237 protein-coding genes, 2 tRNA genes and 3 pseudogenes (1 of these 242 only partly in view) are annotated in these 223,935 nt (G+C 60.8%); 114 read left to right on the top strand and 128 right to left on the bottom strand.

All coding sequences use genetic code 11. From position 1 onward, the window contains the following. Together IHQ71_RS01220 and IHQ71_RS01210 are read right to left on the bottom strand one after the other, a co-directional pair. Positions 1-6 carry the 5' end (the start) of a winged helix-turn-helix domain-containing tetratricopeptide repeat protein gene (locus IHQ71_RS01220; RefSeq protein WP_258160073.1) on the bottom strand. Its footprint begins 1,512 nt before the window's first position, so the window shows 6 of its 1,518 coding nt (coding positions 1-6); its start codon is at positions 4-6; its stop codon lies beyond the left edge, outside the window. A gap of 301 nt (positions 7-307) precedes the next feature. Beyond that, positions 308-544 (bottom strand): hypothetical protein, encoded by a 237-nt coding sequence (locus IHQ71_RS01210; RefSeq protein WP_258160072.1) that lies wholly within the window; start codon positions 542-544, stop codon positions 308-310. A gap of 157 nt (positions 545-701) precedes the next feature. On the opposite strand from IHQ71_RS01210, the gene IHQ71_RS01205 reads away from it, so the two are divergent. The 3 genes from IHQ71_RS01205 (at position 702) to IHQ71_RS01195 (ending at position 2,826) form a co-directional block, all read left to right on the top strand. Next, a complete protein-coding gene (locus tag IHQ71_RS01205; RefSeq protein WP_258162998.1) occupies positions 702-1,031 on the top strand; it encodes a helix-turn-helix transcriptional regulator in 330 nt (109 codons plus the stop codon). Next, on the top strand, positions 1,028-1,528 hold the full coding sequence (locus IHQ71_RS01200; protein ID WP_258160071.1) for an SRPBCC domain-containing protein: 501 nt from the start codon (positions 1,028-1,030) through the stop codon (positions 1,526-1,528). Before IHQ71_RS01205 ends, IHQ71_RS01200 begins: the two co-directional genes overlap by 4 nt. 80 nt (positions 1,529-1,608) lie before the next feature. Beyond that, the gene (locus IHQ71_RS01195; RefSeq protein ID WP_258160070.1) at positions 1,609-2,826 is read left to right on the top strand and encodes an MFS transporter; all 1,218 of its coding nucleotides are present in this window, start codon (positions 1,609-1,611) and stop codon (positions 2,824-2,826) included. A 213-nt stretch (positions 2,827-3,039) separates the two neighbouring features. Here IHQ71_RS01195 and IHQ71_RS01190 read toward each other — a convergent pair whose 3' ends face one another. Next, the gene (locus tag IHQ71_RS01190; protein WP_258160069.1) at positions 3,040-4,596 is read right to left on the bottom strand and encodes a VOC family protein; all 1,557 of its coding nucleotides are present in this window, start codon (positions 4,594-4,596) and stop codon (positions 3,040-3,042) included. A 61-nt stretch (positions 4,597-4,657) separates the two neighbouring features. On the opposite strand from IHQ71_RS01190, the gene IHQ71_RS01185 reads away from it, so the two are divergent. Beyond that, positions 4,658-5,206, top strand: coding sequence for an NADPH-dependent FMN reductase (locus IHQ71_RS01185; RefSeq protein ID WP_258160067.1), 549 nt, complete (start codon positions 4,658-4,660; stop codon positions 5,204-5,206). A gap of 2 nt (positions 5,207-5,208) precedes the next feature. Here IHQ71_RS01185 and IHQ71_RS01180 read toward each other — a convergent pair whose 3' ends face one another. From IHQ71_RS01180 to IHQ71_RS01170, 3 genes are read right to left on the bottom strand one after another with little or no spacing between them, the layout of a single operon-like run. Then, the gene (locus tag IHQ71_RS01180; RefSeq protein ID WP_258160066.1) at positions 5,209-6,174 is read right to left on the bottom strand and encodes an ABC transporter permease; all 966 of its coding nucleotides are present in this window, start codon (positions 6,172-6,174) and stop codon (positions 5,209-5,211) included. Position 6,175: 1 nt separating this feature from the next. Beyond that, positions 6,176-7,720: a sugar ABC transporter ATP-binding protein gene (locus IHQ71_RS01175; protein ID WP_258160064.1), complete on the bottom strand. Its 1,545-nt coding sequence runs from the start codon at positions 7,718-7,720 to the stop codon at positions 6,176-6,178. 60 nt (positions 7,721-7,780) lie between these two features. Next, a complete protein-coding gene (locus IHQ71_RS01170; protein WP_258160063.1) occupies positions 7,781-8,704 on the bottom strand; it encodes a substrate-binding domain-containing protein in 924 nt (307 codons plus the stop codon). Between the two features lie 368 nt (positions 8,705-9,072). On the opposite strand from IHQ71_RS01170, the gene IHQ71_RS01165 reads away from it, so the two are divergent. Next, complete coding sequence (locus IHQ71_RS01165; RefSeq protein ID WP_258160062.1) at positions 9,073-10,542, top strand: FGGY-family carbohydrate kinase; 1,470 nt, start codon at positions 9,073-9,075, stop codon at positions 10,540-10,542. A gap of 112 nt (positions 10,543-10,654) precedes the next feature. Here IHQ71_RS01165 and IHQ71_RS01160 read toward each other — a convergent pair whose 3' ends face one another. The 5 genes from IHQ71_RS01160 to IHQ71_RS01140 form a co-directional block, all read right to left on the bottom strand. Continuing rightward, entirely contained in the window at positions 10,655-11,674 is a 1,020-nt protein-coding gene (locus IHQ71_RS01160; RefSeq protein WP_258160061.1) for an alpha/beta hydrolase, read from the bottom strand. After that, the gene (locus IHQ71_RS01155) at positions 11,662-13,272 is read right to left on the bottom strand and encodes an ABC transporter substrate-binding protein (RefSeq protein WP_258160060.1); all 1,611 of its coding nucleotides are present in this window, start codon (positions 13,270-13,272) and stop codon (positions 11,662-11,664) included. The genes IHQ71_RS01160 and IHQ71_RS01155 overlap by 13 nt, the downstream gene beginning before the upstream one ends. Before the next feature lie 225 nt (positions 13,273-13,497). After that, on the bottom strand, positions 13,498-14,181 hold the full coding sequence (locus tag IHQ71_RS01150) for an isochorismatase family protein (RefSeq protein WP_258160059.1): 684 nt from the start codon (positions 14,179-14,181) through the stop codon (positions 13,498-13,500). Further along, a complete protein-coding gene (locus IHQ71_RS01145; protein WP_258160057.1) occupies positions 14,181-15,482 on the bottom strand; it encodes a Xaa-Pro peptidase family protein in 1,302 nt (433 codons plus the stop codon). Before IHQ71_RS01145 ends, IHQ71_RS01150 begins: the two co-directional genes overlap by 1 nt. A gap of 82 nt (positions 15,483-15,564) precedes the next feature. Next, positions 15,565-16,473: a GlxA family transcriptional regulator gene (locus IHQ71_RS01140; RefSeq protein WP_258162997.1), complete on the bottom strand. Its 909-nt coding sequence runs from the start codon at positions 16,471-16,473 to the stop codon at positions 15,565-15,567. A 183-nt stretch (positions 16,474-16,656) separates the two neighbouring features. On the opposite strand from IHQ71_RS01140, the gene IHQ71_RS01135 reads away from it, so the two are divergent. Next, positions 16,657-17,079 (top strand): glyoxalase/bleomycin resistance/extradiol dioxygenase family protein, encoded by a 423-nt coding sequence (locus tag IHQ71_RS01135; RefSeq protein WP_258160056.1) that lies wholly within the window; start codon positions 16,657-16,659, stop codon positions 17,077-17,079. A gap of 59 nt (positions 17,080-17,138) precedes the next feature. Here IHQ71_RS01135 and IHQ71_RS01130 read toward each other — a convergent pair whose 3' ends face one another. Beyond that, entirely contained in the window at positions 17,139-17,495 is a 357-nt protein-coding gene (locus tag IHQ71_RS01130) for a RidA family protein (RefSeq protein WP_258160055.1), read from the bottom strand. A 79-nt stretch (positions 17,496-17,574) separates the two neighbouring features. On the opposite strand from IHQ71_RS01130, the gene IHQ71_RS01125 reads away from it, so the two are divergent. The 11 genes from IHQ71_RS01125 (at position 17,575) to IHQ71_RS01075 (ending at position 29,695) form a co-directional block, all read left to right on the top strand. Next, positions 17,575-18,291 (top strand): HAD-IA family hydrolase, encoded by a 717-nt coding sequence (locus IHQ71_RS01125; protein WP_258160054.1) that lies wholly within the window; start codon positions 17,575-17,577, stop codon positions 18,289-18,291. Between the two features lie 183 nt (positions 18,292-18,474). Continuing rightward, complete coding sequence (locus IHQ71_RS01120) at positions 18,475-19,608, top strand: transporter substrate-binding protein (protein ID WP_258160053.1); 1,134 nt, start codon at positions 18,475-18,477, stop codon at positions 19,606-19,608. Continuing rightward, positions 19,605-20,186: an ANTAR domain-containing response regulator gene (locus tag IHQ71_RS01115; RefSeq protein ID WP_258160052.1), complete on the top strand. Its 582-nt coding sequence runs from the start codon at positions 19,605-19,607 to the stop codon at positions 20,184-20,186. The genes IHQ71_RS01120 and IHQ71_RS01115 overlap by 4 nt, the downstream gene beginning before the upstream one ends. Continuing rightward, positions 20,186-21,034, top strand: coding sequence for an ABC transporter permease (locus tag IHQ71_RS01110; protein WP_258160050.1), 849 nt, complete (start codon positions 20,186-20,188; stop codon positions 21,032-21,034). Before IHQ71_RS01115 ends, IHQ71_RS01110 begins: the two co-directional genes overlap by 1 nt. After that, entirely contained in the window at positions 21,034-21,954 is a 921-nt protein-coding gene (locus IHQ71_RS01105) for an ABC transporter permease (protein ID WP_258160049.1), read from the top strand. Before IHQ71_RS01110 ends, IHQ71_RS01105 begins: the two co-directional genes overlap by 1 nt. Positions 21,955-21,979: 25 nt before the next feature. After that, positions 21,980-23,581 carry an ABC transporter substrate-binding protein gene (locus tag IHQ71_RS01100; protein ID WP_258160048.1) on the top strand — a complete coding sequence of 534 codons (1,602 nt, stop codon included), beginning with the start codon at positions 21,980-21,982 and terminating at the stop codon, positions 23,579-23,581. Positions 23,582-23,646: 65 nt separating this feature from the next. Then, on the top strand, positions 23,647-24,591 hold the full coding sequence (locus IHQ71_RS01095; protein ID WP_258160047.1) for an acetamidase/formamidase family protein: 945 nt from the start codon (positions 23,647-23,649) through the stop codon (positions 24,589-24,591). Further along, on the top strand, positions 24,588-26,270 hold the full coding sequence (locus tag IHQ71_RS01090; protein ID WP_258160045.1) for an ABC transporter ATP-binding protein: 1,683 nt from the start codon (positions 24,588-24,590) through the stop codon (positions 26,268-26,270). The genes IHQ71_RS01095 and IHQ71_RS01090 overlap by 4 nt, the downstream gene beginning before the upstream one ends. Positions 26,271-26,368: 98 nt before the next feature. Next, on the top strand, positions 26,369-26,596 hold the full coding sequence (locus tag IHQ71_RS01085; RefSeq protein ID WP_258160044.1) for a hypothetical protein: 228 nt from the start codon (positions 26,369-26,371) through the stop codon (positions 26,594-26,596). A 93-nt stretch (positions 26,597-26,689) separates the two neighbouring features. Continuing rightward, complete coding sequence (locus tag IHQ71_RS01080) at positions 26,690-27,646, top strand: helix-turn-helix transcriptional regulator (RefSeq protein ID WP_258160043.1); 957 nt, start codon at positions 26,690-26,692, stop codon at positions 27,644-27,646. Positions 27,647-27,799: 153 nt separating this feature from the next. Then, on the top strand, positions 27,800-29,695 hold the full coding sequence (locus tag IHQ71_RS01075; RefSeq protein ID WP_258160042.1) for a calcium-binding protein: 1,896 nt from the start codon (positions 27,800-27,802) through the stop codon (positions 29,693-29,695). An 89-nt stretch (positions 29,696-29,784) separates the two neighbouring features. Here the strand turns inward: IHQ71_RS01075 and IHQ71_RS01070 are convergent, their stop codons facing one another. The 5 genes from IHQ71_RS01070 to IHQ71_RS01050 are packed head-to-tail and all read right to left on the bottom strand — an operon-like array spanning position 29,785 to position 34,025. Continuing rightward, positions 29,785-30,189 carry a DUF2177 family protein gene (locus IHQ71_RS01070; RefSeq protein ID WP_258160040.1) on the bottom strand — a complete coding sequence of 135 codons (405 nt, stop codon included), beginning with the start codon at positions 30,187-30,189 and terminating at the stop codon, positions 29,785-29,787. 31 nt (positions 30,190-30,220) lie between these two features. After that, the gene (locus tag IHQ71_RS01065) at positions 30,221-30,592 is read right to left on the bottom strand and encodes a DUF2147 domain-containing protein (RefSeq protein WP_258160039.1); all 372 of its coding nucleotides are present in this window, start codon (positions 30,590-30,592) and stop codon (positions 30,221-30,223) included. A gap of 34 nt (positions 30,593-30,626) precedes the next feature. Next, on the bottom strand, positions 30,627-31,859 hold the full coding sequence (locus IHQ71_RS01060; protein ID WP_374989939.1) for a class I SAM-dependent methyltransferase: 1,233 nt from the start codon (positions 31,857-31,859) through the stop codon (positions 30,627-30,629). Continuing rightward, positions 31,846-32,667, bottom strand: a complete 822-nt coding sequence (locus tag IHQ71_RS01055; RefSeq protein WP_258160037.1) for a DUF1365 domain-containing protein — start codon at positions 32,665-32,667, stop codon at positions 31,846-31,848. Before IHQ71_RS01055 ends, IHQ71_RS01060 begins: the two co-directional genes overlap by 14 nt. Then, entirely contained in the window at positions 32,664-34,025 is a 1,362-nt protein-coding gene (locus IHQ71_RS01050) for an NAD(P)/FAD-dependent oxidoreductase (RefSeq protein WP_258160036.1), read from the bottom strand. Before IHQ71_RS01050 ends, IHQ71_RS01055 begins: the two co-directional genes overlap by 4 nt. 198 nt (positions 34,026-34,223) lie before the next feature. On the opposite strand from IHQ71_RS01050, the gene IHQ71_RS01045 reads away from it, so the two are divergent. Genes IHQ71_RS01045 through IHQ71_RS01035 form a run of 3 tightly spaced genes read left to right on the top strand, consistent with a single transcriptional unit; the run spans position 34,224 to position 36,561 of the window. After that, on the top strand, positions 34,224-35,018 hold the full coding sequence (locus IHQ71_RS01045; RefSeq protein WP_258160035.1) for a DUF1295 domain-containing protein: 795 nt from the start codon (positions 34,224-34,226) through the stop codon (positions 35,016-35,018). Next, entirely contained in the window at positions 35,015-36,043 is a 1,029-nt protein-coding gene (locus tag IHQ71_RS01040) for a cyclopropane-fatty-acyl-phospholipid synthase family protein (protein WP_258160033.1), read from the top strand. Before IHQ71_RS01045 ends, IHQ71_RS01040 begins: the two co-directional genes overlap by 4 nt. Continuing rightward, positions 36,043-36,561, top strand: coding sequence for a hypothetical protein (locus tag IHQ71_RS01035; protein ID WP_258160032.1), 519 nt, complete (start codon positions 36,043-36,045; stop codon positions 36,559-36,561). The genes IHQ71_RS01040 and IHQ71_RS01035 overlap by 1 nt, the downstream gene beginning before the upstream one ends. Positions 36,562-36,563: 2 nt before the next feature. Here the strand turns inward: IHQ71_RS01035 and recX are convergent, their stop codons facing one another. From recX to IHQ71_RS01010, 5 genes are all read right to left on the bottom strand, one after another. Beyond that, positions 36,564-37,124 carry a recombination regulator RecX gene (recX, locus tag IHQ71_RS01030; RefSeq protein ID WP_258160031.1) on the bottom strand — a complete coding sequence of 187 codons (561 nt, stop codon included), beginning with the start codon at positions 37,122-37,124 and terminating at the stop codon, positions 36,564-36,566. After that, positions 37,121-39,196, bottom strand: coding sequence for an ATP-dependent helicase (locus IHQ71_RS01025; protein WP_258160030.1), 2,076 nt, complete (start codon positions 39,194-39,196; stop codon positions 37,121-37,123). The genes recX and IHQ71_RS01025 overlap by 4 nt, the downstream gene beginning before the upstream one ends. A gap of 82 nt (positions 39,197-39,278) precedes the next feature. Continuing rightward, entirely contained in the window at positions 39,279-39,773 is a 495-nt protein-coding gene (locus IHQ71_RS01020; protein ID WP_258160029.1) for a GNAT family N-acetyltransferase, read from the bottom strand. A 219-nt stretch (positions 39,774-39,992) separates the two neighbouring features. Further along, positions 39,993-40,385, bottom strand: a complete 393-nt coding sequence (locus tag IHQ71_RS01015; protein ID WP_258160028.1) for a nuclear transport factor 2 family protein — start codon at positions 40,383-40,385, stop codon at positions 39,993-39,995. Between the two features lie 23 nt (positions 40,386-40,408). Then, positions 40,409-41,032, bottom strand: coding sequence for a TetR/AcrR family transcriptional regulator (locus IHQ71_RS01010; protein WP_258160027.1), 624 nt, complete (start codon positions 41,030-41,032; stop codon positions 40,409-40,411). A gap of 112 nt (positions 41,033-41,144) precedes the next feature. Between IHQ71_RS01010 and IHQ71_RS01005 the strand changes: the two genes are divergently transcribed. The 5 genes from IHQ71_RS01005 to IHQ71_RS00980 all read left to right on the top strand — a co-directional run bounded on the left by IHQ71_RS01005 (position 41,145) and on the right by IHQ71_RS00980 (position 45,972). Next, entirely contained in the window at positions 41,145-42,227 is a 1,083-nt protein-coding gene (locus tag IHQ71_RS01005; protein WP_258160025.1) for a spermidine/putrescine ABC transporter substrate-binding protein, read from the top strand. Between the two features lie 274 nt (positions 42,228-42,501). Continuing rightward, positions 42,502-43,365 carry an ABC transporter permease gene (locus IHQ71_RS01000; protein ID WP_258160024.1) on the top strand — a complete coding sequence of 288 codons (864 nt, stop codon included), beginning with the start codon at positions 42,502-42,504 and terminating at the stop codon, positions 43,363-43,365. Between the two features lies 1 nt (position 43,366). Then, entirely contained in the window at positions 43,367-44,155 is a 789-nt protein-coding gene (locus tag IHQ71_RS00995) for an ABC transporter permease (protein WP_258160023.1), read from the top strand. Then, positions 44,152-45,234, top strand: a complete 1,083-nt coding sequence (locus tag IHQ71_RS31990; protein ID WP_374989938.1) for an ABC transporter ATP-binding protein — start codon at positions 44,152-44,154, stop codon at positions 45,232-45,234. Before IHQ71_RS00995 ends, IHQ71_RS31990 begins: the two co-directional genes overlap by 4 nt. A gap of 9 nt (positions 45,235-45,243) precedes the next feature. After that, positions 45,244-45,972: an MBL fold metallo-hydrolase gene (locus IHQ71_RS00980; RefSeq protein WP_258160022.1), complete on the top strand. Its 729-nt coding sequence runs from the start codon at positions 45,244-45,246 to the stop codon at positions 45,970-45,972. A gap of 3 nt (positions 45,973-45,975) precedes the next feature. On the opposite strand, the gene IHQ71_RS00975 is transcribed toward IHQ71_RS00980, so the two are convergent. The 5 genes from IHQ71_RS00975 to IHQ71_RS00955 all read right to left on the bottom strand — a co-directional run bounded on the left by IHQ71_RS00975 (position 45,976) and on the right by IHQ71_RS00955 (position 50,211). Next, complete coding sequence (locus IHQ71_RS00975) at positions 45,976-46,347, bottom strand: nitrile hydratase accessory protein (RefSeq protein ID WP_258160021.1); 372 nt, start codon at positions 46,345-46,347, stop codon at positions 45,976-45,978. Beyond that, entirely contained in the window at positions 46,334-46,993 is a 660-nt protein-coding gene (gene nthB / locus IHQ71_RS00970; protein WP_258160020.1) for a nitrile hydratase subunit beta, read from the bottom strand. Before nthB ends, IHQ71_RS00975 begins: the two co-directional genes overlap by 14 nt. Continuing rightward, positions 46,990-47,565 (bottom strand): nitrile hydratase subunit alpha, encoded by a 576-nt coding sequence (gene nthA / locus IHQ71_RS00965; protein WP_374990070.1) that lies wholly within the window; start codon positions 47,563-47,565, stop codon positions 46,990-46,992. Before nthA ends, nthB begins: the two co-directional genes overlap by 4 nt. Before the next feature lie 118 nt (positions 47,566-47,683). Then, a complete protein-coding gene (locus tag IHQ71_RS00960) occupies positions 47,684-49,498 on the bottom strand; it encodes a methyl-accepting chemotaxis protein (protein ID WP_258160018.1) in 1,815 nt (604 codons plus the stop codon). Positions 49,499-49,611: 113 nt separating this feature from the next. Beyond that, complete coding sequence (locus IHQ71_RS00955; protein ID WP_258160017.1) at positions 49,612-50,211, bottom strand: DUF922 domain-containing Zn-dependent protease; 600 nt, start codon at positions 50,209-50,211, stop codon at positions 49,612-49,614. A 338-nt stretch (positions 50,212-50,549) separates the two neighbouring features. On the opposite strand from IHQ71_RS00955, the gene IHQ71_RS00950 reads away from it, so the two are divergent. The 3 genes from IHQ71_RS00950 (at position 50,550) to IHQ71_RS00940 (ending at position 53,284) form a co-directional block, all read left to right on the top strand. Further along, positions 50,550-51,452, top strand: a complete 903-nt coding sequence (locus IHQ71_RS00950) for a substrate-binding domain-containing protein (RefSeq protein WP_258162994.1) — start codon at positions 50,550-50,552, stop codon at positions 51,450-51,452. A gap of 66 nt (positions 51,453-51,518) precedes the next feature. Further along, a complete protein-coding gene (locus tag IHQ71_RS00945; RefSeq protein ID WP_258160016.1) occupies positions 51,519-52,505 on the top strand; it encodes an ABC transporter permease in 987 nt (328 codons plus the stop codon). A gap of 2 nt (positions 52,506-52,507) precedes the next feature. Continuing rightward, complete coding sequence (locus IHQ71_RS00940; RefSeq protein ID WP_258162993.1) at positions 52,508-53,284, top strand: ATP-binding cassette domain-containing protein; 777 nt, start codon at positions 52,508-52,510, stop codon at positions 53,282-53,284. A gap of 31 nt (positions 53,285-53,315) precedes the next feature. On the opposite strand, the gene IHQ71_RS00935 is transcribed toward IHQ71_RS00940, so the two are convergent. The 5 genes from IHQ71_RS00935 to IHQ71_RS00915 form a co-directional block, all read right to left on the bottom strand. Then, positions 53,316-54,344 (bottom strand): LacI family DNA-binding transcriptional regulator, encoded by a 1,029-nt coding sequence (locus IHQ71_RS00935; RefSeq protein ID WP_374989937.1) that lies wholly within the window; start codon positions 54,342-54,344, stop codon positions 53,316-53,318. Between the two features lie 172 nt (positions 54,345-54,516). Further along, entirely contained in the window at positions 54,517-55,593 is a 1,077-nt protein-coding gene (locus IHQ71_RS00930) for an ABC transporter permease (RefSeq protein ID WP_258160014.1), read from the bottom strand. 27 nt (positions 55,594-55,620) lie between these two features. Beyond that, complete coding sequence (locus tag IHQ71_RS00925; protein WP_258160012.1) at positions 55,621-57,168, bottom strand: sugar ABC transporter ATP-binding protein; 1,548 nt, start codon at positions 57,166-57,168, stop codon at positions 55,621-55,623. A gap of 77 nt (positions 57,169-57,245) precedes the next feature. Further along, positions 57,246-58,169, bottom strand: a complete 924-nt coding sequence (locus IHQ71_RS00920; protein ID WP_258160011.1) for a sugar ABC transporter substrate-binding protein — start codon at positions 58,167-58,169, stop codon at positions 57,246-57,248. Positions 58,170-58,522: 353 nt separating this feature from the next. After that, positions 58,523-60,109, bottom strand: coding sequence for a GMC family oxidoreductase (locus IHQ71_RS00915; protein ID WP_258160010.1), 1,587 nt, complete (start codon positions 60,107-60,109; stop codon positions 58,523-58,525). A 221-nt stretch (positions 60,110-60,330) separates the two neighbouring features. Between IHQ71_RS00915 and IHQ71_RS00910 the strand changes: the two genes are divergently transcribed. The 4 genes from IHQ71_RS00910 (at position 60,331) to IHQ71_RS00895 (ending at position 65,051) form a co-directional block, all read left to right on the top strand. Beyond that, positions 60,331-61,413 (top strand): sugar ABC transporter substrate-binding protein, encoded by a 1,083-nt coding sequence (locus tag IHQ71_RS00910; RefSeq protein ID WP_258160009.1) that lies wholly within the window; start codon positions 60,331-60,333, stop codon positions 61,411-61,413. Between the two features lie 113 nt (positions 61,414-61,526). After that, a complete protein-coding gene (locus IHQ71_RS00905) occupies positions 61,527-62,564 on the top strand; it encodes an ABC transporter permease (protein ID WP_258160008.1) in 1,038 nt (345 codons plus the stop codon). Between the two features lie 5 nt (positions 62,565-62,569). Beyond that, a complete protein-coding gene (locus tag IHQ71_RS00900) occupies positions 62,570-64,072 on the top strand; it encodes a sugar ABC transporter ATP-binding protein (protein ID WP_258160007.1) in 1,503 nt (500 codons plus the stop codon). A 10-nt stretch (positions 64,073-64,082) separates the two neighbouring features. Next, on the top strand, positions 64,083-65,051 hold the full coding sequence (locus IHQ71_RS00895) for an ABC transporter permease (RefSeq protein WP_258160006.1): 969 nt from the start codon (positions 64,083-64,085) through the stop codon (positions 65,049-65,051). Between the two features lie 68 nt (positions 65,052-65,119). On the opposite strand, the gene gloA is transcribed toward IHQ71_RS00895, so the two are convergent. Beyond that, a complete protein-coding gene (gloA, locus tag IHQ71_RS00890) occupies positions 65,120-65,536 on the bottom strand; it encodes a lactoylglutathione lyase (RefSeq protein WP_258160005.1) in 417 nt (138 codons plus the stop codon). A gap of 162 nt (positions 65,537-65,698) precedes the next feature. Between gloA and IHQ71_RS00885 the strand changes: the two genes are divergently transcribed. The 4 genes from IHQ71_RS00885 to IHQ71_RS00870 are packed head-to-tail and all read left to right on the top strand — an operon-like array spanning position 65,699 to position 69,502. Next, positions 65,699-67,144: an FAD-binding oxidoreductase gene (locus IHQ71_RS00885; protein WP_258160004.1), complete on the top strand. Its 1,446-nt coding sequence runs from the start codon at positions 65,699-65,701 to the stop codon at positions 67,142-67,144. 3 nt (positions 67,145-67,147) lie between these two features. After that, on the top strand, positions 67,148-67,867 hold the full coding sequence (locus tag IHQ71_RS00880; protein ID WP_258160003.1) for a FadR/GntR family transcriptional regulator: 720 nt from the start codon (positions 67,148-67,150) through the stop codon (positions 67,865-67,867). An 18-nt stretch (positions 67,868-67,885) separates the two neighbouring features. Beyond that, positions 67,886-68,629 carry an SDR family oxidoreductase gene (locus IHQ71_RS00875; protein ID WP_258160002.1) on the top strand — a complete coding sequence of 248 codons (744 nt, stop codon included), beginning with the start codon at positions 67,886-67,888 and terminating at the stop codon, positions 68,627-68,629. A gap of 27 nt (positions 68,630-68,656) precedes the next feature. Beyond that, positions 68,657-69,502: a fumarylacetoacetate hydrolase family protein gene (locus IHQ71_RS00870; protein WP_258160000.1), complete on the top strand. Its 846-nt coding sequence runs from the start codon at positions 68,657-68,659 to the stop codon at positions 69,500-69,502. A gap of 51 nt (positions 69,503-69,553) precedes the next feature. Here the strand turns inward: IHQ71_RS00870 and IHQ71_RS00865 are convergent, their stop codons facing one another. Next, the gene (locus IHQ71_RS00865; RefSeq protein WP_258159999.1) at positions 69,554-70,465 is read right to left on the bottom strand and encodes an NAD(P)-dependent oxidoreductase; all 912 of its coding nucleotides are present in this window, start codon (positions 70,463-70,465) and stop codon (positions 69,554-69,556) included. Between the two features lie 97 nt (positions 70,466-70,562). Between IHQ71_RS00865 and IHQ71_RS00860 the strand changes: the two genes are divergently transcribed. After that, complete coding sequence (locus tag IHQ71_RS00860; protein ID WP_258159998.1) at positions 70,563-71,312, top strand: FadR/GntR family transcriptional regulator; 750 nt, start codon at positions 70,563-70,565, stop codon at positions 71,310-71,312. Between the two features lie 57 nt (positions 71,313-71,369). On the opposite strand, the gene IHQ71_RS00855 is transcribed toward IHQ71_RS00860, so the two are convergent. The 5 genes from IHQ71_RS00855 to IHQ71_RS00835 form a co-directional block, all read right to left on the bottom strand. Next, positions 71,370-72,101 (bottom strand): ABC transporter ATP-binding protein, encoded by a 732-nt coding sequence (locus IHQ71_RS00855; RefSeq protein ID WP_258159997.1) that lies wholly within the window; start codon positions 72,099-72,101, stop codon positions 71,370-71,372. Beyond that, a complete protein-coding gene (locus IHQ71_RS00850; RefSeq protein WP_258159996.1) occupies positions 72,098-72,820 on the bottom strand; it encodes an ABC transporter ATP-binding protein in 723 nt (240 codons plus the stop codon). The genes IHQ71_RS00855 and IHQ71_RS00850 overlap by 4 nt, the downstream gene beginning before the upstream one ends. Then, complete coding sequence (locus tag IHQ71_RS00845; protein WP_258159995.1) at positions 72,817-73,827, bottom strand: branched-chain amino acid ABC transporter permease; 1,011 nt, start codon at positions 73,825-73,827, stop codon at positions 72,817-72,819. Before IHQ71_RS00845 ends, IHQ71_RS00850 begins: the two co-directional genes overlap by 4 nt. A 15-nt stretch (positions 73,828-73,842) precedes the next feature. Further along, positions 73,843-74,712 (bottom strand): branched-chain amino acid ABC transporter permease, encoded by an 870-nt coding sequence (locus tag IHQ71_RS00840; protein WP_258159994.1) that lies wholly within the window; start codon positions 74,710-74,712, stop codon positions 73,843-73,845. A gap of 75 nt (positions 74,713-74,787) precedes the next feature. Continuing rightward, positions 74,788-75,996, bottom strand: coding sequence for an ABC transporter substrate-binding protein (locus IHQ71_RS00835; protein WP_258159993.1), 1,209 nt, complete (start codon positions 75,994-75,996; stop codon positions 74,788-74,790). Between the two features lie 153 nt (positions 75,997-76,149). Here IHQ71_RS00835 and IHQ71_RS00830 point away from each other — a divergent pair, with 153 nt between their 5' ends. Together IHQ71_RS00830 and IHQ71_RS00825 are read left to right on the top strand one after the other, a co-directional pair. After that, positions 76,150-77,136: an aldo/keto reductase gene (locus tag IHQ71_RS00830; protein ID WP_258159992.1), complete on the top strand. Its 987-nt coding sequence runs from the start codon at positions 76,150-76,152 to the stop codon at positions 77,134-77,136. Positions 77,137-77,146: 10 nt separating this feature from the next. Beyond that, positions 77,147-78,004, top strand: a complete 858-nt coding sequence (locus tag IHQ71_RS00825; protein ID WP_258159991.1) for an amidohydrolase — start codon at positions 77,147-77,149, stop codon at positions 78,002-78,004. 31 nt (positions 78,005-78,035) lie between these two features. On the opposite strand, the gene IHQ71_RS00820 is transcribed toward IHQ71_RS00825, so the two are convergent. Beyond that, positions 78,036-79,052, bottom strand: coding sequence for a cupin domain-containing protein (locus tag IHQ71_RS00820; RefSeq protein WP_258159990.1), 1,017 nt, complete (start codon positions 79,050-79,052; stop codon positions 78,036-78,038). Positions 79,053-79,473: 421 nt separating this feature from the next. On the opposite strand from IHQ71_RS00820, the pseudogene IHQ71_RS00815 reads away from it, so the two are divergent. After that, positions 79,474-79,725 (top strand): annotated as a pseudogene (locus tag IHQ71_RS00815) (substrate-binding domain-containing protein); the annotation flags it as partial. A gap of 33 nt (positions 79,726-79,758) precedes the next feature. Here IHQ71_RS00815 and IHQ71_RS00810 read toward each other — a convergent pair. The 10 genes and pseudogenes from IHQ71_RS00810 to IHQ71_RS00765 all read right to left on the bottom strand — a co-directional run bounded on the left by IHQ71_RS00810 (position 79,759) and on the right by IHQ71_RS00765 (position 88,891). Further along, positions 79,759-80,823 carry a YeiH family protein gene (locus tag IHQ71_RS00810; protein ID WP_258159989.1) on the bottom strand — a complete coding sequence of 355 codons (1,065 nt, stop codon included), beginning with the start codon at positions 80,821-80,823 and terminating at the stop codon, positions 79,759-79,761. A 110-nt stretch (positions 80,824-80,933) separates the two neighbouring features. Continuing rightward, a pseudogene (locus IHQ71_RS31985) lies at positions 80,934-81,107 on the bottom strand (alkanesulfonate monooxygenase); the annotation flags it as partial. A gap of 325 nt (positions 81,108-81,432) precedes the next feature. Then, positions 81,433-82,098 carry an SGNH/GDSL hydrolase family protein gene (locus tag IHQ71_RS00800; RefSeq protein ID WP_258159988.1) on the bottom strand — a complete coding sequence of 222 codons (666 nt, stop codon included), beginning with the start codon at positions 82,096-82,098 and terminating at the stop codon, positions 81,433-81,435. Between the two features lie 46 nt (positions 82,099-82,144). Then, positions 82,145-82,966, bottom strand: coding sequence for a 3-methyl-2-oxobutanoate hydroxymethyltransferase (locus tag IHQ71_RS00795; protein ID WP_258159987.1), 822 nt, complete (start codon positions 82,964-82,966; stop codon positions 82,145-82,147). A 5-nt stretch (positions 82,967-82,971) separates the two neighbouring features. Then, a complete protein-coding gene (gene rbsD / locus IHQ71_RS00790; protein ID WP_258159985.1) occupies positions 82,972-83,427 on the bottom strand; it encodes a D-ribose pyranase in 456 nt (151 codons plus the stop codon). Continuing rightward, entirely contained in the window at positions 83,424-84,374 is a 951-nt protein-coding gene (locus IHQ71_RS00785) for a ribokinase (RefSeq protein WP_258159984.1), read from the bottom strand. Before IHQ71_RS00785 ends, rbsD begins: the two co-directional genes overlap by 4 nt. 11 nt (positions 84,375-84,385) lie before the next feature. Continuing rightward, positions 84,386-85,897, bottom strand: a complete 1,512-nt coding sequence (locus tag IHQ71_RS00780; protein WP_258159982.1) for a sugar ABC transporter ATP-binding protein — start codon at positions 85,895-85,897, stop codon at positions 84,386-84,388. 59 nt (positions 85,898-85,956) lie between these two features. After that, complete coding sequence (locus IHQ71_RS00775) at positions 85,957-86,928, bottom strand: sugar ABC transporter substrate-binding protein (RefSeq protein ID WP_258159981.1); 972 nt, start codon at positions 86,926-86,928, stop codon at positions 85,957-85,959. Positions 86,929-86,964: 36 nt separating this feature from the next. Beyond that, positions 86,965-87,987: an ABC transporter permease gene (locus IHQ71_RS00770; RefSeq protein ID WP_258159980.1), complete on the bottom strand. Its 1,023-nt coding sequence runs from the start codon at positions 87,985-87,987 to the stop codon at positions 86,965-86,967. Positions 87,988-88,114: 127 nt separating this feature from the next. Then, positions 88,115-88,891, bottom strand: a complete 777-nt coding sequence (locus IHQ71_RS00765; protein ID WP_258159979.1) for a phytanoyl-CoA dioxygenase family protein — start codon at positions 88,889-88,891, stop codon at positions 88,115-88,117. A gap of 143 nt (positions 88,892-89,034) precedes the next feature. Here IHQ71_RS00765 and IHQ71_RS00760 point away from each other — a divergent pair, with 143 nt between their 5' ends. Further along, a complete protein-coding gene (locus tag IHQ71_RS00760) occupies positions 89,035-89,898 on the top strand; it encodes an AraC family transcriptional regulator (RefSeq protein WP_258159978.1) in 864 nt (287 codons plus the stop codon). Positions 89,899-90,032: 134 nt separating this feature from the next. Here IHQ71_RS00760 and IHQ71_RS00755 read toward each other — a convergent pair whose 3' ends face one another. Genes IHQ71_RS00755 through IHQ71_RS00730 form a run of 6 tightly spaced genes read right to left on the bottom strand, consistent with a single transcriptional unit; the run spans position 90,033 to position 94,399 of the window. Beyond that, positions 90,033-91,292, bottom strand: coding sequence for an ABC transporter substrate-binding protein (locus IHQ71_RS00755; protein WP_258159977.1), 1,260 nt, complete (start codon positions 91,290-91,292; stop codon positions 90,033-90,035). A gap of 49 nt (positions 91,293-91,341) precedes the next feature. Next, a complete protein-coding gene (locus IHQ71_RS00750; RefSeq protein ID WP_258159976.1) occupies positions 91,342-91,764 on the bottom strand; it encodes a hypothetical protein in 423 nt (140 codons plus the stop codon). Then, positions 91,761-92,813 carry an aldo/keto reductase gene (locus tag IHQ71_RS00745; RefSeq protein ID WP_258159975.1) on the bottom strand — a complete coding sequence of 351 codons (1,053 nt, stop codon included), beginning with the start codon at positions 92,811-92,813 and terminating at the stop codon, positions 91,761-91,763. Before IHQ71_RS00745 ends, IHQ71_RS00750 begins: the two co-directional genes overlap by 4 nt. After that, the gene (locus IHQ71_RS00740) at positions 92,810-93,169 is read right to left on the bottom strand and encodes a TIGR04076 family protein (RefSeq protein WP_258159974.1); all 360 of its coding nucleotides are present in this window, start codon (positions 93,167-93,169) and stop codon (positions 92,810-92,812) included. Before IHQ71_RS00740 ends, IHQ71_RS00745 begins: the two co-directional genes overlap by 4 nt. 1 nt (position 93,170) lies before the next feature. Beyond that, the gene (locus IHQ71_RS00735; protein ID WP_258159973.1) at positions 93,171-93,659 is read right to left on the bottom strand and encodes a DUF3830 family protein; all 489 of its coding nucleotides are present in this window, start codon (positions 93,657-93,659) and stop codon (positions 93,171-93,173) included. Continuing rightward, positions 93,656-94,399, bottom strand: a complete 744-nt coding sequence (locus tag IHQ71_RS00730) for a GntR family transcriptional regulator (protein WP_258159972.1) — start codon at positions 94,397-94,399, stop codon at positions 93,656-93,658. Before IHQ71_RS00730 ends, IHQ71_RS00735 begins: the two co-directional genes overlap by 4 nt. A 122-nt stretch (positions 94,400-94,521) precedes the next feature. Between IHQ71_RS00730 and IHQ71_RS00725 the strand changes: the two genes are divergently transcribed. The 9 genes from IHQ71_RS00725 to IHQ71_RS00685 all read left to right on the top strand — a co-directional run bounded on the left by IHQ71_RS00725 (position 94,522) and on the right by IHQ71_RS00685 (position 103,375). Further along, positions 94,522-95,322 (top strand): ABC transporter ATP-binding protein, encoded by an 801-nt coding sequence (locus tag IHQ71_RS00725; RefSeq protein ID WP_258159971.1) that lies wholly within the window; start codon positions 94,522-94,524, stop codon positions 95,320-95,322. After that, on the top strand, positions 95,319-96,065 hold the full coding sequence (locus IHQ71_RS00720) for an ABC transporter ATP-binding protein (protein ID WP_258159969.1): 747 nt from the start codon (positions 95,319-95,321) through the stop codon (positions 96,063-96,065). Before IHQ71_RS00725 ends, IHQ71_RS00720 begins: the two co-directional genes overlap by 4 nt. Continuing rightward, a complete protein-coding gene (locus IHQ71_RS00715; RefSeq protein WP_258159968.1) occupies positions 96,062-96,970 on the top strand; it encodes a branched-chain amino acid ABC transporter permease in 909 nt (302 codons plus the stop codon). Before IHQ71_RS00720 ends, IHQ71_RS00715 begins: the two co-directional genes overlap by 4 nt. Beyond that, on the top strand, positions 96,967-97,944 hold the full coding sequence (locus tag IHQ71_RS00710; protein ID WP_258159967.1) for a branched-chain amino acid ABC transporter permease: 978 nt from the start codon (positions 96,967-96,969) through the stop codon (positions 97,942-97,944). Before IHQ71_RS00715 ends, IHQ71_RS00710 begins: the two co-directional genes overlap by 4 nt. Then, positions 97,941-99,227, top strand: coding sequence for an FAD-binding oxidoreductase (locus tag IHQ71_RS00705; RefSeq protein ID WP_258159966.1), 1,287 nt, complete (start codon positions 97,941-97,943; stop codon positions 99,225-99,227). Before IHQ71_RS00710 ends, IHQ71_RS00705 begins: the two co-directional genes overlap by 4 nt. A 114-nt stretch (positions 99,228-99,341) precedes the next feature. Continuing rightward, a complete protein-coding gene (locus IHQ71_RS00700; protein WP_258159964.1) occupies positions 99,342-100,169 on the top strand; it encodes a transporter substrate-binding domain-containing protein in 828 nt (275 codons plus the stop codon). A 59-nt stretch (positions 100,170-100,228) separates the two neighbouring features. Beyond that, entirely contained in the window at positions 100,229-101,509 is a 1,281-nt protein-coding gene (locus IHQ71_RS00695) for an FAD-binding oxidoreductase (protein WP_258159963.1), read from the top strand. 17 nt (positions 101,510-101,526) lie between these two features. Then, positions 101,527-102,498, top strand: a complete 972-nt coding sequence (locus tag IHQ71_RS00690) for an amino acid ABC transporter permease (RefSeq protein ID WP_258159962.1) — start codon at positions 101,527-101,529, stop codon at positions 102,496-102,498. Further along, positions 102,488-103,375: a DMT family transporter gene (locus tag IHQ71_RS00685; RefSeq protein WP_258159961.1), complete on the top strand. Its 888-nt coding sequence runs from the start codon at positions 102,488-102,490 to the stop codon at positions 103,373-103,375. The genes IHQ71_RS00690 and IHQ71_RS00685 overlap by 11 nt, the downstream gene beginning before the upstream one ends. On the opposite strand, the gene IHQ71_RS00680 is transcribed toward IHQ71_RS00685, so the two are convergent. Together IHQ71_RS00680 and IHQ71_RS00675 are read right to left on the bottom strand one after the other, a co-directional pair. After that, positions 103,349-104,191 (bottom strand): PfkB family carbohydrate kinase, encoded by an 843-nt coding sequence (locus tag IHQ71_RS00680; RefSeq protein ID WP_258159960.1) that lies wholly within the window; start codon positions 104,189-104,191, stop codon positions 103,349-103,351. The two genes, IHQ71_RS00685 and IHQ71_RS00680, sit on opposite strands and share 27 nt — an antisense overlap. A 78-nt stretch (positions 104,192-104,269) precedes the next feature. Further along, on the bottom strand, positions 104,270-105,283 hold the full coding sequence (locus tag IHQ71_RS00675) for an SIS domain-containing protein (protein WP_258159959.1): 1,014 nt from the start codon (positions 105,281-105,283) through the stop codon (positions 104,270-104,272). Positions 105,284-105,497: 214 nt separating this feature from the next. Between IHQ71_RS00675 and IHQ71_RS00670 the strand changes: the two genes are divergently transcribed. Together IHQ71_RS00670 and IHQ71_RS00665 are read left to right on the top strand one after the other, a co-directional pair. Further along, positions 105,498-106,229, top strand: coding sequence for a GntR family transcriptional regulator (locus IHQ71_RS00670; protein ID WP_258159958.1), 732 nt, complete (start codon positions 105,498-105,500; stop codon positions 106,227-106,229). Between the two features lie 172 nt (positions 106,230-106,401). Then, on the top strand, positions 106,402-107,574 hold the full coding sequence (locus IHQ71_RS00665; protein WP_258159956.1) for an MFS transporter: 1,173 nt from the start codon (positions 106,402-106,404) through the stop codon (positions 107,572-107,574). Between the two features lie 116 nt (positions 107,575-107,690). On the opposite strand, the gene IHQ71_RS00660 is transcribed toward IHQ71_RS00665, so the two are convergent. Further along, positions 107,691-107,766 (bottom strand) — tRNA-Thr (locus IHQ71_RS00660). A gap of 130 nt (positions 107,767-107,896) precedes the next feature. Continuing rightward, a complete protein-coding gene (locus IHQ71_RS00655; RefSeq protein ID WP_258159955.1) occupies positions 107,897-108,859 on the bottom strand; it encodes a nitronate monooxygenase family protein in 963 nt (320 codons plus the stop codon). Between the two features lie 222 nt (positions 108,860-109,081). Here IHQ71_RS00655 and IHQ71_RS00650 point away from each other — a divergent pair, with 222 nt between their 5' ends. After that, positions 109,082-110,347 (top strand): hypothetical protein, encoded by a 1,266-nt coding sequence (locus IHQ71_RS00650; protein ID WP_258159954.1) that lies wholly within the window; start codon positions 109,082-109,084, stop codon positions 110,345-110,347. Positions 110,348-110,630: 283 nt separating this feature from the next. Here the strand turns inward: IHQ71_RS00650 and phoB are convergent, their stop codons facing one another. The 7 genes from phoB to phoR form a co-directional block, all read right to left on the bottom strand. Continuing rightward, on the bottom strand, positions 110,631-111,314 hold the full coding sequence (phoB, locus tag IHQ71_RS00645) for a phosphate regulon transcriptional regulator PhoB (RefSeq protein WP_258159953.1): 684 nt from the start codon (positions 111,312-111,314) through the stop codon (positions 110,631-110,633). A gap of 61 nt (positions 111,315-111,375) precedes the next feature. Next, a complete protein-coding gene (gene phoU / locus IHQ71_RS00640) occupies positions 111,376-112,095 on the bottom strand; it encodes a phosphate signaling complex protein PhoU (RefSeq protein WP_258159952.1) in 720 nt (239 codons plus the stop codon). Positions 112,096-112,132: 37 nt separating this feature from the next. Then, a complete protein-coding gene (gene pstB / locus IHQ71_RS00635; protein ID WP_258159951.1) occupies positions 112,133-112,951 on the bottom strand; it encodes a phosphate ABC transporter ATP-binding protein PstB in 819 nt (272 codons plus the stop codon). Positions 112,952-112,963: 12 nt separating this feature from the next. Continuing rightward, complete coding sequence (gene pstA / locus IHQ71_RS00630; protein ID WP_258159949.1) at positions 112,964-114,280, bottom strand: phosphate ABC transporter permease PstA; 1,317 nt, start codon at positions 114,278-114,280, stop codon at positions 112,964-112,966. Then, complete coding sequence (pstC, locus tag IHQ71_RS00625; protein WP_258159948.1) at positions 114,277-115,755, bottom strand: phosphate ABC transporter permease subunit PstC; 1,479 nt, start codon at positions 115,753-115,755, stop codon at positions 114,277-114,279. Before pstC ends, pstA begins: the two co-directional genes overlap by 4 nt. A 93-nt stretch (positions 115,756-115,848) precedes the next feature. Then, positions 115,849-116,883 carry a PstS family phosphate ABC transporter substrate-binding protein gene (locus tag IHQ71_RS00620; RefSeq protein ID WP_258159947.1) on the bottom strand — a complete coding sequence of 345 codons (1,035 nt, stop codon included), beginning with the start codon at positions 116,881-116,883 and terminating at the stop codon, positions 115,849-115,851. 194 nt (positions 116,884-117,077) lie between these two features. Next, positions 117,078-118,298 carry a phosphate regulon sensor histidine kinase PhoR gene (gene phoR / locus IHQ71_RS00615; protein WP_258159946.1) on the bottom strand — a complete coding sequence of 407 codons (1,221 nt, stop codon included), beginning with the start codon at positions 118,296-118,298 and terminating at the stop codon, positions 117,078-117,080. A gap of 138 nt (positions 118,299-118,436) precedes the next feature. On the opposite strand from phoR, the gene ppk2 reads away from it, so the two are divergent. Next, on the top strand, positions 118,437-119,318 hold the full coding sequence (gene ppk2, locus IHQ71_RS00610) for a polyphosphate kinase 2 (RefSeq protein ID WP_258159945.1): 882 nt from the start codon (positions 118,437-118,439) through the stop codon (positions 119,316-119,318). Positions 119,319-119,353: 35 nt separating this feature from the next. Next, positions 119,354-120,154, top strand: a complete 801-nt coding sequence (locus IHQ71_RS00605; protein WP_258159944.1) for an endonuclease/exonuclease/phosphatase family protein — start codon at positions 119,354-119,356, stop codon at positions 120,152-120,154. A gap of 75 nt (positions 120,155-120,229) precedes the next feature. Here the strand turns inward: IHQ71_RS00605 and IHQ71_RS00600 are convergent, their stop codons facing one another. Beyond that, positions 120,230-120,754, bottom strand: coding sequence for a GcrA family cell cycle regulator (locus tag IHQ71_RS00600; protein WP_258162992.1), 525 nt, complete (start codon positions 120,752-120,754; stop codon positions 120,230-120,232). A gap of 437 nt (positions 120,755-121,191) precedes the next feature. Between IHQ71_RS00600 and IHQ71_RS00595 the strand changes: the two genes are divergently transcribed. The 3 genes from IHQ71_RS00595 (at position 121,192) to IHQ71_RS00585 (ending at position 124,451) form a co-directional block, all read left to right on the top strand. Then, a complete protein-coding gene (locus IHQ71_RS00595; RefSeq protein WP_258159943.1) occupies positions 121,192-122,373 on the top strand; it encodes an aspartate aminotransferase family protein in 1,182 nt (393 codons plus the stop codon). A gap of 63 nt (positions 122,374-122,436) precedes the next feature. Then, positions 122,437-123,354: an ornithine carbamoyltransferase gene (gene argF / locus IHQ71_RS00590; RefSeq protein WP_258159942.1), complete on the top strand. Its 918-nt coding sequence runs from the start codon at positions 122,437-122,439 to the stop codon at positions 123,352-123,354. A 107-nt stretch (positions 123,355-123,461) separates the two neighbouring features. After that, positions 123,462-124,451 (top strand): Hsp33 family molecular chaperone, encoded by a 990-nt coding sequence (locus IHQ71_RS00585; RefSeq protein ID WP_258162991.1) that lies wholly within the window; start codon positions 123,462-123,464, stop codon positions 124,449-124,451. On the opposite strand, the gene apaG is transcribed toward IHQ71_RS00585, so the two are convergent. Next, complete coding sequence (gene apaG, locus IHQ71_RS00580) at positions 124,448-124,840, bottom strand: Co2+/Mg2+ efflux protein ApaG (RefSeq protein ID WP_258159941.1); 393 nt, start codon at positions 124,838-124,840, stop codon at positions 124,448-124,450. The genes IHQ71_RS00585 and apaG overlap by 4 nt on opposite strands. Positions 124,841-125,096: 256 nt before the next feature. Between apaG and otsA the strand changes: the two genes are divergently transcribed. After that, positions 125,097-126,506 carry an alpha,alpha-trehalose-phosphate synthase (UDP-forming) gene (otsA, locus tag IHQ71_RS00575; protein WP_258159940.1) on the top strand — a complete coding sequence of 470 codons (1,410 nt, stop codon included), beginning with the start codon at positions 125,097-125,099 and terminating at the stop codon, positions 126,504-126,506. Between the two features lie 9 nt (positions 126,507-126,515). Here the strand turns inward: otsA and IHQ71_RS00570 are convergent, their stop codons facing one another. After that, positions 126,516-127,214 (bottom strand): orotate phosphoribosyltransferase, encoded by a 699-nt coding sequence (locus tag IHQ71_RS00570; RefSeq protein ID WP_258159939.1) that lies wholly within the window; start codon positions 127,212-127,214, stop codon positions 126,516-126,518. A 123-nt stretch (positions 127,215-127,337) separates the two neighbouring features. Between IHQ71_RS00570 and IHQ71_RS00565 the strand changes: the two genes are divergently transcribed. After that, complete coding sequence (locus IHQ71_RS00565; protein WP_258159938.1) at positions 127,338-128,702, top strand: Xaa-Pro aminopeptidase; 1,365 nt, start codon at positions 127,338-127,340, stop codon at positions 128,700-128,702. A gap of 11 nt (positions 128,703-128,713) precedes the next feature. Here the strand turns inward: IHQ71_RS00565 and IHQ71_RS00560 are convergent, their stop codons facing one another. The 8 genes from IHQ71_RS00560 to IHQ71_RS00525 form a co-directional block, all read right to left on the bottom strand. Continuing rightward, entirely contained in the window at positions 128,714-129,550 is an 837-nt protein-coding gene (locus IHQ71_RS00560) for a transglutaminase family protein (RefSeq protein WP_258159937.1), read from the bottom strand. Between the two features lie 93 nt (positions 129,551-129,643). Beyond that, positions 129,644-130,573 carry a LysR substrate-binding domain-containing protein gene (locus IHQ71_RS00555; RefSeq protein ID WP_258159936.1) on the bottom strand — a complete coding sequence of 310 codons (930 nt, stop codon included), beginning with the start codon at positions 130,571-130,573 and terminating at the stop codon, positions 129,644-129,646. A gap of 256 nt (positions 130,574-130,829) precedes the next feature. Then, a complete protein-coding gene (locus tag IHQ71_RS00550) occupies positions 130,830-131,180 on the bottom strand; it encodes a DUF805 domain-containing protein (RefSeq protein ID WP_258159935.1) in 351 nt (116 codons plus the stop codon). A 250-nt stretch (positions 131,181-131,430) separates the two neighbouring features. Then, the gene (gene sthA / locus IHQ71_RS00545) at positions 131,431-132,876 is read right to left on the bottom strand and encodes a Si-specific NAD(P)(+) transhydrogenase (protein WP_258159934.1); all 1,446 of its coding nucleotides are present in this window, start codon (positions 132,874-132,876) and stop codon (positions 131,431-131,433) included. A 125-nt stretch (positions 132,877-133,001) separates the two neighbouring features. Continuing rightward, a complete protein-coding gene (locus IHQ71_RS00540) occupies positions 133,002-134,030 on the bottom strand; it encodes an esterase-like activity of phytase family protein (protein ID WP_258159933.1) in 1,029 nt (342 codons plus the stop codon). Positions 134,031-134,056: 26 nt separating this feature from the next. Continuing rightward, positions 134,057-135,958, bottom strand: coding sequence for a cobaltochelatase subunit CobT (cobT, locus tag IHQ71_RS00535; protein ID WP_258159932.1), 1,902 nt, complete (start codon positions 135,956-135,958; stop codon positions 134,057-134,059). A 17-nt stretch (positions 135,959-135,975) separates the two neighbouring features. Beyond that, a complete protein-coding gene (cobS, locus tag IHQ71_RS00530; RefSeq protein WP_374989936.1) occupies positions 135,976-136,968 on the bottom strand; it encodes a cobaltochelatase subunit CobS in 993 nt (330 codons plus the stop codon). A 96-nt stretch (positions 136,969-137,064) separates the two neighbouring features. After that, positions 137,065-137,679 (bottom strand): J domain-containing protein, encoded by a 615-nt coding sequence (locus IHQ71_RS00525; RefSeq protein WP_258159930.1) that lies wholly within the window; start codon positions 137,677-137,679, stop codon positions 137,065-137,067. Positions 137,680-137,772: 93 nt separating this feature from the next. Between IHQ71_RS00525 and IHQ71_RS00520 the strand changes: the two genes are divergently transcribed. Continuing rightward, the gene (locus IHQ71_RS00520) at positions 137,773-138,030 is read left to right on the top strand and encodes a BolA family transcriptional regulator (RefSeq protein WP_258159929.1); all 258 of its coding nucleotides are present in this window, start codon (positions 137,773-137,775) and stop codon (positions 138,028-138,030) included. A gap of 3 nt (positions 138,031-138,033) precedes the next feature. On the opposite strand, the gene pyrC is transcribed toward IHQ71_RS00520, so the two are convergent. From pyrC to IHQ71_RS00500, 4 genes are all read right to left on the bottom strand, one after another. Continuing rightward, positions 138,034-139,074 (bottom strand): dihydroorotase, encoded by a 1,041-nt coding sequence (gene pyrC, locus IHQ71_RS00515; RefSeq protein WP_258159928.1) that lies wholly within the window; start codon positions 139,072-139,074, stop codon positions 138,034-138,036. 114 nt (positions 139,075-139,188) lie between these two features. Continuing rightward, positions 139,189-139,965 carry an ATP-binding cassette domain-containing protein gene (locus tag IHQ71_RS00510; RefSeq protein ID WP_258159927.1) on the bottom strand — a complete coding sequence of 259 codons (777 nt, stop codon included), beginning with the start codon at positions 139,963-139,965 and terminating at the stop codon, positions 139,189-139,191. Continuing rightward, a complete protein-coding gene (locus IHQ71_RS00505) occupies positions 139,965-141,023 on the bottom strand; it encodes an ABC transporter permease (protein WP_258159926.1) in 1,059 nt (352 codons plus the stop codon). Before IHQ71_RS00505 ends, IHQ71_RS00510 begins: the two co-directional genes overlap by 1 nt. A gap of 115 nt (positions 141,024-141,138) precedes the next feature. Beyond that, positions 141,139-142,164 carry a sugar ABC transporter substrate-binding protein gene (locus IHQ71_RS00500; protein WP_258159925.1) on the bottom strand — a complete coding sequence of 342 codons (1,026 nt, stop codon included), beginning with the start codon at positions 142,162-142,164 and terminating at the stop codon, positions 141,139-141,141. A gap of 227 nt (positions 142,165-142,391) precedes the next feature. On the opposite strand from IHQ71_RS00500, the gene IHQ71_RS00495 reads away from it, so the two are divergent. From IHQ71_RS00495 to IHQ71_RS00485, 3 genes are all read left to right on the top strand, one after another. After that, positions 142,392-143,618: an ROK family transcriptional regulator gene (locus tag IHQ71_RS00495; protein WP_258159924.1), complete on the top strand. Its 1,227-nt coding sequence runs from the start codon at positions 142,392-142,394 to the stop codon at positions 143,616-143,618. Further along, a complete protein-coding gene (locus IHQ71_RS00490) occupies positions 143,618-144,049 on the top strand; it encodes an RbsD/FucU family protein (protein WP_258159923.1) in 432 nt (143 codons plus the stop codon). The genes IHQ71_RS00495 and IHQ71_RS00490 overlap by 1 nt, the downstream gene beginning before the upstream one ends. Before the next feature lie 328 nt (positions 144,050-144,377). Further along, on the top strand, positions 144,378-144,809 hold the full coding sequence (locus IHQ71_RS00485) for a MarR family transcriptional regulator (RefSeq protein WP_258162990.1): 432 nt from the start codon (positions 144,378-144,380) through the stop codon (positions 144,807-144,809). A 15-nt stretch (positions 144,810-144,824) separates the two neighbouring features. On the opposite strand, the gene IHQ71_RS00480 is transcribed toward IHQ71_RS00485, so the two are convergent. Further along, a complete protein-coding gene (locus IHQ71_RS00480) occupies positions 144,825-146,036 on the bottom strand; it encodes an MFS transporter (RefSeq protein WP_258159922.1) in 1,212 nt (403 codons plus the stop codon). A gap of 131 nt (positions 146,037-146,167) precedes the next feature. On the opposite strand from IHQ71_RS00480, the gene IHQ71_RS00475 reads away from it, so the two are divergent. Further along, complete coding sequence (locus tag IHQ71_RS00475) at positions 146,168-146,734, top strand: TetR/AcrR family transcriptional regulator (RefSeq protein WP_258159921.1); 567 nt, start codon at positions 146,168-146,170, stop codon at positions 146,732-146,734. Between the two features lie 597 nt (positions 146,735-147,331). On the opposite strand, the gene IHQ71_RS00470 is transcribed toward IHQ71_RS00475, so the two are convergent. Next, complete coding sequence (locus IHQ71_RS00470; protein WP_258159920.1) at positions 147,332-148,075, bottom strand: SDR family oxidoreductase; 744 nt, start codon at positions 148,073-148,075, stop codon at positions 147,332-147,334. Between the two features lie 98 nt (positions 148,076-148,173). On the opposite strand from IHQ71_RS00470, the gene IHQ71_RS00465 reads away from it, so the two are divergent. Continuing rightward, a complete protein-coding gene (locus IHQ71_RS00465) occupies positions 148,174-149,076 on the top strand; it encodes an AraC family transcriptional regulator (protein WP_258159919.1) in 903 nt (300 codons plus the stop codon). Between the two features lie 61 nt (positions 149,077-149,137). Here the strand turns inward: IHQ71_RS00465 and IHQ71_RS00460 are convergent, their stop codons facing one another. Further along, the gene (locus IHQ71_RS00460; protein WP_258159918.1) at positions 149,138-149,890 is read right to left on the bottom strand and encodes an alpha/beta fold hydrolase; all 753 of its coding nucleotides are present in this window, start codon (positions 149,888-149,890) and stop codon (positions 149,138-149,140) included. A gap of 45 nt (positions 149,891-149,935) precedes the next feature. Then, complete coding sequence (locus IHQ71_RS00455; RefSeq protein WP_258159917.1) at positions 149,936-151,708, bottom strand: cytochrome c biogenesis protein DipZ; 1,773 nt, start codon at positions 151,706-151,708, stop codon at positions 149,936-149,938. A gap of 240 nt (positions 151,709-151,948) precedes the next feature. Between IHQ71_RS00455 and IHQ71_RS00450 the strand changes: the two genes are divergently transcribed. The 4 genes from IHQ71_RS00450 to IHQ71_RS00435 all read left to right on the top strand — a co-directional run bounded on the left by IHQ71_RS00450 (position 151,949) and on the right by IHQ71_RS00435 (position 155,736). Further along, positions 151,949-153,001, top strand: coding sequence for an alpha/beta fold hydrolase (locus IHQ71_RS00450; protein WP_258159916.1), 1,053 nt, complete (start codon positions 151,949-151,951; stop codon positions 152,999-153,001). 81 nt (positions 153,002-153,082) lie between these two features. Continuing rightward, entirely contained in the window at positions 153,083-153,823 is a 741-nt protein-coding gene (locus IHQ71_RS00445) for a response regulator (RefSeq protein ID WP_258159915.1), read from the top strand. After that, positions 153,820-155,142 carry an ATP-binding protein gene (locus IHQ71_RS00440; RefSeq protein ID WP_258159914.1) on the top strand — a complete coding sequence of 441 codons (1,323 nt, stop codon included), beginning with the start codon at positions 153,820-153,822 and terminating at the stop codon, positions 155,140-155,142. Before IHQ71_RS00445 ends, IHQ71_RS00440 begins: the two co-directional genes overlap by 4 nt. A gap of 177 nt (positions 155,143-155,319) precedes the next feature. Beyond that, on the top strand, positions 155,320-155,736 hold the full coding sequence (locus IHQ71_RS00435; RefSeq protein ID WP_258159913.1) for an organic hydroperoxide resistance protein: 417 nt from the start codon (positions 155,320-155,322) through the stop codon (positions 155,734-155,736). 468 nt (positions 155,737-156,204) lie between these two features. Here the strand turns inward: IHQ71_RS00435 and IHQ71_RS00430 are convergent, their stop codons facing one another. Then, a complete protein-coding gene (locus IHQ71_RS00430; protein WP_258159912.1) occupies positions 156,205-156,465 on the bottom strand; it encodes a helix-turn-helix domain-containing protein in 261 nt (86 codons plus the stop codon). A gap of 205 nt (positions 156,466-156,670) precedes the next feature. Between IHQ71_RS00430 and IHQ71_RS00425 the strand changes: the two genes are divergently transcribed. Continuing rightward, positions 156,671-157,564 carry a hypothetical protein gene (locus IHQ71_RS00425; RefSeq protein WP_258159911.1) on the top strand — a complete coding sequence of 298 codons (894 nt, stop codon included), beginning with the start codon at positions 156,671-156,673 and terminating at the stop codon, positions 157,562-157,564. 67 nt (positions 157,565-157,631) lie between these two features. Here the strand turns inward: IHQ71_RS00425 and ligD are convergent, their stop codons facing one another. Beyond that, positions 157,632-158,684 carry a non-homologous end-joining DNA ligase gene (gene ligD, locus IHQ71_RS00420; protein WP_258159910.1) on the bottom strand — a complete coding sequence of 351 codons (1,053 nt, stop codon included), beginning with the start codon at positions 158,682-158,684 and terminating at the stop codon, positions 157,632-157,634. A gap of 115 nt (positions 158,685-158,799) precedes the next feature. Here ligD and IHQ71_RS00415 point away from each other — a divergent pair, with 115 nt between their 5' ends. The 4 genes from IHQ71_RS00415 (at position 158,800) to IHQ71_RS00400 (ending at position 159,930) form a co-directional block, all read left to right on the top strand. After that, the gene (locus tag IHQ71_RS00415; protein WP_258159909.1) at positions 158,800-159,018 is read left to right on the top strand and encodes a hypothetical protein; all 219 of its coding nucleotides are present in this window, start codon (positions 158,800-158,802) and stop codon (positions 159,016-159,018) included. After that, entirely contained in the window at positions 158,954-159,268 is a 315-nt protein-coding gene (locus tag IHQ71_RS00410; protein ID WP_258159908.1) for a hypothetical protein, read from the top strand. The genes IHQ71_RS00415 and IHQ71_RS00410 overlap by 65 nt, the downstream gene beginning before the upstream one ends. 16 nt (positions 159,269-159,284) lie before the next feature. Continuing rightward, a complete protein-coding gene (locus IHQ71_RS00405; protein WP_258159907.1) occupies positions 159,285-159,524 on the top strand; it encodes a hypothetical protein in 240 nt (79 codons plus the stop codon). A 145-nt stretch (positions 159,525-159,669) separates the two neighbouring features. Continuing rightward, positions 159,670-159,930 (top strand): hypothetical protein, encoded by a 261-nt coding sequence (locus IHQ71_RS00400; protein WP_258159906.1) that lies wholly within the window; start codon positions 159,670-159,672, stop codon positions 159,928-159,930. 4 nt (positions 159,931-159,934) lie between these two features. Here the strand turns inward: IHQ71_RS00400 and IHQ71_RS00395 are convergent, their stop codons facing one another. Both IHQ71_RS00395 and IHQ71_RS00390 read right to left on the bottom strand, forming a co-directional pair. After that, entirely contained in the window at positions 159,935-160,264 is a 330-nt protein-coding gene (locus tag IHQ71_RS00395) for a hypothetical protein (protein ID WP_258159905.1), read from the bottom strand. Between the two features lie 49 nt (positions 160,265-160,313). Then, positions 160,314-160,598: a hypothetical protein gene (locus IHQ71_RS00390; protein ID WP_258159904.1), complete on the bottom strand. Its 285-nt coding sequence runs from the start codon at positions 160,596-160,598 to the stop codon at positions 160,314-160,316. A 74-nt stretch (positions 160,599-160,672) separates the two neighbouring features. Between IHQ71_RS00390 and IHQ71_RS00385 the strand changes: the two genes are divergently transcribed. Continuing rightward, positions 160,673-160,825, top strand: coding sequence for a hypothetical protein (locus tag IHQ71_RS00385; RefSeq protein WP_258159903.1), 153 nt, complete (start codon positions 160,673-160,675; stop codon positions 160,823-160,825). Positions 160,826-160,990: 165 nt separating this feature from the next. Continuing rightward, positions 160,991-161,668 (top strand): hypothetical protein, encoded by a 678-nt coding sequence (locus IHQ71_RS00380; RefSeq protein ID WP_258159902.1) that lies wholly within the window; start codon positions 160,991-160,993, stop codon positions 161,666-161,668. 25 nt (positions 161,669-161,693) lie between these two features. Here the strand turns inward: IHQ71_RS00380 and IHQ71_RS00375 are convergent, their stop codons facing one another. Continuing rightward, positions 161,694-162,461: a DUF2971 domain-containing protein gene (locus tag IHQ71_RS00375; protein WP_258159901.1), complete on the bottom strand. Its 768-nt coding sequence runs from the start codon at positions 162,459-162,461 to the stop codon at positions 161,694-161,696. 292 nt (positions 162,462-162,753) lie between these two features. Between IHQ71_RS00375 and IHQ71_RS00370 the strand changes: the two genes are divergently transcribed. Then, on the top strand, positions 162,754-163,371 hold the full coding sequence (locus IHQ71_RS00370; protein WP_258159900.1) for a recombinase family protein: 618 nt from the start codon (positions 162,754-162,756) through the stop codon (positions 163,369-163,371). Positions 163,372-163,414: 43 nt separating this feature from the next. After that, entirely contained in the window at positions 163,415-163,861 is a 447-nt protein-coding gene (locus tag IHQ71_RS00365; protein WP_258159899.1) for a DpnI domain-containing protein, read from the top strand. A gap of 37 nt (positions 163,862-163,898) precedes the next feature. Here IHQ71_RS00365 and IHQ71_RS31980 read toward each other — a convergent pair whose 3' ends face one another. From IHQ71_RS31980 to IHQ71_RS00330, 7 genes are all read right to left on the bottom strand, one after another. Then, a complete protein-coding gene (locus tag IHQ71_RS31980) occupies positions 163,899-164,120 on the bottom strand; it encodes a hypothetical protein (RefSeq protein WP_258162989.1) in 222 nt (73 codons plus the stop codon). Positions 164,121-164,384: 264 nt separating this feature from the next. After that, complete coding sequence (locus tag IHQ71_RS00355; RefSeq protein WP_258159898.1) at positions 164,385-164,576, bottom strand: hypothetical protein; 192 nt, start codon at positions 164,574-164,576, stop codon at positions 164,385-164,387. Between the two features lie 56 nt (positions 164,577-164,632). Continuing rightward, positions 164,633-165,388 (bottom strand): hypothetical protein, encoded by a 756-nt coding sequence (locus IHQ71_RS00350; RefSeq protein WP_258159897.1) that lies wholly within the window; start codon positions 165,386-165,388, stop codon positions 164,633-164,635. 40 nt (positions 165,389-165,428) lie between these two features. Then, positions 165,429-165,647, bottom strand: coding sequence for a hypothetical protein (locus IHQ71_RS00345; protein ID WP_258159896.1), 219 nt, complete (start codon positions 165,645-165,647; stop codon positions 165,429-165,431). A 128-nt stretch (positions 165,648-165,775) separates the two neighbouring features. Beyond that, positions 165,776-165,958 carry a hypothetical protein gene (locus tag IHQ71_RS00340; RefSeq protein WP_258159895.1) on the bottom strand — a complete coding sequence of 61 codons (183 nt, stop codon included), beginning with the start codon at positions 165,956-165,958 and terminating at the stop codon, positions 165,776-165,778. A gap of 75 nt (positions 165,959-166,033) precedes the next feature. Then, positions 166,034-167,176, bottom strand: a complete 1,143-nt coding sequence (locus IHQ71_RS00335) for a PAS domain-containing sensor histidine kinase (protein WP_258159894.1) — start codon at positions 167,174-167,176, stop codon at positions 166,034-166,036. A 9-nt stretch (positions 167,177-167,185) separates the two neighbouring features. Further along, on the bottom strand, positions 167,186-167,974 hold the full coding sequence (locus IHQ71_RS00330; protein ID WP_258159893.1) for an alpha/beta fold hydrolase: 789 nt from the start codon (positions 167,972-167,974) through the stop codon (positions 167,186-167,188). Positions 167,975-168,265: 291 nt separating this feature from the next. Between IHQ71_RS00330 and IHQ71_RS00325 the strand changes: the two genes are divergently transcribed. Together IHQ71_RS00325 and IHQ71_RS00320 are read left to right on the top strand one after the other, a co-directional pair. After that, on the top strand, positions 168,266-168,463 hold the full coding sequence (locus tag IHQ71_RS00325; protein WP_258159892.1) for a hypothetical protein: 198 nt from the start codon (positions 168,266-168,268) through the stop codon (positions 168,461-168,463). A 67-nt stretch (positions 168,464-168,530) separates the two neighbouring features. Then, complete coding sequence (locus IHQ71_RS00320) at positions 168,531-168,980, top strand: TspO/MBR family protein (protein ID WP_374990069.1); 450 nt, start codon at positions 168,531-168,533, stop codon at positions 168,978-168,980. Positions 168,981-169,140: 160 nt separating this feature from the next. Here IHQ71_RS00320 and IHQ71_RS00315 read toward each other — a convergent pair whose 3' ends face one another. The 7 genes from IHQ71_RS00315 to IHQ71_RS00285 form a co-directional block, all read right to left on the bottom strand. Next, positions 169,141-169,707, bottom strand: a complete 567-nt coding sequence (locus tag IHQ71_RS00315; protein WP_258159890.1) for a hypothetical protein — start codon at positions 169,705-169,707, stop codon at positions 169,141-169,143. Positions 169,708-169,743: 36 nt separating this feature from the next. Beyond that, positions 169,744-170,139, bottom strand: a complete 396-nt coding sequence (locus tag IHQ71_RS00310) for a WYL domain-containing protein (RefSeq protein ID WP_258159889.1) — start codon at positions 170,137-170,139, stop codon at positions 169,744-169,746. Between the two features lie 21 nt (positions 170,140-170,160). Beyond that, complete coding sequence (locus IHQ71_RS00305) at positions 170,161-170,958, bottom strand: hypothetical protein (protein WP_258159888.1); 798 nt, start codon at positions 170,956-170,958, stop codon at positions 170,161-170,163. Positions 170,959-171,429: 471 nt separating this feature from the next. Next, positions 171,430-171,606 carry a hypothetical protein gene (locus IHQ71_RS00300; RefSeq protein ID WP_258159887.1) on the bottom strand — a complete coding sequence of 59 codons (177 nt, stop codon included), beginning with the start codon at positions 171,604-171,606 and terminating at the stop codon, positions 171,430-171,432. A 10-nt stretch (positions 171,607-171,616) separates the two neighbouring features. Next, on the bottom strand, positions 171,617-172,930 hold the full coding sequence (locus tag IHQ71_RS00295) for a DUF6538 domain-containing protein (RefSeq protein ID WP_258159886.1): 1,314 nt from the start codon (positions 172,928-172,930) through the stop codon (positions 171,617-171,619). Positions 172,931-173,315: 385 nt separating this feature from the next. After that, positions 173,316-173,392: transfer RNA gene (locus tag IHQ71_RS00290), tRNA-Arg, on the bottom strand. 135 nt (positions 173,393-173,527) lie between these two features. Then, on the bottom strand, positions 173,528-175,000 hold the full coding sequence (locus IHQ71_RS00285) for a HAMP domain-containing sensor histidine kinase (protein WP_258159885.1): 1,473 nt from the start codon (positions 174,998-175,000) through the stop codon (positions 173,528-173,530). A gap of 283 nt (positions 175,001-175,283) precedes the next feature. On the opposite strand from IHQ71_RS00285, the gene rpmH reads away from it, so the two are divergent. The 7 genes from rpmH to IHQ71_RS00250 all read left to right on the top strand — a co-directional run bounded on the left by rpmH (position 175,284) and on the right by IHQ71_RS00250 (position 181,253). Further along, a complete protein-coding gene (rpmH, locus tag IHQ71_RS00280) occupies positions 175,284-175,424 on the top strand; it encodes a 50S ribosomal protein L34 (RefSeq protein ID WP_258159884.1) in 141 nt (46 codons plus the stop codon). Between the two features lie 36 nt (positions 175,425-175,460). Then, positions 175,461-175,835 (top strand): ribonuclease P protein component, encoded by a 375-nt coding sequence (gene rnpA / locus IHQ71_RS00275; RefSeq protein WP_258159883.1) that lies wholly within the window; start codon positions 175,461-175,463, stop codon positions 175,833-175,835. Beyond that, entirely contained in the window at positions 175,819-177,606 is a 1,788-nt protein-coding gene (gene yidC, locus IHQ71_RS00270) for a membrane protein insertase YidC (RefSeq protein ID WP_258159882.1), read from the top strand. Before rnpA ends, yidC begins: the two co-directional genes overlap by 17 nt. Positions 177,607-177,741: 135 nt before the next feature. Further along, positions 177,742-178,719, top strand: a complete 978-nt coding sequence (locus IHQ71_RS00265) for a DMT family transporter (protein ID WP_258159881.1) — start codon at positions 177,742-177,744, stop codon at positions 178,717-178,719. Between the two features lie 57 nt (positions 178,720-178,776). Beyond that, complete coding sequence (gene yihA, locus IHQ71_RS00260; RefSeq protein ID WP_258159880.1) at positions 178,777-179,430, top strand: ribosome biogenesis GTP-binding protein YihA/YsxC; 654 nt, start codon at positions 178,777-178,779, stop codon at positions 179,428-179,430. 13 nt (positions 179,431-179,443) lie between these two features. Further along, positions 179,444-180,808: an amidase gene (locus IHQ71_RS00255; protein ID WP_258159879.1), complete on the top strand. Its 1,365-nt coding sequence runs from the start codon at positions 179,444-179,446 to the stop codon at positions 180,806-180,808. Between the two features lies 1 nt (position 180,809). After that, on the top strand, positions 180,810-181,253 hold the full coding sequence (locus IHQ71_RS00250; protein ID WP_258159878.1) for a GNAT family N-acetyltransferase: 444 nt from the start codon (positions 180,810-180,812) through the stop codon (positions 181,251-181,253). Positions 181,254-181,329: 76 nt separating this feature from the next. Here IHQ71_RS00250 and IHQ71_RS00245 read toward each other — a convergent pair whose 3' ends face one another. From IHQ71_RS00245 to IHQ71_RS00235, 3 genes are all read right to left on the bottom strand, one after another. Continuing rightward, complete coding sequence (locus IHQ71_RS00245; RefSeq protein ID WP_258159877.1) at positions 181,330-181,890, bottom strand: fasciclin domain-containing protein; 561 nt, start codon at positions 181,888-181,890, stop codon at positions 181,330-181,332. 208 nt (positions 181,891-182,098) lie between these two features. Then, on the bottom strand, positions 182,099-182,818 hold the full coding sequence (locus IHQ71_RS00240) for an anti-sigma factor domain-containing protein (protein WP_258159876.1): 720 nt from the start codon (positions 182,816-182,818) through the stop codon (positions 182,099-182,101). Continuing rightward, positions 182,815-183,348 carry a sigma-70 family RNA polymerase sigma factor gene (locus tag IHQ71_RS00235; protein WP_258159875.1) on the bottom strand — a complete coding sequence of 178 codons (534 nt, stop codon included), beginning with the start codon at positions 183,346-183,348 and terminating at the stop codon, positions 182,815-182,817. Before IHQ71_RS00235 ends, IHQ71_RS00240 begins: the two co-directional genes overlap by 4 nt. Before the next feature lie 162 nt (positions 183,349-183,510). On the opposite strand from IHQ71_RS00235, the gene argB reads away from it, so the two are divergent. Next, positions 183,511-184,398 carry an acetylglutamate kinase gene (gene argB, locus IHQ71_RS00230; RefSeq protein WP_258159874.1) on the top strand — a complete coding sequence of 296 codons (888 nt, stop codon included), beginning with the start codon at positions 183,511-183,513 and terminating at the stop codon, positions 184,396-184,398. A gap of 6 nt (positions 184,399-184,404) precedes the next feature. Here the strand turns inward: argB and IHQ71_RS00225 are convergent, their stop codons facing one another. Next, the gene (locus tag IHQ71_RS00225) at positions 184,405-184,680 is read right to left on the bottom strand and encodes a hypothetical protein (RefSeq protein WP_258159873.1); all 276 of its coding nucleotides are present in this window, start codon (positions 184,678-184,680) and stop codon (positions 184,405-184,407) included. Positions 184,681-184,805: 125 nt separating this feature from the next. Further along, a complete protein-coding gene (mutS, locus tag IHQ71_RS00220; protein ID WP_258159872.1) occupies positions 184,806-187,517 on the bottom strand; it encodes a DNA mismatch repair protein MutS in 2,712 nt (903 codons plus the stop codon). Between the two features lie 148 nt (positions 187,518-187,665). On the opposite strand from mutS, the gene IHQ71_RS00215 reads away from it, so the two are divergent. Continuing rightward, positions 187,666-189,948: an NADP-dependent malic enzyme gene (locus IHQ71_RS00215; RefSeq protein ID WP_258159871.1), complete on the top strand. Its 2,283-nt coding sequence runs from the start codon at positions 187,666-187,668 to the stop codon at positions 189,946-189,948. 8 nt (positions 189,949-189,956) lie between these two features. On the opposite strand, the gene IHQ71_RS00210 is transcribed toward IHQ71_RS00215, so the two are convergent. Then, positions 189,957-190,880: a LysR substrate-binding domain-containing protein gene (locus IHQ71_RS00210; RefSeq protein ID WP_258159870.1), complete on the bottom strand. Its 924-nt coding sequence runs from the start codon at positions 190,878-190,880 to the stop codon at positions 189,957-189,959. Positions 190,881-190,997: 117 nt separating this feature from the next. On the opposite strand from IHQ71_RS00210, the gene IHQ71_RS00205 reads away from it, so the two are divergent. After that, on the top strand, positions 190,998-191,174 hold the full coding sequence (locus tag IHQ71_RS00205) for a hypothetical protein (protein WP_258159869.1): 177 nt from the start codon (positions 190,998-191,000) through the stop codon (positions 191,172-191,174). Positions 191,175-191,275: 101 nt separating this feature from the next. Here IHQ71_RS00205 and IHQ71_RS00200 read toward each other — a convergent pair whose 3' ends face one another. From IHQ71_RS00200 to IHQ71_RS00180, 5 genes are all read right to left on the bottom strand, one after another. Beyond that, a complete protein-coding gene (locus IHQ71_RS00200) occupies positions 191,276-192,154 on the bottom strand; it encodes a GNAT family N-acetyltransferase (protein ID WP_308737889.1) in 879 nt (292 codons plus the stop codon). A gap of 94 nt (positions 192,155-192,248) precedes the next feature. Further along, positions 192,249-194,213 carry a hybrid sensor histidine kinase/response regulator gene (locus IHQ71_RS00195; RefSeq protein WP_258159868.1) on the bottom strand — a complete coding sequence of 655 codons (1,965 nt, stop codon included), beginning with the start codon at positions 194,211-194,213 and terminating at the stop codon, positions 192,249-192,251. A 59-nt stretch (positions 194,214-194,272) separates the two neighbouring features. Further along, positions 194,273-194,767, bottom strand: a complete 495-nt coding sequence (gene lspA / locus IHQ71_RS00190; protein WP_258159867.1) for a signal peptidase II — start codon at positions 194,765-194,767, stop codon at positions 194,273-194,275. After that, positions 194,767-195,618: an RNA methyltransferase gene (locus tag IHQ71_RS00185; RefSeq protein WP_258159866.1), complete on the bottom strand. Its 852-nt coding sequence runs from the start codon at positions 195,616-195,618 to the stop codon at positions 194,767-194,769. The genes lspA and IHQ71_RS00185 overlap by 1 nt, the downstream gene beginning before the upstream one ends. Continuing rightward, positions 195,615-196,772, bottom strand: coding sequence for a class I SAM-dependent methyltransferase (locus IHQ71_RS00180; protein WP_374989934.1), 1,158 nt, complete (start codon positions 196,770-196,772; stop codon positions 195,615-195,617). The genes IHQ71_RS00185 and IHQ71_RS00180 overlap by 4 nt, the downstream gene beginning before the upstream one ends. Before the next feature lie 80 nt (positions 196,773-196,852). On the opposite strand from IHQ71_RS00180, the gene IHQ71_RS00175 reads away from it, so the two are divergent. After that, positions 196,853-197,350 carry a carbon monoxide dehydrogenase subunit G gene (locus IHQ71_RS00175; RefSeq protein ID WP_258159864.1) on the top strand — a complete coding sequence of 166 codons (498 nt, stop codon included), beginning with the start codon at positions 196,853-196,855 and terminating at the stop codon, positions 197,348-197,350. Positions 197,351-197,352: 2 nt separating this feature from the next. Here the strand turns inward: IHQ71_RS00175 and IHQ71_RS00170 are convergent, their stop codons facing one another. The 3 genes from IHQ71_RS00170 to sppA all read right to left on the bottom strand — a co-directional run bounded on the left by IHQ71_RS00170 (position 197,353) and on the right by sppA (position 199,061). Continuing rightward, entirely contained in the window at positions 197,353-197,691 is a 339-nt protein-coding gene (locus IHQ71_RS00170) for a LapA family protein (RefSeq protein ID WP_258159863.1), read from the bottom strand. A 75-nt stretch (positions 197,692-197,766) separates the two neighbouring features. Next, positions 197,767-198,072 carry an integration host factor subunit beta gene (locus tag IHQ71_RS00165; protein ID WP_258159862.1) on the bottom strand — a complete coding sequence of 102 codons (306 nt, stop codon included), beginning with the start codon at positions 198,070-198,072 and terminating at the stop codon, positions 197,767-197,769. A gap of 32 nt (positions 198,073-198,104) precedes the next feature. Continuing rightward, positions 198,105-199,061 (bottom strand): signal peptide peptidase SppA, encoded by a 957-nt coding sequence (gene sppA, locus IHQ71_RS00160; protein WP_258159861.1) that lies wholly within the window; start codon positions 199,059-199,061, stop codon positions 198,105-198,107. 180 nt (positions 199,062-199,241) lie between these two features. On the opposite strand from sppA, the gene lptC reads away from it, so the two are divergent. The 7 genes and pseudogenes from lptC to IHQ71_RS00125 all read left to right on the top strand — a co-directional run bounded on the left by lptC (position 199,242) and on the right by IHQ71_RS00125 (position 205,222). Beyond that, positions 199,242-199,922, top strand: coding sequence for an LPS export ABC transporter periplasmic protein LptC (gene lptC / locus IHQ71_RS00155; RefSeq protein ID WP_258159860.1), 681 nt, complete (start codon positions 199,242-199,244; stop codon positions 199,920-199,922). Positions 199,923-199,931: 9 nt separating this feature from the next. Further along, positions 199,932-200,462: an LptA/OstA family protein gene (locus tag IHQ71_RS00150; RefSeq protein WP_258159859.1), complete on the top strand. Its 531-nt coding sequence runs from the start codon at positions 199,932-199,934 to the stop codon at positions 200,460-200,462. An 81-nt stretch (positions 200,463-200,543) separates the two neighbouring features. After that, a pseudogene (gene lptB / locus IHQ71_RS00145) lies at positions 200,544-201,278 on the top strand (LPS export ABC transporter ATP-binding protein); the annotation flags it as partial. Between the two features lie 177 nt (positions 201,279-201,455). Then, on the top strand, positions 201,456-202,976 hold the full coding sequence (gene rpoN, locus IHQ71_RS00140) for an RNA polymerase factor sigma-54 (RefSeq protein ID WP_258159858.1): 1,521 nt from the start codon (positions 201,456-201,458) through the stop codon (positions 202,974-202,976). Between the two features lie 418 nt (positions 202,977-203,394). Continuing rightward, positions 203,395-203,967, top strand: a complete 573-nt coding sequence (hpf, locus tag IHQ71_RS00135) for a ribosome hibernation-promoting factor, HPF/YfiA family (RefSeq protein ID WP_258159857.1) — start codon at positions 203,395-203,397, stop codon at positions 203,965-203,967. Between the two features lie 80 nt (positions 203,968-204,047). Then, positions 204,048-204,509, top strand: coding sequence for a PTS IIA-like nitrogen regulatory protein PtsN (gene ptsN / locus IHQ71_RS00130; RefSeq protein ID WP_258159856.1), 462 nt, complete (start codon positions 204,048-204,050; stop codon positions 204,507-204,509). Between the two features lie 35 nt (positions 204,510-204,544). Next, positions 204,545-205,222, top strand: coding sequence for a glutathione S-transferase family protein (locus IHQ71_RS00125; protein ID WP_258159855.1), 678 nt, complete (start codon positions 204,545-204,547; stop codon positions 205,220-205,222). Positions 205,223-205,225: 3 nt separating this feature from the next. Here IHQ71_RS00125 and IHQ71_RS00120 read toward each other — a convergent pair whose 3' ends face one another. Beyond that, complete coding sequence (locus tag IHQ71_RS00120) at positions 205,226-206,170, bottom strand: AEC family transporter (RefSeq protein WP_258159854.1); 945 nt, start codon at positions 206,168-206,170, stop codon at positions 205,226-205,228. Positions 206,171-206,318: 148 nt separating this feature from the next. Here IHQ71_RS00120 and IHQ71_RS00115 point away from each other — a divergent pair, with 148 nt between their 5' ends. From IHQ71_RS00115 to IHQ71_RS00095, 5 genes are all read left to right on the top strand, one after another. Continuing rightward, positions 206,319-206,765: a PaaI family thioesterase gene (locus tag IHQ71_RS00115; protein WP_258159853.1), complete on the top strand. Its 447-nt coding sequence runs from the start codon at positions 206,319-206,321 to the stop codon at positions 206,763-206,765. Continuing rightward, a complete protein-coding gene (locus IHQ71_RS00110) occupies positions 206,762-207,412 on the top strand; it encodes a 5'-methylthioadenosine/S-adenosylhomocysteine nucleosidase (protein WP_258159852.1) in 651 nt (216 codons plus the stop codon). Before IHQ71_RS00115 ends, IHQ71_RS00110 begins: the two co-directional genes overlap by 4 nt. Positions 207,413-207,484: 72 nt before the next feature. After that, positions 207,485-209,047 carry a glutamine-hydrolyzing GMP synthase gene (guaA, locus tag IHQ71_RS00105; RefSeq protein ID WP_258159851.1) on the top strand — a complete coding sequence of 521 codons (1,563 nt, stop codon included), beginning with the start codon at positions 207,485-207,487 and terminating at the stop codon, positions 209,045-209,047. A gap of 93 nt (positions 209,048-209,140) precedes the next feature. Beyond that, positions 209,141-209,416, top strand: coding sequence for an AbrB/MazE/SpoVT family DNA-binding domain-containing protein (locus IHQ71_RS00100; RefSeq protein ID WP_258159850.1), 276 nt, complete (start codon positions 209,141-209,143; stop codon positions 209,414-209,416). Then, complete coding sequence (locus IHQ71_RS00095) at positions 209,403-209,792, top strand: type II toxin-antitoxin system VapC family toxin (protein ID WP_258159849.1); 390 nt, start codon at positions 209,403-209,405, stop codon at positions 209,790-209,792. Before IHQ71_RS00100 ends, IHQ71_RS00095 begins: the two co-directional genes overlap by 14 nt. Before the next feature lie 10 nt (positions 209,793-209,802). Here IHQ71_RS00095 and IHQ71_RS00090 read toward each other — a convergent pair whose 3' ends face one another. The 3 genes from IHQ71_RS00090 to IHQ71_RS00080 all read right to left on the bottom strand — a co-directional run bounded on the left by IHQ71_RS00090 (position 209,803) and on the right by IHQ71_RS00080 (position 211,870). Next, positions 209,803-210,627 (bottom strand): bifunctional allantoicase/(S)-ureidoglycine aminohydrolase, encoded by an 825-nt coding sequence (locus tag IHQ71_RS00090; protein ID WP_258159848.1) that lies wholly within the window; start codon positions 210,625-210,627, stop codon positions 209,803-209,805. Positions 210,628-210,766: 139 nt separating this feature from the next. Next, the gene (locus IHQ71_RS00085) at positions 210,767-211,297 is read right to left on the bottom strand and encodes a methylated-DNA--[protein]-cysteine S-methyltransferase (RefSeq protein WP_258159847.1); all 531 of its coding nucleotides are present in this window, start codon (positions 211,295-211,297) and stop codon (positions 210,767-210,769) included. Positions 211,298-211,306: 9 nt separating this feature from the next. Beyond that, positions 211,307-211,870, bottom strand: a complete 564-nt coding sequence (locus IHQ71_RS00080; protein WP_258159846.1) for a methylated-DNA--[protein]-cysteine S-methyltransferase — start codon at positions 211,868-211,870, stop codon at positions 211,307-211,309. Positions 211,871-212,038: 168 nt separating this feature from the next. On the opposite strand from IHQ71_RS00080, the gene IHQ71_RS00075 reads away from it, so the two are divergent. After that, on the top strand, positions 212,039-212,626 hold the full coding sequence (locus IHQ71_RS00075) for a 2'-5' RNA ligase family protein (protein WP_258159845.1): 588 nt from the start codon (positions 212,039-212,041) through the stop codon (positions 212,624-212,626). Positions 212,627-212,644: 18 nt separating this feature from the next. Here IHQ71_RS00075 and IHQ71_RS00070 read toward each other — a convergent pair whose 3' ends face one another. Continuing rightward, positions 212,645-213,847, bottom strand: a complete 1,203-nt coding sequence (locus tag IHQ71_RS00070; protein ID WP_258159844.1) for a GGDEF domain-containing protein — start codon at positions 213,845-213,847, stop codon at positions 212,645-212,647. A gap of 170 nt (positions 213,848-214,017) precedes the next feature. Here IHQ71_RS00070 and IHQ71_RS00065 point away from each other — a divergent pair, with 170 nt between their 5' ends. The 4 genes from IHQ71_RS00065 to ybaK are packed head-to-tail and all read left to right on the top strand — an operon-like array spanning position 214,018 to position 215,538. Then, the gene (locus IHQ71_RS00065; protein ID WP_258159843.1) at positions 214,018-214,368 is read left to right on the top strand and encodes an arsenate reductase; all 351 of its coding nucleotides are present in this window, start codon (positions 214,018-214,020) and stop codon (positions 214,366-214,368) included. Positions 214,369-214,417: 49 nt separating this feature from the next. Further along, the gene (locus IHQ71_RS00060) at positions 214,418-214,837 is read left to right on the top strand and encodes a putative toxin-antitoxin system toxin component, PIN family (RefSeq protein ID WP_258159842.1); all 420 of its coding nucleotides are present in this window, start codon (positions 214,418-214,420) and stop codon (positions 214,835-214,837) included. Continuing rightward, entirely contained in the window at positions 214,834-215,061 is a 228-nt protein-coding gene (locus tag IHQ71_RS00055) for a toxin-antitoxin system HicB family antitoxin (RefSeq protein WP_258159841.1), read from the top strand. The genes IHQ71_RS00060 and IHQ71_RS00055 overlap by 4 nt, the downstream gene beginning before the upstream one ends. Before the next feature lie 3 nt (positions 215,062-215,064). Continuing rightward, complete coding sequence (ybaK, locus tag IHQ71_RS00050; protein ID WP_258159840.1) at positions 215,065-215,538, top strand: Cys-tRNA(Pro) deacylase; 474 nt, start codon at positions 215,065-215,067, stop codon at positions 215,536-215,538. A gap of 4 nt (positions 215,539-215,542) precedes the next feature. Here ybaK and grpE read toward each other — a convergent pair whose 3' ends face one another. Further along, positions 215,543-216,169 carry a nucleotide exchange factor GrpE gene (gene grpE / locus IHQ71_RS00045; RefSeq protein ID WP_258159839.1) on the bottom strand — a complete coding sequence of 209 codons (627 nt, stop codon included), beginning with the start codon at positions 216,167-216,169 and terminating at the stop codon, positions 215,543-215,545. 107 nt (positions 216,170-216,276) lie between these two features. Next, a complete protein-coding gene (hrcA, locus tag IHQ71_RS00040) occupies positions 216,277-217,332 on the bottom strand; it encodes a heat-inducible transcriptional repressor HrcA (protein WP_258159838.1) in 1,056 nt (351 codons plus the stop codon). A gap of 140 nt (positions 217,333-217,472) precedes the next feature. Between hrcA and rph the strand changes: the two genes are divergently transcribed. From rph to IHQ71_RS00015, 5 genes are all read left to right on the top strand, one after another. Next, positions 217,473-218,189, top strand: a complete 717-nt coding sequence (rph, locus tag IHQ71_RS00035; protein WP_258159837.1) for a ribonuclease PH — start codon at positions 217,473-217,475, stop codon at positions 218,187-218,189. An 8-nt stretch (positions 218,190-218,197) separates the two neighbouring features. Continuing rightward, positions 218,198-218,611 (top strand): VOC family protein, encoded by a 414-nt coding sequence (locus IHQ71_RS00030; protein WP_374989933.1) that lies wholly within the window; start codon positions 218,198-218,200, stop codon positions 218,609-218,611. Beyond that, entirely contained in the window at positions 218,612-219,256 is a 645-nt protein-coding gene (gene rdgB, locus IHQ71_RS00025) for an RdgB/HAM1 family non-canonical purine NTP pyrophosphatase (protein ID WP_258159835.1), read from the top strand. Beyond that, positions 219,253-220,437: a radical SAM family heme chaperone HemW gene (hemW, locus tag IHQ71_RS00020; RefSeq protein WP_374990068.1), complete on the top strand. Its 1,185-nt coding sequence runs from the start codon at positions 219,253-219,255 to the stop codon at positions 220,435-220,437. Before rdgB ends, hemW begins: the two co-directional genes overlap by 4 nt. A 169-nt stretch (positions 220,438-220,606) precedes the next feature. Further along, positions 220,607-221,608 carry a fatty acid desaturase gene (locus tag IHQ71_RS00015; protein WP_258159833.1) on the top strand — a complete coding sequence of 334 codons (1,002 nt, stop codon included), beginning with the start codon at positions 220,607-220,609 and terminating at the stop codon, positions 221,606-221,608. On the opposite strand, the gene IHQ71_RS00010 is transcribed toward IHQ71_RS00015, so the two are convergent. Together IHQ71_RS00010 and dnaA are read right to left on the bottom strand one after the other, a co-directional pair. Further along, a complete protein-coding gene (locus IHQ71_RS00010; RefSeq protein ID WP_258159832.1) occupies positions 221,590-222,399 on the bottom strand; it encodes a phosphate/phosphite/phosphonate ABC transporter substrate-binding protein in 810 nt (269 codons plus the stop codon). The genes IHQ71_RS00015 and IHQ71_RS00010 overlap by 19 nt on opposite strands. 3 nt (positions 222,400-222,402) lie before the next feature. Further along, positions 222,403-223,836, bottom strand: coding sequence for a chromosomal replication initiator protein DnaA (gene dnaA, locus IHQ71_RS00005; protein ID WP_258159831.1), 1,434 nt, complete (start codon positions 223,834-223,836; stop codon positions 222,403-222,405). Between the last annotated feature and the right edge of the window lie 99 nt (positions 223,837-223,935).

The raw sequence follows: 223,935 nt of genomic DNA, 5'->3' as shown, positions 1-223,935 counted from the left end.
CGCCAAGTCCGGAGCCCCCGCGCGTGAGGGGGCCATGTTTGGCCAATGTCAGGCCCAAGTCAAGAACGGCAGGCTTAGATCGTTTCATTGTCAAATGGAAGCATTCTGCCGGAGCAGGTTTTCGTCAGGGCAGAGGCGATTGGCGAAGGGCATACCCAATGTACGTCCGAGCCGATCGCCTCTGATCCTGGCGGAAAGATGCCGGCCCCTTCGGGGTTGGCCGATACGGGCCGCCTATTCGTTCGGCCGGCTTGACCGTAGATCTGGGCTACGACACGCGCCGGCCGAACGAATATCCGACTCCGTCTCAGCCAACAGAATGATTCCATTTAACAATGAAACGATCTGGTTGAGGGAGCGAGAACCAGCGAAGCCGGAATTTCGTCGGTGGCCGGACAGGTGCCAGCCTTTCGGTGCTGGAAATCATGTCGAGGAAGCAGGCTTGTTCGCCGCCCGAAGGCGCATTCATGCCGGACCAAAGGGCCTCTTCATAGAGTTCCTTGCGCTCGAAATCATGGAAGCGTTCTGACAAGCGGTTGGTCATGACGGATGCTCCTGATGAAGATGACGCGATCAAACTCGCACCAGTGCCAGGAAAAATCCTGAAGGAAATCCGAAATCATGGTGAAGTCGCGCTCGCCTGGCGAAGCCACAAACCATTAGCGTTGACTATTGCATTAGTATTGGCTATTGAATCTCTCATGATCCAGACAGAAAACATCAATTCCGTCATGCGCGCGCTGGCCGACCCGACCCGAAGGGCGGTGTTCGAGCGGATTGCGCGATCGGACGAAATGACTGTGGTCGAGCTGACGCGGGGCAGCGGCGTCACGCAGGGTGCGATCTCCCAGCATCTGAAATCATTGAAGCAGGCTGGACTGGTCGCCGAGCGACCGGAAGGCCGCAATGTCTATTACCGCGCCCAACCCGAGGGGCTCGAGCCGCTGTTCGACTGGATGAGCTATTACAGCAAGTTCTGGAACGAGCGGTTCGACAACCTGCGCGACCTGTTGAAGGAACTCGACCCATGATGGACGCCGCATTGAAAATCGCCACCCATGACATCGTCGTCGATGAGACCTTCCCGCATGCGCCCTCGGTGCTCTGGAAGGTTCTGACCTCGGGCGAACTGATCGCCCGCTGGATGATGGAGCCGAAGGGTTTTGCGCCGATCGTGGGCACCAAGTTCACCTTCCAGACGACTTGCGCCGGCGCCTGGGACGGAACGATCCGCTGCGAGGTGCTGGAAGTACAGGAGAACGAGCGCTTTTCCTACTCTTGGCAGGGCGGCGACGAGGGCAATTCCGGCTACGGATCGAAACTCGACACAATTGTTTCATGGCACCTGTCGGCAAGCGAAGCCGGCACACGTCTTAGACTTGTCCACTCCGGTTTCGTGGTGCCGCGGAACGACATGGCGTACAGAAATCTGGGCAACGGCTGGAAGAGCTGCCTCGAACGCGTAGCGGGGATTGCAATCGAACAGGACACGGCAGGCGCCAGGGGCAAGACCGCCCTGGCGCACTGACCGAAGCAGGAACACCGGCGGCGCGGCGAGACGCGCCAGACACATGATTGACGCGGCCGGAAGGGCCGAAGGAGGAAGGCATGCGGAATACCACTTATCGCTGGGTACTCGTCGCCGCGGGCGGCCTGCTCGGCTGCGTAGCCATAGGCTCCATCTTCGCACTGCCGGTCTTCATCCGGCCGATGGCCGAGGAGACCGGCTGGTCGGTGACCGGCATTTCCACCGCCATGACCATCGCCTTCCTGGCAATGGCCCTCGGCAGCATGGCGCTCGGTTCGTTGTCGGATCGCATCGGTGCGCGCCCGGTCGTATTGATCGGGTCCGCCGTGCTGGCCGGGAGCCTTGCATGGGCGAGCCGTGCGACCTCGCTCATCGAGTTCCAGTTGATCTTCGGGCTGGTGGCGGGACTATCCATCGCCGCGATCCTGCCGCCGCTCATGGCATCCGTCATGGGCTGGTTCGACACGCATCGCAGCCTGGCCGTGTCGCTGGTATCCGCAGGCATGGGCATGGCGCCGCTGACCTTCACGCCACTCGCCGCCTGGCTGGTGTCAAACTATGACTGGCGCTATTCCATGCTTGTCATTGCTGGGCTTGCCGTGGTGACAATGATCCCGCTCGCTCTTCTGATCCGCCGCCCGCCGGCACTTGAAGAGGAGCAGCACATGGTCGCGACCGGCGGTGAGCCAGTTGCCGCGATGTCGGTCGGAACAGCGCTGAAATCGCCGCCGTTCATCATACTGATGCTGACCAATTTCCTCTGCTGCGCCACGCATTCCGGCCCGATCTTCCATACGGTCAGCTACGCGGTGAGTTGTGGCATCCCGCTGACGATCGCCGCGACGATCTACAGCATCGAAGGGCTTGCCGGGCTTGGCGGTCGCGTTGCCTTCGGCATCATGGGCGACCGGTTCGGGGCGAAGAACATCCTGGTGCTCGGGCTGCTGGCCCAGGCGATCGTGGCGTTCTTCTTCTTCTTCGTGCGCCAGCTGGAAGGCTTCTATGCGGTGGCTGCGATGTTCGGCTTCATCTATGCCGGCGTGATGCCGCTCTATGCGGTGTTGGCACGCGAGAACTTCCCGCAGCGGATGATGGGCACGATTATCGGCGGCACAAGCATGGCCGGCGGCCTCGGCATGGCGCTCGGCCCATGGGCGGGCGGCTTCATCTACGATACCTTCGCCACCTATACATGGCTCTATCTCGGCGCCTGCGGCATGGGCATCGGCGCCTTCCTGATCGCGATGACCTTCAAGCCCTTCCCCAAGGGCGTGGAGCAGCAGCCGGTGGCGGCGTGATCGTGACGCTGAATACCTGCCCGACGGGTATAAAGGCGATCGGCTGGTGCGAGGAGCTAAGATTCCGCTACCGCCGCGGATGAGCAAGCACCCCCTCTGTCACTTCGTGACATCTCCCCCTCAAAGGGGGGGAGATTGTTCGGAGAGCGGGGCGGAGCTTCTAGCCGATCTCCCCCCTTGAGGGGGAGATGTCCGGCAGGACAGAGGGGGGTGTCACGGGTTGGAACCGCGCAACCACTTCGCCGCGACCGCCTCGTCCTCTGTTGATAGTCCATGGCCTGAATCGATCGTTTTGTGAGTCAACTCAGCCCCCGCACCGGCAAGCGCCTGCTCAAGCGCTCCGGAATAGGAAACATACGGATCGTTGGCGCCACCGACCATCAACACACGGCTGCCATGGAGATCCGCGACTGGCACATCCTCCAGGACCAACATCGGCCGCAGCAGGATCGCGTTGCGGATCAGGCCGGGATGCAGCAACATGCTCGCACCGATCATATTGGCGCCGTTGGAATAGCCGAGGAAGGTCAGCTTTTCCGGATCGAGGTCGTAGGCTTGCGTGGCTTCTTCCATGAACGCCTCGAATGCTTCGGCTTCGGAGCGGATTTCCTTCTGGTCGAAGGTGGTGGGATCGAAACGGCCGAAGAAGCGCGCTACACCCTCCCCCGTCGAGCGGCCGCGCAGGCCGATCAGGGTTGCATTCGGGAAGAGGCGACGGCCGAGCGGTAGCAGGCTGGTTTCGTTGCCTGCGGTGCCGTGGAGCAGGATGACGGTGGAGCCATCGGGTTCATCCGCCACATGCAGGCGGTGGACGAAGGGCAGGTCGCGATAGATGGTACGCGGCTCGCCCGGCAGACCGAATTGCGGCAGCATGACCCGGTCGTCCACGGCGTCCTTGCGGAAATGGGCGGGGATGAAGAGTTCGGTGCCGAGCGTTTCAAGTGGTTCATCGATCGCGAAGCCGGGTCCATCGGTTGCCATTTCGAGCAGCGTGCCGGAGGGCTCGCGAACGTAGAGCGAATAGAAATAGGTGCGGTCATGGACGTTGGTGGGGCCGTGCGCCTTTTCGTTCAGTTGGGTGGCGACAGCCTCGACATGGGCGCGATCCGGCGCGCGGACGGCGATGTGATCGATGGTGCCGGTGCCGGGTGCGGCGGTCCAGAAACCGCCGGCATCCCTGATATCGATGACGCCACCCGCATCCGAGCGCAGGCGGGTTATGGTGTCGGTGTGGGCCGCTTCGGTGAAGCCCATATAGGTGGTCAGGAAGGCCACGGTATCGGCAGGCTGTTCCGAGAAGATCGTTGCACTGTGCAGGCGCTGGATCGCATCGGTTTCGGATATTTCGCGCGAGGTCCAAGGCGAGGTGCCTGTGAGATCGCTGACGCCGGCGAGCTTGACGATGATGCCATCGGGATCGGTGAGCCTGAGGACCGGCTCGCCGAATTCCTGTGCCGGACCCGATGTCTTCACGCCGAATTTCAGGGCGCGGGTGAGCCAGAAGCCGATCGCCTCGGGGTGGATGGCGAGCGCGATCTCACCCGGTGCGCCATGGCCGACGCGGCCGGGCGAGCCATCCTCCCAGACCAGAAATGTCACCAGCGAGCCGGGAGAAGCGATGGCATCGCCATAGAAGAGGTGAAGCTGGGTGGCATCCTCGAAACCCGCCGTTCGCTTGACCAGGCGCATGCCGAGGAAGCCGGCGTAAAAATCCACATTGGCCTGAACTTTGCGGGTGATAAGGGTTATGTGGTGCAAACCGCTGGTCATCGTTCTATTCTCTGAGCATGAGGACTGCGACCATACATGCAACGCAGATACAGGAATTACCATGGTGAAATTGCTCGGAATATCGGGAAGCCTGCGCAAGGGCTCGTTCAACACGGCGCTGATGCGCGCGGCGGTGGCTTCAGTGCCGGAGGGCGTGACGCTGGACGCGGCCACGATCCACGGCATTCCGCTTTATGACGGCGATGTCGAGGCGAATGACGGCTTGCCGGAGGCGGTCGTGGCGCTAAAGGAGCAGGTGATGGCGGCCGATGGCGTGATCCTGTTCACGCCGGAATACAACAATGGAATTCCCGGCGTATTCAAGAATGCGATCGACTGGCTGTCGCGGCCGTCGTCGGACATATCAAAGGTTTTCGGCGGCCGGCCGTTCGCGATCTGCGGCGCCTCGCCGGGCAATTTCGGCACCCAGCTTTCGCAGAATGCCTGGCTCAGCGTGCTGCATACGCTTGGCGCCGATATCTGGTCGGGCAAGAGGCTGATGATCCCGCGCGCTGGCGCGGTGTTCGATGCGGATGGCAAGATCGTCGACGAGGCGATCGCGACGAGGCTCGCGGCATTCGTGGCGGCGTTTGCGGCCTCAGTAAAATAGCGCTAGCGCTGGCTGAGCTTGCTGAGGCTGGATGAGGCGACAGCGAGGACGATAATGGTGCCGATCAGGATTTCCCTGATATAGGAATCGACGCTCATCTGCGTCAGGCCGTTATCAAGCACGCCGAGGATCAGCACGCCGAAGAAGGTGGCGAGCACGCGTGGTTCGCCCTCCTCGCTCATCGTCATGCCGAGGAACACGGCGGCGATGGCCGAGAGCATCAAGCCACTGCCCTGGGTGGGATTGGCCGAGGCGACGCGGGCGGCATACATGAGCCCGCCGGCGGCAGCACCGAGCCCCGTCAGCCCGAAGGCCGAGAAGCGCAGGATGCGGACGCGGACGCCGGCCAGTCTTGCGGCTTCTGCGTTGCCGCCGATGGCGTAGAGCCGGCGGCCATAGACCGTGTGCTCAAGCAGCACCCAGACGAGGAAGAGCACCACCAGCGCGGCAAGGGTGAGATAGGGCAGCGACACCATCTGGCCGCCGGTCTCGAACAGCGGAATGCCGCCGCGCGCGAAGCCGGAAAAGCCGGCCGGAATATCGGTGCCGAAGATAGTCTTGCCATCGGAGATGAGGAAGGCGAGGCCGGAGAAGATCGTCAGCGTGCCGAGCGTGGCGACGAAGGGCAGGATGCCGATATAGCTGACCAGCATGCCGTTGAGCAAACCGCCAACAAGGCCTACGGCAAGCGCCAGCGCCAGGGCGGCAGGCACCGGGAAACCGGCCTTGAAGGCGAGTGCCGCGACGATGCCGGCGAGGCTCGCCATCGAGCCGACCGAGAGATCGAAATCGCCCATCACCATCACGATGGTCATGGTGAAGGCGATGACGGCGAGCATCGAGACCTGCTGGGAGATGTTGAGCCAGTTGCGCGCCGTCATGAACGTGTCGGGCAGGCTGATCCAGAAGAACAGGACCACGGCGATGATGCCGACCAGGGTTCCATATCTGCGGATTGCGCGCGCCAAATCAGGCTCCTTGCGGTGAGGTGCGCGGCATCATGCCGGCCGGATTGTCGCCGAAGGCGAGCGATAGAAGCGTTGCCTGGGTGATATTCTTATTGTCGGCAATGCCGCGCAGGCGACCATCGAGCATGGTGCCGATGCGGTCGGACATGCCGATCAGTTCGGGCAGATCTGACGAGACGAGGATGATGCCGACGCCGGTGGCGGCGAGCTCGCGCAGCAGTGCGTGGATATCGTATTTGGCGCCGACATCGACGCCGCGGGTGGGTTCATCAAGCAGCAGCACCAAGGGGCCGCCAAGCACGGCGCGGGCGAACACGACTTTCTGCTGGTTGCCGCCCGAAAGCTGGAACACCGGCTGGCGCGGGCCGACGGACTTGAGTTTTACACGGGTGCCGAACTCCGTCGCGCGGGCCAATTCGCTGCGGCGATTGCGGAAAATGCCGGCACGGCTCAGCGACTTGAGATGCGCGAGCACCGTGTTGTCGGATACCGAAGCACGCGGCAGCAGGCCCTCGCGGCGGCGCTCGCGCGGAACATAGGCGATGCCTTCCGCCCAGCGGCCGGCGGGTTGATCCGGCTTGAGGCACTTGCCCTTGAGTTCGATGGTGCCGGCGCTCGCCTTGCCATCGCCCATCAGCAGACGCAGCAATTCGCTCTGGCCGGCGCCGGCGAGGCCGGATAGCCCAAGAATTTCGCCGGCGCGGAGTTCGAAGGAAATGTCTTTCAACCGGGCCGAGGAGAGGTTGGAGACCTTCAACACAGGCTCCGGTGAAGGCTCGGACAGCCGCGCCGGATAGGCTTCGGCGATGGTGCGGCCGGTCATGAGTTCGATGATCTCGGCCTTGCTGGTCGCGGCGATGTTGCGGGTGGTGACGGTCTCGCCATCGCGGAGAACGGTGACGCGATGGGCGATGCGCATCACCTCATCCATGCGGTGCGAGACATAGATCACGCTGCGGCCGCGTGCGGTGAGGCCGATGATGACCTTGAACAGGCGCTCGGATTCCTCGCCGGTCAGCGCCGCCGTCGGCTCGTCCATGACATAGAGCTTGGCCGCCTCGCCGCCCTCGTCGAGGAAGGCGGCGGCGATCTTGACCAGCATCTGGTCGCCGGTGGACAGCCGCGCCATCTTGATCGACGGATCGATGGTGGTGATGTCGAGCGCGGCGAGCGCCACCAGCGCCCGGGCGTTGAGTTCGGACCAGTCGGCGAGGAAGCCGAGGCGCCTGGGGTATGGTCGCCCGAGGAACAGGTTTTCCGCCACCGAGAGTTCGGGGATGACGCTGAGTTCCTGGTGGATGAAGCGCAGGCCGAGCCGCGTCGCTGTGGCGGGATGATCGATCGACACGGGATGGCCATCGATCTCGATCGTTCCGCGATCCGGGGCGACGGCGCCGGCGATGATCTTGATCAGCGTCGATTTGCCGGCGCCATTCTCGCCCATCAGCGCATGGATCTCGCCCGGCGCGACCTCGAGCGAGGCGTCCTTCAATGCCGGGACGCCGGCATAGGCTTTGGAAAGATTGCGGATGGAGAGGAGCGTCACGGGGGTGGTTCCAAAGAGCAAGGCATCACGGCGCCCGCGATGCCTTGCTATCAGCCAAAATCAATCGTTGGCATTGTCAGCGGTGATCAGCTTGGTCGGCACGTAGATGACCTCGGCAAGCTTTTCGCCAGCGAGATGGCTTTTCACCGCATCGGCCGTGGCTTTGCCGATGCCCTTGAAATCCTGCGCGACGGTCGCTTCGAAGTTGGTCTTCTTGGCGACAGCCTCGCGCGCCTGCGGATTGGCGTCGATGCCTGTTATCACGATGCCCTCGTTCTGGCGGCCGGCGGCTTCGATGGCCTGCAGCGCGCCGAGTGCCGGCTGGTCCCATGCCGCCCAGACGGCTGCGATCGAGCCCTTGTCCGGGTTGGCGGTGAGGATCGCTTCCATCTTGGCGCGGGAATCGGCGATGCCGCCATCGGCGACGTCAGGTGTCACGCGGTCGAGGATCTTGATATCGGGGCTCGCCTTGAAGATCTCGTCGGCCTTGGCGCCGCGAATCTGCACCGGCGGGAAGGCATCGAAGACGAACATCACGACATTGCCCTTGGCGTTGATGCGCTTGATGACGAAGTTCGCGGTCTCGGCGGCCATGGCGGTGCCGTCCGAGGTGACGTTGGTCACCAGCAGCGGGTTGACGCCGGCATCCATGCCGAAGACGGGAATGTTGGCAGCCTTGGCTGTTTCGAGGCCGGCCGCGACCTGTGCCGGATCGACATTGATCACGATCGCATCGACCTTCTGGTTGGAGACGTCCTCGATGCGGGAAATCGCGGCTGCGACATCGCCCTTGGTGTCGATGACATTGACCTCCCAGCCATTGGCCTTGGCCTCTGCCTGGAACGCCTCGACATAGAATTGTGTGCCCGGCTGGGCGAGATAGGGCGTGATGACGGCGATCTTGCCGGCGGCGGATGCGGCGCCCGCCATAAGCAGTGCGGCGAAGGCGCCCAGAATGGCGCCTGATTTGAGCTTGAACGTCATGAAATTCCTCCCCGAAACTTTGCGTTTTGCTGAATTGTTGCTGGACGTTAGCGGGGAATGAAGTTTGTGACAATAGCGACCTCGGCGCGCTTCGGCATAACCCCTCACCAACTTCGGCCATGCGATCGGCTATCGCCTCTCGCGGCCTGCGTATCCTCTCCCGCAAGGGGAGAGGTAAAGTGCCCCACGCTCGACCTTCATTTGACGCGAGGCGGTGCTGCGGGTTTACCTCTCCCCCTGCGGGAGAGGATAGCAAGCCCGAACGAGACGAATGTCGAGTTCTTGGGCGCGCTTGGTGAGGGGTGAAGGCCGGGCAATTGTCACGTCGGCAGCGGCTCGATAAGGAAGTGCGAAACGGGGGCTCCACCATGAATGACGCAAGGCTGATCGGGATCGATGTCGGCACGACGGCGGTGAAGGCTGCGCTTTACGATATCCGGGGCCAGGCGCTGAAAACCTATGCGCAGAGCTACCCCATGCATCGGACGCCGCCCGACCGGGTGGAGCAGGATCCCGCCGACTGGATGACCCATGTTCTGGCGGCACTCGGCCATCTTACCGAAGGGCTCGGCGATGGCCAGTTGCAGGGCGTCGGGCTGACGTCGCAGGTCAACAGTCATGTCTTCGTGGACGAGAATGGCAAGGAGCTGATGCCGGCGATCATCTGGCAGGATGGACGCTGCGCCGGCGTGGCCGCCGAGATCGACGCGCATCTTGATGTGGCCGAGAAGATCGGTTGGTGGGGTGCGCCGCTGCCGGTGGATGCCAGCCATGTGCTCGCGCGGATGGAATGGGTAAGGCGAAACCGGCCCGAGATCTGGGCGAAGACGCGCTGGGTGATGGCGCCGAAGGACTATTGCATCCTGCAATTGACCGGCGAGGTGGTGGCCGATCCGATGGCGAGCTTTGGCGTCATCGACCAGAGCCTGGCCTATATCGAGAGCCTGATCGCGCTGGTCGATGGTGCGCGCGGACGGTTGGCGCCGCTCAGGCCGTTCACCGCTGCAGCGGGGCGGATCAAGGCGGGGCTTCCGGGTGCCGGCGCATTGCTCGTCACTGGAACGATGGATGCCTGGGCTGGGGTTGTCGGTGCCGGTGCGGTCAATGATGGCGACGGGCTCTATCTCAGCGGCACGAGTGAGATTCTCGGCGTGGTCTCGAAGACCAAGATGCCTGTACCGGGGGTGATCGCCTTTCCGCGTTGCGAGGAGATCACCTTCCATGCCGGGCCGACGCAGGCGGGTGGCGCGTCGATCGCCTGGCTTTCGAACCTGCTGGGGCGCACGCCTGCCGACCTTTCCGCACTGGCTTCCGATTTCGACCGTAGCCGCATGCCGCCGATCTTCCTGCCGCATCTGCAGGGCGAGCGGGCGCCGGTGTGGAATGCAAGTGCCAGGGCAAGCTTTTCCGGCGTGGATTCCTCGATGGGGCCGGCGGAATTCACGGTGGCGGTGATGGAGGGCGTGGCGTTTTCGGCCAGGCTTTCGATGGATGCGCTACAGAAATCGGCCGATGTCGTGGTGGAGAACTATAGGGCAGCCGGTGGCGGCATGGGATCGGATATCTGGTGCCAGATCCGTGCCGATGTGCTGGGCAAGCCTGTCATGCGGCTGAAGAACCTCGATGCAGGGGTGCTGGGCGCGGCCATTCTCGCGGGCGTCGGGACCGGGCTGTTCAGCTCGATCAGGCAAGCGGCCGCCGCGCTTGTGGCGATCGACCGCTCGTTCGAGCCGGACGCTTCGCTCGCCGCGCGCTATGACTACGCCTATGGCAAATACCGGGAACTTTACGGCCAGCTCGAAGCCTTTAATGCCGAGCTCGTGGCGCATTCCCGATAGGCTTCGTTCAACGATTTTTCGTTTTAAATGAACCTGTTCCCCCGGGGATGAACTGACCCCCGAAAGTTGGACATCAGCTTCGGGGGTCAGTTCAGCATCGCGCGGGGTCTTTTCATTTGTTGGAGAGGGCTCCCAGCCAGATCGCGAAACGGCCGAGTGCCGCCTCGGCGCGCGCGTAATGCGGCTGGTGCAGGAAGCCGTGGTTTTCGCCCGCGACAGTATCGAGTGTCACGACACGGCCGTGAACCTCCATTGCCTTGGCCAGAATCACGGTGTCGTCGCGGAGCGGATCGTCGTCCGCCGCGATGAGATAGACCGGCACCGGCGACGGTCGGGCAAGGGCTTCGATCGAATAGGCATTGCCGCCCGCAGCCAGGAAATAGCGCGCGACGCAGGCGCGGTCGGTGCCATCCTCGCGGTTGCCTTTCTCGATGAGCGAGTTTGTATCGAGCAGGCCATGGGCGCCGTAGAAGCTTGCCACGCCGATAATATGATGGCGCAATTCAACCGGGAGGGTTGCTTCCACGGAGAGAGCGATGGCGCCGCCGGCGGAATCGCCGCAGAGGAGGATATGATTGAAACCCTCGCCGAGGAGATGGCGGATGACTGATATGCCATCCGCCGCCGGGGCGGGTGCGGGGTGGTCGGGCGCGAGGCGATAGTCGACGGAATAGAGCGGCAGGCCGGTATGCCTGATCAGTTCCGTCGCGATATCGGCATGTGTCAGCGGCGAGCCGACGATGAAGCCGCCGCCGTGGAAATAGACGATGGCGGTGGTTCGGAGCCGAGGCTTGACGATGGCTTTGCCCCCCTCATCCGGCGCATTCGCGCCACCTTCTCCCCGCTGGGGAGAAGAGGGAGCGAGCCGCAGCGCCTCGGAACTCCTCTCCCCAGCGGGGAGAGGTCCGCCGAGCGAAGCGGAGGCGGAGTGAGGGGGTGATGTGCCGCCGGCGCCAGCGGGAAAGTGCAGCACCCTCACACCACCAGCATCAATCCATTCAGCCTCCGCAGGCACAGGCTTTGCCCGGACGCTTTCATAATCCCTGCGAAGCGTCCGGACATCGCCATTCAGCCAATCGAATACGATGGCGCTCGTATCCTTTTGGCGAACCATCTCCGTCAGGCGAACCACCAGCGTTCTGCTCCACGGGCGCCATCGAGCGGCCAGTTGGCGGAGAGCTGGCCGGAATGGGCGACGTTGGCGCGGCGCGCATAGAGCCAGTTGCGGAAGAAGGGGATGATCGTGCCGCCGTCGTCGCTGACCAGCCGCTGCATTTCGCCATACATTTCCGTGCGCTTCTTGCCGTCGATCTCGGCGCGGGCTTCGACGAGCAGCTTGTTGAAGCGGTCGTTCTTGAAATGCGACTCGTTCCAGTCGGCGCCCGCGGCATAGCCGAGCGAGAAGATGATATCCGGCGTCGGGCGCTGGCCCCAGCCGGCCATGCAGAAGGGCTTCTTGAGCCAGACATCGCTCCAGTAGCTGTCGTTCGGCTCGCGCACGACGTTGACTGTGATGCCGATCTGCCTGGCCATTTCGGCGTAGAGTGTTGCCATGTCGACGGCGCCGGTGATGACGGTGTCGGCGGCGGAGAGATTGATGGTGAGGCCATCGAGGCCGGCCTTCTTGACCAGCGCGCGGGCCTTGTCCGGATCATATTCCCGCTGCGTCTGGGATGCGTCGAAGAAGGGCATGACCGGCGCGATCGGATGGTCGTTGCCGATCGAGCCGTGGCCCTTCAGGATGCGGTCGATCAGCACCTGCCGGTCACAACCGAGCTTGAGCGCCATGCGCAGGTCGGCATTGTCGAAGGGTGCGATGTCGCACATCATCGGCATGCCGACATGGGTGCCGGAGGGCACTTCATCGAGCTTGACGCCGGCATCCTTGGCGAGGTGTTCCGATGTGTTGTAGTCGACTTCGATGATGGCGTCGAAACTGTTGGCGAGCAGTGCCGACTGGCGCGCGACGACATCGTTGACGGCGGTGAAGGAGACATCGGCGAAATGACCTCGATCCTGCTTCCAGTAATTGGCGTTCTTGGAGAGCGTGGCGCGGATGCCGGCCTCGAATTCCTCGAGCTTGTAGGCGCCGGTGCCGGCCTTTTCCTGCGGATCGACCTTGCCGTCCTTCGACGCCATCATGATGAGGTGGTAATCGGTCAGCGCGTATGGCAGGTCGGCATTGCCCGACTTGAGTTTGATGGTGAGCGTATTGGCGTCGTCGGCCTTGATCTCCTCAATGCCGTCGAGCAGCGACTTGGCGGCTGATTTCGACGCTTCGGCGCGATGGTAGTTCAGCGAGGCCATTGCATCATTGGCGTCGAAGGTCTTGCCGTTGTGGAATTCGACGCCCTTGCGGATCTTGAAGGTCCAGGTCTTGGCGTCCTTGGACGCTTCGAAGGCTTCCGCGAGTTCGCCGGCCACCTGATTGTCGGGCGCGATCTCGGTGAGGAAATTGTTTTTGGTATGCGCCATGGTGATCATGAAGCGCGAATTGTAGGTGGCGGGATCGAGGCTGTCGGCCGTGTTGCCATCGTCGAGGCCGACGCGGAACGAGCCGCCCGATTTCGGCGTCTGCGCCGCAACCTCGCGCGTCCAGAGACCCGAGGCGGCGGTAAGGCCGAGCCCGAAAGTCAGCGCGCCCTGCATGAATTGGCGGCGGTCGATCCTTCCGGACACGGCTTCGGATGTCAGCCTTGCCAGGCCCTTCGACTCTCTGCTGTCGGTCATCTCATCTCTCCAGTTTTGCTTGGTTCCCGGCAACCGCGTTTGTTTTTGAGCGGTTTGCTGGCGGCAATCCTAGGGCGACGGGACGACGGCCAATGAGCAGACATCGGCAAAAAATGTGCAGGGATTGACTGGAACCATCTTAAACTGCTCGCCGGAAACAAAGCCGCCAGCCTTGCTTGTCGCAAAGCTGGCGGAGGTGGTCAGTCGGGGAGAGACTGAAGCGGGTCACAAGCTGGCGTAGAGGCGGGGTGCATCCTCCAGAGTGAAACGGAACGGCACCGGCTTGGTGCTGCGCCAGACGGTTGCGGTGGCGCCGTGAAGCAGAACCTCGGCGCGGTCCGTGTCGGCGACGCCGCCCCCGTAGAGGCGGTTGGCGAGATTGAGGATGCCGACCTGGTGCATCGCCGTGGTGCCCGAAGTGCAGGCGTCCTTGACGAGCAGGACCCGGAAGCCGCCTGATATGGCATCGCGGACGCTGGCTGCGACGCAAGCCTCCGTCCAGACCCCGGCGACCACCAGCCACTCGATGCCCTTGGCTTCGAGGCGGGACTGGAGAGAGCCCTCCTCGAAGGCCGAGGCGTCGTTCTTGCTGAGCACGATCTCCCCATCCATCGGCGCGACCTCGTGACAGATGGCGACGAGTAGGCTGTCACTGCGGCTGAAGGCGGGACCGCCGTCCGCATCAAGCGGCTCGAAGGGACGTGGCGGGCGTATGTCGAAATCCCTGACATAAGCGGCGTGGAAGACGCTGACGCCACTGGCGCGCGCGGCAGCGAGCAGCCGGGCGGAATTGGCCAGCACCTTGTCCAGATCGGCCGCCATGGAAAGCGGCTCCGAGCGCTGCTCATCCTGCAGGTCGACGATAAGCAGCGCGGTCTTCAGCGGATCGAGGGTCAGTTCGGAGTGCATCAGGGATTTCCAAGCAGGTCGTCTTCGAAGGGGAAACGCGAGATCAGCGCACCGCCGGTTTCGGTGACCAGCACCTCCTCTTCGAGCTTGACGCCCTCGCGGCCGCCTTTCTCGCCGATATAGCTCTCGACTGATACCACCATGCCCGGCACCAGATGGCCCTCGCGGCCATAGGTCTCGAAATCCATGGCATGCGCGATGAACGGCGTCTCGCCATGCATGCCGACGCCGTGCATGACCGAGGTGTAGCGCTGATCGACGAAGCGATCCGGGATCTTCCACGCCTTGTCGGCGATCTCGCGGAATTCCATGCCGGGCTTGATCAGGTCGATATTGTGCTGAACCTGATCGTAGGACATGCGGTAGAGCATCTTCTGGTAATCCGTCGGCCGGCCCGGGCCGCAGCGGAAGGTGCGGGAGAAATCGGAGTAATAGCCGTAGCAGCCGATCGTATCGGTATCGAGTGCGACGAGTTCGCCGGGGCGCAGCTTGCGGCCGGAGGCCTCGTTGAACCATGGATTGGTGCGTTGGCCCGAGGTCAGCAGCCGGGTCTCGATGAATTCGCCGCCCTGGCGGATCACTTCGCCATACATGACGGCAAAGAGTTCGTTTTCGCTGATGCCGGGCTTGATCGCGTCACGGACGGCGGAGACGGCAGCTTCTGCGCCGGCCATGGAGACCTGCAGACACTTGACTTCCTGCGGCGTCTTGACCGCGCGGACGGCAAGGATTTCGCCCTGGATGTCGCGGACTTCCAGCCCCTCGGCTTCAAGCGCGAGCGCCTGGAGATGGGTAGAGCGGTCCATGCCCACCTTCTTGTTGCCCGGCGACTGCTTGCGCATGAGGTCGGCGATTTCCCGGGCGAAGGGGGCGGCGGTGGATTCGTCCTTGCCCGACACCGAGGACCAGACGAGCTTGGAGGGTCGCGCTTCGTCGATCGTCTCCAGCGCGGTCGAGACATGGTAGCTCTGCGGATAGTCGAAAAGCGTGATCGGGCCTTCGGCCGGAATGAAGATGTAGCGCGTGGAATTGCGGAGGAAATAGCCGAACATGTTGCGCGTGCCGGTGGCGTAGCGCTGGTTATAGGGATCGAACAGGATGACGCCGCCGTAATCGGATGCCGTGAGCCAGGCGCGCACCTTGGCCAGCCGCTGCTGCCGAAGCTGGTAGGCGTCGATCGCCGACGGTTCGGTGTCGGAGAGCCACATGCCGTTGGACGGATCCTCCGCCATCGGATGGCGCATCCGGTCTTGCCAATCGACATCATCGACGCGGTCTGGATCAAAAACGACTATGGACATGCTGGCACCTCATAACATTGTCGCTCGACTATAGCGTCGTGGCATGCCGGCATTGTGCAGGAAACCGCACACGATGTGCCGGTTACCTTTCACCCACCACACGGCGGACCTGACCCGGGGTCTTGCCGTAAACTGTACGGAAGGCGCGCACGAAGGCCGAGAAACTCTGGTAGCCGCTGGCCAGCCCGATCTCCCGCACCGACATGGCGGAATGTTCGAGCAGGTCGCGGGCGCGCTGCAATTTCATGCGCTTGAAATATTCCGCCGGCAGGAGACCGACCTCGGCGCGGAAGGCGCGCTCCAGCCGTTCGATGGTGACGCCGAGCCGGTCGGCGACAGTCGAGATCAGGACCTGCCCCTCCCCGCCTGCTTCAAGATGGGCGACGGCATCGAGCACGAGATCGTCGCGGATGCCGGTGCGCAGGCGAAGCTGCAGCCGCTCGCGATCGGTGGAGGCGCGGATGCGGTCATGCACGAACCATTCGGCGACACCACGACAGAGCGCCTCGCCATGTTGGCGGCCGATGAGATCGAGCATCATGTCGAAAGCGCCGATGCCGCCCGCCGAGGTGAAACGGGTGCGGTCGATGACGTAGATGTCGCGCACCAGCTTGACCTCCGGAAAGGCTTCGGCGAAGGCCGGCTGGCTCTGCCAGTGCAAGGTGCAGGCATAGCCATCGAGCAGGCCGGCGCGGCCGAGATAGAAGGCGCCATCGGCAACACTGCCGAGATGGGCGCCATTGCGGAGGTTCTTGCGAATCCAGTTGAGGGGCTGCGGCGCCTGCAGCCGGTCGGCGTCGCCACCAGAGCAGACGACGATGTAGTCGACGGCGGGGGCGTTATGGGCCGAGTAATCCGGTGTCACGGCAATGCCGCTCGATGCGCGGATGATGCCTTTTTCGCCGCCGATGATCGACCATTCGTAGAGCGCTTCGCCCGACAGCTTGTTGGCAGCGCGCAGTGGTTCGATGACCGACGAGAAGGCCATCATCGGGAAATCGGGGAAGATCAGGATGGCGAAGCTGCGTGTCACGAGATGGCCAGCGTGAAAGTGTCTACGGTCTTACGAACATAAACACGAAAAAAATTTCGCGCCACGTGTCGGATCGCGCCATGCGGATGCGTCCTTGGCTCAGCCCGTGCAGATTGGGCCCAGCGATCAGAGGAGACGATCATGAACGAAGCAACGCAGATGGAAATGGCCCCGCTGCCGAAAACACTCGGCGGCCTTGTCGCCTATGTGACTGTTGATGGCACCCGCAAGGCGGCCGAATTCTACAAGGTGGCGTTCGGCGCCGAGGAAAAATACTGCGTGCCGCCGGATGACAAGGGGCGCACGATGCATCTGCATCTCTACGTCAACGGCAGCACGCTGATGATGTCGGATCCCTATCCGGAATATGGCCATCCGTTCAAGGGCCACGAGGGTTTCGCGCTTCAACTCGTCGTCGAGGACATCGATTTCTGGTGGGATCGGGCGGTGAAGGCAGGCGCCGAAGTGGTGATGCCGGTCGAGAAGATGTTCTGGGGCGATCGCTACGGCCAGTTGCGCGACCCGTTCGGCATCATCTGGGGCCTTAATGGGCCGACGGGTTGAGTGGATTCTTCTGACAAAGACGGGCCGCTTCGAAGCGGCCCGTCTTGCGCTTTACATTATCAGGCGCCGACGGCGGCGATGATACCAATTTCAACGGTATATTGTGGGCCGGCGAGCTTGGATTCGACCGTGGCGCGGCCGGGGGCCTGGCCGGCGGGCAGCCATGCTTCCCAGACCGGGTTCATCTCGTCGAAGGTCGAGATGTCGGAAAGCCAGATGGTGGCCGAGAGAAGACGGGTCTTGTCGGAGCCGGCACGCGCCAAGAGCGCGTCGATGTTCTTGAGGACGTCGGCGGTTTGCTCGGCGACCGAAGCGCCGGGCGCACCGGAGGCGACCTGGCCGGCGAGGAATACGAAGCCGTTATAGACCACGGCCTGGCTCATGCGGCTGCCGGGGTCGAAGCGCTGGATGTTCATGGAATTCTCCCACAAAAGAATTGTCGATCGGCATCGCGGTGACGCCCTTTGGCGCGACCTCGTGGCTTGACGAGGCCGCATGCTGGCTGCCATCTCACATCCCTTCACGAGGAACAAGCCTTTGACCGACCTGCCGCCCATTTTCCGCAAATCCTATGCCGCCTTCCTGTTCGACATGGATGGAACGCTGCTCAGCTCCATCGCGGCCGCCGAACGGGTGTGGAGCACATGGGCGCGCAGCCACGGAATCGATGTCGAAAAATTCCTGCCGACGATGCACGGCGTTAGGGCCGAGGACACGATCCGTAAACAGAACCTGGCCGGCATCGACGTGGCCAAGGAAGTGGCCTGGGTGATGCAAGCCGAGATCGACGATGTCGATGGTGTCATGGCGATCGACGGTATCATCGAGTTTCTCAATGCTTTGCCGCAGGACCGCTGGTCGATCGTGACATCGGCGACGAAGGAACTGGCGGCTGCGCGACTGGCGGCTGCGGGGATCGCCGTGCCGAAGCATATTGTGACCGCCGAGGATGTAACGCGCGGCAAACCTGCGCCGGATTGCTTCCTGCTCGCGGCCGAACGGCTGGGTGTCAAGGCGAGCGACTGCCTGGTGTTCGAGGACGCACCGGCCGGAATCGCAGCCGCCGAGGCGGCGGGCGCAGACGTGATGGTGATCACCGCGACCCATGGCCATCCGATGGACACGCCGCATGCGACGACCGGCGACTATGTCGGCATCACGATCTCGACTAGCGACAACGGCCAGTTGACGGTGGAGCGGCGCGTCGGATAGTCTGCCAAGAGAGACAGCCTATTTCGCTTGACACCCGGCGAATGTCTGTATTTTAATCACGCCTGCGGATTAGGCAAAAGTCATCCGCGACCACATGACTTCGATAGTCGCAGGGCAGTTTCGCCCCATGACGCCCGCGCTTCGCGGACCAGCGTCGTGGGGTTTTTCGTGTTTGGAAGATGGATGAGCGAACCGCTGAAGATCGGCATTCTCTATTCCACCACCGGGCCTTACGGCTCGATGGGACGGGATGCGCATGACGGCGCGGAATTCGCGATCGAGGAATTTGCCAAGCGATCCGACCGGCTGATCGAGCCCGTCTTCTTTGACCCGCATGCCAGTCTCGAAGCCTATCTCGACGGCGCGCGGCACCTGTTGCGAGAAGGTTGCCGGCACATTGTCGGCACGATCACCTCGGCTGCACGCAAGGAAGTGATCCCGCTCGTCGAGAAACACGACGGCCTACTCTGGTATATGTGCCCATACGAAGGGTTCGAGGCCAACGAGAACGTGATCTATCTCGGCGGCTGCCCCAACCAGCACCTGATCCCGGCCTTCGAATATCTGATCCCGCGTTACGGAGCGCGGCCGTATCTGACCGGCGCCAATTATGTCTGGGGCTGGGAAATGAACCGGCTGGCGCGCGAACTGATCACCAATGCCGGCGGCGAGGTGCTGGGCGAACGGTATTTGCCGCTCGAAGAGACCGCCGTCGAGCGGATCATCGCCGAGATCGCCGAGCGGCGACCGAGCTTCGTGCTCAACAACCTGATCGGACCATCGAGCTATGCTTTCCTCGAAGCGATGAAGGTGCTCGGCGACCGGGATCCGGCCTTCCGCCCGGAGAACTGCCCTGTCGTGAGTTGCGACCTGATGGAATGCGAGCTCGACGACATCACGGCGGGCTCCGCCCTGGGACAGCTCTGCGCGGCCTCCTATTTCGACAATCTCGATACGCCGGAGAATCGCGAATTCAAGGCGCGGGCGGCGCTGCGCCACGGCCGCGAGCGGCGGATTTCCAGCGTCTTCGCCAGCGCCTATACCGCCGTCGATCTCTGCATCGGCGCGATCGTTGCGGCGGGCAGCGACGAACCGCAGGCGGTGCGGCGCGAGGTGCATGCGCGGCAGTGGCCGTCGCTGTTCGGTCCGCTTGACGTGGACAGCGTCACCAACCATGCCGCCCTGCCCTTCCACCTCGGACGCATCAATGCTGACCAAGGCTTCGACGTGATCGCCTCGCGGCCGGCGCTTGCCGCCGACCCCTATCTCACCACGCGCGGCACGCAGATGCCCGCGAAGCTGAGGGTGGTGTCATGAGCCGGACGCCGAATTTCACCGGCTGGCATGCCGTGATCCTGCACCGCGAGGACGCCAATACCGAGCGGCTAACGCGCCAGCTCGGCCTGCTCGGCATCAGGGCGACGCGGCAATGGGAGCCGCTGGCGACCTGGGATGGCGCCGACATCGTGCTTGTCGATGCCGACCAGGGCTGGGACGATCTGCTTCCCGGCGAGGGCGATGCCCCCTATCGTCCGCTCGTCGCATTGCTGGGTTCCGAAGCGCCGGGCCGCATTGCCTGGGCGATGAAACAGGGTGCGAGCGCGATCATTCCGAAGCCGGTCGCGGCCTCCGCTGTCTATCCCGCGCTGGTGATGGCGGTATCGATCCATGAGGAACGCAAGGCGGTGACCGAGCGGCTGCAATATCTCGAAGAACGCGTGCGGATGCGGCCGCTGGTTCATGCTGCGGTCGAGAAGCTGATGGTAGCGCGCGGGCTCAACGAGGAACATGCTTACGCGATCCTGCGCGACTGCGCCATGCAGCGACGGCTCTCCATGGAGCAGGTCGCGGCGATCTTTCTCGGTGGGGCGGAACCTCTGCCGGAGGTTGGCTGATGGGCGTGGTGCGCTCATTGCTGCGCCAGCCGGCCGCGCTTTTCGGGCTTGCGGTGGTGGTGATCGTCGTGGTGCTGGCGCTCGCGGCACCTCTGATCGCGCCGTTCAATCCGGATGAGCAGATGTTCGACGGGCTGACGCTTGAAGGCGCGCCGATGCCGCCGGGCGGGCAGTTCATGCTCGGGACCGATACGCTCGGCCGCGACCTCTTTTCCCGGCTGCTCTATGGCGCGCGGACCTCGCTGATCATCGGGCTAGTGGCCAATGGCATCGCGGTGGCGATCGGGCTGACGGTCGGCATCATTGCCGGCTACATGCGCGGGCTGGCCGGCAATATATTGATGCGTTTCACCGACCTGATGATGGCATTTCCGGCGCTCTTGCTCGCCATCGTGCTGGCGGCACTGCTGAGGCCGAGCCTGTGGATCGTCGCCATGGTGATCGCGCTGGTCAACTGGGTGCAGGTAGCACGCATCGTCTATACCGAGACGCGGGGGCTGGTAGAGCGGGATTTCATCCTTGCCCAGCGTTCGCTCGGCGCAGGACATGGCCGCATCCTTTTCCTGCATATCCTGCCGCACCTGATCCCGACCGCGATCGTCTGGGGCACGCTTGGTATCGCGACGACCGTGTTGCTCGAAGCGACGCTGTCGTTCCTCGGCATCGGTGTGCAGCCGCCGCAGCCGAGCTGGGGCAATATCATCTTCGAGAGCCAGAGCTATTTCCAGGCGGCGCCCTGGCTGGTGTTTATCCCAGGTGCAGTGATTCTGCTCACCGCCCTCGCCTTCAATCTGGTCGGCGATGCATTGCGCGACATCCTCGATCCCACCCAGCGCGGGAGGGGCTGATGGTGACGCTCCTGCTCCAGCGCGTGGCACAGGCATTGTTGATCCTGCTCGGCGTGGCGGCGATCACTTTCGTGCTGCTCTATGCGCTGCCGGCCGACCCGGCACGGATGCTCGCGGGCCGTAGCGCGACGGCCCAGACGGTCGCCTCGATCCGCCATCAGCTCGGGCTCGACCAGCCGCTGCTGATACAGTTCTGGAACTATCTCTCGGGGCTGCTGCAGGGCAATCTCGGCCGTTCCTATGCCCAGAAAACCGAGGTCTGGACGTTGATCGTGGCCCGCCTGCCGGCGACGCTGACGCTGATGGCGGCGGGGATTTTCGTCGAGGTGGTGCTCGGCGTCACGTTCGGCACGATCGCGGCGGTCAAGCGCGGCAGCCTCATTGACCGGCTGGTGATGATGGCCTCCTTCGTCGGGGTCTCGGCGCCGCAATTCGTCGCGGCGCTCTTGCTGCTCTATCTCTTCGCCGTCACGCTCGGCTGGTTTCCGATGAGCGGCTACGGCACCTTTTCCCATATCGTGCTGCCGGCGATGACGCTCGGCATACTCGGCGCCGGTTGGTATGCCCGCATGGTGCGCTCGGCGATGATCGACGTGCTGAACCAGGATTATGTCCGCACCGCCCGCGCCAAGGGCCTGTCCTCGGCCCGCATCATCTTCCGCCACGCTCTGCCCAACGCGATCCTGCCCATCATCGCCATGATCGGCATCGATATCGGCCAGTTCATGGGCGGCGTGGTGGTGGTCGAGGCGGTCTATGGCTGGCCCGGCATCGGCCAGCTTGCCTGGCAGGCGATCCAGCAGGTCGACATTCCCATCATCATGGGCGTGACGCTGACCTCGGCGCTCGCGATTGTGACCGGCAATCTTCTCGCAGACCTTATCGCGCCGGTCATCGACCCGCGCATCCGTACCACCTGACAGCAACCAAAGAAGGGGAACAACAATGTTCAAACGCTGGTTACTCGGAACGACGACTGCCCTGGTGATGGCACTTTCGCCATTCGCCGCAAACGCCGAAGGCAAGGATATCGTCGTCACCTACAAGGACGATATCACCACGCTCGACCCGGCCATCGGATACGACTGGGTCAACTGGTCGATGATCAAGAGCCTCTACTCACGGCTCATGGACTATGAACCGGGCACCGCGAACCTCGTGCCGTCGCTCGCCGAAAGCTTCGAAGTGGCGCCCGATGGCTTGATCTATACGTTCAAGCTCCGCAAGGGCGTGAAATTCTCCAACGGCCGCGAGGTCGTGGCATCGGACGTGAAATACTCGATCGAGCGCGCGGTCGATCCAAAGACGCAAGGCCCTGGCGCCGGCTTCTTCGGTGCGATCAACGGCTTTGCGGAACTGACATCAGGCAAAGCGATCGACCTTCCCGGCATCGAGACGCCGGACGATTCGACCGTGATTTTCAAGCTCTCGCGGCCTGACGCGACCTTCCTGCATGTACTGGCGATCAACTTCGCCTCCGTCGTGCCGAAGGAAGCGGTCGAAGCCGCCGGCGGTGATTTCGGCAAGAAGCCGGTTGGCTCCGGCACCTTCGTGCTCAAGGACTGGACGATCGGCCAGAAACTCGTGTTCGAAAAGAACCCGAACTACTATGTTGCCGACGTGCCGAAGGTCGACAGCTTTACGGTCGAGGTCGGCCAGGAGCCGCTGGTCGCGCTGCTGCGGCTGCAGAAGGGTGAAGTGGATATCGCGGGTGATGGCATTCCGCCGGCGAAATTCCTCGAGATCAAGAACTCGGCCGATGGCGCGCAGATGATCGTCGATGGCGAGCAGCTCCACACCGGCTATGTGACGCTGAACGTCAAGGTGAAGCCCTTCGACAACCTGAAGGTCCGCCAGGCTGTCAACCATGCGATCAACAAGGAACGCATCGTGCGCATTCTCAACGGCCGCGCGACGCCCGCCAAGGAGGTGCTGCCGCCGCTGATGCCGGGCTATGACAAGGACTATGCCGGCTATGAATACAGTGTGGAGAAGGCCAAGGCTCTGCTCGCCGAGGCCGGCCTGCCGGATGGTTTCGAGACGGTGCTTTACTCCACCAACACCGATCCGCAGCCGCGCATCGCCCAGGCGATCCAGCAGGATCTCGCGGCCGTTGGCGTCAAGGCCGAAATCCGCGCGCTGGCGCAGGGCAATGTCATCGCGGCCGGCGGCACCGAGGGCGAAGCGCCGATGATCTGGTCGGGCGGCATGGCCTGGATCGCCGACTTCCCGGATCCGTCGAACTTCTACGGCCCAATCCTGGGCTGCGGCGGCGCGGTTCAGGGCGGCTGGAACTGGTCGTGGTATTGCAACCCCGATCTCGACAAACGCGCAGTAGCGGCCGACTCGATGTCCGATCCGGCGAAGTCCGGCGAACGCATCGAGGCATGGAAGGGCATCTTCACCGACGCCATGAAGGATGCGCCGTGGATCCCCGTCACCAATGAACGCCGTGTCGTCGCCAAGTCGCTTCGCATGGGCGGCGCCGACAACATCTATATCGATCCGACCCGTGTCATCAATTACGACGCGATTTTCGTGAAGTAAGCGTTTCGGATCAATGTCTCCCCGGTGCAGGGCTCCGGGGAGACCATCATTCCCGGAGAATTCCCATGTGCAGCATCTGTAACCACACGATCCACCAGGCCCAGCATAATTTCGGCTGGAACCGCGATTTCCCGCCCGCGCTGACCGCCAAGCCCGGCGAGACGATCCTCTTCGAATGCATGGATTCCTCCGGCGGACAGCTGGGCGCGGATGCGACGCTCGCGACGCTCGCCAATCTCGATTTCGCCAAGATCAATCCGGTCTCGGGACCGGTCTATGTCGAGGGCGCGCAGCCGGGCGATGCGCTGAAGGTCACGATCAACAAGTTCCATCCATCCGGCGTGGGATGGACAGCAAACATTCCGGGCTTCGGCCTGCTCGCCGACCAGTTCAAGGATCCGGCACTGCATGTCTGGACCTATGACACGGCCTCGATGGCGCCGTCCGCCTATGGCCCCGGCGGTAAGGTGCCGCTCAAGCCCTTTGCCGGCACGATCGGCGTAGCGCCGGCCGAGCCGGGCCTGCATTCGGTCGTCCCGCCGCGGCGTGTTGGCGGCAATATGGATATTCGTGACCTGACAGCAGGCGTGACGCTCTACCTGCCGATCGAGGTCGAAGGCGCACTGTTCTCCGTCGGCGACACCCATGCCGCGCAGGGCGACGGCGAGGTCTGCGGCACCGCGATCGAAAGCCAGATGAATGTCGAGCTGACGCTCGATCTCGTGAAAGGCGCCAATCTCAAGACGCCGCGCTTCACGACGACCGAGCCGGTGAGCCGCCATCTCGATGGCATGGGTTACGAGGTCACGACCGGCATCGGCCCCGACCTGATGACCGGCGCCCGCGAAGCGGTGATGCGGATGATCGACCTGCTCACATCGGAACATGGCTATAGCGCGGTCGATGCCTATATGCTCTGCTCCGTCTGCGGCGACCTCCGGATCAGCGAGATCGTCGATATGCCGAACTGGGTGGTCTCCTTCTACTTCCCGAGGATCGTGCTGGCGTGACGGAAGCAATGCCCGCCGGGATGCCGGTTCTAAAAGTAGACAAGCTCAGCGTCGATGCACGGACGCCTGAAGGCCGCAAAGCCGTACTTGAGGATATCAGTTTCGATCTCTTCGCAGGCGAAACGCTGTGCATCGCCGGCGAGAGCGGTTCGGGTAAATCCGTGACCTCGCTCTCGATCATGGGATTGTTGCCCAAGGCTTCGCTGCAAGTCGCGTCGGGCTCGATCCGGCTCGATGGGCGGGAACTGACGCGGCTCTCCAACAGCGCGATGCGGCATGTGCGCGGCCGCGAAGCCGCTATGATCTTCCAGGAGCCGATGACCTCGCTCAATCCCGTGATGAGCATCGGCGCGCAGCTGACCGAGGCGATCCGCGAGCATCAGGGTTCGGCCGATGCCGAGGCGATCGCACTCGATATGCTGGATAAGGTGCAGCTGACCGATCCGGCGCGACGGCTGAAGCAATATCCGCATGAGCTCTCCGGCGGCATGCGCCAGCGGGTGATGATCGCCATGGCGCTTTCCTGCCGGCCCAAGGTGCTGATCGCCGACGAGCCGACCACCGCGCTCGATGTGACGGTACAGGCGCAGATCCTGACCCTTATGCGCGGGTTGAAAACGGAGTTCGGCACCTCGATCATCCTGATCACCCATGACATGGGCGTGGTGGCCGAGATGGCCGACCGCGTGGTGATCATGCAGAACGGCCGGATCGTCGAGCAGGGTCCGTCGATGGAGATCTTCGGCCATCCGCGCGAACTTTATACGCGGCAGTTGCTGGCTGCGGTGCCGAGGCTCGGCGCGCATGCCGGCACGGATGGTCCGCCACGGGTCTCGAAGTCCGCGATCCATTTGCCGACACCAGGCAAGACGCCGGTGTTGAACGTGCGCGACCTCAGCGTGACCTATAGCAGCGGCACGGGATTGCTGTTCAAGCGCAAGGCGGCCGCCGCTTCGGTGATGGACGTGTCGTTCGACATCATGCCCGGAGAGACGATGGGCCTGGTCGGTGAGAGCGGCTCGGGCAAATCCACCACGGGCAAGGCGGTGCTGGGGCTGATACCGTTTTTCGGTTCGGTGCAGATCGACGGCCGCAGCATTGCCGGCCTCAGCCAGCGCGAGATGAAGCCGGTGCGGCGCGCGGCGCAGATGATCTTCCAGGACCCCTATGCCTCGCTCGATCCGCGCATGTCGGTCGGCAAGGCGGTGGCGGAGCCGCTGGTGATCCACGACATCGGCAATAAAAGCGAGCGGCAGGATCGCGTTGCCGAATTGCTGCGCCGCGTCGGCCTGGCGCCGGATGCGGCGAGCCGCTATCCGCACGAATTCTCCGGGGGCCAGCGGCAGCGCATCTGCATCGCGAGGGCCTTAGCACTGGAGCCGAAGCTGATCGTCGCCGATGAGAGTGTCGCGGCGCTCGATGTGTCGGTGCGCGCCCGCGTGCTGGACCTGATGCTGGAACTGCAGGAGACGATGGGGCTCGCTTATCTCTTCATCTCGCACGACATGGCGGTGATCGAGCGCATGTCGCACAAGGTGGCGGTAATGCGCGCCGGGCGGATCGTGGAATCCGGCACCCGGCGGGAGATTTTCGAGAGCCCGCGCGAGGACTATACCAAGGCACTGATGGCCGCCGTGCCGATCCCCGATCCGGCAGCCTATCGCCGCTCGGCGATCTGACGGGCTTTTTCCGCCGCCACCTCTTACCGGAACAACCATGCCGACCGCACGTTACCCCGCGCAGTGAACGCCGCACGTCGCGGCACGAGGAGGCAGGCATGAACGATTCCCCGAAAGAATTTCTTGCCGCTTGGCGAGAGAGTTTCATCGACCAGCAGACTGTCGAACCCGACGATCTCGATGCACTGATGGCTGAACTGCTCGAGGACGCCGACGAAGACGGCGTATCGCGCGAGGAACTCGACAAGGCCGCACATGGCGACCTGCGCGGTTATTTGGCGACCGCGGTCCGGGCGCGCAGCCGCGAGCTGCATGCTGCCGAATAGCGAACCTGGACGCCAGCGGGACGAACGGATTGCCAAATCCTGAAACGATTGCTACGAATTGGCGATCGCTTCCTGGCCATTCCCGGATAAAAAATGAACTTCTTTTCAACCGACCATCTGCCACGCCGGGAGAGGCTCGGCGTTCTGCATGACTTTGTCGGCCGGATCGTGGCGCGCAGGCAGTTTCGCCCGCTCGATGATGAGATTAGAATCGAGCTCGGCGCCGTTGCGCTGTCCGACAATGTGATGGTGTGCAAGGCGCGCTATTCGCCGATCGCCGGTAAGCGGACGCGGGAGATGATCACAGACGGGCGGGAGGATTACCTGTTGACGGTTCACGACGCCGACTGTGAACTCGCCGTCGAGGGACGCGAGCCGTTTTCAGTGAAGGCCGGCGACCTGATGCTGGTAAGCGAAGCCTCCGTCGCCGAATTCCGGCTTCCCCATGTCAACGTAAACGTGGTGTCCCTGGGGTTCGCGCAGCTCAAGGCGCGCCTGCCGCGGATCGATGGCCGGCCCTTCTACCATGCCCCTCTCGGCACGGCCGGCGCCGCGCTGGCGGCGGGCTATGCCGATCTCCTGTTCCGAAATCCCGCCGAGGCGCAGGCCGCCGACAGCCGTGCGGCGAGCCACCTCTACGATCTCGCGGCGCTCGCATTCGGCGCGGCGATCGGCCAGAATACCAGCTTCGACCGGACGGGAATCGGCGCGGCACGCCTCGAACTCATCAAGAAGGATGTCCAGGCGCGCCTCAAGGATCCCGGCCTCGGCATCGGCAGCGTGGCGAAAAGCCAGGGGGTTTCCCCGCGCTACATCCAGCGGCTCTTCGAGCGCGAGGGGACGACCTTCTCGGATTACGTCCGCGGCTGCCGGCTCGAACTCGCCCATGCCATGCTCTGCGACATCGCCGCGCTGGCGCAGAGCATTTCGTCCATCGCCTACGATTGTGGCTTCGGCGATCTCTCGCATTTCAACCGCAGTTTCCGCGAGCGCTTCGACATGACACCGTCGGATATCCGCGCCGCGACGATGATGAGATACGAGCGGTAAAGCCCGAGGCACCCCTCCACAAGCACGCCCGTTCGCCACAGGCCGCATCCGTTCGCCCCCGACCAAGAGCGTGCCTGCCGACGCAGTCTATACCGGCGTCGCGGCAGGAGGGACATGGCCGCTTTTCCTCAAAACAAAGCGGAGTGAACAGTCTTGCCAACACCGATTTTTTCCGGCGCCTCCTATCAGCTCAATCCCGTAAACACCAACGACAGCCAGAACTCGCCCGCAGTGGCCGCCCTCGACGACGGCCGCTTCACCACCGTCTATCGCAGCAGCGATGCACTGGGTGGCACTCTGCGCTATGTAATCCACAATGCCGATGGTTCCGTCTTCCGCGAGCAGACGATCGTCGATGCCAACAACGACGTCTTCGTCGATCATGAGATGGTGGACATCGCCGCGTTGAAGGGCGGCGGTTTCGTGGTCACCTGGTCCGAGCGCGAGGGGGTAGACGAGAATATCTATCACCGCGTCTATGGCGCGGACGGCCTGCCGGTCACCGAACCGATCCACAGCAATGCCGACTGGACCGACAACGTGGCAAAGCGGCCCGACGTCGTGGGCGACGGCGATGGCGGCTTCTATCTCGTCTGGGACGACTCGAGCATGGATACCGATCCCGGCCCGGGACACAGCTACACCAACTCGGTCCGCATCCAGCATTACGGCGCCGACGGCCAGCCGCTCGGGCCGTCCGAGCGGCTGAGCGACAGCATCGGCGCGGATTCCAACGCCGCTGTCGCCAACAGCAGGGACGGTACCCGTGTCAACGTGATCTGGGACGACAATCTCGGCAATGCCAGCAACCATAGCGACGGCATCTACGGAACCGAGATCGGCGGACAACCGGGATTTTATCGCGTCGACAAGGGGGACTTCGACGAGTTTCATACCGATCCCGACGTATCCTATTCGACGGGCAATACGTTCATGGCCGTGTGGAACGAACATGTGGGCGGTGGAAACTATGCCGTTTATGGCTCGATCAATGGCGGCGAGGAATTCCAGATCAACACGTCTGGCCACACGCATTGGGGCACCATGCAAAAGGTGGTGGGCCTGAGGGACGGAAACTTCCTCGTCGTCTGGTACGACGGCGGCAGGGATGGGAACGACGACGTGCTCGGCCAACTGATCTCCAGCACCGGCACCAAGATCGGCACCGAATTCACCATCTCGGATCGCATCTCCACCGACATTTCCCGCATCACCGCCTCCGAAACGATCGACGGTCGCGTCGTCGTGACCTGGGATTCATCGAGCGGGTCGAGCGAGATCTACGGCCGGATCGTCGATCCCCGCCAAGGCGCGGTCAACTGGACCGGTGACGAGAGCGCCGAGCAGTTTACGGGCACGAACCTTGCAGACACGCTGGACGGCGGGCAAGGCGACGACATATTGCAGGGCGCGGGCGGCGGCGATGCTCTCAACGGCGGCGACGGCAACGATACCGCAAGCTACGATCTCTCGGCAAACGGCGTGCTGGCTAGCCTTGCCGATGCCGCGAGCAATCTTGGCGATGCGCTGGGCGATAGCTTCACCTCGATCGAAAACCTTACCGGTTCGAAACAGGCCGATACGCTGATCGGCGATACCGGCCTCAACGTCCTGCGCGGACAGGCCGGTAATGATGTGATGCAGGGCGGCGGTGGCGGCGATCTGCTTTCAGGCGGGGATGGCGACGATGTGCTGAGCGGAGATGGCGGCGGCGACTTCCTCAGCGGCGGCGACGGTGCGGATATCTTCCTGTTCTCGAACCTGAAGGATTCGGCGCCGAAGACGGGCCGCGATACGATCACCGACTTTATCCGCAACGAGGACGATATCGATCTCCGACGCATCGATGCCAACGAGGACAGGCGGCGCGACCAGAGTTTCGACTTCATCGGGACTGCCAAATTCCACAAGGAAGCGGGCGAGTTGCGCTATGAGATCAAGGACGGAAACGCCATCATTTCGGGCGATACCGATGGCGACGGCAAGGCCGATTTCTCGCTTCTTCTCGATGAGATCACAAAGCTGCGGGCCAGCGACTTCCTGCTCTGAGCGTACGTCTTCCCCGTTCAACCGAAGACGTGCGATCAAGGCGGTGGCATCAATTCCCACGCGGGTGCCACCGCCTAACTATCATGGGATCACGCGGTGAAACGCTGCGTGGTCCAGCTGCCTGCGGCGGCCGCGATGGCCGACAGGAATGAGCCCCAGGCGAGATCGGCGATGGTGAGTGTCGTCGACCAGTTCTTCAGCGTCGCCTGATTGGTCAGGTCATAGGTGGCGTAGGCGACAAATCCGAATGCCGCGCCGTAGAAGAGCGCGATCAGAAGATCGAGACTTTGCAACGACGGCCGCACGGCGAAGAAAGTGAGGCCGGCGACATAGATGAGATAGAAAAGGACGGCCGGCGCCAGGCGGAAATCGGGCGCCAGCATGTCGCCCATCGTGGGCTTGTAGAGCACATTGGCCATGGAGCTCAACCAGATGAAATCAATCGCCACGAAGACGACGAGCGTGGCGACATAGGCGACAAGGATGGTTTTCATCTGGCAGTCCGCTTCACCAAGTCAGGGATGATCAGTTCAGGCGGGTCCAGTTGACACCCTTGCAGAGCAGGCCGCCGAGCACGCAGCCCTTGCTGGTCATCGAACTGTCCTTGACGGTGAGCGTGATCTTGTAGCTCATGTCGCGCTGCGGATCGAAGGCGGAGCCCGCATAGTTGCCATCGGCATCAGCCTTGACCTTCATGACCAGCACGTCGCCGGCCTTCTCGCTCGGCGTGCCGGGCTTGATCCAGGTGTTGGTGGCACAGATATCGGCGCCGCATTTGGCGATCTTGACGCGCGCCCTGCCATCGCCGCGGGCCCAGTCGCCGTTGATATCCGCGGCCTGCGTGGCGCCCGCGAGACCGAGTGCTGCGATCGTTGCGATTGTCAGAAACGCTTTCATGCCGACATCTCCTCTTTCCGCAAACGATCCTCGTTCAACCGTTTGCGTGTTCTACCGTATAGAAGCCCACATTGATGGAGCCTTCCTCGAACCCTGCCTCACAATAGCAGAGGTAATATTCCCACAGGCGGTGGAAGCGTTGATCGAAACCAAGCGGTGCGATGGTCGACCACTGCGCCTTGAACCTGTTGCACCATTCCGCGAGCGTCCTGGCGTAGGACTTGCCGAAATGCTCGATCTCCTTCAGCTTCAGCCCGGCATTGGCGATCTCCGCCGACAGGGCCTTGTCCGAGGGCAGGAAACCGCCGGGAAACACATATTTCTGGATGAAATCCGTGCTGCGGCGATAATCCTCGAAACGCTTCTCCTCGATCGAAATGATCTGGAGCACCGCCTTGCCACGCTCCTTCAGACAGCGCTTGAGCGTCTGGAAGTAACTCGGCCAATAGGCTTCGCCGACCGCTTCGAACATCTCGATCGAAACGATCCGATCATATTTTCCCTCTGTATCTCGATAATCCTGTAGCCGGAGATCAACCTGCCCAGACTTGCCTGTCTGCGCGACGACATCCCTGGCCCAGGACAGCTGCGACGGGGACAGCGTAATGCCGGTCACTTTCGCATCCGCTTCAACTGCCAGGTTCGCGGCAAGCGCGCCCCAGCCACAGCCTATTTCTAGAACCGTCTCGCCACCCTTTAGTTCCAGCTTTTCGCGGATGTGTTTCATCCGCAGTAGCTGGGCCGATTCAAGAGATTTCGTCGTCTCGTCCCAGATCGCCGAGGAATAGAGCATCGTGGAATCGAGCCACTGCTTGTAGAAATCGTTGCCGAGGTCGTAGTGGGCTTCGATATTCTTCCGGGCGCCCTTCCTCGTATTGGCCCGGAACGTATGGCCGATGCGGCTGATCAGGCGTACCAGGCCGTTGCCCTGCATTGCGGGCGCGAGCGCTTCGCTATTCCTCGCTGCGAACCGGATGACCGATGTGAGGTCGGGCGTGGTCCAATCGCCATGCATGAAGGCTTCGGCAAAACCGATGTCGCCGCCGGTGATGACGCGGCGCAACATGCGCCAGTGCTGCATCACGATCGTCGCCTCGGGACCATCTTCCGGGCCGGTTTTCTCCATGACGGCGCCCGATGGCAGTACAATCCGCAGGCGGCCGTAGCGGATGCCCGATGTCAGCTTGCCGAGCAGCCGCACACCTAGCCCGCCCGCCACGACAGCGGGCCCAATCGAAACGGACGAATGTTCTTCAAGCTGGTTCACGGATCTTTGCCCCCCTCGGACCCGGCACCTCGCGCACGACCGAAACTGGATGTCGCGGGGGCGCCGGCCTGGAACGCAACTTGACGCCCTTGAGCCAAATCTTCAAGGCCTCCCAGTGAATTCCTCCAACAACACGCAGCGTGAGAAAAGGAATAGCAAAGAATGCTTTAAGCAACGCCGCATCAGTAAGCTCTACCTTACGCGCCAGGTGACGCGCGGTCAGCATCGGACCTTCGGCATCCGATGTCTCGATCGTGATGGACAGACGTTCGGCAGGCGGCGAGACGCGGAACACATAGCGCTGGTCCATGTCCATGAAGGGCGAGACATGGAACGCTTTTTTGCAGTGTTGCACGATCTCGCCGCCCGGTTCCGGCGGGGCAGCCGGAATCATGTAGCCGTGGCGTTCACCGAAGGTGTTGTCGACCTCCCAGAGGATGGCGGCCAGTTCGCCCGATTTGCGGTAGCAGAAGTATGTGCTGAGCGGATTGAAGGCCCAGCCCAGAAGCCGCGGCATGACCAGCAGGCGGATCGGGCCGCTGTCTGGCTCGACGCCGACGGCGCGCATCGACCGCTCGACCTGGCCCTTGAGATCGCGACCCGTGCTGTCGCCGCGATCGTTGCGATAAAAGGAAAAAAGGTTGAAGCGATCGACCGAGAACCAGCGAAGACGCCGATCGACCTCATCGAGTTCATCGAGGTCGAGCAGGAGCGAATAGATGCGGTAGCTCAGCCGATGTACTTTCGGTCTGAACCGGGCATGTGTCACACGGCCGGGATAGAGCGCCGATGTGAGCGGCTTGCTCATGCCAAAGCCTCCACCGCGACGGGATAGGCGACCGGCTTGCGCACGATGCGGGCGCTTTCGGTGGCCACCTGCCAGGGCCGCCGGACACCGCCGAGATCCTCGGCGACCGCGAGGCCCGCCTGCAGGCCATCCTCATGAAAGCCACTGCCGAAATGGGCGCCACAAAACCAGGTGTTGCGCAGGCCCTGAAGCGACCAGATTTCCTGTTGCGCGCGATCTGTCGCGAGATCGAAGACAGGGTGTTCACAGACTTCACGGCTGATGATCGTCTCCTCGCGCGGCATGCGGCACGGGTTGAGCGTCACGAAGGTCGGCGGCGCTGAACCGAGCGGCTGAAGCTTGTTCATCCAGTAAGTGATCGACGGCTGGCTGAAGCCCTCGCGATCATCGGAAAGGTAATTCCAGCTTGACCACGCAGCACGTCGCACCGGCATCAGGCCGGTGTCATTGTGCAGGATCGCCTCGTTGCGGGAATAGCGGAAGGCGCCGAGCACGCGGCGCTCATCGGCGCTGGCATCGGTGAGCATCTTCAGCGCCTGATCGGCATGCGTGGCGATGACGACATCATCGAATATCTGGATATTGCCCTTCGCGTCCGAGATCTCGACGCGGCCCGCATGCCTGCGGATTGCTCCGATCGGCGTCGATACCCGGATGCGATCCGAGAACCGCTCGGTCATGCGATTGACATATTCGCGGGCGCCGCCCTTTACGGTGCGCCACATGGGACGACCCCACATTTCGAGCAGGCCGTGATTACGGCAGAATTTCACGAAATTTGCGGCTGGATAATCCCCGACCTCCATAGCTGGCGTCGACCAGATGGCTGCCGCCATGGGATAGAGGTGATCCTCGCGGAAGGCGCGGCTATAGTCATTTCGCGCCAGATATTCATCGAGCGACATGTCGCCCATCTTGGGAAGGTCGCGCACGGCGTTACGATAGAAGCGCATGATATCCGCGATCATCGACCAGAAGCGCGGATTGACGAGGTTGGATTTCTGGGCCAGAAGCCCGAACCCCGTGCCGCCGGAATATTCATAAGCGCCCTGATTGAGCGACACCGAGAAAGACATGTTCGAAGGCGCGGTGGGAACATCCAGCTTGCGGAAAAGGGCGGTGAGGTTGGGGTAGGTCAGCTCGTTGTAGACGATGAAGCCGGTATCGACCGACACTGGGCCATTGGCGCTTTCATAATCCACCGTATGGCTGTGACCGCCGACGCGATCGGATGCTTCGAAGACTGTGACATCGTGCTTTTGGGAGAGAAGCCAGGCTGCCGACAGTCCGGAAATCCCGGTACCGATCACAGCGATATTCAAAGGACGCCCGCCGCCGTTCCGATCGTGATAGCCCATGAAACCCTCTGTTCCGTATCCGCCGTTGCCGGCTTTCGTTGTTGTTGTTTTGCCTAAGGTACGGAGCGGTTTGCCCGACGGTTTCATCCGCGCGGCAAAATTTTCACTTTTTTATTTTTTGCCGGTGACGAAACTGACGGCCATGGGTCTGCGTATGAAGAGGCGGCACAACAACAGCCACTCGTGCAGAAGGTTCCCATGGACGTAGGTTTGCTGATAATCATTGCGGCCGGACTGGTTATTGCAATGACCGGCGCCTGGGCGATCCAGCGCGCCACGGGTTCGAGCGGCTGGATCGATACGATCTGGTCTTTCGCCGTGGGTCTCGGCGGCGTCGTGGCCGTCATCTTTGCCGGTGGCGATGGTGGGCGCCGGGTGGCAGCCTTTGCGATCATTGCCATATGGTCGCTGCGGCTCGGATTTCACATTGCCGGGCGGACGAAGGGCGCCGACGAGGATCCGCGCTATGGCAAGCTGATCGAAGAGTGGGGTGCGTCGGCGGCGCCGCGGCTGTGGCTGTTCCTGCAAGTGCAGGCATTGGCAGCGTTCGTCCTTGTGCTCGCGGTCTATCTGACGGCGGCCAATCCCGAACCATTTCCGCGCATCATCGATCTCCTCGCGATCGCCATTGCGGTGATCGCGATCGGCGGCGAGGCGATTTCCGACAGGCAACTTGCGGCCTTCCGCAAAACACTGGACGCGAAGACCGGCGTGATGGAAATCGGCCTCTGGCGCTATTCGCGTCATCCGAACTATTTCTTCGAATGGCTGGGCTGGTGCGCGTGGCCGCTGCTGGCGATCGGCATGCCGCTAAGCTGGAGCTGGCTGTCGCTGCTGGCGCCGCTCTTGATGTACTGGCTGCTGGTGCATGTCTCCGGCATTCCGCCGCTCGAACAACATATGCTGGCCTCGCGCGGCGATAAATTTCGCGCGCTGCAGGCCCGCGTGAACGCATTTTTTCCTGGACCGCGCAAAGGGGAGTCCCCGACATGAACATGCTAGCCTTCGCCATCAATGCAGCCGAGCGTGCGCCGCTTCCCGACAGCGTGACACTGGCTGGCATCGATTTTCTCTGCAATCGCACAAAGCGGCGGTTGGCGGACACGCCGGCGGAAACCGAGGTCGCATTTGCCCGTACGATGTCGGAATTCCCCGTAGCCATCCACACCGACGAGGCCAACCAGCAGCATTACGAAGTGCCGGCGGAATTTTTCGCGCTGGTTCTCGGGCCGCAGCGGAAATATTCAAGCTGCCTCTATCCCGCCGAGACGACAACCCTAGCCGACGCGGAGACTTTCGCGCTTTCGGCAACCGTCAAACATGCCTGCATCCAGGATGGCCAGAGCATATTGGAACTCGGATGCGGCTGGGGCTCGCTGTCGCTGCACCTGGCGCAGAATTTCCCCATCGCGCGGATAACGTCCGTCTCGAATTCCGCCTCGCAGCGCGAATATATCGAACACCAGGCGCGTACGCGCGGGCTGACCAACCTGACCGTCATCACCGCCGACATGAACGAGTTCTCGATCGACCAGCGGTTCGACCGCGTCGTGTCCGTCGAGATGTTCGAGCATATGTCGAACTGGCGGGCGCTGTTGGAGCGTACAAGGAACTGGCTGAAACCCGATGGTCGGCTGTTCCTGCACGTCTTCGCCCACCGTGACCGGTCCTACCGCTTCGACCATTCCGATCCCGCCGACTGGATCGCGCATCATTTCTTCACCGGCGGCATCATGCCGGCTTTCGACCTGCCGCACCGTTTCGAGGATCTCTATCGGGTCGAGCAGGAATGGCGTTGGTCGGGCACCCATTACAAGCGCACCGCGCTGGACTGGCTGAAGAATTTCGATCGCGAGATCGACCGCATCGATCCCATCCTGCGGCAGGTCTATGGCACGGACGCCGTGCTCTGGCGCCGGCGCTGGCGACTGTTCTTCCTGGCGACCGCTGGGCTGTTCGGCCATGACAATGGCGATGTCTGGGGCGTGGGCCATTATCTGCTGGCGCCGTCCGCCTGATGGCAGAAAAAGTGCCGCTCGATCCATTGACCCAGGCGACGGTGACCGTGGCCTGGGTGGTCCTGCTGAACAAGCCGTTCTATCCGCTCTATGTGTGGTGGCTGGTGGGCAGCGGGATCCAGGCTTCGCTATGGACGCTGGTCTCGGTGCCGTTCTTTCTGCTGATCATCTATCTCGGCCCGCGCAATCCGCTTGCTGCTCGCATCGCGCTGCCACTGGTCGGTGCGGTGGATACGCTCTTCGAAACCATGCTGTTCGGCTATGACTCGGGGACAGAACTGTTCCTGGCGCCCTGCATCATGCTCGTGGCGCTCTCCTTTTACAGCGAGGAGAAGTGGTGGCAGAGGGGGATGGCGGCGCTGCTGTTCGTGGTGTTTTTCGCGGCGCATGACAGGCTTGGCGCGGCGTTGCATGAATGGTCGCCGAGCGAGTCAGCCCTGCTCAACATCAACGTCTTTGCAGTGGCCAGCCTCATGGCCTTCATCGCCATCCGCTATGCCGGCATTCCAAGGCGATAGCGTCAGAACATCGGCTGGACCGACAGGATCTCATCTGCTTCATCAGGGCTCATCTCGAACACAAGCTTGCCGAGTTCGAAACCGAAGCCGCCGCGGGCAAAGGCGGATAGCTCCTTCCCCTTGCGCTTGTCATCGAGATCGCCCCTGCGGAACGGGCCGAAGGCACGCTTGCGGGCGAAGACGACTGCCGCGTAGAGATCGTCGGTGGCTTCGAGCGCCACCGATGCCGTCTCCCGGTCGATGCCCTTGATAGCGAGCCGCTGGGCAATCGCGCGGCGCGAGCGGCCGCTGCGAACCGAGGAACGCGTGGCAATCTCGGCATAAGCGACATCGTCGAGTGCCCTGTTGTCGTAACCGAACTTCACCGCGAGTTCGACCAGTGCCTTGATCTGGTCCGGGCTGATGCCTTCGAACTTTTCCTTCGCCTTGCGGGCGATGGCATCGGAGAGCTGTTTTTCGGTGAGCATCTGGCGCTGGAGCCGGTAGATCGTGGAATTGCGAGCCCATGAGAGCATACGCGGCGTCGGTATATCCGATTGTTCCGGCAACAATTCCACCGTCACCGCCACATGCCCCGCATGCGGGCGCCGACATCCATCCGCATCTGCCTTGGTCCGGTATTGGCCGCCTCGCCTGCCCTTGCTTTCGGCCAGGAGGTGACCTCGAAAAACTGCAGCAACGTGGCCGGGATGAAGCGGGTGCGCGAGGCATAGACATGCTTGTCGCCCTGCGCGTGCTGGCCATGCACGAAGAAGCGCTGCGGCGTGACGAGCGAGAGATCATCCTTGGCCCGCGTCATCGCGACATAGAGCAGGCGCCGCTCCTCCTCCAGTTCCGGGGTCGAGCCGGTGCCGAGATCGGAGGGAATGCAGCCATCGACGCAGTTCATCACGAAGACCGATGTCCATTCCTGCCCCTTGGCGGAATGGATGGTCGAGAGGATGAGATAATCTTCGTCCAGCAGCGGCACGCCGGCCTGGTCGCTGGTCGCTTCGGGCGGGTCGAGCGTCAGTTCAGTCAGGAAGCGCTCGCGAGACGGGTAGCCCGAGGCGATCTGCTCGAGTTGGATGAGGTCGGCCTTGCGGGTCTCTGCATCCTCGTGAACGCGGTCGAGATGCGGTTCGTACCACAGCCGCGCCTGTTCCATTTCCGCCGGCCAACCGGACTGGCGGCCGCCGATGCCCTGCATGACATCGACGAAGGCGGCCCAATCGGCACCTGATCGCGGCGGCGCGGCCATTTCGGCGAGAGCTGTGACCGGCGCGTGGCTCTCGGCCATCAGGTCGAGAACCTTGGCCGCCGATTGCGGGCCGATGCCGGGGAGGAGCTGCAACAACCGAAAGCCTGCGACACGGTCGCGCGGGTTCTGGGCGAAGCGTAGGAGTGCCAGCATGTCCTTGACATGGGCGCTGTCGAGAAACTTCAGTCCGCCGAACTTGACGAACGGGATGTTGCGACGGGTGAGTTCGATTTCGAGCGCGGCGCTGTGGTGCGATGCGCGGAACAGCACGGCCTGTTGCTTCAGCACCGTGCCACCCTCGCGATTATCGAGCACCTGATCGGCGATGAAAATCGCCTGATCGGCCTCATCGCGGACGGAGACCAGGCGCGGCCGGGCATCGGATTCGCGGTCGCTCCACAGGTTCTTGGTGAAGCGCTCGCGGGCGAGATCGATCACGGCATTGGCGGCGGCAAGGACCGGTTGGGTCGAGCGGTAGTTGCGATCGAGCGTGACGATATTCGCCCTCGGGCTGAATGCATCCGGGAAGTCCAGGATATTGCGGACAGTCGCGGCTCGGAAGGAATAGATCGACTGGGCATCGTCGCCGACGACGGTTAGGCCCCTGCCCTCGGGCTTCATGGCCAGCAGGATCGAGGACTGGAGGCGGTTGGTATCCTGGTATTCATCGACCAGAACATGATCCCATCTGCCGCCGATCTCGCCTGCCAGCACCTCGTCGCCAACGGTCTGCGCCCAGTAGAGCAGCAGGTCGTCGTAATCGAGGACATTCTGCACCTGCTTGGCCTCGACATAGCGGGTAAACAACTCGCGCAACTGCGGTGCCCAGGTGGCGCACCAGGGAAAGGCGCTCCGCAGCACCTCGTCCAGCGGCGCCTCGGAATTGACGGCGCGCGAATAGATGGCGAGGCAGGTGCCCTTGGTGGGAAAGCGGTTCTCCGTCTTGGAAAAGCCGAGGTCGTGCCGCGCCAGATTCATCAGGTCGGCGCTGTCCTCGCGATCATGGATGGTGAATTGCGGATCGAGCCCGATCTCAGGCGCATAATCGCGCAGCAGGCGGGCGCCGATGCTGTGGAACGTACCGGACCAGGCCAGCGCATCGGTCATCACGCCGGCATTGGGACCCAGCACCTTGGCGCAGACGCGTTCGACCCGGCGGGCCATTTCGCCAGCTGCGCGGCGCGAAAAGGTGATCAGCATGATGCGTCGTGGATCGGCGCCATTGACGATGAGATGGGCGACGCGATGCGCCAACGTGTTGGTCTTGCCGGAGCCGGCACCGGCGATGATCAGCAGCGGGCTGCCCGCCGCGCCAACTTCGCTGCCATGGGTCACCGCCTGACGCTGGGCGTCGTTCAACGTGTCGAGATAGGCGTGAGCCCCGGCATTGCGCATCTATGCTTCCGTCCAGCCGGGCGCCGCATGCCCGGAACATTTGCCGAACGTATGAGATTCGTTGGAAAATGGGAAGCGGGGGTCACGCGGCGGCAGCATTCAGCACAAAACGCTTCTTGATCCGGTCCACGGGCGTACCGTCCAGAAGCGGCACCCCGACCTGCCGATCGTAGTCCTCGAATCCCATCGCCGTGTAATAGGCGAGGCCACTGGCATTGTCCGCGCGAATGGTCGCGTTGATGAAGGCGAGGCCGAGTTTTTCCGCTACGGCGCGGGTCGCGGGAAAGAGAGCGGTGCCGACACCCTTGGTCTTCGGGCTCATCCGCGCGAAAGTCGCGATATCCGCCGAGCCCTTTGGTGGCTCGCCGAACACGCTCAACGACTGAAAGCCGACCAGCATATTGTCGACTTCGGCGACGTGACAGGTCAGCGGAAAGGCGCCGTCGATGAACCAGTCGGCAAATTCCGCGCCGGAAAGCGGTGTTTCGATCGCCGTCGTTCCGCCCGCGCGGATGATCTCGTTGAGGAGAATGCTCAACTCTTCCGCATCTGATGATGCGGCCTTTCGAATCTTCATTGTGTCCTCAGCTCGCTTGCTATTGGCGCCCAGGCGCTGGCGCCTGAAATCCGGGAACGATTCCCGTCCGCACACATTTCTCAAACGAGGTTGCACCGTGTCAACCGGACGCGACAGGGATGGAGGACATCGGGATTTTTCCGGTTTCTCCCGATGGCCAACGCAATGGCAGTCGAGCTCCCCACCTGTCCGGTCGCACCTCGACTCTTCCAGATCTGTTTACTGCGGCATGACCGATAGATGTTCGTGGAAGGCGATCCAGCCAGCGCCAGCGCGACGGAAGACGATGGTCTCGCGCTCGACATTGGTCATTCCCTCGCCGCCGATCGAGACATCGGTTTCGACCTTGTGGGTGAAAACCGCGACATCGCCGGCAGCCTGGACCAGGCGGTCCGACGAGCGGCAGCCGAGGACGCGAAAGCCATCGCGGGTTTCCCAGAGCTGCCATTCGGCGCGGTATTCCTCGCGGCTCTTCAGCACGCGGTCGAGATTGTGGAAGATGAAGCTGGCATCCGGCGCGAAGGCCGCGAAATAGGCCTCGGCATCATGGCGCGAAAAGGCATCGACCAATCGATCAGCGGCGGCGAGCACGCTGTCATGCACGGCAATCATGAAGTTCCTCCCGGGTGATTTTCTTATGTCGTGGGGCTGCTGATCAGCGTGGCGAGCGGCCGGTTCTGGCGGGCGACGTCGTCTTTCAGACGCTTGAGCGGCATCCGTTCGTCGCGGACGAATTCCGTGAACATCATGTTGAGATTGTTGAAGAACATCGAGCCGACGGCGACCGCATCCACGCCCGCCAGCACCGCGCCCTTGCGCTGCAGCTTCTGCACCAGCGTCGAGACCTGAGCGCAGAGTGCGCGGTCGAGCTCGGTGTAGCGCTTGGAAAACGGCGTCTCCGGCTGCTGGATCGAGATCGCCATCGCCGTGCGCCACATTTCCTTGGAGAGATAGACCAGTGAGTGATCGTAATACTGGTTGATCAGCGTCTGGAGTGCCACGAGCACGTTCATCGGCGGATCGGCGACCAGCGGCTCGCCGGCGTCGAGCACTTCCTCGACCTCCATCGAGACGGCCGCGACGAGGATGTCGCCCTTGTTCTGGTAGTAATTGTAGAAGGTGCCGACCGAAACCTCGGCGCGCTCGGCGATATCCTCGATGCGGGCGGCATCGTAGCCGACCTCGCGGAAGAGTTTCGTCGCCGCTTCCAGTATGCGCCGGTTCTTGTCGGCTTTCTGTTTTTCGCGAAGTCCCGCCACTCGCGCCATCCTTTTTGAACGTCTTGTAATTTTGACATTGACTTAAAAAATGAATTCATTCAATCTTTTTCTAAGGGCTCCGGAACGAGGGCCAAAAACAGAGGGTAGAACGATGACCAATCCCGCCAAGGGCGCGTTCGCGCGCCGTCTTCTCGCCTCCGCCGCCACGCTTGCCGTGGCCACCATGACATCTTCCGCCGCATTCGCCGCCGATGAACTCAATGCGCTGGTCTGGTGCGATCATACAGACCCGGCGCTGATCGAGCCATTCGAGAAGGCCAACAATGTCAAGGTCAACGTCAAGGAATACGAGGGCACCGGCGCCGGCATTTCGATCCTCGAGCAATCGCAGCCGGGCGACTGGGACGTGATGGTGATCGACGCCGTCGACGTGCACCGCATCGTCGACATGGGCATGATGGGCGAGATTCCGGCCGATGCACTGCCAAAGGCCGATATGTTCCCCGAACTGTTGATGGAGGCCAACAATTCCAAGGACGGCAAGATCTATGCCGTGACGGAGAAGTTCGGCTACAACACGATCTCCTACGACAAGACCAAGGTCGATCCGAAGGACATGGAAGACCTTTCGATCATCTGGTCGGACAAGTACAAGGGCCGCATCGCGCTCTATGACTATTATCTGCCGATGATCGGGCTGGTGCAGCTTGGTCTCGACAAGAAGACCGCCGATCTCTCCGACGCCGACATGCCCGCGATCGAGGAAAAGCTGAAAGCGATGAAGGCGGCGTCCAAGCAGGTGAGCGACGTCGTGTCCTCGCAAACCGCGCTCGCCACCGGCGAAGTCGATATTCTAGTCGGCGGCGGCGAATGGATCACCGCCTCGCTCTCGGGCGAGAAGCCGAACCTCGACTGGACCGTGCCGAAGCAGGGCGCCGTGCGCTGGGCACAATCGATCGGCGTGATGAAGGACAGCAAGAATCCGGCGCTGGCGCTGAAATTCGTGCAATACATCCTGAGCCCCGAGGGGCAGGCGCGCCTCGCGACCTCCTCCTGCTACTGGGGCATGCCGACCAATGCCAAGGCTGGCGAGCATTTGAACGATGCGCAGAAGACGGCTTTGCGCTGGAACGACCAAGCGGGGTATCTGAAGAACACGCAGCTTTATCCGGTTCCGAGCGCGGAACTGGACAAGAAGATGCAGGATGCCTGGACGAACATGATGCAGCAGTGAGGGGACCGTCTCACCCGCATCGGGTGGATTTCACCCCTCACCAACTGCGGCCAAGGGTTCACTGCGTTTACCCGGCCTTCGTATCCTCTCCCACAGGGGGAGAGGTAAACTTGCGGCTGCGGCAGTGCCTCAAGCAAAGGCCGAGAGCGTGGCACCTTACCTCTCCCCTTGTGGGAGAGGATAGCAAGCCCGCATAAGACATAGTCGAATGCCTGGGTGCGCTTGGTGAGGGGTAAGACGCGCCCACCGAAACACTCCTCTAGAGACCACCACCATGACCACCGCGACCCTTGAACAGACCGAACGCCGCAAGGCCTGGGGCTTCGTCGCCCCCGCTCTGGCATGGACGGTGCTGTTCTTCGTCGTGCCGTTCATATTTATGACGGCGATGAGCCTGTGGTCGCGGCAGGGGCGCGAGATCGTGCGGGTTTGGAATCTCGACAATTATGTCAGGTTCTTCTCGGAAAGCGCGCTGCTCAAGGGGCTGACCAATTCGCTTGAGATCACGCTGATGGTGACGGTGCTCTCGGTGCTGCTCGCCTATCCACTCGCCTGGATCATCGCCGAACGGGTGCCGAAGAAGTGGCAGCGCATGGCGTTGATCCTGGCGATCCTGCCGTTCTGGACCTCTTACGTCGTGCGCTCTTATTCCTGGCTGCTGGTGCTGTCCAAGGGTGGGGTGATCAATAATGCACTGATGGGCATCGGGCTGATCTCGGAGCCGCTGGAAATCGCCAGCAACCGCATCGCGACCGTGATCGGTTTCGTGCATTTCTTCGTCATGCTGCTGACGCTGACGATCTATTCGAACCTGATCCAGCTATCGCCCAACTATCGGCGCGCCGCGGCCGATCTCGGAGCCAATGCCTTCCAGACCTTCTGGCATGTGGTTTTGCCGCTGACGCTGCCCGGCATCATGACCGGCGCATTTCTCACTTTCGTCCTCTGCATCGGCGACTACATCACGCCACAAATCCTCGGTGGCAACAACGAACTGGTGCTGCCGCAGATCATCATGCTGCAGATCGGCCGGCGGGCGGATTTCCCGATGGCGGCGGCACTGTCGATCATTCTGATGCTGGCCGTGACGCTGGCCTATATCGCCTGCGCGCGCTGGCTAAAGATCGAGAGGGCGTGAGATGCGCAACGCCATCACGTCCTCGCTGAGCTGGGTCTATCTGATCGCCATCTATGCCTTCATCTTTCTGCCGGTCGCAGTGCTGGTGCTGTTCTCCTTCCAGGATGGGCGGCTGCCGGTGCCGCCGTTCAACGGCTTTTCAACGCAATGGTATGAGGCAGTGTTCGCCGACCGCAAGCTGATGGCGGCGCTGACCAATTCGTTCCTCGTCGCATCGATCTCCTCTGCCGTCGCCTGCCTGCTCGGCTTCCTCGCCGCCTATGCCCTGGCGCGCTACAAGCTGCCGGGCTCGGCGCTGCAGCGCGGACTGCTGATTGCGCCGATGACTGTGAGCTACCTGATCATCGCGCTCGGGCTGCTGACCGTGCTCAATACGCTGAGGGTTCCGCTGTCGCTGTGGACGGTCGGCATCGGTCATGTGGTGATCAATCTGCCGCTCTGCTTCGCCATTATCTATGCCTCGATGGGCGACCATCACATCAATATCGAGCGGGCGGCGCGCGACCTTGGTGCCAATGATTTCAAGGTCATGGCGCTGGTGACCGCGCCGATGCTGATGCCTTCGATCCTTGCCGCCTTCTTCCTCTCGGTCACCTTCAGCTGGGACGAATTCATCATCGCCTTCCTGCTGTCGCGCTTCGACGTAACGCTGCCCGTCGAAATCTGGAGCATGTTGCGCTCCGGCCTCAACCCCAAGACAAACGCCATCGGCTCGCTGGTCTTCCTTGCATCCATAGCCTTGTTGCTGGTGCTGGAAATCGGCTTCTTTGGCAGGAGCCGCAAGACATGACCGCCTCCGTTTCCATCACCGACGCGCGCAAGACATTCGGCAATTTCACGGCACTCGACAATGTGTCGCTGGAGATCGCGGCCGGCGAGTTCATCGTGCTGCTCGGTCCCTCCGGCTGCGGCAAGACCACGCTCCTCTCCATCCTCGGCGGCTTCATGGAGCCGACCGGTGGAAAGGTTGCGATCGGCGGCAAGGACATGGCGGGCGTATCGCCCGCGCGCCGGCCGACGACCACGATGTTCCAGGATTATGCGCTGTTTCCGCATATGCGGCTGATCGACAATGTCGGCTTCGGCTTACGGATGCGAGGCATGGCCAAGGCCGAGCGCGATGAGAAAGCGCTGTCGTTTCTCGATCTCGTCGGCTTGAAAGCATCCGCCAGCAAGAAGCCGCATGAACTCTCCGGCGGCCAGCGGCAGCGCGTGGCGCTGGCCCGGGCGCTCGCCGTCGATCCCGACGTGCTACTGCTGGACGAGCCGCTCGGCGCGCTCGATCTCAAGCTGCGACGGCAGATGCAGGATGAGTTGAAGGCGATCCAGAAGCGGGTCGGCACGACCTTCATTCATGTAACCCACGATCAGGAAGAGGCGATGGCGATCGCCGACCGGATCGTGGTGATGAACCAAGGCCGGGTCGAGGATTTCGGGCCGCCGGCGGATATCTACATGCGGCCGAAGTCGCTGTTCTCGGCCGGGTTCATGGGTGAGGTCAACCTGATCGACGGCAAGGTGTTGTCGACGAATGACGATGCGGCGGAACTCACGACCCAGATCGGCCCCGTGACCTTGTCGGCGGCCAACTTCACTGGCGGCCAGCCGAAATCCGGTGACCGCGTCAAACTCTGCATCCGGCCCGAACATTTCCGGGCTGCCGCGGACGCCGCGACCACCCGGCTTGGCGAGGCCGACATTGCCGGTAGCGCCTTCTTCGGCACGCATTATCGCTGCCATCTCGCGCCGGTCTCGGCCACCGAACTATCGCTGGTCGCGCATATGCCGCAATCGGCGCGAGTCGAGACGGGAACCCGCATCGCGCTTGCGGTCGATCCGGCGGGCGTTATGGTGCTGCCGGCAGCGTAGGAGCAAAGCATGCAGCGGATCGCGCCTGAGAACTGGTACTCGGTCAAACGCCTCGACGACGACGTGACCTATATTTGCGAGCCCTGGATCCAGGAATTCTACCGCTGCAATATCTGGCATATCCGCGGGCGCGACCGCGACATGCTGGTCGATAGCGGCATGGGCGTGGTGTCACTGCGGGAGTGGGTGCCCGTCGTCACCGAGCGCGACCTGATCGCTGTGGCGAGCCACACGCATTTCGATCATATCGGCTGTCATCATGAATTCGAGTGCCGGGCGGTGCATTCCTCCGAGGCCGAGCTTCTGGCGCATCCGACGCGGGCCAATACGCTGGCTGACCCCTATGTCACCGACGAGATTTTCGACGCTCTGCCGCCCGAGCCCTATTGCTCGAAATGTTACGCCGTGAAGGCGGCGCCCGCCACGCGCATTCTGAACGATGGCGACGCCGTCGATCTCGGCGACCGGGTGTTCGAGGTGGTGCATACGCCGGGGCACTCACCGGGCGGTATCGCGCTCTGGGAAGCCAAGAGCGGCATCCTGTTTTCGGGCGACATTCTCTATGACGGGCCGCTGATCGAAGACACCTATCATTCCAATGCGGCGGATTATCTGGCTTCGATGAAGCGGCTGCTGGACTACCCCGTGCGGATCGTCCATGGCGGGCATTTCCCGAGTTTTTCGGGCGAGCGCTATCGCAAGCTGATCAGGGATTGGCTGGACGCCAAGGGCGTGTAGATCTCAGCGATGCGGATCATTCGCCAGTTCGATCGGCTTGCCGTGCGGCGTGGCCTCGGCGGCGCGTTGCCAGCTTTGCTGCAGGGACAGGATCGTTGCGACATCGGTCACGCCTTTGCGCTCGAGCAGGGTGGACAGCGCCTCGACCCAGCAATCGAAATAGTCACTGCCATCGGGCAAGCGGCCGGGCTGATGGAGTTTCGCCGACAGCATCTCGGCCCATTCCGGCCAGGTGAACAGGCCGCGCGCGTTGAGATGGACGGCGATGGCGAAGGCCTCGGCATGCCAGGGCTCGGCGAAAACGGGTGCGCCTTCGGGCGACAGCGGCAGTTCGGGTGAACTCGCCAGCGAGGCGCGGGCCTCAGGCAGCGACAAGGTAGTTCTCCCAGGCGTCGATCGAGACGGTGAGGCCCGGCGTCGCATCTTCGCCCCAGATCTCGGCGCCATCGAAGACGACGGTATAGACCCATTGTGGGTTCTCGCCCTTGCCATGGGCATTGTCATCTGGAAAGACGAACGAGCCCTGTACGGTCTCGATGACGCCGGCCTTGCCCTTGGCATAGGTCGGCAATCGCGTGTGGGTCGCCGGGCTGAAATTGCGGGTTCGGACGCGTTGGCCCTCGGTGAATTTCGGCGCCGCGTCAATCGGCCGGTCGCAGGGGCCGCCCTTGGCGAGTACGACAGGCACCATGTCGGCCTTCAAGACACGCTTGGGTGTCGTAGGGTCTTTGAGTTTGCGGCCCGCATCGATTTCCTCGGACGCGACGAAGCCGTGGCGGTCCAGCAGCACTTCCAGCGCGCGCATCCAGATCTCGTAATAGCTGGCGCCAAGATAGCTCGCCGGCGGAATGTTTTCGCGGGCGTGCCTGCTTTCGTCGATCGTCCAGAAACCGAAGGCACCGCAGGACAATGTGATCCCTAGCGCACGCTTTTCCCACTCGGCATGGAAATACGGTTCATTGCGTTCTGGCGCGACGGAGCCGAAGCCCATCTCGCCACCGAGATCATGCGGGCCGTTCATCGCGCGATCTCCGGGGTCTTCGCGATGGCCGTGCCGATCATTGCATCGCGGCCCACCAGGTCGGCCAGTGCGTCCTCATCCATGTCATCGCTGCCGGCAGGGCGTTCGGGGATGACGATATAGCGAAGTTCGGCCGTGGAATCCCAGACACGGATCTTCTTGTCCCCGGGCAGTTCCAGCCCGAATTCGGCCAGCACGCCGCGCGGATCGATCACCGCTCGCGAGCGATAGGCCGGCGCCTTGTACCAGACAGGTGGTAGACCAAGCACCGACCAGGGATAGCAGGAGCAGAGCGTGCAGACGACAAGGTTATGGGTTTCCGGCGTGTTGAACACGGCGCGCATATGCTCGCCCTGGCGGCCGGTATAGCCGAGACTGGCGATGGCTGCTGTCGCGTCGCGCTTGAGCCAATCGGCAAACTCGGGATCGGACCAAGCCTTAGCCACGACATAGGCCCCGTTGCGCGGGCCGATCTTGGTTTCATAGGTTTCCACGATGACGTCGATCGCGGCGGGATCGATCAGTCCCTTCTCGGTCAGCACTGTTTCCAGCGCCTTCACCCGCGCCTGCATGTCCGAATAGCGGTTATCGTGGTGATGATCGTGATCGTGGTCGTGATGGTCGCTCAAGGCAGAATCTCCCGATTGGGAGATTGTTTAAACCTTGAAAGCATGGCCGCCAAGGGGTTCGTCAGGCTGCCCGGGTGTATCCCTGGCCGGTGCCGACCGCGCGGAACTTGAACTTCATGAGAAGCGACGAGAGATGATCGCTTTCCTGGGCGAGTGTCTGGCTGGCGGCGGTGGTTTCCTCGACCATGGCGGCGTTTTTTTGCGTCATCTGATCCATCTGGTTGACCGAGACATTGATCTCGCCGAGCCCAGCGGCCTGTTCGCGCGCCGCCGTGGTGATCTGCGCCATCTGATCGTTGACCTTGTGCACGAGGTTCTCGATCTCGACCAGCGCATCGCCGGTGGAACGCACCAGCGCCACGCCGCCCTCGACCTCGCTGGCGGAATTCTGGATCAGGCTCTTGATTTCGCGCGCCGCGGTGGCCGAACGCTGTGCCAGTTCGCGCACTTCCTGCGCCACGACCGCGAAGCCTCGACCCGCCTCGCCGGCACGCGCCGCCTCGACGCCCGCATTGAGCGCCAGAAGATTGGTCTGGAAGGCGATCTCGTCGATGACGCTGATGATCTGGCCGATGCGGTTGGAGGAATCCTCGATCCGGCCCATGGCGGTGACGGCGTTGCGGACGATCTCGCCGGATTTGCCGGCGCTGGAGCGGGTCTCCTCGACCATGCGGCTGGCTTCCGTCGCGCGTTCCGCGGCAACCTGGACTGTCGAGGTGATCTGGCCCAGCGCGCCGGCTGCCTCTTCGAGCGCCGCCGCCTGTTGCTCCGTGCGCTTGGAGAGAAAGCCTGTCGCCTCGCTGATCGAGTCCGCACTGTCCTTGACGACATTGCTCGAGCCGGCAATCGCCTGGATCACATCATTGAGCGCGGCCGCGGCTGTGTTGAAGTCCTGGCGCAGCTTGGCATAATTGTCGCCGATATCACCGATGGAGACCGTGAGGTCGCCGGCTGCGAGTTTCTCGAGGCCGGCACCCAACGTCTGGATGGCGAAATGCTGCTGTTCGGCGGTGCTGCGGGCGCTGGATTCGCGCTGACGGCGTTCGTCCTCGGTTCTCTGGCGCTGCTCGACCTCTCGTTCGCGCATCGCACGGCGCTCGTTGACCGAATCGCGCAGGATGAGGAGCGCCTTTGCCATGTCGCCGACTTCGTCGGTGAAGGCCTGATCAGTGATCTCGACGGACGGGGCTTCCTCCGCGATGGATGCCATCTGCGCCTTGATCCGTCCGAGTGGTGCTACGACGCTGCGGACGATGGCGAAGGCAATCGCGATGATGACCATTGCCCCGATGCCGGTGGCCATCGCCGCCCACATCGCGTTCCGCCAGTAGAGTGCCGCGAGGTCGTCCGCGTAGACGCCGGTGCCGACGATCCAGCCCCAGGGCTGGAAACCGGCGACGTGGGAATATTTGAGGACCGGCTCTTCGGCACCCGGCTTCGGCCAGTAATAATCGACAAAGCCGTGGCCGCTTGCCTTCACGGTGTTGACGAATTCCACGAACAGGAACTTGCCGTTCGGGTCCTTGTTCTGGGAGAGATCCGTGCCATTCAATTTCGGCTTGACCGGATGCATGATCATTTTCGGATGCATGTCGTTGATCCAGAAATAGCCGCTGTCGCCGTAACGCATGGCCGAGATGGTCTCGCTCGCGGCGTTCTGGGCCTGTTCACGCGTCATAGAACCGGACTTTTCGAGCGCGTAGTATTTCTCGAAGATCGCAAGCGCCGTGGCATCCATCTGGGCAAGGCCGGCCTTACGCTCGGCCTCGAGTTCGGTGAACGAGTAATTGAGCGCAACCGTCATGCCACCGGCGAATATAACGATGGCAAGACCCACGAGCATATAGAGGCGGGTGGCGATGGAAAGACTGCGCATAGGGGTCTCTTCTCCTTCAAAGACCCGATGAATGTAGGTTTTCAGGGTTAACAATTGATGATTACTAATTTAATTGAATTCTAACGCGGCCAGGCATTCCGACTTCGGAAAGCTCAGCTACCGTTAACCAGGCGCAGGATGAGCTGATGGATATTGCCGCCTTCGCTCATCTCGGCCTTGTCGAAGTCACGGCTCTTCTGGCGCTGGCTCTGGGAGATTTCGGCGAGCCGGCGGGTAAGTTCCTGCCTTATGGCTTTGCAATCCGGATCGTTGGGCACCGAGAAGCCGACGCTGATGGTTTCGATCTCCTTGACCATGTCGACGATCATCCGGCCGTGGACTTTCTCGTGATCCCGAACGCCTGATATGAAGGTTTCCCATTCCTGGCGGACCGACTGCGGCGGCTTGCCGGTGAGCTTCGGCAGGACATAGGTGATGATGAGCTTCGGTCGGTTTACCGCGATCACGCAGCCGCCATCGCGCGGCTCGTATTTGCGGGTCCAGGTCAGCTTGAAGCTGGTATGGGCGATGGCGCCCAATGGCAATCCGCCGACCTTGGGGCCACGCTGGCCGATCGCGGCATAGAGTTCGGCACCGGAACTGCCTGAAACCGGATAGGTCCTCTCCTGCTCCACCGGCTTCCATTCGGCCAAAGCGATCCCCGGAAGCGCCGAGATGATGAAAGCCAGTATGGCTGATAATCTGGATGTCACACATGTCCTCCGGCCGGTTCGCGGGCAGATTACCCAAACCGCTTGCCGTCATCAATCACTCGTATCACGGCGTAGCGATTCCGCTTGACAGAAACGGCCGCGGGCCTTTAGCTCTGCACATCAAATTGAAGCCTCAAAATGCAATTCGCATCGCAAAGGCGCGCGCCTTCAACAGGCGCATGGTTTGATCCTGGTTCGGAGGGAGGAGTCTCGGAACTTGGGTGCGGGGCGCGGCAATGCTGGGTCCCATTCGAGGGTGAGAAGCCGGAGGTCCGGCGACAACGGAGGAGACTAGCATGCTTAGAAGGACGTTCCTTGGCTTGGCGGCAGCGGCGACAATGGTCGTTGCGAGCGGCTTTGCGCCGGCATTCGCGGCCGGCAAGACATTCTACTGGATCTCGCATGGTGCGCCGACCGATCCGGTCTGGACCTACTTCCTGGCTGGTGCCAAGCAGTGGGAGAGCGACACCGGCAACACCGTGAACACCTCGTTCCATTCGGGCGACGTGCCTTCGCATCAGGAAGCCGTGCGCGCGGCCATTGCCGCCAAGGCCGATGGCATCGTGACATCGAGCCCCGACCCCGGCAGCCTCGTCGCCGTGGTCAAGGAAGCGCGTGATGCCGGCATTCCGGTCATCAACATGAATACGCCGGACCCGACCGTCAACTTCAACGCCTATGTCGGCATGGACCTGCAGAAGGCCGGCGCGGCCTGGGCGCAGTATCTCGTCGACAAGAAGCTGGTGAAGGAAGGCGATTTCGTCTGGATGCCGGTCGAAGTGCCCGGCGCCACCTATGGCGTGCAGGAAGAAGAGGGCATTGCCAGCGTCTTCAAGCCGCTCAACATCACCTGGGAAGTGACCGACACGACGCTCGACCAGGCTGAGATCATTACCCGGATGAGCGACTACCTCACCGCCAACCGCGCCAAGATCAAGGCGATCATCGGACTCGGCGATCTGGTCACGGGTTCGGTCAAGCGTGCCTTCGATCAGGTCGGCATCAAGGCCGGCGAAATCCCGGCTGTCGGCTGGGGCAATTCACAGGACACGACACAGGAAGTCATGGATGGTTATGTGAACGCCGCCATGTGGCAGGATCCGCAGGCCACCAGCTATGTGAGCCTCTCCTTGGCCGCGATGGCTGCCGCCAAGGTACCGCCGGGCTTCAACGTCTATGTCGGCACGCTCTATGAGAAGGACAACGCCAAGATTTACCACGACATCATGGGCGCCAAGTAAATTCGAAACTGCCGCCCGGCCATCCCGTGGCCGGGCGGATTTTTCTGCGCGGACTGGCGGACACACATGCAAAATCGAACATTTCTGCAGCGCTTCATCAGCGCGCCCGAATTCGGACCGCTGGTCCTTCTCATCGCCGAATTGATCGTGTTCACGAGTATCAATCCGACGTTCCTTTCCGGATTGAATATCTCCAACACCCTTATGTTCACCGTCGAGCTCGGAATGATCGCGCTCGCCATGACGCTGCTGATGACCGCCGGTGAATTCGATCTCTCGGTCGGTTCGGTCTTCGGCTTTTCCGCCGTCATCATGTGGACCCTCTTCAATGTCGCACTATTGCCGATGTGGGCTGCGTTTCTCGTCGCCATGGTGATTGCGCTCTTCATCGGCTGGGTGAACGGCGTCTACGTCACCCGGTTGAAGGTGCCGTCGTTTCTCGTCACCCTCGGCATGCTGCTGGTCGTGCGTGGCACTGCGCTTTACATTACGTCCGGTTTCCCACAGCGACCGCAGAGCGTCGAAGGCTCAGCCTTTGCCTATGCCCTGGTCGGCGATTTCGAAATCGGCGGCTTTCGTATCTATATGTCGGTGCTCTGGTTCATTCTGTTCGCGGTCATAACGCATTACGTGCTGAACCAGACCAAGGCCGGCAACTGGATTCAGGCCTCGGGCGGCAATGCCGCCGCGGCACGGAACCGGGGCGTCCTGGTCGATCGCACCAAAGTGATGCTCTTCATGTTTTCGGCGGCCATGGCAGCTTTCGCGGGCATCATTTCGTCCATCCGGACCGCATCCGCCAATCCCAACAGCGGCACTGGCTACGAGCTCGAAGTCATCGCCATGGTCGTCATCGGCGGCACGGTGCTCACAGGTGGGCGCGGCACGATCCTCGGCACGGTGCTTGGCATCTTCATCCTGCGCACAATGCGCAACGGCATCGTGCTGATCGGCGTGCCCGGGCTGGCCTACAACATCTTTATCGGTGCGATCATCCTGGGCATGATGGCACTGCACTCCTGGCTCGAACGCCGCCACAATGCGGGGACCTGATGATGGCTGAAGAACTGATCCGCATGGACAACATCAGCAAGCATTACGGCAGCGTGCATGCGCTCCGCGATGTGAATTTGAAGGTCGCCAGAGGCGAAGTGGTCGGTCTGCTCGGCGACAATGGTGCGGGCAAATCGACCCTGATCAAGGTGCTCTCAGGCGCTGTTCCGGTGACCTCGGGTGATATCTACATCAAGGGCCGGAAGGTCGAGATGCACTCGACCACGGATTCGATCGCCAACGGCATCGAGACGATCTACCAGGACTCGGCGCTGGTGCCGCAGCTCTCGATCGCGCGCAACCTGTTCCTCGGTCGCGAGCCGATCAAGGGACCGGGCTTTCTCAACCGCATGGATCACGAGGCGATGAATTCAGTCGCACGCGACCTGCTCAAGAAGGTCGGCATCACCAAGGATATTCCGCCGAATACGCCGATCGGTTCGCTGTCAGGCGGTGAACGACAGGCGGTGGCGATCGCGCGCGCGATGCATTTCGACAGCGACCTGATCATCCTCGACGAGCCGACCAACAATCTCGGTGTTGCCGAGACCAAGGGTGTGCTGAATTTCGTGCGTGAGGCGCGCGATACCGGCCATTCCTGCATCTTCATCGCCCACAACATCCACCATGTATTCCAGGTCGTGAGCCGGATCATCGTCATGCGGCGCGGCAAGGTCGTGGCCGACGATATCGATCCCAAGCAGACGACGATCGAGGAGGTCGAGCGCATCATCACCGGCGAGGAGATGCTGGAGGCGGTCGAGTCCGTGACTGGGTAACGGTCACCCGCTCGCGACGCCGCGAGAGCAATCAGATCTCGCTCGGAATGTTTTCCGAAAACACTGACTGGATGCGGACGGTGGCGTGGGACAATTCTGCCTCGCCGCGGATGGCGCGTACCAGCCGGTCGATCGCGTCGCGCGCCTCGACGCGGGCATTCTGGTCGATCACTGCATCCATGACGCCATCGAGCAGGAAGCCGCGCGTGCTGTCGGTCAGGTCGTGGCCGATGAAGACCACGGAATGTTCCATGCCCTTCTCGGTCAAGGCGCGCGCCACGCCCTCGCCACCGGCGCCGATGCAGTAGATCGCCAGCAGATCGGGATATTGCTTCAGCAGGGCGCGGACCTCGGCATAGGCGCGGTCGGGATCTTCACGGATTTCGGGCGCGGCAACGATCTCCATATTGGGAAAGCGCTCGCGCAGGATATGGCGGAAGCCCATCTCGCGTTCCTCGTGACCGCGATAGGCGAGCGCGCCGGCAATCAGCGCGACCTTGCCGCGCGCGCCGGGAAGGAAACGCCCGATCAGATATCCGGCGAGCCGGCCGGCGGCGCGGTTGTCGATGCCGACATAGCTCACGCGACCGACATGGCTGATGTCGGAGACCAGCGTCAAAACCGTAATGCCGCCGGCGATGAGGCGGCGGACGGACTCGCGCACGACAGGACTGTCGAGGCCGATCAGCGCGACGCCACGGCTCGCATGCCTGAGGCTGTCGAGCTTGGCGGCGATCGCCTCCGGCTCGATATTGCCGAAGCGGTGGATATACACATCGACATCGCCCCGCTGGATGGCCTGCTTTTCGATGTGATGCGCCAGATCGGCGATGAAGGCGTTGTGTCCGCCGGGCAGGACGAAATCGAGACGCAGCCGTAGCGGATTGCCGTCCGCGTCCTCGCCGGATAGCGTTTCTATCGCCTTCAGCACATGCAGTTTCGTATGCTGCTGCACGCCCGCGCGATTGTTGAGGACACGATCGACGGTGGCCTTCGATACGCCGGCGATGCGGGCGATCTCTTCCAGTTTCGGGCGGCTGTTCTTCACCTCAAGCCTCATATGGTGCGGCGCCAAGGCCGCAGAAACATCAAAATGAGGTGTATCTGGAGAAATGGAAAAATTCCAGTGGCTTGCGACTGGAGAACAGTAAAACTGAAGGAAATGTCAAATGCTGCTTACACAGCACGAAAAACCTGGGGCCCGGACCTCAATCCGGGCCTTCGAGTAGGCATCAGGCCCTGCCCTTGCGCTTCTGGCGATAGACGTCGATGGCGACCGCCGTGACGATGATCAGGCCCTTGACGATCTCCTGATAGTAGGCGCCGACCTTGAGAAAGGTGAAACCGGAAGTCACCACGCCAAGGATGATCGTGCCGATCACAGTGCCGGTGATCCGGCCGACGCCACCGGCGAGCGAGGTGCCGCCGATGACCGTTGCCGCGATCGCATCGAGCTCGAACGCGACGCCCATGTTCGGCTGGCCGGACTGGGCGCGGGCAGCCAGCATGACACCTGCCAGGCCGGAGAGCAGGCCGGCGACCGCATAGACCTTGATCAAGTGCTTGCCGATATCGATGCCGGACACGCGGGCGGCCAGCGGATTGGCGCCGATCGCATAGGTGAATTTGCCGTAGCGCGTATAAGACAGCGCGACATGGCAGATGATCGCGACAATGAAGAAGATGATCACCGTTCGCGGCACCGGGAAACCCCAGAGATCAAAACTCTGACCGAGCCAGGTGAAGTCGGCGTTGAGCAGGGCGACCGGCTGGCCCTCCGTGTACCATTTGGCGAGACCCCGTACCGAGACCATCATACCCAGTGTCGCGATGAAAGGCGGAATGCCTGTTCTGGCGATGATGAAGCCGTTGACGAAGCCCAATAGCAATCCGAGCAGCAAACCGGCCCCGATCGCCCAGAGCGGACTTGAATCGATGAACCAGGAAAGCCCGAACTGCGACCATTCCGGCTGCAGGAAAACGGCGCGCGAATTGATCGCGGTCTGGGCGAAACTCGCTGCCACCATGGCAATGAAGCCGACCATGGAGCCCGAGGAGAGATCGACGCCGCCTGTTATTATGACCTGCGTCACACCCACCGCGATGATGCCGATGACCGCCACCTGAAGCACGATGATCGAGAGCCGCTGCTTGTTGGCGAGGAAGCTCTCGCCAACCACATACCAACCGAGAATCTCGAAGACGATCGCGATGCCGAAGAGCACGCCGAGGATGGACACCTCCGCCGGCAGCCTGCGGACCTTCTTCAGGCCGGTCATGGATGTGCTGCCGAGTTCATTGGTCGACATTTCGTTATTCTCCCCGCTGTCCCAAATTCAATGTGACGCCAGTTCCATGATCTTGACCTGGTCCGCATCCTTGCGATCCAGGATGCCGGTCATGCGGCCCTCGTGCAGCACCATGATGCGGTCACTCATGCCAAGTACTTCAGGCATCTCGGACGAGATCATGATCACCGCGACACCCTGCCCCGCCAGTTGCGAGATCAGCCGGTGGATCTCGGCCTTGGCGCCGACATCGATGCCGCGCGTCGGCTCGTCGAGGATCAGGATCTTCGGGTTGGTGAGCAGCCAGCGGGCGATCAACACCTTCTGCTGGTTGCCGCCCGAGAGATTGACGATCGGCTCATGCATATCCGGCGTGCGCACGCGCAGGCGATTGGACATATCAGTGGCATCCTTCGAAAGCTTGCTTTGCTGGACGAAGCCGAATTTGGTGTAGCGGTTCTGCAGCACCGCCATCTGGGCATTGTCCTGGATGTCGAGCAGCAGGAAGCAGCCCGTATCCTTGCGGTCCTCGGTGAGGAAGGCCATGCCGTGGCGCATGGCGACCGCAGGCGAGGAGATATTGACCTCCTTGCCGTTGATATGGATGGTACCCGCGTTCGCCGGCGTGACACCGAAGATCGTCTCGGCGACATTCGACCGGCCCGACCCGACAAGACCGGCAAGGCCGAGAATCTCGCCCGCGCGGACATCGAAGGACACGTCGCGGAAAACCTTGTTGAGCGTGAGCCCCCTGACCGACAGCACGACATCGCCAATCGGCACGGTTTCCTTGGGAAACATCTGGGTAATCTCGCGGCCGACCATCATGCGGATGATCTCGTCGCGGGTGACCTCGGTGGCGGCCTTGGTGGCGATATAGTGGCCGTCGCGGAAGACCGACACTTCATCGGCGATCTCGAAGAGTTCGTTCATCTTGTGCGTGATGTAGATGATGCCTTTGCCCTCCGCCTTCAGCGAGCGGATGATCCTGAAGAGGTGCGTGACCTCCTTCTCCGTCAGCGCGGAGGTGGGCTCGTCCATGATCAGGACGTCGGAATTGAACGACACCGCCTTGGCGATCTCGACCATCTGACGGTTGGCGACGCTTAGCTTACCGATCTTGATCTCGGGATCGATATCGATGTCGAGCCGGCGGAACAGGTCTTCGGTCATGCGGCGCATCTTGCCGTGGTCGATGAGGCCAAAACGGTTCTTGGGCTCGCGGCGGATCCAGATGTTTTCGGCAACCGTCATCGGCCCCATCAGGTTGAGTTCCTGATGGATCATCGCGATGCCGTTTTCGAGCGCATCGAGCGGGCTCTTCAGGCGGATGTTCTGGCCGCGCAATTTGAATGTGCCGGTATCGGGCGTGTAGATGCCGGCGAGGATTTTCATCAGCGTCGACTTGCCGGCGCCGTTCTCGCCCATCAGTGCGTGAACGGAGCCGCGCTTCAGTGTCAGCCGGACATTGTCCAGCGCCACGACGCCCGGAAATTCCTTGCGGACATCCTCGACATCGAGAAGAAATTCGGAGCCCGGCACGGCGCCGCTCTCGCGCACGGCCTGCATGGTGGTGGGGCTGACGGTATTGGGCATGGATGCAGGCTCCTGACGCTCAGGCGAGCGCCGCCACTCCCTGACGGGAGCGGCGAACGCTTCATTCGCAATACGGATCAGTTCTTGTCGACGTATTTGTCCATGTTTTCAGGCGTGACGAGCTGGAACGGGATCCAGACCTTGGACTCGACCTTTTCGCCCTTGGCAAGCTTGATCGCCGCATCGACAGCGCCGGAGCCCTGACCGAACGCATCCTGGAAGACGGTGACATCAAGATCGCCGGCCTTCATGTAGGCGAGCGCTTCCTGGGTGGCGTCAACGCCGCCGACGACAACGTCCTTCATGTCCCAACCGGCTGATTTCATGGCGTTGATGGCGCCGATCGCCATGTTGTCATTGTTGGCGATGACGGCTGCGGGCTTGTGGCCGGCGGCGATCCAGTTGGTCATCAGGTCCTGTGCCTTGACCGGATCCCAGACGGCGGTCTGCTCGTCGAGCACCTTGAGGCCCGAGCATTCCGGCGTGGCGATTACGTCATGGATATCCTTGGTGCGCTGCACCGCGGCCTGGTTGGCAAGATCGCCGACCATGATCAGAATGTCGCCCTTGCCACCGAGCAGGCGGCAGACTTCCTTGGTTTCCAGCGTGCCGGAATCGACTTCGTTGGACGCGACGAAGGCGCCCTTGTCACCGAGCGCATCGACATCGATCGGCTGGCGATTGACGTAGACGATCGGGATGCCGGCATCGTTGGCGAGCTTGGTCATCGGCGCGGTGGCGGATGTATCGACCGCATTGACGATGATCGCATCGGCCTTCGCCGCGATGAAATTCTGAATCTGCGACAGCTGCTTCTGCACATCGTCATCGGCGATTTCGATCTGGACGGGCTGGTTGGCGTCGGCGGCCGCCTTCTCGATGCCCTTGCGAAGCACGGTGAGGAAGGTATCCGAATTGGCCATGGATACGCCGATGTCGCCGGCATGGGCCGAGGTGGACATCAGCGCGGCGAATGCCGCGGCTGCGAGCAATTTCTTCATAGGTTTCTCCTCCACAATGGGTGTCCGGTGGCACCCTGATAACCGGAGCCCGTGATTACGGGGCATGCGCTCCAGACGCATTCGCTCTCCCAAGCGATGCGTTATATAAACGGAATAAAAAATATTATGCAAGTTACTTTTGAAACGTTTGTTCTATTATCTATGGAATTCTATCGCTTTCATCGTCAGCGAGCCTCCAGCTCGATACGCATATTCCTCTCATTCGAGGTCGCGCACAATATATTCCGCGTGCCCGGCGATGTGAATTCAACATCGGGTTATCGTGGGAAAGGATCTGGTCGGAAGCCGCGTCAGTTCGCGACGATCACGCGCCTAGTTCGCAAGGTGTACCGTTAGTTTGACACGCCCCTGATGAGGTCGGCTGCCTTCTCCGCGATCATCACCGTGGCGGCATTGGTGTTGGATGAGATCAGCGACGGCATGATTGAACTGTCGCAGATCCTGAGATGGTCGATGCCGCGTACCTTCAGGTCCGGATCGACGACCGATTGAGCGTCCAACCCCATCCGGCAGGTGCCGACGGGGTGATAGGCCGAGCGGCCATATTCGCGCGCGAACTGCTCGTAGTCGCTCTTGGTGCGCACATTGCCATCAGGAAGATATAGGCGCTTGATGTAGGGCCGGAAGGCCGCCTGCGAGAGGATTTCCTGGCTGATCTTGATGCCATCAACGGCGCGGTCGAGATCGTAAGGCTCCGCGAACGGATTGGGGTCGATCACCGGGGCATCGCGCAGGTCGGCGGATTTCAGCGTCACGCTGCCGCGCGAGCGTGGGCGGAGATGATAGGAGTTCAGCGTGCAGCCATCACCACCCGGTACGGTGCCGATGCCCTCCTCAACGCCGGCACCGGGCAGGAAGTGGAACTGGAGATCGGGCGTCTTCTCTGATTTGTCGCCCCACCAGAACGCGCCGCCTTCGACGATATTCGACGCGACCGGTCCCTTGCCGAACAGCATGTATTCCAAGCCCGCCATAGCCTGCCAGCGCTTCTTCTTGTAGCGATCGATGCCGTGAGGGCCGGAGAGTTCGGCCAGCACATCGACATCCATGTGGTCCTGCAGGTTGCGGCCCACCTCGGGCAGATCGCGCACGACATCGACTTCGGTATCGCGCAGATGATCGGCGGGCCCGAGGCCCGAGAGCATGAGAAGCTTCGGCGAGCCGATCGCCCCGGAGGTGACGATCACCTCCCTTTCCGCGCGAAGTACGACGGGCCGGCCGTTCTCGATGACTTCAACGCCGACTGCGACGCCGTTCTCGATTGAGATCCGGCCGACGGTGACATCGGTGCGGACAGTGAGATTGGCGCGGCTGAGCGCCGGACGGAGATAGCCGACAGCGGTGCTGGAGCGTTTTCCTCCCTTGGTCGTCGTCTGGTAGAATCCGGTGCCTGCCTGCGAGCCACCATTGAAATCGGCATTGAAGGGCAGGCCTGCCTCCTGCGCGGCCCGCACGAAGACCCGTGTCAGCGCGTGCGGCGCCTGCGAGCTGACACCGAGCGGACCTTCGGTGCCATGATGCTCACCTCCAAATGTGTCGTTGCCTTCCGACTTGCGGAAATATTGCACGATATCCTTGTAGGCCCAGCCGGCACAGCCATGCTCGCTGGCCCAGCCGTCGTAATCTTCCGGACAGCCGCGGGTGAAGACCTGGGCGTTGATGGAACTGCCGCCGCCGAGAACACGGGCCTGCGGGTAGATCATCTTGCGCCCGGCGATTTCCTTGCCCGGTGCGGTCTCGTAGCCCCAGATCAACGGTCCCGCCGTCATCTTGAAGAAGCCCACGGGCAGATGGATATACATATTGGTGTCGCGCGGGCCGGCCTCAAGCAGCGTGACCTTGACTGACGGATCCTCGCTCAGCCGGGTGGCGAGAACGCAGCCGGCAGAGCCGCCGCCAACGATGATGTAATCGACCATATTTCCTCCCACGACCGGCTCAAAGCCAGCCGGATATCAACACCATTCCGCACAGATTCGCACACACAATCTCAACTCTATGGAGGGCCGTCAAGGGAAAGGGTACGGTTATCGTCTTGAAGGGTTGTCGTACAAATATTCCTGTGCTACATCATCGAGCAGGGTTCGGCATCGGTCTGGAGGAGGCCTGAACCTGACAAGTTTCAACGGGAGGAATCGTGATGAAGGACAGACAGGATTTTCTGCATTCTGGCGAAATCAATCGCCGCACCCTGATGCTGGGCACGGCCGCGGGTCTCGCCGTCGCGGCCATGCCGAAGGGTCTTCTCGCCGCCGACAAGCCGACACTGGTGACCTCGATCCGCTCGCTCTCCAACCCCTATCATGCGGTGTGGAAGCAGGGCGCCGAAGCTTTTGCTGCCGCGGCCGGGCTTGAGCATGTGACGCTGGTTTCCGAAGGCAATAGCGAAAAGGGTATCGCCGACATCAAGGCAATGCTTGCGAAAACCGGCGGCAACATGGTGCTGAATTCCGACCCTAACGATACGCCGGACGCAAGGCCGATCGTCGAGGCCTGCGCCAAGGCCGGCGCCTATGTCGTCACCCAGTGGAACAAGCCAGCGGACCTGCATCCCAAGGATTTCAATCCCAATTACATCTCGCATATCGAATTCGACGGTATTGCGAGCGGCAAGCAGATCGCCGAAATCCTCTTCAAGTCGATCGGCGGATCGGGCGGCATCATCGCGCTCGGCGGCATGATCTCCACCACGGCGGCGATCGAACGCAAGAAGGGCCTCGACGAGGCGCTCGCGGCCAATCCCAATATCAAGCTCCTGGACTTCCAGGTCGCCAACTGGAAATCGACCGAAGCCTTCGACCTGACCTCCAACCTGCTCACCCGCTTCGGCGACGAGATCAAGGGCATCTGGGCCGCCAATGACGACATGGGCACCGGTGCATTGGAAGCCCTGCGCGCGGAGGATCTCGCGGGCAAGGTGCCGGTCGTCGGCATCGACGGCATCAAGACGGCGGTGGATGCGGTGCGCTCGGGCGAGTTTGCCTGCACCATCACCTCCGATCCCTTCTGGCAGGGTGGCATGGGGCTCTCAATCGGCCTCAACGCGCTGATGAAGAAGTTCGACCCCGCCACCGAGCCGCCGGAACATCGCGAGTTCTACGGCAAGGTCGTGCTGATCGAAAAGGCCAATGTGGAGGAGTATTACAAGACCAATATCGACTCCAAGCCGACCATGGACTGGAACGATATCTGGGGCCGCGTGGTCGGTCCGATCCGCGTCTGACACTTTCTCCCGCAGCGCGCGTCCGAATCGCGCCTGTATCGCCGGCGGCATCTCCCTGCCGCCGGCTACCCAAATCCGGATCCTTGAATGCTGATATGCCGGGGTAAAATGCCTTGACCATCAATACCGATCAGATGAATGCTGTCTCCGATCCGGAGCCGAACACCATGGACACGCTTCTCGGCCGTCTTGTGCGCGGAAACGGTGCACGCCACTGGCGGTCCTATGCGCCGCTCGCCGTGCTGATCGGCCTCTGCTTGCTGATTGCCATCGCCAATCCGAATTTCATCGAACTTCGCAATCTCGTGCGCGTCGCCAATTCCGCCGCCGTGCCGCTGACGCTCGCCATGGGCATGACCTTCATCATCCTGCTCGGCAGCATCGATCTCTCGGTCGAGGGGGCGCTGTCGGTTGCCGCCATGGTGCTGGTTCTGCTCGCCACCAATGACGCCAATGCCAATCAATATGGCTGGCTGGCCGTGCTCGGCGCCATTGCCGCCGCGACCTGCATGGGCCTGATCAACGGCGTGGTGCAGACGTTTCTCCGCATTCCGTCCTTCATGGCGACGCTGGGCATGTGGTTCATCGGGCTGGGCTTTTCCGTCTATATGCTCGGCGGCTCGGCGATCCGGTTGATGGACCCGTCGATCCGGTCGCTGGCGCTCAGCCGGTTTCTCGGCCTGCCGCTGGCGGTCTGGGTGGCGCTGGGTGCCTTCCTGCTGGCCGCCGTGATCCAGTATCACACGCGGTTCGGCCGCCACATCATGGCTATCGGCGGTGGTGAGGACGTCGCCGAACTCTCGGGCATCAATCTGCGCCGGGTGCGCATCCTTGCCTTCGGACTGGCCGGCTTCTTCTTCGGCATCGCGGGCGTGCTTGCCGCCGCCCAACTCGGCCAATCCAATGCGGTGATCGCCGATGGCCGGCTGTTTGCGGCGGTGACGGCAGTGGTCGTGGGCGGCACCGCGCTGACCGGCGGCGAAGGTGGCGTGTTCAACACGCTGGTTGGCGTGCTGATCGTCACGGTTCTCGCCAATGGCATGATTCTGCTCGGCATCTCGCCCTATATCCAGCAAACCGTCCAGGGCCTGATGATCATCGCCGCCGTGGCGCTGTCGCTCGATCGCCTCCGCCTCAAAATCGTGAAGTGACCTCCATGCTCGCAGCAAATGGCATCAGCAAATCCTTCACCGGCGTCCAGGCTCTCAAGGACGTCAGCATCGAAGTGCGCCCGAACGAAGTGGTCGGCCTGATCGGCGAGAACGGCGCCGGCAAATCCACGCTCATGCGCGTGCTGGCCGGCACGCATAGGCCGGATTCCGGCACGCTGGTGCTTGATGGTCAGCCACTGAAGCTGAAGGGCGCGCGCGATGCCGGACTTCACGGCATCGGCATGGTGTTCCAGGAACAGTCGCTGCTGCTCAATATGTCCGTCGCGGAGAACATCTATATCGGCCAGGAAGGCCAGTTCATCCGCATGGGGCTGGTCAATTGGAAGGCGATGCACGAGGCGGCACGTCGGCAATTGTCGAAGATCGGCGTCGAGATCGATGTGACGGCACGAACCTCCGAACTCACCTTCGCCGCCCGCCAGATGGTGGAACTCGCCAAGGCCCTGACGCTCGAGGAAACCGTCGACAGGCCGCTGGTGATCCTGCTCGACGAGCCGACCTCCGTACTATCAGGCGCCGATATCGATATCCTGTTCAACCGTGTCCGCTCGCTCAAGAAGCGGGCGAGCTTCGTGTTTGTCTCGCACCGGCTCGATGAGGTTCTGAGGATCTCCGACCGCGTCTATACGATGAAGGACGGCGAGGTGGTGGCCGAGCACAAGACCGGCGAGGTCACCGCGCCGCAACTGCATGAGATCATGGTCGGCCGCGGACTGCAGACCGAATATTACAGGGAGGGCCGCCAGCGCGCGCCGCAGAGCGAGATCGTTCTCGATGCCGCGCGTCTTGGCGCAAGCGGCGCTTTCTCCGATGTCGACTTGACGATCCGCGCCGGTGAGATCGTCGGGATTGCCGGTGTTGTCGGCTCCGGCCGCGAGGAGGTGACACGCGCGATCGGCGGCTTCCTGCCGCATACGTCGGGCACATTGAAGGTCAAGGGCGAGGCGGTGAATTTCACCTCGCCCGAACAGGCCGTGAAGAAGAGCATTGGCTATATCCCGCGCGAGCGGCGGGTCGAGGGGCTGGTGATGTTCCTCTCCGTCGCGGAGAATATATCGCTCGCCGACCTTTCAGCCGTGATGAAGAACGGCCGCATCGATTATCGGCTTGAACGGAGGCTGGCGAGCGACTGGATCAAGCGGCTCAGGATCAAGGCGCCCGGACCGGATGCGGCCTGCCGCAACCTCTCGGGCGGAAACCAGCAGAAGGTCGTGCTGGCGCGGTGGATGACGGCCGGCTCACGCATATTGATCCTCGATCATCCGACACGCGGGCTCGATGTCGGCGCCAAGGAGGAGGTCTACGATCTCGTGCGCGATCTCTCCGAGCAGGGCGTCGCGATCCTGCTGATCTCGGACACGCTGGAAGAGACGATCGGACTTTCGCATCAGGTGCTGGTCATGCGCGACGGCGAGGTGACCGCGCGCTTCGATGCGAGCCCCGGCAAGAAGCCTGATCAGGTCGATCTCCTGAAGGCAATGGTGTGAGGAGCGGAATATGAAGAACCTCGCGGACCTCAAATCCCTGCTCGCCACTGGCTGGGCGCAGGGCGCCATCCCTCCGGCGCTGCTGGTGGTATTGGTGCTGATCGTCGAGATCGGCTCGCCGGGCTTCCTCACCGGAGAGACGCTGACACTGTTGCTCGCCAATACTGCCGTGCTGTTCATCCTCGCGACCGGCGTCACCTTCGTGATCCTGATCGGCGGCATCGACCTGTCAATTCAAGCCGTCGCATCGCTCGCGAGCGTCATCCTTGCACAGTTGCTGCCATCGCTCGGCCTGCTGGCCTTTCCGGTGGCGATACTAGCGGGGCTCGCTTTCGGCATATTGAGCGGCATCGTGCATGTGAGGCTGCGCGTGCCGTCCTTCGTCGCGACGCTCGCCACGGGTGGCGTGGTGGCCGGCATCGCACTCTGGAGCGCCAATGGGCGGGCGATCACCATCGAGGAAGCGGGCCGCGCGAATACGTCCTGGATCAATGCCGATATCGCGGGCATGCCTGTCGTGGTGATCATCGCCGCGATCGTGGGGGTGATCGCGTTCCTTGCACTGCGCTATACACGGTTTGGCCGCCACAGCATCGCTGTCGGCGCCGGTGAGCCTGCCGCAATTGCCGCTGGCATCAATGTCAATCGCACCAAGATCATCGCTTTTGCCGTGTCGGGCATGCTGGCGGCGATTGCCGGCGTCATCTTGGCCGCGCGCCTGTCATCGGGTTCGCCGAGCCTTGCCAATCAGTTGCTTCTGCCGGCCATTGCCGCCGTCATCGTCGGTGGCACGGCAATCACTGGGGGGCTTGGTGGCGTGGCGCGGACGGCGGTCGGCGCGCTGATCATCTCGATCGTGCGCATCGGCATGACCTTCGTCGGCGTCAACATTTTCTTCGAGAACGTGGTGTTCGGCGCGGTGCTGATCCTCGCCGTGGCGATCACGATCGACCGCAGCAAGATTGCGATCATCAAATGAGGCGGCGGTCGCCCACTGAGGTGGAGAAAGTGGGGAACCGCACCCGGAGGCGCGATTCCCTTGAAGCTTCAGCCCATCGTGTTGAGGTCGATCAGTTCGATCTTGTAGCCGTCGGGATCCTCGATGAAGGCGATGTGGGTCGTGCCGTGCAGCATCGGACCCGGCGGACGCGGGATCTTGGCGCCCTGCTTTTCGAGTGCCGAGCAGACCGCATAAATATCCCTGACGCCGAGCGCGAGATGGCCGAAGCCGGTGCCGAGGTCATAGGGTTCTTCCCTGCCCCAGTTCAGCGTCAGCTCGACGACACATTCGGTGTCCTCGGGACCGTAACCGACGAAGGCATTGGTGAATTTGCCGCCGGGATAATCGTCCCTGCGCAGCAGCGTCATGCCGAGCAGTTCGGTATAGAACTTGATCGACTTGTCGAGATCCATCACCCGGATCATCGTGTGCATCATACGGAAATTGCCGGACGCAGCGCCCATTGTAACCTTCCTCCTGCAAGTGTTCGTTTTTACACTGATTTTTGTGAACGAAGCGACCTGGAAACGGCGCGCGCACTTGATGTTCGAAACCAGTGTTGTATGATAACCATGCAACTAGGCCAATTGTCCAGCCCTCTTTCGGCGTGAAATGGAGCAGAAGCGATGAATGCCCCGCCAGACCCCCAGGCCAAAGCGCTTGCCGCCCTGGCCTCAGCCATGCCGGAAGGCATGTTGCTGACGGCGGACGACGATCTTCTACGCTTCAGCCGCGACTGGTCGGGCGATCATTATGCACGACCGCTGGCGGTTGCGCGACCGCGTTCCGTCGAAGAAGTGAGCGCACTGCTCCGCCATTGCAATGCAGAAGGCATCCATGTCGTGCCGCAGGGCGGGCTGACCGGCCTTGTCGGCGCCGCCGTCGCAAGCTTTCCCTCGGGCGAGGTGGTGATTTCACTGGAGCGCCTGAACAAGGTGCGCTCGGTGAGCGCGATCGATTTCGCCATGGTGGTAGAGGCCGGCTGCATCCTCGAAGAGGCGAAGACGCGCGCGGAGGCGGCTGATTGCATCCTGCCGATCACTTTCGGGGCACAGGGAAGCTGTCAGATCGGCGGCAATGTCGCCACCAATGCCGGCGGCTTCAATGTGCTGCGCTACGGCATGACCCGCGATCTGGTGCTCGGGCTGGAAGTCGTGCTGCCGGATGGACGCGTGTGGAACGGGCTGAAGACGCTGCGCAAGGACAATAGAGGCTATGATCTCAAGCAGCTCTTTATCGGCAGCGAAGGGACGCTCGGCGTCATCACCGCCGCGGCGCTGAAGATCTTTCCGCGGCCGACGCAGATCGAGACTGCTCTGGTGGGCGTCGAATCCGTCGAGAAGGCAATGGAACTCTATGCCCGCGCACGGCGCGAATGCAGCGACCTGCTGACCGCTTTCGAGCTGATCCTGCGTGGTGGCATCGAGATCGCCATGCGCTCGCCCGCCGCGATGGGCGATCCGCTTTCCAGCCCCTACCCCGTTTATGTGCTGATCGAGGTTTCCGCCGGCGGCCGGGTCGATCTGCGCGCGCTGCTCGAAGGCTTCCTCGGCGATGCTGGGGATATTGTGCTCGATGGTGTTGTCGCCTCGAACCGTGCCCAGGCCGCGCGGCTCTGGATGCTGCGCGAGATGATGGTGGAGTGGCAGGGCCGTGGCGGGCGCTATCTGCGCACCGATGTCTCGGTGCCGATTTCGAGCCTGGCGGCTTTCGTTTCCGATGCGCTCGCGGCGCTCAAGGCAAGCCATCCCGATGCGTTGCCGGTGACCTATGGCCATGTCGGCGACGGCAATATCCATCTCAACATCGTGCCGCCGGAACATATGGGTCCGGAGGAAATGGAAGCACTATTCCATGCCACCGAAGAGGTGATCTTCGACGTCATCGACAATCACGGCGGCTCGATCAGCGCCGAGCATGGCGTCGGCAAGGTCAAGCAGCAGGCTTTTCTCGATCGCGCCGATCCGGTGGCGCTTGAGCTTGCCGGCCGGATAAAGGATGCGCTTGATCCGAAGCACATCATGAGCGAAGGCCGCATTCTGGCGGCGCGCAACGCTAGGGGGCATGATTAGCCGATGGTGCTCAAACTGGACAAGGTCAATCGCGGGCCACATCTTTCCACGCTGGTGGCGAGTTCGATCTCGCGCGAAATCGCCGAGGGCAGGCTGAAGCCAGGCGACCAGTTGCCGACCGAACAGGCCTTGGCGCAGACGTTCGGGGTGAGCCGCAACGTGGTGCGCGAGGCGATCGCCCGACTGCGTTCGGAGGGTCGGATCTGGTCGCAGCAGGGTCGCGGCGCCTTCGTGACGGACGCGGCCAACACGACCGTGCTGACGATCGACTACGATGCGCTCCAGCAAGCCAACGCTTATCTCAGCCTGTTCGAACTGCGCGGCATTCTCGAAGTCGAGGCGGCGGCACTCGCCGCCAAGCGCCGCACCGACGAGGACCTCGCCAGGATGCATCAGGCGCTCGATACGATGACCGCCGCACCTTATGGCAGCGTCATGTGGCTGAAGACCGATCTCGAATTCCACCGCACCGTCGCAGCCGCCACCGGCAACCCGTACATGGTGCAGTTCCTGACATTCGTGTCGGAACGCGTGCGCGACAGTATTCTCGCGGCCGGCAACCAGCAGCGCTCCGACGACATGGCCAGCATCACGCTCGGCGAACATCGCCGCATCCTCGATGCGATCGAGGCCGGTAACCCGGCGGAAGCGCAGGCCGCCATGCAGCACCATCTCGCCGGGGCCGCGCAGCGCGTCGGCCTGCCGGATTTCAAGACGGATTGAACCACAGGAAAATCAGGAATGACAGGTAGATTGGAAGGCAAGACGGCGGTCGTGACAGCGGCCGGCCAGGGGATGGGCCATGCCTCGGTGCTGGCCTTCGCGCGTGAAGGCGCAAAGGTCATCGCGACCGATATCGACGAGGGCAAGCTCGCCTCGCTCAAAGAGGTCGAGGGTGTCGTGACGCGCAGGCTCGATGTGCTGAATCCTGACGCGATCAAGCAATTCGCAGCCGGCATCGAAGCACCTGATATCCTCTTCAACTGTGCGGGTTTCGTGCATAATGGCACGATCCTCGACTGCGACGAGGATGCGTTCGACTTCTCTGTCGCCCTCAACGTCCGCGCTATGTACCGGATGATCCGTGCCCTGCTGCCGGGCATGATCGAGCGTGGCAGCGGTACGATCGTCAACATGGCCTCGGTCGCCTCGACCGTCATCGCCGCACCCAACCGCTTCATCTACGGCACGACCAAGGCTGCGGTGATCGGGCTGACCAAGTCGGTGGCGCTGGACTATGTAACCAAAGGCATCCGTGCCAATTGCATCTGCCCCGGCACCATCGAAAGCCCGTCACTGCAGGACCGCATGCGGGCGCTCGGCGACTATGACCAGGCGCGGGCGTCCTTCATTTCTCGCCAGCCGATGGGTCGCCTCGGCACGGCCGAGGAGGTCGCCAATCTGGTGGTGTACCTCGCAAGCGACGAATCCGCCTTCATGACCGGCAATGCCGTGGTCATCGATGGCGGCTGGGCCAATGCCTGATCTCAATCTCACCAACGGAAACCACAGATGAAACTCCTGCGATTTGGACAGAAGGGCCTTGAAAAGCCCGGCATTCTCGATGCGGACGGCAATGTCCGCGACCTCTCCAGCCATGTCGATGATCTCGGCGGCGATGTGCTGACCAATGAGGGCATTGCCAGGATCGGCGCGCTCGACACGAAAAGCCTGCCGCTGGTTGCCGACCCCGGCCGCATCGGTCCCTGCGTGGTCCGACCCGGCAAGTTCATCTGCGTCGGCCTGAACTATGCCGACCATGCCGCCGAAACCGGCGCCAAGATTCCCGATGAGCCGATCCTCTTCATGAAGGCGACGAGCGCCATTACCGGCCCGAACGACAATGTCATCATCCCGCGCAAATCGAAGAAGACCGACTGGGAGGTCGAACTCGGCGTGGTGATCGGCGACGAGGCGCGCTATGTCGAGGAGGCCGATGCGATGAAGCACGTCGCCGGCTATTGCCTCATCAACGATGTCTCCGAACGCGAATTCCAGGCGGAGCGCGGCGGGCAGTGGACGAAGGGCAAATCGGCCGACAGCTTCGGTCCGATCGGCCCATGGCTCGTTACCCGCGACGAGATTGCCGATCCGCAGAACCTCAAGATGTGGCTATCGGTCGATGGCACGATGCGGCAGAACGGCTCGACCAGGACGATGATCTTCGGCGTGTCCTTCCTCGTGCATTACATCTCGCAATTCATGAGCCTGCAGCCGGGCGATATCATCTCGACCGGTACGCCACCCGGCGTCGGCCTCGGCATGAAGCCGCCGCTTTTCCTGCACGCCGGCCAGACGATCCGCCTTGGCATCGAGGGGCTGGGCGAGCAGACGCAGTTGACGGTGGACGCCGCCTGACAGCGATACCGTTGGGGCGCCGCGTGGCGCCCCGATTTTCTCGGCTCGAAGCTATTCGGCTGCCTTCGGCAGATCGATCAGCGAAACGCCATTGGCTGCGGCGATGACATCCGAGAGTGCCGGCACGAAGGCTTCGCCCTGGCCTGCGGCAACCGCGATCGCAAAACTGTTGCGGACGGCGGCTCCCATCGGGTTCACCGCGCCGGCCGAATGGGCGAATGACGCGAGATAGGACATATCCTTCAGCGCATTGACCATGGCGAAGCGCTGGGCATTCTCGTTGCGGTTCAGCACGAAATCGAAGAAGGCCTGGTAGAAGGCGCAATCCATGCGGCTGCCGCGCAGCACGCTGTCGAAGACGTGTGGCGTGAGGCCGGCCTTGGCGCCGAGCATCAAGGCCTCCGAATAGATTGCGGAATAGCCCATCGAAATGAAGTTATTGAGGAGCTTCATCGTGTGTCCCGTACCGACCGGACCCGTGGGAATGACCCGCGCCGCGAAGGCTTCCAGGATTGGGCGAGCGCGGGCAACAGCCTCAGGCGCGCCGCCGACCATGACATCGAGCTTGCCCTCGGCCGCTTCCTTCGGAGTGCGAGCCAGTGGCGCATCAACGAGCGCGATGCCCTGGGCCGCCAGTTCCGGCGCGAGATGGGTGGTCACGGCCGGATTTGAGGTCGAGCAATCAACGATCAAGAGCGGCTTGCCGGCGGAGACGAGACCATCCCTGCCCTTCACGATCTGCTCCACCTGAGGCGATCCAGTGACGCAGAGAATGACCACATCGCTGGCAAGTGCAAGCTCCCGTGGCGTCACAGCCTCCGTGGCGCCCTTGGCGACGAGTTGGTCGATGGCCTCGCGCCGGGTGTGTGCGAGCACCGTCAGCGGCCAGCCCTTGGCCAGCAGATTGCCCGCCATGCCGGAACCCATGGCACCCAGGCCGATGAAGCCGATCCGTTCTTTCATGTCGTCCTCCCATGCGCACTCAGCGTGCGTTTTGCTTTTCTCGCGCTATTCAGTTAGCTAACATCATCGCCACGGGCCCGCAGGATTTTCGAACACGATGACTGAAAAGGAAGCCTCGCTTTTCAACATGATCCAGCAGACGCCGAACCTGCGCAGCGGGCTTGCCGATACGCTGATCGCACAGATCGAATCCGGCGACCTGAAACCGGGCCAGCGGCTGCCGACGGAACAGGCGATCATGACGGCGACGGGCGTGAGCCGGACTGTCGTGCGCGAGGCGCTGGCGACGCTGCGCGCAAAGGGTCTCATCAACACGCGGCAGGGGCTCGGCGCCTTCGTTGCCAACGATCCCAATCCGCGCTCCTTCTCCATCGTGCCGAACGATCTCGAATCGATCGACGAGGTGCTGCGCGTGCTGGAGCTTCGTCTCGGCATCGAAGTGGAGGCTGCGGGGCTGGCATCGGTACGACGTACCGATGAGGATATTGTCCGTATAAAGGAGCGTCTCGATGCGCTGGATGCGGCGATTGCGGCCGGCGGCTATGGCGCCGAGGAGGATTTTGCCTTCCACCGCTCGATCCTGGTCGCCACGCAGAATTCCTATTACGCCCGGCTGTTCGACACATTCGGCAGCGCCATGGTGCCGCGGCAATGGGCGCGGCTCGATGTCATGACGCCGGCCGAACGCCTCAAGCACGCGGGGCGGATGCGCAAGGAACATCATGCGATTTTCTCGGCCATTCTCGAGGGCGACGAGGCCGGGGCCCGACGCAGCATTCGCGGCCACCTGACCAAGAGCGCCGCGCGCTTCGAAGACCTGCGCGGCCAGGCCTACCGGATGAACTGAGCGGTCAAGCGGCGTGACGTGGAAAGGCATGGGGTTCCTCCATTGTCGCATCCCGGCTCATGATGCCTGCTCCGTGATGCCACCGAGATAGAGCTCGCGCATCAGCGACATGTCCCGCAATTCGGAGATCGCGCCGGAGATCGCGATGCGGCCGTTCTGCATGAGGTAGCCGCGCGAGGCGATCGACAGTGCGAGACCGGCATTCTGCTCGACCAGCAATACCGAGGCGCCGAAGCGCTCGCCGATGCCGAGGATGATCGCCTGGATTTCCTTGACCAGCAGCGGCGACAGGCCGAGCGATGGTTCGTCCAGAAGCAGCACCCGCGGCCGTGCCATCAGGCCCCGGGCGATGGCCAGCATCTGCTGCTGGCCGCCGGAGAGCGAGCCGCCCTTCTGGCGCCGCTTGGTCGCGAGGATCGGGAAGAAGCTCTCCATGGTCAGGATATCGGCCTCGACCTGGTCGCCGTCGCGGCGGGTATAGGCGCCGAGCCGCATATTCTCCTCGACCGTCATGTCGGCAAAGATGCGACGTCCCTCGGGCACCAGCACCACGCCGCGCTTCGCCATCACATCCGGAGGCTGGCCGGTGAGGTCGACGCCATCGAACGTGACGGTGCCGGTTCGGGGTTTCACCAGCCCGGCTATCGTGCGCAGAAGCGTGGACTTGCCGGCGCCGTTTGGCCCGAGGATGGTGACGATCTCGTTTTCGCCCAGCGTCAGCGAGACATCGCGATTGACCGTGGTCGGGCCGTAGCCGGTCGTGACATTGGAGACGGACAGCAGGGTCACAGCGCGCCTCCCAGGTAGACTTCCAGAACCTTGGGATCGTGCAGCACGTCCTCCGTCGGCCCGTCGGCGATCTTGGAGCCGAAGTCGAGCACGACGAGGCGTTTGCACAACATCCGCATCAGCTTCATGTCGTGATCGATGACGCAGACACTGATGCCGTGGTCAGGAAACTGCCTGACAAGGCCGACCAGCGTTGCCGTCTCGCGATCGTTGAGGCCAGCGGCCGGCTCATCGAGCAGGATCAGTGTTGGTCGCGTTGCCAGCGCGAGTGCAACGCCGAGAAGGCGGAGATTGCCGAAGGGCAGTACGCCGGCGCGTTCATTCGCCAGCGCGGAAAGGCCGACGAAATCGAGCAGCGCCATCGGCGTCGTCCAAGGATAGGGCCTCGTGCCACGGCGGGCGTGCTCGCAGGCGATCTGCACGTTCTCGATGACGGTCAGTCCGGCAAAGGCCATCGCTTGCTGGAAAGTATAGCCGATGCCGATGCCGGACACCTGATGAGCGGCAAGGCCGGTGATGTCCTTGCCATGCCATAGGACGCTGCCCTCGGTGGGCTTGTAGACGCCGGTCACGACATTGAAGAGTGTTGTCTTGCCGGAGCCATTTGGGCCGACGATGCCGAGGATCTCGCCTTCCTCGATCGAGAGATCGACGCCGGAGAGCGCCGTGACGCCGCCGAACTGTTTGCGCAGGCCGCGAATATCAAGGATGGCATTCATCGGCCCGCCTCCGATGCCTGCTTGGCGGCCGTGATTTCGGGCCCGGAGACACGTGACTTGAACAGTCTGTGCCAGGCCTCGACGATGCCCGCGATCAGGCCGTTGGGCAGAAGCAGGATCACGGCGATCAGGCAGATGCCGTAGAGGATGCGGGACTCGACGGGATCGAGATTCAGCACTTCAGGCAGGAAGGCGACCAGGATGCCGCCGGCGAGCGGTCCTAGCAACAGCCGGGCGCCGCCGATCATCACCATGAGTGCGAGATAGATGCTGGGGAAGGATGAGAACTGGCCGGGCGAGATATGGCGGAAGAAATAGGCCAGCAGCACGCCTGCGACCCCGGCGAATAGGCCGCTGACCACGAAGGCCCCGATCTTGTGGCGGCCGACATTGATGCCGAGCGAGGCCGCGAGCTTCTCGTTCTCGCGGATCGCCCTCAAGGTCCGGCCGTAGCTTGAATTGATGATCCACCAGCTTGCGATCGCACTCAGCGCGACGAAGCCGACGACCAGGAGATAATAGGGCACGAGATCATCGATGCGGCTGCCGAACAGCATCACCGGCATCTGCAGGTCGAGGCCGGTCGCGGCACCGGTGAATTCCCCGCCATTGGTGAGCACGATCGCCAGCAACTGGCCGAAGGCGAAGGTCATGATCACGAAATGATGGCCGCTGACCCTGAGCGATGGCACGCCGATAATGGCGGCAGCGACCGCTGCCAGAAGGCCACCGGCGGGAATCGACAGCCAGAAGCCGATGCCGAAATCGCGCGCAAAGATCGCCGCGACATAGGCTCCGACGCCAACGAGTGCCGCATGCCCCATCGAGAGAATGCCGGTCTGACCGAACAACACGGAGAGCCCGTAAAGCGCCACGATGTTGATTCCGGCGGAGATCGCGAGCGACAGCAGCCGGTTGCTCGGGCCGAAGAGCGGCACCAGCGCCAGAAGTGCGACGGCGATCAGCACGGGGAGAAGGGACAGGAAAGTGGAAGACGTTCTGTTCATGAAGCTGCTTTCAACTCACGCCATCTTCGGGCCGCTGGTGCCGCCGAACAGGCCATGCGGCCGGAACAACAGAACGAGGATCATCAGGCCGAAGGAGTAGGCGTCCGTCCATTCTGCGAAGCCGTAGCCGGCGCTGAAGCCCTCGACGAGGCCGAGGATAAGGCCCGCGACGACGGCCCCGGAGAGATTGCCCAGGCCGCCGATCAGTGCGACCGCGAAACCCTTCATGACCATGGTGCCGCCGGTGAAGGGCGTAATGGGAAATAGCGCGATCAGAAGCGCGCCGCCGAGGCCGGCCAGTGCGCTGCCGAGCACGAAGACGCCGGTGATATAGCGCCTGACGGGGATGCCCATCAGCGCGGCCGTATCACGATCCTCCACGCTCGCCCGCAGCGCACGGCCGTAGCGGCTGCGGGTCACCATCATGAAAGTTGCCGCGACCACGGCGACCGTGACCAGAATGACCATGAGCCGCACCGAGGCGATGCGGACGCCAGCAACCTCCCAGACAGTGACCAGCGGACGCGGAATGCTCTTCTGGTTGGGGTCGTAGAGGAAAATCACGATATGCTGGAGAACCACGATCAGCCCGAGCGAGACGATGAAGCCGTTGGTCGGCCGCGTCAGCGTGAACTGGAACAGGCCGCGCTCGAGCACGAAGCCCATGAGGGCGACGGCTACGATGGCAAGAACGATGGCGATCCAGAAGCTGATGCCGGAGCTCACGGCGAGCCAGGTCACGATGCTGCCAACCATCAGGAATTCGCCATGGGCGAAATTGATGATTCCGGTCAGGCCGAAGATCAGGGTGACGCCAACGGCGATAAGGGTGATCACGCTGGCGATCGATAGCCCGTTCAGGAGTTGCTGGAGGAGAATGTCCACTGTTCTCTCGTCTTCAACTGGAATTAGGTGTGCGGGAGGCGTGGCAAGGCCCGCCTCCCGCAATGTTACGGCTGGTTATTCAGGCGCCTTTTCGGGCGGCTGCTGCATCGAGCAAGTGATCTCGCCACCGGGGGCCGCGGCGCAGACCTCCGTTGCATGCGTCACCTGATGGGTCTCGTTGAAGGCGAGGCTGTCGGAGACGACGCCGGAATGCTTGATCGACATCAGCGCATCCACGGTCTTGTCGGGGTCGAAGCTGCCGGCCTTCACCCAGGATTCCGCGAGGAAGTGGACATAGTCGTGATAGAGCAGCGACACCGATGAGGTCACGCCATGCGGCGCCCCTGCCGCAAAGTAGGCATCGAAATAGGCCTTGGAATTGGGGTTGGACGACGCGCCCCAGCAGACCGGCACGCAGCTCATCGCCACGGGCACGTCGGCCGTCAGTCCGCGTTCCTTCCAGATGCCGGGATCGACGCCGAACAGGAAGTAGCTCTTGGCCGCACCGAGTTCGAGCGCCTGCGGCAGTGCCGTCAGCGTCGAGTCGCCGTTGTACCAGAAGTGGATGACATCGGGATCGAAGCTCTTCGCCTTGGTCAGGAAGGGCGAGAAGTCAGTCGTATCCGGCGGGTAGAAGATGATATCCGGCACTTCCTGGCCTTCCGCTTTCAGCGCCGTGAAGTAGAAGGACGACAGGAACTGGCCGGTCGCATCGTTGCCGACGATCATCACGGACTTCTTGGGCTTGGAGCCGAGCAGCGGCTCAAGCAGCGACAGCACGCCGCGCGCGGTGGAGCCTGAACGCTGGAACTCCTGCGGCTCGGACTGGAAGAGATAATGGACGTCGCCGCCGGGTTTCACGCCATCCGGCGTCAGCACCTTGCCGAGCGTCGAATTGCCGGCGAAGTGGATGATCTTTGCCGGCTGGGTGATCTTCGCCATGGCGAGCGTGAAATCATGTGATTCCGAGCCGAAGATCGCGGCGACCTTCTCGTCGCGCACCAGTTCCTGTGTGGCGGCAATCGCGGTCGCGATATCTGTGCGGTCGTCTCGCTTGACCATTTCGAGCTTGTAGACCTTGTCGCCAACCTTGATGCCACCCGCATCGTTGATCTGCTTGATGGCGAGCCCGACGCCCGCCGGCAATGTGTGGCCGGCCGAGACGAAGGCGCCCGATTCGGCGGCGATGACGCCGATCTTGATGATGTCCTCGGCCTTTGCAGGCAAGCCGAATGCGCTGAGGCAAAGCGCCATGGACGCGCCTCTCAATAACAGAGATCTCACGGTTGATCCTCCCGATCAAATTTTGCATTCTTACAGGGTTGTCGTACAACCCTGTTTTCTGTTAATACGATCTCATTGGCATGTCAAGCGGATCGCCACGCGGTTGTCGTACAAGCTTGACGACCAGAGAAAATGCGAAAAGGGAGAGCACAAATGCGCGAAAGACCGTTTGGCCGCACAGGCCGCAATGTGAGCGAAATCGGCTTTGGAGCCTGGGCCATCGGCGCCGCCTGGGGCGAGGTGAACGATGATGATGCGCTGGCGGCACTCCATGCCGCGCTCGACAATGGCATCACCTTCATCGACACGGCGGACGTCTATGGCGACGGGCATTCGGAGAAACTGATCGCCCGCGTGATGAAGGAACGCGGCGGCGTGCTGCCCTATATCGCGACCAAGGCCGGCAGGCGGTTGCCGCAGCAGACGGTCGAGGGCTACAGCATGGAAAACCTCACCACCTATATCGACCGCAGCCGCAAAAATCTCGACATGGATACACTCGACCTCGTGCAGCTCCACTGCCCACCGACCGATCTCTATTATCATCCGGAGGTGTTCGACCGGCTCGACAAGCTCGTCGACCAGAAGAAGATCCGCCACTACGGCGTCAGTGTCGAGCGGGTCGAGGAAGCGCTGAAGGCGATCGAATATCCCAACGTGGTTTCAATCCAGATCGTCTTCAACGCGTTCCGCCAGCGTCCGATCGAACGCTTCTTCGAACTGGCAAAGCAGAAGAACGTGGCGATCATCGCCCGCGTGCCGCTCGCCAGCGGCCTGCTCTCCGGCAAGTTCAAGAAGGATACGAAATTCGCGGCCGACGACCACCGCCTGTTCAACCGCAATGGCGAGGCGTTTGACGTCGGCGAGACGTTCTCCGGTGTGCCCTATGAGGTCGGTCTCGATGCCGTCGAGCGCGTCCGACCACTGGTCTCCGGCGATACGACGATGGCGAAATTCGCGCTTCGCTGGATCCTGATGTTCGATGCGGTGACGGTCGCGATTCCCGGCGCGCGCAATCCGGCGCAGGCGAAATCCAATGCCGAGGCTGCCGCGCTGCCGCCGATTCCGGACAGTGCCATGGCCGAGATCCGGGCCATCTATGACAGCCGGATCAAGCCTTATGTGCATCAGCGCTGGTGAGGAGAGAAAAATGACATCTCCCATCATCGACGCACACCATCATTTCTGGAACCCATCCAGCGGCGGTGACTATGGCTGGCTGAGCGGGCCGTTCGAACCGATCAATCGTGTATTCGCGCCCGAGGATCTACGGCCCTCGCTCCGGGAAAACGGTGTCACCGGCACCGTTCTGGTGCAGACCTGGAACGATCTCGGCGAGACCTGGGATTTCATCCGCACCGCCGAAGCAACGGATTTCGTCAAGGGTGTCGTCGGCTGGGTCGATCTGACGGACCCGGAGGTCAGCGAGACGATCACGGTGTTGAAGGCCAGTCCCGCGGGTAAATGGCTGGTCGGCATCCGGCACCTGATCCAGACGGAAAGCGATCCCAACTGGTTGCTGCGGCCGGATGTGAAACGTGGACTCCGAGCGGTACAGGATGCGGGGCTTGTTTACGATCTCGTGCCCAACCTACCACAACTGCCTTCCTGCATCGAAACCGCCAGGGCATTTCCCGAGAAGCGGTTCGTGCTCGATCACATTTCCAAGCCGGAGATCCGCAATCACGGCTTCAAGGAATGGGCTGCACTCATGCAGGGGTTCCGTGCCGAACGCGGGCATGTCTGGTGCAAGCTCTCCGGTATGGTGACGGAGGCCAACTGGCGGACATGGACGCCGGTCGATCTCAAACCTTATGTGATGGAGGTGATCGACATTTTCGGGGTCGACCGCTGTATGTTCGGCACCGATTGGCCGGTCTGCCTCGTGGCGGGGAGTTACGCACAGGTAATGGGCGCGCTTCGGGAGTGCCTGAGCGACCTGACGGCGGCGGAGCGCGACCAGATCTTCGGCCGATCGGCGATCGAAGCCTATGGGCTGTCTGTTTAGCAGAGACCATTGTAGGCGCGTATCAGCGCGCCTACTCGCCGTCCCAATAATTCCTCGTGGCCGACATATCGAATATGTCGTCGTAAGAACGTAGCGCTCTGACCATGATCTTGTTGGAATCCGGATAGACGCATACCTCGTTCGGATTCTGTTCGCCGATCATCAGGTAGCTGCATGGCCCAGCGCCGCTGTTCATGAAAGCATGGGGAACCTTGATCCCGGCCGGGAAGCAGACGTAGTCGCCGGCCTTCATTTCGTACTGTTCGTCTCCGAGCAGCAGCGTCACCTGCCCCTCGAGGATCAGCGCATGCTCCTCCTCAAGCATGTGATAATGCCTGGGCGCCAGTCGCTTGCCGGGCGCCGGGGATTCGATCAGCGAACCGACGCGATAGTTCCGGCCAACGGCTGCGTAGGTGAGGTGTTTTGCGCGCCCGCCGAACCGCTCGCTTTCGTGCGAAGCTTCCCAAGCCACGTCTTCGGAGGAGATCGGCACTTTCGCGACAAAAGGCACGACCGGGGCAAGGCCCATGCCGTCGGTGGGTGCCACTTGGCCTTCCGGAAGGCCGGTATTCTCACCGTCCCAATAGCCGCGCAATGCGTTCATGTCGAAGATTGCCCGGCGGCCCAAGGCGCGCACGAGAACCTTGCTGGAATCGGTATAGACCACGACTTCGTTGGGATTGCGCTCGCCAAAGATCACATAACGGCAAACCTCCCGGCTGTTGTTGATGAGGCAATGCCCTGCCCGCTGTCCGGCGGGATAGCAGACATAGTCGCCGGCTTTCATCTCATAAGAGCGGTCACCAATCCGCGTGGTGAGCGTGCCTTCCAGGACATAAAGATGCTCTTCCTCGAAGATATGATAGTGGGCGGGCACCGTTCGCTTGCCCGGATCGAGCTCCTCGATCGCCACGCCGACATGATAGTCCTCGCCCAAGGCGGCCACGGTCAGATGCCGGTATCGCATGGCGAAGTTCGGAATATCGGACCATTCCGTCCAGGGAACATCGGATGGCGAAATCGGCTTGGGCGGGACGACGTCTTCCATCGGCATACTCCATCAAGGGGTCTGACCCAGTGAACTAGATCGTTTCATTGTTAAATGGAAGCATTCTGCCGGAGCAGGTTTTCGTCAGGGCAGAGGCGATTGGCGAAGGGCATACCCCGATGTACGTCCGAGCCGATCGCCTCTGATCCTGGCGGAAAGATGCCCGGCCCCTTCGGGGTTGGCCGATACGGGCCGCCTATTCGTTCGGCCGGCTTGGCCGTAGATCTGGGCTACGACACGCGCCGGCCGAACGAATATCCGACTCCGTCTCAGCCAACAGAATGATTCCATTTAACAATGAAACGATCTAGAGTCGGCCTCCGCAATCAACCCGAAGCTTGAGAACAGCCGCTCGAAATCAGCGCACGAGCCATCCACCATCGACCGGTAGCACGGTGCCGGTCACGTATGACGAGGCGGGGGCGTGCAGCAGATGGGCTATTCCGTGCCGGGCGATGTCTCGGTCATGGGCATGGGCGACCTGCCGCAGGCCGCCTTCCTCAACCCACCGCCGACGACGATGCATATTCCGATGCGCGAAATCGGCTCGTCCGGGCTCGCTCTTCTCTACGACAACCTTTCGAGACTACCCGATCTGCCGCGCCGGGTGGAACTCGCATGCCATCTTGTCGCGCGGGCCTCGACCTGGCCGGCTCGCTCCGGCATGCCGTGATCCCGGTGAGAACGGCATGCCGGAGGTCATCGCTCAGACCCCGATCCGTTCTGGGCCGAGCAGCAGCATGGCCACCAGCACGAAAACCGCGAGGAAGACTGTGTCGGCGACAAGCGCACTGATCGCACGGCCGCCGACCTTGGATATGGAGGCGAGCGATGTCTTGACGCCGACGGCGGCGATCGCGACGAGCAGAGCCCAGCGCGAGACCTGGCCGGCGAGATCCGAGACAATGGGCGGCACCGTCACCACCGAATTGATGGCCGCAAGCAGGATGAAGACGATCACGAAGCCCGGCAGGAGCGGCGGGCGGCGCGTACCTGCGGGTGCCGATTGCCGGAACATCAAGACAGCGGCCAGGACCACCGGCGCCAGCATCGTCACCCGGATCAGCTTGACGAAGACCGCGGTTTCGCCGGCGGGAACGGAGACTGAAAAGCCCGCACCGGCAACCTGTGCGACATCGTGGATGGTCGCCCCGAGGAACATGCCGATCTCACGCTCCGGCAGCCCAAGCGCTGTTGCGATCACGGGATAGAAGATCATCGAGAGCGTCGAAAGCATGGTCACGCCGATCACGACGAAACCCATTTCCCGCTCGGCTTCCGTCTTGTCGGGCCGGGCGATCACCGCCGCGATCGCCATGGCCGCAGAGGCGCCGCAGATCGCCACGGCGCCCCCCGTCAGCATGCCGAAGCGGGCATCCTGACCGGCGAACCGGGCGACGAGAATGCCGAAGGCAATCGTTCCCGCAACCGCAACCGCGATCAAGATGAGCATGACCGGCCCGAGGTCGACGAACATACCGAGGCTCACGCGCAGGCCGAGGCAGGCAATGCCGAAGCGCAGCATCGTGCGCGCGGCGAAATCCAACCCCGGCAGGCTTCGCTCATCCTCGGAGAGGAAATGCAGGGCCAAGCCGATCAAGATCGCAAGCAGCATGGCCGGCGCGCCATAATGTTCCGAGAGGAATGCGGCTGCCAGCGCGATCATCGTGGCGACTGCAAATCCGTGAAACCGAAGCCGGCAGGCGGCGAGCAGCCGTTCCCTCAACGGTCCACCGGCACTCGGGCCATCCTTGGTGTCGGCTTCGTCCATGCTTGATCCCCCCAATCGCCGCTACCCTTTCCTTAGAGAGCGTCGATTAAGTATATACAAATAGTCGAACCGATGCAGCACACGTCATTGCGCCAGCGACATATGTTTCATCACCGGCGCTCTCCGTTCCTGAGCGGCGTCGCCGGTGTCTCGACAGGCAAGCGGCCATAGGCATGCGGCAGCGAGCAGGTCTTCAACTGGGGAAGAACATTGGTGCCAATATGTTCGGCCTCGTCGAGATGCGGATAACCCGACAGGATGAGGGCGCGGATGCCCATTTTCCGGCGGCTTTGAACTCGGAGAGGACCTGATCGGTCGATCCCCGTCCAGAGATGCGGCTCGATAAAGCCGAACTGATCGGCCAGTTCTCGCGCCCGCGCCTGATGCGCGACAGCGTGTCCTGCCCGACCTGGCACAAGGATGGGCACAGAAGGTTACGAAAGCCGAGCGCTTCCGCCTTCAACGCGATCTCGGAGCAATGTTCCCAGCTTGAGCGCAGGCTGCCATCCGGCACGCCGAGATGCTGGCAATCGTCCGAGCGGAGCGCGGCGAACCAGTGCGTGATCCCAAAGCAGATGCTGCTCTGCCATTTCGACTGCCAGGACGATCTCAGTTGTGGCCGAACATCGCCTGTACTTTGCGAGCGACCGCCTTGCCCAGATCGGCATTGTTTTGGGCTGTCAGGTGGATGCCGTCGATGCCGCCGGTGGCGATCACAGCGCCGGCATCGAGGAAATCCACCTTGAAGAATTGGGCCAGTGCCGCGTAGTGCCGGGATAGTTCTCGGCTTTTGGCCTGCGCGCCTTCGAAGGTCAGTTGCAGCCAGGGGTCGGTCATATCGGCGAGTGGCGGGGGCGACATCAGCAACATCCCGGGTGCGGGATAGACGGTCCCGACGCCGCCGGCGCTGGTCGCGACCTGGACCAGCAGTTTCGACATGCCGACCGTGATGTCGTAGGCGCTGCGGTTGAAATAGGTCTTGGTATCGTTGGTGCCGAGAAGCAGGATCACAAGGTCGAGCGGCAGATGAGTCGCCAGAGCCGAGGGCAGGTAAGTGCTGCCGTTCAGCCTTGGATCGGTCGGATCGTCGAGATCCGTCGTCCGGCCGCTCAGGCCTTCTTCGATGATTTCGAAATTGTCGCCGAGATGGGTGGCAAGCACACCGGTCCAGCGCTCCGCGAAGGGATAGCGCGTCGTGGGCACGACCTCCGCGATCGGCATCCATCCCCAGATGAGCGAGTCTCCGAAACACAGGATACGCTTCTTGCCAGTCATGCCCGATCTCCCCCAAAACCACTGCGCAATAGACGGTTAGCCGACCCTACTTGTCGAGTGTACCCAGGAACTTTTCCATCTCTTCGGCTGTCATGTCAGCCACATCAGCTTTGCCGGGAAAATCGCCAGTCTCCACGGCCGACCGGAAGCCGGACAATGCGCGGACGCGTTCGCGGCGCACGGCGTCATGCAAGCTCGCAAGATCGCCCCAGGCACGCGCGTGACGCGGCAGTCGCGAGGCCTCGCCGCAGATGTCGGATGTGAACAGGAACATCACATCGGCATCGCGGCCGGAGCCGAGCGATACGGTCACCAGGCCGGTGCGCCGGTTGATCTCGGCCATGGCAGGCGCCGCGATCACCTCGCATTCGACTGCGAAGGCACCGGCGTCCTCCAGCCGCCTGAAGCGATCCCATAGGTCCAGCGCCTCTGTCGCGGTCTTGCCGACCGCCCTGATACCGCCCAGCCAGGTCGATTTGCGCGGCACGAGGCCGAGATGGCCCATGACGGGGATTTGCTCGTCGGCCAGCATCTTGACGGTCTGGTGGCTGCGGCTGCAGAGAACGGCATCCGCGCCCGATGTGACAGCGGAAAACGCGGTCCTCATGATCTCATCAGGCGTGATCGCCTCGGCGAAGCCGAGAGCGGCGGTGACGAACACCACCTTCGAGCCTTCCCGCACTCGGGCCACATTGGCAGCGCGGCAGACTACCATTTCGATGCCGGCGGCCTCTGCGGCGGCGGCTTCATCAGGCGTCTCCGCCGTCACCTGGGTCGCGTGCCGGCCGCTGCCCTTGAGGGACTTGAGGCCGGCGACGGTCTGGCTGCGATTGACCTCACGGCCGCCGAAATCGAAGATGCGCGGCATGGGCGCTACATCTTCCTGGCGTAATAGTCCGGCGCGACCACGCCCGGCTTGTTGAACCACTGGGGCACATCGACGCCGGAATAGAGCAGGATATTGCCCCATGGATCGAAGGCGCCAGTGCGGACGATGACCTTGGCCTTGGCCGCCATCTCGCTGAGGATGGTGGCATGCGGAATGGGTGCGAATTCCGCGCCCGAGAACAACCGCTCGACCTTGGCAAGCAGCGGCTTGTTGTGGACCTTGATTTCCTCGGCGAAGGAGACCTTCTCGGTGATGAAATTCGCGGCGATCGGCGCCAGCACGGTTTCGAGGTCGGGCACATCAGGCGTGATGGCGAGGTCGATGCGCCACGTGGTGGAGGGGATGGGGAAGCCGGCATCGCAGATGATCATCAGGTCACCATGCCCCATGGAGGCGATGGCGTGCGACAGTTGGGCATTGAGCAGACGGTTGCGGTTCACGGGCGGTCCTTCCATACGGTTTTCTTGGCTTCTTCAAAGAGTGCATCGGCCGGCGCGCGATCCGGCAGGCCGGGAATGACGCCGAGGCGGGTGCAGGCAAGTCCGCCGCACACGACGCCGAAGCGCACGGCATCGACGATCTCGCGGCCCTCGGCGAGTGCCACGGCAAAGCCCGAATTGAAAGCATCGCCAGCGCCCGTTGTATCGACCACCTCGACCGTGATCGCCGGCACCATCGCGTCGAGTTCATCGGTGAGAACAAGCGCACCCGTGCGTCCGAGTGTAACCACGACATTGCGGACGCCCCGGCGGCGGAGTTCACCCGCGAGTTCGCGTGACGAGCGCGGGTCGTCGGCGGGCAGGCCGAGCAGGATGCGCAACTCGCTTTCATTCGGCGTGAGATAATCGACATTGGCAAAGATCGCGTCGGGCAGAGCGCGCGCGGGCGCGGGATTGAGGATGGTCCTGGCGCCGTGACGACGGCCGAGTTCCATGGCGCGCGCGGCGGCTTCGACCGGAATTTCAAGCACGGTCATCACGACATCGCTTCTCCGGATACGCGCTTCCCCAGCATCGACGGCTGCGGCATCCAGCAGCTCGTTGGCGCCCATGTCGAGGATGATGAAATTCTCGCCCTTGTCGTTGAGGATGATGATGCCGACGCCCGTGGCGCGCTCCGACCGCACCGAGAGGAGCGACGAGTCGACGCCCTCGGCCGCGTAGAGGTCGGTCGCGATGCCAGCGAGCTTGTCTGAACCGATCATGCCGAGCAGCGCGGAATTGGCGCCGAGCCGGGCCGTTGCGACGGCCTGGTTCGAGCCCTTGCCGCCCGGGCCCATGTCGAAATCCGTACCAAGCATGGTCTCGCCGAAGATCGGCAGTTTTGGCGCGCGCATGGTCAAGCCGACCGCAAACGAGCCCACGACCGTGATTTCCGGTTTCTTCATCGCATCCTCATTCATGATGTCATTGCGCGCGCCAGCACCGCTTCCTCGTTGACCCCGGCGCCTTCGAGTTCACCTGAAATCTTGCCACCGCGCAAGACGAGTACGCGTGACGTATTCATGATCAGTTCCGGCACTTCGGACGAGATCAGCAGCACCGCCACGCCCTCGCCGGCGATGCCGCGCAGGATGGAATAGATCTCAGCCTTGGCGCCGACATCGATGCCGCGCGTCGGTTCGTGCAGGATCAGCAGGCGCGGATTGGTGACAAGGCTGCGGCCAAGGATGATCTTCTGCTGGTTGCCGCCCGAAAGCGTGCCGAGCTTCTGGGCCAGATGGGAAATGCGCGCATCGAGCCTTGCCACCTGCGCCCGCGCCTCGCGCCTGATCATGCCCCGCTGGAGGACGCCTGCGATCGAAAATCGCGGCAGCGACGCGGAGATGACGTTGTCGGCGACGCTCATGGCGAGGAGGCCGCTCGCGCCCCGGCGGTCGGCGGGGACGAAAGATACGCCCTTGCGAATGGAGGCCATCGGATCGTGGGCGCGAAGTTCCTCGCCACCGACGAGCACCTGGCCCTGGCGCTCGACCAGCCCGAACAGGGCCTCGCCAAGTCCATCCTTGCCCGAATCCGGCAGGCCGCCGATGCCAAGGATTTCGCCGGCGCGCAGCTCGAAGCTGATATCGTCGATGCCCGGTGCGAGCAGATTTTGGACCGAAAGGGCGACATCGCCCTGGATGCTGCCCGAGGCCTCGTCCTGCGACCAGGGGCGTGCCGTGCCGAGGTCTCGTCCCACCATGCCGCGGATGAGCCGGGCTTCGGTCAACTCGTCGTTGTCGAGGGTTTCGATCGCGCGGCCATCGCGCATCACGCTGACGCGGTCGGCGATCGCCAAAACTTCGCGCAGATGGTGCGAAACATAGATGACTGTCACGCCCTCGGCCCGGAGTTGCTTGACGATCTCGAACAGGCGCTCACTCTCGCGGCGCGACAGGGCGGAATTCGGTTCATCCAGCACCAGCACGCGGGCGTTCTGGCGGATGGCACCGGCGATCTCGACGAGCTGCTTTTCGGCGATCGAGAGACGCGAAACCTTGGTGTCCGGATCGAGGGCGCCCATGCCGAGACGGGATAGTGCAGAGCGTGCCCCGCGCCGCATTTCCGCGCGCGGCACCAGCGAAATCTGCGGCCGTGCGGCCATCGCCGACATCATGATGTTTTCCGCAACCGTCATGGTCTGACAGAGCGCCAGTTCCTGGTAGACGACGACGATGCCCGCCGCGCGGCTGTCGAGCGACGAACGGAAGCGCACCGGCTTGCCGTCGATATGCACCTCGCCATCGGTCGGATGGAGGTCACCCGCCAATATATTCATCAGCGTCGATTTGCCGGCGCCGTTCTCGCCGACAACGGCATGCACCTCACCCGCCCGGAAGGCGAGCGAGACATTGTCGAGCGCCAGCACACCAGGGAAGCGCTTGGTTACCCCATGGATCTCGACGATATTGGAATGACTGCCTGACATGATCACCAATCTCTGGAAAGACCGCCGGCGACTGCCGGCGGTCCTGGGAGGACGTCAGGCTATTTCTTCGCCATTTCGGCGATGTTTTCCTTGGTATAGATGCCGACGCCGGTATCGAGATTGTCGATCGGCTTGCCGCTAAGGAATGTCACCAGCATGTCGACTGCAGCATAGCCCTGCTTTTCAGGCGCCTGGTCGATCGTCGCCTGGATATTGCCGTTGCCGACCAGTTCCACGGTCTGGTCGAGAAGGTCGAAGCCCACAACCTTGACCTTGTCGGTCTGGTTGTTGCGCTGGACCCATGTGCCGGCGGCCGGCGTCGAGCAGCATTCAAGCGACAGGAGGCCCGTGATGCTCGGATCGGCGAGCATGGCGTTTTCGATCGCGGAATAGATCTTCTGCGGATCGCTGCCCGTGTTCAGCGTGTTGACGATCTCGATATTGGGACCGGCAGCCTTCAGGCCTTCGCGGGCACCTTTTTCGCGGTCGAGCGACCATTGCGCGGCGGCATCGAGCGTGACGATCATTACCTTGCCCTTGCCGTCAAGCACCTTGGCCATCAGCTTGCCGGCCTCAACGCCGGACTGCACCAGATCCTGGCCCGCGAAGGCGAGACGCTTGCTGTCCGGGTTATCCGTGTTGTAGGTGACGACCGGAATGCCGGCCGCCAGCACGCGGTCGATGACTGGTGCCAACGCGTCGGTGGAAACGGATGAAACCGCAAGGCCGTCCATCGTGCCCATCAGGGTCTCGATTTCGTTGATCTGGCCGTCAGCATCCGAGCCGACCGGGCCGATGAACTTGGCGTTGACGTTTTTCTCGCTGCTGGCGCGTTCGACGCCTGCCTTCAGGAAAGGCGCGAATTCGTTCGATACGTCCTGATAGGAGACGTAGAGATCGAGCTTCTGCCCGGCATCGAGCTTGGCCTTGATACGCTCCGCCAGCTTGAAATCGGCCAGTTTCTGTTCGGCATGGGCTGCAACCGGCACGAGGGCAATGGCTGCGGCAAGAAGAAGATTTCTCAGTTTCATTGTCAGTTCCTCCCGTTTTTAATTCTGCTGACAGCCTCAGCTGGCTTTTCGCGAACTCCATTTGTCGATGCCGACCGCGATGATGATCACCAGGCCGATCATCAGTTCCTGTACGAAGGGCGATACGCCCATCAGCACCAGCCCATTGCGCATCACGCCGATGATCAGCACACCGAGGATGGTACCGAGAATGGTGCCTTCGCCGCCGGAGAGCGAAGCGCCTCCGACGATCGTCGCGGCGATGACATCGAGTTCGAGGCCAAGGCCGGTGCGACCCGCCTGCCCGCTTGGCAGGAAGGCCATGCTGAGAATGCCCGCGAGCGCGGCGAGGAAACCCATCAGTACGAAGGCGCAGATCTTGACCCTGTTGACGGAGATGCCCGAAACGCGGGCCGCCTTGGCGCTACCGCCGACGGCAAAGATGCGGAAGCCGAAATTGGTGTAGGACAGGATGATCCAGGCGATGACGGCGACGATAATGAAGAAAACGAGCTGCATCGGAATGATCGTGAAGAGGTAGCCCTGCCCCATGGCGGTGAACGTGTCGAACACTTCGGGCACCGCACCCTTGCGGACATTGACGGTCACCGGCTGGCCGCTGGTCATCAGCAGCGCGGCACCCCGCACCACGCTCAGCATACCGAGCGTGGCGATCAGCGACGGCAGCCGCCCATAGGTCGAAAGCACGCCGTTTATCACGCCGATCGCTATGCCTACGGCAAGTCCGACCGTCATCGCTGGCATCAGCGACCATCCGAGCACGATCAGCATGCCAGTCGCCAGGCCCGACATCGCATAGGTCGAGCCGACCGAAAGATCGACTTCGCCTGATATCAGCACGAAGGTCATACCGACGGCCATGATGCCGAGCAGGGACACCTGCCGGCCGACATTGAGCAAATTCAACGATGTGAGGAAGCTGTCCGTCGCGAAAGACAGGAAAAGACAGAGCACCAGCAGAGCGATGAACACGCCTGCTTCCCGCGCTCGCAGCAGGCGTGCGAGCGAGAGCCGGTCGACAGCTGGCGCCTGTGCGCCGGTCCTGACCGTATCGGCCATATCCTATCCTCCTCATGTGGGCCGGGCGCGCCATGCGCCTGGCCTGTTCGTCTCCTTGTCCCATCTCCTCAGCGGGATTTCGGATCGTCTGTAGCGGTGCGAGTTAACCGCACCGCGTCGCCAGAAATCAGGCAGCCTGCTCGGGCAGGTTCCGGAACGTGCCGGCCGGCACCTTCTTGAGCGCCTCGTAGTTGCCGTATTCGCGGACACGCTTGAAGGGCGCGTTTTCCACCGCGTTGTAGGAGCTGATATAGCCCCAGCGATAGGTGTTCGAGCGGTTGGCATCCGAGCGGTGCAGCAGGTTGCCATCGAAAATCAGCGCGTCGCCGGCTTCCATCTCGACATAGACGTGCTCGAAGCGCTTCAGCGCCGCCTCGAGATGTTCCTGCTCGACATTGGTCTGGTCGTTTTCGCGGATATGGTTCAGGCGGCCGAGTTTGTGCGTGCCCTTGAGCACCTGCAGGCAGCCATTCTCCCGGGTCGCCTTGTCGAGCGAAACGTAGATGCTCATCATTTCGGGCGCGAGGCAGCCGTAATTGTACCAGTAACCGAAATCCTGATGCCATTCCCAGGCGCCGCCTTCGTTGGGCTGCTTCATGGTCATCTTGTGGCTGTAGAGATAGATCGACTTGCCGATCGCATCTTCGGCGAGGTCCACCAGACGTTCGTCGCGGGCGAGGTAGCCGTATTGGTCGTCCTCGGCCTTGTTCCACATCTTGAGGAGGGTCGTCTTGCCTTCCTTGTCGCCCTTGGCCATCACGGCGCCGGTCTGGCTCTCCGCTTCAAGCTGGGCTCGCGCCCGGCTGCGGAAGGTGTCGACCTCGTCGGCGGTCAGCAGGCCGGAGCGGATGATATATCCATCCCTGATATAGGCCGCAGCCTCGGCTTCATTCATCGTAAGCATCATGATCTCCCAAAATCAGGTCTTGCCGACGGATCGGCGTTTCCTTGGATGTTACGGATGCGCATCTCGTTGAAGAGGAAACTAGGCGCAGTTCCGGCAGAGAGAAATGGACAAACAATTCCATTTCTTTATATAAAACGCGCATGGAAAAGAAGTCGTCCTTCCTGGAGAGCCTGCATTACGTTCCCGACACGATGTGGACGGCTGCGGCCTACACGATCGTGCGGGCCGGCATGGTATCGGCCGGTCCGGACTACCGCGTGGTGCGGGACAGGCATGTAGGACAGGATATCCTGTTCTGCCTGAGCGGCGGCGGGACGGTCGAGACGCTCGGCCAGCGATTGGAAATCGGTCCGGGGCAGCTTGTATGGATCGCCAATGAACTGCCGCATGCACATTACGCACATGCGACGAACCCATGGACCTTGCGCTGGTTCCGGGTCGATGGACCAAACACGCTGGCGTTGCGCGAGAAAATATTCGGGGATTCCGAGCCGATCGTCAGCGTGGCGGAGCCGATGGTACTGCAGGGCTGGTTCGACCGTCTGTTCCTCGCCATGCGGGGCGGCGGCACCGGTCTCGATCTCCGGCTCAACCAGTTCGTTGGCGAATTTCTCTCGATCGTCGACACGGCGGTGCGCGGCGATGGACAGGGCGGATCGCCGGAACAGTTGAGCGCCGTGCTGCTGGCGATGCGCGGCGATTTGGGCCGTTCGTGGAGCGGCAAGGATCTCGCAAGCCTGGCTGGACTGAGCCCTTCACATATCAGGCGCCTGTTTCGCAAACACCTGCGCACCAGCCCGCATCAATGGCTGTTGCGCGAACGGCTGACGCATGCCCAGGCACTGATCTCAGATAGCGGAATGGCAATGTCCGAAATCGCCGAACTCTGCGGCTTTTGCGATGTCTATCACTTCAGCCGCGAGTTCAAACGCTCGATCGGCACGCCGCCGGCAACGTGGCGCAAACGCGAGCATGGCAAGGTGAGTTATGTTTCCGGCGGTTGAACTGAGGGATCACAAGTCTTGAACTGTGCGCTTGCTGGACTCAAGCCGGCGAGCCCATCGTCACAACACAACATCGCCGTTCACGAGCGCCAGTCGATCGAGGGGCGCTGGGCGCCCCTCGATCGACTGTGACCTTAGTTGATCTTCTTCATCAGTTCATCGACCTGCTCGGTGGTCATTTCGCCTGTGGTCTCGACCTTGCCGTCCTTGATCTTCCAGAGCCGGAACGGGCCGGTGATGTCGCCATATTTGTCGAAGCTGACCGGGCCGATGACGCCTTCGTACTTGATCGGCTTGCCTTCACTGATCAGCTTGAGTGCCTTGGCGAATTCCTCCTTGCCGGCATAGATCGGCGTACCAGTGGGATCGACCACCTTGCTGATCGCGTCCTTGATCTTGGCCGGGTCTTGGGAGCCGGCGATCGCGATTGCGAGTCCGGCTATGGCGCCGGCGTCATAGGAGCGGTCGGCGGCAGGGTTCGACGGCTCGATGCCGGAGAAGTCCTTGTAGTTCTTCATGAAATAGTCGGTCGACTTGGTCGGGTTGGTACCCGATGACGTGCCGTGCGCCTCGTTGAGATATTCGGCGCCGACCGATTCAATGAAATCCGGGCTGTTCATGCCGTCATTGAGCAGGAACTTCTGGACCCCGCCCTGCGAAATCCAGGTACGCGCGATGGTCGCGCCATCGACAGGCGTGCTCACGAGGTAAAGGCCGTCGGGCTCGCCGCCCATCGCGGCGGTGACTTCCGAGGCATAGCTCGACTGCTTTTCGTTATAGGGCGTGACTGAAACGATCGTGCCGCCGAGCGCCTTGTAGGCACGCGAGAACTCGGCCACCATGTTGACGCCGAAGTCGTTGTTGACATGGACGATCGCGAGCTTCTTGAAGCCGCTGTCAACAGCGTATTTTGCGGCGGCAATGCCCTGCAGCGCATCCGACGTGATCGTGCGGAAGAAGATGCCGTTGGTCTTGCCTTCGCGGGCCAGTGCCGTCAGCGTCGGCGAGGACGAGGCCGGCGAGATCTGCACGATCTTGGCAGGCCCGGTGACCGAGGTCAGGATCGGGATCGACACGGACGAGATGATGCCGCCGATGACGAGCGGTACCTTCTTGACCTGGACGAGCTGCGTCGCGGCATCGACCGCGATGTTGCCCGCGCTCTGGCTGTCGCGCGTATCGGTGACGAGATCGCAGCCCAGCACGCCGCCGGCATCGTTGATGTCGCGGAAAGCCATCTCGACGGATTTGGCGCCGGCCTGGCCATATTCGCCGGCAGGCCCCGTCAGTTCCATCACCAGCCCGACGGTGACCTTGCAATCAGCGGCATTGGCAATGCCTGCGGTGCCGGCGAGCAGCAGTGCGGCGGTCAATTGAAGCAGTGTCTTCTTCATCGTGGTTCCCCTTTTCGGTGTGATTTATTCCCAGTTTTCGAACCCGTTCTCATTCAGCCGTCTGCATCCAGGTTTCATGCAGATGGCGCCATTCGACGCCGTTGGGCGCCGATGAACTTTCAACGAAAAGTGCGGAGGCGCGCCGCGCGGTTTTCACGCCACGGCGCTCCTGCTTCTCGATATAGGTAATGACAATTGCGCTCCCGGCTTCCCAGGCGGACTGGACATCGGCAATCTCGATCGCATAGTCGCCATCGAAGGTCGCACGGTTGTTGCGAACATAGGACACGACCGCGTCCCGATCGAGCATGTCGCCGCTGGGCGGGATCATCTGTATGCCAGGCCCCATGACCTTGTCGAAACGGTCAAAGTCGATCGCATCAGCAGTCTTCTTGTCGTACCAGGCGACGAAGAATTCATGCAGTGACACAACCTCGTCGCGGGCACGGATGAAGAGTGGAGATTCGCTCATTTCTTCCCCGCATTGAGGTTGTAGTGCATGATCGAGCCGTGGCGACCCTTCCGGTCGCGCTCCAGCGTATAGACGTCCCCTTCCGGGCCGGTGCTCCGGCCGACGACGGCGCCGATCTCGGCGAGATCCTCGCCGGAAAGCACGATGTCCATGATGCCGGCATTGGCCAGTGCGTGGCTCTGGTTGCGAGCGCCGACAATGACGGCGGCGACATGCTCGCGGGTGAGAACCCAGGCGCTCGCGATCGTGGCGATATCGACGCCGTGACGGTCGGCCACGCTCCGGAGCGCCCGCAGCAGTTCCTGGAAGAGATCCCAGCCACCGAAGTCGTCGATGATGAGCTTGTATTTGACGAGCGATCGGTTTTCGAGATTCATATCCGGCTCCGGCTGGCCGAGCCACCGGTCGCTGAGGAAGCCGCCGGCAACCGAGCCATAGCACAGGAACTTGAATCCGTGGCGGGCGGCGAGTTCGGCTACATAGTGCGTCGGCCGCTGGTCGAGCACCGAATATTGCAGCTGCTGGCTCACCAGCGGCACGCCCGCTCCGATGATCTCGGCAAGCCGCGGCGCATCGAAATTGGTGGTTCCCAGATTGCGGACCTTGCCTTCGGCACGCATCTCGTCAAGCCAGCCCATCGCATCGACATAGCCGCTATGGGCATAATCCCACCAATGGAACTGGACGAGGTCGAGCCGCTCGGTCTTCAGACGCTTCAGCGACTGCTCGACGATGCCCCTGATATAGTCGCGGCTGATGCGCGGCAGGATTTCGAGATCCGGCACCAGCTTGGTATGCACCTTCATGCTGGCGGCGACATCCAGCCCGCGTTCCGAGGCGAGCTTGAGACGCGCCGCACCGATCAATTCCTCGACGCCGGTATAGATATCGGCGCAGTCATAGGTCTTGATCCCGGCATCGAAGGCGGCGATCAGATCATCGACCGCCTGTGCGCGATCGATCGCGCCATGTCCGCCCGCGAGCTGCCATCCGCCACGGATGACGCGGGAAATCGCATAGTCCGGCGTGAGTTGGAAGGTCCTGCTCATCGTGATTCTCTTTCAGTAGGCAATGGCACAGCCGTCGTCTCGGCATGGCTGAACCGCCGCTTGCCGAGCCGGACGATCCTGAGGCGGCTGCCGCAATTGGGGTCCGGGCAGGCGATCTCGGCATCCGAGGTCATCCAGTCGTTCGGGTGCGTCTCGCGCTGCTTGGCGGCGAGGAGCGGCAGCACCGCCGAGATCGAATAGATGGAAAAGCCCTGGTCTGCCGGCATCGACAACATCTCGCCACGCAACTCGAAATAGTCGCCTGGCCTGGCGCCGCAATAGATCGGCTTGCCCTCTGGGATCACCGCCTCGACCCGGAGGTCGTAGAGCTCGAAACCGTCATCGATGCCGCTCATGTCACGCCTCCGCCCGGCTGAATGTAACCTCGCAGGCGCCGTTGCGGCGAATGACGCCGCAGGCCGCCGCAAAATGGTCCCGCCCCTCGGTCGCCACCTGGGCGACGACGCTGCCCGCGAGCCAGCCGATCGGGAACAGCAATCGCGCGCCCGCGCCATAGAAAAGGCCGATGTCGAAGATGGCGTTCGGATTGCCGCCCCACATGCGCGGCGGCACGTAGGAGATGACGATATCGCCAGGCTGCGGATTGAGGGTCGCATTCTCGGCCGGCAGCGGCTTTGCATAGGCCGCGCCCTCAAGATGATCAGACGGGACCGGGCAAGATATTTCCGGCCCCGTCCACATTGCATGGATACCGCCGACAATGCGGGGCTCAGTGAGATACTCCCACAGGAAGGCTGCGTTGTCGGGCGCCTTACCGTCGAGCAGCAGCGCCTTGACCGAAAGGCCGGACCTCGATTCCTCGATCAGGATTGCACGGGTCATCATTTGCTCACCTCCCTCAGCTTTTCCTCGGCGAGCATCTTGCTGCGCAGATATTCGAACGGCCGGGAAATGTCGGCGGCGAGCGCCTCTCGCGCGGCATCGACATCCTTGGTCGCGAGCGCACTGACGATGCGGCGATGATATTGGGCGGTATCGACCTCGCCCGCTTCCGAGAAGGCATAGATCGCCACGCGGATGCAGGGGCCGGATTGCAGCCACAGGCTCTCGATCATCGGCATCAGGACGGACGAGCCGCAGGAGCGGTAGATCTCGAAGTGGAACCTCTGATTGAGCGTCACCTCGCGGTCGACGTCCTTGGGCTGCTTGAGGGCGCGCATCTCGTCCCATTCGTGCAGCAGCGCCTCGATACGCGCGAAATCCGGCCCGGTCATGCGTTCGGTGGCGAGCGCAATCGCCTCGCCTTCGATCAGGATGCGGGTGCGCAGCAGATCGGACATGCGCTCGATCGTAATCGGCGGCACGCGGGCGGAGCGGTTCGGCAGCGCCTCCAGCGCCTTTTCGGTGATCAGCCGGCCGACGGCCTCGCGCACCGGCATGGTGCTGGTGGCGAGCGCATCGGCGAGACCACGGATCGTCAGCACCTGGCTCGGCTCGAACATGCCGCCGATCAGCGCGCGCCGCAACTCGGAATAGACCCGATCCTGCACGGTCTCGCGCCCCACCGGCATCAACTGGGCGGCAGAGAGGTCGTTGCTACTCTTGTCGGTTACCGCTGATCGCATCGCGTCCCGTTTCCTCGCGATTTTTCTCTTGCCAATTATTTTAAGCTTAATATTGTGATCAACGCAAGTGTGATCACAAATCAAAAATCACGAAGCGACAAACGCTTCGGCCAGAGGGTCCGATGAGTCCAGGGGAAGCGAGAAGGGTGGAGCCGCCAGGTTCCGCCGTGCTGAGCGCAAGAAACGTCATCCGGCGCTTCGGCGGCCTTCATGCCGTCAACGACGTGACCTTCGATGTCCGCCAAGGCGAAATCCTGGGCTTGATCGGTCCGAATGGCGCCGGCAAGACCACGATGTTCGACCTGCTCGCCGGTAGCCTGCCGCCGACATCGGGCCACATCGTCCTCAATGGCGTCGACGTGTCGCGCGAGATGCCGCACCGTCGCATCGGGCGTGGCCTCGGACGGACCTTCCAGATCCCGCGGCCGCTCGCCAACCTGAGCCTCGTGGAAAATGTCATGCTCGCCGCGCAGAACCAGACCGGCGAGAAGCTGCTCGCCAATTTCCTCAATCCCTTCCGTGTCGCCGCCGAGGAGCGCGCGGCCGAGACGAAGGCGATGGAACTGCTCGATCTGTTGCTGCTTTCGCGTCTCGCCCACGAGCCGGCGCGCGTGCTCTCCGGCGGGCAGCGCAAGCTGCTCGAACTGGCGCGCGTGATGATGGCCGACCCCGCGATCATCCTTCTCGATGAGCCGGCGGCAGGCGTCAACGCCACGCTGCTTGAAGTGATCATGGACCGCATTCGCGAGATCAACGCGCGCGGCGTTACTTTCCTGCTTATCGAGCACAATATCGATATGGTCACCCGCCTCTGCCATCGCGTGCTGGTCATGGCGAGTGGGCAATTGATCGCCGAGGGGACGGCAAGCGAGGTCGCCCGCGATCCCCGCGTCATCGAGGCCTATCTCGGAGGCGCGGCATGACGCGGCCCGTGCTTGAGGTTTCCGACCTGGTCGCCGGCTACGAGCCGGGCGTACCCATCGTGCGCGGCGCATCGATCCGTGTCGATCGCGGCGAGATCGTCGTCGTGCTCGGCCCCAACGGCGCCGGAAAGTCGAGCCTGATCAAGGCGATCGCCGGCTTGGTTCCGGTCTCCGGCGGCACGGTCCTGCTCGATGGCGACGATATCACGACGCTGCCCGCTCATCAGATGGTGCGCCGTGGCCTCGCCTTCGTGCCGCAGACCGAGAACATTTTCCCGCTGATGAGCGTCGAGGACAATCTCCGCACCGCCGGCGGCATTCTGAAGCCGAAGGTCGCCGCCGAGCGCATCGAGCGCATGTACGAGACTTTTCCTGACCTCAGGAACTTCCGCCGCACGAGCGCCGGCAATCTCTCGGGGGGCCAGCGGCAGATGCTCGCCGTCGCCCGCGCCTTGATCGTCGAGCCGAAGCTGCTCGTGCTCGACGAGCCCTCGGCCGGCCTCTCGCCAAAGCTCGTCTCCATGGTTTTCGCGATGCTGAGCGACATTCGCGGCGCGGGAATGACCATCCTGCTCGTCGAGCAGAATGCCAGGGCCGCGCTCGCCATCGGCGACCGTGCCTATGTGCTGGTAGAGGGCCGAGAGGCCCACGAGGGCGTGGCCTCGGAACTCTGGAACGACCCCGTCGTCGCGGAGCTCTATCTCGGCCAGCGCGCCCACCAGCCATCGGGAGGCCAGCCATGAACCTGCAATTCATTGTCGATGGCCTGCTGACGGGCTCGATGATCGGCCTCGGCGCCATCGGCGTCACGCTCACCTATTCCATCCTGCGCTTCTCCAACTTCGCCCATGGCGACTTCATGGCCTGGGGCACCTATGCGACGCTCGCTGTCGTCAGCGCCATCGGCGCGATATTCGGAAAGTTCGCGCCGATCGGCGCGCTCTCCTTCGGTTGGCCGCTGATCGTCGCCGTCATCCTCGGCGCCGCGATCACCGGCCTGCTGGCACTGGCACTTGACATCGTCCTTTTCGCCCGCCTCAGGTCACGCGGACAGGCGATCATCGTCGTGATGGCGAGCTTCGGCGCGTCGATGGCTCTGCGCAGCCTGCTCGAATTCATCTTCACCTCGCGGCCGGCCTATTTCAGCAAGGCGATCCAGATGGCGATGCCGGTTGGATTGGGCATCCGCGTCACGCCCGACCAGGTCGCGCTTCTCATCGTCATCGCCGCACTGGTCACCGCCACACACCTGCTGATGACACGCACCCAGACGGGACGATCGATGCGGGCCGTCAGCCAGAACATGGCGCTCGCCCGGGTCGTGGGCATCGATGTCGCCAAGGTCGTCCGGGTCACCTGGATGCTCGGCGGTGCACTTGCCTGCGTTGCCGGCGTCATGATCGGCATCCTGGTGCAGGTCCGGCCGCTGATGGGCTTCGACATGCTGCTGCCGATGTTCGCCGCGGCCATTCTCGGCGGCATCGGTTCGGTCACCGGCGCTGTTCTCGGCGGGCTGATCATCGGCCTCGCAGAGGCCGCCGCCGTCCAGTTGATCGGTGCCGAATGGCGCGCCGCGATCTCCTTCATCATCCTGATGGGAGTGCTCTTCGTGCGGCCGATCGGAATTTTCGGAGTGAGGGAACGATGATCGATCTTCTCGGATATGTCGCCTTCTTCCTCACCACGGCGCTGGTCTTCGCCCTGATCAGCCTCGGGCTGAACCTGCAATGGGGGCTCACCGGCCTGTTCAATGTCGGGGTCGCGGGCTTCGTCGCGATCGGGGCCTATACGTCGGCGCTGATGACCACGCCCGACGATCCCGTCCGGTTCGGCGGCTTCGGCCTGCCGATCGTCGCCGGCTGGCTGGGGGCAATGCTCGTGGCAGGCATCGCCGCGGCGATCACCGGCTTCGCCACGCTACGGCTGAAATCGGACTATCTCGCGATCACTACCTTCGGCGTCGCCGTCGTCGTCCAGCTCGTGGCCCTCAACGCGCAGAGCGTCACTGGCGGCGCCTTCGGCGTCGGCTTCATCCCGAGGCCCTTCGCCGCGCTTGCCGAGACGCCGATCTATTTCAACCTCGCCAATCTTGCCGTGGTGTCCGCAGTGACGCTCATCGCATACCTAGCCCTCCAGCACCTTGCGCGCAGCCCGTGGGGCCGCGTCCTCAAGGCGCTGCGCGAGGACGAGCGGGCGGCGATCTCGCTCGGCAAGAGCGCCCGCTTCTACCGCGTCCAGGCCTTCGCCGTCGGCGGCGCGCTGATGGGCCTCGCCGGCGCGGTCCAGGCCCATTTCATCGGCTTCATCGCACCGGACAATTACACGCCCATGCTGACCTTCCAGGTCTGGGTGATGCTGATCGTCGGCGGATCGGGCAGCAATCGCGGCGCCGTCATCGGGTCGGTGCTGGTCTGGGCGATCTGGGCCGGATCGGGTGCCCTTGTCAGCTCGCTTGCACCTGCCGACCAGCAGGCCCGCGCCGCCGCATTGCAGATCGTCGCCATCGGCGTGATGCTCTGCGTCATCCTGCTGATCAGACCGAACGGCCTGTTCGGCAACCTCGTCGAGCGCCGCCGCCCGGCCCCGAAGCCCGCCGCCGAGCCTGCCGGTCCATCCTCATGACCGCGATTTCGCTCTGGCACGCGATCGGCGGAGACTATCGCGAACGCCCGGCGCTCACGGAGACTGTCGATGCGGACCTCGCCATCATCGGCGGCGGCTTTTCCGGCCTGTCGACCGCCCTGCATGCGGCCGCGAAAGGTCTCTCGGTGGTGCTGCTCGAGGCCGAGATCATCGCCTGGGGCGCGACGGGCCGCAATGCCGGCTTTGTGGTTCCGAATTTCGCCAAGAAGGACCCGGACGACATCATCGCCGAGCTGGGTACTGAGCGCGGCGAGCGACTGATCCGCTTCGCCAGCACGAGCGCCGACCTCGTTTTCGAACTCATCCGTCGCCACAACATAGAATGCCAGGCCGAGCAGAGCGGCTGGATCCAGCCCGCGCATTCCGCCGCCGCTTTTGACAAGGTCAAATCACGTGCCGCCCAGTGGGCGAGTCGCGGCCGCCCGGTCGTCGTCATGGGCAGATCGGAGACCGAGAGCGTCACGGGTGCCAAGGGCTATGCCGGAAGCTGGACGGACCGTTCGGGCGGTCTCCTCGATCCCGTTGCCTATGCACGCGGCCTGGCGGATGCCGCCGAGGCCGCCGGCGCGCGCATCTTCGAACGGAGCCCGGTGACCGCGATATCCCGCGCGAACGAGGGCTACACGCTGACGACCGCCACTGGCACCGTCCGCGCCGGCAAAGTCTTCATCGCCACAAATGCCTATGGCGGCAAACTGCGACCCGAACTCGCCCGGACCTATTTCCCGCTCCGGGTCTTCCAGATCGCCACCGAACCTCTGCCGCGCGAAGTCAGGAAGCGCCTCCTGCCCGGCAACCAGTCGGTCTCCGATACCCGCCGCAATCTCTTCACCTTCCGCTTCGATGCCGACAACCGCCTCATCAGCGGGGGCATGCATGTCTTCGGTCCGGGCGCCGGGACGCGCGTGCCGGGCACTATCCACCGGCGTCTGGCTAAGATGCTGGAACTCGGCGACGTCCCTCCGATCGCCTGGGCCTGGTCGGGCATGGCTGCGGTCGAGCCGGATTTCCTGCCGCATCTGGTCGACCTCGGTCCCGGACTGCTCGCGGGCTTTGCCTGCAACGGCCGCGGCATCGCGCTGACCACGGCGCTCGGCCGGGAAATTGCTACCTGGGCGTCCGGCATACCGGCCAGCGCCTTGCCGATCCCTTATGCCCCGCCAAGGGAGATACCCTTTCACGGGCTTCTCAAGCACGCACCCAATATACTCCTGCCTTGGAGCATGCTGCGCGACAGGCTCGACGAGGAGCGAAGCGCCTAATCATGTACGGGGCACGTAGACGCGCTCTTGACAGGGCCTCAAGTTTCCTTTCATCTAATGTTGTCAGACATCTTACATTTCTGTACGCATGATTGATCGAAAAGGAGGATTTCGATGAGGAGACTTTTGACATGGCTCGCGCTCGGCGCGGCCGCAATGACGCTATCGACGCAGGCTCAAGCTGGAGCAACGCTCGATCGCGTGCTGGAAAAGAAGGCGATGGTCGTCGCCACTAACAGCGGTTGGCCGCCCCAGAGCTATCTTGACGACAGCAACCAGATGGTCGGCTTCGATATCGATGTTTCGCGCGAGATCGCCAAGCGCCTCGGCGTCGAGGTCAGCTTCGAAACGCCGGATTGGGCAACGCTCACCGGTGGCCGCTGGCAGGGCCGCTACGATCTCGGCGTCGGCTCCGTGACGCCGACGAAGCCGCGTGCCAAGGTGATCGACTTCGTGGGCGTCTATTATTACAGCCCATACGTCTACGTCGTGCACAAGGACAACACCGCCAAGACGGTCACCGACCTCAACGGCAAGGTGATCGGCGTGGAGACGGCGACGACCTCGGAAGATTTCATCAATCGCCGCCTGGAGATCGATGCACCGGGCATTCCACCGATTGAATACAAGCTCGAGCCGGGCGAAGTGCGTACATTCGCCGACTCCATGCTGCCTTTCGATGACCTGCGCCTCGGCGACGGCGTTCGTCTCTCCGCCGTCATCGCGCCGGAACAGACGGCCCAGAACGCGATCAAGAACGGCTATCCGGTCCGCATCATCGAGGGCGAGTATGCCTTCCGCGAGCCGCTCGTCGTGATTGCCGAAAAAGTCGATCCGGAGTGGACCGCCAAGGTCGGCGGCATTATCGCCGAGATGAAGAAGGACGGCACGCTCGCCACCCTGACCACCAAATGGTACGGCAAGGACTTCAGCGCCGATTGATTTGCGCCGTCGCACGGGCGGTCTTAGCCGCCCGTGCCTTTCATTTCGAAGAGCATGCCATGTCCTACCCCGATACCTATTACAAGAGAACCATTGCCGAAGACCGGTCGCGGTCTTCCCTCGCTGGGCCTGAAGATTGCGACACGGTGGTGATCGGCGCAGGGCTGGCTGGTCTGACAACTGCGCTGCAACTCGTCCGCGCCGGCCAGAAAGTGGTCGTGCTGGAAGCCGAGATCGTCGGCTTCGGCGCCTCCGGTCGCAACGGTGGTTTCGTAGCCCCCGGCTTCGCCACGGGCAGCGACGACATCGCCCGGATGGCGGGCAAGGTTGCCGCCAGGAAGCTTTTCCATCTCTCGGTCGAGGGCGTCGAATTCATCCGCGATACGATCCGCGATCTCAATATAGAAAGCGCCGCTCCGCAGCCGGGCATCACCAGCGTTCTGCGCTATGACGATGGTGCCTCGCTCAAGGCCTATCGCGAGCAGTTGCTCAAGGATTACGACTACGAACTCGATTATCTCGACACCGAGCAGGTGCGGGCGGTGCTGAAGTCGCAGCGATATTTCCAGGCACTGCGCAATCCCAGAGCCTTTCATATGCATCCGCTCAACTATCTTCGCGCCATGGCGGCGGAGATCGAGCGGCTCGGCGGCAAGATCTTCGAGGGTTCGGTGGCAACCTCGACCAGCCTCTCCGGCGCCGAGAAACGCGTGCACACCGCCAATGGCGAAGTCCGAGCCCGGCACGTGGTCTTCACGACGGGCGGTTACACCGGCAGCCTCGACCGACGATTGCAGCGCGCCTTCCTGCCGATCGCGACCTATGTCATGGTGAGCGAGGAAGCACCCGATCTCATCGCGTCGGCGATCGCCACCCGCGACGCGATCGGCGACAACCGCCGCGCCGGCGATTACTACCGCCTCATGGATGACGGCAAACGCATCCTGTGGGGCGGCCGCATCACCACGCGCGCCGCATCGACCGCAGGGGTCGTCGCAGAGCTCCGCCGCGAGATGACCGGCACCTATCCGCAACTTTCGGGTCTCAAGACGGAACTCGCCTGGTCGGGTCTGATGTCCTATGCCCGCCACCTGATGCCACAGATCGGCGAGGTCGAGCCCGGCGTCTGGCACTGCACGGCCTTCGGCGGCCACGGGCTCAACACGACCGCGATCGGCGGCAAGCTCGTAGCGGAGGCAATCCTCGGCCAGAGCGACCGCTACAAGCTGTTTGCGCCATTCGGGCTGGTCTGGGCCGGCGGCGCTGCCGGCCTCGCCGTGGCGCAGCTCACCTACTGGAAACTTCAAGCACAGGACTGGTGGCGCGAACGCACTGCCTGAACCAAGGGACACAGGGCATGCTGGCTCGACTCATCCTCACCTATCCTGATGCCGCCCGGCGCCTCGGCGTGGCGCTGATTATCCTGGTGATTACACTCGGGCTCTTTCTGCTTGGCGTCAGTTCGAGCTGGCTCGGCTATCTGCTACCGTCGAGCGCATCCTGGGTCACCGACAATCCGGTCGTCAGCCGCCTTCTATCCTCGTTGCTGATCGCCTTGATTCTCGCGGCCAACTGGACACTGCTTCGGCTTCTGCCGCGCCGCTACCAGACCATCGGCGTGTGGATCGAGCTCTTCGTGCTCCTGATGCTGTTCTTCTATTCCTTCAATCTCTCCTTCACCTTCATCGCCAAGAAGATCGGCTTCCTCATCACCCAGGGCGTCACGACCACGCTCTTTATCTCGGCGATCTCGATTGCGGTCGCCACCGTCATCGCGCTGGCCGGCGCCATCGCCAAGCTCTCGCGCAACGGCGTGATCTATGGGCTTGCGACCTTCTACACCTCGCTCTTCCGCGGCCTGCCGCTGCTCATGCAGATCTACATCATCTATCTCGGCCTGCCGCAGGTCGGCTACGTCATCGGCGCCATACCGGCGGGCATCCTCGCGCTTTCGCTCTGTTACGGCGCCTATATGACCGAGATTTTCCGCGCCGGCATCGAGAGCATCGACAGGGGCCAGTCGGAGGCATCGACAGCGCTCGGCCTGAAGCCGGGCCAGACCATGGCGCTGGTGATCCTGCCGCAGGCCATGCGCATCATCATCCCGCCCACGGGCAACCAGTTTATCGCCATGTTGAAGGATTCCTCGCTTGTGTCGGTCGTCGGCGTCTGGGAGATCATGTATCTGGCCCGCACAATGGGACAGACAGAGTTCCGTCATATCGAAATGCTGATCACCGCCTCCATGATCTATTGGCTGCTTTCGATCGGGCTCGAATATGCCCAGTCCCGTATCGAAGCGCGGTTCGGGCGTTTCAATGTCCGCTGAGATCTCACCGGAACTCCCGGCCGCGTCGGATGCCGGACGCTCGAATACGCGCGCCGCCGGCATCGCCGTTCTTGCCTTTGCGGTGTTTTCCGGCGCCGATGCACTAATCAAGTTCCTTGCGATCGATCTGCCGGCACCGCAGATCACGCTTACCACCACCATCGTCGGGCTGGTGCTGCTGTTTGCCTATGCCGCCGCCAGAGGCCGGCTGCGGGATCTCATGCCGCGCTATCCCGGTCTCGCCGTGTCGCGTGCGCTGCTGCTCGGCGCCGATGCGATCCTCATTCACTATGCCTTCCAGCTGCTGCCGCTCTGGGAAGCCTATCTCATCGCTTTCCTGACGCCTATCCTGGTGGCGGTGCTGAGCTTCCTCCTGCTGGGTGAGAGGCTCTCGCAGCTCGCCTGGCTCGGCGTCGTGCTCGGTTTTGTCGGGGTTACGGTGGCGCTGCGACCCGGCACGGCCGAACTCAATATCGGTCACGCTGCCGCCTTCGCCTCGACGGTTTTCTTCGCGTTATCACTTCTCTTGTTACGACGCGCCAAGGCTGCGGAAAGCGATGAAGCCCTGATCGCGACCTTGCTGGTGGTCATGACACCTTTGGCTCTCGTGACGGCGCTCGGCAGCACCGGCCTCTCGGCCATGGATTTCAACCATACGGTCATTGCCGTGATCGCCGGCATACTCGGCCTTGCGGGTCATGCGCTGCTGGTGCGAGCCTTCCGTGCCGGCGAGGCCTCGGTCGTGGCGCCGTTTCAATACAGCCAGATCATCTGGGGCTGCCTCTATGGCGCGCTGCTGTTCGCGGCACCGGTCGATCCCTACACGATCGCGGGCGCGGCGATCATCATCCTATCCGGCTGGCTGGTGCTCAAATAGGTCTCGCAAGGCCATCGGCTTCTGTGGAAAGCCGCCGACGTGGCTGCAGGCGAGCGCGGCCCGGTCACGCCCGGCCTCGACCGCTTCCTGCAACGATCCGCCGCCGATATGCACGGACAGAAATCCCGCGATGAAGCTGTCGCCCGCGCCGGTCGTGTCTACGACCTCGACCTGCATGATGCCCGTTTCGGCCCGCTCTTCAAGCGTCGCCGCCACCGAACCCCTCGCGCCGCGTGTCACCACAGCGACCCGGACACCGGCGGAAAGAAAGCGGTCGATCGTGGTTTGGACGGCTGCATCGTCCTCACCCGCCGAGCCGAAGGCGATCGTCAGGCCTTCGATGCCGAGATCGGCGGAATCGGCGTTGACCGATATGTCCTGCGAGACGCTGACTCCGGCTGCAGCGAGCGTGCGTCTCAGCGCACCGCCATCATCGAGCCAGCCGATATGGACGTGGTCCATGATCTTGAGCGCGGCGAGATCAGCATCCGACGGTCGGTAGCCGGCGCAGACGCCGAAATCCTCGAACAGAAACACGCGCTCTCCGGATGGCAGGACCTCGATGTCGGTATGGGCGGTCTTGCCGGGTCGCTCCTGCATATGCGCCACGTTGACACCGTTCTCGGTCAGGGCAGTTCTTGTCCGCTCGCCATCGGCATCCGCGCCGACGGCGCCGAAGTAGTGTGCATCATGGCCTAGTTTTGCGAGCTGCACCGCGACATTCACCGCATTGCCGCCGACAAGCGCCTCGCCGATCGGCGGTAGGAACTTGTCGATGCAATTGTCGCCGACCACAGCAATGCGAAGTCTCTTCATCCAGCCCTCTCCATCGGCAACTACGCCGCGCTCGCCTCTGGCAGCATTCGCGGGCGCAGTCAAAGCCGCTTAGCTGAATCAATAGCTAACTCGCTTGTAATAGCGTCGCGTGGTCAGCGGATGATTGCGCATGACTTCGAGATGGGCGCTGATGCGTTCGAGCACCGTGGCAAGCAGCACCGGCGATATCAGGCCTCGAACCTCCGGCGAAATGCCGGGCAGCGCGAGTTCGGCGGTATCGAGCACCGTCAGCCGGTCGGTATAATCAGGTGCGAAATTCGCGACGCGGTCGGCAAGCGGCCGCAGGGCATCCTCGCCCTTGAACAGGATGACCGACACGCCCTTCTCGACCAGCTCCAGCGTGCCGTGGAAGAAATCCGACGCATGGACCGGCCGGGTTCGGATCCACTGCATCTCCTCCAGGATACACATGCCGTAATAGAAGGCTTGCGGCCAGACATTCCCGGCACCGGTGATGATGTGATAATCGGCTCCGGCCAGCACCTTGGCGAAGGCTCCAGCCTTCGGCTCATAAGCCCGCTTCACTTCGAGCAATAGGGCCGGCAGCCCATCGAGTTCATCCGCGATCTGCTCGTAATTCCCGATCTCCCCGCGATGCCGCATGATCGACAGCGCGATGAACAGCGATTGCAGATAGAAGGACTCGCAGGACGTGTCGTCCTCGGCGAAATTCACGAAGACATGATCGCCACCCCTGCCGAGCGGTGTTTCCTCGTGGCCGACCAGAGTAATCACGGTGGCGCCCGCTTCCTTCGCCTTGGCGAGGAGCGCCACGCTTTCCTTCGTCGTGCCCGAGAGCGATGGAATGACGACGATCGATTTGCCATTGAGATTGGCCGATCCCGTGAGCACCAGTTCGGCCGGCATGTCGATGAACACTGGAAATCGCGACCGGCGTTGCAGCAACTGCGCCGCCGGCTGCATCAGAATCGCGGCGCCGCCCGTGCCGAGGAAATGGATGTTTTCAGCACCGGCAGCCAGGCAATCGGCGATCACCCGGTCCAGCCGTTGGCGCAGGCCCACCGCACCGGACTGGATACGGAGAAACCTCTGTTCGTCAAAATTCAGCATACAAGCCTCCGTGCGCGCTAAAGCTAGCAATAATACCAGCAATGTTGTAAGACAACTGACATCTTGATTTGGACGTGTCAATAACACAGCGGTGAATTTGCACTGGCTTTGGCAACACATTGATTGATGCAACGCTGATGAGGCATCAGAAATTCGTTGACCGCGCCGCCAATGTCAGACAAGCACATTCAGGATGGTGGAGAGGATTGCGCCCTTGGACGAGCCCCTGCGTGACAAACAGACCCTTGTGATCAAGTTGCGCGACAGGATCTCGGATCTTATCCGCGACACGAGCCTCAAGCCCGGTGACAAGCTCCCCACCGAAGCCGAACTTACTCGGCGCTTCGGGATCTCCCGCCCGGTCGTCCGCGAGGCTCTCAAGCTCCTCGAACAGGACAGCCTCATTTATGCCGAACACGGCCGCGGCCGCTTCGTTTCGCCGATGTCGGCTGTACAGGTCGACCGGCCGATTACGGCATTCGAGAGCGTGACTGACATGGCCCGGCACTATGGCTATGAGATCGTCAACAAGGTGCTGTCGATTGCCGAAGAGGCGCCGGATGAGCTTGTGGCAAGGCAGTTGCAGATGCGGGTCTCGGATCGCGTGATCCGCATCGAACGCCTGCGACTCCAGCGTGATGAGCCGATCATGTATTGCGTCGACTACGTGCCGCGCAGCCTGATTTCAGCCCGTCTCTACGACGTGGATTGGAGTGGCTCGCTGCTGGCACTGCTCGAGGATTACAAGAACAAGCCGCGCATGTCGGCAGCGAGTGTATCCGCCGTCATGCTGCCGAACGACGTCGTAGAGCGCAACGATCTAAGGGATTTCGGCCCGGCTCTCCTGATCACCGAGACATGCTTCAATGCCGCCGGAATGCCGGTGATCTATGCGATCGACTATCACCGGGGCAGCCACTTCTCGTTCAGTCTGGCGAGAAAATAACTCCGCACTGATTGCTAAAGCGTGTCGCCCCATTTAGTCGTTCGTGTTCACTGGATAGCGACCAGTATCAACTGGTGCGCAATCGAGACATCCACTATAAGACGAGGAAACATCTCCCCGTTGCGCCGATTCCGATCAGTATGGCGCACCTCCCAACCATTGAATGTACCTCATGCCCCTTGCGCCGCAACGCCGCACCTATCTTGCTTTTTTCCTGATCGCGATCTCCACTGGGGCCTTCCTCGCCCGCATCCCCGACCTGCAGGTGATGCTGAACGTCAACAAGGCCGAACTCGGCCTGACGTTGATCGGTTTGGCAGCCGGCGCGCTCGTATCGCTGACATTTTCCTCGCCAGTGATCATGAGGCTAGGCGCCCGACTGACGCTGATGATCACGCTTCTTGGCACCGCAGCGCTCCTCTCCCTTGTCCCCTTCATGCCGGATGCTCCATCGGTTTTCTGCCTTCTGTTTCTCGTTGGCCTGCTCGGCGGCGCCTTCGAGATCAATCTCAATGTCGAGATCGGACGCATCGAGACTCAGGCCGGATTTGGCATCATGAACCGGGCGCATGGATTCTGGAGCGTCGGCTTTTTCGTCACAGCGATCAGCGCCTCGGTTATCCGCCATGCCGGAATCAGCATGCAGACCCATCTTCACCTCGTCCTCGCCCTGGTTTTCGTGTTGGGCGTGGTCAACGTCGCCGGTATGAAGAATGCGGCCATCGTGAAGGCTCCCGAGACCGAGAATGCGCCGCATTTCGCGCTTCCCACTCTTGGCCTACTGCCACTTTGTCTAATTGGGATTGCTGCCTTCCTGGTCGAAGGCGCCGGTATCGATTGGTCAGCGATCTACATGCGCGACGTGTTCAATTCCGAGCCCTTCATCGGCGGCACGGGGCTGACCCTCTTCGCATTTTTCATGGCTGTTGCCCGGCTCTTCATCGATCCGGTCGTGGACCGGCATGGCGCGCGCGCCGTTGCAGTCGTTCTACTCGCTACCGCCGCACTTGGCATCACCATGGTGTGGCTCGCTTCGCATCCCTATGTCGCGCTGGCGGGCTTTGCTCTGATGGGCGGCGGTTGCAGCGCAATTTACCCGATTGCCGTGACAGCCGCAGCACAACGCACCGATCGACCCTCGGTGATCAATGTCGCAGCGCTGGCCCAGATGTCCTTCGTTGTGTTCTTCCTTGCTCCGCCACTGCTTGGCTTTGTTGCGGAGCATTGGGGCATTCGGAACGCCTATCTCGTCTGCCTGCCCTTGATCATCGGTTCGCTACTGGCAAGCCCGGCTTTGGCCACGCAGCGCAGGGAAGTTCAACCGATACAGCAACCGGGGGAATAGTCTTCGACTGCAGCCAGGGCCTGTTCGCGCGCTTACGATTTGTTTGTTTCTGAAAATCAGCAGCAAAAGGCGCCTCCGGGGCGCTTTTAAAACTATTGTATTGCCTGGTAAAATTTTGGTGCCGCTTGCAGGACTCGAACCTGCGACCCCATCATTACGAATGATGTGCTCTACCACCTGAGCTAAAGCGGCGTACTCGTGCCCGGACAAGTCCGAAGCGACGGTCGAGAGGGCTGATAGCGCCAACGGCGGGAGAATGCAAGGTGGGGCGGATAGGAATTTCAGATTTGCGACGAATGCGGATTTCGCGGCCCATGCGCGATCAGCCGCCGCAAATCTTGGCCTTCGCTGCCCGGTATTCGGCGTCCAGTCTGTCGATCAGGGCCGCTGTGGGTTCTATCGCCTTGACGGCACTGATGCCCTGGCCGGAGCCCCAGATTTCTTTCCAGGCCTTGGGGCCGCTCGTTGCCTTTTCGAAGTCCATCTTGGAGGGGTCGGCCGTTGGCAGCGCGTCCGGGTCCATGCCCACCGCGCGGATCGAGCCCTTGAGGTAGTTGCCCGGGATGCCGGTGAAATAGTTGGAATAGACAATATCGGCGGCGGCGGAATCGACGATCATCTGCTTGTATTCGTTCGTCGCGCGCGCTTCCTCGGTGGCGATGAAGGACGAGCCGATATAGGCCATGTCGGCGCCCATGGCCTGTGTTGCCAGCACCGCGCCGCCTGTAGCGATGGCGCCCGAGAGAAGCAACGGTCCAGCGAACCATTCGCGGATTTCCTGGACCAGCGCGAAGGGCGAGAGCGTGCCGGCATGGCCTCCTGCGCCCGCCGCCACGGCGATCAATCCGTCGGCACCTTTGCGGATGGCGGAATTGGCGTGGCGGTTGTTGATCACGTCATGCAGCACGATACCGCCATAGGAATGGATGGCGTCGTTGACCTCCGGCACGGCGCCAAGCGAGGAAATGACGATCGGAACCCTGTATTTGACGCACATCTCGAGATCGTGCTGCAGCCGCTTGTTGGAGCCATGGACGATCTGGTTGACCGCGTAGGGTGCGGCCGGACGGCCGGGATTGGCTGCATCATGGGCGGCGAGCGTCTCTGTGATCTCGGACAACCATTCATCGAGCTGGCTTTCGGGCCGGGCGTTGAGCGCGGGAAAGGAGCCTACGACGCCCGCCTTGCACTGGGCGATGACCAATGCCGGATGGGAGATGATGAACAACGGCGCCGCCACCACGGGGATGCGGAGATTGGCGGAGAGAATGGATGGCAAGGCCATAATGCGGTTCCGTTCTGGCGCGACGACTGATTGGAGATAGACCAAGTTCCCGAGATTGTTCAAGGTTGAATTTTCTTCCCACCGGAAACTTGCCATTATTTATGCGCAAAGGCGAATGCAGGACGGGCGGATGAGAGACGATCCGCTTGCCAATCCGGAAGCGAATGGGTTACCGCATTATCGACGCGCGACCGCGCGCGAGGAATCAAGGAACGACGTGAATTGAGCGGACTGGAACAGGCGATCAGAAATGCGCTGGAGCGCGCCGAAAGGTCCGACCCGGATATTCGCGCGCGCATCTACCAGTCGGCGCGCAATGCGCTGGATACCGGCCTGCGCAAGCAGGAGGTCGGCGACCCGCAGGTGATCGAACGCCAGCGCCAGCGGCTCGAAATGACCATCAACGAGATTGAGGATGAGGAACTCTCGCGGCTCCGCTCGATCGCCCAGTTCGAAAGAGTGGCGCTGGACCGGGAGCCCGAGGACGATCCCGCCGTCGTCGAGCATGCGCCGGAAAGCGTGCCCTATGACGATACGGTCGAGGATGCCGCGCCCGTCATTGAGCATGAGGCCTCCCCCCCGTTCGAACAACAGACACAGCGGGACGTCCGGATCGACCCCGAGCAGCAAGATGTCCGCAGGGAGCCTGAGATCCGGGTCGAGCCGAACGAGCAAGCGTCCGCTGCCCAGCCGACGGAAGACGATACGCTTTCCGATTTTTTCGCCACGCGCGAGCACCGGGAGGAAAAGCCCGCGCGCCAGATGGAGGACACGAATTGGGACGAGGCGGCCGGCTCGCCGGTGCCGCGCGAGCCTCGCAAGGGCCGCGGAGCGGGTTCCGCCCTGGTGTCCCTGTTCGTCTATGCCTGCCTGATCGGGATTATCGGCACGGGCGCCTGGTGGCTTTATGCGACGGGCATGATCGATGCCGCGATGAAGGGCAATACGGATTTCGATCTGGTGCCGAAGCAGTTGCAATCCGCCAGCTCGGAGACCACACCTGCCGAAACACGGCTCGATACGCTGCGCGGTTTCTCGGGCGAATGGCTGGATATCTACAAGCCGGGCAGCAATAGCGACCTTGCGCGTCCGCGTTCCAAGGCTTCGATCGACGAGGGCCGCGACAGCGACGGCGTGGCGACCATCATCGCCTCCAATGCGCCGGATCAGGATGGCGATGTGCTGGTGGAAGTGCCGGCTTCGATACTGCAGGAGCTTGCCGGCAAGACCTCGACGCTGGCGATCACGGTGAAATCGAATACCGAGAAGCCCGCCCAGATCTATATCCAGTGCGAATTCAAGACGCTGGGTGATTGCGGCCGGCACCGCTATACCGTGACCAACGAACGTGCCGACGAACTGATCCAGGTGAAATTCGAAGGAAAGCTCGGGCCGAGCGAGGCAGGCCATATCGTGATCAACAGCGATCTCACCGGCGAAGGCAGCACCATCCGCCTCTATGGCATCAGAGTGCTGCCGGGCTCTTAGATCGCTTCATTGTTAAATGAAATCATTCTGTTGGCCGAGACGGAGTCGGATATTCGTTCGGTCGGCGCGGGTCGTAGCCCAGTTCTACGGCCAAGGCGACCGAACGAATAGGCGGCCCGTATCGGCCAACCCCGAAGGGGCCGGGCATCTTTCCGCCAGGATCAGAGGCGATCGGCTCGGACGTACGTTGGGGTATGCCCTTCGCCAATCGCCTCTGCCCTGACGAAAACCTGCTCCGGCAGAATGCTTCCATTTAACAATGAAACGATCTAGGTCCCAGAGGTCAGACTTCCATTGCATAACCCGCGCCGCGCACGGTGCGGATCACGTCGGGCATGTTGGAGAGATTGAGCGCCTTGCGCAGGCGGCCGACATGGACGTCCACGGTGCGTTCGTCGACATAGATGTCGTGGCCCCAGACACCATCGAGAAGCTGCGAGCGGGAGAAGACGCGGCCCGGCGACGACATGAAGAATTCGAGCAGCTTGAACTCGGTCGGCCCGAGCCGGATCTCGCGCGAGCGACGATGGACGCGGTAGGTCTCGCGATCGAGCTCGACATCGCCGCATTTCAGCAGCGACGAGATCGCGCTCGGCCGCACCCGGCGCAGCATGGCTTTTACGCGGGCCATCAGTTCAGGCGTCGAGAAAGGCTTGACGACATAGTCGTCCGCTCCGGTGGAGAGGCCGCGAACGCGCTCGCTCTCTTCGCCGCGCGCGGTCAGCATGATCACGGGCAGGCGCTCGGTCTGCGGACGCATCCTGAGGCGGCGGCAGAGTTCGATGCCGGAGACGCCCGGCAGCATCCAGTCGAGCACAAGGAGATCAGGCACACGCTCCTGCAGGCGTATGTCGGCTTCGTCACCACGCGGGATGACCTCCACCTCGTAGCCTTCAGCTTCCAGATTGTAGCTGAGCAGTGTGCCCAGTGCCTCCTCGTCTTCGACGACCATGATTCTCGGCTGCATGAGACTCCGTTCCCGGTGTTAGATCACCGGTTTCCGAGGGCGCCCTCCGGGCACCCGGGGTTCAAAGGGCTGGCTGGACGACGGATGCCGTGTTGTCATCCTTGGGCCGCTCGCCGGCCGGCTGCTCGCCGGTCGACATGTAATAGATCGTCTCGGCGATATTCGTCGCGTGGTCACCGATGCGTTCGATGTTCTTGGCGCAGAACAGGAGATGCGTGCAGGGCGTGATGTTGCGCGGATCTTCCATCATATAGGTCAGAAGCTCGCGGAACAACGACGTGTACATCGCATCGATCTCTTCGTCGCGGGCACGGATCTGCTCGGCCTTTTCAGGCGAACGCGTCGAATAGACGTCGAGTACGTCCTTGAGCTGCGACAGAGCAAGCTCCGAGAGGTGCTCGATACCACGGGCGAGCGGGCGCGGAATGCCCGATGTCTGCACAGCGATGACACGCTTGGCGGTGGACTTGCCGAGGTCGCCGACGCGCTCCAGGTCGGATGCGATGCGGATCGATCCGATGATCTCGCGAAGATCGGATGCAACGGGCTGGCGCTTGGCGATCATCAGGATCGCCTTGTCGCCGATTTCACGTTCCGTCGCGTCGACGATCGTGTCTTCCGAGATCACCCGCTGGGCGAGCGCGGAATCGGCGGTTACGAGCGCATGGATCGCATCGGAAACCATCTGCTCGACCATGCCGCCCATTTCGGCGATGCGGCGGGCGAGCGTCTTCAGTTCGTCGTCGAATACGGAATAGATGTGGGACGATGTTGTGGTCATCGGAAATCCTCCTGCCGGACAGCCGGCGAAATGCGTATCAGCCGAACCGGCCCATGATGTAATCCTGGGTGCGCTGGTCGTCCGGATTGGTGAACATCTTGTCTGTGTCGTTCTCTTCCACGAGGTAGCCCAGGTGGAACATGGCGGTGCGCTGGGAAACACGCGCGGCCTGCTGCATGGAGTGGGTGACGATGACGATGGTGAAGTTCTCGCGCAGTTCGTGGATCAGTTCCTCGACCTTGGCGGTGGCGATCGGGTCGAGCGCCGAACAGGGCTCGTCCATCAGGATGACTTCGGGGCTGACGGCGACGGCGCGGGCGATGCAGAGGCGTTGCTGCTGGCCGCCGGACAGGCCGGTGCCGGGCTCAAGCAGGCGGTCCTTCACCTCGTTCCAGAGACCGGCGCGTATCAGGCTTTTTTCGACGATTTCGTCGAGCTGGGCCTTGCTGGCGGCGAGGCCGTGGATGCGCGGACCGTAAGAAACATTCTCATAGATCGACTTGGGGAACGGATTGGGCTTCTGGAAGACCATGCCGACGCGGGCCCGCAACTCGACCACGTCGAGCGAGGGCCGGTAGATATCGCCGCCATCAAGCGTGATGTTGCCGGTGACGCGGCAGCCTTCGATCGTGTCGTTCATGCGGTTGAGCGTGCGCAGGAAGGTGGACTTGCCGCAACCGGACGGGCCGATCAGCGCGGTGACCGTGTTCTCGCGAATGTTCAGATTGACGTCGAACAGCGCACGTTTCTCGCTGTAATATACGGAGACGTCCTTGCCGATCATCTTGTAGGTCTGTTCGGTATTCATGCTCTTGCCAATCGTCTTTTCGACTTCGATATCTGTAAGCATATTCATGGGACGTACTCCTTACCAGCGGCGTTCGAAGCGCCGGCGCAACAGGATCGCGGCGAGGTTCATAATGATGAGGAAGATGAGCAGCACGATGATCGCGCCCGACGTGCGTTCGACAAAGGCGCGCTCGGCCTCGTTCGCCCACATGTAGATCTGCACCGGCAGAGCCGTCGCGGGCTCGAACGGCGTGGTCGGATAATCCACCACGAAGGCGACCATGCCGATCAGCAGCAGCGGTGCGGTTTCGCCAAGTGCATTGGCGAGACCGATGATGGTGCCGGTCAGAATGCCCGGCATGGCGAGCGGCAGCACATGATGCGACACGGTCTGCATCTTGGAAGCACCGAGGCCGAGCGCGGCCGCGCGGATCGACGGCGGAACTGCCTTCAGTGCCGCGCGGGTCGCGATGATGATGGTCGGCAACGTCATCAGTGCCAGCACGAAGCCGCCGACGATCGATGCCGAGCGCGGCATGCCGACGAAGTTGATGAAGATCGACAGGCCCAGCAGACCATATACGATCGATGGCACCGCGGCGAGATTGTTGATGTTAACCTCGATGAGGTCGGTCCAGCGGTTCTTAGGCGCGAATTCCTCGAGATAGATCGAGGCACAGACGCCGATCGGCAGAGCCAGCGCCAGCACGATCAGCATCGTATAGATCGAGCCGAGGATAGCGACGCCGAGACCGGCGGCTTCAGGACGGCTGGATGCGCCAGCCGTGAAGAAGGCCGGATTGAAGTGTTCGCGAAGAACACCGGCCTCCGAGAGCTTGTTCATGATCCCGACCTGGGCGTCCGACACCTTGCGGTTGGCTTCGGCTGAGGTCAGGTCGATCTGGCCCTTGTATGCCGAGTCGATATTGGCGGAGGCCAGGAACGTGACCGGCACTGTCTTGCCGATGATATCCGGGTTGGCGAGCACCATGTCGCGAAGCTGCGCGCGGACGCCATCGGAGACGAAGCCCTTGAGCTTGGCGATCTCGGGGCGATTCTTCGGATCGATGCCGGCGATCTTGGCAACCGCGTCACGCGCGAGGTTCGGATAGTTGGCGGTAATCAGCACCTTCGGATCGGTTGCACGCTTGTTCGTGGGATCGATGACCTTCTCGGAGAACTCGACCGGCACGGTGATCATGGTCTGGAAGAAGGCCGTGTAGCCCTTCGAGACGATCGAGACGAGCAGCAGGACCAGGAAAGCCAGGCCAATGATGATCGCAGCGGCGCCATAGATGCGGAAGCGCTTCTCGGCGGCGCGGCGGCTCTTGATGCCGATATCGCGGGGGGCAGCGGCGGCCGAAGTGCCGGCCGGGTTGAATACAGCGTCGGTCATTCGTACTGCTCCCGGTATTTACGGACGATGTAGAGCGCGTAGACATTCATGATCAGCGTCAGCACGAAGAGCGTGATGCCGAGCGCGAACGCCACAAGCGTCTGCGGGGAATTGAATTCAAGGTCGCCGGTCAGCTGGTTGACGATCTTGACGGTGATGGTCGTCATCGGCTCGAAAGGCGAGAATTGCAGGTTCGCCGCGACACCGGCCGCGAGAACCACGATCATTGTTTCGCCGATGGCACGCGAGCCGGTGAGAAGAAGAGCACCCATGATGCCCGGGAGCGCAGCGGGCAGGATGACCCGCTTCATGGTTTCGGACCGGGTGGCGCCGAGGCCGAGCGAACCGTCGCGCATTGCCCGCGGCACCGCGGTGATGATGTCATCCGACAGCGACGACACGAACGGAATGAGACGGATGCTCATCACGAAGCCGGCCGTCAGCACGCTCTGCGCTTCGATGAAGTTGGTGTAGTTGCCGGTCAGTGCGCCCCAGAGCCCGGTCGAAAAATCGCGGAAGAACGGTCCGATCGTGATCAGCGCGAAGAAGCCGTAGACGATGGTGGGGATACCGGCCAGGATTTCGAGCAGCGGCTTGACGATGGAACGGACCTGGCGCGAGGCGTACTCGGCCATGTAGATGGCGGCGAACAGGCCGATCGGCACTGCGATCAACATGGCGACCAGCGCGATGTACATCGTGCCGAGCAGCAGAGGAATGAGGCCGAACTGGCCTGCAGTGCTGCCGCTGGTCGAGAAGCGCGGATCCCACACGGTACCGAAGAAGAAGTTGACCGGAGAAACCTGACCGAAGAAACGGAAGGTTTCCGAGATCAGCGAGCCGACGATACCGAATGTCGTGAGGATCGCGATGGTGGACGACAGGATCAGCGCCCAGAGCATGAAGCGCTCGACATTGTTGCGGGCGCGGAAAGTTTCCGAGACACGCGTATAAGAGAAATAGCCGCCGCCCAATGCGATCAGGATCGAGGCAATAGCAATGATCCAAAGGGATGTTGACGTTTCGCTCATCAGGCGCTTGGCAGCATCGATCATGAAAGGCTGCGGATCCTGGGCCAGCGGCAGGCCCTTCGAGCCCAGCACCGACTTGAACCTGGTGATATCACCATCAACCGCGGCGCGCTCTTCGGATGTCAGCAGGTCGAAGCCGGTCGCGATCGACTTGACCATGCCGTAAATGATGTCCTGCTCGTTCTGCGGCTTTGCAAGGTGCTCCGCGGGCAGCGACGCCCTTACCGAGCGCTCGACGAAGTTCGAGCCGACATTGGCCGCAACGATGAGAAAGAGAGCAGCTGGCAGGATCGCCCAGATGGCGGCATGCGCACCGAAATAGGAAGGACGGGAGTGCAGCTTGCGCACATCTCCGTTGACCACGGACACCGACTTTGAACGCGTCAGATAGTACGCGACCACGCCGATGACCAGAATTATCAGGAAAACCGAGGCGCTACCCATCTCAATACCCTAACTGGACGTTTTGGGCCTCATGCCCTTGAAAATGCGAATATGAAAAAGCCGGCGGGTTTTCACCCGCCGGCGTTCTTGCCATTACATGTTCTTCCAGCTGGACACGGCAGCGCGGATTTCTTCGCGCTCGGCATCCGGAGCCGGGATCAGGCCGTATTCGGCGAGCGGAGAGTCCGGGCCGATCATGGTGTCGGCGGTGAAGAATTCCACATATTCCTTCAGGCCAGGAACCGACTCGAGATGAGCCTTCTTGACGTAGAAGAAGAGCGGACGGGAAACCGGATATTCGCCCTTGGCGACGGTTTCGACGCTCGGCAGGACGCCGCCAACGGTGGCGACCTTCAGCTTGTCGGCGTTGTTTTCATAGAAGGAGAGACCGAATACGCCGACTGCCTTCTTGTCCGCATCGATGCGGGCGAGGGTTTCGGAATAGTCGCCGTCGATGTCAACAGCCTTGCCGTCCTTGCGGACTGCCTTGCACTTGCCTTCGGCTTCCTTCTTGTCGATGCCGGCCTTTTCCATGGCTTCGAGCGCGCCGGTGGCCTTGCAGCCGGCGATCAGGAGCTTTTCTTCGAACACTTCACGGGTGCCGTGCTTTTCGCCCGGGATGAAGGCCTGGATGTCGAGGTCGGCGAGCTTGGCGTTGACCTGCTTCCAGTTGGTGTTCGGGTTGGCGACGACCTTGCCGTCGACAACGATTTCGGCAGCGAGCGCCGTGTAGATATCGGCCGGCTCGAAAGCGAAATCCGGAGCGGACTTGTCGAGAGCGAAGACGATGCCGTCATAGCCGATCTTGACTTCGGTGACGTCGGTCACGCCATTGGCCTTGCAGGTTTCGAGTTCCGAGTCCTTGATCGGGCGCGAAGAATTCGCGATGTCGATGGTCTCGGGGCCAGCGCCCTTGCAGAATTCCTTGAGGCCGGCGCCGGAGCCGCCGGATTCAACGACCGGAGCCTTGAAATCCGAATAGGTTTCGGCGAACTGCTCGGCGACGATCTTGGCATAGGGAAGCACGGTCGAGGAACCGGCAATGTGGATCTGGTCGGCGGCAAAGGAAGCGCCTGCGAAGGCGACGGAAGCGACAAGCGCTGCCATGGTGGTCTTTACGAGTTTCATCTGATTTCTCCCGTTCGGGCTGGATTTGGCGGCGCCGGCAGCGGCGCCCTGGCCTGTGGTTTTATGCGGCCCGGTTCTCATTAGACCCTGGACACCCATGCTTTTATGTCATTTCGACGAAAGATTTATGACAATATATGTCATTGATTTTATTATGTAAAATATAAATCGTGGCTGTGACGCAGCTTTTTGCGTCAGAAACGCACTGTAAACGTGCTGCCCTGCCCGACTTCCGAGCGGATAATCAGCCGGGCGCGATGGCGTGTGAGAATATGCTTGACAATGGCAAGGCCCAAACCCGTTCCTTTCTTGGATCGGCTGCTCTCGACATTGACCCGATAGAAGCGCTCGGTGAGGCGCGGCACGTGCTCATCGGGGATGCCCGGACCATAGTCACGCACGCTCACTTCGACCGGCTGATCCGGCTCCGCTGATATCGTCACATCGACCTTCTTGCCATCCTGTCCGTACTTGCAGGCGTTCTCGATCAGGTTCTCGAAAACCTGCGTGAGTTCGTCCCGGTCGCCGATGACCATGACCGCCTGCGCGGGCAGCGTCTTGACGATCTCGACACCGACATCGCTCGCCAGCGGCGCCAGCGCATCGCAGACCGAGCCGATCAGCGGTACGAGGTCGACCGCATCCTGGGGTGCCAGGCGGGCCTTGAGTTCCAGGCGCGACAGCGACATGAGGTCGTCGACCAGACGGCTCATTCGCGTTACCTGCTCCTGCATGATGCCGAGGAATTTCTCCTGCGCTTTATGATCGTTGCGCGCCGGACCCAACAATGTCTCGATAAACCCGCGCAGCGAGGCGAGCGGCGTGCGCAGTTCATGCGAGGCGTTTGCCACGAAATCCGAGCGCATGCGGTCGATGCGGCGGGTTTCCGAAATGTCGCGGAAGATAAGGACATAATAGTCGGCCTCTCCCTGCGCCTTGATGACGCGCACCAGATAGACGCTCTCCGACGGAAGCATGGCGGAATATTCGATCGTTCCCGTCTTGCCCGTATCGAGCGTCTCGCGGATCGTATCGAGTACGGCAGGCAGGCGTATGCGCGCGGAAACATGCTGCCCATCGCGGAACTCACCGAAGGCATGCGCGGCCGATGGGTTCTGGTACAGCACGTATCCGCCGCGATCGAGCAGAAAAACCGGGCTGTCGAAGCCAGCAAAGGCAGCCCGCACTTCGAACAGCGGATCGCTGGCGATCTCTGCCGTCACGTCGTCCTGTGCGAGAGGCGCAGGTACCGGGTCACGGGTGAAGAATGCCGGCAGGATCGCGATCAGGATTGCGCCGATCGCCGCCCAGCCATTGCGGGTCGCGCCATAGACAATGAGCATGCCCAATGCGCCGCAAAGGATGTAAGCCTTGCGCCGCATCAACCAGCTCACAATTGTCCAGACTACCTGCATTGACGAGTCACCCTCACGCGATTAGCCGTCCCTAGCTATCCACCTGATGTGACAGGTCTTCCATGGACCGCTTGAATTCACAAGATAAATATGGGCAAGTCTCAGCCGGTGAAATCATCTGCAATCCGGGAGTGAACCATGGTGGAAGAGGTTGAGACCAAGCCGGTGGAGATCGAAATCGGCGGTGAGAAGCGCCTGTTCGACATCGAAAATCCTAAACTGCCCAGTTGGATTGACGACAAGGATCTGAAGTCCGGCGGCTATCCATATGACAAGAAGCTTGACGACGATGATTACGAAGAGGAACTCGAGCAGTTGCAGGTCGAACTCGTCAAGCTGCAGATCTGGCAGCAGAAGAGTGGCGCCCGGGTGATGGCGATCTTCGAAGGCCGGGACGCCGCCGGCAAGGGCGGATCGATCAATGCCGTCAAGATGAACATGAACCCCCGTTCGGCCCGCATCGTGGCCCTGACCAAGCCGACGGAAACCGAACGCGGCCAGTGGTACTTCCAGCGCTATGTCTCGACTTTCCCGACATCGGGCGAATTCGTGCTGTTCGACCGCTCCTGGTACAACCGGGCCGGCGTCGAGCCGGTCATGGGTTTCTGCACGCCGGAGCAATATGAGGCCTTCCTCAAGGTCGTGCCGCGCTTCGAGAAGATGATCGTCCATGACGGCATTCATTTCTTCAAGTTCTACCTCAATATCGGGCGCGAGATGCAACTCAAGCGCTTCCATGACCGCCGCCACGATCCGCTGAAAACCTGGAAGCTGTCGCCGATGGATATCGCCGCGCTCAACAAGTGGGACGACTACACGGAAAAGCGTGATCGCATGCTGAGGGAGACCGACACCGAGGAAGCGCCGTGGACCGTGGTCCGCAACAACGACAAGCGTCGCGGGCGGCTGGAACTCATCAAGCACATCCTCAATGCCATAGATTACGAAGGCAAGGACACGGACGTAATCGGCAAGGTCGATGGCAAGATCGTTTGCCGGAGCGAAAAATTCCTCAAATGAAGCTGGCGCGCCGTTAAAATCAGGAAGCCTCGACCGTGCGTATCATGTGCCTGAACGGCTGGGGCGGAAAGCTGCACGATCAATTGATCGACTATGTCAGCGCCGCTTCTCCCGACATTCTTTGCTTGCAGGAGGTGGTCCATACGCCGCTCGCCACCAAGGACTGGCTGGACTATCGGGATGGCGACCACGTGTTGCCGCAACGGGCGAATTTCTACCTCGACGTCGCAAGAGCGCTGCCGGGCCACACGGCGACCTTTTGCCCGGCCGCGCAGGGCGTTCTCTGGGACGGCGACAAAACAGTACCCTCGCAATGGGGGCTGGCGACATTTGTCCGGAACTCATTCCCGATTATCGGACAGATCCAGTCATTCGTTCACAAGGGTTTTTCGCCCAGCGATTATGGAGAACATCCGCGCTCGCGAAATGCGCATGCTGTCAGGCTTTTCGATTACGAGAGGAACTGGCCGGTATCCATCGTCCATACGCATGGACTGCGCGATCTTAACGGCAAAATGGATACGGCGGAGCGCTTGGCGCAGGCGCGCAGACTTACCGAACTGGCAACGAGAATTTCGGAGCCGGGCGATCGCCTCGTCGTCTGCGGCGATTTCAATGTTGAGCCGGAGAGCGAGACGTTCGGCATCCTGCGCGAGATCGGCTTGACCGATCTGGTCACCTCGCGCGGCTTTGCCGGGACACGCACCTCGCATTACACCAAGCCGGGCCGCTTTGCCGACTATATGCTGGTGAACGATGCCGTCACGGTCATCGACTTCGATGTCGTATCAGACCCCGAAGTGTCGGATCATTGCCCGCTTCTGCTGGAAATCTAGGTCAGTCGTTGGGTGAGGCACAAATAAAAACGGAGGCGAACCAGTCGCCTCCGAAAAAACCGTCATTTGCTCAACTCAGCGAACCCGGCGGCGCTCCGCCGAAGGCTGGTAGGCGAGCTTCTGGTGATAGGTGCAATAGGGCGTGTTATCGGGCGAGTCATTGCCGCAGAAGCAGAAGTCGTCCTTGAGCGGATCGCCGAGCGGCCATTTGCATGTGCGTTCGGTGAGGCGAACCAGCGGCAGGCGCTTGAAAATCGGCACGACCACATTGTTGCTGGTCGAGATTTGCATCTCCTCAAGCGCTTCGACCTCAATGTCTTCCTTGAGCATCGTTGAACCCGCCTGGCGGGTCACCGTGCGGGTAATCGTGCGTGGTGCGAAGGACTGAGGCCGCACCTGGGTCGAAACCGTCGAACGTTTCTGGGATCGGGCGGAGGTTGCCCCGCCAGCCTTGGCGCGACCGGGCAGGCTCAGCCGGTGGACCTTGCCGATCACCGCGTTGCGGCTGACGCCGCCGAGCTGGGCAGCGATCTGGCTGGCGCTCAAGCCCTCGGCCCAGAGCTTCTTCAGCCTCTCAACACGTTCGTCGGTCCAGTTCACGCCATTATCCATAATGTCATCCTTCCTACGGAATCCTTCACCGCACCCCAAGACAAGCCTGGGGGGCAAGGGCCCCTGAGTTTTCTGGTGACTAGTTCCGCCGCATGCAGTCTAGCTAATTCACCCCTAAACTAATGGTGCCCGGACTCCATGACAAGAGTGCCGGGAATCTGCGGGAATCAATTTTTGACTTATCCCCAAGATTGATTTGTCAACCGTCATTTTGATGCACGGCGGACCACCTGTCACGGGAACGCTCCCATTCGAGCAGTGGGTCAAGTGGCGCGGAATTGCGGGTTTTTGTTGACGGCGGAAGATCAAATGATAATAGTGCCGCTGCCGCCTGAAAGGGCGGCTTTTTGCTTTTGCCGAGCCGGGCGCAGCCGGGCATCGGCATGGAGCAACCATCCACGACAGGATAGACCAGGAGAACCGCGATGGCGGATGCCGCTACACTTTACGACACCTATGCTCGCGCCCCGATGCGCTTCGAGCGAGGTGAAGGCGTGTGGCTGATCACCGAAACCGGCGACCGCTATCTCGATTTCGCGGCAGGTGTCGCGGTCAATTCGCTCGGGCACGCGCATCCGCATCTCGTCGCGGCGCTGAAGGACCAGGCCGAGAAGCTCTGGCACACATCCAATCTCTATGAATCCCCCGGGCAGGAGAAACTGGGCCGGCGGCTGATCGAGAATACATTCGCCGACAAGGTGTTCTTCACCAATTCGGGCGCCGAGGCGCTGGAATGCGCGATCAAGACCGCGCGCCGCTATCACTATTCCAAGGGTCATCCGGAAAAATTCCACATCATCACCTTCGAAGGCGCCTTCCACGGCCGGACCATCGCGACGATCGCGGCAGGTGGCCAACAGAAATATATCGACGGCTTCGGCCCCAAGGCCCCCGGCTTCGACCAAGTGCCGTTTGGGGATCTCGATGCCGTGAAAGCGGCGATCACCGAGGCGACAGCCGGTATATTGCTCGAGCCGGTTCAGGGTGAAGGCGGCCTACGGAGCTTTTCGCCGGAATTCCTCAAGGCGATCCGCGCACTTTGCGACGAGCACGACCTGTTGCTGATCCTCGATGAGGTACAGTGCGGCGTCGGCCGTACCGGCAAGCTCTTCGCCTATGAGAGGGCCGGGATTACGCCCGACATCATGGCCGTGGCCAAGGGCATCGGCGGCGGTTTTCCGATGGGTGCGTGCCTCGCAACCGCAGAGGCAGCCTCCGGCATGGTCACCGGCACGCATGGCTCGACCTATGGCGGCAATCCGCTGGCGATGGCGGTGGGCAATGCCGTGCTCGATGTCGTTCTAGCCGAGGGTTTTCTGCAGCATGTCAACGATGTGGCGCTGGTTTTCCGTCAGGGCCTCGCTTCGCTCAACGATCGTTTCCCCGGCGTGATCGAGGAAATCCGTGGCGAAGGCCTGATGATCGGCATCAAGGCAAAGGTTCCGGCCGCCGACCTGTTGCAGGCAATCCGCGGCGAGAAACTGCTGGCCGTGATGGCGGGCGACAATGTCATTCGCCTATTGCCACCTCTTGTGACGACAGCGGAAGATGCCCGCGAGGGCCTCGCCCGACTGGAAAAGGCTGCCGAAAAGCTCGCACACCGATGATGCTTTGTCTCACCCTGAAATTCGACTAAACATTTCAAGATAAGACAGGCAAGGATCACGCGTATGGCGTCCGCTAAGCATTTTCTCGATCTCTCCGCAGTTTCCGCAGCCGACCTCCGGGTCATCATGGATGACGCCAAGAGCCGCAAGGCAGCCCTCAAGTCAGGCAATCCCGACAAGCCGCTCGCCGGCAAGATGCTGGCAATGATCTTCGAGAAGCCCTCGACCCGCACCCGGGTTTCCTTCGACGTCGGCATGCGCCAGCTTGGCGGCGAGACGCTGTTCCTCTCGGGCACCGAGATGCAGCTCGGCCGTGCCGAGACGATCGGTGATACAGCCAAGGTTCTGTCGCGTTATGTCGATGCGATCATGATCCGCACCACCGATCATTCCCGCCTGCTGGAACTGGCCGAGCATGCGACTGTCCCCGTCATCAACGGCCTGACCGACGCGACCCATCCCTGCCAGATCATGGCCGATATCATGACGTTCGAGGAGCATCGCGGGCCAATATCCGGCAAGACGGTCGCCTGGACCGGCGACGGCAACAATGTGCTGCATTCGCTGATCGAAGGCTCCGCGCGCTTCGGCTACCGGATGAACATGGCCGTGCCGCTCGGCAGCGAGCCCGACGACAAGTATCTCAACTGGGCGCGCAACAATGGCGGCAACATCATGCTGACCCATGATGCCGAAAAGGCCGTGAACGGCGTCGATTGCGTGGTCACCGACACCTGGGTTTCGATGAACCAGGAGCATCGGGCGCGCGGTCACAATGTGTTCCAGCCCTATCAAGTCAATGGCGCGCTGATGAAGCACGCGAAGGACGATGCGCTGTTCATGCATTGCCTGCCGGCGCATCGCGGCGAGGAGGTCACCGACGAGGTGATCGACGGGCCGCAGTCGGTCGTCTTCGACGAGGCCGAGAACCGCCTTCATGCGCAGAAATCCGTGCTGGCATGGTGCCTGGGCGCGATCTGACCGCCGAGCAAAAAACATCGGACTTGAATTCGTTGTCCAATTGACTACTTGAAGGCCAACGAAAAGCAGCCGATTATGGTGCTGCGTCAATGATCTCCGAGACAATGATGGCCGAAATCGAACTCAATCCCGGTAAGACCGGGTTCGCTGGTGACGATCGCGTCGTTCCCTTCCAGGTGGAAGGGCTCGATGTGCGCGGTCGCGCCGTTACACTTGGACCCCTGACGGACAAGATTCTGTCCCGCCATGCCTATCCGCCGCCGGTAGCTCGGCTGTTGTCCGAGGCGATCGCGCTGACGGTATTGCTCGGCACCTCGCTGAAATTTCAGGGCAAGCTGATCGTCCAGACCCAGAGCGATGGGCCGGTCAATTTCCTTGTTGCCGATTTCACCGCGCCCGACGGCGTGCGCGGCTATGCCCGTTTCGACGAACAGGCACTGGCCGCAGCACAGGCTGCCGGCAAGATCGAACCGCATGAGCTGCTTGGCAAGGGCATACTCGCATTCACGATCGATCAGGGCGAGGATAGCCAGCGCTACCAGGGCATCGTCGCGCTTGACGGCGAGACGCTTGAAGAAGCGGCTGCGGCCTATTTCCGCCAGTCCGAACAGATTCCGACCCGGGTGAAGCTCGCTTCGGCCGAGCTCTTCGATCGCGATCCGGACGGCAAGCCGCGTCATAGCTGGCGTGCCGGCGGCATGGTCGTGCAGTTCCTGCCGCAAGCGCCCGAGCGCATGCGCCAGCGCGACCTGCATGGCGGTGATGGCGATAACGGCCAGGAATTCGAGGAAGACGATACCTGGGCGGAAGCGCAGATGCTGACCTCCACGGTCGGGCCGGAAGAACTGACCGATCCCGATCTCGGCGTCGAGCGGCTGCTCTATCGGCTATTCCACGAGCGCGGTGTGCGCGTCTATGATGCGCAGCCGGTGCATGACCGCTGCTCATGCTCGCGCGACAAACTGCATGGCGTGCTATCCGGCTTTTCGGCGGAAGAGATCACATCGACGATCGAGGACGGAGAGATCCGCGCGGAATGCGAATTCTGCTCCACCATCTACAAGTTCGATCCTTCGGAGTTTCTCAGGCCCAACTAATTGAGCGTTCGCTGGATGCCTGGTGTGTCCAGCGAAAAGGCCGGGATGGCGACGTCGAAGGTCTCCCCGGTTTCGGCTTCCATCTGGTAGTGGCCGAACATCACGCCTGATGGCGTGTCCAGCGGACATCCGGAATTATATTCGTAGGTATCGCCGGGATTGAGCACCGGCTGCTCGCCGACGACGCCGGGTCCAGTCACCTCATCGACCTGGCCGTTCTCATCGGTGATGTTCCAATAGCGATTGATCAGCCTGACCTGCTGATCCGAATTATTGGCAATGACGATCCTGTACCCCCAGACATAGCGGCTGTCTGCCGGGTCGGATTGTTCGGCAAGATAATAGGGCTCGACACTGACTTCGATTTCGCGCGTTGTCGCGTGATACATACTGCTGGTACCCGATGTCCTTTCCGAAGCCGCATCTGCCGGGAGTTCTAGCCTTGCGGGCCTAGTTAGGTCAAGAATATCGCAGATGAACCTTGCCGGAGACTAAAGCGTTACATTCTGGCTTTCCGAGGGCGATCTGAGTGGCCGCCTGTTGTCGGAGCGATGACTGCTGCCTGCTTTTCTTCTGCCTTGGCCGGAACCATACGCGGGGCCAAGGACTTTAGGGTGCATGTACATGTACCGAGCAAACTGAGCAATGGGTCGCCTGATCGTCGTTTCCAATCGCGTTCCCCTCCCCGACCAGAATGGAATGGCGCCCGCCGGCGGCCTTGCGGTCGCACTTCAATCCGCCCTCGAGGCGCGCGGCGGAATCTGGTTGGGCTGGTCGGGAAAATCCACCGGGTCGGAGGATGTGGGTCCTCTCCAGTCGCTGAAGGTGGGCAATATCGAATATGCGCTCACCGATCTCACCGACCTTGATCTCGAGGAATATTATCAGGGCTTCGCCAACCGCGTACTATGGCCGATCTGCCATTACAGGCTCGATCTCGCCGAATATGGCCGGCGGGAAATGGCGGGTTATTTCCGGGTCAACCGCTTCTTCGCCAGCCGTCTGCTGCCGCTGATCGAGCCCGACGACCTGATCTGGATCCACGACTATCATCTGATCCCGCTGGCATCCGAACTCAGGCAGTTGGGCGTCACCAACCGGATCGGGTTCTTCCTCCACATTCCATGGCCCGCGCCCGACGTGCTCTTCACCATGCCCGTCCACGAGTCGCTTCTGCGCAATCTCGGCACCTATGATGTGGTGGGTTTCCAGACTGTCCATGATCGCGAGAACTTTGCGGATTGCATCGCTCGGCTAGAAATCGGCGAGCGGCTGAGCGATACGGAATTCCGCATTGGTGGGCGGGATCTCGTCGCGGAGTCCTATCCGATCGGCATCGAGACCGATGCCTTCACGACGCTTGCCGAACGCGCTGCCGGCACCACGCTTGCCAAGCGGATGCTCCAGAGCCTTGACGGCAAGGAGCTTATTATCGGCGTCGACCGGCTGGACTATTCCAAGGGACTGACCCAGCGCATCGACGCGTTCGAGAAATTTCTCATCAAGCACACGGAAAGCCAACGGAAGGTGACGCTTCTGCAAATCACGCCGAAATCACGCTCCGAGGTGCCCGAATATGAGGCGATGCAGCGCGCAGTGGCGGAGCAGGCCGGACGGGTGAATGGCGCGCTGGGCACCGTCGACTGGGTGCCGATCCGCTATGTCAATCGATCATTGCGCCGCCCGGCGCTGGCCGGGCTCTACCGCATGGCGAGGATGGCGCTCGTCACGCCATTGCGCGATGGCATGAACCTGGTCGCCAAGGAATTCGTCGCGGCCCAGAGCGAGGAGGATCCGGGTGTATTGCTACTCTCGCGTTTCGCCGGTGCCGCGCAGGAACTCAAGGACGCCGTGCTGGTGAACCCCTATGATGTCGAGGGGACGGCGGATTCGATCGCGCGCGCACTCGTCATGCCGCTGCTGGAGCGGCAACAACGCTGGCGGAGCATGATTTCCGTGCTGCGCACCAACGACGTGTTCCACTGGTGCGACAGCTTCCTGGGCGAACTCGGAAAGACCAAACCGAGCGAGATACCACGGGCGCGGGCTAGTTAGCCGAAACCGTCAACTGACCGGCAGCGCCGATACGCCGCCATGCGCGGCCGACCATGCGAGCGGATCGTCGAGAAATTTCTGCACCGAGGCCAGCTTGTCGTTGTCGAACAGCGCCTGCTGACGCGCGACTTCCAGCACCTGCCGCCAGGTCGCGATATGATGCAGTGTCACGCCGCCATTGGTGAAACGTGCCTCGGCCTCCTTGAATATGCCGTAGTAGAACAGCGCCATCCCATGATCGACAATACCGCCGGCCCTTCGGATCGCATCGATGAAGGTGAACATCGAACCGCCGGCCGTGGTCAGGTCCTCTATCACGAGGACGCGGGCGCCTTCCTTCATCTCACCCTCGATCTGAGCATTGCGGCCATGGCCCTTCGGCGCCTTGCGGACATAGATCATCGGCAGCGACAGGCGCTCGGCCAGGAACGCGGCGAAAGGAATGCCCGCGGTCTCGCCGCCCGCCACGCAATCGAATTGTTCGAAGCCTGCCTCCGACATCACGGTCGCGGCGGCGAAATCCATCACCGCCGAGCGAATGCGCGGATAGGAAATCAGCTTGCGGCAATCAATGTAGACCGGGCTCATCATGCCGGATGCCAGCTTGTAGGGTTCCTCGGGCCGAAAATGCACCGCCTTGATCTCCCAGAGCATCTTGGCCATCAGGTGGGCCATGGTGGCCTTGTCGGTGAATGCGTTGGAAAACATCGGCGGACTCCGGGATCGGTGCGTTTCACAGCGCTTAGCAAGAAGGACAGGATGAGGAAAGGGCGGACGGTGGACCTTTTGGTCTTCCTTGCTATTGTTCGGCGACAATCCGGGGGAGAATTCATGACCATCACGCTTCGTCCAATCCTACTGCCCGATTTCGAGGTGCCGCATTTCAGGCCGGAGATCCCGGCGGACATCTATGCGAGCCGGGCGGACACTGCCTATGCCCAAGCGGGCAAGGACTGGCTGGTTGTCTATGCCGATCGCGAGCATCTCGCCAACATGGCCTTCCTCACCGGTTTCGAGCCGCGCTTCGAGGAGGCGCTTCTGATCCTCGGCAAGGGTGGACGCCGCGTGCTGGTGACCGGCAACGAGAGTCAGAGCTACGCACCCTTGGCCGGCCTGGCCGGCATCGAGGTCGTGCTCTGCCAGACATTGAGCCTGATGGGCCAGACCCGCGCCGACAAGCCAAATCTCGAAGACATGCTCGGCGAGATCGGGCTCGGCAAGGGCGATACGATCGGTCTCGTCGGCTGGAAATATCTTGGACCGGAGGAGTGGCGCGGGCCGCTGCCGACTTTCCAGGTTCCGGCCTTCGTCGTCGATACGCTACGCGCCGTAGCTGGCGACCCCAAGGCGGTAACCGATGCGACTTCCATCCTCATGCATCCCGAAAATGGCCTGCGCGCCGTCGTCGACGTGCATGAGATCGCGGCGATGGAATGGGCGGCCGCGCGCGCTTCCGCAGCCGTCTGGCGCATCGTGCAGGGCGCTAGGGAAGGTGACAACGAGTTCCTTGCCGCAAGCCGCATGGACTATGCCGGCGAGCCGCTGAGTTGCCATGTCATGTTCGCATCTGCCTCGCCGGCTGCGCCGGTGATCGGCCTGCGCAGTCCCAATGGACGGACGCTCAGGAAGGACGATGGCGTGACCACCGCTGTCGGCTATTGGGGCGGACTCTCCTGTCGGGCAGGTCTATTCACCGATCATAACGATGCGTTCCTCGATCTGGCCAAGGCCTATTTCAAGGGCCTGATCGCCTGGTATGACGTCGCCGATATCGGAGTGACCGGCGGCGAAATGTTCGCGCGCGTTACCGAAGCGCTGAACGCCGGCGGCATCGACCAGGCGCTCAATCCAGGCCATCTGGTCGGCCATGACGAATGGGTACATACGCCTGTGCGACCGGACTCGACTGAGAAGCTGCGTTCCGGCATGCCGTTCCAGGTCGATATCATTCCAGTGCCGATGAAGGATAACTGGACGCTGAACCACGAGGACAGCGTGACATTTGCCGACGACGCACTGCGCCAGCAGCTTAAGTCGCTCTATCCCGCTGTTCATGTCCGCATCGAAGCCCGGCGCGCCTTCATCAGACAAGAGATCGGCGTCGAACTGAAACCCTGCCTGCTGCCGATGTCGCATGCGCCGCTGGCGCTGCCGCCGTTCTGGCTGGCGTCCGACAAGCTGCTTTCGCTGGCGTAACCTGCCCAGACTCAGTGACTGATGGGCGGCAGGGGTAGCGGCAGGCCGGTCACATCATAGGTCCAGACGCGGAACATCTTGAGTTCGTGCGGGCCGAAGGAATTGATCAAGGGCACGTCGGCCGCATCCCGGCCGCGGGCGACGACGATGCGCCCGATGCGCGGAATGTTGTTGCGCGGATCGAACGTCATCCAGCGCCCGCCGATATAGACCTCGATCCAGGCCGAGAAATCCTGCGGATCGAGGATCGGCACGCCGATATCGCCGAGATAGCCATTCACATAGCGCGCCGGGATGTTCATGCAGCGAAGCAGCGTGATCGCCAGATGCGCATAGTCGCGGCAGACGCCGATCTGCTCTTCATAGGCCTCATAGGCCGTGCGGGTGCTGCGCGCATCCATGTAGCCGAACTTGATGCGCTTGTTGGCAAAATCGCAGATCGCCTGCACGCGGCCCCAACCCGGCGGGATATTACCGAACAGATCCCAGGCAATCTGGCTCAGCTTGTCGGTCTCGCAATAGCGGCTGCCCATCAGGAAGACGAGGCATTCGCTGGGCAGGTCGGCCACCGCGATCTCCTGCGCATCGGCAAAGATCGGATCATGCAGGCCGCTGTCCTCGATCGTGCCATCACCCCAGATCGAAAAATCGCCGGCAGGCGCCACGAAGCGGCGGCAGATATTGCCGAAGAGATCGGTGTAGCTGCTGTTCGGCACCGACGGCTGGGTGACCACCTGCTCGACGGCGCGGATATCGCCGGCCCGGTCGGCGTGCGAATTCAGAAGACATACGAGGGGCGTCGGTTGCGGGCAGGCAATGGTGATGTCGTAGCCAAAGCGGATCAGCATAGTCCATTCCTTGCATGTGTACGCAGGGGACGGGCCGGTGGCCAGTCAGCTGACGCTATTGAGCGGAGCAACGCCCGCTGTCACATTATTGTTTCATTGTTGTTGCACTGCGGCAAGGATTGTTTTCGTTGGCGCTGGTTCCTGAAAGCGGCGTAAAAGCCAGCCCGCGAGCGCAGCAGCCGGCGCGGACAAAGCCTTGAAATTCCGGGCCACGAGGTAAAAAGCCCCGAAGGGCAGGCCGATGTCGAAAGGCCGAATGAGTCGCCCTGCCGCGATCTCTTCGTCGGCGAATATCCGGTCGCACAATCCGACACCGTGCCCTCGCAGCGCCGCCTGTATCACGAGGCCACCGTCAGCGAAGACCGGGCCGCGATCACAACTGTCCTCTGGCGCGCCTGCATGCCGGAACCAATCGGCCCACACCCGGCGGTTCTCCTCGTGCAGCAGCTCGAATTGCTGGATATCGGCGGGCTGGGTGAGCGGCGTTCCCGTCGCAAGCAGGGACGGCGCTATGACAGGCACCATTTCCACGTCGGCCAGGTGGCGCGCTTCGGTGCGAGGCCATGCACTGACGGAGCTGCCGTGCCGGATGGCCAGCACGGCTTCATTGGACCGGAACTCTACCAGCCGCACATCGGACTCGATTGTCACATCGATGTCAGGGTTGGAGGACAGGAAATCGGCGAGATTAGGGGCCAACCAGAGCACGGCGAAGGTCGGCTCAACGCTGATGGTGACGCTCCGGGAAGCCGGCATTGCCATCAGACCGGAAAGCCTATCGTCGATCCTGTCGAAAGCCTCGGTCAGCGTTGCCAGCAGTGCCGCGCCGTCATCTGTCAGTACCACGGCGCGATGCCGGCGCTCGAACAGCGGCCGGCCGATCGACGCCTCCAGTTCGCGGATCTGCCGGCTGATCGCGGCCTGGGATACGAACAGCTCCTCTGCAGCGCGCGTGAAGCTCAGGAGCCTTCCCGCGACCTCGAAGCTTCTCAATGCCGTCAAAGGGAGGCGGCCGCGCTTCATTCATAACCTCAAGTCATGTGACGAGGCCAATATACTCGTTTGAGCGATCGCGGCAAGCTTGAGAGAATGAGGTCATGGAAAGGAGCAAAACAATGATTGCGAAGGTTATCGAGACCCTCATGGATGTCATCGCGATCGTCACCGGCCAGCCGCATGGACCGGTCCGCCCACGGAGAAGTATCTGAGATGAAAGCGAATAAAGAATCGGGTCCAGCCCATGAGGCTGAACCCGGCTCGCATCGTTGAAGATGGATGGTCAGACGGTGGGCGGGCCGAACTGGTTGTCGCCGGGAGTCCCGGGCTGGCAGAACCAATAGAGCAGAACGAGTGCCCCAATTAGCGGAATGAATGCGATGAGCACCCACCAGCCGGATTTGTCGAGATCATGAAGGCGACGGACACAGACGCCGATACCTGGAAGCAGCGTTGCCAGGCCGAAGATCGGCTGCAGCAACTGGGTACCCAACATCGTATCGATGAGATAGAGCACGACGCTCACGACGACGGCAAAAAGCGTATACCACCAATATTCCGAGCGCATCGCGCGACCGGAGAAGTTGGCGTATTTCTGCACGAGAACAGTTTTGACAGCTGTTGCAAAATCCATTGAATCCCCCTTGAGAACAAGACGCCCGGCCGAACCCGCGTCCCGCGAGAACCGAACCGCTGACGGCATTACGGGGCGCAGCTTTGCTTTATTCACCCGATCGCAAAGAAACCCCCTGAGGAGAAATATTAGCGATACTTCAAGTAGTTGTCACATGGTTTCCACTGTCGTCCACCGTGGAATAGATCGGCCGGTTGAGCCGTCTTGCGATGGGCCATCAATGCAAAAGACAGTGTGCCGGCAGCGATACTTACTGCGCCGCCTGCTGCTGCGTCTCCTGATCGTCGGCGTCCGGCTCCACCTCAACCTCGCCCATGCGGTTCCAGGCATCGAGGCCGGCGATCTTGTAGGCCTCGGCGAGCGTCGGGTAGTTGAACGTATTCTCGACGAAGTAATCCACCGTGCCCTTCAAGTTAAGCACCGCCTGGCCGATATGGATCAGTTCGGTCGCGCCCTCGCCGACGATGTGGACGCCGAGCAGCCGTCGTGTCTTCATCGAGAAGATCATCTTCAGCATGCCGTTGTCGAGGCCCATGATATGGCCGCGCGACGTCTCCCGGAAGCGCGCGATGCCGCATTCATAGGCGATATGGCGGTCCTTCACTTCTTCCTCGGTCAGGCCGCAGGTCGAAATCTCCGGCACGGCATAGATGCCGTATGGGAAGAATTGCGGCGGCTCCTGTGTCGGCACGCCGATGGCATGGCGGGCAGCGATGCGCCCCTGTTCCATGGCGGTCGATGCAAGGCTCGGAAAGCCGACGACATCGCCCGCAGCATAGATATTCGGCACGTCGGTCTGGAAGGTCAGCGGATTGACCTTGATGCGGCCGCGCGCATCGGCCGTCAGCCCGGCGTTTTCGAGTTTCAGCGCGGCCGTCGCACCCATGCGGCCCGCGGCGTAGAGAACCATCTCGGCGGTCACGGTACGGCCATTCGACAGCGTCACCTTGCAGCGGCCATTGGGTTCGCGCTCGATCTTGTCGGCGGATTGGCCGAAGAGCAGTTTCACGTTGCGGTCGCGGAGTTGGTAGGTGAAGTCGTCGACGATCTCGCGGTCGATGAAATCGAGCATTGTGGTGCGCGGCTCGACCACCGTCACCGCCGTGTCGAGAGCGCTGTAGATCGTCGCATATTCGATGCCGATGACCCCGGCGCCGACGACGATCATCGAACGCGGAATGTCCTTGATCTCCAGCAGTTCGTCGCTATCGATGATCTTGTCGTGATCGAAGGGAATGTTGGGGGGCCGGAACGGCTTGGTGCCGATCGAAAGCAGGATCGCCGTTCCCCGCACCTGCATCATCTCGCCGTCCGACTTTTCGATCTCGAGCGTGTTCTTGTCGACGAAGTGGGCAAGGCCCCTGATGTGATTGACCCGGTTGCGGGAGAACTGGTGTTCGAGAACCTCGACTTCATGATCGAGCGTGATCAGCAGCCGCCGCCTCAGGTCTTCCGAGCTGATCTCCGCTTTGACGCGGTAGGCGCGGCCATAGAAGCCGCGCTCGCGCCAACCCGTCAGGTTGAGCGCCGTCTCGCGCAAGGTCTTCGATGGAATGGTGCCGGTATGGACCGAGACACCGCCGACGCGGGTGCCCTTTTCCACCACCAGGACCTTGCTGCCGAGCTTTGCTGCCTGGATGGCGGCGCGGCGCCCTGCCGGTCCGCTGCCGATCACGATGAAATCATACTGGATCATGGAAATGTCCGCCGTCCTGGAGACTCTTGCTGCGCCGCATTATCAGACCATTAGCCATCGCAAATCAATCCAACGGTTTGATGAAGGCGCCCGAAATCTCTTATTTTGTCGGACTTTTGCGGACCTTACTCCAGCAATTTGAACTCAAGCAGCAGATTCCGTTCGAGAAGCGAATGGTTGTCGTCGGATGTGACGATCAGATGCGTCGAACCATCGGCAGCGGGGAAGGCGTCCAGACCTTCCATATTGTCGATCTGGTGGGAGAAATCCGCTTCCATGACGATCGAGCCGCTGATCGTCTTGCCGGACTCGATATCCTTGCCGTCGAACCTGCGGATGCGCATGCCGATTCCGTCCTTCAGGCCGAACTTGCGCTCCAGCAAGAGGAAGGTGCCGTCCTTTAAGAATACGCCGTCGGTCACGTCGTAAGCGCCGATACGTTCGACGAAGAACGTGCCCTTGCGCGGCCCGGATTGCACGCCTGATATGAAATTGCCCTGGTCGTTGTAGCTGCGCTCGGAGACGTAGACCAACGCGCCCTCCAACGGTCCATTGCTGGGAGATTTCAGAACGGCCTCCATGCCGCCATTGCTTCGTAGCTTATAGCCCTTGTCGAGCACTGGCTTCTCGATTTCGACCGGCTTTGCCGTCTCGAATCCTTCCAGTGGGAAAGCAGCGATGCGATGGTCGCGCTCGAAGCTGACATAGATGTGACCGCCCGCGATCACCATGCCTTCGGCGTCGAGATTGTCCTTGTGATCCTTGCTCTTACGGCTCGCCGAGCCGACCATCGAATAGATCTTGTAGTCGCCGATGCCGGAGAGCCTGCCGCCTGCATCGCGCTCGAACTCGCCCACGGCCCAATGGCCGGTATCCATGATTGAAATGAAATGCTTGAGATCGGGCAGGATGCGGATCGAGGACACCGCGCCCATCTCGCCATTCTTGGTCGCCATGACCAGACCGCCGAGATATTCAAGCTCGCCGAAGCGTTTTCCCGTACCGCGCTTGAATTCGTCGATGACCAGGGACTTGACTGATATGACCTCGCCATCGACCCTGGCGGGCTGGCCGCCGAAGGCTGCGGGGAAGAATGCGGCAAACAGGACGAAGGGCAGGAATGCTGCAATCGTCCATCTCTTTTTCACCGCCACGCAAGCATCCTTCCGCCGATTTCTGGTCAGGCACGCTTGCGGCTGCGGCCAGCGTGGCCGGATGCCGCATCATCCTCGAAGAGCGCTGCGAGCTGTTCGGTCATCGCGCCGGCAAGCTCGTCGGCATCGATGATAGTCACGGCCTTCTTGTAGTAGCGCGTGACATCGTGACCGATGCCGATGGCCAGCAGTTCAACCGGCGAGCGGGTCTCGATCTGTTCGATGACAGCGCGCAGATGGCGCTCGAGATAGTTGCCCGGATTGACCGACAGTGTCGAGTCATCCACCGGCGCACCATCCGAGATCATCATCATGATGCGGCGCTGCTCGGACCGGCCAAGCAGGCGGTTATGCGCCCAGATCAGCGCCTCGCCGTCGATGTTTTCCTTAAGCAGGCCTTCACGCATCATCAGGCCGAGATTGCGCTTGGCGCGCCGCCAGGGCTGGTCTGCCGACTTGTAGATGATGTGGCGTAGGTCGTTGAGACGGCCAGGCGATGCGGGCTTGCCGCTGCCGAGCCATTTTTCGCGCGACTGGCCGCCCTTCCAGGCCTTGGTCGTGAAGCCGAGAATCTCGACCTTGACGCCGCAGCGTTCGAGCGTGCGCGCCAGAATGTCGGCGCAGGTCGCGGCAACCGTGATCGGCCGGCCGCGCATGGAGCCCGAATTGTCGATGACCAGCGAGACCACGGTATCGCGGAACTTGGTGTCGCGTTCCATCTTGAAGGAGAGCGGCTGCATGGGATCGATCACCATGCGGGTAAGCCGCGCCGAATCGAGATAGCCTTCCTCGAGATCGAAATCCCAGGAGCGGTTCTGCTGTGCCATCAGCCGGCGCTGCATCTTGTTGGCGAGACGACCGACGGCGCCCGAAAGATGGGCAAGCTGCTTGTCGAGAAATGCGCGCAGGCGGTCGAGCTCGGCTTCGTCGCAGAGTTCGTCGGCGGCGATTTCCTCGTCGAATTCATGGGTGAAGACGTTGTAGTCGACCTTCTCGTTGAGTTCGTCGAAGGGATTGTTGGGCCGCTTGACCTCGCCGGGCGTCTCGGATTCGTCGTCGCCCTCTTCCATGAGGTCGTCTTCGGAGATCTCGGCGCCGTCGGTCTCGCCCTGATCCATCTGGTCGTCAGCGGCTTCGTTCTCTTCCGCCGGCGATTCCTCGGTGCCCGCGTCGTCTTCGGAGGAATCGTCGTTGTCTTCCTGGCTGCGCGGCTGATCTTCCTCGGATGCGCTGTCGTCGTCTTCGGATTGCGACGAGTCGTCACCGATATCCTCTGCGAGATCCATCGATGCCAGCATGTTGCGCACCAGCCGGGCGAATGCCTCCTGGTCTTCCATGACGTTCTTCAGCGAGCCGACTTCCTTCTCGGCCTTCTCCTTGAAGAAGCCGCGCCAGAGATCGAGCACCTGGCCGGCGCTGGCCGGCGGCGGCGTGCCGGTCAGCACTTCGCGGACCATCATCGACATGGCTTCTTCGATCGGCGCGTCATCGCGGCCCGATATGCCGCGGAAATTCGCCTTCGAATACTTGTCGGAGAGCATGAAATGCAGGTTCTGCGCGGTGCCTTCCATGCGGCTCGCACCGATCGCCTCGACACGAGCCTGCTCGACGGCGTCATAGATGGCGCGAGCGTCAGGACTCGCCGGGGCGAGAGAGGAATGCAGCCGCTCATCATGGCAGGCGCGGCGCAGCGCCATGGAATCGCCGAGCCCACGCAGAACGGCCAGTTCGCCGGCATTCGGCTTCTTGGAGAGTTCCGGCAGGCGCATGCGGTCGCCGACCACGCCCGGCTTGTCGTTGGCGAAATTCACCTCGACTTCCGCCGATCCGGCGATCGAGCGGATGCAGCCGGTCAGCGCCCGGCGGAACGGTTCGAGATCCGCCACCTGGCCCGGTCTTGCCCGTGAATTGTCGCCTGATCCAGCCATGTCCTATTCCAGGGCGCTCAGACGCCAAGCACCAGATTGGCGGCACTTTCCTTGAGTTCGACGCCGAACACCCGCTGGTACTGCTCAGCGACCAGAGCACGTTCGAGATCGTCGCACTTGTTGAGGAAGGTCAGCCGGAAGGCGAAGGAAATATCGCCGAAGATCGCGGCATTTTCCGCCCAGGTGATGACCGTACGCGGGCTCATGACGGTCGACAGATCGCCGTTGATGAAGGCCGCGCGGGTGAGTTCGGCGACGCGCACCATCTTGGCGACCGCGTCGCGGCCCTTGTCGGCCACGAAGTGCTTCACCTTCGCGGCAACGATGTTCACTTCGTGCTCGAAAGGCAGATAGTTCAACGTGCTGACGATCGACCAACGGTCCATCTGGGCCTGGTTGATCTGCTGCGTGCCATGATAGAGGCCGGTCGTATCGCCCAGGCCGACGGTATTGGCCGTCGCGAAGATGCGGAAGGCTGGATGCGGGCGGATGACCCGGCTCTGGTCGAGCAGCGTCAGGCGGCCGGAGGCTTCCAGCACGCGCTGGATGACGAACATCACATCCGGGCGGCCGGCATCGTACTCGTCGAACACGAGCGCGACATTGTGCTGGTAGGCCCAGGGCAGGATGCCATCCTTGAATTCGGTGACCTGCTTGCCGTCCTTGAGGACGATCGCGTCCTTGCCGACGAGATCGATACGGCTGACATGGCTGTCGAGATTGATGCGGACGCAGGGCCAGTTGAGGCGCGCCGCCACCTGCTCGATATGTGTCGACTTGCCGGTGCCGTGATAGCCCGAGACCATCACGCGGCGATTGTGCGCGAAGCCTGACAGGATGGCGAGCGTGGTGTCGCGATCGAACAGATAATCCGGGTCGAGGTCCGGCACATGGGCGTCGGCTTCGGAATAGGCAGGCACGCTGATATCGGAATCAATGCCAAACTTCTCCCGGACGGAAACTTTGGTGTCCGGAAGCTTTAAAGTTTCAAGATCCATCTTCGTCATCATATCTCCAGAGCGACCGGCGATGAACGGCCGCAAAAATCACAGGCGCATGTCCTATCGCGGGTTTTGGCGTGTGACAACAAGATTAGCGCGGCGTGGTCAGCAAAAGCCCGCCTGCTTGAGCAATTGATAAGCCTGGATCACCGCGCGGAATCGTTCTTCCGAGCCGCGATCTCCTCCATTTGCGTCAGGATGGTGCTTCTTGACCAGTTCCTTGTATCGCGACTTGATGTCGCTCGATGTAGCGCCGGCCACGAGGCCCAGAGTATCGAAGGCCTTGGTCTCCAGCGGCTTGAGCCGCCTATGTTCGGTGGGTTCCGTCCGCTGGTTCATGCGCCAGCCGGTGAAGCCGAACGGATCGCGCATCTTGGCGGCACCCGCACGCGCCTGGTTCTGCTTCGGCGCCCATTTGGCATCCTTGTTGACGCCCATGCTCCAGGTCGGGCGGTTGCCGGTCACGGCTTCCTTCTGGTAGCGGGCGACCTCGGTATCCGACAGGCCGGAGAAGTAATTGTAGCCCTTGTTGTATTCCTTCACATGCTCGAAGCAGAAGACGAAATACTGGTTTTCGGCATGGCGGCCCACCGGCGCGCGATGTACGCCCGGCTTCTCGCAGCCATCCCACTGACAAACGGGCTTCGAAGGCGGCTCTTCAGCCTTCGGACCCTTGCGCCGGGTGCGGATGGAATCGAAATATTTGGAATCCAGTTTCATCCCCACATTATGGGTCCGCCGATGCCGCACTGCAAGAATTGACAAATCGGAAAGTTCTAGGCTTTGTGGGGGCTTTTAGCGAAAGCATGCGCCATGAGCCTCGAACCCCGGATGAGGTCCGCCCTCGAAGCCGCCTTCCACCCCAGCCTTCTCGAAATCGTCAACGAAAGCAACCTGCATGCCGGGCATAATCCGGAGGCAGCGGCCACCAACGACACGCATTATCGCATTCGAATCTCGGCCGACGCACTGGGTGGAAAAAGCCGCGTCAACCAGCACCGCGAGATCAACGCCGCGCTGAAATTCGCCTTCGATGAAGGGCTGCATGCGCTGGCGATCGAGGTGAAGTAACCGTCAGGCCTCAACATCCCAATGCGATTTGAATAGCGGGTCGAAGACCGTTACCGGCCCCGCGCCGGTATCGATCCTTGGTGGGAATTCGACAGGCGCGTCGCGCTTGACCAGCGTCATCCGCTCCTCGTTCGGCGCAAGCTGATACCAAGCCGGACCATTGATCGACGCGAAAGCTTCCAACTTGTCGAGAGCGCCCTCCTCTTCGAACACATGCGCAAGGCAGGACATGGTGTTGATCGACGTGAAGCAGCCGGCGCAGCCGCAGGCGCATTCCTTGAGCGGATCGACATGGGGTGCGGAATCGGTACCGAGGAAGAATTTCGGATTGCCCGAGGTCGCGGCCTTGCGGAGCGCCTGGCGATGGTTCTCGCGCTTGGCGATCGGCAGGCAGTAATAATGCGGGCGGATGCCGCCGACGAGGATATTGTTGCGGTTGATGATCAGGTGATGCGTGGTGATCGAGCCGGCCAGATTGGCCTTCGAGGCATTGATGTAATCAATGCCATCCGATGTAGTGACGTGTTCGAGCGTGATGCGCAGTTCGGGCAGCCGCAAGCGAAGTGGATCAAGCACGGTCTCGATGAAGACGGACTCGCGATCGAAGATATCGACCTCCGGCGTCGTCACTTCGCCGTGGATGCAAAGCGGCAGGCCGATCTTCGCCATGCGTTCGAGTACCGGCATGGCGTTCTCGAAATTGCGGACGCCGGAGCTGGAATTAGTCGTGGCGCCTGCGGGATAGAGCTTTACGGCCGTGACCAGGCCGGACTTCGCACCTTGCTCGACGTCGTCGGGGTTCGTGCCTTCGGTCAGGTAGAGCGTCATCAGCGGCTGGAACCTGTCGCCCGCCGGCAGCGCCGCCATGATCCGTTCGCGATAGGCCTGGGCATCGGCGGTCGTCACAACGGGCGGCACGAGATTGGGCATGATGATCGCGCGCGCGAAATGGGCGGAGGTGTAGGGCAGCACGCCCTTCAGCATATCGCCATCGCGCAAGTGCAAATGCCAATCGTCAGGGCGGCGGATCGTGAGTGACGTCATCAAAGGCTCCTCTGAAGTCTGGGATGCCTTAACGCCTTGCTCGAAACAGCACAAGAAAAAGCCGGCGGACAATCAAGACCCCCGGCCTTTATCATGCGCGAAACCGAAGCCTCGTCAGGCGGCCATCGCCTCCGCCGGAGGTGCCTTGGCGCCGGTCATGAAGGCGACCGCGTCCGACATCGTGTATTCCTTCGGATTGATCACGCAGAGCCGCTTGCCCAGCCGGTGAATATGGATGCGGTCGGCCACTTCGAACACATGGGGCATGTTGTGCGAGATCAGCACGATCGGCATGCCGCGCGACTTCACGTCGAGGATGAGTTCGAGCACCTTGCGCGATTCCTTGACGCCGAGGGCTGCCGTCGGCTCATCGAGGATGATGACCTTCGAGCCGAATGCAGCCGCACGCGCGACAGCGACACCCTGGCGCTGGCCGCCCGAGAGCGTCTCCACCGCCTGGTGGATATTCTGGATCGTCATCAGTCCCAGTTCGCTGAGCTTGTCGCGGGCGATCTTCGCCATCTTGGGCCGGTCGAGCATCCGGAAGATAGAGCCGAGCGGACCCTCGCGGCGAATTTCGCGGCCGAGGAACATGTTGTCGGCGATCGACAGCGCCGGCGAAAGCGCGAGATTCTGGTAGACCGTCTCGATGCCGGCTGCCCGAGCCTCCATGGGATTGGAGAAATGGACAACCTTGCCATCGATGCGGATTTCGCCTTCGTCGGGCCTCACGGCACCGGAGATGACCTTGATCAGCGAGGATTTGCCGGCGCCGTTGTCGCCGATCACGGCGAGGATTTCGCCGGGATAGAGATCGAAGTCGGAGCTGTCGAGCGCGGTCACACGGCCATAACGCTTGGTGACGCCGCGTGCGGTGAGAAGAGGTTCCATCAGCCTGCCACCTTTCTGATCCACTGGTCGATCGCGACCGCCGAGATGATGAGGACGCCGGTCAGCCCGACCTTCCACTGCGGGTCGGCGCCCAGCATGTTCAATCCCATCGACACAACACCAACGATCATCGCCCCGATCAGCGTACCGAGGATCGAGCCTCGCCCGCCGAACAGCGATATGCCGCCGATCACGGCTGCGGTGATGGCCTGAAGATTGTAGTCGGTGACCGCCCAGGATGGCGAGATCGAGCCGTTGCGGCCGATCGAAACCCAGGCGGCGAGCGCCGCGATCAGGCCCGCCAACGTGTATGTGCCAAGCATCACGCGATCGACGCGGATACCCGACAGTTTCGCGGCTTCCGGATCGTCACCCACCGCATAGAGGTGCCGCCCCCAAGGGGTGTGATTGAGCGCGTACCAGAGCACCAGCACAAGGACGACCATGACGATGACGCCGAGCGTGAAGACGGCCGATCCGATCTTGAAACTCGTGCCGAACAGGCCGAGCAATGGCGCCGACGTTTCGATATCAGCCCGCCTGATCGTCTCATTGGCCGAATAGATGAAATTCGTCGCCATGATGATGTACCAGGTGCCCAGCGTCACGATGAAGGGCGGCAGCTTGACCTTGGCGACCAGAAAGCCGTTGAGCAGGCCGCAGAGCGCGCCCGTCAGCATGCCGATCGGAACGGACAGGATCGCGGGTATTCCATAGGTGACCGCGCAATTGCCCATGACGACGGCCGAGAGCACCATGATGACGCCGATCGAGAGATCGATGCCGGCAATCAGGATGACCAGCGTCTGGCCCGCGCCGAGAATACCGACGACCGCGATCTGCTGCAGGATCAATGTCAGCGTGCCTGCAGTGAAGAAGCGCTCGCCCTTCAGCACACCGAATACGATGATCGAGAGAATGAGAACGATAGCCGGAGTTGCCGCCGGCTTGGAATGCAGAAAATGCTGGACGCGCTGGAGTGCCGATTGGCTCTCGAAACTGGCGACTGACGTGTCGCTCTGATCGAGAACCTTCTCGAATTCCTGAATGCTGGCCATGGTAGCCCTCCCAAGGGGTGATAAGCCGCTGTCCGGCTTATGCTGCCGGTCTTACGGTTTTAAGAGGGCGGCCGGAGCCGCCCTCAAGGTATAGTGTACCCGGATGGTCAGACGATCAACCCCAGCACTTGTCGGTGCCGGTCTTGACGTCGATGGATTCAACGCCTGCAGCCGGCTTGTCGGTCACCAGTGCCACGCCGGTGTCGAAGAAGTCCTTGCCTTCGGTCGGCTTGGGCTTCTCGCCGGTGTCGGCGAACTTCTTGATCGCTTCGATGCCGAGCGATGCCATCAGCAGCGGATACTGCTGCGAGGTCGCGCCGATGACGCCTTCAGCGACCGACTTGACGCCCGGGCAACCGCCGTCGACGGAAACGATCAGGACGTCCTTTTCCTTGCCGACGGCTTTCAGCGCTTCATAGGCGCCCACAGCAGCCGGTTCGTTGATCGTGTGGATGACGTTGATGTCGGGATCCTTCTGGAGAAGGTTTTCCATGGCGGTGCGGCCGCCTTCTTCGTTGCCGTTGGTCACGTCGTGGCCGACGATGCGCGGATCGTCTTCGTCGCCGATCTTGTTCGGGTCCTTCGGGTCGATGCCGAAGCCGATCATGAAGCCCTGGTCGCGCAGGACGTCGACGGTCGGCTGCGACGGCAAGAGATCGAGGAAGCCGATCTTGGCGTCCTTGGCCTTGTCGCCCAGTGTTGCCGCGGCCCACTGGCCGATCAGCTTGCCGGCGAGCAGGTTGTCAGTGGCGAAGGTGGCGTCGGCTGCGGTCGCCGGGTCGAGCGGCGTGTCGAGCGCGATCACGAGCATGCCTGCATCCTGTGCCTTCTTGACCTGGTCGACGATAGCCTTGGTGTCGGAAGCGGCGATCAGGATACCCTTGGCGCCATCTGCGATGCAGGATTCGATTGCCGCGACCTGGCTGTCATGGTCACCATCGACCTTGCCGGCATAAGCCTTCAGTTCGATGCCGAGTTCGGCGGCCTTGGCGGTGGCGCCTTCCTTCATCTTGACGAAGAAGGGATTGGTGTCGGTCTTGGTGATCAGGCAGGCAGAGACGTCGGCCGCACTGGCAGAACCGCAGAAAGCAACGCCAAGCGCGAGCGCGCCGAGGGTTGCGGCAAGAACTGATTTCTTCATGAATTCCTCCCAAGGAATGATGTCTGGCAGCGGACAATTCCACCGCCGGTTCCAGCGATCGCACCCATGCGGGTATCACGCTAAGCTCCTCCAGCCCGTGCGATCAGCCGGGATAAAATAAGCATCGAATGAAAATCATGTCAATAAATAAAGTGAATTGATTTATTTATTGGATGTGGCATGTTCGTGAGCCATTGACATACCAATGCCCGGGAGGAGAAAGGGCAATGGCGATTACAGAGATGAATCCCGATGGCGTTTCCGGGGTGGTCGACCCGATGGGCGGCGCCAATCAAACCCGTGTCCGCGCCTATAACGAGCGGCTGGTGCTGTCGCTCGTCCGCCGCCATGGAAGCCTGTCGAAGGCCGAGATCGCCCGCAGGACGGGCCTGTCCGCACAGACCGTGTCGGTGATCATGCGCGCGCTGGAACAGGACGGCCTGTTGAAACGCGGCGATCCGCAGCGCGGCAAGGTGGGACAGCCCTCCATACCGATGAGCCTCAATCCGGATGGCGTGCTGTCACTGGGCCTGAAGATCGGCCGCCGGAGCGCCGATCTGATCCTGATGGATTTCACCGGAAGGGTGCGGCAGCAATTGCATGAGGCATATCGCTATCCCACCCCCGCCGGTATCGTGGCGTTCGTCGAAAAGAGTACTGCCACGATCCTCGAGGCGATCTCGGCGGATGATCGGCGGCGCATCGCGGGTCTCGGCGCGGCCCTGCCCTTCGAGCTCTGGAACTGGGTGGAGGAAATGGGCGCGCCGCGTGAGGACATGGATGCCTGGCGCGACGCTGACATTGCCGCGATGCTCGGCGAGCGGCTGCCGTTCCCGGTCTTCATCCAGAACGACGCCACGGCGGCATGTGCGGCCGAACTCGCCTTCGGCCACGGTCCGCGCTTTGCGGATTTCGCCTATTTCTTTCTCGGCTCCTTCATCGGCGGCGGCGTGGTACTCAATCACGCGCTCTATCCGGGACGGACAGGCAACGCCGGTGCTTTCGGTTCCATGCCGTTCAAGAGCCGCGACGGCGGACAGGACCAGTTGATCGACCATGCGTCCGTGGTGCTGCTGGAAAAGCTGCTGCTGGAGGCCGGCAAGGATCCGTCCTCGATCTGGTTGACGCCGGAGACCTGGGACGATTTCGGCGAAATCCCGGCCCGCTGGATCGAAATGACCGGCAAGGCGCTGGCCTTTGCGATCGCCACGGTCTGTTCCGTCATCGATTTCGAGGCGGTGATCATCGATGGCGGCTTTGCCGCGTCGGTCCGAGCGCAAGTGACCGAAGTCGCGCGGCGGGAACTCGGGAAACTCGACCTCCAGGGCATCGAGCCGCCCATTGTTGAGGAAGGGCTCGTGGGCTCGGCGGCGCGCGCCATCGGGGCGGCGAGTCTGCCGCTCTTTTCCCGCTACCACATAGACCAGAGCGTGCTTTTCAAGGAGATGGCGTGATGTTGAAGGGGATCGATCCGGTGCTGAGCCCGGCACTGCTTTCGACACTGCGCTCGATGGGCCATGGCGACGAGATCGCGCTGGTCGATGGCAATTATCCCGGCGAGGAACATGCGAGGCGCCTTGTCCGCGCCGATGGCCATGGCGTGATCCGTGTTCTCGACGCCGTGCTTTCGGTGATGCCGATCGACAACAGGGTTCCGCAGGCGATCTTCCGTGCCGTGGTCGCCGATCGTCCCGACCAGCCCGATCCGGTGCATGTCGAGATGATCGCGATCTGCCTGAAATGGGAGCCGGGACAGGATGTCGCACCCCTCGCCCCCGACCTCTTCTATGCTCGTGTTCGTGCCGCCCACACCATCGTACAGACCTCGGAATCACGCCTTTACGGCAATATCATCCTTCGCAAGGGCGTAATCGAGCCCTCGTGAATTCGACGAAACAAGCCAGCGCAAATCCATTACAGAATTGTAACCTTGCCGGCACTTGAACGCGGCTCATCCGGGGCACATATCAGCAATACTGGTGAACGCGAATGTTCACCGAAAAGCTGGCACAAAGGCTCCGTCCCCCGCCTCGCCAGCTGTTGATGCGGACAAGGGCCTCTTTCCCCCCTCTCGGGCCCTTGTCCGCTTTTCCCCCGCGAAAACATCTCCGCCGCGTGTCCAATCGGGTCAACGCGGCTTTTTTCGGTGTATATTACCCTGCGAAGATGATTTTTCTTGAGACTTGAGCAGAATCCCGCTCTATTCATCAGCCATGTCCCATAACCGCATGGATTCAGCAGCCTATCTTTCCGCTTTACTTGCGAAGGGCTTTTCCAAGTCGCTCGCGAGCCGCGCATATTCCCTGGGCTTCCTGCCGGGACAGTTTCCCGTGCTGCTCGAACTCTGGAACGAAGACGGGCTGACGCAGCGGGAGTTGCTGGACCGGCTGGAGGTGGAGCAGGCGACGCTCGCCAACACGCTTGGGCGCATGGAGCGTGACGGCCTCATCGAGCGCCGGCAGCATCCTAGAGATCGCCGCGCGACCTGCAATTTCCTCACGGCAAAGGGAAAGAGTATCGAAGGCCCCGCGATGGACGCGGCGCGCGAGGCTGATCAGGACCTGTTCAAGGGTTTCCGGCGCTTCGAGAAGGAATTGATGCTCGAATATATCCGCTGGGCCATAGCGAACGCCCGAAGCCTGTAGGCTCCGGGCGTTTAATTACGCTTCCGACAATGCCTTCTCGGGAAGCCGGGCCAAGATCAGGGAGATCGTGGCGAGCCCCATCACCGCGGCGCCGTAGATATAGGCCGAGTACGAGAGACCCAGAACCGGGGCGGCAATACCTACGAGCACGGCGGGCAGACTGAATGCCAGATAGCTCTGAACGAAGAAGGCCGCGAGCAGGCCTGCGCGCTCGTCAGGCGCGGCAAGCGGAACGATCGTCCTCATCGCACCCGAAAAACAACCGCCGAAACCGATGCCGGTGATCATCGCGCCGGCGATCAGAACCGGCGAGAAATGCATCCAGACGCCGCCGAGCGTGACCGCAACGCCTGCGATCAGCGATACTGTTCCGATCAACAGGACCTGTGCACCTGGACGATTGCGCAGGATGAGGACGACGAAGGTCGCGGTCAGTGTCAGCAGAGCGACGACAAGGCCGCCGACGAATGGCGACGTCAGGCCCGTCGCGGCACGCACCAGCGATGGCATGAGCGAGAAATAGAACCCGCCCAGCGCCCAGCCGGCGATATTGACCGGCGTGATGCGCGCGAGGGTCCTTCGTGCGGCACGGGGCACACGAACCTGCGGGACGATGGCGCCAAGAGCACCCGGCTTGCCGGCCGTGCTCTCCGGTATCAAAGGCAGGAGCAGCAGCAGCACAGCCGAGATGGCGAACAGCAGCACATAGATGAGATGGGTCGGCAACGGCAGCCAGGCGACGAAGGCGCCCGAGACGAGCGATCCGAAGGTCAGGCCGATAAAGGCAGTCACCGAATTCAGGATCGGCGCGCGGGCTTTGTCATTGTCGAGTATCGCTGCACCCATCGTGGTCATTGCCGCACCCGTGGCGAAACCCTGGATCACGCGGGCAAGGATCAGTTCCGTTGCAGAACCCGCGAGGACGAAGATGATCATGGCGGCGGCATTGAGCAGGAGGGCTGCGAGGATCATCGGCTTGCGGCCGATATAATCCGAAAGACCGCCGACCGTCAGCAGCGAGATGAGCAGGCTGATGGCATAAGACGCGAAGATGACGGTCAGCATCAGGTGCGAGAGCCCGAGGCTTTCCTGGTAGAGATGATAGACCGGCGTCGGGGCGCTGCTCGACGCCGAGAACAGTGCGGCGGCGATGACGCCATAAAGCGTGATCATGCCGGTTGAGGGCCTGAAGCGATCACCCGAATTTGATGGTTTCGTGCTGGACATAAGCATGGCCAATCCTTAATGCTAAATCTTAGCGTTAAGGTGATATAGACCGGCGACCTTCTTAATTCAAATAGTTTGCGTTAAGATCAAAAATATTCATAGGTGCCATATATGAAAGTGCGGAGCAGGCGATGAATGTGCGGGAACGGACGCGTGTCGGCGGACGAAGCGCGCGCATCCAGTCGGAGGTCCACAAGGCCGTCAAGGAATTGCAGGCCGAGGCGAACCGGGATGAACTCACGGTGCCGATGATTGCCTCGCGCGCCGGCGTGCCGCCCTCGACGATCTACCGCCGCTGGGGGGATCTATCCGAACTACTCGCCGATGTCGCCGTCGAGCGGCTCCGCCCGGTGGCGGATCCAGACGATACCGGCTCGACCGACAGCGACCTGCAGGCCTTTGCCGAACAATACATGGAAGAATTCTCCTCGCCGGTGGGCCGCACGCTGCTGCGCGACCTCTTCTCCAACAGCGCCAACGCACCTTATGCCGGGCAGAGCTGCAGCTATACCTATGATCATATACATCTGATCGCCGGGCGCGCGCTGGCGCGCGGCGAGAAGCCGCTCGACGTCGATACGTTCGTCGATGGCGTGATCGCCCCTATCATGTACCATATCCTTTTCGGCGCCCGCGACGTCTCGATCGCCTATGTCCATGATCTGTTGCGCAAGGCAGGCCACGACGTTACGGCCTGATTATAAGCCTGCATGTTTCGCTTCGCTTCCGGTGCAGGGAAGCCATGCAAATGCGTCACTCCCGCAAGCCATCATGAACACCAATATCTGCTGTGCAGGTAAGGTTCGCTTAGGGCAAATAGCCTAAATCGAGCTCTCTGTTACCTTTGGAACAGCGCGCACCGACGTCGCATGCCATATGGCAGGCACGATAAAAAAATCACAGTGCCGCAGCGTTTACCGGGGGTTAACCATGACCAAGCTTTTTGCCTATGTCTTGCTCGCAATTGTCACAGTTTCGACATGCGGCTCCATAATGACGGCAGGAACGACGAACGCGGCAGCCTGTGATTCTGCCAGCGCATGTGACTGAGGAATACCTATCATGAAAGCCATATATTTCCTGCTGTTTGCGATGGTCGCGACGAGTTTCGGCGCCTCCGCGTTCGAACTCTCGACCCGCGACACACAGGCCTGCGCTTACACGATGTCCTGCCGCTGATCGCCCGATCAGGCTTTCCGAAGCGCTGCTCCGGATCGAAGCCGGCCGTGCATGAAATCGTCCCATACCGGAACAGGCATTCCACCCAGCCATTCGATAGACAGCAAGCACACTGCTCACGCCGAGCTGGCGAGCGCCACGGCGTCCGGGCCCGCCGGAAATCGCAACTGATCCGACACATCGTTGGCAGCCCGCCATACGGCCTCGGCAACATCCGGCTCGGTCGTAAATTCGCTCGGCTCGGCAAATTGCGCGAGAACCTGTCCGGCAAACGCCGCATACGGTTCCGGGATCAACCCTTCCATCTGCGGTGCCGAGTTCCGTGAGAAGGCCGTCGTGGGACCATAGCCTGGCTCGACAAGCTTGGCGCGCACGCCGAACGCACCGAGTTCATGCGCAAGCGACCCGGTGAATCCCTCGATCGCCGTCTTGCTCGCGGTGTAGACGGCCACCAGCGGCATGGGCACGAATGTGGCGCTCGAGGTGACATTCACCACGACACCCGAGCCGCGGCTGCGGAACTGGGGTACCACCGCCTGAGTCATCGCCATGACGCCGAATGTGTTGGTCTCGAAGATCTCGCGCACCGTGCTCATGGGGGTCGCCTCGAAGGCGCCGAACCCGCCGATGCCGGCATTATTGACCAATGCGTCGATCAGGCCACTGGCTTCGAGCGCTGCCGCGATACTCGCCGGCCTGGTGACATCGAGCGCAAGAACGCGAATCCGGTCCGATTTGGGTAGAACATCCTCGCGTGGCGTCCGCATCGTGGCGATCACGTTCCAGCCCATCGTGTGAAAATGGCGGGCGGTTTCCAGGCCATAGCCGGACGAGCAGCCGGTAATCATTACGGTTTTCATTGTCTGATCCTTGTTGGGTTGCGATGACTTAGAAATATCGCGCCTAGACAGGATTTTCTACGATTGAAAGTCCATAATTCATTTGCTAACGTCCTGTTATGATCGATCCGCTCTCCGAAATCATCACGTTGCTCCGGCCGCGCACGGTCTTCACCAAGGGCATCAGCGGCGCCGGCCGCTGGGCCGTGCGCTATTCCGATTTCGGCCATCCCAGCTTTTGCACCGTCATCGAGGGTAGTTGCCGGCTCGCGGTCGATGGGCAGGAGCCCATCACGCTCGAGGCCGGCGATTTCGTGCTGCTGCCATCGACTCCCGGCTTCATCATCTCGGGCTTCGAGCCGGCAACGCCTGCTTTCATCGACCCGAAGACTGCCCCTGCCCCGACGGACGAGGTCCGCCACGGCAGGCCGGATGGCGAGCCCGATGTGCGCCTGCTCGGCGGCTATTTCATCTTCGACTCACGGGATGTGGGATTGCTCGTCTCGATGCTGCCGACGCTGGTGCATGTGCGCGGCGCGGCGCGGCTTTCAACATTGATGCGGCTGGTCGCCGAGGAAGCGGACGAACAGCGCACTGGTCGCGACCTCGTGCTCTCACGCCTCGTCGAAGTGATGCTGGTCGAAGCACTGCGATCGGTGCAGGGCGACGCGCCTCCCGGACTACTTAGAGGACTGGGCGATGCGCGGCTGGCGGCTGCGATACGGCTGATGCACGGCGATCCCGCGCGCGCCTGGACGATGATCGAACTTGCCAAGGCGGCGGCGCTATCCCGCTCCGCCTTTTTCGAGCGCTTCACGCGCGCCGTGGGCGTTCCGCCGATGGAATACCTGCTCGGATGGCGCATGGCGATCGCCAAGGATTTGCTCCGGAGCCACGACGTCGCCCTTGCCGACGTCGCCGAGCGGGTCGGCTATCGCTCCGCCAGCACGTTCAGCACCGCATTCAGCCGCCATGTTGGCCAGCCGCCGGGCCGTTACGCGCGTGTGGCAATGGTCAGCTAGGGATCCAGTCTGCGCGTGGGCAAGGAGAATGGCAGCCGCCGGAGCGGCTGCCACCGCATGATCAGTTGCCGAGTGCCTTGGCTGCCTGGTCGATGACGTCGGCGACCTTCTCGCGCTGCGAAGCGAAGACGGCGTGGCTTGCTTCGATCTCGGTCACGATGCTACCGGCGCGTTTGGCCATGTCGCGTTCGAGTTCCGGATTGATGGAGCGGTCCCGCGTGGCCACGATCGACCAGCTCTTCTTGGTGCGCCACGCGGGATTCCCCGCCTTGGTGATGAAGGATTTCTTCGAGGCGAAGACCTGCGACTTCGCCAGGAAGGCAGCCTCGTCCTTCGGCAGGTCGGCGGCAAAGTCGTTGGCGAATGCGGCCGGGTCGATATAGAGATACTGGCCGTCCTTCGTCTCGCGGATGTTCATGCCGCCGGCAGGCTTTGAGCTTGCAAGCGCGATCAGGCTTTCGCCCTTGTCCGACTGGAAGGCTGCGACATAGACGAGGCCCGCGACATCCGGCCGGTCACCGGCTTCGCTGATCACCATGCCGCCATAGCTATGACCGACAAGCAGGGTCGGGCCGGTCTGCAGGTCGAGCACCCGGGTTGTCGCCGCCACGTCATCGGCGAGCGAGGTGATCGGCTGCTGGACGATGGTGACGTTGTAGCCGCGGCTTTCGAGAATCTCGGTCGCTTTGCGCCAGCCGGAGCCGTCGGCCAGCGCGCCATGCACGATGACGATGTTGCGGACCTCGGCTGCTTGGGCTGCGAAGGCGATGGCGCTGGTGAAGAATGCGAGAGCGAATGTGGATATGCGGCTCATGGTCGGTTTCCTTTGGTTGATGAGTGAGGTTGGGGTTGGATGCGCCTAGTCGAAGGTGAAAGCGTAGGCCTCGACGCCGGGACCGAGGAAGCGGATTTCGAAATTGCGCGCCTCGACATCGCCCGCCTGGCGGACGAGTTGGTAGAGCTTGGTGGTGGTGATCTGGCCGTTGCCATCGGCATCGATATCGGCGCCATGGTCCTTGCCCGGTGCCTTGCCGTCCACGGTCACCTTGAAACGGACGGGCTTGCCGTCGGCCCGCGGTCCGAGCACCAGATGAAGATCACGCGCGCTGAAGCGGTAGGCGATGCCGCCGCCGGCATTATCGAGGACTGCCTTTTCGGCAGCGACCGTCCAGCGACCCGAGAGACCCCATTCATTGAGGCCGGGTTCGGTTACGGAGTAGTCGCGCGACGTATTCGACAGCAGGCCTTCGGGTGACACGAAGCTCGCGGCGCGATCATAGCCGAGATAGGTCTCGCCCGACCGGATGTTCTGGAGGTCGGGAGCAATTTCGGTGCCCTTCGCATCCGGCGTGACCGTTGCTTCGGCCGCCATCTTCTTGCCGGCCTCGCGCATCAGATCCTGGATGGCCTGCTCGGTCTGGGCATAATTGCCCTCGCCGAAATGATGGTAGCGCAACTGCCCCTTCGCATCGATCAGGTAGTGCGCCGGCCAGTAGCTGTTCTCGAAAGCGCGCCAGATGCGGAAGTCGTTGTCGATGGCGACCGGATAGCCGATCTTGAAGTCCTCGACAGCCTTGCGGACATTGTCGATCTTCTTCTCGAAGGCGAATTCGGGGGCATGGACGCCAATGACGACGAGGCCCTGGTCCTTGTACTTCTCCGCCCAGGCGCGGACATAGGGCACGGTGCGAATGCAGTTGATGCAGGAATAGGTCCAGAAATCCACGAGGACGACCTTGCCGCGCAGGTCAGTTGCCGTCAGCGGCTTGGAGTTCAGCCAATCGACGGCACCATCAAGCGCTGGCGCGATACCCTCGACCGGCAGTTCGCTGATGAAGGGCGCCTTGGAATTCGCGACCATCGTCATCGAGCTGTTGTCAGCGACTACCGAGGCCCGGTTCCGAGATTTCTCCTCATGCAAACGGTCGATCACCGCCTGTTCGAAGACCGCGGTGCTGGCATAGGAAAGTCGTGCCAGCAGGCCCGTATCGGCGCCGAGCGCGATCACGGTGACACCCACGAGAACCGCCACACCAAGACCCTGGCGAAGCCTTTCGCTCAGGCCCAGGGACTGTTTCATCCGGGAGAAAACCTTGCCGCCGGCGAACAGCGCGATGGCGAGCGAGGTTGCAGCGCCCGCTGCATAGGCGAGGAGCAACAGTGTCGTCTCGACATTGGCGCCTTGAAGGGCCGCACCCGTCAGCACGAGGCCGAGGATTGGTCCCGCGCAAGGGGCCCAGAGCAGTCCGGTCGCGATGCCGAGGACAAGGGAGCCGGCTATTGTCGGCGCTGCGGGATTTCCCGCGGATGACACAAGCCGGTTGCCGAATTCGACGACGGGCCGGGCGATCACGCTCGCCACATGTGGCGACAGCAGGCTGAGGCCGAACACCGCGAGCAGCGCCAGCGCGACAAACCGGCCATATTCGTTGGCATGGACGGCCCAGCTTCCGCCGACTGCAGCGAGGGTCGCGACGAAAGCGAAGGTGATCGCCATGCCCATCAGCAACGGCAGCGTGCTCTTCATGAAGGGCTGGCCGGCGCGGGCGAACACGAAGGGCAGGATGGGGAGGATACACGGGCTGAGGATCGTCAGCGCGCCTCCGAGATAGGCAATGATAATGAGCGTCATCTTCGTTTCCTTTGATAACCGTTTGACGGGGATTGCCCCGGCAGCGGCCGGCACAAGCAACGAGACGCATTTGGCGGGGGCGACGTATCCGGCATGTGTCCACTGGGCCGGGGAAATGTATCGGAATGTACAGGCCGGGCAGCGCGGCTACAGAACGATACAAAACCACCAGTCGTGGACATAAGGGAGATACATGGATCCGGCTTTCTCACCACCATGTTCGAACCGATGGAGAGACCGATGACCGTTGAAATCAACCTCGAACGCCGCCGCCTGTTCGGCATGGCCGCCCTGACTGTCGCTGCCGTGGAACTCGGGCTCGTGAGCCCCGCCCGCGCGGCGACCAGCAAGGCGAGCAGTGGCACTATCCCGGCGACGCGCGCAGCGCCCCATACGTCGTTCGAAACACTGAAGAGCATCAAGGCAGGCGATCTCGAAATTGGTTATGCCGAGGCCGGGCCGCGGGATGGACCGGTCGCGCTGCTCCTGCACGGCTGGCCATACGACATCCACAGCTATGTCGATGTGGCGCCTATCCTCGCCGCCGAGGGTTATCGGGTGGTCGTGCCGCATCTGCGTGGCTATGGCACGACGCGGTTCCTGTCTTCGGCGACGCCGCGCAACAGCCAGCAGTCGGCGCTGGCAGCCGACATGATTGCGCTGATGGACGCGCTTGGCATCGATTCGGCGATCATCGCCGGCTATGATTGGGGTGCTCGCACCGCATGTATCATGGCCGCACTTTGGCCCGAACGCTGCCGCGCACTCGTCTCGGTCAGCGGCTACCTGATCGGCAGCCAGGCAATCAATGCCAAGCCGCTGCCGCCGAAGGCTGAACTCGCCTGGTGGTATCAATTCTATTTCGCGACCGAGCGTGGGCGCCTGGGCTACGCAGCCAATACACACGAATTCGCGCGCCTTATCTGGCAGACGGCCTCGCCGACCTGGGCGTTCGACGACGCCACCTTCGAGCGATCGGCCAAGTCGCTCGACAATCCCGACCATGTGGCGATCACCATCCATAACTATCGCTGGCGGCTCGGGGTCGAGGATGGCGAAGCCCGCTTCGATGCCTATGAGGAAACGCTCGCCAAAGGCCCGAAGATCTCCGTGCCGACCATCACGATGGAAGGTGACGCCAACGGCGCGCCGCACCCGGAGCCAGCGGCCTATGCGGCCAAGTTCTCGGGCAAGTACCAACACCGCACCATCACAGGCGGCATCGGCCATAACCTGCCGCAGGAGGCGCCGCGGGAATTCGCACAGGCGGTTCTCGATGTGGTTCGCCTCTAGCGCGGCAGGCCATTGAAGGTCTAAGGAAATGCAGCGGACAGTGATGTCCGCCGATCGCCACCAAACGTCCGGAAATGCCATATGGAACATATCGACCACGTCCTGATCGTCGATGACGATCGCGAGATTCGCGAACTGGTCTCGAGCTATCTGACCAAGAACGGGCTCCGCGCCACGGCTGCCGCCGATGGCCGCCAGATGCGCAAGTTTCTCGAGACCAACACGGTCGATCTCATCGTGCTCGATGTGATGATGCCCGGCGATGACGGATTGGTGCTTACCCGCGAACTGCGGGCCGGCAAACACAAGGCGACGCCGATCCTGATGCTGACAGCGCGCAGCGACGAGATGGACAGGATCATCGGCCTCGAAATGGGAGCGGACGACTACCTGCCGAAGCCCTTTGCGGCCCGCGAACTGCTCGCCCGCATCAAGGCCGTGTTGCGGCGGACGCGCATGCTGCCACCCAACCTGCAGATCTCGGAAGCCGGCCAATTGCTGACCTTCGGCGACTGGCAGCTCGACACGGTCGGCCGGCATCTCATCGACAAGCAGGGCACGGAGATCGCGCTCAGCGGCGCGGAGTATCGGCTGCTGCGCGTCTTCATCGACCATCCGCAGCGGGTGCTTAATCGCGACCAGTTGTTGAACCTGACGCAGGGGCGCGATTCCGAGTTGTTCGACCGCTCGATCGATCTGATGGTCAGCCGCCTGCGCCAGCGCCTCGGCGACGATGCGCGCGAGCCGGCCTATATCAAGACGGTACGGAGCGAGGGCTATGTCTTTTCGGTTCCCGTCGAGATTTCGGAGCCGCGCCAATGACCGCAAAAGCCAAGCCCCATACGCTCGGCCTCTGGCCGCGCTCCCTGCGATCCCGGCTTTTCGTCATCCTGTTTGCCGGTCTCGCCGTGGCTTATGGGCTTTCGTTCAGCATCCTCTTTATCGAACGCTATATGTCGGCGAAGGCCGTCATGCTCGGCACGCTCGAAACCGATGTCGCGACCTCGATCGCCATCCTTGACCGGCTGCCTGCGAATGAACGGCCGGATTGGCTCACTCGGTTGAGCCGGGGCAGCTACCGCTTCGTACTGGGGCCAGGCGAGTCAGGCGTGCCCGATCTGTCTGGCCGTGCCGCCGAGATCGCCGGCAGAATCGAGGAGGCGGCGGGGCACAAGTTTCCCTTGCGGGTCGAGTTGATCCCGGGCGACGGCCGGCGGCTGCAGGCGCATCTCACCCTCAGCGACGGTTCGCCGCTGACGATCGACGTGACCCCGAGAGGGGTGATGCCGATCGCGGAATGGCTGCCTTATGTCCTGGCGATCCAGATGGCGCTCCTCCTCCTCTGCACTTGGTTTGCCGTGCGGCTGGCGATACGGCCGCTGGCACAACTCGCCTCAGCGGCGAATGCGCTGGACCCCAACAGAAAAAGCGCCCCGATGAGCGAAGAAGGACCAAGCGAGGTCGCCCATGCGGCGCGCGCGTTCAATGCGATGCGCGAACGAATCGCCCATTATCTCGAAGAGCGGGTGCAGATCCTGGCTGCGATCTCGCACGACCTGCAGACGCCGATCACCCGCATGCGGCTGCGCGCGGAAATGGCGGACGAATCGGTCGAGCGGGGCAAGCTGATCCGCGATCTCGGCGAAATCGAGCGGCTGGTGCAGGATGGCATCGCCTATGCCCGCAGCGCGCATGGCAATGTCGAGAAGATGTCGCGCATCGATATCGCATCCTTCATCGAGAGCATCACCTACGACTATCAGGATACGGGAAAGGCCGTGAGCGTTATCAGCAAGGCGGAGGGCACGGTCCTGACCAAGCCCCATGCGCTTCGCCGTATCCTGTCGAATTTCATCGACAATGCATTGAAATTCGCGGGAGAAGCAGAGATCAGCGTCGAGCGGCGCGATGGGAATGCGATTGCCATCACCGTGATGGATCGCGGGCCGGGCATTCCCGACGATCAACTCGATGCCGCGATGCAGCCCTTCTACCGGCTCGAGCAATCGCGCAACCGGGAAACCGGCGGCACCGGTCTCGGCCTCGCCATCGCACAGCAATTGGCCACCGCGATCGGCGGCTCGATCCGGCTCTACAATCGCGAGGGCGGCGGCCTGGCTGCCGAAGTCATCGTCCCCTGAACAGCGCCGGCCCCGGGAACGTTCGGGGCCGATTGTACTGGAAAATGTCGGTGCTCCGCATTCCTACATCGGGATACAAATCGACCGCTTTTCGAAACATCGCCGATACCTGAACCGATCAAAACACTCCTCGTCAAACACATCGCGCAATACGCGACACAACAACGGAGTGATCCCATGACCACGATCGACAAGGTTCTCTATACCGGCAAGACCCACACCACCGGCGGCCGCGACGGCTTTTCGAAGAGCAGCGACGGCCAGCTCGACATCAAGCTCTCGCCTCCCGGCAGCACCAAGACCGGCACCAATCCCGAACAGCTCTTCGCTGCCGGCTGGTCGGCATGCTTCCTCGGCGCCATCGGCATTGCTGCCGGCAAGCGCCAGATCAAGCTGCCTGAGGGCACTGCCGTCGATGCCGAGGTAGACCTCGGAACCGCCGAGGGCGGGTATTTCCTGCAGGCCCGTCTCCATGTCAGCCTGCCGGGCATCGAGCGGGCTCTCGCGCAGTTGCTGCTCGAAGAAGCCCACCAGACCTGCCCCTATTCGAAGGCCACGCGCGGCAACATCAATGTCGAGCTGACGGTTGCCTGAACGGCCCTGCCGAGATTGACGATCCTATAGCCGGCGCACTCACTCATGAAACGGATGATTATCCTTGCCCTGTGCTTGGCAGTCCTCGCCGCGCCCTGGGTCTACGATGTGACCTCGCAGGAGCCCTCACCCCTGGCCAGTGGCATTGCCGCTCTGGCGGAGGCGACGTGATATCGTTTGCTGCCGATTAAAGGAAATGTGCTGTCGATCGCAGCACGTTCCGAGCAACTATGGAAAATCGAAGGGCTCCGAGATAATCGGAGCCTTTTTCACGCGAAGCGCTCACCTGCCAACTCAAAATTCGAGCGGACCTATAAGCTAAGGTAGCGAGTGTTTGCTGGTCATTGAGAAAAATGGCGCACCCGGAAGGATCGAAACCAGATTCTACTTCGTTATTATTCAATTACTTAGGTAGATACTCTTGCCATGTTTTGGAGCAAATTTTGTAGCGGAAATCGGGACACTATGTCAGGGTTTTTTTCGACCCGCCCGCAACGGCTTCGGCATTTCTTCGTTTTCCAGCGGTTGTCTGAAAAGTTCGGATACCGGCACGGCCAAGGCCGTTGCGATGGCGTCCACGATAGCGACCGTGACGTTTTCGGTTCCTTGTTCCAACTTGCCAAAATACGCGCGTTCAACGCCAGCTTCCATCGCGAGTTTCTCTTGCGACAGGCCGAGTTCGACCCGAATTTTGCGAATATTCCAAGCTAATATCTTTTGTGCTTTCATGAAAGCAAAAGGAAGAAATCAATCTTGACAATCTACGTTGGATTGAACCACGTTGGATACGACGCATATTATTTCGGTCGATTTTTGCAGGGGAGATTCGATGTTTTTCGAAGGCCGAAACAGCATCCGGTATATTCGTGGGTCGCGATGCACTTGGTTGATTTTGTTTTTTGCGCTTGCGTCCGTCGTGCCGACTGGAAACGTCATGGCAACCGAATTGGTGCCACAAGAATATTTGGCTTCGGAAACCTGTGACCAAGGAGTTTCCAGCGACAAAATGGTTTTGGGCGACTTCCAATACCAACTAACCGAAGAAGTGCTTTCGCCGGAAAACATCAAAGCGCAAATTCAGAAGATATACGGCTCTGAATATGAATTGGCGAGTTGGGATGACTTAAAAAATAGACTTCGACAGTATCAAATACGTAAAGAATTTCTCAGAAAGCTAGGAATTCCGCATCAAAAATTCAATTTTAGTTGCGGTAACATTTTATTAGCTGCCGGCGCTCTGTACCCCAAAATGAGATATACATTTATTGCACATCACAATGGAACGCGGCCCAAGGACTGGTTGATCATTGATGAAATTGGCGGCGACGATATCCATCTTGGACGATGGAAACATTTTGGACGGGCGCTGATCAAAAAGAAATTCGAAAAAACCGATGAAAGTAGCGATCTTAGCGCGGTCGCCAATACAGGTAGCGTTTCAAATATCGTCATTGGCGCTTACCAGATTTATCAATATGCAAAATATTGCGATGATCGTGATCTCGGCTGGTTAGACATGGCCGAAATTCGAGCGGGTATGAAGGAAATGGATTCGCGCATTGCCGAGTACGGCTTGAAGGGCGACGAATTGTGGTCACGAGCGAGCAACTCTCCTGATCTAACTGGATTAGAGAGAATGTTTCGCGCCCTTTCTCCGATGATGGCTATGAAAGAAACTTTGCCAGCGGATCGACAGTCTGGCTTAAATGATTGGTGTCAAGCGCTGGTAGGCTTGCTGGAAACCGAGCGACTTAAGGTTATGCAGTTGACGGCCAAGACCGGCGCAGACACAGTTCCGAAAGAACCTTCGAAGGACAAGGATTTTTAACGCGAACAACACCTTTTGTTCCGCAATAACGCCGCCGCCCGGTCTTGGCGAATGCGGCAACCCTGATTTAGTCGTCTATTGAATAGATTTCCGCGTGAGCGGCGGCTTCCCGTAATCCTTTGAAGCTCGCATGGCGAAGTTGGGCATCCTTCGTCCAAGCGCGGTACTCCACTTCAGCCGCCAGCGTCGGTTCAACGAAAACCAATTTTTTGTTTTTCAGTTTGATCGCCGGTGCCGCCGTTCGCATGCCGTCAAGACGCCGCTTCAACGCCACGGCTTCCGACCTTTTCCAGCCCGTCCCGACCGAACCGACGTAAACGAGTTCCTTGGCCTTCCTTGCGGCTAATAGAAGGCTTGCAATCGCGCCGGGAACCTTGGTGGATGGCTCATATCCAACGATGGCGAAAGTGTCGCTTTGAATGCATTTAATTTTGATCCAATCGCCCGTTCGCCCGCTTCGATAAGGACGGTCATCATTCTTGGCAATAATTCCTTCCAAGCCGTGTTTGCATGCTTCGGCGAATAGTGTCTCGCCATCACCTTCGAACGCTTCAGACAGGCGAATTTGACCGGTTTGATCTGGAATGACATCGGCAAGCATCTGGCGGCGTTCGTGCAATCCAAGGGCGGTCAAATCATGGCCGTCAAAATACAGAAGATCGAACGCATAAAGGATGGCTTCATGGGAAGTGCGCTTGCCTCCACGACCGCCCAACGATGCTTGCAGCGCGCCAAAATCCGACCGCCCTTGTTCATCTAACACGACCGCTTCGCCGTCCAAGATCATAGTCGCCGGGCCAAGCTCTGAAGCCGCCTTCCCGATCTCTGGAAATCGATGTGTCCAATCATGGCCGCCGCGCGTGAGAATACGAACGCCCGTCGGTTCAACATGGACGGCAAGTCGATAGCCATCCCATTTGATTTCATAAATCCAGTTGTCGCCTTTCGGCACCTTTAACGACAATAGAGCCAAGCACGGTTCAATACGGTCAGGCATTGGATCGAAGGGCAATCGCGGCTGTCGCGGATCGCGCGGCTCGATTGGTTTGGATGAAAGCGGAAGATCAGCTTCGCGAAGAAGTGGGATGGTTTGCGTTGGTTTGATTGGACGTTTTGCCATCCGGGCATTGCGCCAGAAATCAATTAAAATTCCGAATATCCGATGCTTGTATTTTCAAGATCGATAATATTGAATCGCGCGAGCCAACCATGATTTCCGAGAAACTGGTCAGCCAATGACGATGCAAAATCACTTGACGCCGGACGAACTTGCGATGGTGCAACGGGTGTACAATGAAATCGTTTCACAAGATTGGTTCCATCGAACGGATGAAAATGAAGAAGCATGCGCGATTGATATCCTTCACTTTTTTCATCAAGGCATGATCGTTGAAAGCATCCTCGCCCGTATCTGCCAAAGTGCGGCAAAAGAAAAATACAGCAAGCCGGGTTGAATTTGTGTTGGATGGTAAAGGTGCCGCCGCAAAGGCGATGAAGGTCAAATCCTCAATGAATTCCGATGTCGAAAAAACGAAGATTATTGACCGGTTGACGGAAGCTCGCGCCCTTGCCGAGCATCTGCAACAGGACTTGCTTGTCTATCTTATCGAAACATCGTTGGCCGAAGCGCGTTACGCTTTTTATGGCGAAGGACAATCCGCTTCTTCGCCCATGGAACCCGATAAATCCGGTTTGGATTCATGATGAAAAGGAAATCATCATGAACAAGACGCGCCGCCCAACTGGATATGCTGACCGGCACCTTGATTGCCAGTTCGCACTGGAAGACCGCTTCCTCGAAATCATGGATGATGCCGAAAGGTCGGGTTGGTCGCCACGGGACGCGGCAATGGCCATTGTCGATTTGGCTGACAATTATGTGCTGAAGCTCTTGGCAAACGACGAAACCGACCGTCAAATTCGCGAAGCCATGGACCGTGCGCGAGCCGCCAAGCCCTAAACGACATCCAAGAAGTTATGTAAAGCAACGGTTGCCTTCGTCTGACATCGCCCAAAGGTCGGTTCCATTTCCACGATTCAGAACCGGTGCCGCGATCTTCGGGATAAAACGGCACGCCGCCGAACGCTTCATTGAATAGCCGGGCATGATCCGGGTCGGCGAAACAGAACACGCGGTATCCGGTTTCCTCGCCATCGCATCGCACGAAATCAATTCGCGGATACAGGCTGAAACCCCGACTAAATTCGAGTTTGTCTTTGAAATTCCAACCCGTGCAAAGATAGGCCGGAACGGCAAATTGATAATTCCACCATCGATTGATGGCCGCGAGCGGGAGTTTGCAAATTGGATAAGCCATGTCGCACCATCCGTTTGTCAATCGCCCGAATTCCAATGCCTGATCTGAAATTCTAATGGGTTCGCTTCGGAAGCATCCCGATCAATCGCGGCTTCAAGTCTCCAAAATATTCGACCATTTCAATCGCCCATTCGTGTTGCGAAACGTCGGTCGGGTCGATCTTCGCAATGCCGTGGCGAAGATCGGTATCAATGTTATCCAGCACGGTTTTGACGAAACCGGACATATCGCCTGTGGAATGTGCAAACCTCATAAAGACTTGCGCCAAGAGCATTTCGTTGACGCGTTGGGCGGCTTCGGCGTGTCGCACCATCGCGAACAATTCCGCTGCCAGATCGTCATAGGAACTGCCTCCGGAATGGACTTCGGTTTGATTTTCCATAATGGTTCTCCTAATGCATGTTCTTATTTTGTTCTTTTCGCAAAAAGAGTCAAGCGTTGCGTGATATGTGTCCGATCATCACTCGATTGCCATCCTTATTCCCGCATGTGCATGTCAGGTGACGGCCTAAATTTAGAAGATATTGGTTGCCGACCTTTGCCAGAACGGCCTTTTTATCAACCCAAGCGACACGACCGCACTTCGAACACTTTCCGCCAAGGACTTGCCATTCCGAAACATCCCGCAACGTGTCGTAGGATTTTCCATCATGCTCGTATGAATGCGAGATCAGATGTTCCTTGCCGGATAGATCAATGCCTTTCGGATGGCGCATGATCAGAGTCTCTCGTAACGGGGTTTCCAGCCGCGACCGAAACCATGGCTCATTAGATTGTGGGCGGTCGCAAGTTGATCGCGAAGGAAGTCGGCATCCGCCAGAAGATCGCGCATTGCCGCGCGATAATCGCCGCCATGAAGATCAAGGAAGGCATCGATGATGTCGGGTTCTTCAATGATCGCGGCTGGCGGGTCGGCTTCGAAGACATCAAGACGCAATTGTGAATTCAAAAACATGGTCTTTTTCCTTATTGTGATCGGATAGGAATCGATTCCATAAATAGGAATGTTCTCTTTTTGTTCCTCAGAATTGAAATGTCAATTGGCTTTTCCATCGGCTGGTTATGAACCCCGATTATTGTTAAGATGTTGGGGATTATGGAGTGCCGAGTGGCAAGAAAAGCGATTCCCAAATCAACGGAAACACAGGTCTTAGTCGAAAGCCGAAGGCGCTGTTGTTTATGCTTTGGGCTAAATAGAGATACCGCTCTAAAGGGCGGACAAATCGCCCATTTGGATCACAACAGCGCAAACGCCCAAAAAGAGAATCTCGCATTTCTCTGTTTTGATCATCACGACGAATACGACAGCAAAACCTCGCAACGAAAAAAATTGTCGATTGGCGAAATCAAGGTTTATCAGCGCGAGCTTTATGACGCCTTACTGCCCGTGCTGTCACAACCTGTGCATTTTGGTTCGATGAAAATTCCCGCCAATGATCCATATGCGGGGCAATATGTCAGGATTGGTAACGATGAAGAAAGTGCGGAGCTAAATCTCATTCCGCTTCCCGACACATACGAAGGGGATTTGCGCTACTTCGTTATTGGAGAAGCCGCGTATGGCAAGTCTCGCGAGTTCGGTCCGAACATTGGGATATTGGAGTTCGTCGGCCAAATGACTGAAAAGGATATACTGGATTTTAGCCGCACACCGATAGGAGTTCGTGTCCCGTTCACTTCGCTCCACTTCGTCACATCCGACTTCATCGTCGTTTCAGAACGCGAGATCGAAGGCGTCTATGGAAACGGTGTAAGTTTCGAAGGAACATATCAAAGAATCCGTTAGCGAGGGAAACATAGACAAGATTGTTTCAGCGGTACGTAGCGCGAGATCGAAAGAAACTTACATTGGTGAAGCCGTTGTTGCCGAGCAAATATCGGACGTTGCCCGGCCCATTGGAATTTTTCGGCCCCAGCCAAATCTCTTTGATTGTCTGACCATCCTCATTTGGAATTGGCATGTCCATGTAAGCTGTCAGGCCACCATCGGCGTTTGTGCGAAACTTTACATCAGGCCCGGGCTTTGAACCATCGTCCGTATCCATGACACTGGATAGCGTCCAAGAATCTTCCTTGATATCAACGGTTAGGGCGTGAAGGCATCTTACTTCTTGTTCTTCGGCGAATGCTTCGCTTTTGAAAGCAAACATCCAATTTGCCAAGAGAAGGCAATCATCCCGAAAATCACGACCATAGGGATCGTCACTCTCCAAATTCTTGAGATAAGTTGCACCTATTGCGACCTTCATCTCTTTTACTTGTGTCTCGCGCACATACTCCACTTCAAGCAAGGATACCGGCAATTTTTTCAATACGTGCGCAGAAAAACCAACAGCAAATCCTCTGGCGTCATCGGCATAGCCTCGCCATTGACTTAACACGTCGGGCTTCTTGGAGAAACATGCTATCGTTGGGTGCAACATAAATTGATTAGAGCCAAGCGCTTCGTCTATCTTATCCAATACAGAAGTATCAAAGTCGGGAAATGACCGCTTCATATCTTCATCTTTTAGCATTTCATTCGCTGCTTCTTCAAATACAGAGTAACCGTATCCTGTTTCGTTGTAATCATTCATCATATTGACATCGCTAAATCGAAGAGTCTTGTAATTTGTGATGGCGTTCAACGTGTCACTTGAACAGTAATGATATAGAACTTGGTCGTTATTCGGGATTAGAAGTCTACTAATCAGCATGGTTCACCTTAAAGGAATAGGAGCGGTCAATTCTCTAACAGCGCAACATCGCAGACGCCAGCATTTGGGTATGCCTTTTGCGAACCATCACCAAACTGGTTCGATAAATATGATTTGACAATTTAAAACGAACCGATATATTTCGAACCAGTTTAATCGAACTGGCGGTTCCCAAATGACATTCGTCCGTGCTTACCTTCGCGCTTCCACCAAAGACCAAGATGCCAATCGTGCGAAGGACGATCTTTTTGCATTTGCCGCCGACCGTGATTTGAAGATCGCGGCGACCTATACCGAAAACGAGTCCGGCGCGTCCCTGAAGCGACCCGAACTGTTCCGCCTTCTGAATGATTGCACGCCGGGCGACATCCTATTGGTGGAACAGGTTGATCGACTGTCACGATTGAATGCCGAAGATTGGGAAAGCCTGAAAGCGCAAATCCAGTCGAAGAAGGTCAAGGTCGTCGCGCTTGATCTGCCAACGTCTTGGATGATGGCCGATACGAAGGCCGATGATATCCAAAATCGTATTTTTGATGCGATAAACCAGATGATGCTTGATCTCTTGGCGGCGATTGCCCGCAAGGATTACGATGATCGCCGCCGCCGCCAGTCACAAGGGATTGCGAAGGCGAAATCGGAAGGCCTTTATCGCGGAAGGCCGGAAGACAAAGATCGGAATGCCGGTATTCGGAAAATGCTGGCGAGCGGCATGTCGTGGAATTCGATCATTTCGGCCACAGGCTGTTCCCGATCAACCTTGTCGCGTCTTGCGAAACCCCAAACTCCGTGACAGGGAAATAATCGGTCACGCATAACCAAGCTTGGAATCAATGATGGCAACGGCACGACAGACGCTTGGCGAATTTGGCGAACAACGCGTGGTGCAAGATTGCGGTTGCCCAAAATGCAAACGACCGAAGACGCTTGTCCGACTTCCGCCGAACTTCAAATGTGCGGACGTTATTTGCGATTTTTGCGGTTATCTCGCCCAAGTCAAGGCATCAAGCGCTAAACGTATTGATCAAGTTCCGAAGACCGTCATGGGCGCGGCTTGGGAACCACAACGTCAAAGAATGGAAGCGGCCATCTATTTTCCGTTGTTTTTGGTTTTGGTCACCCCGGACGCTCAATATTCGATCTTCTATTTATCCGCCGACTTGCAAGAACCGGCGATGTTCAAACCGCGCAATCCCCTTTCAGAAAACGCAAGACGCGCGGGTTGGCAAGGCTTCCTGTACGACATGACCGCCGTCGCCGACCGTGCGGTACGGGTCAGATAGTGTGCCAGCGCCAGCAAACCTATTTTGTAAAGTACTGTCACGACCGCGCCTTACGCCAGCCCGCCGCGCGTGCTTCGGCTTCCGAGCAAAACCAACGTTCGCCTTTCAAATGCGTGATGTTGGTTGCCGCGTAATACTCTTGGCCCGGCACATGAAAAATCTTCTCGCCACCATTATAGCTGATATTCCCCTTGATCGCGCAACCCGCCAACGGAAACGCAACAAGAGCAACAACATCATGGCCAACCAGCAAGCCGATCGCGACTATGGCAACGGTCGATACGACGGTACCTTTGATCCGGGAAAGTCGGTATTTCCCTGATGGCTTGTGAACCGGGATTGGCTTTGGTTTTCCACGATCACGGTTGAATCGGTCGTAATAGCCATCGGCGCGCGGCTGGATATTCGGATTGGAGAAAGTGCCGAATTTCTTCATTTCAGGATGAAAACACAGCCAATTTCGAGCCGCAACCCAAAAGCGTTTTCTGAATTAATCCACTCTAAACAGCATTTGCCAATTCATTTAGGCGGTTGGATCACTCGGTCGGAATATGCGGTTGAAGTCTCGCACATTCTTCATTGCCGCAAGAATTTCGTCCGATTCATAGCCCGCTTCGGATGCCTCGATTATCATGTCAGTCATCTTCTTTTCCAACTCGGATTCCAGTTGGGCTTGCCGTTCTGGTTGCCCGATATGATAACGAGGAATTTTCATCGGCCTATCTCCATCGGCATGTTAATCCAGCCGGGATGATCGGGTTCCGACGTTGTTCATTCTGTTTTTACAAAGGCCTTCGCGAGTGGATCAAACTCATAGGTTTGGGAATAGCCCATACCGCCGTCCCGATGGTGGATCGAAATCCCATTCGTGCTTTGGTCGATGAATTTTTCAACATTCAGATAGATCGGAGTCATGACCATTCCGGCATCGCACGGGTCGTCCGGGAAGCCAATTTCTTGATCAACAGCGCCGCTCGCCTTGTTGATGACGCGCAACTTCGTCATGCAGATGCCGGATGCGGACTTCTGATAAACTCCTGAAAACATTTGATTTGCGGTTTGCGCCCAAAATGGAATCTCGACAGTACCAGTCATCAAGGCATCGCTCGTATCATCCAACGCGGCAACCTTCTTCAGTGTGATTGGTTGCCAAGCCGCACCATCGTTCCGCGCGCCCGTCGCGCCAAGCGTATCGACCTTAAGCAAAAATGGGCATTGTTCGGTATCAACGCCGGTTTTCGAGCCGATAATTAAAATCTTCTGAAATTCGTGTTCATTCGAAATCTCACAAAGCCGAACGCTATCGCCCTTCACCGTGCCGTAAACGGGAATTGGTGATCGTTTGGCGTCTTCGAAATAGACTCCCTCGACAGTGATGCCAGAGCCGAAGCCATCGTATTTTTGAAGTGAAAAATGGACGGGTTTGTCGCCAATAAATCCTTCGTAATTTTCGATCTGATACCAACCGGCGAATGCTTGACCGGACAGAATGAAAAGGCCGACGACCGCAAAAATGAATGTTCTCAAATCTCAATTCCCAAGGAAAGGCTGCTAATTCCGATGACCGTTACGATGGCCGAACGTTTTGTCGATTGTTGTTGCCCAACTCTCGACAGATCGACATCGCCGCACGACGTGCCTCGGTATAGTCCTTAAATGGCCCTTTGAGAAAATCAAATTTTTGCCCGCGAACCAAGATTGCTGTTTTGGCTATCGGATCGAAAACAACTTCAAAATGATCAGGTTCGCGCATGGCATCTGTTCCGTTTGCCGATTTTTCGACCATGGCAAGATCACACAGATGCGGCTTCGTGAATGTACCATTGGTAACTCGGCACATGGAAAATCCGCTTGAGCCGCCACGTATCAAGCAAAGGTGCCACGACATGAAGACCCGGCCAACAATCCAGACGATCAATAAACGTCGTCGCCGTTTTCGCCGGTCAACTTTTTGATATGGGCGGCGGCGGCACCCTTAGCTTCCTGATAATTCCGATATGGGCCGGGCAGCATTTCAACCTTGTTACCGCGCTTCAAGATGACCGATTTGGTGATTGGGTCATATACGACTTCCGTGCCTTCCTTGAATTGGTCCATGATGCACTCTCCTAACGGCGGAACGCCAAGTGGATGCATTGGTTGCCAATATTAGTAGTATTTTTTCAGTTTCGATTATCGGGCGGCGATTGCTCCATTGCCGTCGGTTAACGGCATCAAAAAAGTGAAGGCCGTTTGCTCTTGGGTTGATGAAACTGTCAACGTTCCGCCATGGGCTTTTGCGATCTCGGAAGCGATGTGCAAACCTAACCCAAGCCCTTGTGGGCTATCGCTAGTGCCACCACGAAAAAACGGCTGAAAAAGCTTTTCGATAGTGGATTGCGGAATTGGCGTGCCGTGATTGATGACCGACAGGACAAAAGTGTCGCCAGTGACCATGGCTTTCAGTTTCACCGGCATATCCCGTGCGCCGTGAGTCAGCGCATTCGCGAGTAAATTCGAGGCGAGTTGGCCAATCCGCATACGGTCAACGCCAATCAAAATGGGGATATCGACTTCGCCGTCAATGACGCGATCTGGCATAGCGGCATGCAATTCCGCGATCACTTGGCGCAAGGCGGGTTCCAAGGGTTCGGTGGCATCCCGCTTGACTGTCAATCCGCCGCCAAGACGACCGCGCGCCAAATCCAAAATGTTGCCAATTAGGCCATGCATTCTATCGGCGGCTTTCTCGACAAGCCCAACGATACCGACAGCCTTTTCGGATAAGGGTTCTCGAGAAAGCATCCGCATTCCCGCGATGATTGACGCAAGCGGATTGCGAAGATCATGGCCAAGAACCGCAATGAATTCGTCGCGCAAAAGCCCGGTTTCGGTCAGCGATGCATTTAGGGTTGCGAGTTCCTTGCGGGCCGCTTCCGCCGCCTTACGCGCTTCAACAAGATCGCGTTCATAGCGGCGGCGTTCCTTGGCCTGAAAGATCGCCACTCGCGTGGCAATCAGGTCACCGTCTTCATCACGTCGTTGTCGCGCGTTCGCCAGCACGGCGAGCTTGTTTCCATCACGGGTCACGAAATCGAGCGCAACTTCGTCGAAGAAGTCTTGCATCCGCAATAGTGGCGCGAAGTGGGTTTCATAGAAGATGCGGCCCGCGACATTTAGAAGGTCAAGGAAGCGCTTTTGCTTCAATTCCGACGCGTCGTAACCAAGCCATGCCTGAAGCGTCTGGTTGGTCGCAAGAATGCGGCCTTGGTTATCCAAAACGAGATAGCCGCAAGGCGCGCACTCGAAAAGGTCTTCGTAATCGATGACTTCCATGAATGATCATTAAAGGAAATTGTTGATTGCCGATATCACTTCGTTCGGCGCGGAAAGGTTAGGGCAATGGCCTGTCGCGTCCAAAATGACGAGCTTGCTGCCGGGGATATGACAGGCGATATATTCGCCGACTTCCCGTGAAGCGATAATGTCTTCCTTGCATTGAAGAACGAGAGTTCGGGTCTTGATCTTATCCAGATCGGAACGGTTGTCCGATGTAAACGTCACCCGGGCAAACTCCTTGGCGATATCCGGGTCGGTTCGGCAAAAACTGTTGGCAAGTTCCTCGCTAAGCTCCGGACGATCAGGATTGCCCATGATTGCCGGTGCCATGGCCATTGACCAGCCCATGTGATTGTCGGCAAGCGATTCCAAAAGTTCTTCAATATTCTCGGCGCTGAAGCCGCCATGATAGCCATCGTCGTCAATGTAGCGCGGCGACGGGCCGACCATCACCAAACTTTCGAACATGCCCGGCGATTTGATGGACGCCAACGCCCCGATCATGGCACTGACAGAATGACCGACAAAAATCGCGTCTTGTAAGCCGAGGGCTTCGCCGATCTCGACAACGTCATCTGCATATCCTGAAAGGCTCGAATATTTGACAGGGTCATACGCCCGCAAATCCGACTTTCCCGCACCAACATGATCGAAAAGAACAGTCCGGAAGCGATCTTGAAAAGCTGGCGCTACATATCGCCACATTGCCTGATCGCATCCGAAGCCGTGGGCGAACATAATCGCCTTTGTGCCATTGCCGGGAATATTAATGTTATTGCGCGCAAAAATGGACATTGGCACCATCATTTTCCGGCCATGCCCTTGCGAGCGTAGATCGCCGATGAAATTAATTTAACAAAACGCAAAACATTTTCAAACGGACAAGGTTCCGCTTGGTTCCCGCACGCTCTGATCAAAATGTTTTATTTTTTAGAGCGGGATTAGGGTTTGAATCACAGGTCAAAAGCGTCTCTATGACATGCGCGACGGACCTGACGCGTGGTTTACCACGCGTGAGACGACCGGCAAAAAACTTCAAATTTTGTCGGTCGTTTCTTGGTCGAATTGATTGCGGGTGACGGGGAAATGATGGCGAAGGCAAACATTGTAAAGCAAGAGATTTTTCGGCTTCAGACGTATTACGAACTTCAGGCGTTGATCGACCGTGCGAAATACGAGGGATTGACCGAAGCCGACGCCATCGAAGCCCTCGAATGCGCAATTGAAGCGATGAAAGATTTTCGTGGCAGAGCGGGAGACGCAATGACGGGTCGGCTGTTCTGACTGTCGCGCGACCTGTCTGAAGATTCATCCAAGTGAACCCGTACCCGGCTTCCCGCGTATGATCGGCATGAACAAATACATTTCGCTCGCTTTCTTTATCATTGTCGTCGTATCGGTCGGGTTGTTGATTGGGTATTCGACAGCACCCGGCGCTTGGTACCATTCCCTTGAAAAGCCGCCATTCAACCCGCCCAATTGGCTATTCGCCCCGGCATGGACGCTAATATATGTCCTAATTGCTATCGCCGGCTGGCGAGTCATGATGATTGAAGGGTTGTCCGGATGGTCAGGCCGCGTCTGGTTTGTGCAAATGGCATTGAATTACGCTTGGTCGCCAGTGTTCTTCGGCCTTCAAATGCCGTTCGCGGCCTTGGCGATGATCGTCCTATTGCTATTCAGCATCATCGCCTTCCTTCTATTGGCGAGGGACGACAAAGCCCGTTGGTGCTTCGTCCCTTATGCAGCTTGGGTAGCTTTCGCGACCGTTCTGAATGGCTGGATAGCGTTTGCAAATTGACGCCATGCCCTTCGCCAAACACGTCCGTACCAAATCGCACAAAGAATTTTGCCGGTTTTTCGATTCGACTTCACTGGTTAAAATGCGACCGATGACCAAGGATCTGGTGCGATGATGGGCAACAGTTTCTTCCAGTCGGAAGAAATCCCAGCTTTGTGTATCACGCGCTCGCGATTTCATTCAACAGGATGCGTGCGGATTTGACGGCTTCCGAGGGATCATTACCGCGCCATGGAAATTCCAAAAGGACTTGGCGACCCGTACCATTATCAAAGGAAAGATGGATTTTTCCGGCTTCGATTCGGGCGCTCGCCCATCGAAAAGACTCGCCGGTTTGTATGCTGATATCCTCGAAAACATCACTAACCAATCGTTCGGTACGTCTGTTTATATCTTCCCAAGTTCGATCATTCGCCGCTTCATAGAGCCATGCAAAGTAGGATTTTGGCAAGAATTTGAAAGTTTCATTGTTGCCACGCCATACAATTGCATCTTCAATGGTCACCTGCACACAAACGTCATCGCAACCGACTGTTCCGCAACCACATCGGCCAATCCGGGCTAACCCGCCCTTCAATAGTTCGGATTGACCAAAGAAGTCTGGCGGGTCCAGGCCAAGATGGCCATTCAGAACGTCTCTCTCGTTCACAAGCAATCTGATTTCATGGTCGTTTGTGTCGTCGGAACGTTCGACCTTGAAACCCAAGAAGTCCAAATCAGGTTCCATTCTTGAATATTCCCCAAGTCTCTAAGAGAAGAATTTTCAAGGGTATTTCCAAGGCAACACGGATGCAATGATGCCAGTTGCATGCGATGGATCATCGGCCTTAACCGTATCGACCGGCACGAACAATTCCATCGTCATTTTTAGTGAAGCAATTTTAGAAACGTCAAATGTCCGGCGCTGATTTTCGGCACCGTCCAAGCTATTCGGGTTCTCGATTTGCATCCCAATGACGACGAAATTGCCGTTCTTGGCGAGACGAAAGAAATATGGCGCGAACAGGCGAGGAAGCCGGTCATTCTCGTATCGAAGTGTGATGACGCGGCGGCTTTCAATCGCCTCGACAATGGCATCGAAGAATGGCGGCTCGTCGATTTCCGAAAGGGTTAGATCGATGTGGGTTTTGGGTTCGGTAAGGGATAGAGTTTCTGTCATTTCTGTTTCTATTTATATGAATTAATTATTCTTTTCGAAGGATGCGAGCTTCCCGGCTTCGATGATGTTGGACCGTTTGTAAAAGGGATACATCCACTTTGGCACCCGTGGAAAGACCGTCGAAAGTTCGAAGAAATCGCCATTGCCTTTTACATATCGGTCGTTACGGGCGTATTTGGTGACGTACGAAACCATGTCTTCCAGCGACCCGCGATCTGGATCAAATTTCGAGAAATTTACTGTTTCGAGTGGGAAGTGATCGCGCGCCGATACGGACTTGTATGGATGGCCATCAATTTTCCTATCGATGCTATTTCCAGAGAGCCATGCCTCGAAAGCGACCCGTGTCTTCGGATGCAAGAGGAAAAGCCCGTGGTAATGTGGCGTCTGGATATCCGTCACATGATCCGAATGACGTGATCCGTCTCCATCGAAGTATGCGATAAAGAGCGGAAGGAATTTTGCATTCCCGCCAAACGCGAAATCTATAAAGTCTTTGCACATCGAATTATAGAAGGACGCTATCGCGTCGGCCAACGCCGGTAATTGATGTGGTTTAAAATTCGCTGGAACATATTTCGGATTGAATTGAATAGTAACAAAATATAAATTTTCTTGAATCGATTGGTCTACTTCTTCCATGCTAATTTGATTGTCGTTGGTGGTAATATCAAATTTAGCTTTATGTTGAATCCATTTGGTGCAAACTTTCGTTTCAAGTGACTGGTAATCAAATCCAGTTGGCGATAGCTTGTAGGAGTCGGTTGATTTGAATTCAATATTAATTGGTTTGTTTTTTAGTGCTTCAATTGAAAGCATTATGTATTTTCCTTATGACTGCAGTTGGTAATCGCTATCGATTATTATCTGTTTATTGTTAGTTTGGTTTGGATACAGTTATCTATAGCCCGCGTTTCCGCGTTCTTAAATTCTTCAGATTGGGATTGCTATCAGCCGACTATTTCCAGCAAGTTTTGGACAAAGAAATAGGGTTACGGCAACGGCCCGCGAGCCGATCAATCATTCTTATTTATGGTCTTTGGGGATCAACCAAGCGTGAAAAACTAAAATCTTTCGCAATTTGATTGTCCACAACATAACACAAAAAACTCGAAAAGTCGAACGATTTATTCCGAACAGCCGGGCAATTTATCAGTTGCGTTTCCCAAAAGCTGCAATAATTTCGCGAGTTGATTGCGGGCGTTTTTGACGCGTGACGTACTTAGCCCCAACCGCCAAACGATTTCGGCGACGGCGCGCAGGCCAGACTTGGCCGTTGTATCGCCAAATCTAGGAAGTATCTTCATCGAACATTGCCTTGATAACTTTTTTGACACGTCGGAATTCAATCATTTCGCAATGAAATCCGTACTTACCGAAAAATACAATAGCGCGGTCAAATCCAGCAATGATGGTTTGCCTATAGCGGTCGTCCGTCGCGAGGCGATGGTAATCGAACTCTAACATGCCGATTGTCCTATAGCGCAAGTGCGAGCGTCAACGCGTCGCGCTTCATCGCAAGTGAGAAGCCTTCGCCGTAGTGGGCGCCCATACCGGGCGTCGTATGGCCAAGAATTGCATCCTTCAGACTATCGGAACAGCCACTATTTCGGAGTTTGTCGGCCATCGTGTGTCGATACGAGTAGAACGTTTTGTCTGTTACCGCCGCAAGAAGCTTGTTGGACGCGGCGGAAACGGCTTCCGAACCATTCGTCCGACGATAGCGAGGAAAGCCATCTGGAAACCGCTTCGCCCATTTTAGAGCGTCATTTAGAAGGGGAACGTCGCGATGGCGTGCGCCGCCGGATTTCACTTGGTCACGGAATTCATTCTCGGCAATTCGAATATATGGTATCTCGCCAGTCAGATGAATGTCTGACTGGGTCAAAAGGCACAATTCCTTACACGTTGCGCCTGTTTCCATGCCTATGAAATTGATGGCGAGCAATTCGTCGTTGCTTGCCGACGTGCCTAGATGAATTTTGACCGACGCCATTTCTATCGCGGTGAATGGCGGGCGCTTCCCCTTTCGAGTGTCCTTTAGCTTCACTCCATCAAAGGGATTTGCTTTATCAAGGTCGGCGAGTTCATCCTTCAGATATGCGGATGTCATCTTTCGAAGATTCATAAATTTCTTGTTTACGGTATGTGGTTTTATCTCTCCTGCTTCGACCTTCGAAATCATGTATCCGCGAAATTTCTGCACGTCCTTCCGAGTTAGCGAAAGAAAGTTGGCATTCGGGATTACAATTTCAAAGTCGGAAATTGCGGCGTAAATTGGCTTATAATACTTCTCGCGATCACGGGACGTGTGCTTGGATGTCCATCTATCGCGCGTATGTTCCTCATACCATTCCGCGACTTCTCGGAACGTCACCATTGTGCGAACTGTAGAAGCCAATGCAGAAACTTGCGTGCGTGTCGGCGCGTGCCAATCCATCGAAATTATAACATTTCGGACGACCGCTTCCAGCGCGCTCGTGAGCGTTGCCACGTCAACGTGTGCGCTTTGAATCGCCGATGTATCGACCGTCGTCAAACCAAGATCGCGTGCAAGCTTCTTAAGACGTTCGATGTCAGAAAAATCATGCAGCATGCCGCCTTCACACGACTTGATAAGCGCTTCGATTTTGCGATGAAAATTCGCAAAGACAATTGCAGCTTCGCTGGAATCCGAGGTTCGGAGAGATTTGACCCATTCGGTTTGGCCAACAATGGGCCGTAATCGTGGCGCGACGGAACGACGGTATTGAAAAAAGTCGCCGCGCTTATGCAGATATTTTTGCTTCATCGATGCACTCCATAAAATCCGTGGATTATCCACGGCAGAAAATTCGCCTTGCGACAAAAATCTGCCTAGACTCCCTAGACTTCATGATTTGCGTCCTGTTGAACGTGATATAAGCTAATGCTCGATATGCGTCAACAACTAATCTAAATATATATGGGTTAATCGTTGTCTATACTATTTTCAAAATTTTTCAGTACTTCCTATATCGATGTATAAAAGTTTTCAAGATTTTTCAACCTTAAAGAACGTGAAGAACATCTACGCAATGCGGACCTAGTGCGCATAGAGATTCAAACGATCTCGCCCGAAAATGAATCGGTTTTGTAGCAAGAATCGTAGCGAATTCTGTTCATTCGCTTCAAATCATTGAACTTATTGGATAAAATGGCGCACCCGGAACGATTCGAACGTCCGACCCTCAGATTCGTAGTCTGATGCTCTATCCAGCTGAGCTACGGGTGCGTATTGCAGGACCCGGCGTTGCTTCCGGCTGCGAGGCGATCCACTAATTCGTTCGCCTCTGAAAAGCAAGCGATTTCGTGAAAATTTTTCGACACCGGCATGGAAAACTTCGAAATAGCCGGTTACTTCAATATCTTAGGTAATCGGAGTACGGTCCGGTATCTCGAAGCGGAAGCGGGTGCCGCGCTCATCCTTGTCCTCAAGCACGATCCAGCCGCGGTGGGCCTCGATCAATTCCCGCGCGATGGCGAGGCCGAGGCCCGTGCCGCCGGCACGCACGGAGCCACGGAAGGCCGAGAAGAGATTCTCCTTCGCCTTTTGCGGCATGCCGGGACCGGTGTCGTCGACGGTTACCTGCACGCGGTCGTCGTTGCGGCTTGCGGTCACGCTTATCGCCTTTTTCGGCCCATCATCGGCCTCCAGCGCCTGGAGCGAATTGCGGCAGAGATTATAGAGGACGCGGAAGAGTTGCTCGGGGTCGGCGTCGATCTCGAGGTCGCGCGGTATGTCGATGGCGAAGGAAATGTCGGTGCCGGCGCTCAGGCCGAGGATTTCGCCCGCGTCTTCGACAAGCGGCCGTAGCGCGATTCGCCCGCGCCGTGGGGCTGTCTCGCTGGCGCGGCCATAGGACAGGACCTCCGAGGAATAGCCGATGGCGCGGCCGAGCGTGCGCACGAGCTTCGACGACAGCCCCTTGGCGACCGGGTCGTCGGCATCGGCGAGGCGATCGGACATCAGTTGCGCCGAGGACAGGATATTGCGCATGTCGTGATTGATCTTGGAAACCGCGAGGCCGAGATCGGCGAGGTTCTTCTGCTGCCTGATGGTCTTCTGCAGGTCGCCCTGCATCGAGGCGAGGTGACGCGCGGCGAGCGCCAGTTCGTCGTCGCCCTTCGGCGGCTGCACGATCGCGCCGGGGTTGGACGGATCCTCGGCGAAGGCCTGCATGCTCGATGTCATCCGCGCTATCGGGCGGATCAGCGTGCGGTTGATGACGAGGAAGATCATCGAGGCGGTGATGAAAGAGATGATCACCGTGAAGAGCAGGATTTCCTTGGTATAGGTCAGCATCGCCTTCCTGAGCGCCTTGTCACCCATGACCAGTTCGATATCCATGCCGCTTTCCCCGATCGGGCCGCGCACGGAAAACACCTGATCGCCGCCGAACAGCAGCGTGGCGAAGGCATCGCGCGCATCGGTGAGGAAATCGCTGTCGGAGAGATCGTAGCGGGCGTTCACCCTCGGCGGCATGTCGGAGACCACGATCATCCGCGTGATATCAGCCTTGTGGAGCGCGATCGCCTTGGTGCCGGTCGCCATCAGCGTGTCGTCCTGCAGCGGGCGCGGCAGTTCGACATCGGGAAGGCCGTCGACCACGATCGCCGCGGCGGCGGCCGTATTCAGCCGGTCGCGCAACCAGGACAGCCGCATGTCGGTGACCGAAGGCACGAAGATCAGGATTTCGGCAAGAACGACGAAGATGACGGTGAGCGCGAGGAACTTGGTGGACAGCCTCGACGTCACGGGTATGCGATCGCCCTCCGCGGGCGACAGGATCGCCGCTGTTTTGACCGCCTTGTCCACGCCAAGCTCCGAAATATCCGGCATCAAGGATATCAGTTCGTTTCGCCGGTTTCCTCTAACATAAGACGTGGCGAGAAAAACCAGCAATTTTCCGAATGTTTTCTGTTACGTGCAGCCTATACGTACGGTTCACTCCGCACTGAATATGGCACCAAACGGGTGAATTTCAGGGCAGTTGTTGACTTTGAGGGCTGCTTTCCGTAAGAGACCGCCACGTTCGGAAGGCCAGTCCCGAGGGACAAAAGTCCGGACGAAATCAAAAAACGCTAAAATTCAAGAAGGGCCGCACTCCGCGGTAATTAAATAAATGGCTACAAAGCGTACCTATCAACCGTCGAAGCTTGTCCGCAAGCGCCGCCACGGTTTCCGCGCACGTCTCGGCACCAAGGGTGGCCGCAAGGTTCTTGCAGCACGCCGCAACCGTGGCCGCAAGCGTCTCAGCGCCTGACGCTGTCGGACCTTGTCGGAAAATCCGAAAAACGAAATGAACCCCGGTCGGCTGAAAAGCCGGCCGGAGTTTTTGCGTATGAGGAGCGGTGAAAGACGGCGTGGACCGTATTTCATCCTTGAGGTTCTCGACCGCAAAGCGCCATCGGAGGCGCCGCGCACCGGCTTCACTGTTACCAAGAAGCAGGGCAATTCTCCCGAGCGCAATCGCATTCGCCGCAGGCTGAAGGAGGCCGTACGGCTGTCCGGCCGGTTTGAAATGCTGCCGGGACATGACTATGTGTTCGTCGGCCACCGCGATGTGCTCGATGCACCATTTGCCGAATTGACAAAGGCGCTCGTAACGCGCATTTCCAGCCGGCACCAAATAAAGAGCCGGGCACCGGGAAAGAGTGATGCAACAAAATCGTAATTATTATCTGGCGATCGTTCTCTCCGTGCTGATCGTTTTTGTCTGGCAGTTCTTCTATATGGGTCCGAAAATGGAAACCCAGCGGCAGATCGAGGAAGCCCGCCAGGCCGAACTCGCCAAGCAGCAGAAGGTTGAACAGGCCACCAAGCCGGTGGTTCTCGATGCAACCGGCCAGCCGGTTCCCGGCACAGAGGGCGCGAATGTGACGGTGGTCACCCGCGACCAGGCCTTGGCGCAGTCCCAGCGCGTCGTCATCGATACGCCGAAGCTTTCGGGCACGATCAACTTGACCGGCGCCCGTCTCGACGACCTGAAGCTCAAGAATTATCACGAGACAGTCGATAAGAGCAGCCCGCTCATTACCCTGCTCAATCCCGGCAACACCAAGGACGGCTATTTCGTCGAACTCGGTTATACCGGCGCACTGAATGCGGGCCTTCCCTCGATGTCCACCAAATGGACGGTCGATGGCAACAGCAAGCTTACGCCGGAAACCCCGGTGAAGCTGACATACAAGACGCCCGCCGGCCTTGAGTTCACCCGCCAGATTTCGGTCGACAGCGAATATATGTTCCAGGTCGCCGACACGGTGAAAAACACCAGCGCCGCGGATGTCCCATTGACGCCCTATGGCCGGATTGTGCGCTACACCATGCCCGAGATTGCCGCGGGTTACGTCCTGCACGAGGGCTATATCGGCGTTCTCAATGGCACACTCGAGGAAGCCGATTTCGACCGCGAAATGGCGCCCGTCAAGCATCCCGGCATCTCGGATGGCTGGTTCGGCATTACGGACAAGTATTGGGCTGCGGCAATCGTGCCGCCCAAGGGCGTGACATTCGAGTCCTCATTCAATCACACTTCGACCGGCCAGCAACTCTTCCAGGCCGACTACCGGGAAGCGAGCGGGGCGCTCAAGGCCGGTGAAAGCAAGACTTTCGACACCCGCGTCTTTGCCGGCGCCAAGGAAGTCGATGTGGTCGACTCCTATGACGAACAGGGCCAGATCACCGATTTCTACAAGCTGATCGACTGGGGCTGGTTCGAGATCATCACCCGGCCGATGTTCAAGCTGATGGACTGGCTCTACAAGTATTTCGGCAATTTCGGCCTCGCCATCCTCGGCACGACCGTCATCGTCAAGCTGCTCTTCTTCCCGATCGCCAACCGGCAATATGCGTCGATGGCCAAGATGAAGATGCTGCAGCCGAAGATGGAAGAGCTGAAGGCCAAGCTCGGCGACGACAAGATGGCGCTGCAGACGGCCATGATGGGCCTCTACAAGGAAGAGAAGGTCAATCCGCTTGCGGGCTGCTGGCCGGTGCTCCTGCAGATTCCCGTGTTCTTCGCGCTCTACAAGGTCATCTTCATCACCATCGAAATGCGCCACGCGCCGTTCTATGGCTGGATCCATGACCTGTCGGCACCCGATCCGACCACCCTCTTCAACTTGTTCGGCCTGATCCCGTGGACCCCGCCGCATGCGCTGATGCTGGGCGTCTGGCCGATCATCATGGGCATCACCATGTTCGTGCAGATGCGCATGAACCCGACGCCGCCCGATCCGACCCAGGCGATGATCTTCAACTGGATGCCGCTGATCTTCACCTTCATGCTGGCGGCCTTCCCGGCCGGTCTCGTGATCTACTGGGCTTGGAACAACACGCTCTCGGTTCTGCAGCAGGGCATCATCATGAAGCGCAACGGCGCCAAGATCGAGCTGTTCGACAATCTGATACGCCTGTTCCGGCGAAAACCATCATCGGCGTGAATGTGACTTGATATTATTTCATGGATTACGGATGTCGCTTTTGACGTCTGGATGCGACATGAGACATGGCTAAATAGGCCATCCGGAAAAGGCTCCTCTCGGGGGCCTTTTCTCATATTCGAGGTTGACGCTCCCATGGACAAGACAGTCGCGGTCAGTGCCGCATCGCAGGAGAAGGTCGGCGCGACGCTCGTCTTCCTCTCCGCCCTGTTCTGGAGCTTCGGCGGCGCCATCGCACGATTCCTTGACATCGAGGACAGCTGGACCATCGTTTTCTACCGGGCGCTGTTCGCCGGCATCTTCCTCTGCGGCTTCCTGCTGGTCCGCGATGGTCCGCGAGAGACGCTCCGGCTTTATCGGAACATGGGCATTCCCGGGTTGCTGGTCGGTATAGGCTTCGCGACCGCTTCGACCTGCTTCATCATCGCCATCAGCTACACGACCGTCGCCAATGTGGTTCTCATCCAGGCGGGCGTGCCGCTGTTCGCGGCACTGATGGCCTGGATCATCTATCGCGAAAGCATTTCTCTCACCACCTGGATCGCCATCGTCGCCGTGATTATCGGCGTTGCGATCATGGTCATGGGCGGACCGTTCATCGCGCAGGCCGACGACATGCTCGGCCTTGGCTTCATCGACAGTGCTACGATGGCCGAGACCAATCCCGGCATCGACATGCGATACGCCTGGTTCGGCAACCTGCTCGCGCTGACCATCGCCATCGTCTTCGCCATGGTGACGGTCGTGACGCGCCGGTTCAAGAATGTCCGCCAGACGCCGGGCGCCAGCATCGGCTGTTTCGCGGCAGCACTGGTCGCATCAACGCAGGCCGGATCGCTGCAGGTCACCGGCGGCGAACTCGCCATCCTCATGGCATTCGGTGCCCTTAATCTCGGGCTCGGCATGGCGTTCTTCGTGACCGGGGCGCGTATGATCCCGGCGGCGTTCGCAGCTCTGCTCGGCACGGCCGAGACGATGCTGAGCCCGGTGTGGGTGGCGATCTTCCACGACGAAGTGCCTGGCATCGAAACCATCGTCGGCGGCACCATTCTGCTTGCCGCCTTGCTCGGATACCTGCTCTCGGCGCTGAGGAAGCCTGAAGCGCAGGCTTGACAATCGGGTATAAAACCCGGAAGTCGCGAAGTCCTGTCAGCAAATGCGAGCCCATTCATGGCCAATCTCCAGCCCGACCTTGACGTGAAGGTGTTCTCCCGTCCCTGGATCTTCATCCGCGGCGTGCCGGCAATGAAGTTTTTGCCGCCCGAGGGACCGGCCGAAATCGCATTTGCCGGCCGTTCGAATGTCGGCAAGTCGTCGCTGATAAATGCGCTTGTCGGCCAGAACGGCCTTGCCCGCACCTCCAACACGCCGGGACGGACACAGGAGCTCAACTATTTCGTGCCCGACGGCTATTCCGGTGGCGCCGACGACATGCCGCCCTGCGCGCTTGTCGACATGCCGGGCTACGGCTATGCCGAAGCGCCGAAGGAGCAGGTCGACAACTGGACCAAGCTGGTCTTCGATTATCTGCGTGGACGCTCGACGCTGAAGCGCGTCTATGTGCTGATCGACAGCCGGCACGGCATCAAGAAGAACGACGACGAGGTGCTCGACCTTCTCGACAAGGCCGCGATCTCCTATCAGGTCGTGCTGACCAAATCGGACAAAATCAAGCCGCCCGCGCTCGAAAAGCTGAAGGCGGAGACCTCGACCAAGATCGCCAAGCACCCGGCCGCCTATCCCTTCATCCTCGCGACGTCGTCGGAGAAATCCGAAGGGATCGACACGTTGCGCGCGGCGATCATCGAGGTTCTGAACCTTTAGCGAAGAGGCCATCATGACGTCAGGCAATCCAGGCAAGTCCATCGCCCAGCTTTCCGTGCTCATCCAGTCCGGGGCGCTCGATCCGGTCGCGCTGGCCGAGGAAACGTTGGATGGAATTCGTGGCTATCGCGATCAATCGGTCTTCATCAGCCTGACGCCCGAACGCGCCATTGCTGAAGCCAAGGCTTCATCGCAGCGCATCAAAGACGGGCGGTCGTTAGGTTTGCTGGATGGCATTCCGATCGCCTGGAAGGACCTCTTTGATCTCGAAGGCATGACGACGACGGCCGGATCGGTTATCCTTGCCAATGCGCCAAAGGCCGCAAAAGATGCAGCGATTGTCACCGCCCTGAAATCCGCCGGCATGGTTGCGATCGGGCGGACCAACATGACCGAGTTCGCCTTTTCAGGTCTCGGCATCAATCCCCATTACGGCACGCCGGAAAATCCGCATTCGACGGACGAGCCCAGGATTCCCGGCGGTTCGTCGTCAGGTGCCGGTGTGTCAGTGGCTGCTGGCCTGGTGCCGGTTGCCATGGGCTCGGACACTGGCGGCTCGATCCGCATCCCCGCCGCTTTCAACGGCATTGTTGGATACAAATCCACCCGCGGCCGCTATTCGATGGAGGGCGTGTTTCCTCTGTCCAAAAGCCTCGACTCTCTCGGTCCCCTCTGCCGCACGGTGCAGGATGCCGTCTGGATCGACGCCGCCATGCGTGGGCTGACCGGCTCCGAAGTCCGCAGGCGCTCGCTCGAAGGCGTGTCTCTCGTCGTGCCCGAGACAATCTTCTTTGACGAGATCGAACCCGAGGTCGCGTCCGCATTCGAGGCAGCTCTGGGACGGCTATCGAAGGCTGGCGCAAAAATCCGCCGCCAGGCCTTTCCTGATTTCACCGAGCTTTTCGAACTCTACGCCAAGCACGGGCCGCTCGTCACCGCCGAAGCCTATGCCCTGCACCGTGAGCGGCTCGATGCGCCTGAAGCGGCAACGATGGATCGCATCGTCGCCATGCGCATGCGGCTGGGCACCAAGACCGCGATGACGGATTATGTTGCCTTGCTGGAGGCGCGTGAACGGATGATTGCCTCGCTGTCGAGGATTGTTGCGGTTGATGAAATCATCGTCTCGCCGACGCTCCCGCATGTCGCGCCACCCATCGCGCCGCTGACCAAGGACGACGAACTTTTCTTCAAGACGAATGGCAAGACGCTGCGCAACACCCTTATCGGCAATTTCTTCGATTGGTGCGGTGTCTCCATTCCATGTGGCACCGGCGCTGCCGGAATGCCGGTGGGGCTGCTGCTCTCCGGCCTGCCGAATACGGACGAACACCTGCTCGGCGTGGCACTTGCCGCCGAAGAGAACGTGAGAGGCTGACATGGCGAACTATTTGATCATTACCGACGTCGCGCCGCACCATGCCGATTGGAACGTGCTCTACGCGGCCTATGCCGAATATTACAAGATCGAGCAGAACCAGGAGATGCGCGACCGCACCTGGAGCTGGATCATGGAAGGCCGGATCATCTGCCTGATGGCGCTCAACGAGGAAGGACGGCCGGTCGGCTTTGCCCATATCCGCGAATTCCTCAGGCCGCTTTCGGCGACTGTCGCCGGCTATCTCGACGACCTTTTCGTCGATCCGAGCCAGCGCGGCGGCGGCACGGTGGACCAGCTGTTTTCGGCTGCCTCTGCGCTCGGGCGCGAGAGGAACTGGTCGGTGATCCGCTGGATCACGCGCGACGACAATTACCGCGCCCGCTCGGTCTATGACCGGATCGCCACGCGGACAAACTGGATCACCTACGATCTGGCGCCTTGAGACGCTGCTCAAACGAAAGCCGCCCCGGCAAGGGTTCTTTGCCGAGGCGGTCTCACTACAGCCGAAATAAGCGGGTTTAGCCCTTCGGCAGCAGCACCTTGTCGATCACGTGGATCACGCCGTTCGACTGCTTGACGTCGGCGATGGTCACGGTGGCTACGCCGCCGGTTTCATCGGTCAGCATGATCGTTCCGTCCTTCTCGGAGGCGGTGAGCGTGCAGCCGCCGACGGTCTTGACCGGGTGCATGCCGCCGTCATCCTTGATCATCTTGTCGATCGCGGCCGACATGGCATCGGCTGCCACGACGTGGCAGGTCAGCACCTTGACGAGCTGGTCCTTGTTCTCGGGCTTCAGCAGCGTATCGACGGTGCCGGCCGGCAGGGCGTCAAAGGCGGCATTGGTGGGCGCGAAAACCGTGAACGGGCCCTTGCCTGTCAGCGTATCGACCAGTCCAGCGGCCTTGACGGCGGCGACCAGCGTGGTGTGATCCTTCGAATTGACGGCATTCTCGACGATGTTCTTGGTGGCGTACATCGGCGCGCCGCCGACTTCGGGATTCATCGCGGCGTTGGCAAGCATGGCGGAGCCGGCCAGAGCGGAGACGATGGCGAGATTGCGAAGCGAGGTCCTGAGCATGTTCGAATTTCCTTCCCAGTTTTCAAGTTGCATCGCCGGCCAGGGGCTCAGCGTTCCCCGTCTTGCCGGAGATATGATGAATTACGGGCGCCCCGGAAATTAAGTTTCAGATCTGGAGGCGATTTGTTCCGGGAAAACACAAGGCATTGTTTCAAAACAAAAATGCCGCCCGAAGGCGGCATTATTCAAAGGCACGAAAAGTTAACGGTCAGAGAAAGCGGGTCTTGCCCTGAGCGACGATCGGTCCCGTGGGAGCCCCGCCGGGTGCACCGCCATAGGGTTCGATGGTGATGGCGATGGTCTTGCCCTCAGTGAAGGTCTTACGCATCTCGTTGGTCACGATGATCTCGCCATTGCCGTTGTCGGGCAGGATGCCGAGCGATTGCGGCGGCTTGCCTTCATCGATGATCCACACTTCGAGCGATTGCGGTTCGTTCTGCTTGAACGCTGCTGGCACAACGCTCAACCGGCCGGAATCGAAATCGAACGTGGCGACGAGATTGATCGGCGAATTCTGACCACTCAATTCCGCAACCAAGGGCTTCTCACGCGTGCCGGGCAGGAAGGTGGTGCCTTCAAAATAGATGACGCCCGCGGCAATCGCCAGCGAAGCGACGGTCAGGCCGCGCCACACCATCACGGAGCCCCAGATGCCTTCGAGCAGCCCTGGCGCCCTGATCTCTCCAGTGCCGAATATCCGCCGCTCGATCCTGTTATAGAGATCGGCGGGCGGGCGAATATCCTCGTAGTCTTCGTTGAAACCGGAGAGATTGGCCTGCCAGCGGCGCACCTGCTGGGCGAAGCGGCGATCGACGGCCATGCGGGCCTCGACCTTGCGGCGGTCTTCGGCCGAGAGGACACCGAGCACATATTCGCCGGAGATGATCTCGTCCCGGCTGCGATCCCATTCTTCAGGTCTCTCGCTCATTGCTCCAGACACTCTCTCAGTTTCATCAGGCTCCGCCGCAACCAGGTCCGCATCGTGTTCAGCGGTACCTTATAGAAATCGGCGAGTTCCTGGTAGCTCAAACCTTCCACATAGGCGCGCCGGACAGCTTCAGCTTTATCAGATTCGAGCGTTTTCATGCATCTGTCAATCCGCTTGCCTTCGCTCGTATTGATGGCGTTCTCCTCGGGGCCGGCACTCTCCGATGCCAGATCGAAGGCCTCGTCGATCTGGGATGCCTCGGGCTTGCGCGCCCTGATCAGGTCGATCGCGTGATTGCGCGTGATCGCCGCCATCCAGGTCATCGGGCTGCCTTGTTCGGGCTGGTAGCGCTCGGCTCTCTGCCACACCTTGATATAGATCTCCTGCAAAGCCTCGTCGGCATCACCTTTGTCTCTCAAGATACGGAAAGCGATGGCGAAAAGTTTCGCCGACGTAAGATCATAGAGGCACGCGAAGGCGGGGCGGTCGCGGAGCGCCACGCGTCCCAGCAAGGTAGCCAACTCGTCCATAAGGCGTTCGTCCCTTGGGTCATTCGTATTCACCCGCCCGGAAGGGCAGGCATGACTCGATGCCGGAAATACGTCGAATTCCCTCGGACGGATCATTCCATGTGACAAAAACATCGGTTAAAGAGGCTCACGAATTTGCCAATCCCCTAGTTCGAGGCCTCAATGTCCCAGTCCGAAAGCGAAATCCAGGCACGCCTTCTCGTCCAGGCCCTGCCCTTCATGCAGCGCTACGAGAACAAGACGATCGTGGTGAAGTATGGCGGGCATGCCATGGGCAACCCCGAACTGGGCAAGGCCTTCGCCAGCGATATCGCGCTTCTCAAGCAATCCGGCGTCAACCCGATCGTCGTCCACGGTGGCGGCCCGCAGATCGGTGCAATGCTGGCCAAGCTCGGCATCGAATCTCGCTTCGAGAACGGCTTGCGCGTTACCGACCAGAAGACGGTCGAAGTGGTCGAGATGGTTCTTGCCGGCTCGATCAACAAGGAAATCGTGGCGCTGATCAACCAGACCGGCGAATGGGCGATCGGGCTCTGCGGCAAGGACGGCAACATGGTCTTCGCCGAAAAGGCCAAGAAGGTGGTCACCGATCCGGATTCCAACATCGAGCGCGTGCTCGATCTCGGTTTCGTCGGCGAGGTCGTGGAAGTCGATCGCACGCTGCTCGACCTGCTTGCCCGCTCCGAGATGATCCCGGTTATTGCTCCAGTTGCTCCTGGCCGCGATGGCCATACCTACAATATCAATGCCGATACATTCGCCGGCGCCATTGCCGGGGCGCTCAATGCCACGCGCCTGCTGTTCCTGACCGACGTGCCCGGCGTGCTCGACAGACAAGGCGAACTGATCAAGGAATTGTCGGTTTCGCAGGCCCGTGCGCTGATCAAGGACGGCACGATTTCCGGCGGCATGATCCCGAAGGTCGAGACCTGCATCGAGGCGATCCAGGGCGGCGTCGAAGGCGTGGTCATCCTCAACGGCAAGACCGCCCATTCCGTGCTGCTCGAACTGTTCACCGAGGTCGGTGCCGGCACGCTGATCGTACCGTGAGGGATATCAATCAGCAGGCCGCGATGGGCCGGCGGCCTGCTTCAACGCGCGCTCGAGCGCGTCTATCATCATGTGGCACTTGTCGCTGCCGTAGACGATGTCCTCACGCTTCAGGTGCACGGTGATCTCGACATCGTTCCATTTGCCATTGTGCTGCTTGGCGAAGGCCACGGCGTCGGACAGGGAATTGAACTCGGCAGACATCGTCTCTGCTGACCAGACCTGCACGGAACATGGCGTTTCGCTGTAGCTCGACAGGGTTTTCGCGGGATCGAAGGCCATTTCATGCTCCTTATGTGTTTTGGGCACACAGCAGACAATCGGGACTGACGCAAGCGGTATTAGGCCGATGGGCCGGAATGCATCGAGCTGCAATCATCTGATTGAGGCTTTTTCAAATACAGGATTCAGCCGAGAAGTTTCTTCAGCGCGTAAAGCGCATCCATCGCGTCGCGCGGTGTCATCTCGTCAGGGTTCAGTTCCCGCAAGCCTTCCTCGACCTTCGAGGACCTGGATGCTCTCGGCTCTTCGCGCCGTACGGCGGCCTGGAACAGCGGCAGGTCATCGATCAGCTTGGCGGCCGGGTTCTTGCGGTCCGCATCTTCCAGCAGGTCAAGCACCTCACGGGCGCGGGAGACGACCGATGCCGGCAGTCCGGCGAGCCGCGCGACCTGGATTCCATAAGAGCGATCGGCCGCTCCCGGCCCGACTTCGTGCAGGAACACCACCTCGCCGTCCCATTCCTTGACCCGCATCGTGGCGTTGGACATACGCTCCAGCTTCTCGGATAGCACGGTCAGCTCGTGGAAATGGGTAGCGAAGAGCGACCGGCAGCGATTAACCTCGTGCAGGTGCTCGACCGCCGCCCAGGCGATCGACAGACCGTCGAAGGTGGCCGTGCCACGCCCGATCTCGTCGAGAATGACCAGCGAACGCGGCGTGGCCTGGTTGAGGATGGCAGCCGTCTCGACCATCTCGACCATGAAAGTCGATCGGCCCCGCGCCAGATCGTCGGATGCGCCGACACGGCTGAACAGGCGATCGACGCAGCCGATCCGTGCCTCGATGGCGGGCACGAAGGAACCCATCTGCGCCATGATCGCGATCAGCGCGTTCTGGCGCAGGAAGGTCGATTTACCGCCCATGTTTGGGCCGGTCAGCAGCCAGATGCCGCCATTCTTGCCACCGCCTGCGGGCGAGAGATCGCAATTGTTGGCGACGAAGGGATTGGCAGTCGCCTTGCGCAGCGCCTGCTCGACCACCGGATGGCGCCCACCCTCGATCGCGAAATCCAGCGAGGCATCGACATGCGGCCGGCAATAGGCCTGCTCATCGGCGAGGACCGCAAGCGCCACCGACACATCGAGCACGGCAAGCGCCGACGCCGCCTTCTTGATTTCCTCGCCGGCGGCGATGACCGCCTCGCGCATCGTGTCGAAGGCTTCCAGTTCGAACACCAGCGCCTGTTCGGCCGCATTGGCGATCCGGCTTTCAAGATCCGACAGCTCGACCGTGGTGAAGCGCATGGCGTTCGCATTGGTCTGGCGATGGATGAAGCGGGCGCGCATTTCGGGGCTCGCGGTCATCACGCCTGCGGTGCCCGAGGTCAGTTCGATGAAATAACCGAGCACATTGTTGTGCTTGATCTTCAGCGACTTGACGCCGGTCTCCTCCGAATAGCTGGCCTGCAGGCCGGCAATGACACGGCGGGACTGGTCGCGGAGTTCGCGCAATTCATCCAGTTCAGGGATCGCGCCATCGCGCACGAAGCCGCCGTCGCGTTTGAGCAGCGGCAGCTCTTCAGCCAGCAGTCCGCTCAACTGGTCCTCCAGCCCAAACGGTACCATGCCGAGGGCGAGGAACGCGTCGGAAAGCTCTGGCGAAAGCCGGTTCTGGACCAGCCTCGAAGCGATGTCCCGCCCCGCCCTGAGGCCGCTCAGGATCGTTGCGAGGTCGCGCGGACCGCCGCGATCGAGCGCCAGCCGCGACAGCGCCCGCGGCATGTCCGGCGCGTGCCTGAGTGCCTGCCGGACGTCACCCGCCAGCCTTGGCTCATCGAGAAAGAACGAGATCGAATCGAGCCGCCTGTTGATCTGCTCCGGATCCGTCAGGGGCGACATCAGCCGTTCCGAGATCAGCCGCGCACCGCCGCCAGACACCGTGCGGTCGATGGCCTTGAGCAACGAACCGTTGCGGTCCCCCGACAGCGTGCGGATGAGTTCAAGATTGGCGCGCGTCGCGGGATCGATGAAAACCGTCGAGGCCGAACTCTCACGCTCCGGCGCGCCCAGCGCAGGCCGTTCCGCGATTTGCGTCTTCTCGACATAGGCGATGGCCGCCGCGCCCGCCGAGAGTTCCGGCCGTGTGAAGCCGCCGAAACCATCGAGTGTGGAGAGACGATAATAGCGTGCTATGCGATTTTCCGCCGTTGCCGAATCGAAGAGCACAGCCGGCTGTGGACTGACGACCTTGCCCAGCACATCGAAGATCGAGCGCAGATCGGCATCGTGGAAGATTGCATCGGCTACGATCAATTCCTTGGGATCGATCCTGAGGATATCGGCCAAAAGACGGGAAAGCTCGGTCTCCGCGAGCCGGAAGACGCCCGTCGAGATATCGATCCAGGCGAGCCCGTACTGCACCTTCTCGCCGCCCCGGATGCGCGACAGCGCCATCATGTAATTGCTGTCGCCGGGATTGAGCAGCTTCTCCTCGGTGATCGTGCCCGGAGTGACGAGCCGCACCACATCGCGCTTGACGACCGATTTTGCACCGCGCTTCTTGGCTTCGGCGGGATCCTCGACCTGTTCGCAGACCGCCACCCGATAGCCGAAGCCGATGAGCTTCTGCAGATAATCGTCGGCCGCGTGGACGGGCACGCCGCACATGGGAATATCCTGGCCGAGATGCTGTCCGCGCCGGGTGAGCGTGATACCCAGTGCGCGCGATGCTTCCAGCGCATCCTCGAAGAACAGTTCGTAGAAATCGCCCATGCGGTAGAACAGCAGGCTATCCGGATTGGTCGCCTTGATCTCGATATACTGCTCCATCATCGGGGTCGCTGTCTGGCGGCTTTCCTCCGAGGCGAGTTGGGTAACGGTCAGGGCTTCGATGGTCATACCTGGCTTTTTTGAGAATTGGTCTGCCGACCAAAAGAAATGCGCAGCCTGCATAAAGGCGTTGAACATTACGGTGCGGCATGCATGAATGACAATAACGAGAGCGCCGAAAAACGACGGCGCCCACAGGAAGCATTTGGGAGGAATCATGCCTGCGGACAAGCCCGACCGGACTATGCCCACCGTCACCCGCCAGGAGGCGTTGGACTTCCATTCGCGCGGACGCCCGGGCAAGCTGGAAATCACCCCCACCAAGCCGATGGCGACGCAGCGCGACCTTTCGCTCGCCTATTCGCCGGGTGTCGCGGAGCCGGTCAAGGCGATCGCGGAAGACCCCAGCACGGCTTACGACTATACGACGCGCGGCAACATGGTGGCCGTGATCTCCAACGGCACGGCGATCCTCGGCCTCGGCAATCTCGGCGCGCTCGCCTCGAAGCCCGTTATGGAGGGCAAGTCCGTCCTCTTCAAGCGATTCGCCGATGTTGATTCCATCGACCTCGAAGTCGATACGGAGAATGTCGATGAGTTCATCAATTGCGTGCGATTTCTGGGTCCATCCTTCGGTGGCATCAATCTCGAGGATATCAAGGCCCCGGATTGCTTCGTGATCGAGAGCCGGTTGCGCGAGATCATGGATATTCCGGTCTTCCATGACGACCAGCATGGCACGGCAATCATCGCGGCCGCCGGGCTCATCAACGCGCTTGATCTGACCGGCCGCGACTACAAGAAAACCAGGCTCGTCTGCAATGGCGCGGGTGCCGCGGCGATCGCCTGCATCGAACTGATCAAGGCGATGGGCTTCAATCCCGAAAATGTCATCCTCTGCGACACCAAGGGCGTGGTCTATCAAGGCCGCACCGAGGGCATGAACCAATGGAAATCGGCGCATGCGGCCAAAACCGACAAACGGACGCTGGCGGAGGCCATGGACGGCGCCGATGTCGTGCTCGGTCTCTCCGCCAAGGGCACGCTGTCGGCCGACATGATTCGCTCGATGTCCCGTAATCCGATCATCTTCGCCATGGCCAATCCCGATCCGGAAATCACGCCGGAGGAGGTCGCCCGCATCCGCGACGATGCGATCATGGCGACTGGCCGCTCGGACTATCCGAACCAGGTCAACAACGTTCTGGGCTTTCCCTATATCTTCCGTGGCGCACTAGACGTGCGCGCTTCAACGATCAACGACGATATGAAGATCGCCGCCGTCCACGCGCTTGCCAAGCTCGCCAAGGAAGACGTGCCCGACGATGTCGCCGCCGCCTATCAGGGCAACCGGCCGCGTTTCGGGCCGAACTACATCATCCCCGTGCCCTTCGATCCGCGCCTGATCTCCTCGATCCCGGTGGCTGTCGCCAAGGCCGCGATGGATTCGGGCGTCGCCCGAAAGCCGATCGCCGACCTCGACCGCTATGCCCGCGACCTGAAGGCACGGCGCGACCCGATCGCCTCGACGCTGCAGCGCATCTACGAGCGCGTCCGCCGCTTCCCCAAGCGCGTGGTCTTTGCCGAGGCCGAGGAAGAGCAGGTCATGCGCGCCGCCATATCCTACGTCAATCAGCAGCTCGGCACTGCCATCCTGCTCGGCCGCGATGATATCATCCAGGCGACGGCGGAGCGCGCCGGCATCGATCTCAACCGGCCCGGCATCGAGTTCATCAATGCCAGGACGTCGAAAAAGCGCGAGGCCTATATCGATTATCTCTACGCGCGCCTGCAGCGGAAGGGCTTCCTGCAGCGCGACGCGCAACGGCTGATCAATACCGATCGCAACCATTTCGCCGCCTGCATGGTGGCGCTGGGCGATGCCGACGCCATGGTGACCGGCACGACACGCAACTATTCGACCGCGCTCGACGATATCAGGCGCTGCATCGACGCCAAGCCGGGGCACCGGGTGATCGGCGTGTCGCTGGCGCTCTGCCGGGGCAGGACCGTGCTGGTGGCCGATACCGCCGTGCACGACATGCCGTCATCCGAAGAGCTCGCGGAAATCGCCGAAGAGGCCGCCGGCGTTGCCCGCAGGCTGGGCTATGAACCCCGCGTGGCGATGCTTGCCTATTCCACCTTCGGCCATCCCGAGGGCGAGCGCTCGGAGCGAGTGCGCGAGGCGGTGAAGATCCTCGACAAGCGCCGCGTCGATTTCCAGTACGACGGTGAAATGGCCGCCGACGTGGCGCTCAACGCCGACGTGATGGAGCAATATCCGTTCTGCCGATTGTCTGGCCCCGCCAACGTGCTCGTGATGCCTGCCTTCCACTCGGCCTCGATCTCGACCAAGATGCTACAGGAACTCGGCGGCTGCACGGTGATCGGGCCATTGCTGGTCGGCCTCGACAAGTCCGTCCAGATCGTCTCGATCGGCGCCAAGGATAGCGACATTGTCAACATGGCAGCGATCGCGGCGTATAATGCGGGGATGTAGGCCCCGCATCAGCACATATTAAACGCCGCCAGTCGCGTATGCAGGTCGGCCATGCTCTTGGCCAGTTCGCGCTTCAGCCAGGCTTTGAAGATCTGGACCTTGCGGCTGTCGCGCACGCCTTTTGCCGTAATGAAATAGTGGCCGAAGCCTGTCCTGGCGCGGATGTTGAACGGCGCGGCGAGGCGGCCCTCGGCGATCATATCCGCCGTCAGCGTCTGCCACGCCAGCATGACGCCCTGACCGGCCATGACCGCGTCCAGGCAGAGTGACGCCTCGTTGAAGACGTGGCCCTGACTTATCTCGGTACCTTGCAACCCTGCCGCGTCCAGCCAGACATCCCATTTGAACATGGCCCTGTCGTCGATCACCGCCGGCATGGAGAGAATGTCGGCGGGTGTCTTGAGCTTCTCGGCGAGCTGTGGCGCGCAGACTGGGTAGACCTCCTGTGCCAGGATCAGCTCCGAATTCACATCGGGCCAATCGCCCTCGCCGACCCGAATGCCGAGGTCGATATCGGAGGACGCCGGATCGATCAGCCGCATCGTGGCGTCGATCCTCAGGATTATCTCCGGATGCTCGCGCGCGAAGCTGTCGAACCGGCGCACCAGCCAGCGCGAGGCGAAGACGGGCGCCACCGAGATGGTCAGGCAATTGTTGTCCCGCCGTTGCGCCAGCGTCACCGCCTCGGCGAGCTTCTGAATGCCATCGGTCAGGCGCGCGAGCACGGGCAGGCCGATTTCCGTCGCCACCAGCCCCTTGCCGGTGCGCTCGAATATCTGGTGGCCCAACTGAAGCTCGGTCTTGATCACCTGCTGGCTGATCGCGCCAACCGATACGCCGAGCTCATCCGCCGCAGCCTGCAGGGAGCCGAGCCGCCCCACGGCTTCGAGCGCCCGAAGACCGTTCATGTGCACGGTGTTGAGGTTCCTCATATAGCTTTTCTAAAGCCGCGTGCTGGAAAACTCAATTGAATTGATCAGCGGAAAGCTCGATATTCAGAGCGTCGGAACGGCCCATTTCCGGCAACTGCTCTCGAAAGGAGTATGGAAATGCTGAACTTGATTGCAAACCTGCTGCGCTGGCTGGCTGCCCCGGCGGACTTCGACACCAATCCCAGGGATCCGCTGATGCACCCGGCGCTCAGGGACATGAGCCAGCGAGAATTGGCCGACCTGCCGTTCTCGAACGGCATGCGCCGCAGCGGCGGTCGCGGCTCTTGCGCCTGACGAGCCAATCGACTCTTCGATAAAATACCGGAGCCGGGCGGCTCCGGACCTGCTGAAGGCTTGGGGTTTGGATATTCAGCAGGTAAAACTGATACTCAAACTCAGGACGCGAAACGCTGGGCGTCCGCACCGTAATAATTCAGGTAACGCGTCGAAATGCTCTCGACCGGCAGCACGACCAGCACATCCGTCGTGCCGAATGCATGGTCCACCACGGCGCCTTCGCCTACCATAGCGCCCAATCGCAGATAACCCTTGATCAGCGGCGGCATCGCCATCAGCGCCCGCTTGGGATTGACTGCTTCGGGCGGCATCAGATCCATGTTGCGATAGCGGTTGGGCGAGGCGTGTACCGCCCATTCGCCATCTGCAAGCGTGTTGTGATGCAGGAAGGACAGCGCCAGCGCATGGAATTCCGGGAAAGCGCCAGGGAATGAGCCGCAGCCGAACATCACGTCGAGGCGATGCTTGAGCGCATAGGCCCAGTTGCCCTGCCAGAGCAGTTCCACCGTACGCTTCGTGCGATAGGGAGCCAGCACGCAGGATCGGCCGAGCTCCATGAACTGCTTGCCGGGGTGGCGGGCGATCATCGGCGCGATGTCGAATTCCGAGGCCGAGTAGAAGCCCGAATGCCGCTCGGCGACTTCCTGGCGCAGCAGCCTGTATGTCGCGACGATCTGGTCGGGCGCATCGCCTTCGAGCGACCGATCAAGCACGATCAGGTGATCGCAGATGTCATCGAAGGCATCGAAATCGCGGCCGGCGAGCATCGCCTCCGGCGGCAGCCTGGCACCCATCTCCTCGACGAAGACGCGGTAGCGGATGACCTGCGCGGCCTCGATTTCCCGCGGCGTCACCGCAAGTCTGGTCTCGAGCGAGCCGATGCGGCCCAGCACGGGAAGCCCATCATGGGTCGTCGCCGCGCGACGCTCCGCGGGGCGAGGTTTCTCCGTTCTGGTCTCGGCGACATCCAATGTCATCGCGTGACAAATCCCTGTTGGCCTTGCCGGTCTATAACCACATCAAGACGACACCCGCGTGACAGTCAAGGGTTGTTATATCACGTGAAAGGGATCACGCCGAACGTTTGACAGCGAGCGCATCGATGGCGCTGGCAAGCATTTCAGGCGTTGCCGGCTTGAGCAGGACGAGATCGGCGCCTTTTTTCAAAAGCAGGGTGTGGATATCCGCCGCATCGTTGGCGGTCAGTACAATGACCCGCGCGGGCGCAACGCCGCGCTCCACTTCTTCCACGCGAAGCGAATCGATGAAGGCATCGCAGGTGCCTCCCGGCATGTCATTGTCGGTGAGGATGACGTCGTGAGTACCCTGGCGCCTGAGCACTTCAAGCTGTGTGAAAGTGTTGGCGTGGCGCACCGTGTGACCCGCTCGTTCCAGTATCGCGCGCACGATCATGGCGTTGACCGGGTCGTCCTCGCCGAAAATGACCGAGAGGCCGGTGCGAGAAACAGGCCCGGGCTCCTGCTTCGGTTCGGGCGCAAGGACGGGGAAGTCCTTATCCTCGGCCATGCGTGGTTCGAGTCCGCTCAACCTGCCGGTCAGCACGTCGATCAGCGATTGCTCGCGCAGCGGCCGGATCAGCCAGCTGTCATAGACATCGCCGGACATCTGCTCAGGCCGGGCTTCCGGGTTGACGAGGAATATCTTGCGCGTCCGCGTAAGCCGCGCATCCCGAGCGAAGGCTTGAGCAAAATCCGTGTCGAGCCGGTGATCTACGATCACGTCGGTGAAAGCCTGCCCATCGAGCGCGGCACGCGTGCCTGCCATATCGGATGCGGTGCGCACGGTCGCGCCCAGGCGGTTGAGCGAATATGAAATGGCGTCCGCCGCCGGTCCCTCGGGGGCGAGCAGCAATACGTGCGATCCGGCAAGTTCCGAACCGCTCCGCATGGGCGGGCCGGAGAAATCCACCGGCAAGCGGATGGTGAATGTGCTGCCCTTGCCGAATTCGCTTTCGACGCTAAGTGCGCCACCTGCCTCGGTCATGATCCTGGCCGAGATGGCAAGGCCGAGGCCGACGCCGCCTTCGCGGGCACGCGTCAGGTCACCCTGCTCGAATTCTCCGAATATGCGCTGAAGTTCGGCGGCATTCATTCCAGGCCCGCTGTCGCGGACCTTCACGACCAGCGCGCCGTCAGCCCGATCGACGCCAACGAGCACGCCACCGGTCTCGGTGAACTTCACGGCGTTGCCGATGACGTTGTAGAGCACCTGGCGGAAACGGGCCGGGTCGAACTCCAGCACCTCCGGCACATCGGGCGATATGGTGGCAGCGATCTCGATGCCTTTCGCATGGGCGCGGCTGGAGAGCATTTCGACGACGCTTTCGACCAGCGGCCGGATTGGCTCGAGCCGAGGCCGCAGGTGGAAGCGGCCGGCGGCGAGTGTCGAGAAATCCAGCAGGTCTTCCACCAGTTGCACCAGTGCGGTGCCGGACTGGCGGACGCCCTCGAGATAATTTTTCTGCTCCGCCGTCAGGCGTGTGCCGGCAAGCAATTGACCCATGCCCAACAGACCGCTGAGCGGCGTACGGATTTCGTGGCTGACCGTGGCGATGAGGCGCGACTTGAGGAGGCTTTCCTCCTCCGCGCGGGCACGGGCTTCCTCGCGTCGCGCGGCTTCCCGCCGTTCGTCGGTCACGTCGCGGGCGATGGACTGGACGACGAGGCCGCCGACCACCGCATCGCGGGTCACGACATCGTGCCAGAGGAATGTCCTCGTGCGGCCATCCCGGGTGAATTCTACATCATAGCAATGGGGGACCGGGCCGGCTTCGAACACGATGCCGAGCTCCGCGCATGTGCGGCCCTCCGGTTGAGGCGCGCCGGCGAAATCCCGAAACGTCTGGTTGGAGGAACGGATCACGCCCTCCAGACTGCGGCAGAGCGTCATATCGCCGAGCGCGTCATGGATGGATGCGAGCAGGTCACCGCCCGTATACGCCCGCGAATCGGCGCGGGCAGCCGATCGCTCGAACGCGGAGGCGACACGATCCTGCAATTTCCTGGGCTCGCTCATGGCACAAGTGTATCATGGCGGGGCTTTCGAAAGGCTTGCGGTAGTTGCTTAACGAACCGTCACCCGGCCTTATCAGGCTCTTTTCGGATCAGAAAAAGCTCGCAAAGGCCGATCAACACAGCGCCTACAGTGATCAGGCTATCGGCCAGATTGAACACCGCGAAGGACCATGTCTGGGTATGGAACAGCACATAGTCCACCACGTGTCCATATATGAAACGGTCGATGATGTTGCCGACCGCACCCGCGATCACCATGCAGAAGCCGAGATGGACGAGCGAATGGGCCCGCGATGTCCGCCACCACCAGAGAATGAAGGCGACAATCGCCAGCCGCATGACGATGATCGCCCATCCGCTCATGCCGGACAGGAAGGAAAACGCGACGCCCTCGTTCCAGGTACGGTAGAGCGCCAGATACGGAACCACCGGCACTATCTCCTGAAAAGGGAGATGCACCTCGACCAGATATTTGATCCACTGATCGAGCGCGACGGCGACAAGGATGAAGGCCACCGCGACGGGTGGGCGGGAAAAAAGAGGCGCTGGAATCATCACTGTCCGTCCAGATTCAGAAGGTGCCGGCGCGCCTCGAACAGCATGACACCGGTGGCGACGGCGAGGTTCAGCGAATCCGCCCGACCCTGCTGGGGAATGCGCACGCGTATGTCGGCGGCATCGGCCAATTCTTCCGGCAGGCCCGCCTGTTCGTTGCCCATCAGCAGGATTACCGGCTTGGAGCGATAGTCCGCCTTGCGGTAATCCACAGCGCCTTTCAGATGCGTCGCGATCATGACCGTGCCGGACGCCTTCTGCCATTTGATGAAATCCGCCACTGAAGTCCGCGTGACGGGCAGCGAGAAGACAGAGCCCATCGTTGCGCGCACGGTTTCCAGCGCAAATGGATCGGTCGTGTCGCCCACCAGGATCACGCCTGACGCACCGGCGGCATCCGCAGTACGGATGATCGTGCCGAGATTGCCTGGGTCACGGACGCGGTCGAGCGCCAGCCAAGTCTCATTGACCTGCGGCCGGATGTCCTTCAGCGGCTTCCAGCGCGCGTGGAAAATACCGACAACCATCTGCGGATTGTCGCGCCGCGTCACCGAGGAAAGCACCTTCTCGCTGACTTCGAGCACCTGCCCGCCGAGTGCTACAGTCTTCGCGGCGATCTTCTCGACCAGCGGCTTGTCCTTGGCCGATTTCGAATACATCAGCGTTTCGATCCGCCAGCCCATTTCGAGCGCGTCGATCACCAGCTTCAGCCCCTCGGCCATGAACGTTCCGCTCTCCTCGCGGTTCTTCTTCATGCTCAAGGCCTTGATGTCCTTGATGATGGGATTGGCGAGCGAGGTGATTTCCTTCACTTGGCCAGGACGGCGCGGGCCGTTGTCATCATGTGTCATTGCGTCCACCGGCTGAAAAGTGATGTGGAGAGCGCACGCCCGGCCGCACCGTCTTCGCGGATGATGAGTTCGCCCGACTCGACCAGGCCGCCACGGCCGCGCATGGTTTCCATCATCAGCTCGTGCATGGAGTAAAAGCTCGCCCGGATCGAATAGGCCGTGAGCACCAGGCCGATGGCGTTGGGCGAGAGCAGCTCGCGGCAGATATCCAGCATCTTGGGCAAATGGTCGAACAGTTGCCAGACCTCGCCTTCCGGCCCCCGGCCGAAGCGGGGCGGGTCGGTGAGGATGATATCGTAGGTATTGCCCCGGCGCTGTTCGCGCTCGATGAATTTCATCGCGTCGTCGCAGATCCAGCGGATCGGCTTTTCCGTCATGCGGGCCAGCACCTGGTTCTCGCGGCCCCAACCGATCGCCTTCTTCGAGGCATCGACATGGGTCACTTCCGCACCGGCAGCAGCGGCGGCGAGAGACGCCACGCCCGTATAGCCGAACAGGTTGAGCACTTTCGGCTTGCCGCCGCGCGCCTTGATAGAATCCATCATCCACGCCCAATGGACGATCTGCTCCGGGAAAACGCCGACATGGCGGAAGGCGGTGAAGCGGCCGAAGAAATTGACATCGAGCAGCCGCATCGGCCAGGTCTCACCGAGCGCCGCACGGGGAAAGCGCCAGCGGCCGGCACCGTCTTCCTCGGTATCGCCAGTGAAGATCGCGTCCGCCGCGTCCCATTCGCTATCCGGCAGGGCCTTCGGCCACAGCGCCTGCGCTTCCGGGCGCACGACGCGGATATCACCATATTGTTCGAGCTTGAGGCCCAAGCCCGTATCGAGAAGCCGATAGCCGTGTTCGCCTGATGTCTCCAGGATCACGGGCGCCCTGCCCTCGGGCCGGTCACCATCACGGCGCGGCATGAAAATGGGCACGGTGGCGCTCGCCTTCTCCCACTTCTCCTCGCGGATGCGTGCCGGCCGTTCGGCGATCGGCTTGGCAGGGGCTGCCTTCAACGGCCGCTGCTCGCGCTTCGCCTCGTCACGCCGCATGCCTGGTCGGCTGGTGTCAGTGCCTGCTTTGCCCGCGGAACGCGCGCCCCGCGCGTGATTTTTGCTCTTTACCAATGGTTTGTTTCTCAATAATGCGATTAGCTGGATCAAATAGCAGTCTAATTCCTCTTGGCAAAGCGCTTTGGCAGCGCCATTGAATTGGCCCCGAGAGATTTCATGGGAGAAAAAGAATGGACATGACCGGCGAAGAGCGGATTCCCGCGAAAAGAGAGATCGTCTGGGAGGCGCTCAACACCCCGGGCATTCTGCGCAAATGCATCCCGAATTGCGAAAAGCTCGAACGCAAGTCGCCGACGGAATTGACCGCGACAGTCAAGCTCAAGCTCGGCCCGATCTCGACCACTTTCAAGGGCGACATCACGCTGACCAACCTCAATCCGCCCGAGAGCTATACGCTGGTCGTGGAAGGCCAGGGTGGCATTGCCGGTTTCGCCAAGGGAAGCTCGGATGTGAAGTTGACCGAGGAAGGCGACCAGACGATCCTGACCTATGAGATCAAGGCGCAGTTCGGCGGCAAGCTCGCCATGCTGGGCTCGCGCATGATCGACTCCTCGTCCAAGAAACTCGCCGTGCAATTCTTCAAGAAATTCAACAAGCTCGCCGCCAAGCGCGGTGCCAGGATGGCGGCGAAGGCCACATCAACCGTTGCGGCTGATGACGACGAATAAGTTTACTTCGAAGCTGAGATCAGGTTGCGGGTGGTGATTTCCTCCACCCGTGTCCGCTGCTTCCCAGCCTCTTCCCGCCACTTCCGCGCCTCGTGCGCTTCATCGCGCGCCTGCTTGCGGTATTTGCCCTGGGCAAACCACGTTACCAGCGAGCCCAGGATCACACCTGCCATCAGCGCGATGAACAGGAAGACGAAGAGCGGCAGCGAGACCGACAGAAGCGCATCGTCCGGACGGAAGGGATTGAGCGCGAGCGTCACGAAGTGACGGTTGGCGACCGACAGAACCACCAGAATGATTGCGATCGGAACCAGTACGATCAGCTTGATGAAACGCATCATGAGGACGATCTCCTTAATTCTGGATCGCTTTTGAACGGTTCACGCCCGCAAATCAAGATCGGTCCGTGTGACGGATCAGTCGTCGTCTTCCTCGTCGGCGAGGTCGGGGTTGAGGCGCTCGCGGAGTTCCTTGCCCGTCTTGAAGAACGGAACCCATTTCTCCTCGACGAAGACCGCGTCGCCCGTGCGAGGGTTGCGGCCCGAACGGGACGGCCGGTTCTTGACCGAGAATGCGCCAAAACCGCGCAATTCGACGCGGTTTCCACCGGCAAGAGCATCGGTGATTTCATCAAGGACGGCGTTGACGATATTCTCGACATCGCGATGGTAGAGATGCGGGTTTTTAGCCGCGACAATTTGTACCAGCTCTGACTTGATCACGAACGCCCCCTCTGACGGTTTCTAGTTCCCGTTCATTTCCCATCAAACTGCCAAACGGAGACCATACCGTCAAGCAACAACTTGTCTTCACTGAGATTTTTGAGAGAACCGACCTTCGAGAGCCAGCCCAAACCGACTGCCTCGGCCATGTCCTGTGCGAGCCCACCAAGGAAGAACGGCGAGCCGTTGTCCTGCGGCTCCCAGTCGACGATGGGCAAATTGGCGCCAACCTTCTTGCTCACGAGATAGTCGCGGATTTCCTTGATGCCGCCGATCTGGTCGACAAGCTTGGCGGTTTTTGCCTGCCGGCCGGTGAACACGCGGCCATCCGCCAGCTTCAGCGCCTCAGCTTTCGGGATGCCGCGCCGCTGGGAAACGAGCGTCACGAACCAGTCGAAGGAATCATTGACCATGGACTGAATGACTTCCTTGGCACCCGGAGGCGGGAAATGGAACGGCGACGGCTCGGCCTTCAGCGGTGCGGACTTGATCTCTTCGAGCGACACGCCGATCTTGTCGAGCAGGTTCTTGACCTGCGGGTACTGGAAGATCACACCGATGGAACCGGTAATCGACGTATCGCCGGCCACGATATGATCGCCGCCGATGGCGATCATGTAGCCGGCGGATGCCGCAAGCGTACGCACGTCGGACACAACCGGCTTCTTCTCGGCCACCTTGCGGATCGCCTTGTAGATCACTTCGCCGCCATAGGTCGTGCCGCCCGGCGAGGCGATGGAGACGATCAGTCCCTTGACGGAGTCGTTCTTCGCGATCGTGTCCAGCCGCTCCAGAAGCTCGGCATCGTCCTGGATCAGGCCTGAAATCTTGACGCGGGCAATGTGGTCGCGTGCCTTGCCGACGTCGCCGCCCCATAGCGCGGACCAGACCAACGCGATGGCCGCCGCGATGATGAGAAACGCGGCGACGCGCCAGAAGGTCAGCTTGCGGCGCAACTGGCGCCTTTCGGCGATATCGATATAGGCCATGAAAACACTCTCGATCAAGGATTTGGCCACATGGAATAGCGCTTGTGACACCGGAAAGAAACAGCAGCGAAGCAACACATCGCCGAAGTTTCTAACGCGACCTATCACGCATTGTTTTTTCGTGATGATTTTCCTATGTGTGGAAGCGAAGGCTGCGGCATACGCGCCACGGGATCTTTAATGGACATACGCGCACCCCTTTCCCTCTCCCGGCAAAGCCCGGCCAGCCTTTATGGCAGGGCGATCAGGCATTCGGGACGCGTGCGCCGGCTGAAAGTGATGCTGCCCGTGCTGGCGGTAATCATCTCGCTGGCCTTTGTCGCGGTATCGTGGGTGCGCACGATGTTTCCGGCAAACCTTACCATCTCAGGCGCCAAGATCGAGGACGGCCGCGTGGTGATGGAGAAGCCCGCCATTTCCGGCCGCAACGAGGATGGCATCAGCTACTTCATGAATGCCCGGCGCGCGCTGCAGGCGATCATCAATCCCAGCGATATCGAACTGCAGGATATCGATGCGGCGGTGCCCATCAGGGGCGATCTCGTGGCACATATCAAGGCATCAGGCGCGAAATTCGATCGCGACACCGACCGGCTCGATATGACTTCACCGTTCGAAGTCACCCTCTCCTCCGGCCTCAGGGCTGCATTCCAGTCTGCTCATCTCGACGTCAAGGGCGGCCTGATGACATCGGACGATCCGGTTTCCATCACGGCAAAAGGCGCGACGCTTGTTGCGAACAGCCTCAAGATAACGGATAAGGGCAGGATCATGAATTTCAAGGGCAATGTCCGCATGGTGGTCGAGCCGACCGCCGTCCGGCGCACCGCCGCAGATGTCAAATCAACGAGCAATCAATAAGGGACGCCCATGCGCGCTTTTCGTTATTCGGCCTGCCTAGCCGCAACGGCACTTCTCACGCTCGGCGTCGCGACCAGCCACGCCCAGACCACATCCACCGGCCTCGCGCTCAGCAACGACAAGCCTATCCAGATCGAGAGCGACAATCTCGAAATCCGCGAGCAGGAAAAGAAGGCACTCTTCGACGGCAATGTGAAGGTGGCCCAGGGGCAGATGACGTTGCAGGCAACCCACATGACCGTCTATTACAAGACCGGCACGAAATCGATCGCTGCCGGCGGCGGCGATATCGACCGCATCGAAGTGTCCGGCAGCGTAAAGCTGGCCTCGGCGACGCAGAAGGCGACGGCCGACACCGGCAGCTTCAACATGATCAGCGAAGTCCTCGTGCTCAACGGCAATCCTGTCGTTCTCTCGGAAGGCGGCAATGTCTTCACAGGCTGCAAGCTGACGGTGCAGATGAAGAGCGGCCTCGCCAATCTCGGCAGTTGCGGCAAGCGGGTGAAGATCCTGATCGATCCGCAGTCCAAGAAGAACTGATTTTCACCCTTGAAAGTACCATTCATCACGTCCGCCGCTGATATGGCCGGGAGCCATGCCGTTCCCAGGGATGCGTCCCAGCAGGCGCGCTACGAAGGCACGCTGATCGCCCGCGGCATCACCAAATCCTATCGCTCGCGGCGCGTCGTCAATGGCGTGTCGCTGGTCGTCCGGCGCGGCGAGGCCGTCGGGCTGCTCGGCCCGAACGGCGCCGGCAAGACGACCTGTTTCTACATGATCACCGGCCTTATTCCGGTGGACCAGGGCAGGATCGAGATCGACGGCAACGACGTGACCTGGATGCCGATGTACCAGCGGGCGCGGCTCGGTGTCGGCTACCTGCCGCAGGAAGCCTCGATCTTTCGCGGCCTGACGGTCGAGCAGAACCTTCGCGCCGTGCTGGAACTGCGAGAGAAGAACAAGGAAGCGCGCGAGCACAAGCTCGAATCGCTGCTCGCCGAGTTCTCCATCACCCATCTCAAGAACTCGCCGGCCGTGGCACTGTCCGGCGGTGAGCGGCGCCGGCTCGAAATCGCCCGCGCCCTATCGACCGATCCCGCCTTCATGCTGCTCGACGAGCCCTTTGCCGGTGTCGATCCGATATCGGTCGCCGACATCCAGAACCTTGTGCGCCACCTGACCCGGCGTGGAATCGGCGTGTTGATCACCGACCACAATGTCCGCGAGACGCTGGGCCTGATCGACCGCGCCTATATCATCCACGAAGGCGAAGTGCTGACGCATGGCCGTGCCTCCGATATCGTCAGCAATGCCGATGTGCGCCGGCTCTATCTCGGCGACAATTTCAGCCTGTAGCCTAACCGCGCCGCTTTCATGTCGCGAATTTTACCCAAATTGCTATTTTCCCTTGACCCAATTGGTTCAATGGGCGATTTCTGGTCAAGCAATTTTTGGGCCAGTTTCGAAATCTTGCGGTTTCGAGGCCCTCCGGCAGCCCGGCATTCATCGCCTCGAGGGAGTTCAGCGTCCGCCATGGCTTTGTCCGCCAGCCTTTTCCTGCGACAGACCCAGTCGCTGGTCATGACACCGCAGCTGATGCAATCCATCCAGCTGCTGCAGATGACGCATCTCGAACTCAACCAGTTCATCGCCACCGAAGTCGAAAAGAACCCCCTGCTCGAGCTCAATGGCCCGGAAGACGGCGATTTTCCGCATGAAGGCCACAGTCACGAGCGCCAGGGCGACGACGGCGAAGCGGAGAATTATGGCCCGAGCAGCCAGACTGAACGGCTGAGCGAAGCGCTCGATGGCGGTTTCGAGAATGTCTATCAGGACGATGCCGGTCCGCGCAAAGCCGATGCACCCGAGCTGCTGTCACAGTGGAAATCGATGCCGGGCAGCCTGGGCGAAAGCGGCGAGGCCTACGATCTCGACGATTTCGTCGCCGGCCAGGTGACCTTGAAGGAACATCTCGGCCAGCAGATACCGTTCACGCTGCATGACCCTGTCGATATATTCATAGCCCGCTATCTCACGGATCTGCTCGACGATTCCGGCTATATCCACCATGACCTCGATGAAGTGGCTTTCGCGCTTGGCAAGGGGCGGGACGCAATCGAGGCCGTGCTGGCAAAACTGCAGCTCCTCGATCCCCCCGGTGTATTCGCACGCTCGCTGAGCGAGTGCCTGGCGATCCAGCTCAGGAGCCGCGACAGGTTCGATCCAGCGATGCAGGCGTTGATCGCCAATCTCGAATTGCTGGCGCGGCGGGATTTTCAGACGCTCAAGAAACTCTGCGGCGTCGATGAGGAAGACCTGATCGAGATGCTGGCCGAAATCCGCGCGCTCGACCCCAAGCCGGGCAGTGGTTTCGAGGCATCGGTGTCCGAGTCGATCAATCCCGATGTCATCGTGCAGGCAGCACCCGACGGTGGCTGGACGATCGAACTCAATCCCGAGACCCTGCCCCGTGTGCTGGTCAACCAGAACTACTATCTCAGCGTCGCCAATGCCGCTTCGAAACAGGAGAGCGACCACGCGTTCCTCTCGGAATGCCTGCAGAATGCGAGTTGGTTGACCCGCAGTCTCGACCAGCGGGCCAAGACCATCATGAAGGTGGCGAGCGAGATCGTCCGGCAACAGGATGCTTTCCTCGCCAACGGCATCGATCACCTCAGGCCGCTCAACCTCAAAACCGTCGCCGATGCGATCAAGATGCACGAATCGACCGTCAGCCGGGTGACATCCAACAAGTACATGCTGACCCCCCGCGGGCTGTTCGAACTGAAATATTTCTTCACGGTATCGATCGCGGCTGTGGAAGGAGGCGATGCGCATTCGGCTGAATCCGTGCGCCATCGCATCCGTTCGATGATCTCCGACGAGGTCGCCGAAGGCGTGCTTTCCGATGACGATATCGTGGAATCGCTGAAGGCCGGAGGCATCGAGATCGCCAGGCGCACAGTCGCCAAGTATCGGGAAGCAATGAACATTCCGTCTTCGGTACAACGAAGGCGCGAAAAGCGCGCCATGGCAAAGGTCCATGCCGGCTGAAACAGCCGGAACGCTCGCATTTCCATGGCAATCATCGCGTGAATACAGCTTCCCTTAAATATTAACATTCAATTTCCGCCCCTTGACTTCCGCGAGGGTCGTGCTTAAGAGGCCGCGCTCATCAGGAGGCTCGCAGCCGAAAAAGCCGGGAAAGAAACGCGTGTGGCGTCGGTCCGGCGGCAAAAGAGAACTCTTGGAACAGGGAACAGGTTAGCATAGACTGCATTTCGATGTTTGTGATCGCACTTGGTGATCAGGTCGAGGGCAGCCGGTTCTTCAAGACCGGGAGAGGTCTTCAATGCCGGTAAACAAGATCCATATCGTCCAAGTCGTGGCATTCGCCCGGGATCCGGGTCCGCCCCGGGCGCGTAGGGAACTATGAGGACTTCGAAACTTCGACTGCAGGAAGGATAACACCATGAGTGTGCGTGTGACCGGCAAGCATATGGACATCGGCGATTCGTTCAGAACCCGGATAACCGGGCAGATTCACGAGGCGATCGGAAAATATTTCGACGGCGGCTTCTCAAGCCAGGTGCTCGTGGAAAAGGCCGGCTCGCGGTTCAGTGCTGATTGCAAGATACATCTTGATTCCGGTGCCAATCTCCATGCCGAAGGCAAGGCCAACGATCCGCAGGTCGCCTTTGAAAGTGCCTTCGAACGCATCGAAAAGCGTCTGCGCCGCTACAAGCGCAAGCTCCGCGACCATCATCACGGCGAAAACCGGGCGGCGACCGAAATCGCCTATACCGTGCTCGACTCCGTTTCCGACGAAGAAGAAGACGTCGCCGAGAACTTCGCGCCGGCAATCGTCGCCGAGACGACCAAGAAGCTCGCCACCATGACCGTCGCGACCGCCGTGATGGCGCTCGACATGACGGATGAGCCGATGCTGATGTTCCGCAAGCCGGGCACGTCAGAGCTCAATATTGTATATCGCCGCAATGACGGTAATATCGGCTGGATCGATTCCGCCAATATCAAAGGCTGACAAGCCGGCGACGCATATTCGAAACAGGACCGGCGGTTGACGCCGGTCCGAGCATACCGGGCCGAAAAAGGACAAGATGAATGGCTTTGGCGGACATTCTGCAGCCGGAAGGGATTATCCCGGCGCTCCGTGCACATACGAAGAAGCAATTACTGGTAGAACTTGCGGCCAACGCCTCCAAACTCACCGGAATCTCCGAGCGTGAAATCTTCGACGTCGTGCTCCAGCGCGAGCGCCTCGGCTCGACCGGCGTCGGTGGCGGCATCGCCATTCCGCATGGCAAGCTCAAAGCGCTGAACAAGATCATCGGCGTGTTCGCGAGACTCGAGACGCCTGTCGATTTCGAAGCTCTCGACGACCAGCCCGTCGATCTCGTCTTCATGCTGCTCGCGCCCGAAGGCGCCGGCGCCGATCATCTCAAGGCACTCTCCCGGATCGCGCGCGCGCTCCGCGACCAGGATCTGGTGGCGCGGCTCAGGTCTTCCGAGACCGTGCCTGCCATCGACGCATGCCTCAATCAGGAGCAGGCCTCCGCGGCCTGATCCAGCCCCATCACCGCCTCCGGAGGGACCGGCCGGTGTCATTGATCCTTTATTACCATCCGCTCGCCTCCTATTGCCACAAGGTGCTGATTCCGCTCTACGAGAACGGCACCGAATTCGAACCCCGGCATGTCGATCTGGCGAGCGAGGAATCGAGCGCCGAACTGGTCGCCGCCTGGCCCGTGGGCAAGTTTCCCGTCATCAAGGACGTCACGCGCAATGTGATCGTGCCCGAGACGACCATCATCATCGAATATCTCGACCAGTTCCGTCCGGGCGCGATCAGGTTCATTCCCGACGATCCCGACGCGGCGCGCGAAGTGAGGCTCTGGGACCGGTTCTTCGACCTCTACGTCTCGACGCCCATGCAGAAAATCGTCGGCAACCGTTTGCGACCCGCCGATATGACCGATGATTACGGCGTCATCGAAGCGCGCAACAATCTCGACACCGCCTATGAGATGCTGGAGAAGCAGCTCGCGTCCGGCCAATGGGCTGCCGGCGCCGATTTCAGCATGGCGGACTGCTCGGCGGCACCCGCGCTGTTCTATGCCGAATGCGTGCATCCCTTCACGGCGGCCTATCCCAACCTCGCAACCTATTTCGACCGGCTGATGACCCGGCCGTCGGTGGCACGGGTCATCGAGGAAGCGCGGCCCTACTTCCAGTATTTTCCGTTCAACGAAGCCATTCCGGCACGATTTCTGGGCTGATCGTCAGCCCACCATCCAGGCCCAGAACATCACCGTCAACACGCCAAAACCCGTCGTCAGGGTGATGGTGGAGGCTGCGAGCTTTTCGGCCGTCCTGAATTGCGCCGCGATCAACCAGGCATTGATGCCGGTTGGCACGGACGAGGTCAGCACAAGCGCCGCCTGCCATTCGTGGCTCAGTCCCAGAAGTTTTGAGAAAACCAGTACGCAGGCAGGAAGCAGAAAGAGCTTCAGCACCGACGATGACGAGGCGAGCGCCGCATTGCCGCCCAGGCCGTAGCGCCGCATAGCCATGCCGAGTGAAAGCAATGCCGCGGGTGCTGCGACGGCCGCCAGCTGGTCGGCGACGATCTTCGGCACGCCGGTGAGTGGAATGCCCGAGAAATGCCAGATTATGCCGCCCAGGACACCGAAGACCAGCGGATTGCGGCTGAGATTGAGCCCGAGATAGCGGAAGAGTGCGTACCACCCCTCGGATTGCTTGCCGATGTCGCGCCGTTCCGCCCGTTCGATCAATAGAGAACTCGCCACCATCATGATGGGCAGATGAACCGCAAGCAGGATCGAGACCGCCACCATGCCCTTTGGTCCAACGAGACGATCGACCAGCGGCAGGCCGATGAAAACATTGTTGGCGAAGGCGGCGGACACGCCGGCAACCGTCGCCGTGCGCTGGTCGGTACGGAAAAGCTGCGAGGCGATGATGTGACCCACGGCCCAGGTCACCGCCACGCCCGCGAAATAGGCGATCCACAGCCGTACCGGAAAGGCGCCGTGGAAATCCGCTTCCGCGAGGGTCCGGAAGATCAGCACGGGTACTGCCAGCTTGAAGACGAACTCGGAAAGCGCGATCCCCGCTTCTGGCTTCAAGTAACCGGAGGCTACGACAGCCCAGCCGATGAGGATCATCAGGAAGATCGGCAGGACATTGAGGGCGACGTCGAACATTTCGCCGGTCTTACGCGCCCCGACGCCGGTATCAAGCCCGCATCGTACGCTATGGTACGGCAAAGACAATTTATCTCAGGAAAATGAATGGCGATGCTTGTGAAGGCGTCACGGGAGTGGCAATTTCGCAAGCGCGAAGGGAACACGCATGGACCATCAGGATCACGATTTCAGGGAACGGATAAGGACGTCCTTCGCCAACCAGGGCGCGATGGCGCTGCTCGGTGCGGAACTGACCCGTATCCAGCAGGGCATAGTGGAGATCGAGCTGTCCTACCGGCCGGACCTGACCCAGCAGCACGGCTTCCTGCATGCGGGCGTGATTTCGGCGGCGCTCGATGCCGCCTGCACCTATGCCGCCTATACGATGATCGAGCCCGATGTTTCGATCCTCACCATCGAATTCAAGGTCAATCTGCTCTCGCCTGGCAAGGGTGACCGCTTCCTGTTTCGCGGCGAGATCACCAAGCCTGGCTCCAACATCATCGTCGCGGACGGTCGCGCCTATGCGATCGGCGACGGCCCGGCCAAGCTTATCGCCTCGATGACCGGCACCAAGATGGCCCTGCGCGGCCGCGAGGACATACGCGGATGAGCGACCGCCTGAAGCTCATCGGCGACAAGGCCGTGCTGTTCGTGATGGCGGCCGAGGCCGAATATGGTCCGCATCTCAAGGCGCTGTTCTCGCCGGTCATGACAGGTGTCGGGCCGGTAGAGGCGGCCGTGCAACTGACCGCGACGCTGGCAGGCCTTGTACTCGATGGCCGCAAGCCCGATTTGGTCGTCTCGCTCGGTTCGGCCGGTTCCGCGACCCTCGAACAGGCAGAGGTCTATCAGGCCACATCCGTCTCCTACCGCGACATGGATGCCTCCGCATTCGGATTTCCCAAGGGCACCACGCCGTTCCTCGATCTGCCGGCGGTCCTGCCGCTCGATATCCGCATTCCCGGCGTCAAACAGGCCACGCTTTCGACCGGCGCCAATGTCGTATCCGGCGCAGCCTACCAGACAATCGACGCTGACATGGTCGAGATGGAGACATTCGCCATTCTCCGCGCCTGCATGAATTTCAGCATTCCACTGATCGGGTTGCGCGGCATTTCCGATGGCAAGGCCGAGGTCAGCCATATCAATGACTGGACCGAGTATCTCCATGTCATCGACGAGAAACTCGCCGATGTCGTCAACGCCATGATCACGGCGATCGAGAGCGGCACACTCGGCGGATTTCCTCATAGCTGACCTGCCGGATTATGCGGGGATTCTCGCTTCTCCCCCGTTGCCATCAGGGCTTTCCTTCTTTATAGGCCCGACATGACCCAGACAGCTCATTCCGATACCGTTCTCATCGTGGATTTCGGCAGCCAGGTGACTCAGCTCATCGGCCGGCGCGTGCGCGAGGCAGGCGTCTATTCCGAAGTCATTCCCTTCCAGTCCGCCGAAGAGGCCTTCCACAGGCTGCGCCCCAAAGCGGTGATCTTGTCGGGCAGCCCGCATTCGGTGCTCGATGAAGGCAGCCCACGGGCGCCGCAGGTGGTGTTCGATTCCGGCCTGCCGATCCTCGCTATCTGCTACGGCCAGCAGACCACGGCGATCCAGCTCGGCGGCCAGGTCGAAGGCGGCCATGCCCGCGAATTCGGACGTGCCGATGTGGAGATCCTGAAAGCCAGTCCGCTGTTCGACGGCGTCTGGGAAGTCGGCAAGAAATATCCGGTCTGGATGAGCCATGGCGACCGCGTCACTCGCGCGCCCGAGGGCTTCGAGGTCATCGGCGTGTCGGAAAACGCGCCTTTCGCGATCACCGTCAACGAGGCGAAGCGCTACTACACGACGATGTTCCACCCCGAAGTGGTCCATACGCCCGACGGCGCCAAGCTGCTCTCGAACTTCGTTCACAAGATCGCCGGCATTCCTGCTGATTGGACCATGTCGGCTTATCGCGCCCGTGCCGTCGAGGCGATCCGCAACCAGGTCGGCGACGGCCGCGTGCTCTGCGCGCTTTCAGGCGGCGTCGATTCCTCGGTCGCAGCCCTTCTCATCCACGAAGCGATCGGCGACCAGCTGACCTGCGTGCTGGTCGATCACGGCCTGATGCGCAAGAACGAGGCGCGCGACGTCGTCGCCATGTTCCGTGAGCACTACAATCTGCATCTGATCCATGTCGATGCGTCCGACATGTTCATCAATGCGCTGGAAGGTGAGAGCGACCCCGAGAAGAAGCGCAAGACCATTGGCCGGCTGTTCATCGAGGTCTTCGAGGAAGAGGCCAAGAAGCTCGGTGGCGCGGAATTCCTCGCCCAGGGCACGCTCTATCCCGATGTGATCGAAAGCGTCTCCTATTCCGGCGGCCCATCGGTCACCATCAAGTCGCATCACAATGTTGGCGGTCTGCCCGCGCGCATGAACATGCAGCTTGTCGAACCGTTGCGCGAACTCTTCAAGGACGAAGTCCGCGTACTCGGCAAGGAGCTCGGCCTGCCCGAGAGCTTCATCGGTCGCCACCCCTTCCCCGGCCCGGGCCTGGCGATCCGCTGCCCCGGCGGCATAACCCGCGAGAAGCTCGAAATCCTGCGCGAAGCCGACGCCGTCTATCTCGACGAGATCCGCAAGGCGGGCCTCTACGACAAGATCTGGCAGGCCTTCGCCGTGCTGCTTCCGGTCCAGACCGTCGGCGTGATGGGCGACGGCCGCACCTACGAATTCGTCTGCGCGCTGCGCGCGGTTACTTCTGTGGACGGCATGACGGCGGATTTCTACCACTACGACATGAACTTCCTCGGCCGCGCCGCGACGCGGATCATCAACGAGGTGCGCGGGATCAATAGGGTCGTGTACGACGTGACGAGCAAGCCGCCCGGCACGATCGAGTGGGAGTGAATCTGCGAGGCGGCGGATATTATCAGGGCACGTCTTGAATTTTCGGGTTACAGCAGGTATCTTACCCGCGCCTTACCCACAGGAAGTGCTTTGATGGTTCAGGCTGAAAACCCCACAACAGTCGTCTCGACCAAGGGTCAGGTGATCCTGCCGAAAGCAATCCGCGAGCGGCGGGATTGGGAGGCTGGCACGAGACTTATCGTAGAAGATACGCCGGATGGCGTGCTTTTGAAGCAAGCCCCTGTTTTCCCGGTGACGCGGCCGGAGGACGTGTTCGGCATGCTTCCCCACCACGGAGCCCCAAAGACCTTGGAAGAGATGGATGAGGGCGTCGTAGCCGAAGCCCGCCGCCGCCATGATCGCGATTGATACCAATCTCATCATCCGATACCTGACGGGCGATCATCCGGTCCAGTCACCGCGCGCTCGAGAGATTATCGACGGTCAGGCCGTGTTTGCGGCTGTCACCGTCATCCTGGAAGTCGAGTGGGTGCTGCGTAGCACGTACGGCTATCGTGGACCCGATGTCGCCCGCGCCTTGCGGGCTTTCGGCGGACTGGAAACGGTGATCGTGGACGATGCAGCCATCGTTGCCAAGACGCTCGACACTATGGAAGAGGGCATGGACTTTGCCGATGCCCTGCACCTTGGCAAATCCGCGCACTGTGAAGCATTCGTCACCTTCGATCGCAAATTCGTGAAGGCCGCGCAGGCAATCGGCCGCACGGAAGTTCGCGAAGCCTGAGGCCGCACCCCTATCGCCCCAGCTTCATGTGCCGGTTGACATCCTTGTACAGCAGATACCGAAACTTCCCCGGCCCCCCCGCATAGCAGGCCTGGGGGCAGAACGCGCGCAGCCACATGAAGTCGCCGGCCTCGACTTCCACCCAGTCCTGGTTCAGCCGATAGACCGCCTTGCCTTCGAGCACATAGAGGCCGTGTTCCATCACATGGGTTTCGGCGAAGGGGATGATGGCGCCGGGTTCGAAGGTGACGATCGTGACATGCATGTCGTGGCGAAGGTCGAGGGGATCGACGAAGCGGGTCGTCGCCCACTTGCCTTCCGTACCCGCCATCGGCGTCGGGGCGATATCCCGCTCGTTGGTGAAGATCGGTTCCGGAATATCCAGACCCGGAACGGCCTCATAGGTCTTGCGGATCCAGTGAAAGCGGGCCGCAACCGATCCGCGGTTTTGAAGCCGCCAACCCGACGAGGGCGGCAGGAAGGCATAGCCGCCGGGTGCGAGAACGTGGGACATTCCCGCCAGTTCGATCGTGACTTCGCCTTCCATGACGAAAAGCACACCCTCGGCATGCGGATCCGGTTCCGCCTGCTCGCTGCCGCCGCCTGGGGCGACCTCCATGATGTATTGCGAGAAGGTCTCGGCAAAGCCGGAGAGCGGGCGGGCGATGATCCAGAGACGCGTGCCGCTCCAGAAGGGCAGGTAGCTGGTGACGATATCCATCATCACGCCCTTCGGAATCACCGCATAGGCCTCGGTGAAGACCGCGCGGCCGGTGAGCAGTTCCGTCTGCGCCGGCGAGCCGCCTTTCGGCGCGTAGTAGTTTGGCTTTGTCACTTTGCACTCCGCGAAGTATTTTGCGTATCATCGTCGCGCCAGCGACAGCGTCAGACCGCCGCGATGGCACGTCGTGTCGATGTATCGATATTCGACGGTCTTGTTTAGCCGTTTCCGGCTCTGAAAAGCAAAACACTCTTCATGCCATGACGGGCATTTGTATCCGCGCTGAAAGGCGCCGTTCATGCTCCAGCAGCCAGCGCTTGCGTTCAATGCCGCCGCCATAACCGGCCAGCGACCCATTGCCGCCGACCAGTCGGTGGCAGGGCACGACGAGGCTGACGGGGTTGAGCGCATTGGCCATCCCCACGGCGCGCGCGGCATTCGGCCTGCCGAGTGTTACGGCCATCTGGCCGTAGGTGCGGGTTTCGCCGGGTGGGATGGCGCGCAAGGCTTCCCAAGCGTGGCGCTGGAACTCCGTGCCGCCGCCATCGACCTCGATCGCGTCAAGCGCCGTGAGATCGCCTTCGAAATAAGCACGGATGGCGGATGTGATCTCGCTCGGTTCGTGCACTGGTTCCAGCATCGGCTCTTTCCCGAATCGTGCCCGCAACATCGGCATCAACCGGTGCTCGACATCGCCGAACTCCATGGCGAGCAGCCTGCCGCCATCGGCCACCATACGGATGGGGCCGATGACGTGATCATCCATGATCGTGTGGATCAGCAAGCGTCGGGCCTACAGCGCCAGCGATTGCTGCACCGGCTTGGGTGGCGCGACCTGGACGCCCTCCAGTTCCAGCATGCGCTGCTTGGAATTCGAGCCGCCCGGCGCCGAGAAGCCGCCGATCTTGTTGCCGGCCGCCAGCACGCGATGGCAGGGGATGATCAGCGCAACGGGGTTCTTCGCCATCGCCTCGCCGACGTCGCGCGCCGCTTCCGGTCGCGCGCCGAGTTCCTTTGCAAGTGTGCCATAAGTGGTGGTGTGGCCCCAGCCGATGCGGCGCGCGGCGGCGTAGATTTCCTTGAAGAAATCCTCCTGATTGGAGAGATCAAGCGTCACATCAGAGAAATCCACCGTCTCTCCGGCGAAATAACGCTTCACTTGGGCAATGGTGTCAGCCACTTCCACAGGCGGCGTCGCGGGCTCGGCACCCGCGATACGGCGCGGCAGCAGGCGCTCGGTGCCATCATGGGTGCTGGTCGGCAGCTGGAAGCGCGTAATGCCCGCGTCATTCCACGCAATACCGCAGAAGCCGCCGGCGGTTTCGAAGATATGATAGTGCTGAATTTTCCGGCTCATATCAGAGACTCCTCGTTTCAACTTGTCCCCAAGATGGTGCTTGCAGGCCCAGAATTCCACCCGATTCTTGCAATGTCAACAGTTCCGCCTTGAAATATGTTCCCTCTTTGTTCTTGATTTTCTGGCCCCATGGATTAGACTTCGCCGCGTGCCCCGAGGAGACTTCCCATGCTCAATCAACTCGACTTTGGATCGGGACCGAAGCCGCCGACGAGGCGGCCCACGGGCAGTAATCTTTTTACCGCGCTGCGCCCGGACGAGGCGACCGCGCGACAGGTGCATACCGTCGCCCGCGATATCCGAGACATGTATCGCGCCCATCGTCAGCCGCTGTCATCCAGGCGGCTCCATGTGAGTTTGATCAATCTTGGCCATAGCGAAGAGCTGGAAGACAGCATGATTTTCACGGCAAGGGAGGCGATCGACAAAGCCCGTTTCGAGCCCTTTACGATCACGTTCGACCGCATCATGACCTTCAAGCAAGAAACGGCGCGGCCTGTCGTCCTGTGCGGTAACGGCGAAAACATTGGGCTGCTGAAGCTCACGGCACAACTGGCCGATGCACTCGATGGCGTCGGCCTGGACGTCGGCTACAATCCGACGTTCCTGCCACATATGACGCTGCTCTATCACCATGCGCCGATCGAAGATCACCACCTTTCGACCCCGATCACATGGACGGTGAACGAGGTATGGCTGATCCACAGCCTGCTGGGACAGGGGCGCTATGAATTTCTTTGGCCGCTGAGGAATTGATCGATGCGCCTGCAACATTCAGGCGTTTGCGGCACGGAGGCGTTCAGCGGCTTCGATGAGCTGTTCAGGTGCGGAGCGAAGTTCGAAGCGGCCGCCTTCGAGCACGACCTGGTTGCGGCCGGCGGCCTTGGCGGCATAGAGACACTCGTCTGCCCTGACCATGGCCTCGACCGGCGAGGCTTCGCTTTCGCCGATGGCGGCGACGCCGAAACTCACGGTGATCTGCCGGTCGATGGCTATGTGACGCCAGTCCCGGGCTGCAAAGCGGATGCGGATCGACTGCGCCAGCACGCCGCCTTCGGCAAGGCTGGCACCCGGAATGAAGATCACGAATTCCTCGCCGCCGAAGCGTGCCGAGATCGCGTGGGCGGGCAGGCTGTTGCCGAGTTCGGCCGCCAGCTCGGCGATCACCCGATCGCCTGCGGCATGCCCGAAACGGTCGTTGACCTGCTTGAAATGATCGATATCGCAGATCAGGACAGTGCCTTCATACCGCCCGGAATCCTTCTTCGGCGCAAGCGCGCCATCGAAGCCGCGCCGGTTGTAAAGTCCCGTCAGCGGATCGCGATCGGCCGCATCGCGATAGCTGAGAAGCGTGGCCGCGGTGATCGAACCCAAAACGGAGAGCGCAAAGAGCAGGCCGACCGCACTGGTCGTGATCTGCATGGCCCAGGCGTATGACGACGTCGCGAAATCCTCCAGCCGATTGCTCGATTTGACGAGGAAGACGAACACCATGACCCGCGCCAATGTGTCGAGCACCACCAGGCTGCTCATGACGATCAGCGCGCGGTCGGCGAGCTTGGTCGCGCGGTCCATCACCTTCAGCAGGGCGAAGCCGAGCAGGCAGGAGGTGGCGACATCGTTGAGGAAGAGTTCGGCATGCAGGCTGCGTTCGACAAGCACGACATAGAGGTCGATGAGCAGATAGACCAGAACGAAGATGGCACGCTCGCGCCGGTAGAGCGGTATCGAGAACTGTACGAGGAGAGCCTCGGCATAGAAGAAGAAGCCCGCGACAAAGAATGCATCGCCCGAAAGAGCGCCGATTTCCACCGGCAGCGGCACGACCGACGCAATGAATCCGAGCGCGCTGAAACCGAAGCCCAATCCCCATGCCCTGCCCGACGGCACATTGAAGCGCGACAGAACGAGGAACACGGCTGAGAATGTCACCATCATGATCGGCAACAGGAAAGATAGGGCGGAGGTCGATTCCATCAAGTGTCCCCGGAAGCCGCCAGCGGAGGAAGGACGGCCGCCTGCTATCTAGCCTTTTTGCCGTTAAGAATCGCTGAAGTCGGGACGCGAAAAAGTGCATGCGCCGTGGACTTTTCCGCGCCGCGCTTTGTGATAAAGACAGGGCGGAATAGAGGTATGGAAGTGGGCGAATGACGGTCAGAATCTACGGGATCAAGAACTGCGACACGATGAAGAAAGCCTTCGACTGGCTGAAGTCGCACGGCATCGCCTATGACTTTCACGATTACCGCGCCGTGGGTATCGATGCGGCGACCGTCAAGGCCTGGTGCGACAGCGTCGGCTGGGAGAAGGTGCTCAACAAGGCGAGCACCACTTTCAAGGAATTGCCCGATGCCGACAAGGTCGGCCTCAACGAGGACAAGGCAATCGCCCTGATGGCGCGCGAGCCGACGATGATCAAGCGGCCGGTGCTGATCGTAGGTGAGACGATCCTGAACGGGTTTAAGCCGGCTGTCTATGAAGCAGTTCTGAAAGGATAACCATCTCGACAATGACAGCGTATATGCTATCATTGTCGAGATGAAAGTTGTGATCGATACCAATATCTTTGTGTCGGCCGTCATGAATGCCGAGGGCACATCGCGGGCGGTATTGCGCATGTGCCTGGACGGCACGATTCAGCCACTGATGAGCAATGCGCTCGCTGCGGAGTACGAGGATCTTTGCAGTAGAACGGCACTCTTCGATCGCGCGCTCATTTCGGCGGATATTCGTGAAGAACTCTTGGACGCATTTATGGCGAGTTGCCTTTGGGTCAGGATTTACTACTTGTGGCGGCCGAACTCAAAGGACGAAGCCGATAATCATGTGATTGAACTCGCTGTTGGTGGCGGAGCGCAGGTCATCGTTACAGCCAACAAGCGTGATTTCACCTCAACCGAGTTGCTCTTTCCCAAACTTGGGGTGAGAACCGCCGCGGAATTTCTGAAGGAAAGGAGAACATCATGAGCACACTCACGATCCGGCTTCCGGACGAGCAACATGAGCGGCTTAAGGCCTTGGCTTCGTCGCGCGGTACCAGTCTCAATAAGCTTTTCGAGGAGTTTTCCACAAAGGCCCTGGCGGAGTTCGAAGCGGAGACCAGATTTCGTCTGCGCGCGGCGCGCGGCGACCGTAAGCGTGGTATCGAAATACTCGATGAGCTCGATCGGATGCATTCGGAAAAAGCCTGAACCATGTCCAGATCCACCCGTGCCACACTGGCGCTTGCAGCCGCCAAGGCCACATTCGAAGTCCTGACCTACGACTACGATCCGGATGCCGACAAGATCGGCATGCAGGCGGCGGAATCGCTCGGGGTCTCACCGTCGATCGTGCTGAAGACCCTGATGGCCGAGGTCGATGGCAAGCCGGTCTGCGTCGTGGTGCCGTCCGACCGAGAAGTGAGCATGAAGAAGCTCGCCGCGGCCTTCAAGGGCAAGTCCGCCAACATGATGAAGCCGGCGAATGCCGAGAAGGTCACCGGTTACGTCGTCGGCGGCATATCGCCGTTCGGCCAGAAGAAGGCTGCGCCCACCGTCTTCGAAGCCGAAGCGATGGCGCATGAACTGGTCTATATGAATGGCGGCCAGCGTGGGCTTCAGGTGAAGCTCGCGCCGGCCGATGCGGTCGCGGTGCTGAAGGCGATATTAGCGCCGGTTGTCGTCTGAGGCGTCAGCCCGCGTTTTCGGTGGCGCTCGGTGCGTCGGCCTTGGGGCCGCCCTTGGAGACGCCGACCATGGCCGGACGCAGCACGCGCTCGCCGATCACATAGCCATCCTGCACGACCTGGATGACGGTGTTGTTCGGCAGGTCCGCATTGGGAACCTCGAACATCGCCTGGTGGAAATGCGGGTCGAACTTCTGGCCGGCGGGCTCGATCTTCTTGACGCCGTGGCGCTCGAGCGCGGACAGCATCGCGCGCTCGGTCATCTCGACGCCCTCGACCAGCGCCAGAAAGCCGGCTTCGCCGGCGGCGCGGGCTTCCGCCGGAACAGCATCCAGCGCGCGACGAAGATTGTCCGAGACCGACAGCATGTCGCGCGCAAAGGCTGCGGCGGAATAGGTCTTGGCATCCTTCACTTCGCGCTCTGTGCGGCGGCGAAGGTTGTCCATCTCGGCGGCCAGCCGCAGGAACTTGTCCTTCAGCTCGGCATTCTCGGCCTTCAATACCTCGATGGGATCGAGTTCGGCGGGCGCTTCAGCCTGCGCATCGGCGGCCTGGGCAGCGTCGGGCGTTTCAGCACCGGCCACGGCTTCCTGAGCCTCCGTTTCGTAAGCGTTCTTGTTGTCGTCCGTCATCACGGTCTCCGAAAGTTCTGAATCTTGCTTGGGTTGCTGCGGATATCGAGCTTTGCCGTCAAAAAATCAAGGCTTAAGAGCAAGAAACGTGCCGCAAAGTGCTTGGTTCAGGGCGTCTTGCCGGCGAGCCGCGATATGAGCTGGGCGGTGTAGTCGACCATCGGCACGACGCGGGAATAATTGAGCCGGGTCGGACCGATTACGCCGACGGCGCCGATGATGCGGTCCTCGCTGTTCTTGTAGGGTGCGACGATCAGCGAGGAACCGGACATCGAAAACAGCGTGTTCTCGGATCCGATGAATATCCGCACGCCCTGCCCGCCTTCGGCGAGATTGAGGATGTCGGAAAGCGATTCCTTCTTTTCGAGGTCGTCGAAAAGCAATCTCAGCCGGTCGATATCCTCGGCACCCTCGACCCCTTCGAGCAGGTTGGCGCGCCCTCGCACGATGAGCTGCGCCGAGCGACCATCATTGGCGCCACCGGACCATACGGCGAGGCCACGCTCGACCAGATCGCTCGAAAGCTGGTCGAGTTCGGCGCGGATGGTTTCCTTGAGCTTGTCGATGCGCACGCGCGCCTCGGCCAGCGTCAGGCCCGAGAGATGCGCGTTGAGAAAATTCGCCGCCGCCGTCAGCTGCGAGGACGTCGTGCCGGCTGGCAGCGAGATGATGCGGTTTTCGATCTCGTCCTGGTCGCCGACCAGCACGGCGAGCGCCTTTTCCGGCGAAAGCCGGATGAATTCGACATGCTTGACCAGCGTATCGCTCTTGGCGGTGATCACCAGACCCGCCCCGCGCGACACGGAAGACAGTATCTGGCTCGCTTCGTTGAGTGCGCTCTCCACGGGGAAGTCGCGATTTGGCGGCCGGATCTGGCGATCAATCTGCAACCGTTCCTCATCCGAGAGATGGCCGACCTGCATGAAGGCGTCCACGAAGAAGCGCAGACCTAATTGGGTCGGCAGCCGGCCGGCGGAGGTGTGCGGCGAATAGATGAGCCCCAACTCTTCCAGATCGCTCATCACATTGCGTACGGATGCGGGCGACAGCGACATGGGCAGCAGGCGCGACAGCGAACGCGAGCCCAAGGGCTCGCCGCTTCCCAGATAGCTTTCGACGATCCGCCGGAAGATTTCACCGGACCGCTCGTCCATACCCTTCATGCCAGTGACCTAATCATTCTCATGGCTTGGAATATAGTTGTTCCAGCGTCCACGCAAAAGGAATTTCAACCCTTTTCCTTTGCAAAACCTACCCTGTCCGACTAAGAGGCATGCTTTGAAGAGATCAGGAGCAGGAAGACATGCGGCCATCCGGACGGAAGACAGACCAAATGCGCAAGGTGAGCTTCGAGCGCGGCTTCTCCAAGCACGCCGAAGGCTCCTGCCTGGTCAAGTTCGGCGACACGCATGTGCTCTGCACCGCAAGCGTCGAGGAAAAGCCGCCGGCATGGCTGCGCAACAGCGGCAAGGGCTGGGTGACCGCTGAATACGGCATGCTGCCGCGCTCGACCGGCGACCGCATGCGCCGCGAGGCGACATCCGGCAAGCAGGGCGGCCGCACGCAGGAAATCCAGCGTCTCATCGGCCGGTCGCTGCGCGCCGTGGTCAGCTTGGAATCGCTCGGCGAGCGCCAGATCACGGTCGATTGCGATGTCATCCAGGCCGATGGCGGCACCCGTACGGCGTCGATCACCGGCGGCTGGATCGCGCTTCACGATTGCCTGAAATGGATGGAATCGCGCAACATGCTGAAGGTCGAGAAGGTCCTCAAGGACCATGTCGCGGCGATTTCCTGCGGCATCTTCGCCAATCAGCCGGTGCTCGATCTCGACTATCTCGAAGATTCCTCGGCCGAGACGGACGCGAATTTCGTTATGACCGGCACCGGCGGCTTCGTGGAAATCCAGGGCACCGCGGAAGGCGCGCCGTTCAGCGAGGAAGAACTCCATACGCTGATGGGTCTCGCCAAGCAGGGCGTTTCCGAACTGGTCGAGATGCAGAAGCAGGCGATCGCCTGAGAGGGATGATGGCAAAGGCGCCGGCACAAATCCTCGAATCCGCGCTCTATGCTAGCGATCTCGATGCCGCCGAGCGCTTCTATGCCGATGTCCTTGGGTTGGAAAAAATTGCGCGGGCGGGCAACCGGCACGTCTTCTTCAAATGCGGTCCGGGCGTGCTCTTGATCTTCAATCCGGCCGAGACCGCCATTCCTTACAAGAAAGGCCAGTTGCCAGTGCCGCCGCATGGTGCCCACGGTCCCGGCCATCTCTGCTTTAAGGCCGAAGCGGAGGAACTGGATGGTTGGCGCGACCGGTTGACGGCGGCGCGCGTCGAAATCGAATCCGACATGGAGTGGCCGCAAGGCGGACGCTCGATCTATTTTCGCGATCCGGCGGGCAATTCGCTCGAATTCACCGAAGCTCGCATCTGGGGACTTTGAATGCGCAAGCTCGATACCAAGACGATCGTCGTTGCCAGCCATAATGCGGGCAAGATCAGTGAAATCCGCGACCTGATCGGTCCACTGGGCTTCGAGGCCAAGTCCGCCGCAGACCTCAACTTCGCCGAGCCGGACGAGACAGGTACGACTTACGAAGAGAATGCCCGGATCAAGGCGCTCGCCTCCGCGATGGCCTCGGGCCTGCCCGCCCTCTCCGACGATTCGGGGCTTGCGGTCGATGCACTTGATGGCGCACCGGGCGTCTACACCGCCAATTGGACCGAGCGCGAGGACGGCAGCCGCGATTTCAACATGGCCATGGAGAAGGTCGAGAAAGCGCTGGCCGAGAAGGATGCGACGACGCCTGATAAGCGCACCGGCCGATTCGTCAGCGTACTTTGCCTCGCGTGGCCGGATGGCCATACCGAGATTTTCCGTGGCGAGGTGGAAGGCCATATCGTCTGGCCACCGCGCGGCAATCTCGGCTTCGGCTATGATCCCGTGTTCCAGCCGCTCGGCTATGCCAAGACATTCGGCGAGATGCCGGCCGAGGCCAAGCATGGCTGGAAGCCGGGTGACGCGCAGGCGCTGTCGCATCGCGCGCGCGCCTTCAAGCTCTTCGTCGAAACCTGCCTGGAAGGCTGAACTTGATCAAGGACGCACCATTGCTGGCGGATTCGGGTGAGCCCGGCTTTGGCGTCTATGTCCATTGGCCGTTCTGCGCGGCCAAGTGTCCCTATTGCGATTTCAACAGCCATGTCCGCCACATGGCCGTGGACCAGGACGCCTATGTGAAAGCGTTCCTGGCCGAGATGACCGCCATGCGGGCGATCTCTGGCAGCCGCACGGTCACCTCGATCTTCATGGGTGGCGGCACGCCATCGCTGATGAAGCCGGAGACGGTGGATGCGATCCTCAATGGCATCGCGCGGCACTGGCATGTTCCGGATGGCATCGAGATCACGATGGAGGCCAATCCGTCCAGCGTCGAGGCCGAGCGCTTCCGGGGTTACCGTGCCGCGGGCGTCAACCGCGTGTCGCTCGGCGTGCAGGCGCTCAATGACCGCGACCTGAAGTTCCTCGGCCGGCTTCACAATGTCGAGGATGCTCTGCGGGCGGTGAAGCTGGCGCGCGAAATCTTCCCGCGCATGAGTTTCGACCTGATCTATGCCCGGCCCGGCCAGACCGGAGACGAGTGGACACGCGAACTCAACGAGGCGATTTCCTACGCCGTCGATCACCTGTCGCTCTACCAGCTGACGATCGAGGAAGGTACGCCGTTCTTTGGGCTGCACAAGGCTGGCAAGATTATCATTCCCGATCAGGATGCCGCAGCGGAACTCTATGAGATCACCCAGGCCGTGACATCTGCCGCCGGGATGCCGGCCTACGAGGTCTCCAACCATGCCCAGCCGGGTGCGGAAAGCCGCCACAACCTCACCTATTGGCGCTATGGCGACTATGCCGGGATCGGCCCCGGTGCGCATGGGCGGCTGACATCCGGCGGGCGGAAATTTGCGACAGCGACCCACCGCACACCGGAGGAATGGCTGAAGCTCGTCAACGAACAAGGCCATGGCATGGTGGATCGCGACGCACTCGAAACCGCCGAACAGGCCGATGAGATGCTGCTGATGGGTCTGCGCCTGCGTGAAGGCCTCGATCTCGCGCGATGGACGTCGCTATCCGGACGTGGACTCGATCCCGAGCGCGAAGACTTCCTTCTTCAACACGGCTTCGTCGAACGTATCGGCAATTCCCGCCTGCGCTGCACCCCGCAGGGCATGCTCATCCTGGATGCAGTCGTCGCCGATCTCGCAGCATGATCCTGCCACCATCATACTCAATTCGTTCTTTTTGCATGATTTTTTTGACTCGATACTGACAGGGCTCTTGACCGTCGCGCAAGCTTGGGTGCATATGTATAGTCATTAGGTAGCGCCAGGACGATCTGCTCTCCGCGTTCAGAACCTGATTCTTATTATTCGGAATCACATGGCGACGATTCATTTCGATGAACCGAGCCCGTCCGTGAAGCGGAACAAGAAATCCCCCTTCACGGTCGAATGGCCAACTCTTTTCCTCGCATTTTTCATCTACTCGGCCTGGCTGGCTCTCACTTATTTCTGGGAATCCGTTCCCTTCATCCTGCTCTTGCTCGCCGGTGGCTGGCTCGTGGCGTGGCATGGCTCGCTTCAGCACGAAGTGTTGCACGGCCACCCCACCCGCTTCCGGCGGCTCAATGACGCGATCGGGTCGGTGCCCATCGCACTCTGGCTACCCTACCCGCTCTACAAGCGCGCCCACCTCAAGCATCACAATGACGAATGGCTGACGGACCCGATCGAGGATCCGGAATCCTATTACATGACAGGCCCGACATGGCAGCGTCTGGGTGCCTTCGGGCGGCTACTGACCAAGGTCAACAACACCCTGCCCGGCCGGCTGATCATCGGCCCGTTCGTGACCCTCATGGCTTTCTGGAGCCATGAGCTTGCGGCGATCATGCGAGGCGACTTTCGGCATCTCCCCCATTGGGCGGTGCATCTCGCGGGCGTTGCGGCCGTGCTTTATTGGGTCATAGCGATTTGCGGCATGCCGCTCTGGATTTACCTGCTGGGCTTTGCCTATGCAGGCATCTCCTTCACCCGGCTGCGCTCATTCGCCGAGCACAATTTCGCCGAGACGAAGGAAGAGCGCACGGCCATCGTCGAGAACACACCGGCCTTCGGCCTGCTGTTTCTCTACAACAACCTGCATATCGTGCATCACAACAAGCCGGCTTTGCCGTGGTACAAGATTCCCGGCCTCTATCGGGCCAATCGGGACGCCTATGTCAAATTGAATGGCGGGCTGGTCTATAACGGCTATTGGGATGTCGCGAAGCAGTATTTCTTCCGCGTCCATCACAATCCGGTCCATCCGCATTATCCGGAAACCGTGGACGCGCAGGAAACCACATCGACGGTCCGGGCGGATCAGGCGACCTTCGGGTAGCCCAGGCGGAGCGCTTCGTCGCGGAAGCGCTCCAGCTCGGCATAGTCGGTATCGTCGAGGAATTCGATGCCAGATATGCCGAGCACATCGACCGCATCCTTAAGCGCTGGATCGCTCAAGGCATCCGAGATCGCATCCCGCAACGCCGCCACTTCCACATCGCTCGCATCGTGCCGTGTAATGTAGGGCAGCCCCGGCCCCATCGGCGTCTCGCCCACTATCCTGACGCCGGCGATCTTTTCCGGCGCATGCCTGGCATGCAGGCCCCAGGTGATGCTGTCGATGGCGGCAACATCCGCCCGGCCTTCGCGAACAGCGGCGATCGAGGCGAGATGCCCGCCTGTCACGACAACGTCGGAGAAAAACGGCTTTCCACCAGCAAGCGGTGCCACCGATATGCGCAACAGGTTCATGCCGGAATTCGAAAGCCAATCGTTGATGGCCGCGCGCTGTCCGCGCATGTCTTCGAGGCTTTGCGCCGGATTGTCTTCGCGCACCACGATGAAGCTTGCCCGTTTCGCGCCCTTGCCGCCGGAATAGGAGAAAGCCGGCGTCGCCACCAGCCGCACCTTGCCCTTGAGCTCGCTGACATAGGGATAGCCGCAGGTCTGCGCCAGCGCGAGGTCCGGCCGAAGCCAGTAGCTATGATATTCGCCGCCGCGATCCAATACATCCGGTGCCGCAAAGCCCTTGGCGCGCAAACGATCCCGGATCGCGATCCAGAGCGCATCATTGGCGCTCCGGACCCGGTCCGGCATATCGTACATCATCAGGCTTGCGACTGTCGTCATCCGTTACTCGTTGATCAGGCGCCTCAGGAGTTCGATCTCGTGCGACAGCTTCTGGTCACCCGAAATCAGTTCCTCGATCTTGCGTACCGCATGCAGAACCGTCGTGTGATCGCGTCCACCGAAGCGGCGGCCGATTTCCGGGAAAGAGCGCGGCGTCATCGTCTTGGAGAGATACATAGCGATTTGACGCGGCTTGACAATGACCCGGGTCCGGCGGTTGGAAACGAGCTCCTGTCGCGACACATTGTAATGCCGGGCGACGATGCGCTGGATATCCTCGATCCGCACCCGCTTGGGTTCGCCCGCGCCGACCAAGTGGGCGAGAAGCTCGTCCACGCGCTCGAGTGTCAGGTTCGGCTCGAAGGAAAGGCGGAAGATCAACTGGTTGAAGGCGCCTTCCAGCTCGCGACCGGACGCCGTTACATTGGTGGCGACATGCTCAAGAATGGCTTCGGGGATATCGATGCTCGAATCCTGCTGTCTTGCTTGGGCGAGACGGAGCTTGAGCATTTCCAGACGCATGGCGAAATCCGGCGCGTCCATCTCGATATTGACGCCGCCCTGCAGCCGCGAACGCACGCGCGGGTCGAGCGATTCCAGTTCCCATGGCGCGCGGTCGGCGGCCACCACGACCTGTTTGGCGCTGTCGAGCAGCATGTTGAGCAGATGGCAGAACTCGTTCTGGATCATCTTGCCCTGCAGGAATTGCATGTCGTCGATGATCAGCACGTCGATATTGCGCAGCGATTCCTTGAGAGTGAGCGCGTCATTGTCGCGGATCGCGGTGGCGAAGCGCCACATGAAATATTCCGCCGTCAGATAGACGACTCGCGGGCTGCGCGGATTGGCAAGCGCTGCAGCGGCAATCGCCTGCAGCAGATGCGTCTTGCCGAGGCCGACGCTCGAATGGATGAAGAGCGGGTTGAAGCGCACGGCGCCAGCACCGGATTCGGCGATTGTGCGAGAAGCGGCCAGCGCCACCCGATTGGAAGCGCCTTCGACGAAGCTCGTGAATGTATAGCGGCTGTCGAGCGGCGAGCCGAAAAGCGGCGTGTGATTGTGGACCCTCGGGCTTTCCTTCGGCGCGGCACTGGGCGCGCTGAAAAACGGCGTCGCCTGCTTGCGTGACGGCGAGGAAATCTGAGTTTCAGGCAGAGGCAGCACCTGCTCTTCCGGGCGTCCGGCACGCGCCGCGCTGCGCACCAGAATCTCGACCTTGAGGATGCTGGAATCCTCTTCCTGGAGAAGCGATGTCATGAGGTCCAGGTATCGGTTGTTGATCCAGGACTTGAGGAAGGTCGTCGGCACGGTGAAGCGGATGACGCTCTTTGAAGCCGAATGAAGCTTCAGGCGGCCGAACCAGCTCGCATAGACGTCCGGCCCTACCTTGGCCTTGAGTTTTGCGCTGAATCGCTCAATCAAGGCCTCCTGTTTCATGCCTGCAATCCCCCCGTCGATTTCGGATGATTTTGTTATAGACACCGGCGCACTTTCCGCCGCGGAAAATACGCTCTTCTCCAGAATATTCATATGCAT

Origin of the sequence: Rhizobium sp. TH2 (assembly GCF_024707525.1) — a bacterium.
Lineage (GTDB): Bacteria > Pseudomonadota > Alphaproteobacteria > Rhizobiales > Rhizobiaceae > Rhizobium_E.
Note: the sequence above shows the minus strand (reverse complement) of the source record. Positions and strands in the feature narration are given on the sequence as shown.

Bases quoted from the DNA above. Each gene is read 5' to 3' on its own strand.
- IHQ71_RS00435 (WP_258159913.1), top strand. From the start codon at position 155,320: ATGACCACGATCGACAAGGTTCTCTATACCGGCAAGACCCACACCACC.
- IHQ71_RS00725 (WP_258159971.1), top strand. From the start codon at position 94,522: ATGAGTCCAGGGGAAGCGAGAAGGGTGGAGCCGCCAGGTTCCGCCGTG.
- IHQ71_RS00115 (WP_258159853.1), top strand. From the start codon at position 206,319: ATGGACCATCAGGATCACGATTTCAGGGAACGGATAAGGACGTCCTTC.
- IHQ71_RS00075 (WP_258159845.1), top strand. From the start codon at position 212,039: ATGCTCAATCAACTCGACTTTGGATCGGGACCGAAGCCGCCGACGAGG.
- IHQ71_RS00255 (WP_258159879.1), top strand. From the start codon at position 179,444: ATGACGTCAGGCAATCCAGGCAAGTCCATCGCCCAGCTTTCCGTGCTC.
- lptC (WP_258159860.1), top strand. From the start codon at position 199,242: ATGGACATACGCGCACCCCTTTCCCTCTCCCGGCAAAGCCCGGCCAGC.
- IHQ71_RS00675 (WP_258159959.1), bottom strand. From the start codon at position 105,283: ATGCTGAATTTTGACGAACAGAGGTTTCTCCGTATCCAGTCCGGTGCG.
- IHQ71_RS00915 (WP_258160010.1), bottom strand. From the start codon at position 60,109: ATGGTCGATTACATCATCGTTGGCGGCGGCTCTGCCGGCTGCGTTCTC.
- IHQ71_RS00730 (WP_258159972.1), bottom strand. From the start codon at position 94,399: ATGCGATCAGCGGTAACCGACAAGAGTAGCAACGACCTCTCTGCCGCC.
- IHQ71_RS00265 (WP_258159881.1), top strand. From the start codon at position 177,742: ATGGACAAGACAGTCGCGGTCAGTGCCGCATCGCAGGAGAAGGTCGGC.
- IHQ71_RS01130 (WP_258160055.1), bottom strand. From the start codon at position 17,495: ATGAACATCCAGCGCTTCGACCCCGGCAGCCGCATGAGCCAGGCCGTG.
- IHQ71_RS00695 (WP_258159963.1), top strand. From the start codon at position 100,229: ATGTCCTACCCCGATACCTATTACAAGAGAACCATTGCCGAAGACCGG.
- IHQ71_RS01205 (WP_258162998.1), top strand. From the start codon at position 702: ATGATCCAGACAGAAAACATCAATTCCGTCATGCGCGCGCTGGCCGAC.
- IHQ71_RS00665 (WP_258159956.1), top strand. From the start codon at position 106,402: ATGCCCCTTGCGCCGCAACGCCGCACCTATCTTGCTTTTTTCCTGATC.
- IHQ71_RS00215 (WP_258159871.1), top strand. From the start codon at position 187,666: ATGCCTGCGGACAAGCCCGACCGGACTATGCCCACCGTCACCCGCCAG.
- nthA (WP_374990070.1), bottom strand. From the start codon at position 47,565: ATGCAGGCGCGGGTGAAGGCGCTGGAAACAGTGCTGACCGAGAAGGGA.
- IHQ71_RS00010 (WP_258159832.1), bottom strand. From the start codon at position 222,399: ATGACGACAGTCGCAAGCCTGATGATGTACGATATGCCGGACCGGGTC.
- IHQ71_RS00895 (WP_258160006.1), top strand. From the start codon at position 64,083: ATGAAGAACCTCGCGGACCTCAAATCCCTGCTCGCCACTGGCTGGGCG.
- ligD (WP_258159910.1), bottom strand. From the start codon at position 158,684: ATGGCAAAACGTCCAATCAAACCAACGCAAACCATCCCACTTCTTCGC.
- pyrC (WP_258159928.1), bottom strand. From the start codon at position 139,074: ATGACGTCACTCACGATCCGCCGCCCTGACGATTGGCATTTGCACTTG.
- IHQ71_RS00245 (WP_258159877.1), bottom strand. From the start codon at position 181,890: ATGCTCAGGACCTCGCTTCGCAATCTCGCCATCGTCTCCGCTCTGGCC.
- IHQ71_RS00760 (WP_258159978.1), top strand. From the start codon at position 89,035: ATGGAAAAGAAGTCGTCCTTCCTGGAGAGCCTGCATTACGTTCCCGAC.
- IHQ71_RS00455 (WP_258159917.1), bottom strand. From the start codon at position 151,708: ATGACGCTCATTATCATTGCCTATCTCGGAGGCGCGCTGACGATCCTC.
- IHQ71_RS01045 (WP_258160035.1), top strand. From the start codon at position 34,224: ATGGACGTAGGTTTGCTGATAATCATTGCGGCCGGACTGGTTATTGCA.
- IHQ71_RS00205 (WP_258159869.1), top strand. From the start codon at position 190,998: ATGCTGAACTTGATTGCAAACCTGCTGCGCTGGCTGGCTGCCCCGGCG.
- IHQ71_RS00110 (WP_258159852.1), top strand. From the start codon at position 206,762: ATGAGCGACCGCCTGAAGCTCATCGGCGACAAGGCCGTGCTGTTCGTG.
- IHQ71_RS00550 (WP_258159935.1), bottom strand. From the start codon at position 131,180: ATGGATTTTGCAACAGCTGTCAAAACTGTTCTCGTGCAGAAATACGCC.
- IHQ71_RS00120 (WP_258159854.1), bottom strand. From the start codon at position 206,170: ATGTTCGACGTCGCCCTCAATGTCCTGCCGATCTTCCTGATGATCCTC.
- IHQ71_RS00775 (WP_258159981.1), bottom strand. From the start codon at position 86,928: ATGAAACTGAGAAATCTTCTTCTTGCCGCAGCCATTGCCCTCGTGCCG.
- IHQ71_RS00560 (WP_258159937.1), bottom strand. From the start codon at position 129,550: ATGCTGATCCGCTTTGGCTACGACATCACCATTGCCTGCCCGCAACCG.
- IHQ71_RS00690 (WP_258159962.1), top strand. From the start codon at position 101,527: ATGCTGGCTCGACTCATCCTCACCTATCCTGATGCCGCCCGGCGCCTC.
- IHQ71_RS00100 (WP_258159850.1), top strand. From the start codon at position 209,141: ATGGTTCAGGCTGAAAACCCCACAACAGTCGTCTCGACCAAGGGTCAG.
- ptsN (WP_258159856.1), top strand. From the start codon at position 204,048: ATGGCTTTGGCGGACATTCTGCAGCCGGAAGGGATTATCCCGGCGCTC.
- phoU (WP_258159952.1), bottom strand. From the start codon at position 112,095: ATGACCACAACATCGTCCCACATCTATTCCGTATTCGACGACGAACTG.
- IHQ71_RS00375 (WP_258159901.1), bottom strand. From the start codon at position 162,461: ATGATGAATGATTACAACGAAACAGGATACGGTTACTCTGTATTTGAA.
- IHQ71_RS00185 (WP_258159866.1), bottom strand. From the start codon at position 195,618: ATGACACATGATGACAACGGCCCGCGCCGTCCTGGCCAAGTGAAGGAA.
- IHQ71_RS00055 (WP_258159841.1), top strand. From the start codon at position 214,834: ATGAGCACACTCACGATCCGGCTTCCGGACGAGCAACATGAGCGGCTT.
- grpE (WP_258159839.1), bottom strand. From the start codon at position 216,169: ATGACGGACGACAACAAGAACGCTTACGAAACGGAGGCTCAGGAAGCC.
- phoB (WP_258159953.1), bottom strand. From the start codon at position 111,314: ATGCAGCCGAGAATCATGGTCGTCGAAGACGAGGAGGCACTGGGCACA.
- IHQ71_RS01195 (WP_258160070.1), top strand. From the start codon at position 1,609: ATGCGGAATACCACTTATCGCTGGGTACTCGTCGCCGCGGGCGGCCTG.
- IHQ71_RS00715 (WP_258159968.1), top strand. From the start codon at position 96,062: ATGAACCTGCAATTCATTGTCGATGGCCTGCTGACGGGCTCGATGATC.
- IHQ71_RS00065 (WP_258159843.1), top strand. From the start codon at position 214,018: ATGACGGTCAGAATCTACGGGATCAAGAACTGCGACACGATGAAGAAA.
- IHQ71_RS00285 (WP_258159885.1), bottom strand. From the start codon at position 175,000: ATGCCGGATATTTCGGAGCTTGGCGTGGACAAGGCGGTCAAAACAGCG.
- IHQ71_RS00770 (WP_258159980.1), bottom strand. From the start codon at position 87,987: ATGGCCGATACGGTCAGGACCGGCGCACAGGCGCCAGCTGTCGACCGG.
- pstB (WP_258159951.1), bottom strand. From the start codon at position 112,951: ATGAATATGCTTACAGATATCGAAGTCGAAAAGACGATTGGCAAGAGC.
- IHQ71_RS00830 (WP_258159992.1), top strand. From the start codon at position 76,150: ATGCGCGAAAGACCGTTTGGCCGCACAGGCCGCAATGTGAGCGAAATC.
- IHQ71_RS01135 (WP_258160056.1), top strand. From the start codon at position 16,657: ATGAACGAAGCAACGCAGATGGAAATGGCCCCGCTGCCGAAAACACTC.
- IHQ71_RS00655 (WP_258159955.1), bottom strand. From the start codon at position 108,859: ATGGCCTTGCCATCCATTCTCTCCGCCAATCTCCGCATCCCCGTGGTG.
- IHQ71_RS00200 (WP_308737889.1), bottom strand. From the start codon at position 192,154: ATGACATTGGATGTCGCCGAGACCAGAACGGAGAAACCTCGCCCCGCG.
- IHQ71_RS00780 (WP_258159982.1), bottom strand. From the start codon at position 85,897: ATGTCAGGCAGTCATTCCAATATCGTCGAGATCCATGGGGTAACCAAG.
- IHQ71_RS00710 (WP_258159967.1), top strand. From the start codon at position 96,967: ATGATCGATCTTCTCGGATATGTCGCCTTCTTCCTCACCACGGCGCTG.
- IHQ71_RS00755 (WP_258159977.1), bottom strand. From the start codon at position 91,292: ATGAAGAAGACACTGCTTCAATTGACCGCCGCACTGCTGCTCGCCGGC.
- IHQ71_RS01210 (WP_258160072.1), bottom strand. From the start codon at position 544: ATGACCAACCGCTTGTCAGAACGCTTCCATGATTTCGAGCGCAAGGAA.
- IHQ71_RS00980 (WP_258160022.1), top strand. From the start codon at position 45,244: ATGCAGCGGATCGCGCCTGAGAACTGGTACTCGGTCAAACGCCTCGAC.
- IHQ71_RS01005 (WP_258160025.1), top strand. From the start codon at position 41,145: ATGACCAATCCCGCCAAGGGCGCGTTCGCGCGCCGTCTTCTCGCCTCC.
- guaA (WP_258159851.1), top strand. From the start codon at position 207,485: ATGACCCAGACAGCTCATTCCGATACCGTTCTCATCGTGGATTTCGGC.
- IHQ71_RS01200 (WP_258160071.1), top strand. From the start codon at position 1,028: ATGATGGACGCCGCATTGAAAATCGCCACCCATGACATCGTCGTCGAT.
- IHQ71_RS01100 (WP_258160048.1), top strand. From the start codon at position 21,980: ATGTTCAAACGCTGGTTACTCGGAACGACGACTGCCCTGGTGATGGCA.
- IHQ71_RS00870 (WP_258160000.1), top strand. From the start codon at position 68,657: ATGAAACTCCTGCGATTTGGACAGAAGGGCCTTGAAAAGCCCGGCATT.
- IHQ71_RS00570 (WP_258159939.1), bottom strand. From the start codon at position 127,214: ATGTTTTCCAACGCATTCACCGACAAGGCCACCATGGCCCACCTGATG.
- IHQ71_RS00465 (WP_258159919.1), top strand. From the start codon at position 148,174: ATGATCGATCCGCTCTCCGAAATCATCACGTTGCTCCGGCCGCGCACG.
- IHQ71_RS00850 (WP_258159996.1), bottom strand. From the start codon at position 72,820: ATGAATGCCATCCTTGATATTCGCGGCCTGCGCAAACAGTTCGGCGGC.
- IHQ71_RS00015 (WP_258159833.1), top strand. From the start codon at position 220,607: ATGGCGACGATTCATTTCGATGAACCGAGCCCGTCCGTGAAGCGGAAC.
- IHQ71_RS00300 (WP_258159887.1), bottom strand. From the start codon at position 171,606: ATGTTAGAGTTCGATTACCATCGCCTCGCGACGGACGACCGCTATAGG.
- rdgB (WP_258159835.1), top strand. From the start codon at position 218,612: ATGCGCAAGCTCGATACCAAGACGATCGTCGTTGCCAGCCATAATGCG.
- IHQ71_RS01190 (WP_258160069.1), bottom strand. From the start codon at position 4,596: ATGACCAGCGGTTTGCACCACATAACCCTTATCACCCGCAAAGTTCAG.
- IHQ71_RS00310 (WP_258159889.1), bottom strand. From the start codon at position 170,139: ATGACAGAAACTCTATCCCTTACCGAACCCAAAACCCACATCGATCTA.
- IHQ71_RS00315 (WP_258159890.1), bottom strand. From the start codon at position 169,707: ATGGAACCTGATTTGGACTTCTTGGGTTTCAAGGTCGAACGTTCCGAC.
- IHQ71_RS00405 (WP_258159907.1), top strand. From the start codon at position 159,285: ATGAACAAGACGCGCCGCCCAACTGGATATGCTGACCGGCACCTTGAT.
- IHQ71_RS01140 (WP_258162997.1), bottom strand. From the start codon at position 16,473: ATGATGGCCTTCTCGTCGGTCATCGAACCACTGCGCGCTGCCAACAAG.
- IHQ71_RS00370 (WP_258159900.1), top strand. From the start codon at position 162,754: ATGACATTCGTCCGTGCTTACCTTCGCGCTTCCACCAAAGACCAAGAT.
- otsA (WP_258159940.1), top strand. From the start codon at position 125,097: ATGGGTCGCCTGATCGTCGTTTCCAATCGCGTTCCCCTCCCCGACCAG.
- IHQ71_RS00170 (WP_258159863.1), bottom strand. From the start codon at position 197,691: ATGATGCGTTTCATCAAGCTGATCGTACTGGTTCCGATCGCAATCATT.
- IHQ71_RS00335 (WP_258159894.1), bottom strand. From the start codon at position 167,176: ATGGAAGTCATCGATTACGAAGACCTTTTCGAGTGCGCGCCTTGCGGC.
- IHQ71_RS00900 (WP_258160007.1), top strand. From the start codon at position 62,570: ATGCTCGCAGCAAATGGCATCAGCAAATCCTTCACCGGCGTCCAGGCT.
- IHQ71_RS00400 (WP_258159906.1), top strand. From the start codon at position 159,670: ATGATCCGGGTCGGCGAAACAGAACACGCGGTATCCGGTTTCCTCGCC.
- argF (WP_258159942.1), top strand. From the start codon at position 122,437: ATGGCGTCCGCTAAGCATTTTCTCGATCTCTCCGCAGTTTCCGCAGCC.
- IHQ71_RS00520 (WP_258159929.1), top strand. From the start codon at position 137,773: ATGAGCCTCGAACCCCGGATGAGGTCCGCCCTCGAAGCCGCCTTCCAC.
- IHQ71_RS01035 (WP_258160032.1), top strand. From the start codon at position 36,043: ATGGCAGAAAAAGTGCCGCTCGATCCATTGACCCAGGCGACGGTGACC.
- IHQ71_RS00305 (WP_258159888.1), bottom strand. From the start codon at position 170,958: ATGCTTTCAATTGAAGCACTAAAAAACAAACCAATTAATATTGAATTC.
- IHQ71_RS00595 (WP_258159943.1), top strand. From the start codon at position 121,192: ATGGCGGATGCCGCTACACTTTACGACACCTATGCTCGCGCCCCGATG.
- IHQ71_RS00525 (WP_258159930.1), bottom strand. From the start codon at position 137,679: ATGAAACTGGATTCCAAATATTTCGATTCCATCCGCACCCGGCGCAAG.
- IHQ71_RS00440 (WP_258159914.1), top strand. From the start codon at position 153,820: ATGACCGCAAAAGCCAAGCCCCATACGCTCGGCCTCTGGCCGCGCTCC.
- IHQ71_RS00210 (WP_258159870.1), bottom strand. From the start codon at position 190,880: ATGAGGAACCTCAACACCGTGCACATGAACGGTCTTCGGGCGCTCGAA.
- IHQ71_RS00485 (WP_258162990.1), top strand. From the start codon at position 144,378: ATGTCCCATAACCGCATGGATTCAGCAGCCTATCTTTCCGCTTTACTT.
- IHQ71_RS00680 (WP_258159960.1), bottom strand. From the start codon at position 104,191: ATGAAGAGACTTCGCATTGCTGTGGTCGGCGACAATTGCATCGACAAG.
- IHQ71_RS01170 (WP_258160063.1), bottom strand. From the start codon at position 8,704: ATGACGTTCAAGCTCAAATCAGGCGCCATTCTGGGCGCCTTCGCCGCA.
- IHQ71_RS00555 (WP_258159936.1), bottom strand. From the start codon at position 130,573: ATGAAGCGCGGCCGCCTCCCTTTGACGGCATTGAGAAGCTTCGAGGTC.
- IHQ71_RS00500 (WP_258159925.1), bottom strand. From the start codon at position 142,164: ATGAAGAAATCAGTTCTTGCCGCAACCCTCGGCGCGCTCGCGCTTGGC.
- IHQ71_RS00080 (WP_258159846.1), bottom strand. From the start codon at position 211,870: ATGAGCCGGAAAATTCAGCACTATCATATCTTCGAAACCGCCGGCGGC.
- IHQ71_RS00175 (WP_258159864.1), top strand. From the start codon at position 196,853: ATGGACATGACCGGCGAAGAGCGGATTCCCGCGAAAAGAGAGATCGTC.
- IHQ71_RS00820 (WP_258159990.1), bottom strand. From the start codon at position 79,052: ATGGAAGACGTCGTCCCGCCCAAGCCGATTTCGCCATCCGATGTTCCC.
- IHQ71_RS00030 (WP_374989933.1), top strand. From the start codon at position 218,198: ATGGCAAAGGCGCCGGCACAAATCCTCGAATCCGCGCTCTATGCTAGC.
- pstA (WP_258159949.1), bottom strand. From the start codon at position 114,280: ATGACCGACGCTGTATTCAACCCGGCCGGCACTTCGGCCGCCGCTGCC.
- IHQ71_RS00685 (WP_258159961.1), top strand. From the start codon at position 102,488: ATGTCCGCTGAGATCTCACCGGAACTCCCGGCCGCGTCGGATGCCGGA.
- IHQ71_RS00620 (WP_258159947.1), bottom strand. From the start codon at position 116,883: ATGAAACTCGTAAAGACCACCATGGCAGCGCTTGTCGCTTCCGTCGCC.
- IHQ71_RS00475 (WP_258159921.1), top strand. From the start codon at position 146,168: ATGAATGTGCGGGAACGGACGCGTGTCGGCGGACGAAGCGCGCGCATC.
- phoR (WP_258159946.1), bottom strand. From the start codon at position 118,298: ATGCAGGTAGTCTGGACAATTGTGAGCTGGTTGATGCGGCGCAAGGCT.
- rnpA (WP_258159883.1), top strand. From the start codon at position 175,461: ATGAACCCCGGTCGGCTGAAAAGCCGGCCGGAGTTTTTGCGTATGAGG.
- pstC (WP_258159948.1), bottom strand. From the start codon at position 115,755: ATGGGTAGCGCCTCGGTTTTCCTGATAATTCTGGTCATCGGCGTGGTC.
- rpoN (WP_258159858.1), top strand. From the start codon at position 201,456: ATGGCTTTGTCCGCCAGCCTTTTCCTGCGACAGACCCAGTCGCTGGTC.
- IHQ71_RS00860 (WP_258159998.1), top strand. From the start codon at position 70,563: ATGACTGAAAAGGAAGCCTCGCTTTTCAACATGATCCAGCAGACGCCG.
- IHQ71_RS01015 (WP_258160028.1), bottom strand. From the start codon at position 40,385: ATGATTGCCGTGCATGACAGCGTGCTCGCCGCCGCTGATCGATTGGTC.
- IHQ71_RS00795 (WP_258159987.1), bottom strand. From the start codon at position 82,966: ATGCCGCGCATCTTCGATTTCGGCGGCCGTGAGGTCAATCGCAGCCAG.
- IHQ71_RS00325 (WP_258159892.1), top strand. From the start codon at position 168,266: ATGATGGCGAAGGCAAACATTGTAAAGCAAGAGATTTTTCGGCTTCAG.
- ppk2 (WP_258159945.1), top strand. From the start codon at position 118,437: ATGGTGGAAGAGGTTGAGACCAAGCCGGTGGAGATCGAAATCGGCGGT.
- IHQ71_RS01050 (WP_258160036.1), bottom strand. From the start codon at position 34,025: ATGGGCTATCACGATCGGAACGGCGGCGGGCGTCCTTTGAATATCGCT.
- IHQ71_RS01150 (WP_258160059.1), bottom strand. From the start codon at position 14,181: ATGCACTCCGAACTGACCCTCGATCCGCTGAAGACCGCGCTGCTTATC.
- IHQ71_RS00720 (WP_258159969.1), top strand. From the start codon at position 95,319: ATGACGCGGCCCGTGCTTGAGGTTTCCGACCTGGTCGCCGGCTACGAG.
- IHQ71_RS01085 (WP_258160044.1), top strand. From the start codon at position 26,369: ATGAACGATTCCCCGAAAGAATTTCTTGCCGCTTGGCGAGAGAGTTTC.
- IHQ71_RS01055 (WP_258160037.1), bottom strand. From the start codon at position 32,667: ATGAGCAAGCCGCTCACATCGGCGCTCTATCCCGGCCGTGTGACACAT.
- IHQ71_RS00885 (WP_258160004.1), top strand. From the start codon at position 65,699: ATGAATGCCCCGCCAGACCCCCAGGCCAAAGCGCTTGCCGCCCTGGCC.
- IHQ71_RS00195 (WP_258159868.1), bottom strand. From the start codon at position 194,213: ATGAGCGAGCCCAGGAAATTGCAGGATCGTGTCGCCTCCGCGTTCGAG.
- IHQ71_RS00470 (WP_258159920.1), bottom strand. From the start codon at position 148,075: ATGAAAACCGTAATGATTACCGGCTGCTCGTCCGGCTATGGCCTGGAA.
- IHQ71_RS01025 (WP_258160030.1), bottom strand. From the start codon at position 39,196: ATGCGCAATGCCGGGGCTCACGCCTATCTCGACACGTTGAACGACGCC.
- sppA (WP_258159861.1), bottom strand. From the start codon at position 199,061: ATGGCCTATATCGATATCGCCGAAAGGCGCCAGTTGCGCCGCAAGCTG.
- IHQ71_RS00735 (WP_258159973.1), bottom strand. From the start codon at position 93,659: ATGATGACCCGTGCAATCCTGATCGAGGAATCGAGGTCCGGCCTTTCG.
- IHQ71_RS01080 (WP_258160043.1), top strand. From the start codon at position 26,690: ATGAACTTCTTTTCAACCGACCATCTGCCACGCCGGGAGAGGCTCGGC.
- IHQ71_RS00340 (WP_258159895.1), bottom strand. From the start codon at position 165,958: ATGGACCAATTCAAGGAAGGCACGGAAGTCGTATATGACCCAATCACC.
- IHQ71_RS00585 (WP_258162991.1), top strand. From the start codon at position 123,462: ATGGCCGAAATCGAACTCAATCCCGGTAAGACCGGGTTCGCTGGTGAC.
- IHQ71_RS00810 (WP_258159989.1), bottom strand. From the start codon at position 80,823: ATGGACGAAGCCGACACCAAGGATGGCCCGAGTGCCGGTGGACCGTTG.
- IHQ71_RS01040 (WP_258160033.1), top strand. From the start codon at position 35,015: ATGAACATGCTAGCCTTCGCCATCAATGCAGCCGAGCGTGCGCCGCTT.
- IHQ71_RS00510 (WP_258159927.1), bottom strand. From the start codon at position 139,965: ATGGAACCTCTTCTCACCGCACGCGGCGTCACCAAGCGTTATGGCCGT.
- argB (WP_258159874.1), top strand. From the start codon at position 183,511: ATGTCCCAGTCCGAAAGCGAAATCCAGGCACGCCTTCTCGTCCAGGCC.
- IHQ71_RS00250 (WP_258159878.1), top strand. From the start codon at position 180,810: ATGGCGAACTATTTGATCATTACCGACGTCGCGCCGCACCATGCCGAT.
- gloA (WP_258160005.1), bottom strand. From the start codon at position 65,536: ATGGGCGCTGCGTCCGGCAATTTCCGTATGATGCACACGATGATCCGG.
- sthA (WP_258159934.1), bottom strand. From the start codon at position 132,876: ATGATCCAGTATGATTTCATCGTGATCGGCAGCGGACCGGCAGGGCGC.
- IHQ71_RS00460 (WP_258159918.1), bottom strand. From the start codon at position 149,890: ATGAGCCGCATATCCACATTCGCTCTCGCATTCTTCACCAGCGCCATC.
- IHQ71_RS00875 (WP_258160002.1), top strand. From the start codon at position 67,886: ATGACAGGTAGATTGGAAGGCAAGACGGCGGTCGTGACAGCGGCCGGC.
- IHQ71_RS00225 (WP_258159873.1), bottom strand. From the start codon at position 184,680: ATGGCCTTCGATCCCGCGAAAACCCTGTCGAGCTACAGCGAAACGCCA.
- IHQ71_RS00330 (WP_258159893.1), bottom strand. From the start codon at position 167,974: ATGTCCATTTTTGCGCGCAATAACATTAATATTCCCGGCAATGGCACA.
- IHQ71_RS00365 (WP_258159899.1), top strand. From the start codon at position 163,415: ATGGCAACGGCACGACAGACGCTTGGCGAATTTGGCGAACAACGCGTG.
- IHQ71_RS00700 (WP_258159964.1), top strand. From the start codon at position 99,342: ATGAGGAGACTTTTGACATGGCTCGCGCTCGGCGCGGCCGCAATGACG.
- rph (WP_258159837.1), top strand. From the start codon at position 217,473: ATGCGGCCATCCGGACGGAAGACAGACCAAATGCGCAAGGTGAGCTTC.
- IHQ71_RS00320 (WP_374990069.1), top strand. From the start codon at position 168,531: ATGAACAAATACATTTCGCTCGCTTTCTTTATCATTGTCGTCGTATCG.
- mutS (WP_258159872.1), bottom strand. From the start codon at position 187,517: ATGACCATCGAAGCCCTGACCGTTACCCAACTCGCCTCGGAGGAAAGC.
- IHQ71_RS00940 (WP_258162993.1), top strand. From the start codon at position 52,508: ATGGCTGAAGAACTGATCCGCATGGACAACATCAGCAAGCATTACGGC.
- IHQ71_RS00865 (WP_258159999.1), bottom strand. From the start codon at position 70,465: ATGAAAGAACGGATCGGCTTCATCGGCCTGGGTGCCATGGGTTCCGGC.
- IHQ71_RS00910 (WP_258160009.1), top strand. From the start codon at position 60,331: ATGAAGGACAGACAGGATTTTCTGCATTCTGGCGAAATCAATCGCCGC.
- IHQ71_RS00295 (WP_258159886.1), bottom strand. From the start codon at position 172,930: ATGAAGCAAAAATATCTGCATAAGCGCGGCGACTTTTTTCAATACCGT.
- IHQ71_RS01095 (WP_258160047.1), top strand. From the start codon at position 23,647: ATGTGCAGCATCTGTAACCACACGATCCACCAGGCCCAGCATAATTTC.
- IHQ71_RS00495 (WP_258159924.1), top strand. From the start codon at position 142,392: ATGGCGATTACAGAGATGAATCCCGATGGCGTTTCCGGGGTGGTCGAC.
- IHQ71_RS01065 (WP_258160039.1), bottom strand. From the start codon at position 30,592: ATGAAAGCGTTTCTGACAATCGCAACGATCGCAGCACTCGGTCTCGCG.
- IHQ71_RS00415 (WP_258159909.1), top strand. From the start codon at position 158,800: ATGACGATGCAAAATCACTTGACGCCGGACGAACTTGCGATGGTGCAA.
- rpmH (WP_258159884.1), top strand. From the start codon at position 175,284: ATGGCTACAAAGCGTACCTATCAACCGTCGAAGCTTGTCCGCAAGCGC.
- IHQ71_RS00705 (WP_258159966.1), top strand. From the start codon at position 97,941: ATGACCGCGATTTCGCTCTGGCACGCGATCGGCGGAGACTATCGCGAA.
- IHQ71_RS01145 (WP_258160057.1), bottom strand. From the start codon at position 15,482: ATGTCCATAGTCGTTTTTGATCCAGACCGCGTCGATGATGTCGATTGG.
- IHQ71_RS00925 (WP_258160012.1), bottom strand. From the start codon at position 57,168: ATGCCCAATACCGTCAGCCCCACCACCATGCAGGCCGTGCGCGAGAGC.
- IHQ71_RS00950 (WP_258162994.1), top strand. From the start codon at position 50,550: ATGGTCGTTGCGAGCGGCTTTGCGCCGGCATTCGCGGCCGGCAAGACA.
- IHQ71_RS01165 (WP_258160062.1), top strand. From the start codon at position 9,073: ATGAATGACGCAAGGCTGATCGGGATCGATGTCGGCACGACGGCGGTG.
- yidC (WP_258159882.1), top strand. From the start codon at position 175,819: ATGCAACAAAATCGTAATTATTATCTGGCGATCGTTCTCTCCGTGCTG.
- IHQ71_RS01105 (WP_258160049.1), top strand. From the start codon at position 21,034: ATGGTGACGCTCCTGCTCCAGCGCGTGGCACAGGCATTGTTGATCCTG.
- IHQ71_RS01155 (WP_258160060.1), bottom strand. From the start codon at position 13,272: ATGACCGACAGCAGAGAGTCGAAGGGCCTGGCAAGGCTGACATCCGAA.
- IHQ71_RS01125 (WP_258160054.1), top strand. From the start codon at position 17,575: ATGCTGGCTGCCATCTCACATCCCTTCACGAGGAACAAGCCTTTGACC.
- IHQ71_RS00070 (WP_258159844.1), bottom strand. From the start codon at position 213,847: ATGGAATCGACCTCCGCCCTATCTTTCCTGTTGCCGATCATGATGGTG.
- IHQ71_RS01020 (WP_258160029.1), bottom strand. From the start codon at position 39,773: ATGAAGATTCGAAAGGCCGCATCATCAGATGCGGAAGAGTTGAGCATT.
- IHQ71_RS00930 (WP_258160014.1), bottom strand. From the start codon at position 55,593: ATGTCGACCAATGAACTCGGCAGCACATCCATGACCGGCCTGAAGAAG.
- IHQ71_RS00845 (WP_258159995.1), bottom strand. From the start codon at position 73,827: ATGAACAGAACGTCTTCCACTTTCCTGTCCCTTCTCCCCGTGCTGATC.
- yihA (WP_258159880.1), top strand. From the start codon at position 178,777: ATGGCCAATCTCCAGCCCGACCTTGACGTGAAGGTGTTCTCCCGTCCC.
- IHQ71_RS00445 (WP_258159915.1), top strand. From the start codon at position 153,083: ATGGAACATATCGACCACGTCCTGATCGTCGATGACGATCGCGAGATT.
- IHQ71_RS00740 (WP_258159974.1), bottom strand. From the start codon at position 93,169: ATGAGCGGCATCGATGACGGTTTCGAGCTCTACGACCTCCGGGTCGAG.
- IHQ71_RS01000 (WP_258160024.1), top strand. From the start codon at position 42,502: ATGACCACCGCGACCCTTGAACAGACCGAACGCCGCAAGGCCTGGGGC.
- IHQ71_RS01115 (WP_258160052.1), top strand. From the start codon at position 19,605: ATGAGCCGGACGCCGAATTTCACCGGCTGGCATGCCGTGATCCTGCAC.
- IHQ71_RS00390 (WP_258159904.1), bottom strand. From the start codon at position 160,598: ATGCGCCATCCGAAAGGCATTGATCTATCCGGCAAGGAACATCTGATC.
- cobT (WP_258159932.1), bottom strand. From the start codon at position 135,958: ATGGCTGGATCAGGCGACAATTCACGGGCAAGACCGGGCCAGGTGGCG.
- apaG (WP_258159941.1), bottom strand. From the start codon at position 124,840: ATGTATCACGCGACAACGCGCGAAATCGAAGTCAGTGTCGAGCCCTAT.
- lspA (WP_258159867.1), bottom strand. From the start codon at position 194,767: ATGATTCCAGCGCCTCTTTTTTCCCGCCCACCCGTCGCGGTGGCCTTC.
- IHQ71_RS31990 (WP_374989938.1), top strand. From the start codon at position 44,152: ATGACCGCCTCCGTTTCCATCACCGACGCGCGCAAGACATTCGGCAAT.
- IHQ71_RS00355 (WP_258159898.1), bottom strand. From the start codon at position 164,576: ATGAAAATTCCTCGTTATCATATCGGGCAACCAGAACGGCAAGCCCAA.
- IHQ71_RS00235 (WP_258159875.1), bottom strand. From the start codon at position 183,348: ATGGACGAGTTGGCTACCTTGCTGGGACGCGTGGCGCTCCGCGACCGC.
- hrcA (WP_258159838.1), bottom strand. From the start codon at position 217,332: ATGAAGGGTATGGACGAGCGGTCCGGTGAAATCTTCCGGCGGATCGTC.
- IHQ71_RS01120 (WP_258160053.1), top strand. From the start codon at position 18,475: ATGAGCGAACCGCTGAAGATCGGCATTCTCTATTCCACCACCGGGCCT.
- nthB (WP_258160020.1), bottom strand. From the start codon at position 46,993: ATGAACGGCCCGCATGATCTCGGTGGCGAGATGGGCTTCGGCTCCGTC.
- IHQ71_RS01185 (WP_258160067.1), top strand. From the start codon at position 4,658: ATGGTGAAATTGCTCGGAATATCGGGAAGCCTGCGCAAGGGCTCGTTC.
- cobS (WP_374989936.1), bottom strand. From the start codon at position 136,968: ATGATGACGAAGATGGATCTTGAAACTTTAAAGCTTCCGGACACCAAA.
- IHQ71_RS00345 (WP_258159896.1), bottom strand. From the start codon at position 165,647: ATGGTCGAAAAATCGGCAAACGGAACAGATGCCATGCGCGAACCTGAT.
- IHQ71_RS00995 (WP_258160023.1), top strand. From the start codon at position 43,367: ATGCGCAACGCCATCACGTCCTCGCTGAGCTGGGTCTATCTGATCGCC.
- IHQ71_RS00150 (WP_258159859.1), top strand. From the start codon at position 199,932: ATGCGCGCTTTTCGTTATTCGGCCTGCCTAGCCGCAACGGCACTTCTC.
- ybaK (WP_258159840.1), top strand. From the start codon at position 215,065: ATGTCCAGATCCACCCGTGCCACACTGGCGCTTGCAGCCGCCAAGGCC.
- IHQ71_RS00920 (WP_258160011.1), bottom strand. From the start codon at position 58,169: ATGAAGAAATTGCTCGCAGCCGCGGCATTCGCCGCGCTGATGTCCACC.
- IHQ71_RS01110 (WP_258160050.1), top strand. From the start codon at position 20,186: ATGGGCGTGGTGCGCTCATTGCTGCGCCAGCCGGCCGCGCTTTTCGGG.
- IHQ71_RS00750 (WP_258159976.1), bottom strand. From the start codon at position 91,764: ATGAGCGAATCTCCACTCTTCATCCGTGCCCGCGACGAGGTTGTGTCA.
- dnaA (WP_258159831.1), bottom strand. From the start codon at position 223,836: ATGAAACAGGAGGCCTTGATTGAGCGATTCAGCGCAAAACTCAAGGCC.
- IHQ71_RS00765 (WP_258159979.1), bottom strand. From the start codon at position 88,891: ATGCTTACGATGAATGAAGCCGAGGCTGCGGCCTATATCAGGGATGGA.
- IHQ71_RS00945 (WP_258160016.1), top strand. From the start codon at position 51,519: ATGCAAAATCGAACATTTCTGCAGCGCTTCATCAGCGCGCCCGAATTC.
- IHQ71_RS00490 (WP_258159923.1), top strand. From the start codon at position 143,618: ATGTTGAAGGGGATCGATCCGGTGCTGAGCCCGGCACTGCTTTCGACA.
- hpf (WP_258159857.1), top strand. From the start codon at position 203,395: ATGAGTGTGCGTGTGACCGGCAAGCATATGGACATCGGCGATTCGTTC.
- IHQ71_RS00880 (WP_258160003.1), top strand. From the start codon at position 67,148: ATGGTGCTCAAACTGGACAAGGTCAATCGCGGGCCACATCTTTCCACG.
- IHQ71_RS00935 (WP_374989937.1), bottom strand. From the start codon at position 54,344: ATGAGGCTTGAGGTGAAGAACAGCCGCCCGAAACTGGAAGAGATCGCC.
- IHQ71_RS00505 (WP_258159926.1), bottom strand. From the start codon at position 141,023: ATGGCCAGCATTCAGGAATTCGAGAAGGTTCTCGATCAGAGCGACACG.
- IHQ71_RS00395 (WP_258159905.1), bottom strand. From the start codon at position 160,264: ATGGAAAATCAAACCGAAGTCCATTCCGGAGGCAGTTCCTATGACGAT.
- IHQ71_RS00240 (WP_258159876.1), bottom strand. From the start codon at position 182,818: ATGAGCGAGAGACCTGAAGAATGGGATCGCAGCCGGGACGAGATCATC.
- IHQ71_RS01070 (WP_258160040.1), bottom strand. From the start codon at position 30,189: ATGAAAACCATCCTTGTCGCCTATGTCGCCACGCTCGTCGTCTTCGTG.
- IHQ71_RS00565 (WP_258159938.1), top strand. From the start codon at position 127,338: ATGACCATCACGCTTCGTCCAATCCTACTGCCCGATTTCGAGGTGCCG.
- IHQ71_RS00430 (WP_258159912.1), bottom strand. From the start codon at position 156,465: ATGAAAGCACAAAAGATATTAGCTTGGAATATTCGCAAAATTCGGGTC.
- IHQ71_RS00960 (WP_258160018.1), bottom strand. From the start codon at position 49,498: ATGCGCAGTCTTTCCATCGCCACCCGCCTCTATATGCTCGTGGGTCTT.
- IHQ71_RS00785 (WP_258159984.1), bottom strand. From the start codon at position 84,374: ATGAAGAAACCGGAAATCACGGTCGTGGGCTCGTTTGCGGTCGGCTTG.
- IHQ71_RS00425 (WP_258159911.1), top strand. From the start codon at position 156,671: ATGGCAACCGAATTGGTGCCACAAGAATATTTGGCTTCGGAAACCTGT.
- IHQ71_RS00800 (WP_258159988.1), bottom strand. From the start codon at position 82,098: ATGACTGGCAAGAAGCGTATCCTGTGTTTCGGAGACTCGCTCATCTGG.
- IHQ71_RS00480 (WP_258159922.1), bottom strand. From the start codon at position 146,036: ATGTCCAGCACGAAACCATCAAATTCGGGTGATCGCTTCAGGCCCTCA.
- IHQ71_RS00450 (WP_258159916.1), top strand. From the start codon at position 151,949: ATGACCGTTGAAATCAACCTCGAACGCCGCCGCCTGTTCGGCATGGCC.
- IHQ71_RS00095 (WP_258159849.1), top strand. From the start codon at position 209,403: ATGATCGCGATTGATACCAATCTCATCATCCGATACCTGACGGGCGAT.
- IHQ71_RS00745 (WP_258159975.1), bottom strand. From the start codon at position 92,813: ATGAGCAGGACCTTCCAACTCACGCCGGACTATGCGATTTCCCGCGTC.
- IHQ71_RS00825 (WP_258159991.1), top strand. From the start codon at position 77,147: ATGACATCTCCCATCATCGACGCACACCATCATTTCTGGAACCCATCC.